This is a genomic window from Streptomyces lunaelactis (genome assembly GCF_003054555.1).
Lineage (GTDB): Bacteria > Actinomycetota > Actinomycetes > Streptomycetales > Streptomycetaceae > Streptomyces > Streptomyces lunaelactis.
Genome location: NZ_CP026304.1, coordinates 6,140,765 through 6,371,450, shown reverse-complemented (window position 1 = coordinate 6,371,450; position 230,686 = coordinate 6,140,765). Strand labels below are relative to the sequence as shown.

The following is a 230,686-nucleotide window of genomic DNA, read 5'->3' as shown; positions in this document are numbered from 1 at the left end:
AGTTGTAGTCCTCGCCCGCCTTCCGGTACGTCCTCACGATCCGGTCGATCAGCTGCCTCAGACCGGTCTCGCGCTGCGGGGTGCCGACGGCCCCGCGGAAGTACTTGCTGGTGACGATGTTGACCGCGTTCACTGACCAGAAGTCGGGGAACTCGACGCCACGCTGCTCGAAATTGACCGAGCCGTCGCGCCAATTGGTCATGACGACGTCACGGCGCTCCCAGACAACCTCGTCGTACGGATGTACGCCGGGGGTGGTGTGGATTCGCTCGATACGCAGACCCTTGCTCGCCTTGGATCCCTTGGCGCGGGAACCTCGTGCCGGGCCGCTCGTCGTCTCTGTCATGCCGCCTCCCATACATGGGCAAAAACGCCCTGAAGTGCCCAGATCTTCCCGTGGCACATGTGTGTCCGATGCCCCGGGCGCAGACAGCGCCCGTGACAGGTCTTTTGCCGCTCTGCTGCCGCTCAGTGGGCCGATTCCGCGGGCCCGAGCCGGTCAGCCGGTACTGCTCAGTCGGCGGCGGTGGCGGGCACGGGGACCTCGAGGGTCTCGCCGGTCCCGCATTCCTCAGTGGGAGGCCGTTCCACGCGGAGCTCCGCGATGGCGGCCTCGAAGTCTTCGAGTGAGTCGAAAGCCCGGTACACGGACGCGAAGCGCAGGTACGCGACAAGATCGAGTTCCTGCAGGGGGCCGAGTATGGCCAGACCCACGTCGTGGGTGGTCAGCTCGGCACTGCCGGTGGCGCGCACCGCTTCCTCGACCCGCTGGCCGAGCTTGGCGAGGGCGTCCTCGGTGACCGGCCGCCCCTGGCACGCCTTGCGCACGCCGGAGATGACCTTGGTACGACTGAAGGGCTCCGTCACACCGCTGCGCTTGATCACCATCAGTGAGGCGGTTTCCACCGTCGTAAAACGGCGGGAGCAGTCGGGGCACTGCCGGCGTCGCCGGATCGACGTTCCGTCGTCGGTGGTACGGCTGTCGACGACACGACTGTCGGGGTGCCTGCAGAAGGGACAGTGCATGGCTCCCACCCCTCCTTCACAGCACGACTGAATAGCCTCGACAGGCGGTCGAAGCCCTTCGAAGCAGCCCCAAGCATAGGCGATGGCCGCGGTCTTGGAGCACCGGGGACCACAACTTCTGGGCGGCTGACACAATCCAACCACTAGATCTGGGGTTTGGTCGCACTTTTCCACTCGCAGCGCGTGTCGCGCGGCGGAGCACGGCGAGAACGCGGCGGCAGTGCCGCGGGTACGCCGCGACGGCGGCGCACGAGCCCCTTCTCGGGCCGCCTCTCGGCGACTTCGGGGCGGCACGGGACCGGGCACGAGGGTACGGGAAACGCGCGGCTCCGCGGATTCCGGGCCGCCGGGTGCCAGACTGGAATCACCCCGCCTCACCGCCCCGGCGGTGAGGTTACCGTAACGGCCGGAATTGCCTCGCGGACCGCTCGTTCGCACATACACCCAGCCAGACGCCCACGTCAGGCAATCTGCGATTTTTCACTCGAACGTGTGTTTGGCGCAACCTTTCGAAACCCACTACCGTTGTCCAGCTAGGGAGACCATTCGAGAGGGGCCGACGTGACCACCACCGCAGACAGTGCCACCATCACTGCCCAGGACCGCTCCCAGAACCGATTCGAGCCGGTGCATGCCATGAATGACGCAGCCACGACCCCGGAGGGCCCCAAGCCCACGCGTTCGCTGCCCGGCCGACCTCCAGGGATCCGGGCCGACAGCTCTGGTCTCACGGATCGGCAGCGGCGTGTCATCGAGGTGATCCGGGATTCCGTGCAGCGGCGGGGGTACCCGCCGTCGATGCGCGAGATCGGCCAGGCCGTAGGGCTGTCCAGCACCTCCTCCGTGGCCCATCAGCTGATGGCGCTGGAGCGCAAGGGCTTCCTGCGCAGGGACCCGCACCGGCCCAGGGCGTACGAGGTTCGCGGCTCCGACCAGCCCAGCAGTCAGCCGACGGACACGACAGGCAAGCCCGCCGCGTCGTACGTTCCGCTGGTCGGCCGGATCGCGGCCGGCGGCCCGATCCTCGCCGAGGAATCCGTCGAGGACGTCTTCCCGCTCCCCCGCCAGCTCGTGGGGGACGGCGAGTTGTTCGTGCTGAAGGTCGTCGGTGACTCGATGATCGAGGCCGCGATCTGCGACGGGGACTGGGTGACGGTACGCCGCCAGCCGGTCGCGGAGAACGGGGACATCGTGGCCGCGATGCTGGACGGCGAAGCCACGGTCAAGCGGTTCAAGCGCGAGAACGGCCATGTGTGGCTGCTCCCGCACAACGCCGCATACCAGCCCATCCCCGGTGACGAGGCGACGATCCTCGGCAAGGTGGTGGCGGTGCTTCGGCGGGTGTGACAGACCTGCCGGCTCTGACCGGGCCCCGGGACCCACTGCGCCGGTCCCGGGGCCCTGCTGTGCCCGCGTCCCGCCAAGCCGGCGCCGGCGTGTGCGGGACTGCAGGCGACCGCAGTCCCGTGCAGGACTGCCCTGCACCGTCGGGGGAGCTACTTGCCGTCCGCCTTGGCTGCGGCGTCGATCGCTGCCAGCGAGCGACGCGCCTGACCGCGGTCCGTGGTGTACCAGAAGTCCGGCAACGAGGCGCGCAGATAGCTGCCGTACCGGGCATTGGCCAGCCGCGGGTCGAGTACCGCGACGACACCCCGGTCGCCCGTGGCACGTACGAGACGGCCCGCGCCCTGAGCCATCAGCAGCGCCGCATGCGTCGCGGCGACAGCCATGAAGCCGTTGCCGCCACCCTGCTCCACCGCCTTCTGCCGGGCGCTCATCAGCGGATCATCGGGGCGCGGGAACGGGATACGGTCCATCACCACCAGCTGACAGCCCGCACCCGGCACATCGACGCCCTGCCAGAGCGAAAGCGTTCCGAACAGGCAGGTCTCGGGGTCCGCTGAGAACGCCTTGATCAGTTCGCCGAGGGTCTCCTCGCCCTGGAGCAGGATCGGCTTGTCGAGTCTGCCGCGCAGCTCCTCCGCCGCCGCCTGGGCGCCCCGCATGGAGGAGAAGAGACCGAGGGTACGGCCGCCGGCCGCCTCCACCAGCTCGGCGAGCTCGTCCATCATGTCGTCCCGCGAGCCTTCGCGGCCGGGCGTCGCCAGATGGCGTGCGACGTACAGGATGCCCTGCTTCGGATAGTCGAAGGGCGAGCCGACATCGAGCCCCTTCCACTGCGGAACGTCCTCGCCCTCGGTTCCTTCGGGGGCGAGTCCCAGCGAGGCTCCGACACCGTTGAAATCACCGCCCAGCTTGAGGGTGGCCGAGGTCAGCACCACCGATCGGTCGGCGAAGAGCTTCTCTCGCAGCAGCCCGGAGACGGAGAGCGGAGCCACCCGCAGGGAGGCGCCAAAACGGTCGTGCCGCTCGTACCAGACGACGTCGTACTCGGAGCCCTGGGTGATGCGTTCGGCGACGCCATGGATGTTCTCGACGGCGGCGAGCGCCTGCTTGCGCACGGCGTCCTCATCCTGGACCGACTTGTCGCGGGTGGAGCCGAGGGCCGAGATGACCGTTCGCGCCGCGTCGCGCAGCGCCATCAGGGCGTACCCGAGATCCTCGGGGATCTCCTCGAGACGGCCGGGGAGCGCGAGCTCCATCACCCGCTCGAAGGTCTCGGACGCGGTCTGGAGGGAGTCCGCGGCCTTCTCGTTGACCAGCTTGGCGGAGCGGCGCACAGCGCGATTGACCTGCCCGGGAGTGAGCTCGCCGGTGGCGACTCCGGTCACCCGGGAGACCAGCTCATGGGCCTCGTCCACGATCAGCACTTCGTGCTGAGGGAGCACAGGAGCACCCTCGATCGCGTCGATCGCGAGGAGCGCGTGGTTGGTGACGACGACATCGGCGAGCTTGGCGCGCTCGCGGGCGGCCTCGGCGAAGCACTCGGCGCCGTACGCGCACTTTGTGGCGCCCAGGCACTCCCGAGAGGAGACGGAGAGCTGTCCCCAGGCCCGGTCGGAGACCCCGGGTGTGAGGTCGTCGCGGTCTCCGGTCTCGGTCTCGTCGGCCCAGTCGCGCATCCGCAGCAGGTCCTTGCCCAGCTTGCTGGTGGGCGTGGCGGCCTCGAACTGGTCGAAGAGCCCGTCCTCCTCTTCCTGCGGTACGCCCTCGTGCAAGCGGTGCAGACAGAGGTAGTTGGAACGCCCCTTGAGCATGGCGAACTCGGGCCGGCGCCGAAGCAACGGGTGCAGCGCGTCGACCGTGCGCGGAAGGTCACGCTCCACGAGCTGGCGCTGCAGGGCCAGGGTGGCCGTGGCCACGACGACTCGCTCCCCGTGTGCCAGAGCGGGCACCAGATAGCCGAGGGACTTTCCGGTACCGGTGCCGGCCTGCACAAGGAGATGGGAATTGTCGTCGACGGCTTCGGCGACGGCCTCGGCCATGGTGACCTGGCCTGGCCGTTCCACGCCGCCGACGGCGGTGACAGCGGCGTGGAGGAGCTCGGGGAGGGATGGCTTCGTCATAGCCCGACCACCCTACGGGGCGCCACTGACAACGCGATCACGCGTCCGGTCATCAGGAGGCGCTCAGCGGGTTCGGGACGGTGCCATGGACCGCGGCGTGGGGGCGGTGGGGACGGTCGCGGTAGCCGTCCAGGTGGAGCCGGTTCCGGTTGAGGCAGAGGCGCTCGATACGCGGCGTGAGCAGGTCGAACATCTCGTAGCGCTCCTTGAGCTCCGGGAAGCGCGCCTGGTGCCGCAGGATCTCCGCCCGTACGAGCGAGTAGAACCGCACTTCCGATACGCCCAGCTGCTCCTCGCAGAGCGGTGCGAGAAAGCGGAACACACCCACGAAGAGCCCGGAGTGGATGAACTGAGTGAGGAAAGCGGGCTCCTCGGTAAGGAGGGTCCGCCGTACGTCCTCGGGCATCGAGTCGTGTTCGGGCAGCGGCCGGGCGCTGACGTTCACATCGTCGACGAAATCCTTGATCGCGAGACGTACCGGAACATCCTGCTCGTCGTAGACGACGATGGCGTTCTCGCCGTGCGGGGAGAAGACGGTGCCGTAGCGGTAGAGGAAACGCAGCAGCGGAGGCAGCAACGCGGAGAAGAGTCGCTGGAGCCAGACGGTGGGGGCGAGCCCGGAGCGCTCGACCAGCTCCGCGGTGAAGGAGCGGCCCCGCGGATCGGTGTGGAGGAGCGAGGCGAGGGTACGGGCCCGCTCGCCGGGGGCGAGCCGGGCGTGGAGCGGCTCGCGCCAGATCGCGCCGAGGAGTTCCTTGTACTGGTACGGCACCTCAGGGAGGTGGTCGTAGAGGGGGTGCTCGACGGTGACCGAGGCGACCTCGCCGAGCAAGATCACACCGCACTCGTCGCGCAGGAAGGGGTCCGCGTCGCACAGTCCGTGCACCCAGGAGGTGACGGCGGGAGCGGCAAGGGTGCGTTCGGTGGGCAGTCCGCGCCAGACCAGGGTGTTGAGGATCGACAGCGGAAGCTTGACGGTGTGCCGGTCGGTGCGGTCCAGGTTCGCGAACGTACGGATGGACTGCTGCGGCAGCCGCCGATCGCCGTCGGTGGGGAGCAGGACGATGTTGCCCTGGGCGATGGCGGGAGCGAAGAGGGGCAGGAGCACCTCGTCCCACTGCCAGGGGTGTACGGGCAGGAAGAGGTACGTGGCGGGGTCGAGGCCTCTGGCGCACAGCGCGGCTGTGAAGGACTCCCGTACGGGGGCGTCCAGTTCGCGGGCGTAAAGGTCCTCGGGGGCGGCGAGCGCAGGCACTCCGCGGTAGGCGGCGAGGGTGGAGCTGACCGCGATCCACGGCAGCCGGGCGGGTCGGCGGGCCTCGGGCGCCCACAGGGCGGTGTCGGTGGCGGAGAAACCGATGCGGCCCTTGTTGAGAACGATCCAGGGGTGGCCGGTCTGGTGGCCTTCGAGTTCGGCATAGCCGAGCTCCGCGAGCTCGGCCGCGGTCAGCGCGGTGTGATCGAGCCTGGTGTCGGAGGCGAGGGTGGTGGTCAGCTCTCGCAGCAGATGGCCGAGGGTGGCTCCGTCGAGGGCGAGGAGACGGCGCGCCCGGGCGAGGAAGGCGAGCGGGTCGCTGAAGCGCCTGCCTTCGTACTCGATGGAGTCGGGGTCGACGCGCCAGCTTCCGTACGCACCGCGCCGGGCCCGGAAGGACAGTGTGCCGGCGTCGTCGAGCGCGAGGCTGTACCGGCCGTCCTCGCCCGGGACCGGCTCGATGATCTCTTCGTAAGAGAACTCGCCGAGCGTCTTGGCGAGGAGGCGGCCGGCCGCCCGGTTCCAGGCCTGCGAGTTCAGTCCGGGCGGGGTGAACGGGACCGCCGTCGGCTGTGCGGAGTCAGGGGTGGCAGGGGACTTCGGCACGGGGACTCCTCGAGTGGAACCGATGCGGGTCGAGCGGTGTATGTAAGGCAGCGGATCGGTCACAACAGTCTGCGAAGGGCGCGGTCGCGGACCATGAGGGCGGCTCGCTTGTCAGGGAGGTCGACTTCGGCGGAGAAGCGGAAGCCGGCGCTCAGGAAGGCTGAGACGGAGGGGGTGTTGCGCAGGTGGGGTTCTGCGATGACACGTGCACAGCGGGGGCGATTGTCGAGAACGAGGTCGGCGACGGCTCTGAGGAGGGTGGAGCCGACACCGCGGCCGCGGTCGGCGACGTTGCCGATGAGGAGATGGATACCGGTGTCATGAGGACGGGCTGGATAGTGCCGTGCCAGCGGGTCGAGGTCGGCGCGGTAGATCTCGAAATAGCTCATCGGGGTGCCGCTGAGTACTCCGAGACAGGGGATGCTGCGCCCGTCCCCGTCGAGCTGGGTGCGCAGATGGGCGGCGGTGATGGATTCGGGTCCCGCGAGTTCCCAGAACGCCGCCACGGCAGGGTCGTTCATCCAGCGGCTGATCAGGGGCAGATCGCGTTCGATGCGTACGGGGACGAGGTGGACGGAGCCGACCGAGGTGGTGACGGGCCCCCAGTCGGCGGGGGCGTCCAGCAGATCACCAACACGACTGACGTCCGGCTGAGGGGAGCCGAAGGTCAGCTCGTCCTCCCGGAACAGCGCGAGGAGCTCCTCGGGAAGCCGCAGATCCAAGGTGTCCTCGACGCCCCTGCCCAGCTGGGGGGTGGGACCGGCTCCGGTGTCGGTGCGCGCATCGGTGGGAGGCACGGTGGCGCTCTCCTCTCGCAGTTCGGTCGGGTTGTGTTCCCTCAGGGACGAAGGGGGTTGGTGATGGTGACGTAGACGGACTGGGTGTCGACAGGACCGACGAGTTCGTCGAGGCCGTGCAGCCGGGTGAGCAGGTTGGCCTTGGACCGCAGCGTGGCTGCTTCGAGAAGTTGCCCGGGCAGCGGCGAGCCGAGGCCGGTGTTCGCGGCGAGGAACTGTCGGAAGGCGGCGATGAGTACGCGCTCGTCGGCGAGGTGCTGAGATCCGAAGGCGCCGATCAGCCCGAGGACGTTGTTGATGCCGAGGTAGTAGGCGAAGCGCTCGTCGGTGACGTCGTCGGATACAAACGTGTCGCTGACTGTGCTGATGCCGGGGAGGCGGTGCTCGAGTTCGGCGCGGTGGGACTCGCGGAAGTAGTAGCCCTGGTTGTCGCGGTAGCGGCCGCCGACGGGCCACCCGTCGGGGTCGAGGATCACCAGCGTGTTCTGTTGGTGGGCTTCGAGAGCGATACCGGCGGTGGCGTCCAGCCAGAGCACCGGACGCACGACATGGTCGAGGTAGCGCAGGAACCACTCGGCGGCGACCGCGCCGGTGGGACGGCCGGTGTGCGCGGAGAGCCGTTCCACGGTGTCGGCGAGGCGCGAGTGCATTACGGCGCGGCCCGGCCAGGGCCGGAGCGCGGTCAGTCCGGCGATGCAGACGGCGTCGTCCCCGAGGCCGAACGGGTTGTGGCGCAGCATGACGTCGAGTCCGGGCACGGGTTCGCCGTCGGCGGTGTCGACGGCCAGCCAGGCCGGGTCCCGCACGATGTCGAAGCCGGGGTGGGCGGCCCGCCACTGATCGGCGAGGCCGGTGCGGAGCAGCCGGTGCACCTCGACGCCGCGGTGGAGTTCTTTGCGGAGGTTCTCACGACGGGAGTTGGTGATGCGTACGCCGAGGGAGAGCTTGAGCATGGCCGGGGCGCCGGGACGGTGGACGGTGCGGACCGACGACGTGGGGTGCCACCGCTCTCCGTAGGGACCGAGGTCGTGCAGGAGACCGGCGTCGAGGAGGGCGGCGACGGCGGGGCGGTGCTTCAGTTCGCGGGCCTGCCAGGGGTGCAGCGGCAAGGGAACCGTGTGGTCGGGGAGTTGGAGGTCTCCGCAGAGTCGGGCGGTGAGTTGCTCGGCCGGCAGGGTGCGGCCCTGTTCGGTCCAGGCCGAGTCGGTGGCCAGGACAGATCGGTCGACGGCCATCCAGTGCAGCGGGAAGGAGCCGTACAACTCCGGTGAGTAGAGCCCCACTTCGGCCTCGGAGAGCCCCTCGCGACTCTTGGGCGTCGGGTGCAGGGGGTGGCCGAACAGGAGCGACTGTTCTGCGGTGAGGAAGAGATCCGCCTCGGGCGCGGGTGTGGGGCGTGCGCGGCGGTCGGTGATGAATTCGGCAGTGCGCCGTACCGAGTCGGCGACCCGGCCGACCAGTTCGGCTCCTTCGCTCTGGCCCGCTTCCCGGCCGAGGAGCGCGGCGACGGTGACGGCGTCCGCGCCGGGGGCGTCCTGCTGTCCTCCCTCCAGGGCGGGCAGGCCGAAGCGGTGCCATCCGGTGGCCGACCAGTACCGGACGGGCACGAGCAGCGCGGTGCCGCTGGCACTCAGCGGGATGCGCAGGGTGGCTCCGTCCGGCTCGGGGAGGCTGTTCTCCCGTACCCAGCAGCGGAGCAGATTCTCGACGGCCGCCGCGTCGGCTGCGCGGTACGGGTCCGGGTGGTCCAGGAGTTGCGCCGATCGGGCGCCGGGGGGCGAGCCTGCGGAGGAGGTGAGCTGTTCACCGAGACCCCCCGTCTGTTGGCGCGGCACCGTCGCCGCCTCGGCCGTGAGGGGGCCGCACATTTCGCCCTGTCCTCGGTGGTAAGTGGTGGGACGGCCGTCGGCCTCGGGCACATCGGGTACGGGGGTGGGGTTCACGGCAGGGCTTCCTTGTGTTTTGTCCGGGTCAGCAGGACTGCCCGCTGTCGGTGCTGTCGTGCATGGAGCGCTCGGCGGCTGCCAGGGCGTCGGCAAAGCGGTCGAGTACGGCCCCGGCCTGTTCGTCGGTGAGGGTGAGGGGAGGGAGCAGCCGTACGACACCGGAGTGGCGTCCGCCGAGTTCGACGATGAGCCCGCGGTTCAGGCACTCCTGCTGGACGGCGGCGGCGAGGGCGGGTGCGGTCGGCGGGACCAGGGCGTCGGGGGCAGCGGCGTCCGGGTCGACGAGCTCGACGCCGATCATCAGGCCCCGGCCTCGTACGTCTCCGATGCAGGAGTGGGCTGCGGCCAGCCCTTGCAGGCGGCCCAGCATTCGGGCGCCGAGGGTGGCCGCGCGGTCGGCGAGCCTGTTCTCGCGTACGAACGCGAGGGTGGCGGCGCCTGCTGCCATGGCGAGTTGGTTGCCGCGGAAGGTGCCCGCGTGGGCGCCGGGCTGCCAGGCGTCGAGTTCGGACCGGTAGACGATCACAGCGAGCGGAAGGGACCCGCCGATTGCCTTGGAGAGCACCATCACATCGGGCACGACTCCGCTGTGTTCGACCGCCCAGAAGGTGCCGGTCCGCCCGACTCCCGTCTGCACTTCGTCGGCAATCAGGGGGATGGAACGGGCGGCGGTGATCTCACGCATCCTGCGCATCCAGTCGTCGGGGGCGGGGATCACTCCCCCCTCCCCCTGCACCGGTTCCAGGATCATCCCGGCCGGCGTGGGCACGCCGCCCTTGGGGTCGTCGAGCAGGCTCTCCGTCCAGCGGGCGGCGAGTTCGGCGCCACGTTCGCCGCCGATCCCGAAGGGGCAGCGGTAGTTCTGCGGGAAGGGCAGCCGGGTCACGCGTACGTCGGTGGCGCCGCCCGAGACGTCGAGCGCCCCGGCCGTCATCCCGTGGTACGCGCCGGTGAAGGCGAGGAGGCCACTGCGGCCGGTCGAGGTGCGGACGAGCTTGTTTGGGCCGCCTCGACCGCGTCGGTGCCGGCCGGTCCGCAGAACTGGATCCGCGCGTTGTCGGCGAACTGCCGCGGCAGCGTGGCGAACAGCTCGGTGGTGAAAGCGTCCTTGACCGGGGTGGCGAGGTCGAGGACGTGCAGCGGCGCCCCCGAGTCGATGACCTTCCTGATCGCCTCGAGCACCACGGGGTGGTTGTGGCCGAGCGCCAAGGTGCCCGCGCCGGAAAGGCAGTCGAGATAGCGCCGCCCGTCCGCTCCCTCGATCGTCAGCCCCCGGGCCCGTACGGGAACGATGGGCAGCGAGCGCGCGTACGTACGGGCTGCCGATTCGCGGAGCGACTGTCGGCGCAGAATCCCCTCGTGCGCGGCGGGCAGCGCCACCGGGGCAGGTTCGGTCACGGCCACGGCTGTTGGTCCTCCAGCTGTAACAGTTGCGTTGCACATCGGTACCGCGCTCTTGGGCCGCCCACCTGGGCTGAACGCTGACCTTGTGTCCCCCGTACGTACCAACGACGCCGACAGCCGGGGATCACGGGCAATCGGAAGATCCTTGCGGGCCGGAACCGCGGACCTGCCGCAACTCGTCCCCATCGGCACCGGCATAGTGGGGGGCCGCACTCCGGCTCCGGTTGCCACCGCCGGGGTGAGCAATGTTTCGCACATTTCCGACAGTTCAGAGTTCTGAAGTCCCAGGGGGATCACGACATGCGACCCATTCGCCCGACGCTGGCCGCGGCTTCCATCGCCGCCGTGCTCGCGCTGGCTGCCACCGCCTGCGGTCCGAGCGAGGACAACGCGGGCGACAAGCCGAGCGCAACCGCGACCTCGTCCGCCGACGACAAGATCACTATCCCGGACGATCTCAAGGACCGCCTCAAGGAGCGCGGGATCGACCTGGACAAGTGGAAGAACGGCGAGTGGAAGAACTGGGACAAGGACAAGTGGCTGCGTGAGGCCCAGGACTTCGTCAACCCGATGATCGAGGACCTCTGGGACTCGGACCGGATGCGCGATGCGGAAAAGCCGCCGGAGAAGCCCGTCGACAACGACATCGCGGGCGACGAGGGTGTCACCGACCCGACGCCCGCGCCGGTCAACGCGCAGGCTGTGAAGGCGCCTTACCACTCCAGCGCCGCCGAGGCCGGCAAGGTCTTCTTCGACGGCCCCGAGGGTTCGATGGTCTGCTCCGCGACCGTCGTCAAGGACCCGGCCAACCCTGGCAAGTCCAACATGGTGTGGACCGCGGGCCACTGTGTACACGCCGGCAAGAGCGGCGGCTGGTACCGCAATATCGCCTTCGTGCCGTCGTACAACGACAGCGCCAAGTCCACCGCCGACCTGGAGAAGGCACCCAAGGAGCAGATCGCTCCCCACGGTGTGTGGTGGGGCGACTGGGCCCAGACGTCCGACCAGTGGATCTCCCAGGGCGCCGCGACCGGCGGCCAGGGCGCCCCGTTCGACTTCGCCGTCATCCACGTCACCCCCGAGAAGGGTGGCACCGGCAAGTCGCTTGAGGAGACCGTCGGTTCCGCGCTTCCGGTGGACTTCAGCGCCCCGGCCGTGCCGGAGATCGACAACATGACGGCGACCGGCTACCCGGCGGCGCCGCCGTTCGACGGCCAGAAGCTCTTCCAGTGCGCCGACAAGCCGGGCCGGCTGTCCATCAAGGCCAACGACCCGACGATGTACCGCATCGGCTGCACCATGACCGGCGGTTCCTCCGGCGGCGGCTGGGTGGCCAAGGGCCAGGACGGCAAGGACGCGCTGGTGTCCAACACCTCCATCGGCCCGGTCACGGCCGGCTGGCTGGCCGGTCCGCGCCTGGGTGACGAGGCCAAGGGCGTATACAACGCGGTCAGCAAGAAGTTCGCGGGTCAGTAAGCCTGCTGGACACGCAGGACACCGAACGACGGAAGGCCCGCCCCTCAACGAGGGGCGGGCCTTCCGCTTGGTTCAGTACCTGATCAGCCGGCCACCGGCACATACGGCGCCAGCGCCGCCGCCAGCTCCTCGTGCACCCGCGCCTTGAGCAGGGTGCCCTCCGTGGTGTGCTCCTCGGAAAGAACCTCGCCCTCGGCGTGCACCCGCGAGACCAGCCCGCCCTGGGTGTACGGCACGAGCACCTCGATCTCGACCTTGGGCCGCGGCAGCTCCACGTCGATCAGCGCGAGCAGCTCGTCGATGCCCATGCCGGTCCGCGCCGACACCGCGATCGCGTGCCGCTCGATGCGCAGCAGCCGCTGCAGTACGAGCGGGTCGGCCGCGTCCGCCTTGTTGATCACCACAATCTCGGGCACGTTGGTCGCGCCCACCTCGCGGATCACCTCGCGCACAGCTGCCAGCTGCTCCTCCGGCGCCGGGTGCGATCCGTCCACCACATGCAGGATCAGGTCGGAGTCGCCGACCTCCTCCATGGTGGAGCGGAAGGCCTCGACGAGGTGGTGCGGCAGGTGCCGTACGAACCCGACGGTGTCGGCCAGCGTGTACAGCCGCCCGCTGGGCGTCTCGGCCCGGCGCACGGTCGGGTCGAGGGTGGCGAACAGGGAATTCTCCACCAGCACGCCCGCGCCCGTGAGGCGATTGAGCAGCGAGGACTTTCCGGCGTTGGTGTAACCGGCGATCGCGACGGAGGGCACCTTGTTGCGCCGGCGCTCCTGTCGCTTGATCTCGCGGCCGGTCTTCATCTCCGCGATCTCCCGGCGCATCTTCGCCATCTTCTCGCGGATCCGACGCCGGTCCGTCTCGATCTTGGTCTCACCGGGACCACGGGTGGCCATACCGCCGCCGGAGGAACCGGAACCGCCACCGCCCATCTGTCGGGACAGCGACTGACCCCAGCCGCGCAGCCTCGGCAGCATGTACTGCATCTGCGCCAGCGCGACCTGTGCCTTGCCCTCTCGGGACTTGGCGTGCTGGGCGAAGATGTCGAGGATCAGGGCGGTCCGGTCGACCACCTTGACCTTGACGACATCCTCGAGGTGAATCAGCTGGCCCGGGCTGAGCTCACCGTCACAGACGACGGTGTCGGCGCCGGTTTCGAGCACGATGTCACGCAGCTCCTGCGCCTTGCCCGAGCCGATGTAGGTGGCCGGGTCCGGCTTGTCACGGCGCTGGATGACGCCGTCGAGCACCAGCGCGCCCGCCGTCTCGGCGAGCGCCGCCAGCTCCGCGAGGGAATTCTCCGAGTCCTGCACGGTCCCCGTGGTCCATACACCGACCAGCACCACACGCTCCAGGCGCAGCTGCCGGTACTCGACCTCGGTGACGTCCTCGAGCTCGGTGGAGAGGCCCGCCACGCGCCGCAGCGCCGCACGCTCGGAGCGGTCGAACTGATCGCCGTCCCGGTCTCCGTCGATCTCGTGGCTCCAGGCGACGTCCTCTTCCATCAGGGCATCGGCCCGAAGGCTCTCGGTGCGCGTCTCCGCGAAACTCTGCTCGTCCTGGGAAGGGGATGAAGAGGAGGTCATTGGATCCTTACGTCGATGGGAGTCGATGGAAAAGGGACCGGAGAAAAGTCCGGTACGCCAGTCACAACGCGTAACGGACCCGGATGATTCCCGATCAGGATTCCGTCCCCGGCCGCGTCGCCGACCTGTTGATGGTCGCACGGGCCTGCCAGGGCCGTCATCCCGGTTTCCGTGGGGCCTGGAAGCTCCTCCGTGCGGCTTGGAGGCCTTTCCGAGCGGCTTGGAGGCCTTTCCGTGGCCGCCGCCAGGCACCTTGGGAGTCGCGATGGTCAGTGGGCCTTGGGCGCCGCGACGGCCTTGCTCCGCCAGTCCGCGTGCCCCGGCATCGGCGGCGTCCGCTCCCCGTACAGCCACGCCTTGAAGAACACCGACAGGTCGCGCCCGGCGATCCGCGAAGCCAGTGCCGCGAAGTCGGCGGTGGTCGCCGTCCCGTCCCGGTATCCGCTCACCCAGGCCCGCTCCAGCCGGCCGAAGGCCTCCTTGCCGATCGTCTGGCGCAGCGCGTACAGGACGAGCGAGCTGCCGTCGTACACCACAGGCCGGAAGAGACTGATCTTCTGCCCGGCGGTCGGCGGCTTGGGGGCAGCCGGCGGTCCACCCGCAGCCCGCCAGTTGTCGGACTGCTTGTACGCGTCGCGCATCCGCAGCTCCAGCGACTGATGCGCCTTCTCCTCGGCGTACATCGCCTCGTACCAGCTGGCATGCCCCTCGTTCAGCCACAGATCGGACCAGGTGCGGGGCGAGACGCTGTTGCCGAACCACTGGTGTGCGAGCTCGTGCACCATGATCGACTCGACGTACCACTCCGGGTAGGCGCCGGAGGTGAAGATCGAGCGCTCGAAGAGCGAGAGCGTCTGCGTCTCCAGCTCGTATCCGGTGTCGGCGTCGGCGATCAGCACTCCGTACGTCTCGAAGGGATAGGGGCCGACCTGCTGCTCCATCCACTCCAGATGTCCCGGGGTCTTACTCAGCCAGGGCTCGAGCTTCGTCCGGTCAGCGGCCGGGACGACATCGCGTACGGGCAGTCCGTGCGGCCCCACGCGCCGGACGACGGCCGAGCGGCCGATCGACACCTGGGCCAGCTCGGTGGCCATGGGGTGACTGGTCCGGTACGCCCATGTGGTGGTGGACCCGGCCTGGGCCTTCGCCGTCCGCACCCCGTTGGCCACGGCGGTGAGCTCGCTGGGCGCGGTGATCCGGAAGGTGAAGTACGCCTTGTCGGCGGGGTGGTCGTTGGACGGGAAGACCCGGTGCGCGGCATCGGCCTGGTTCGCCATCACCAGCCCGTCGGAGGTGCGCACCCAGCCCTCGCCGCCCTTGGTTCCTCGCGGGTCGCTGGTGTGGGTGACGGTGATCCGCAGCCGCGATCCTTCCTCGACGGCGTCCGGCGGTGTGACGACCAGGTCCTCCCCGGCGGTCGCGAACTCGGCGGGGAGGCCGTTCACTTCGACCGTGCGGACCGTGCCGTGCGTAAAGTCGAGGTTGACGCTGTCCAGTCGCCGAGTCACGCGCGCGTCGATCTTGGTAACGGCGTCCAGCGGCTTGCTGTTACTTCCCCCGTAGGTGAAGGCGATGTCGTACGCGAGAACGTCGTAACCGGGATTGCCCAGGTGAGGGAAGAGCGGATCGCCGATGCCGAGTGGTGCGGGCGAGGGCAGGGCCGCGGCGACGAGGGTGGCCGAGGCGGCGGCCAGGAGGGCGGCACGCAGGCGGCGCCGAGAGGTGTGCAGCATCCCCTACCGCTATCAGCGCGCCCGGCGAGGAGCGTGACGCCGCGCGTCGTGCCCACCCGAACGGGGTCAGGCGGTGGCCGCCGGATGCTGGGTGCGGCTCACGTCGTACACCCCCGGCACATCGCGCATGGCGCGCATCAGGGCGGGAAGACCTGCGGCATCGGGGAGTTGAAGGGTGTACGTGTGGCGTACGCGCTGTTCGCTGGGCGGCTCGACAGTGGCCGAGACGATCGCGGCGCCCTCGGTGGCGATGGCTTCCGTGAGGTCGGCCAGCAGACGCGGGCGGCCGAAGGACTCGGCGATCAGGGTCACCCGGCACTCTGCGGCATCGCCCCAGCTCACCCCGATGGGCTCGCGGTCCAGGGCTCTCATACGGGCCACGGCCGGGCACTCCTCGCGGTGGACCGTCACAGCGCCGCCGCGTACCGCGAAGCCGGTGACGGCGTCGGGCGGCACCGGCGTACAGCAGCCGGCGAGACGTACGGTCGCGTCCGGCAGATCGACGACGGCGTTCGCGGCGGCGCGCCGGTCGGCCGTGACGGGTGCTGCCCGGCGGGGAGCGGCCGCGGGGATCTTCGCCCCCTCCGGATGCGACTGGAGCCAGCTGCTGATGGCGATCCGCGCGGCCGGCGTACGCGCTTGGTCGAGCCAGTCGGGCGAGGGGCCTGACGCGGCGTCCTGGGCGAGCAGCAGATGCACTGTGTCGCCGTCGCTCAGCACCGTGCTCAGCGTCGCCAGCCGGCCGTTGACGCGCGCGCCGATACAGGCGTGCGCCTCCTCGCCGTACTGCGCGTAGGCGGCGTCCACGCAGCTCGCTCCGGCCGGCAGCCCGAGCATGCCGCCGTCGGCGCGGTAGACGGTGATCTCCCGGTCCTGCGCCAGATCAGCGCGCAGGGAGGTCCAGAAGGTGTCGGGGTCGGGGGTGGACTGCTGCCACTCGAGGAGGCGGGAGAGCCAGCCGGGCCGGGTGGGGTCGGCACGTTCGCCGTCGGCCGGCTCCATCCCCTCGGCCGGCTCCAGGGGTACGTACGGATTACCGAGGGCGATCACCCCGGCTTCGGCGACCTTGTGCATCTGGTGTGTACGGATGAGGACTTCGGCGACCGCGCCGTCCGGACCCGCGACGGCGGTGTGCAGCGACTGGTACAGGTTGAACTTGGGGGCGGCGATGAAGTCCTTGAACTCGGAGATCACCGGGGTGAAGCACGTGTGCAGCTCGCCCAGGACGCCATAGCAGTCGGCGTCCTCGCCGACCAGCACCAGCAGCCGTCCGAAGTCCGTGCCGCGCATCTCGCCCCGCTTGAGCCGCGAGCGGTGCACCGACACGAAGTGCCGTGGCCTGATGAGGACTTCGGCCGCGATGCCGGCGTCCCGCAGCACCACTCTGAAGTCCTCCGCGGTGGCGGCGAGCGCGTCGCCCGCGGTGGCGTTGTCGGCGATGAGGGCGCGGGTGCGTTCGTACTCCTCCGGGTGCAGGATCGCGAAGACCAGGTCCTCCAGCTCGGTCTTGAGCGCCTGTACGCCGAGCCGTTCGGCGAGGGGGATGAGGACGTCACGGGTGACCCTGGCGATCCTGGCCTGTTTCTCGGGGCGCATGACGCCGAGCGTGCGCATGTTGTGGAGCCGGTCGGCGAGTTTGATCGACATCACACGGACGTCGTTGCCCGTGGCGACGAGCATCTTGCGGAAGGTCTCCGGCTCGGCGGCGGCGCCGTAGTCGACCTTCTCCAGTTTGGTGACGCCGTCGACCAGATAGCAGACCTCGGCGCCGAACTCCGTACGCACCTGATCGAGCGTCACCTCGGTGTCCTCGACGGTGTCGTGGAGGAGGGACGCGGTCAGCGTCGTGGTCTCCGCACCCAGTTCGGCGAGGATCAGGGTGACGGCGAGAGGGTGCGTGATGTACGGCTCGCCGCTCTTGCGGAACTGCCCGCGGTGCGAGGACTCGGCCAGGACGTACGCCTTGCGCAGATTGGCGAGGTCGGCGTCCGGGTGATGCGCGCGATGCGCCTCGGCGACATGGCCGATCGCGTCGGGGAGCCGGTCCCGGGCGGTGGGCCCCATGAGGGCGGCACGGCCGATCCTGCGGAGGTCGATCCTGGGACGGCCGCGCCTGCGGCTGTGGGCACCAGGGTTGGTGGCCTCTGCGCTCATGGGGACCTCCGGCAGTTTCGACCGGCGGTGGAAAGGGCAGGCGTGCACTCCGTGCCGGTGCTTGATGCTACCGACCCCACCACGTGGAGCAGTCCGTCTCTCGCTCAGCGTGAACCGGATCACCCATTCGAGCGAAGCTCTATGCGATCACGGTTTCGGTCACAGCGAGGAAGGCCGGGTCGATGTGCCCCTCGGCGACGATCACGGCGGGGCCCGTCATCTCGATCTCGCCGTCCGTCCGCTCGGTGATCACCAGGCGCCCGCCGGGGAGATCCACGGTGTACGTGACGGGGGCGCCGGTGACGGCGGGGTCCGCGCCGTCCCTGCGGGCCGCGGCGACAGCGACGGCGCACGCGCCCGTACCACAGGAGCGGGTCTCGCCGGAGCCGCGCTCGTGCACACGCATGGCGACATGGCGCTCGCCGCGGCCGACGACGAATTCGACGTTCACGCCGTCGGGGTAGACCGAGGCCGGCGTGCAGGGCGGTACGGCGTACAGGTCGCCTGCGTGGTCCAGGTCCTCGACGAAGGCGACCGCGTGCGGATTGCCCATGTTCACGTTCCTGGCGGGCCAGTTGCGGCCGTCGACGGTGACGGTGACCCCGTCCTCGGGGAGCAGCGCGCGGCCCATGGAGACGGTGATGTCTCCCCCCTTGGCGAGGTGCACCTTCTTGACGCCGCCGCGGGTCGCCACCGCGAGGTCGCCCGCCTCCACATGGCCCGCGCGCTCGAGGTAGCGGGCGAAGACACGTACGCCGTTGCCGCACATCTCGGCGATCGAACCGTCTGCGTTGCGGTAGTCCATGAACCACTCGGCCTCGTCCGCCATGGCGCGGGACTCGGGGTGCGCCGCGGACCGTACGACATGCAGCAGGCCGTCGCCGCCGATGCCGGCCCGGCGGTCGCAGAGCTTGGCGACGGCGGACGCGGGCAGGTCGACAGCATTGTCCGGGTCGGGGACGATCACAAAGTCGTTCTCGGTGCCGTGGCCCTTGAGGAAGGGCATCGGGGAGGTCTGCGGAGTGCTCACGCGGCCCATCGTACGAGGCCGCTGTGACATCCGGACAGGTAAGTCCTGTCCGGACGATCTTGCCGGGCAGGACTCAGACACGGCCTAGCGGAGTCGGGCCACGCGCCAGACGGCCAGCGCGACGAGCGCGGCGCCCACGCCGACGTACAGGGCGATGACCCGCCAGTCGGGACGCTCGCCGGAGCCGCGGGCCGGCAGTCCCGGCCAGGTGTGACCCACGCGACGGGCGGCCATCACGCCCCAGCCCGCGGCGCAGCAGCTGATCAGCAGCCCCAGCATGGCGACGACAGCGCCGCCGTCACCGGTGCCGAAGGCGAGCGGGAAGGCGAACATCAAGGAGCCGACCGCGGCCAGCATCACGATGGGGGCGAGCTGCCAGATCCGCAGCCTGCGCTGCGGGCGCAGTTCGACCTCGACCTCGTCCGCGATCACGTCCTGCTCGTCAGGTCCGTCCGGACTCAGACGGGACGCGCTGTCCGCTACGTCCCGTCTTCCCTGTTCTCTGTCGCGAGGGCCGGCCTCCATCGCCACGCGCCCTCCCAACTCGGACTCCACGTCGATCGATGCTCGATGATGGCACGCTCCAGGGTGCCGAAATGACGGGCAGAGCGTCCCGATGCCATCACGTGATCAGGCTGTAACCGCTCGTTCGACCAACGCCAGCGCCTGCTGCGGAAGTTCCCCCCTGTGCTCGGCCGCGCCGCTCAGCCAGTGCACCCGCGGGTCCCGCCGGAACCACGAGTCCTGGCGGCGCGCGAAGCGCTTTGTGGCGCGCACGGTCTCCTCGCGCGCCTGCTGGTCGGTGCACTCCCCCGCGAGCGCCGTGAGCACCTGCTGGTAGCCGAGCGCACGCGAGGCCGTGCGCCCCTCACGCAACCCCTGCGCCTCTAGCGCGCGCACCTCGTCGACGAGGCCCGCCTCCCACATCCGGTCGACGCGCAGCGTGATGCGCTCGTCCAGCTCGGGCCGGGCGACGTCGACGCCGATCTGGACGGTGTCGTACACGGAGTCGTGGCCGGGGAGGTTCGCGGTGAAGGGCTTGCCGGTGATCTCGATGACCTCGAGCGCCCGGACGATTCGGCGGCCGTTGCTGGGCAGGATCGCGCTGCCGGCCTCGGGATCGGCGGCGGCGAGCCGGGCGTGCAGGGCACCGGAGCCGCGCTGCGTCAGCTCCTCCTCGAGCCGGGCGCGGATCCGCGGGTCGGTGCCGGGGAACTCGAGGGCGTCGATGGCACCGCGTACGTACAGCCCGGAGCCGCCGACGAGAACGGGCGTGCGGCCTTCGGCCAGCAGTCGGTCGATCTCCGCCCTGGCCAGTTTCTGGTACTCGGCGACGCTCGCGATCGCGGTGACCTCCCAGATGTCGAGGAGCTGGTGCGCAATGCCGCCGCGCTCTTCGGTCGTCAGCTTGGCGGTCCCGATATCCATCCCCCGGTAGAGCTGCATGGAGTCGGCGTTGACGATTTCGCCGCCCAATCGCTGGGCCAGGAAGACGCCCAGATCGGACTTTCCGGCCGCGGTGGGACCGACGACTGCGATGACCCGCGGTGCGGGAGCTGCACTTCTCACCGCCCCAGTCTCGCAAACCCCCGGGCCTGTCCCCGAACGAGCGAGGTGACGGCACAGGGGTGGGTTCGTTGCCTGTTGCGAGGTTCCGAACGCCGGTTTCTTGGACCGGTGCCCGCGAGCGGCGCAATGGAACGCTCCGGGCGGCGCGGAACTTCGCCCACACGAGTAGGCTATGGAGTAGATATGGGCGTTTTTTCATGGTTTCGTCGTAAGTCCAACACGACTGCCGAGGCGTCAACCGAGGAGGCGGCTGTCAGCACTCTGACGGCCGAGTCCGCGGTTGAGTCCGATTCCGGGTCCGAAGCGTCGAAGGACGCGGCGGCCGAGGTCACCGAGGCCGAAGAGGCTGAGGTCACCGAAGCCGCGGCGGCCGACAGCGTGGAGATTCCGAAGCAGCAGTCGGCCGAGGAGGCGGCGGACAACGAAGCCGGAGAGGGCGCCCGCAAGTAATCCCCGGCGAGGGAACACAGGGAAGGTGGCCCATGGGCTTCATGGACACGCTGAAGGCCAAGCTCGCCCCGGCCAAGGACAAGGTCTCCGGCCTCGCGCACCAGCACGGGGGCAAGATCGAGCACGGTCTGGAGAGAGCCGCTAAGTCGGTCGACAAAAAGACCAAGGGCAAGTACAGCAGCAAGATCGAGACTGGCACCGGCAAGGCCAAGGACGCCCTGGGGCGCATCGCCCACAAGGACGGCGGCGGCACTCCGCCGGCGGCCTGATATTCACCGGCGGACGGCCGCGGAGGACTTCCTCCGCGGCCGTCCGCCGTTGTGCGTTTGTCCTGGTACCGTCCGCCGGGTACTCCCCAGGGTCCGGCCCCTCGCGTCGTCCGCTACGACCAGGCGGCGACGAAGTAGCCGACGCCGTACGGGGCGTCCTCGTACAGCAGCTGTCCGGCCAGTCCCGCGCCATCGGCTGCTCCCCCGAGCACCTGCCAGGGCGCGCGCCCCGCCGCCTTGAGTTCGTACGCGAGTGACACGTCCAGCGCCTTGAGTGCCTCGACGTCGGCCGCGCCCAGGGCGCGCGCGGCCTCCCGGTCGAAGTCCGCGGCCCGCTCGTCGAGATAGCCGGGGGCCTTCAGGGTGCGGCAGGCGCTGCCGTCACCCATCACCAGCAGCGCGACGCGTTCCGCGCGGGCTGCGAGCTCCCGCCCGACGGCCACGCAGCGCTCACCGGCGAGCCGTTCCCCGACGCCGAGGCCCTCCACCGGCGCATCCGCCCACTGCGCACGGGCGAGCAGCCAGGCTCCGACGGCCAGGGAGGGAGGCAGCGGCCGTTCCTGGGCCTCTCCCTCTCCCAGCCGTACCTCGAAGTCCACACCGAACCCGTGGAAGTTCCCGGTCGCGCCCGCGGGATGCGGCCCGCGGCCGTCCTGTCCGGCCGGTCCGACCACGACCATGAGGTCGGGCCGGGCGGCGGCGAGCACCCCGAGAGCGTCCGCGCACGCGTTCCGCGCGGCGTCGAGTTCGGACGCGGCGCCGGCGGCGACGTCGGGCACGAGCAGCGGCGGGCAGGGGCACACGGCGGCGGCGACAAGCATGATCGGCAGCCTAGTCCGTGCTCGGACCGGCACCCGGAGCAGGCGTATGCCCAACTCCCCGAGAGGTGAGTCAGTCGCAGCCGCAGCCCGGGGCGGCCGCCACCGGCAGCGGCTCCGGTACGCCGATCTTCGGCAGCCCCAGCATCACTCCGGCCGGCTTCTCGGCCGCCGCGGCGTTGCGCTTCTCCCAGGCGTCGCCCGCGCGGGTGCGGCGTACCGACTGGACAGCACCCTCGGCGAGCAGGTGGTGCGGAGCGGCGTAGCTGATCTCGACTGTGACCACATCGCCGGGGCGCACCTCCTCGTCCGGCTTGGTGAAGTGGACCAGCCGGTTGTCGGGCGCCCGGCCCGAAAGGCGGTGCGTCGCACCGTCCTTGCGGCCCTCCCCCTCGGCGACCATGATCTCCAGCGTCCGGCCGACCTGCTTCTTGTTCTCCTCCCAGGAGATCTCCTCCTGGAGGGCGACCAGGCGCATATAGCGCTCCTGGACGACCGCCTTGGGGATCTGCCCGTCCATCTCCGCCGCCGGGGTGCCGGGGCGCTTGGAGTACTGGAAGGTGAAGGCGTTCGCGAAGCGGGCCTCGCGCACGGCGTGCATGGTCTGCTCGAAGTCCTCCTCGGTCTCGCCGGGGAAGCCCACGATGATGTCGGTGGAGATGGCCGCGTGCGGGATCTCGGCACGCACCTTCTCGATGATGCCGAGGAAGCGCTCCTGCCGGTACGAGCGGCGCATCGCCTTCAGCACCGTGTCGGAGCCGGACTGCAGCGGCATGTGGAGCTGCGGCATGACGTTCGGGGTCTGGGCCATCGCCGCGATCACGTCGTCCGTGAAGTCGCGGGGGTGCGGCGAGGTGAAGCGCACGCGCTCGAGCCCCTCGACCTTCCCGCAGGCGCGCAGCAGCTTGGAGAACGCCTCGCGGTCGCCGATGTCGGAGCCGTACGCGTTGACGTTCTGACCGAGCAGGGTGATCTCGGAAACGCCCTCCGCGACGAGCGCCTCGACCTCGGCCAGGATGTCGCCGGGCCGCCGGTCCTTCTCCTTGCCGCGCAGCGCCGGGACGATGCAGAAGGTGCAGGTGTTGTTGCAGCCGACCGAGATGGAGACCCACGCGGCGTACGCGGACTCACGGCGGGTCGGCAGTGTCGAGGGGAAGGCCTCGAGCGACTCCGCGATCTCGACCTGCGCCTCTTCCTGGATACGGGCGCGCTCCAGGAGCACCGGCAGCTTGCCGATGTTGTGCGTACCGAAGACGACGTCGACCCACGGCGCCCTGGTGACGATGGTGTCGCGGTCCTTCTGGGCCAGGCAGCCGCCGACGGCGATCTGCATACCGGGCCGCTTGGTCTTCATCGGCGCGAGCCGGCCGAGATTGCCGTACAGCTTGTTGTCTGCGTTCTCCCGCACCGCGCAGGTGTTGAAGACGACGACATCGGCATCACCGTCGGCGCCCGCGGGCGCACGGACATAGCCGGCGTCCTCCAGCAGGCCGGACAGGCGCTCGGAGTCGTGGACGTTCATCTGACACCCGTAGGTGCGCACCTCGTATGTTTTCGCACTCATCGCGCCCACCAGGGTACGGGGTCGCACCGACGCTCGGCCTCAGCCTTCCACGAGGCAGGGCCTGGCCATCACACGGAGTGAGCTGGCAGGATCGCGCCATGCTCCCGGCCCTCTCCCGTCTCAGCCGCCGCCGTGCCCTGCAGGGGTCGGCCGCCGCCCTGGTGGTGTTCGGGCTGCTGCTGTGGTGGCTGCTGCCCTTCGGGAAGTCGTCGCCGAGCGGGACGCTCACCTTCAGTACGGGCGTCCAGAGCGGGGTCTATCAGCGGTACGGCGTGCTGCTGAAGCAGGCCCTCGCCCAAGATCTGCCGGACGTGGAGATCGATCTGCGGACCAGTGAGGGCTCGCAGCAGAACATCGCGCGGGTGGCGGCCGGCGAGGCCGACTTCACGATCGCGACCGCCGACGCGGTCGCCAAGTACAAGCGCGACCGCAAGCCGGGTGCCGACCGGCTGCGCGGCTGCGCCCGGCTGTACGACGACTACGTACAGCTCGTCGTCCCTCGCGACTCCCCCGTGAGGTCCGCCCGCGATCTTCGCGGCAAGCGGGTGGGGATCGGGCCTGAGGGGTCGGGTGTGCGGCTGATCGCCGAGCGGCTACTGAAGGCCTCGGGGATCGATCCGACGCGGGACATCACTCGGGTCCCGGCCGGGATCGACACCGTGCCGGGGCTGCTGGAGGCCGACGAGCTCGATGCCTTCTTCTGGTCGGGCGGGCTGCCCACCAGCACCATTCAGGACCTGTCCGAGCGCTTCCAGATCCGGCTGATCCCGCTCGAGGCCGATCTCGTCGACAAGCTGCACGCCACGGGCGACGCGACCAGCTACTACCGCTCGGCGGTGATGCCTGCCGACGCCTATCTGCAGGCGCAGAGCGGGGTGCCCGTACCGACGGTTGCGGTGGCGAATCTGCTGGTCACCACCGACCGGATGGATCCGGCGATGACCGAGGGCTTCACCCGTACGGTGATCAAGAGCCGGGACCGTATCGGCAACACGGTGCACCCGGCGCAGCTGGTCGATCTGCGGACCGCGGTCTACACCGATCCGCTGCCGCTGCACGAGGGAGCCCGGCGCTACTACCGCTCGGTCAAGCCGTAGCAGTCATACCGGAGCAGTCAGGCCGTCGGAGAGGTACGCGGGACGGTGACCGTCACCCGCAGCCCGCGCGGCTCGTGGTGCTCGTACGCGATCGAGCCGCCGCCGGCGGCCAGCAGCGCGCGCGAGATCGACAGGCCGAGACCCGAGCCCTTCACGTTCTGATGACGCCCGCTGCGCCAGAAGCGGTCACCGATACGGACCAGCTCCTCGTCGGTCAGGCCAGGACCACCGTCGGTGATCACGACCTTCGAGGTCGTGCCGTTGGAGGCGACCGAGACGATGACCTCCTCGCCCGGCGGTGTGAACTTCAGGGCGTTGTCGATCACCGCGTCCAGAGCGCTGGAGAGCGCCACCGGGTCGGCCCAGGCGGTGACCGCCGCACCCTGTTCGGTCAGCCGGACGCCCTTCTCCTCGGCGAGGGGACGCCAGGCCGCGACCCGCTCGGCGGCCAGTTCGCCGATGTCGGTGAGCTGGAGGTCCGCGGGGGCGTGCTCGGCCAGCGCGAGGTCCAGCAGGTCGTCGAGGACCTGGGCGAGGCGCTTGCCCTCGGTGCGGACCGAAGCGATCTCCTCGTTGCCCTCGGGAAGTTCGAGGGCGAGGAGCTCGATACGGAGCAGCAGTGCGGCGAGCGGGTTGCGCAGCTGGTGGGAGGCGTCGGCGACGAACGCCCGCTGCTGTTCCAGTACTTCTTCGACGTTGTCCGCCATCTCGTTGAACGAGCGGGCCAGGCGTCTGAGTTCCGGAGGTCCGCTCGCCGCCGCGACGCGCGAATTCATCTGCCCGGTCGCGATGCCGTGGGTGGCCGCGTCAAGGACCCGTACGGGCCGCAGTACCCAGCCCGTGAGGCGGAAGGCCGCACCGACGGCGACCAGCATCGCCACGCCCTCGCCGGCCGCGATCAGCAGCCAGCCCGTCAGGACGCGTGAACGCAGCTGACTGGTGGGCGAGTCGGTGAACACGACGGCGACGACGTCCCCGTCCCGCACGACGGGTGAGGCGACGACGAGCCGGCCGCCCTGCTGCCACGGCCAGACCTGCGGCGGGTCCTGGCTGCGCCGGCCCGAGAGTGCCTCCTGGAATGCCTCACGGCCCTCGCCGCTGCGCGGCACGGACCAGTTCTCCGGGGCGCGGGCGATGTCGTCGCCGTCGCGGGTGAAGACACCCGCCTTGATGCCGTACGTGTCGTGGTAGCGATCGAGCTGCTCCTGGAGCGTGGAGCGCCGCTCGTCCATTCCGGAGCTCTCGGTGACGAACTGGGCCAGCGCCGCGAAGCGCACCGTGTCGTCAATCCGGTCGACGACGACCCGCTGCTGCTGCGCGGCGGCGACGCTCACGGCGAGCGGGAAGCCGAGCGCGAGCAGCACGCCCGCCATGAGGACGATGAGCAGGGGGAGGAGTCGGGTACGCACCTGGGGTTACGGGCCTTACGCGCCGGCGGGGGCGACGAGCCGGTAGCCGACTCCGCGCACGGTCTCGATCAGGGCGGGCATCCGCAGCTTGGAGCGCAGGGACGCCACATGTACCTCGAGCGTGCGGCCGGTCCCTTCCCAGCTGGTCCGCCACACCTCGCTGATGATCTGCTCCCGGCGGAAGACGACCCCGGGCCGCTGGGCGAGCAGCGCGAGCAGATCGAACTCCTTGCGGGTCAGCTGCACCGCCTCGCCGTCGACGCTGACCCGGCGGGTGGAGAGCTCGATGATGACCGGGCCGAGCCGCAGGGCGTGCTCGGGGCCGGCCGCACCGGCCTCGTCACCGGGCGCGTTGCGCCGGCTGACGGCGTGGATACGGGCGAGCAGCTCACCCGTGTCGTACGGCTTGACGACATAGTCGTCGGCCCCGAGATTGAGCCCGTGAATCCGGGAGCGGACGTCGGCCCGCGCGGTCACCATGATCACAGGGGTCGAGGTGAGCTTCCTGATCTTGCCGCACACCTGGTAGCCGTCCTGGTCGGGCAGCCCCAGATCGAGAAGTACGACCCCGAAGGGCGGCTTGTCGGGGTGCTTGGCGGGCAGGACGGCCTGCAGCGCCTCCTCGCCGTTGCGAGCGTGCACGACATCGAAGCCGTGCTTGGCGAGCACGGCTGACAGGGCGGCGGCAACGTGGTCGTCGTCCTCGACCAGCAGCAGTCTCATGGCCCCCCTCCGGTCGTGCGGTCGTCTGTCCTGCGGTCGTCTGTCCTGCGGTCGTCTGGCGTACGTCTTGTGGTCGTCCGACGTACCCAGGGCATCAAGGCGGATGTCTGCCTGTCAGTCAAGGGGCTTCCCGTTACATGATGGTTTCCGTTACCCACCCGGTACGCCGACGAAGGCCCTGTTCACACATAGTGTCCGCTTGAGGCCGGATCGTTATGCTCAATTCTCCCTCAGATGTAATGACGCTGGTCGCACCACGTGAATAGGGTCCTCCCAACCGAGGAGGACGGAGCAAGAAGCCGATGAGCGGAGTGTCAGTGACCAAGGGCGCCGACGACGCCGTACCCGCAGCGGGCGACCTGGTCGTGCTGAGCAACGTGAACAAGCACTTCGGCGCGTTGCATGTACTCCAGGACATCGACCTGACGATCACCCGCGGCGAGGTCGTGGTGGTGATCGGACCGTCCGGGTCCGGAAAGTCCACGCTGTGCCGCGCCGTCAACCGTCTGGAGACGATCGACTCCGGCGACATCACGATCGACGGCAAGCCGTTGCCCCAGGAGGGCAAGGAGCTCGCCAGGCTCCGCGCCGATGTCGGCATGGTGTTCCAGTCGTTCAACCTCTTCGCGCACAAGACCGTGCTGGAGAACGTGACGCTGGGCCAGGTCAAGGTCCGCAAGATGGACAAGAAGGCTGCCACGGAGAAGGCGCGCGCCCTGCTCGACCGGGTGGGTGTCGCCGAGCAGGCCGATAAGTACCCGGCCCAGCTCTCTGGCGGCCAGCAGCAGCGCGTCGCGATCGCGCGGGCGCTGGCGATGGACCCCAAGGTCATGCTGTTCGACGAGCCGACGTCGGCCCTCGACCCCGAGATGATCAACGAGGTTCTCGAGGTCATGCAGCAGCTGGCGCGGGAGGGGATGACAATGGTGGTCGTCACACACGAGATGGGCTTCGCCCGCTCGGCCGCGAACCGGGTCGTGTTCATGGCGGACGGCAAGATCGTCGAAGAGGCCACACCCGAGGAGTTCTTCAGCAACCCGCGCAGCGACCGGGCCAAGGACTTCCTGTCGAAGATCCTTCACCACTGAGTCCTGGATCCCCCGATCCACATCACTTCGCGTCAACTCTAGGGAAGTCATCATGAAGCTTCACAAGGTCACAGCCGCCACGGCCACCGTGTTCGCGCTTGCCCTGACCGCCACCGCCTGCGGCTCGGACAGCGACAGCGGCTCGGGCGACGGGGGCGGCAAGAAGATCACGGTCGGCATCAAGTACGACCAGCCGGGCCTCGGCCTGAAGACGCCTGACGGCAAGTTCACCGGCTTCGACGTCGACGTGGCGAACTACGTCGCCAAGGAGCTCGGCTACGACAACGTCGAGTTCAAGGAGACGAAGAGCGCCGACCGCGAGACCGCGCTGGCCCGCGGCGACGTGGACTTCATCGCCGCCACGTACTCGATCAACGACGAGCGCAAGCAGAAGGTCGACTTCGCCGGCCCCTACCTGCTCGCCCACCAGGACCTGCTGATCCGGTCCGACGACAACGTCGCGAAGGGCGAGGACCTCAACGGCAAGAAGCTCTGCTCCGTCACCGGCTCCACGTCCGCCCAGAACGTGAAGAAGGACTTCGCGCCGAACGCCCAGCTGCAGCAGGTCGGCACGTACTCGGAGTGCATGGCTGCCCTCCAGAGCGGCGCTGTCGACGCGGTGACCACGGACGACTCGATCCTCGCCGGCTTCGCGGCGCAGGAGCAGTACAAGGGCAAGTTCAAGCTCGCCGGTCTGAAGCTCAGCAACGAGAACTACGGCATCGGCGTCAAGAAGGGCGACCAGGCGATGGTCGACAAGATCAACGCCGCCCTCGAGAAGATGGTCAAGGACAAGGCCTGGAACAAGGCCGTGACGGACAACTTCGGTCCGGCCAACTACAAGAACGAGCCCGCCCCGAAGATCGGCAACATCGTCAAGTGAAGCAGGGCTGAGACGGCACGCCGCCACTGATGGCGGCGTGCCGCGCCCTCCTACACGCGGAAGCGCGGGAGACAGTGTTCGACTTTCTTGAAGGTTACGACTTGCTCGGGGCGTTCTGGGTGACGGTGCAACTCACCGTCCTCTCCGGAATCGGCTCCCTGGTACTGGGAACCGTCCTTGCCGCGATGCGCGTGAGCCCGGTGCCCCTGATGCGTGCGTTCGGCACGGTCTATGTGAACGTAGTCCGGAACATCCCGCTCACCGTGATCATCGTCTTCTCCTCGCTCGGTCTCGCCGATGTCTTCGGCATGACGCTGGGCGCGGCCGACGACTTCGACGCCAAGTACTTCCGGCTGGCTGTCTTCGGGCTCGCGGCCTACACCGCGGCGTTCGTCTGCGAGGCCGTGCGGTCAGGCATCAACACGGTGCCGGTCGGTCAGGCGGAGGCGGCGCGGGCCATCGGCCTGAGCTTCACCCAGGTGCTAACGACTGTCGTTCTTCCGCAGGCGTTCCGCTCGGTCGTCGGTCCGCTCACCAATGTGCTGATCGCCCTGACCAAGAACACCACGGTCGCTGCGGCCATCGGTGTGGCGGAGGCGGCTCTGCTCATGAAGGAGATGATCGAGAACGAAGCGCAGCTGGTGCTCATCTCGGCGGTCTTCGCCTTCGGTTTCGTGGTTCTGACTCTCCCCACCGGTCTCCTCCTCGGCTGGGTCGGCAAGCGTGTGGCGGTGAAGCGATGACCTCGGTCCTCTACGACGCTCCTGGCCCCCGCGCCAAGCGCCGCAATATCGTCTACACCGTCGGATTCCTCGCGCTGCTTGCGCTGGGGATCTGGTGGGTCATCAGCGTGATGTCGGACGAGGGACAGCTCGATTGGTCCCTGTGGAAGCCGTTCACCGAGGCACCGGCCTGGACGACCTATCTGCTGCCCGGTCTCGCCAATACGTTGAAGGCTGCGGCCCTCGCGATGGTCATCGCACTGCCCCTGGGCGCGATCTTCGGCATCGCCCGGTTGTCCGACCACCGCTGGGTCAGAGGCCCGGCCTCGGTCGTCGTGGAGTTCTTCCGCGCGATTCCGGTCCTCCTTCTGATGCTGTTCGCGAACCAGCTCTACGCCAACTCCGGCAGCATCAGCAGTGACGTCCGTCCGCTGTACGCCGTGGTCACCGGCCTCGTCCTGTACAACGCCTCTGTGCTGGCGGAGATCGTTCGGGCGGGCATCCTGTCGCTGCCCAAGGGCCAGACGGAGGCGGCCAAGGCGATCGGTCTGCGCAAGGGTCAGACGATGACCAGCATCCTGCTGCCGCAGTCTGTGACCGCGATGCTGCCGGCGCTGGTCAGCCAGCTCGTCGTCATCGTCAAGGACACCGCGCTCGGCGGGGCGGTGCTGGCCTTCACCGAGCTGCTGAACGCTCGGGGCACGCTCGCCGCGAACTACGCGAACGTCATCCCCAGCTTCATCGTCGTCGCGGTGATCTACATCATCCTCAACCTGATGCTCACGACCTTCGCCTCGTGGCTGGAGCGCAGGCTGCGCCGCGCGAAGAAGAGCACAGGCGCGGTGCTCAGCGCCGACCTGGCCGGTGCCGAGGAGCCCGTCGCCGAGCCCGGAGTCAAGAAGGATGACGGCCGAGCCGTCTGACGGTTCATCGGATGTTGGACCAGTGAGGGGCGGTGGCCGTGAGGCCACCGCCCCTCGCCGCGTCCCGGTGACAGCTTGACGCGGACACTCGCAGTGAGTTGCATACGTTCTGTGATCGCGCACCGGGCTTCCTCCGCACTTCTCCGCACCACTCTTCGCGCCCGAGGAGTCACCTCGTGGACCCGGTGATCGTGGTCGGCGCAGGCCCGGTCGGCCTCGCCCTCTCTCTCGCCCTGGCCGCCCAGGGAGTCCCCTCCGTCGTACTCGACGAAGGTCGGGGCAAGGACGAGCCGCGCCCCGCCCGTACTGTCGTACTGCGGCCCGACACGGCCGCCATGGTGGAACGGCTCGGCTGCGCCACTGTCCGTGACGAAGGAGCCCGCTGGGCCGGCTGGCGCTCGATGCGTCGGAAGCAGGACGTACGACAGCTCATCCTGGGCGACGCCGGCGCCCCCGCTCCCCTGCACATCCCCCAGGACGCCCTCACGCGCGGACTCCGTAACGCCGTCGCCGGGCAGCCGCTGGTCCGGATCGTCACCGACAGTCGCCTCGACTCGCTGGAGCAGGACGCCGGCGGGATCAGCGTGCACACCCGCGGAACCGGGGCGACCTGGTGGCGCGGCAGCTACCTGGTCGGCTGCGACGGCGCACGGTCCACCGTCCGCAAGCTCCTCGGCATCCGCTTCCCCGGGCGTACGGCGGTGGAGCGGCACGCCGTCGCCGCGCTGCGAACCGAACTCCCCTGGCCCGACGAGGCGTTACTGCACCGGCAGCCGCCGTGGCGCACCGGCGGCGACGAAGTGACGGCCCGTCCCCTGCCGGAGGGCGTCTGGCGGCTGGACTGGCTGCTGCCGCCGCGCGGTGAACTGGTCACCCCCGACGCTCTGGTCGCCCGGGTGCGGGACACGCTGGCCGGCTGGTGCGGTGGGACACCTCCGTACGAGCTCATCGACACCGGCGTCTACACACTGCACCACCGGCTCGCGCGGCGCTGGCGTGTGGACCGTGCGTTCCTCGCGGGCGACGCCGCCCATCTGCTCGGCGCGCTCGGCACCCAGGGGCTCGACGAAGGGCTGCGGGACGCCGACAACCTGGCGTGGAAGCTCGCGCACACCTGGCACCACGGAGTTTCCGAGCCGCTGCTCGACAGCTATCAGGCGGAGCGGCGGGCCGCCGTCGCCGCGCGGCTGCGCGCCGCCGACCAGTCGCTGCCGATACTGCGCGGTGCCGGCGCGCTGCGTACGTATCTGCCGGGCGCAGCGCGGGGGCACGACATCCTGCTCACCGACGGCCATCTGGGGCACGGCCCGCTGGGCGCGCCCCCCGTCTACACGCACTCCCCCCTCGCACCCGAATACGCCCCTTCCCAGACACTCGTCGGCACGGAGGCAGGCGCTCCGGTCGCGGATGTGCGGGTGACCGTGCCCGACGGAACCAGCGCACGGCTGCGCGACAGGCTGGGGCAGGGACGGCTGCTGGTGATGCTGGTCGCGCCCGGCACCGGGGTGTGGGACCGGCGGCACTGGGTGAGCGCGGGCGTGATGCCGCGGCTGGCGGCGGCCGTCACCGCACTGCCGGTACGGGCCGAGCTTCTGGTGACGGAGAGCTACCCGGGTGCCACGGCTCACACGGTGCTGCTGGTGCGGCCGGACGGGCATCTGGTCGCGTCGTTCACGGGTGTACGGCCCGCCGAGCTGTACTCGGCGGCGGACGCGGCGCGCGGCGGGTCTCCCTCAGCGGTCCGCAGTGACCGCACTGCGGACATCAATTGACCCTCGAGGGCCCACATGGTGTACTCCGGAGCGTGACCGACACCAATGTGCGCCTGTGGCGGAGGGTCCATATGGACCTCGTCCGCTATGCGGGCTGCGTGTGTCGACCGTCCTGCTGAATTCGCCTTCTCTCGCGCTGTGGCCCGGTGTGCCCGCGCACCCTCCCGCGAACTTCCAGGACGGTATCCGTGTCCCAGCCCCTCCCCACCCCTGTCGCCACGCATGGCTCGAGTGCTCCGACGGTCGCCGAGCTGCTCGACTTCGTGCGGCGCTCCGCCGCCGACGAGGACCTCATCGCCTCACTCCCACTCGATCCCGAGGGCCGTACGTGGGTACACCTCGAGGGTCCGGGCGGCAGTGAGGCCTGGCTGATCGCCTGGCCACCCGGCACAGGCACCGGCTGGCACGACCACGCCGAGTCGATCGGCGCGTTTGCCACGGCCTCGGGTGAGTTGAAGGAGAACTCACTCGCCGTGCGACTCCCAGCGAGCGGGTGGCGGACCCTGGAGCTGAACGAAGGCGTCGACCGCGAGCGGCGGCTCGGGGCGGGCCAGGGCCGGGCCTTCGGCACGCACCATGTGCACGAGGTGCTGAACGAGTCGCCCGCCGAGCACGCCGTATCGGTGCACGCCTACTATCCGCCGCTGCCGCTGATCCGGCGCTTCAGCCGGTCCGGCGCGGTGCTCCGCCTTGAGCAGGTCGAGCGTCCGGCGGACTGGCAGTGAGCGAGCGCGTAGGGATCGACGAGCTACTGGAGCGCGTACGGCAGGACCTGGACCGCGTCGAGCCGAAGGACGCCTTCGAGGCGGCCGCGGACGGGGCGCTGCTGGTGGACATCCGGTACGCGGCGCTGCGCGAGCGTGACGGGGTGATCCCCGGTGCGCTGGTCGTGGAGCGCAATGAACTGGAGTGGCGGCTGGATCCGCAGGGCAGCCACCGTGCGCCGGAGGCCGTCAGTCACGATCTGCGGGTCGTGGTGGTCTGCAACGAGGGGTACGCGTCGTCTCTGGCGGCCGTGTCCCTGCGGCAGTTGGGACTGCACCGCGCGACCGACCTCGTCGGGGGCTTCCAGGCGTGGAAGTCCGCGGGGCTGCCGGTCACGCGGTAGGGCCTGCCTTCAAAGGCGTCGGCCCATGCGTCGTCGGCACCACCGCTCTCCCGCTGGAGCCACTCGAAGAGCTCGAGATCTGCGGCGTAGGCGTGGTGGTTCAACTCGTCGCGTCAGAAGGCCCCACGAGAAGGCGCCCCCCGTCGTCAGAAGACCCCGCCCTCGTCGAGGTCCTCCGTGTCCTCGCCCTCTTCCTCCAGGGCGCGCTTGACCACCCTCAGGGCCATGCCCTCGGGGTACCCCTTGCGGGCCAGCATGCCCGCCAAGCGGCGCAGGCGGCGGTCGCGGTCGAGACCCCGGGTGGAGGGGAGTCTGCGGGCGACCAGCTCGCGGGCGGTCTCCTCCTCCTGCTCGGAGTCGAGCTGCCCGACCGCCTCGTCGATCAGCGCGGAGTCCACGCCCTTGGTGCGCAGTTCCCGCGCGAGGGCCCGCCGGGCGAGGCCCCGGCCGTGGTGCCGGGACTCCACCCATGCGTCCGCGAAGGCCGCGTCGTTGATCAGCCCCACGTCCTCGAAGCGGCAGAGGACCTCCTCGGCCACCTCCAAGGGGATCTCACGCTTGTGCAGCGCGTCCGCGAGCTGCTTGCGGGTGCGCGGGGTCCCGGTGAGCAGGCGCAGACAGATCGCCCGCGCCCGCTCCGCCGGGTCCTGGGGCGACAGCTCCTTCTCGGCCCTCGACGAGTCGGCGCTGTCGCCCGGCCATTCGGTTCGCCGGGCCACGCGCTACCCCTTGGCCGCCGCCGTCTTGGCCGACTTGGCTTTGGAGGCGGGCGCGGGCACCGACTTCGTGCCGTCCTCGGCCGGAGCCGCCGCCGCACCGGCTGCGTCCGCACCCGGCTCTGCCGCCAGGGCCTCCGGCTTCACGCCGACGCCGAGCTTCTCCAGGATCTTCTTCTCGATCTCATTGGCGAGATCGGGGTTGTCCTTCAGGAAGTTACGGGCGTTCTCCTTGCCCTGGCCGAGCTGGTCGCCCTCGTACGTGTACCAGGCGCCGGCCTTGCGTACGAAGCCGTTCTCCACGCCCATGTCGATCAGACCGCCCTCGCGGCTGATGCCCTGGCCATAGAGGATGTCGAACTCGGCCTGCTTGAAGGGCGGCGCGCACTTGTTCTTGACGACCTTGACGCGGGTGCGGTTGCCGACCGCGTCCGTGCCGTCCTTGAGGGTCTCGATACGGCGGATGTCGAGCCGCACCGAGGCGTAGAACTTCAGCGCCCGGCCACCGGTCGTGGTCTCCGGCGAGCCGAACATCACGCCGATCTTCTCGCGGAGCTGGTTGATGAAGATCGCGGTGGTCTTGGACTGGTTCAGCGCGCTGGTGATCTTCCGGAGCGCCTGGCTCATCAGTCGCGCCTGCAGACCGACGTGCGAGTCGCCCATCTCGCCCTCGATCTCCGCGCGCGGCACCAGGGCCGCCACGGAGTCGATGACGATCAGATCGAGGGCGCCTGAGCGGATGAGCATGTCGACGATCTCGAGCGCCTGCTCACCGTTGTCCGGCTGGGACAGGATGAGGTTGTCGATGTCGACGCCGAGCTTCTTCGCATACTCGGGGTCGAGGGCGTGCTCGGCGTCGATGAAGGCCACCTGGCCGCCGAGCCGCTGCGCATTGGCCACCGCGTGCAGCGTGAGGGTCGTCTTGCCGGAGGACTCCGGTCCGTACACCTCCACCACACGGCCGCGCGGCAGGCCGCCGACGCCGAGCGCGACGTCGAGCGCGGTCGACCCGGTGGGGATGACCTCGATGGGCTCGTTCGGCCGTTCGCCCAGGCGCATCACAGCGCCCTTGCCGAACTGCCGTTCAATCTGTGCGAGCGCGGCGTCGAGCGCCTTCTCGCGGTCGGTTCCTGCCATGGGTTCCACCCGATTTGCTTGAGTCGATCGCTTCACGTCAAAGACGCTATCCCCTGCCACTGACAACGGGCGCCGACGCCCCTTCCAGCCTGTGGATAACTCTCGGAAACCGAGGGCCGGAATTCCATAAGAATGGATGTTCGATTTTAGTGTCAAGCGCACCACGCGGCACTCCGGTCAGAGGCCGCCGCGGCCCCGCCGGCCAGGCTGCCGCCCGTCAGGTCGAGGCCGTCCCCACGAGCGGCGCGGCCTCGACCGCGGCCGGGATCCTGCGGCGATGTTCCGGTCCTGCGGCCGAGAGGGGCACGCCACCGGCGAGAGGGGCAACACCACCGACGTCAACGCCTTCCTCGACGCCGGCAAGGGCGCCTTGGGGCGCGTAAGGGCGAGCCCGCCAACTGAGGCGCCAGGCACGCCCGTCCCCCGCCTATCCTTCGTGGCATGGTCATCCCCTACCGCGCCCCGGGCGGCCGCCTGTCCGCGCGTACGACCGACGCCATCGTGACCCTGCTGGTCACCGCCGTCGTGGTCGTCTGGACGCTGGTCGTGATGCAGTACGAGAGCGAGCCGCCGGCCCGCACAGTCATCGGCTGGGCCCTGATCGCGGTGGGCTGCGGCACGCTCTACTACCGTCGCCGGTGGCCCGTCGCCGTCGCCGTCGTCACCCTGCTGGCCTGCGCGGCCTACTACCCGCTGAGCACCTTCGACGGCCCGCTGATGATCACCTTCGCGCTCGCGCTCTACAGCGTCGCCGCCGAAGGCCGTTTCACCGCCGCCATCGCCCTGGCGGCCATCACCCTCCTCGCCGTCGGCTTCGCCGAGAGCCGGCAGAGCCCTGGCCACCGTCAGATCGACGACACCTCCCTGGTGATGCTCGCCGGCTGGCTGATCAGCCTTGTCGCCGTGGGCCGCGCCCAGCGCACCCGTATCGCCTATCTCCACGAGGTCGAGCTGCGCGCCATCGCCGCCGAGCGTGAGCAGGAGGCGCGGGCCCGGCAGAGCGCCACCGAGGAGCGGCTGCGGATCGCGCGGGAGTTGCACGACGTACTCGGCCACAGCATTTCGCTGATCAACGTCCAGTCCAGCGCCGTACTGCACAAGTTGAGCAAGCAGCCGGAGCCCGCGGACGCGCTGACGGCCGCCGAGGCTGCCCTGGAGGCGGTCAAGGCCACCAGCAAGGACGCTCTGCGCGAGCTGCGTTCCACCCTCGGCGTACTTCGCCAGGCCGACGAGGCCGCACCGACCGCCCCCGTCTCGGGACTCGACCGCCTCGGCGAGCTGGTCGAGCGGGCCCGCGCGACGGGTATCGAGGTCCGTACGGACACCGAGGGCACACCGCGTCCGCTGCCGCCGCCGGTCGACCTCGCCGCCTACCGCATCGTCCAGGAGTCGCTGACCAATGTCGCCCGGCACTCGCGCGCGAGCAGCGCCCTGGTCACCATCGCCTACACCGACGAGGACGTCCGGGTGCGGATCGACGACGACGGACAGGGCACGGACGACGAGCAGTCGCAGGGCAGCGGCATCATCGGGATGGCCGAACGCGCCAAAGCCTTCGGCGGCGAACTGACCGCACGCAACACGGCGGACGGCTTCCGGGTCAGCGCCCGGCTGCCGCTGAGGCCGCTTAAGGGGACCGAATGATTCGCGTGGTGCTCGCCGACGACCAGACACTCGTACGCGCCGGCTTCCGCTCCATCCTCACCGACGAGTCCGATATCGAGGTGGTGGGCGAGGCCGCCGACGGCGAGCAGGCCATCGCCCTCGCACGCGAACTGCGCCCGGACGTCGTGCTGATGGACATCCGGATGCCCGGCCTCGACGGTCTGGAGGCCACCCGCCGTATCCTCGCAGACCCTCGGCTCGAAGCCGTACGGGTGATCATCCTCACCACCTTCGACGTCGACGACTATGTGTACGGCGCGCTGCGCGCGGGCGCCTCCGGGTTCCTCGTCAAGGACACCGAGCCGATGGAACTGCTGCACGGCGTACGGGTGGTGGCGCGCGGCGACGCCCTGATCGCGCCCGCCGTCACCCGCCGTCTGATCGCCGAGTTCGCGGGCCGCAGCAAGCAGCCCGACCCCAGCCCCCGGCTGAACGCCCTCACCGAGCGGGAGCGCGAGGTGATGGGCCTGGTCGGCGCGGGTCTGTCCAATGACGAGATCGCGCAGCGCCTCGTACTGGCTCCCGCCACCGCGAAGACCCATGTCAGCCGGATCATGACGAAGCTGAATGTCAGAGACCGGGCGCAGCTGGTGATCCTGGCGTACGAATCCGGGATGATCACCCCGGGCTGGATGGCCTAGGGTCTTTCGTCCGGAACAGGCCGGACAGGACTCAGCAACTTCCGTAGTACGCCGACAGGAGCGCCCGCAACTCCTGGGGTACGCCGATTGTCCTCCCCGGGCCGACGACCCGCCCAGAGCCGTACGCCGACTCTGACAGCGTGACCCAGGAGACGCTCGACCTCGCACGGCTGCAGTTCGCCCTCACGGCGGACGGCCACTTCCTCTGCGTCGCCCTCACCCTGGGGCTCGCGACCGTCGTCGCCACCGGTACGCCGGGTTCCGCCGCTTCGGGACCGGTCGCCGTCCTCACCACGTTCGCGCTCATGGCGCTGTTCGCCATGCACGGGCTCGCGTTCGCGGTCGTACGGCTGACGGGCGCTCCCTTCGAGCGGGCCCGGCTGCCGGTGGGGCGCACCGGCCCCTGGCAGGCCGCCAGGCGTGGATGTGGGACGCCTTCCGGCACCGCGTGACCCGCCCTTCCTGCCTCTGACGCACTGCCAGAACACCGCCGACGCACCTCGGACGCACCCCGGATCTCTCAAGCCTCCGACACCCCTCAGAGCGACCTCCCTCAAGGAGAACCACGATGAACACCGCGACGCGCAATGCGACGCCCACCACGACGCGCACCAGCGTCTTCGAACGGCTCGCCGCCTTCTCGTACACCCACCGATGGCGGGCGCTGATCCTTTGGGTCGTAGTCCTGGTCGGGATCACGGGCGCCTCCGTGGCCGCGGGCAACGCGTACCACAACGACTTCTCGCTGCCCGGTACGGATTCCCAGCAGGCCCAGTCCGTACTGGAGGAGCACGGCTCGGCGCAGGCCGACGCCGCCGTGCAGATCGTGGTCAGGGCCACGGACGGCATCCGGGACGGCGCGGTGGAGGGGCGCGTCGGCACGATGCTGGAGAAGGTGGCCGGGCTGCCGAGCGTCACCGACGTACGCAGTCCGTACGAGGACGCGGCCGCCGTATCCAAGGACGGCACGGTCGGCTACGCCACCGTCACCCTCGACGGCGAGGCCCAGAACGTGCCCAAGGAGGACGTACGGAAGATCATCGACACCGCCGCGTCCATCGAGGGCGAAGGAGTCGAGGCAGCGGTTGGCGGTGACGCGGCACGCGGCGCCGAGGAGGCGGAGGGCGGCGCGGCCGAGGGCGCGGGCATTCTCGGCGCGCTGGTGATTCTGGTCTTCCTCTTCGGGTCGCTGGTCGCCGCAAGCCTGCCGGTGGTCACCGCGCTGTTCGCGGTGGGCAGTTCGATCGGTCTGATCGCGCTCGCCTCGCAGTTCGCGGACGTCGCCGACTTCACCCCGCCGATCATGATGCTGGTCGGTCTCGGCGTCGGCATCGACTACGCCCTGCTGATCTTCTCGCGGTACCGGGGCGAGCTGCTCAAGGGTGCCGAGCCCGAGCGTGCCACGCGCACCGCGCTGGACGCGGCGGGCCGTACGGTCTTCTTCGCCGGCTGCACCGTGATCATCGCGCTGATGGGTCTGGTCGCCCTGGGTCTCGGCTCGCTCCAGGGCGTGGCACTGGCGGTCGCACTGACCGTGCTGGTCACGATGGCCGCCTCGCTGACCCTGCTCCCGGCCCTGCTCGGCATCTTCGGTGGGCGCATCCAGCGGCAGGTCGCCAAGCGCGCCGCGAAGGCCCAGAGAGTCGAGGGGGCCGGCTGGCGACGCTGGGCGACGGGTGTGCAGCGGCGGCCCTGGGCGGCGCTCGTCGTGTCGCTGGTGGCCCTGGGCGCGCTGGCCGCGCCCGCGCTCGACATGCGGCTCGGCTTCGCGGACGCGGGCAACGACGCGGAGTCCAAGTCCAGCCGCCAGGCGTACGACATGCTGGCGGAAGGCTTCGGTCCGGGCTTCAACGGTCCGCTGATCGTGGTCGCCGACGGCGGCGGCACGAACGCCGCGGACCAGGTGCGGCTGGCCCTTGAGGAGACGACCGGCATCGCGGCGGCCACCGGGCCCATCCCGACGAAGGACGCGTCGGTGGCTACGGTCATCGCCTTCCCGGACTCCGCGCCTCAGGCGGAGGAAACTTCTCGACTTGTCGACCGGCTGCGCGACGACGTACTCCCGCCGCTGGAGAAGTCCACGGGCGTGGAGCTGCTGGTCGGCGGGCCCACGGCGGCCACCGAGGACTACGCGTCCACGGTCTCCGACCGGATGCCGCTCTTCGTCGCGATCGTCGTCGGGCTGTCAGCGCTGCTGCTGCTCGCGGTGTTCCGGTCGGTTCTGATCCCGCTGAAGGCCGCGCTCCTCAACCTGGTGTCGATCGGAGCGGCGCTCGGCGCGATCACGCTGGTCTTCCAGGAGGGCTGGTTCGGGGTCGAGCCCGGTCCGATCGAGGCCTTCATCCCGGTGATGATCTTCGCGATCGTCTTCGGGCTCTCGATGGACTACGAGGTCTTCCTGCTCTCGCGCATCCATGAGGAGTGGGAGCACACGAAGGACCCGCAGGGTGCGGTCCGTGAGGGGCTTGCGGCGACGGGCAAGGTCATCACGGCGGCTGCGGCGATCATGATCGTGGTGTTCTCGGCATTCCTGCTCAGCCCGGACCGGATGCTGCAGCAGTTCGGTCTGGGGCTGGCCGTGGCGATCCTGCTGGACGCGGTGGTCATCCGCTGTCTGATCGTGCCGGCGGTGATGCAGCTGCTGGGGCGGAGTGCGTGGTGGCTGCCGGCGTGGCTGCGCAGGGCGCTGCCGAAGGTGGAGCTGGAGCGCCACTGAGGCCGAAAGGCCTGTCGTAGGCCTCCGGGCAGGAAGCCCCAGGGCCGGATGTCTCAAGGCCACATGCCTCAAGGCCGGTCGTCGGTCTCCGCACCGGCGTCCGGCCCGCCCTCGCCGGAGTCACGCCCGCCCTTCCCGGCGTCCGGTGCGCTCTCGTCGACGGCCGAGCCGTTGCGGCCCTTGTGCAGGGCGCGCCGCATCCGCCTGACCGCTCTGCCGTCGCGCAGCCGGTGGCCGTGGACACGCGGGTCGTCGGTCACCGCGTACCGCTTCACATACGCGCCGAGGAACGCCTGGAGCGTCGCGACCGCCGGGATCGCGATCAGCGCGCCGACCGCCCCCAGCAGCGCGGTGCCCGCGACGACCGAACCGAAGGCCACCGCGGGGTGGATGTCGACGGTCTTTGCGGTGAGCTTGGGCTGCAGCACATAGTTCTCGAACTGCTGGTAGATCACGACGAACCCGAGCACCCAGAGCGCGTACCAGGGATTGACGGTGAATGCGATCAGCATCGGCAGCGCGCCCGCAAGATACGTGCCGATGGTCGGGATGAACTGCGAGACCAGACCGACCCAGACCGCGAGCGCCGGAGCATACGGCACACCCAGGATCTCCAGCAGGACGTAGTGCGCGACACCGGAGATCAGTGCCATCAGGCCGCGCGAGTAGAGATAGCCGCCGGTCTTGTCGACCGCGATCTCCCAGGCGCGCAGCGCCTCGGCCTGCTTGGCCGGCGGGAGTACGGAGCAGATCGCACGCCGCAGCCGGGGCCCGTCGGCCGCGAAGTAGAACGAGAAAAGGAAGATCGTCAGCAGCTTGAACAGTCCGCCGAGGACGGTGGCCGAGATGTCGAGCACCCCGCTCGCACTGTTCTGGACATACCTCCGCAGCCAGTCGGAGCGCAGCAGACTGTCCTGAACCTCAACCCGGGAGAGCTCGGTGTTGAAGGTGCTGTTGATCCAGCGGATCACCGAGTCGAGGTACTGGGGGAAGTCCTCGACCATGTCGATGATCTGGCCCGCCAGCATCGAGCCCAGCATGACGACGAAGCCGGCGCCCGCGGCCAGTACGGCGAAGACGACCAGGAAGGTGGCGAGGCCGCGGCGCATGCCGCGCGCCGCCATCCGGCCGACCGCGGGCTCGATCGCCAGCGCCAGGAAGAAGGCGATGAGGATATTGATCAGCAGGCCGATGAGCTGGTGGAAGGCCCAACTGCCGAGCTGGAAGCAGGCGATGAGCGCCAGCGCGAGCACCATGGCGCGCGGCAGCCAGCGGGGCATCCGGCCGGGACCGCCTGGGCCGCCCTCCGGCGCGGAGGGCGGAATGGCGGGCGGAGTGGTGTCCTGAGCGCTCATGTCCTCGGCGGCCGCGCCCGCGGCAGGTCTGCCGTGAGGGGGCACGCCCTCAGTGGTCGCATCCTGGGCGGTCACGTCCGGAGGAGTCAGGTCCGGGTCGGTCTTGTCGGTCGGGGCCACGGAGCCAGTGTCGCCTACCGCCGCCGCGGGTGATCGTCCGCCCCTGTTCCCCGGTTACACCGCCCGCGACGCCGACGGCGTCCCCACCGACTCGCGGCTCGACCCCGGGTCCGAATCACGCCTGGCCCACCGCACGCATCAGTGACGGCTCGCTGCCGGCTCACCGCTTCTCGGCGGGGACGCCGGCCGCGGCACAGACCCCGCGCCACACGTCCTTCGCCTCCCAGCCCGCAGCCAGCGCCTCATGGACCGTACGCCCGCCAAGCTCGGCCATCACATGGTCGCGCGCGAAGGAATCGGCGTACGCCTGACCGAAGTGGTCTGCCATCCGCTCCCAGAAAATCGTCAACCGCATAACGCCATTATCCCGCCCCCGGGGGTGCGGCCCATCCGTCGCGCATGCCGAAAGCCCTTTCCGCTCTACGGTCTGAACATGGCTGGAACTGGAGCAACCCCCGCGCCTCCGCTCGCGTCCCCTCTCGCCCGCGCCGAGCACTTCATCTGGCTGACGGCCCGGGTGCTGGAACAGCGGCGGTTCGCGTACCACTTCATGGGCGGCGGCTCGGACACCGTCGAGACGGCGCTGGCCGCTTACCTCAACGAGGACGGCGGCTACGGCCACGCCCTCGAACCCGACCTGCGCGGCCCGGTCAGCCAGCCGCTGCACACCGCACACGCCCTGCGCGTCCTCGACTCCATCGGTCGGTGCGGCGGACTGCGCGTGGAGCGGATGTGCCGCTATCTCACGGAGGTGTCCACGCGCGACGGGGCGCTGCCCGCGATCCACCCCTCCCAGCGGGGATACCCGGCCGCGCCCTTCATCCCGATCGTCGACGACCCTCCGAGCGAGCTGCTCGCGACCGGGCCGGTCGTCGGTCTGCTGCATCGCAATCAGGTGTGGCACGCCTGGCTGTTCCGGGCGACGGACTTCTGCTGGGCCGCCGTCGACGCTCTGGAGAAGTCCCATCCGTACGAGATCGAGGCCACGGTGGCCTTCCTGGACGGTGCCCCTGACCGCTCGCGCGCCGAGGCCGCGGCGGACCGGCTCGGCCGGCTGGTGCGCGAGCAGCACCTGGCAGTGCTGGACCCGGAGCGGCTCGACAAGTACCCGGTCGCGCCCGGCTATGCGCCGGGCGAGCATCATTTCCCGCACGACTACGCCCGCGAGCCGGAGTCCCTCGCCCGCCGCTGGTTCACGGACGAGGAGATGGCGCGCTCGCTCGACCATCTCGCGGACGAGCAGCGCGAGGACGGCGGCTGGCCTGTCAACTGGCGCCAGTGGGCACCGGGGACGGCCCTGGAGGCGCGGCCGATCGTGACGATCGAGGCACTGCGGACGCTACGGGCGCACGGCCGCGCCATCGACTGACGCGACCCGGCGCCGTCAATGCGCGCCGCCGACTGCGGCTTCAGAGCCGGTCGATCGCGGTCGGTCAGTCGAGCCACAACTCGTACACATAGATTCCACCCACCGAGTCATCGTCCAGCGGACCGATCTTCTTCGCCCGGAACTGGAATCCCTGCTCCTTCAGGATCTGCTCGTACAGAGAACGTGACAGCTTGAAGTCACCCTGCTTGGCCAGGCCGGATTCAAGTGCGGCAGATTCCAGTCTGATCAATTCTCGATGCGCATGAGCCTGCTCGTCCTCGCCACGACTATCATGCTCGGCAGCGCGAGCAGCAGCGAATTCAATGATGTGCCCGTGATAAACGCGCAATGCCGCCTGCCAGGCTTCCATGTCGCCCGGATCGTATTCCGGCAAGAACTCATCACCGACGATGATCCGGCCGCCCGGCGCCAGATTGTTCTTGACGTTCTCGAAATAGCGACTCTTGTCTTCCAGCTTGATGTGATGGTCCGCGAAGGAGGAGAAAATGAACTGGAAGCGACCACCTTGCCCACCCTCTCGATAGGTGCGACTGTCGGCATTCACCGCGACAGCGTTCGACCGGTTGCGCAGATTGCGCTCAAGTTTATTGCTGCACGCAAAGTCGATCTCGACCGCCACGCAGTCGACCTCGGGCTCATTCGCGAGACGGCGAGTGAAGATCCCCGTCCCGGCACCGAGTTCCAGCGCCTGACTGCGCTCGGGATCGCGCGAATACCTGCGGCCGCGCCGAGCACGGAAGACAGCCAGCATCTCGGCCATCATCTCGACATAGTAGGCATGTCGCTCTTCGAATTCATCATAGTCGTCGATCGCGATGTACAGCGACATCTCTGCCGTTTTGAGCATGAGCGGTGAAAGCTTCCAGTCTTCGAAGATCTGCTTGCTTGCGGTCAGTACTTTCCCCCGATCGTCCGGGACGATCGGGCGCGACACGGCAACAATCCTGTCCAATACGCGTTCGTGATCGACAACTTCGTCGACGTCGGCAGAGAAGCGTATAACCTTCTCGCCGAGGGGGCCAGCGTAGCTGCCCAGAACTCGGTCACCGTCCGCCTCGATGATCGAAAAATCCTTGCCGAAGGCACTGAATTTCGCCACCAAGTGCTCATAGCTGATGGCATACACTCGATAAATTCCGGCGTAATACGTCAGCGTCTCGAACATACGATGAAAATCGCCGGACGACGTGAATGCGAAAACTCGAACGCTTTCCGGTTGAGCCGATTCGTTGATTACCCTCCCGACCCCTTGCTGCCAGAATAATTCCTCCTGGTCCACAAGGGCCAGCGCCTTGACTCGGGCACGCAACACGTTCTGGGCAGATATCAGATAGAAAGGATACTGGGTGGCCGGCACCATGTACTGCGAACCGCCGCCGATCGACTGGAGCTGGTTTCCCATTTCGCGTAACGACTGACTGACAATGTGCTGAAAACACCTGTTTCCCTGAAAGTCGAGGTTCGCGCGAATCTGCTGAGCCGTGCTCTGCACCTCCTCAAGACCCTCGGTGAACTCCCGAGGGGCAGGCGGCAGAAAGTTCAGCGTCTTGATCAGATCACCCCACGGCGCCGAGTGCCGACGGAAATCAAACCCATGCAACGGATCGAGCCGTGACGGCCGGGACGTCACTTCGAAGCGAAGCGGGAACACCGGGACACCGACGCCCAGGGCATAAGCCCACTCCGACGCCACCTCTTCGGAGGTGCGCGCCGCCTCGGTAAGAATCACGAGAGTCGCCTGCGACGACCTGATCAGCCGGAACAGTTCGGTACGCCATTCCTGACCGGCCTGCAGAGCATCCTGGTCGACAACGACGTCGAAGCGGGCCGACCTCAGCTGCCGAATGACTCGCTCCGCATACAACTTATCGACGTGACTGTACGAGATGAAGACTCGACCCATCGCCCCTCCATACCTACAAGGCCAGCACGAGAACTTTAGCAAGATCCAATCTTGTTCCGGGAGTATCCAGAATTAAACTCAGCTCCGTGTGTGCAAATTTCTTGGCCACGGCACTCCGATGGTTGGACCGTCGCATTCCATCCCATAAAGGACCGTGGGCCGCCTGCCCTCACGGAGAAGGAGCTGGTTTTCCACAGCGCGGGGGCTCGCCAGGGCCGCGGAATCCGCGTTGTCAGTGGCGCGGTGCACGATGGGGTGCATGACGGCTTCAGCGCTCGGCTCCTTCTCCCCCGCGACCCGGAGCTGGTTCACGGGGGCCTTCAGCGCGCCCACCGCCGCGCAGGAAGGGGCCTGGCAGGCCATCGGGGAGGGCTCGGACGTGCTGGTCGTGGCCCCGACGGGCTCGGGCAAGACCCTGGCCGCGTTCCTCGCCGCGCTGGACCGCCTCGCCTCCGTGCCCCCGCCCGCGGATGCCAGGATGCGCTGCCGAGTGCTGTACGTATCCCCGCTCAAGGCCCTCGCGGTCGATGTCGAGCGCAATCTCCGCAGCCCGCTCACCGGGATCCGGCAGGAGTCGGTGCGGCTCGGGCTGCCCGAGCCGGAGGTGCGGGTCGGTATCCGCTCGGGCGACACCCCGGCCGCCGAGCGGCGGTCGCTGGCCACCAAGCCGCCGGACATCCTGATCACCACCCCCGAGTCACTGTTCCTGATGCTGACGTCGGCCGCCCGGGACGCGCTGGCGGGCATCGAGACGGTGATCCTGGACGAGGTGCACGCCGTCGCGGGGACGAAGCGGGGCGCCCATCTCGCCGTATCGCTGGAGCGTCTCGACGAGCTGTTGCCGCGCCCTGCCCGGCGGATCGGCCTGTCGGCGACGGTGCGGCCGGTGGACGAGGTGGCCCGCTATCTGTCGCCGCAGCGCAGAGTGGAGATCGTCCAGCCGCGCTCGGACAAGGAGTTCGACCTGTCGGTGGTCGTACCGGTCGAGGATCTGGGCGAGCTCGGCGGCTCACCCGCGTCCGAGACCTCGGCGGACAGTGCCGAGAAACCCTCGATCTGGCCGCATGTCGAGGAGCGCATCGCCGATCTCGTCCAGGCGCACCGCTCCACGATCGTCTTCGCCAACTCCCGCCGCCTGGCCGAGCGGTTGTGCAACCGCCTCAACGAGATCGCGTACGAACGTGCCACGGGTCAGCCGATGCCCGACGGCGCGCCACCGGCCGAGATCATGGCGCAGTCCGGGGCGGCGCAGGGCGCCCCGCCCCTCCTTGCCCGCGCGCACCACGGCTCGGTCTCCAAGGAGCAGCGGGCCCTGGTCGAGGAGGACCTGAAGGCGGGCAGACTGCCCGCCGTCGTGGCCACCTCCAGCCTGGAGCTGGGCATCGACATGGGCGCGGTCGACCTGGTGGTCCAGGTCGAGTCGCCGCCGTCCGTCGCCTCCGGTCTGCAGCGGGTCGGCCGCGCCGGACACCAGGTGGGCGCGGTCTCGACCGGTGTCGTCTTCCCCAAGTACCGGGGCGATCTGGTGCAGGCGGCCGTGGTCACCGAGCGGATGCGCACCGGCTCCATCGAAGCGCTGCGCATCCCGTCCAACCCGCTGGACGTGCTGGCCCAGCAGCTGGTCGCCATGGTCGCCCTCGACACCTGGCAGGTCGACGATCTGCTGGCCCTGGCGCGCCGGGCGGCGCCCTTCGCCTCACTCCCCGAGTCGGCCTTCACCGCTGTCCTCGACATGCTCGCCGGACGCTATCCCTCCGACGCCTTCGCCGAACTGCGCCCGCGCGTGGTCTGGGACCGCGTCGCGGGCACGGTCACGGGCCGCCCGGGTGCGCAGCGCCTCGCCGTCACCTCCGGCGGCACGATCCCCGACCGCGGCCTCTTCGGCGTATTCCTCGCGGGAGCCGACCCCAAGAAGGGCGGCGGCCGGGTCGGCGAGCTCGACGAGGAGATGGTGTACGAGTCCCGGGTGGGCGATGTCTTCACCCTGGGCACCACCACCTGGCGGATCGAGGACATCACCCGCGACCGCGTGCTGGTCTCCCCCGCCCCCGGGGTGCCCGGCCGGCTGCCCTTCTGGAAGGGCGACCAGCTGGGCCGGCCACTGGAGTTGGGGCGAGCGGTGGGCGCGTTCCTCCGCGAGGTCGGCGGCCTCACCACCGAGGACGCCCGTCTCCGCCTGCTGGCCGCCGGTCTTGACGCCTGGGCCGCCGACAATGTCCTGGCCTATCTCGACGAGCAGCGCCGGGCCTGCGGTCATGTCCCCGACGACCGGACGATCCTGGTCGAGCGCTTCCGGGACGAGCTGGGCGACTGGCGGGTGGTGATCCACTCCCCCTTCGGGGCCCAGGTGCACGCGCCGTGGGCGCTGGCGCTCGGTGCGCGGCTCGCCGAGCGGTACGGCATGGACGCGCAGGTCATGCATGCCGACGACGGGATCGTACTGCGGCTGCCCGACGCGGATCTGATGGGTCTTGACCTCCTCGACCAGGATCCGGTTCATCTCGACACGACGTACGACAGCGAGCAGGCCCCGGTCGGCGCGGCGGACGCCGTCTTCGACAAGGGCGAGATCAATCAGATCGTCACCGACCAGGTGGGCGGCTCGGCGCTCTTCGCCTCCCGGTTCCGCGAGTGCGCGGCACGTGCGCTGCTGCTTCCCCGCCGCAACCCCGGCAAGCGCACTCCGCTCTGGCAGCAGCGTCAGCGCGCGGCCCAACTGCTGCAGGTGGCGAGCGAGTTCGGGTCGTTCCCGATCGTCCTCGAAGCGGTCCGCGAATGCCTCCAGGACGTCTTCGACGTCCCCGGGCTCACGGAGCTGATGGGTGACATCGAGTCCCGCCGGGTCCGGCTGGTCGAGGTCACCACCCCCGAGCCCTCGCCCTTCGCGCGGTCACTGCTCTTCGGCTACGTCGCCCAGTTCCTGTACGAGGGGGACTCGCCCCTCGCCGAGCGCCGCGCCGCCGCCCTCTCCCTGGACTCCCGTCTCCTCGCCGAGCTCCTCGGCCAGGCCGAGCTGCGGGAGCTGCTCGACGCCGACGTCCTCACGGAGCTGGAGAGGGAGCTGCAGTGGCTCACCGAGGACCGCCGGATCAAGGACGCGGAGGGTGTCGCCGATCTGCTGCGGATGCTCGGCCCGCTCACCGACGCGGAGTTGATCGAGCGCGGCGGCGATCCGCAGTGGCCGCAGGACCTGGCCGCATCGCGGCGGGCCATCCGGGTCCGGCTCGCGGGCGCCGAGCACTGGGCGGCGATCGAGGACGCGGGCCGGCTCCGGGACGCGCTGGGGACAGCGCTCCCGGTCGGCGTACCCGAGGCGTTCACCGAGCCGGTCAAGGACCCGCTCGGCGATCTCCTCGCCCGGTTCGCGCGTACGCACGGGCCCTTCACCTCGACCGAGGCGGCGTCCCGCTTCGGCCTGGGCACGGCCGTCACGGACGGCGCCCTGCACCGCCTCGCAGCGAACGGGCGCGTCGTGCAGGGCGAGTTCCACCCCTCCGGCATCGGCCAGGAGTGGTGCGACGCGACCGTACTGCGCCGGCTGCGCCGCCGCTCGCTGGCCGCCCTGCGCCATGAGCTGGAGCCGGTCCCGCCCGCCGCGCTCGCGACCTTCCTCCCGCAGTGGCAGCACATGGGCAGCAACAGCCTGCGCGGCATCGACGGCCTGGCCCGCGCCGTCGAACAGCTCCAGGGAGCCGCGGTCCCCGCCTCCGCCCTGGAGAAGCTGATCCTCCCGTCCCGCGTCTCCGGCTACACCCCCGCCCTCCTCGACGAACTGACCACGACGGGCGAGGTCGTGTGGGCCGGAGCGGGCTCGCTGCCCGGCAAGGACGGCTGGATCTCCCTCTACCTCACCGACGCCGCCCCGCTGCTCCTGCCGCAGCCCCACCCTCTGGAGCTCACCGCGCTCCACGAGTCCGTCCTCAGCGCGCTCTCCCCCGGCTACGGACTGTTCTTCCGCCAGATCACCGACCAGGTCCGGGCCACCACCCACCCCGACGCCACCGATCCCCAACTGGCCGACGCCGTCTGGGACCTGGCCTGGTCCGGCCGGCTCACCAACGACACTCTGGCCCCGCTCCGTTCGCTGCTCGGCTCGGGCCGCACCGCCGGTTCCACCGCCCACCGCGCCAAGCGCACGATCCCCCGCGGGCGGTACGGCAGCCTCACCGCGGCCGCCCGCCCCGCCTCCCGCACCGGACCGCCGACGGTGAGCGGCCGCTGGTCCCTGCTCCCCGCCCCCGAGCCCGACCCGACCCACCGGGCACACGCCCTGGCCCGCACGCTCCTGGACCGCCACGGGGTGGTGACCCGGGGCGCTGTGGCGGCCGAAGGCGTGGAAGGCGGTTTCTCCGCGACCTACCGCATCCTCTCCGCCTTCGAGGACAGCGGGCAGGCGCGCCGCGGCTATGTGGTGGAGGGGCTCGGCGCTGCCCAGTTCGCGATGGACGGCGCGGTCGACCGCCTCCGCGCGTCGGCAACGGCGAGGGACCGGGCCGATGAGCACACGGCGCCCCGTGCCGTGGTGCTGGCCGCCGCCGACCCCGCCAATGCGTACGGAGCAGCCCTGCCCTGGCCCGAGCCGCCGACGGACGCCGGCCACAAACCCGGCCGCAAGGCGGGCTCGCTGGTCGTCCTCGTCGACGGCGAGCTCACCCTGTACATGGAGCGCGGCGGCAAGACCTTGCTGGCCTGGGCGACCGACCCGGACTCCCCCGCCCTCCACGCTGCGGCCGAAGCCCTGGCCCAGGCCGCCCGAGCGGGCGCGCTCGGCACGGTCACGGTGGAGCGCGCCAACGGCATATCGGCGCTGACCTCCCCACTGGCCCGTGCCCTGGAGATCGCGGGCTTCCACGCCACCCCCAGGGGGCTGCGCCTGCGCCCCTGACGACGAGCCGCTGACACCTGCCCGGCCGGCAGGCCCTGACCGCGAGCATGGCCCCCCGTCCACCGGTCCCTGACCCGCCGCGTCCCGCATCATGGATGCCATGCCCGAAGGAGACACCGTCTGGCAGACCGCCCAGCGCCTGCACACCGCCCTCGCGGGGCACGCCCTGACGCGGTTCGACCTGCGCGTCCCGCGTTTCGCCACCGCGGACCTCACCGACCGGACCGTCCTGGACGTCACCCCGCGAGGCAAGCACGTCCTGACCCGTATCGAAGGCGGGCTCACCCTCCACTCCCACCTCCGTATGGACGGCTCCTGGCAGGTGTACGGCCCCGGTGAGCGCTGGCGCGGCGGCCCCACGCACCAGATCCGCGCCATCCTCGGCAACGCCGCACACACCGCCGTCGGCTACCGCCTGCCCGTCCTGGAACTGCTGCGTACCGCCGACGAGGAACAGGCCGTGGGGCACCTCGGCCCCGACCTGCTCGGCCCCGACTGGGATCCGGGCACCGCCCTGGCCAATCTGCTCGCCGACCCCGCCCGCCCCCTCGGCGAGGCCCTCATCGACCAGCGCAACCTCGCGGGCATCGGAAATGTCTACAAGTCGGAGCTCGCCTTCCTGGCCCGCGCGACCCCCTGGCTGCCCATCGGCGAGCTGCCCGCCGGCATCCCCGAACGGCTCGTCAGCACCGCCCACCGGCTCCTCGAAGCGAACAAGAACCGCCCCGACCGCCGCACCACGGCCACCGCCCGCGGCACCACCACCGGCCGTCAGCCCGGCCCCCGCCTCCATGTCTACGGTCGCGAGGGCCTGCCCTGCCTGCGCTGCGGCACCCCGGTCAGCAAGGCCGACCAGGGCGACGGCAGCCGCGAACGCCCCACCTACTGGTGCCCTCAATGCCAGTCAGGGCCCACCGCCCGCTCCCACTAGTTGACGATCCGTCAGATCTGGTCGTACCGTCCCGGCATGGCCCTCAAGGCGTACGACCTCACCGGCCGCACCGCGTTCGTCACCGGCGCGGCCAGCGGCATCGGCCGCGCCTCCGCCGTTCTCCTCGCCGAGGCGGGAGCCACCGTCCACTGCGCCGACCTCGACGAGAAGGGCCTCCACGACACCCGGACCCTCATCACCGACGCGGGCGGGTCCGCGTACACCCACACCCTCGACGTCAGCGACCGCGCCCAGCTCGCGTCCGCGATCGACCACACCGCGAGCACCGGCCGGCTGGACATCCTGGCCGCCATCGCCGGGATCATGCACAGCAGCCCGGTCCTGGAGACGCGGGACGAGGACCTCGACCGCGTACTCGCGGTCAACTTCAAGGGGATCCTGTACGCCTGCCAGGAGTCGGCCCGCGCGATGATCGCCGCCGGCACCCGCGGCTCCCTCATCACCATGGCCTCGGGCGCCGTCGACGCCGCCAATGCCGGTCTGCTCTGCTACAGCGTGGCCAAAGCGGCAGTCGTCCAGCTCACCAAGACCCTCGCGACCGAGCTCGGGCCGCACTCCATCCGTGTCAACGCCGTCGCCCCCGGCTGGATCCGCACCCCCATGACCGAACGCCACGACGCCGCGCTCCAGCACCAGGCCGAGGCGGCGATGGTCCGGATGTCCCCGCTCCGCCGCGTCGGCGAGCCTGAGGACATCGCCCATACGGTCCTTCACCTGGCGTCCGACGCGTCCTCGTTCACGACGGGCCAGATTCTGCGCCCGAACGGCGGCGTGGCGATGCCCTGGTGATCGCGCTGGAAGCCGTCACATGCACCGGCAGCAGGCTCAGCCCCCAGCCGCCCGCTGCCACCGCCCCCTCGACGAGTCCCGCCTGCTCCGGCACGAGGACCAGCCGCAGCACGGCCCACCACCACAGCCCGCCGGCGACGAGCCCAAGAGCGACCACCGGAACGAGGACCACCCCGCGTACTGCCATGGCTGCCTCCTCCGGCTCACGCTAGACCGGCGCGAACACCCGCCGGGAGGGCGCACGGGTTGCACATCCGGCGCACGGAACGGCTTGTCCCATCCCCACAGTGCGACGAGAAGCCGAAGTCCGCAGACCGGGGCAGGGTCCCCGGCAGCCTGCCAAGGCCGGCACAGCGATGGCCCCCGACCACGAAGACCGGGGGCGAACGAGTACTCCTAAGCGCTCTCCGCCTGGAACATCCACGCGTGCTTCTCCAGGTCGGCCGTGAGCCCGATCAGCACATCCTGGCTCACCGGATCCGGACCTCCGGTCACCTCGATCCGCTCCCGCATCCGTCCGATCACCGCGCCGAGCGCTTCCACCAGGATCTGTACGGCGTCCGTGTCCTTGACCCAGCCGTCCGGTACCGCCCCGATCGCGCTCTGCGCCGCCACCGTCGCGGCCCGCCCGTCCGGCGTCACCCCGATCGCCGACGCGCGCTCCGCCACCGTGTCGGAGTGCAGCCGCGCCGTGTCCACGACCTCGTCGAGCTGCAGATGTACGGACCTGAAGCGAGGGCCGACCACATTCCAGTGGACCTGCTTCGCCACCAGCGAGAGATCCACCAGATCCACGAGCGCGCCTCGCAGCGCATCGCCGACCGACTTGAGGTCCGCCTCGGACAGGGGGCTCTTCACGACAGACATCCATGGCCTCCACTCGGTTCGGTTCCGGTGTACCGCCCGTCCACCATGGCACAAACGCACCATCTCAGATATCCAGGCATAACTGAGCCCCGGTCGGCCACAGGGGCTCCGACCGGGGCTCAGTTGCAAACAAGCCGTATCCAGCCGTACGGATCAGGCGGCGACGACGTCGACCGCCTCCGCAGGCGCCTTGATGGTCACCCGCTCCGTCGGCACACCCGCCACCGACGTCACGGAGACGGAATTGAGCATCGGACGTACTGGCGCAGGCACCGCATCACTCGCCGCTGCCGACTCGGCCAGCTCGGCCAGCGACAGCTCGTCGCTCACTTCGCGCATGAGCTCGGACATCCGTACGTCAAGCGCGTCGCAGATCGCGGAAAGCAGCTCAGAGGAAGCCTCCTTCTGCCCCCGCTCCACCTCGGAGAGATAGCCGAGCGAAACTCGGGCGGACGAGGAGACTTCGCGCAGAGTACGGCCCTGGCGCTGGCGCTGCCGACGCAGCACGTCACCCAACAGGCGACGGAGCAGAATCATCGGTGGCTCCCTCCTCGGACCGCGTAGCCGCATCCTTCACGCCCCACCGTACCGCCTCGTGCCGCGGCCGTGCGGGGAGCGATGTCGTGTTCACTCAGGGCTGCAAACATCAAGTCCCCCCGTTCTGTTCCGTATCCTGTGTCCGCGCATTCTCGTGCAGTTCGCCGGAGAGCAGCTCAAGCACGCTCCGTACACTCTCTCTACGAATGTCCGCCCGGTCACCGTTCAACCGCAGAGCGGCAACTTTCCCCGCACCGTCCGGCCCCGCGACAGCCACATAGACCGTCCCCACGGGCTGCCCGTCCTGCGGTTCAGGGCCCGCCACTCCGGTGGTCGCGATCCCCCAGCCGGCTCCCAGCAGCTGCCGTACACCCGCCGCCATCTGCCGTGCGACCTCGGGATCCACCGCGCCGCGCTCCGCCAGGAGGGTCCCGTCGACCCCCAGAACATCCCTCTTCAGGGTGGTCGCGTACGCCGTGACGGAGCCACGGAAGGATTCCGAGGCGCCAGGTACGGAGGTGAGCTCGGCGGCCACCAGGCCGCCGGTCAGCGATTCGGCGACCGCCAGTGTCTCGCCACGCTCCGCAAGCAGCGCCAGCACCCGGGCCGCCGTCTTCACCGCGCGTCCCGTGCGTCCCCCGCGGCCGCGCGCTCCGCCGCGAGCCCTTGGCGCCTGAGCACGATCGCCTGCCGCACATAGTCGAGGCCGGTGAGCACCGTCAGTACGACGGCGACCGCCATCATCCAAAAGCGCAGGGTGGCCAGCGGGCCGGTCAGCGCGAGAACGTACATCCCGACCGCCGTGCCCTGCGCGAGCGTCTTCACCTTGCCACCGCGACTGGCCGGAATCACCCCGTGCCGGATCACCCAGAACCGCATCAGCGTGATCCCGAGCTCACGGAAGAGAATGACGCCGGTCACCCACCACGGCAGATCCCCGAGCGCCGACAGGCAGATCAGCCCGGCGGCCATGATCGCCTTGTCGGCGATCGGATCGGCGATCTTCCCGAAGTCGGTGACCAGGTTGTACGTCCGTGCCAGATGGCCGTCGAAGATGTCGGTGATCATGGCGACGGCGAACGCCGCCCACGCCCAGGCCCGCCAGGCCGGGTCGTAGCCGCCGTCCTGCAGCATCAGCATGACGAAGCCGGGCACCAGAACCAGCCGCACCATGGTCAGGATGTTGGCGATGTTCCAGAGGCTGGCCTGATTGACGGCCGCGGCGCCCAGCTTTCCGCCGGGCGCCGGCCTGCCGGTGCCGCCCGCCGCGGATGCCGGCACTCCGGTCATCTGGCTGCCTCCTCAAGACACTCGGCCACCAGGTCGACGCCTTCCGTCCCCACAACCTTTGCCACGACCATACGACCGGGCACCAGCCCGTCGCCGGTGGTGAACACCACCTGGCCGTCCGTCTCCGGCGCCTGGTGCGCCGCCCGGCCCACCGCTCCGTCCTCGCCGTCCACGGACTCGACCAGCACCTCGAGGCTCTCGCCGAGCCGCTCCTCGGCGCGCTGCGCGGTCAGCTCCTCCGCGAGCCGCGAGAGGTGCTCGAGCCGCTCCGCGATGACGTCGGCATCCAGCTTGTTGTCGTACGAGACGGCTTCGGTGCCGTCCTCGTCCGAGTAGCCGAAGACGCCGACGGCGTCCAGGCGCGCGCCGGTGAGGAAGCGTTCCAGCTCGGCGAAGTCCGCCTCGGTCTCGCCGGGGAAGCCGACGATGAAGTTGGACCGCACACCCGCCTGCGGGGCCTTGCCGCGGACGGTCTCCAGCAGCTCCAGGAACCGCTCGGTGTCGCCGAAGCGCCGCATCGCGCGCAGCACGCCCGGCGCCGAGTGCTGGAACGAGAGGTCGAAGTAGGGCGCGATCTTCGGCGTCGAGGTGAGGACGTCGATCAGCCCCGGACGCATCTCGGCGGGCTGCAGATAGCTGACCCGCACCCGCTCGATGCCGTCCACCTCGGCCAGCTCCGGCAGCAGGGTCTCCAGCAGCCGGATGTCGCCGAGGTCCTTGCCGTACGAGGTGTTGTTCTCGGAGACCAGCATGACCTCCTTCACGCCCTGCTCGGCCAGCCAGCGCGTCTCGCCGAGGACATCGCTCGGCCGGCGCGAGATGAAGGAGCCGCGGAAGGAAGGGATGGCGCAGAAGGAGCAGCGCCGGTCGCAGCCGGATGCGAGCTTCACCGAGGCGACCGGGCTGGTGCCGAGGCGGCGCCGCAGCGGCGCACGGGGCCCGGAAACCGGAGCGACACCTTCGGGAAGGTCCTCCGGTGCCGTGTCCTGTGCGTGCCCCGGTAGCGCCACATCGGTGGCGTCCTGTCGCTCGGCAGGGCTCAGCGGCAGCAGCTTGCGCCGGTCGCGCGGGGTGTGGGAGGCGTGGATTCCGCCGTTGAGGATGGTCTGCAGGCGGTCGGAGATGTCGGCGTAGTCGTCGAAGCCGAGCACACCGTCCGCCTCGGGCAGCGCCTCGGCGAGCTCCTTGCCGTACCGCTCGGCCATGCAGCCGACAGCGACCACGGCCTGGGTTCTGCCGTGATCCTTCAGATCATTGGCTTCGAGCAGGGCGTCGACGGAGTCCTTCTTGGCGGCTTCGACGAAGCCACAGGTGTTGACGACTGCGACATCCGCGTCGGAGGCTTCCTCGACGAGCTCCCAGCCGTCCGCTGCCAAGCGGCCTGCGAGCTCCTCCGAGTCCACCTCGTTACGGGCGCAGCCAAGAGTGACAAGGGCGACGGTACGGCGTTCGGGCATGGGCTCAAGACTACTTTGTCCTGACCCACGCCCCCGCCCCGAGGGTTCTCGGCCCTCCGCATGCCTGCCGGGGTGGGTTCTGCCCGGTCGATCAGGCCGGATCAGGGAGCGGCCCGCCGCGGAGCGGCTGTGTCGCGCGTGCCAGGGCACGCGGGCCCGGCACGATCCAAACGAGCCCTAGCCGACCGCGGGGTCGCCCTTGGTGTACGAGAGCCGCTCGACCTGGCCCGTCTCGAACTCGTCCTCGACCCTCTTGCCGTTCACGAACAGCTCGATCGCGCCGGCGTTCCCGATGATGAGGTCGACCCGCTCGTCGTCCTGGAAGGTCTTGGACTCGCCCTTGAGCAGCGTCCCGTCGAAGAGCAGCTTGCCGTTGTGCGACTTGGCCGAGATCCAGCTCTTGTCGTCCAGGACGGAGAGCTTCACCGTCACCTTGTCCTTCGGAACCGCCGCGATGGCACTGTCCGACGGGTCGGGCTTCGGATCGGCAGGCTTGGTCGTCGCCTTCGGCGGACTGGGCTTCTGCTCGGGCGTCGACCCCTCCGCCACCTGACTGTCGCTGCCGCCGCCGTCTCCACCGTTGAAGAGCGTGAAGCCGACGAAGCCGACCACCGCGACGATCGCGGCGACCATGGCGGCGGTCCAGTTGGGACGGCGCCGTTCCGGACGGATGCGCTCGGCCTCGAAGAGCGGCGCGGCAGGCGTCGGCGAAGGGCGTCCGCCGTGATCCGCGTCGTACTGCGCGACGAAGGGATCGGGATCGAGACCGACGGCACGCGCGAGCGTGCGGATATGCCCGCGGGCGTACACGTCGCCGCCGCAGCGGGAGAAGTCGTCCTGTTCGATCGCCTGCACGATGGGGATGCGCACCCGAGTGGAGGTGCTGACCTCGTCAACGGTCAGACCTGCGTCGATACGGGCTTGCTGAAGCGCACGGCCGATCGAGGGCCGGTCGTCCTCAGCCGAGGGTTCAACTGAAGGCCGGTCGTCTTCGGGGGAGTTGCCGATGGACACGGGGGTGCCTTTCGAGCGTGTAACCACCTGCTGGAGGTTCAGTCTATGGGTGGTACGAAAGGGTGGGGCAACCGGGCGGAGGGACTTTGTACGCCATCAGAATGGCCGGACAACCTGATGGTGGGACATCTGTCTGTCCCTCCCTCCAACTTGACGTGCGACTAAGGGAAACGGTTGCCCTGAGAACCCTTACTAGTGAGACTCCCCGCGGATCACGGCGAGCACTCCATCCAGTTCGTCCGGTTTCACCAGAACATCGCGTGCCTTCGAGCCCTCGCTCGGACCAACAATGTTCCGTGACTCCATCAGGTCCATCAGCCTGCCCGCCTTCGCGAAGCCGACACGCAGCTTGCGCTGGAGCATCGAGGTCGACCCGAACTGCGTCGACACCACCAGCTCGGCGGCCTGACAGAGCAGATCAAGATCGTCGCCGATGTCCTCGTCGATCTCCTTCTTCTGCTTCGTCCCGACCACCACGTCCTCGCGGAAGACCGGCGCCATCTGATCCTTGCAGTGCTGGACCACCGCCGCGACTTCATCCTCGGTGACAAAGGCGCCCTGCATACGGGTCGGCTTGTTGGCGCCCATCGGCAGGTACAGGCCGTCGCCCTTGCCGATCAGCTTCTCGGCGCCCGGCTGATCGAGGATGACCCGGCTGTCGGCCAGCGAGGAGGTCGCGAAGGCGAGCCGCGAGGGCACATTCGCCTTGATCAGACCGGTGACGACATCGACCGAAGGCCGCTGGGTGGCCAGGACCAGATGAATGCCGGCGGCGCGCGCCAACTGGGTGATGCGGACGATGGCGTCCTCCACATCCCGCGGCGCGACCATCATCAGGTCCGCGAGCTCGTCCACGATGACGAGCAGATACGGATAGGGGGTGAGCTCGCGATCACTTCCCTCTGGCGGCTTGGCCTTGCCGTTCCTGATGGCCTGGTTGAAGTCGTCGATGTGCCGGTAGCCGTACGCCGCGAGGTCGTCGTAGCGCAGATCCATCTCCCGCACGACCCACTGCAGCGCCTCGGCGGCCCGCTTGGGGTTGGTGATGATCGGCGTGATCAGGTGCGGAATGCCCTCGTACGCGGTGAGCTCGACGCGCTTGGGGTCGACGAGGACCATCCGTACGTCCTCGGGGGTCGCCCGGACCATCACCGAGGTGATGAGGCAGTTGATGCAGGAGGACTTTCCCGAGCCGGTCGCCCCCGCGACCAGCATGTGCGGCATCTTCGCGAGGTTGGACATCACATAGCCGCCCTCGACGTCCTTGCCGAGCGCGACCAGCATCGGGTGGTCGTCCTCGGCCGCGTCGGCGAGGCGCAGGACGTCGCCGAGGTTGACCATCTCGCGGTCGGTGTTGGGGATCTCGATGCCGACCGCGGACTTGCCCGGGATCGGGGAGATGATCCGGACGTCCGGGCTGGCGACGGCGTACGCGATGTTCTTGGTGAGCGCGGTGATCCGCTCGACCTTGACCGCCGGGCCGAGCTCCACCTCGTACCGGGTGACCGTCGGGCCCCGGGTGAAGCCGGTGACGGCCGCGTCGACCTTGAACTCCATGAAGACATTGCTGAGCGAGGCGACGACCACGTCATTGGCGGCACTGCGCGTCTTGCCGGGGCCGCCCCGTTCCAGGAGGTCGAGGGAGGGCAGGGAGTAGGTGATGTCGCCGGAGAGCTGGAGCTGCTCGGCTCGCGGCGGGAGGGGCTGGGACTCGTCGGGCGCCGGCTTGGTCAGATCCGGTACGGCCGACTTCCCCTCGCGGCCCTTCCCCTCGCGCTCCTTCGGCGCGGGCTGCTCGGGCTCGCGCGCGCTCGGTACGGGTGTGGCCGCCCGCTTCCGGTCCGCGGTGACGTCCCGGGTCAGGTCGGCGACGAGCGGCGAGGGCGGCATGCCGTTCAGTACGGCCCCGTCGAGCGCGGCGGCGGCGGCCGCGGCCACATCCACGGCGTCCATCGGCCGGTCCATGGCGGGCTGTACGGACGCCCTGCGCGGGCGCCGGCGCTCGGAGAGCGCCTCAACCTCCGCGTGGTCCGGGTCGAACTCCTCCGGGGCCGCGCTCCGGCGCGCGGACCGGCGGCGGACGGGGACCGACTCGCGCCACTGCTCGTCGTACCGCTCGTCTTCCTCCGTGGCCTCGGCCCCGGGCTGGTACGGCGGGTCGGCGATGCCCAGCTTCGAGCCGAGCAGCCGCAGCCGCTGCGGGATCGCGTTGACGGGCGTCGCGGTGACCACGAGCAGCCCGAAGAGGGTGAGAAGGACCAGCAGCGGTACGGCGAGGACTTCGCCCATCGTGAAGATCAGCGGCTTGGAGGCGGCCCAGCCGATCAGACCGCCGGCGTCCTGCATCGCCTCCGTGCCCTCCCCGCGGCCCGGCGAGCCGCAGGCGATGTGCACCTGTCCGAGCACGCCGACGACGAGCGCGGACAGACCGATCACGATCCGTCCGTTGGCCTCGGGCTTCTCGGGATAGAGGATCAGGCGTACGGCGATCACGCCCAGCAGTATCGGCGCGAGCAGATCGAGCCGGCCGAAGGCGCCGGTCACCAGCATCTCGACGAGATCGCCGACCGGGCCGCGCAGATTGGACCAGGTACCGGCGGCGACGATCAGCGCGAGGCCGAGGAGCAGCAGCGCCAGACCGTCCTTGCGGTGCGCGGGGTCGAGCCCCTTGGCGCCTCGCCCTATGCCGCGGAACATCGCGCCCACGGCGTGCGCGAGCCCGAGCCAGAGGGCGCGTGCGAGCCGGTACACGCCCCCCGTGGGGGACGGCGCCGGCTTCGGCGCAGCAACCTTGGCCACCGCCTTCTTGGCGGGTGCCTTCTTCGCGGGTGCGCGCTTCTTGGCGGGCGCCGCCTTCTTCGCCGCGCCGGTCGTACGGCCGGCGCGCTTCGCGGTGCCCGCCGTGCCCTGGGAACCCTTGCCGGACGTACGTGAGGACATGGTGGTGAGGTTACCGGTGTCGACGGCAGCGGACACGTGTGCCCACTGCTTCACCCGTTCGTGTCGTCCATGCGGAGACGGGAAGCTGACGCTTCCTCAAGCGTGCGGCAGCGGTTCAGTTCTGCGAGGGAAGGCTCGGCGTAGCGCCGCCGGTGCCCGGTTCCAGCGCGTCCAGGGCCCGGCGAAGACCGGTCAGTTTGCGTTCGAGATGGGCTGCGGTGGCGACGGCCGCGGCGTCCGCCGAGTCGTCGTCGAGCTGTTTGGAGAGGGCTTCCGCCTGCTCCTCAACTGCCGCGAGCCGCGCGGAAAGTTCGGCAAGGAGGCCCGCGGGCTCCTTGGTGGCGCCGTGGTTCGCCTGGCCGCCACCCTCCAGCTGGAGCCGGAGGAGCGCGGCCTGCTCACGCAGTTGGCAGTTCTTCATGTACAGCTCGACGAAGACCGAGACCTTCGCACGCAGCACCCATGGATCGAACGGCTTGGAGATGTAGTCGACCGCGCCCGCGGCGTAACCCCGGAAGGTGTGGTGCGGGCCGTGGTTGATCGCGGTGAGAAAGATGATCGGGATGTCCCGGGTCCGCTCACGGCGCTTGATGTGCGCGGCCGTTTCGAATCCGTCCATTCCTGGCATCTGGACATCCAGCAGAATGACCGCGAAATCGTCCGTCAGCAGCGCTTTGAGCGCTTCCTCCCCTGACGATGCCCGCACCAGCGTCTGATCGAGCGCAGAGAGGATGGCCTCCAGCGCCAGCAGATTCTCCGGCCGGTCATCGACCAGGAGGATCTTGGCCTTCTGCACCATGGCCCGTCCTCCTCGCCCCGGAAGTGCACCGGGCGCCGCCCCAGGGGACGACTCCCTTGCGTCGCCCGTCCTTGTGCCGGTCATGGTAGCCGCACCCCGCCCGTCGCCACACCCTGTCACCGCGATGTCACAGTGCACGAAGCAGAAACGTAGCGGGAGACCAGAAGGTTCCCCGAATACCGCCGCCTCACACGCCTTCGGCCACAGTCAGTCAGCAACTCGCGAGGATTCATGCAGGCGTCGATCACTCCCCGCGCATCCACTGCTCCATCACAGAGAGCAAATGGTCAGGATCCACCGGCTTGGTGACGTAGTCGGAAGCTCCGGACTCGATGGCCTTCTCCCGGTCGCCCTTCATCGCCTTCGCGGTGAGCGCGATGATCGGCAACCCGGCGAACTGCGGCATCCTGCGGATCGCGGTCGTCGTCGCATACCCGTCCATCTCCGGCATCATGATGTCCATCAGTACGACCGTCACATCGTCGTGCTGCTCCAGGACTTCGATGCCCTCGCGCCCGTTCTCCGCGTACAGCACCGACAGACCGTGCTGCTCCAGCACGCTGGTGAGCGCGAAGACATTGCGGATGTCGTCATCGACGATCAGCACCTTCTCGCCCTCGAAGCTGAAGGTGCGCCTCGGCTCCGGCGCCTCCTGGGCGCCGTTCGCCCCGGCCCACTGCTCCTGGCCCGCGGCGGACCCGCCCTGGCCCGGCAGCGCGGACCGCTGGTCCATGGCGCCGAGCGCCTTGCGGCGCCGCCTGAACAGCGCTGCCGGACCCGAGTGCGTGTCGGCGTGCGCGGACGGCTGCGCATGCGTCTGCTGGACCCCGTCCTCAAAACCGTCGTCGACGGCGCCCTGCGGGTCGGCGGCGCCGGGGCCGAGCTGCGGGTAGCCCTGCGGCGGCAGTTCGCTCGGGTGAAGGGGCAGATAAAGAGTGAACGTCGAGCCACGGCCCGGTTCGCTCGCCGCGTGGATCTCGCCGCCCAGAAGCCGGGCGATCTCCCGGCTGATCGACAGACCGAGGCCCGTACCGCCGTACTTGCGGCTGGTCGTGCCGTCCGCCTGCTTGAACGCCTCGAAGATCACGCGCATCTTCCCCGCCGCGATCCCGATACCGGTATCGGTCACCGAGAAGGCGATCAGATCGCCGTCCATTTCACGCAGCGAACCGGCCTCCAGCAACTGCTCGCGGATCGACTGCGGCACATCGGCGCTCGCCGGCCGGATCACCAGCTCCACCGCACCGCTGTCGGTGAACTTCACCGCGTTGGACAGGAGGTTGCGCAGCACCTGCAGCAGCCGCTGCTCGTCGGTGTGCAGGGTCGCGGGCAGCTCCGGCGAGACCCGTACGGAGAAATCGAGACCCTTCTCCGCGGTCAGTGGCCGGAAGGTCGCCTCCACATAGTCCACGAGCTGGACCAGCGCGATACGGGTCGGGCTGACATCCATCTTGCCCGCCTCGACCTTCGACAGATCGAGGATGTCGTTGATCAGTTGCAGCAGGTCGGACCCGGCACCGTGGATCGTCTCGGCGAACTCCACCTGCTTCGGCGAGAGATTGCCCTCGGCGTTGTCGGCGAGCAACTTGGCCAGGATCAACAGGGAGTTGAGCGGCGTCCGCAGCTCGTGCGACATGTTCGCCAGGAACTCCGACTTGTAGCGCATCGACACCGCGAGCTGCTCGGCACGCTCCTCGAGGACCTGCCTGGCCTCTTCGATCTCGGTGTTCTTCACCTCGATGTCGCGGTTCTGCTGGGCCAGCAGCTCGGCCTTCTCCTCCAGTTCGGCGTTGGACGCCTGCAGCGCCTTCTGCCGGTTCTCCAGCTCCGCGGAGCGCTCACGCAGCTGCTCGGTCAGCTCCTGCGACTGCTTGAGCAGCACCTCGGTCTTCGTATTGACGCTGATGGTGTTGACGCTCGTCGCGATCATCTCGGCGATCTGGTTGAGGAAGTCCCGCTGGATCTGGGTGAAGGGCTGGAACGACGCCAGCTCGATCACACCGAGGACCTTCCCCTCGAAGAGCACCGGCAGCACGATCACATACGCCGGCGAGGCCTCCCCGAGCCCCGAGGAGATCCTCAGATAGCCCGGCGGCACATTGACCTGGATGGTCCGCTTCTCCTCCGCGGCGGTGCCGATCAGCGTCTCGCCCGGCCGGAACGACGTCGGCATCAGACCGGCGGAGTAGCCGTAACTGCCGCGCATGCACAGTTCGTACGAGCTCTCCCCGCTCGCCGCCGACACATCGGCGCCGGAACCCGTCTGCATGGCCAGGAAGAACGCTCCGTGCTGAGCCGAGACCACCGGGGTGAGCTCGCTCATGATCAGCGACGCCACGTCCTCGAGGTCGCGCCGGCCCTGCATCAGACCGGAGATGCGGGCCAGGTTGCCCTTGAGCCAGTCCTGTTCCTCGTTGGCGAGGGTGGTGTCGCGGAGGTTCGCGATCATCGTGTTGATGTTGTCCTGGAGGACCTGGATCTCGCCCGCCGCGTCCACATCGATCTTGAGGTTCAGATCGCCGCGGGTCACCGCGGTCGCCACCGCGGCGATCGCGCGCACCTGGCGAGTGAGGTTTCCGGCCATCTCGTTCACCGATTCGGTGAGGTCGCGCCAGGTGCCGTCGACGTCCCGCACCCGGGCCTGACCGCCCAGCTGTCCGTCCGTACCCACCTCGCGGGCCACCCGGGTGACCTCCTCGGCGAACGAGGACAGCTGGTCGACCATGGTGTTGATGGTGGTCTTCAGCTCGAGGATCTCGCCCCGCGCATCGATGTCGATCTTCCTGGTGAGATCGCCCTTGGCGATGGCGGTGGTGACCGTGGCGATCTGCCGCACCTGGCCGGTCAGATTGGACGCCATCGAGTTCACGGACTCGGTGAGGTCCTTCCACGTACCGGAGACGCCCGGCACATGGGCCTGACCGCCCAGCTCGCCCTCCGTGCCCACCTCTCGGGCCACGCGGGTCACCTCGTCGGCGAACGACGACAGGGTCGTCACCATCGTGTTGACGGTCTCGGCGAGCTCCGCGACCTCGCCGCGCGCCTCGACCGTCACCTTCTTCGTCAGATCGCCGTTGGCGACCGCCGCCGAGACCCGGGCGATGTTCCGCACCTGATTGGTGAGGTTGTTGGCCATCAGGTTGACGTTGTCGCTGAGGTCCTTCCAGATGCCGGTGACACCGCGCACCCGGGCCTGGCCGCCCAGCACACCTTCCGTACCCACCTCACGGGCGACCCTGGTCACCTCGTCGGCGAAGTCCAGAAGCTGGTCGACCATCGTGTTGACCGTCGTCACCAACTCGAGGATCTCGCCCTTGGCATCGACGGTGATCTTCTTCGACAGATCGCCCTTGGCGACCGCAGTGGTGACCTCGGCGATGTTGCGCACCTGTGAAGTCAGGTTGTTCGCCATGAAGTTGACGGACTGGGTGAGGTCCTTCCAGGTGCCGGATACGCCCTGCACCTCGGCCTGGCCGCCGAGGATGCCCTCGGTGCCCACCTCCCGGGCCACCCGGGTCACCTGCTCGGCGAAGTTGGAGAGCTGGTCCACCATCGTGTTGAGGGTGTTCTTCAGCTCCAGGATCTCGCCGCGCGCATCCACGTCGATCTTCTGCGACAGATCGCCGCGGGCCACGGCGGTGGCGACCTGCGCGATGTTACGGACCTGACCCGTGAGGTTCTCGGCCATGCCGTTCACCGAGTCGGTCAGATCGCGCCAAACTCCGGCGACGCCCGGCACCTGCGCCTGACCACCGAGCCGGCCGTCCGTACCCACCTCACGGGCCACCCGGGTCACTTGCTCCGCGAAGGCGGAGAGCTGGTCGACCATCGTGTTGATGGTGTTCTTCAGCTCCAGGATCTCGCCGCGCGCATCCACGTCGATCTTCTGCGACAGATCACCGCGGGCAACGGCAGTCGTCACCTGCGCGATCTGCCGCACCTGCGAGGTCAGATTCCCCGCCATGAAGTTGACGGAGTCGGTGAGTTCCTTCCACGTACCGCTGACGCCGTCGACACGCGCCTGGCCACCGAGACGGCCCTCCGTACCCACGTCCCGCGCCATCCGCGTGACCTGATCGGCGAACGAGGAGAGCTGCGCCACCATCGTGTTGACGGTGTTCTTCAGCTCCAGCATCTCGCCCGCGACATCGACCGTGACCTTCTGCGACAGATCACCATTGGCGACCGCCGTCGTCACCTGCGCGATGTCCCGCACCTGACCGGTGAGGTTACGGAACGCGGTGTTCACCGAGTCCGTGAGGTCCTTCCACGTCCCGGCCGCGCCGGGCACCTCCGCCTGACCGCCGAGGCGGCCCTCGACGCCGACCTCCCGGGCCACCCGGGTCACCTCGGAACCGAAGGACTGCAGCTGGTCCACCATCGTGTTGACGGTGTTCTTCAGCTCCAGCATCTCGCCCGCGACATCGACCGTGACCTTCTGCGACAGATCACCGTTCGCGACGGCCGTCGTCACCTGCGCGATGTCCCGCACCTGGGTGGTCAGGTTCCGGAAGACGGTGTTCACCGAGTCCGTGAGGTCCTTCCAGGTCCCCGCGGCGCCCGGCACCTGCGCCTGACCGCCGAGCAGACCCTCGGCCCCGACCTCGCTCGCCACACGCGTGACCTCGTCCGCGAACGTACGCAGCGTCTCGGTCATCTGGTTGATCGTCTCGGCGAGCTGCGCCACCTCTCCACGCGCGCTCACCGTGACCTTCTGCGACAGATCACCATTCGCGACGGCCGTCGTCACCTCGGCGATCCCGCGCACCTGCGAGGTCAGGTTTCCGGCCATGGTGTTCACCGAATCGGTGAGGTCCTTCCACACCCCGGCCACACCCGGCACCGCGGCCTGCCCACCGAGCTCGCCCTCGGTGCCCACCTCCCGGGCCACCCGGGTCACCTCGGAGGAAAACGAGGACAGCTGGTCGACCATCGTGTTGACGGTGTTCTTCAGCTGCAGCATCTCGCCGGCCACATGGACGGTGACCTTGCGCGACAGATCGCCCTTGGCGACCGCCGTGGTGACGAGAGCAATGTCACGTACCTGCGCGGTCAGTCGGTACGCCATGGTGTTGACCGAATCCGTGAGGTCCTTCCACGAACCGGACATTCCGCGCACCTGTGCCTGGCCACCGAGTTTGCCCTCGGTACCGACCTCCAGTGCCACCCGCGTCACCTCGTCGGTGAACGCCGACAGCTGGTCGACCAGGTTGTTGACCGTACGTGCGACCTTCAGGAATTCGCCCCGCAGCGGCCGTACGGACCCGTCGGCCCCGTCCACGGAGTGCGAGCGCAGCTCCATACGCTGCTCCAGGTCGCCCTCGGCGACCGCCGAGAGCACCCGCCCCACCTCGGACACCGGCCGCGCCAGATCGTCCACCAGCGCGTTCGAGGCATCGATCGCGGACGCCCAGGAGCCCTCGCAGGCCCCCGTCTCCAGCCGCTCGGTCAGCTTCCCCTCGCGCCCGACCATCCTGCGTACGCGCGCCAACTCGCCCGTGAGGTGCAGATTACGGTCCGCGACCTCGTTGTAGACGGCCGCGATCTCGGCCATCACATCGTCGCCCGACACGGTCAGACGCCGGCGGAAATTCCCGTCCCGCATCGACACGAGAGCCGCCAGCAGCCTGTTCAGGGCCGCTGTGTCCACTTCGGTCGTCCCATTGTTCCGGGACCGTCCGCCCTTCGCGCGCGTGTTCTTGCCACGCGCCGCCACGTCAGACTCCACCGTGTCCCTCCCGCAGGGGTTGACCGTACTGCCCGGGCTCTCTCAAGAAGCCTGCCCAGTGTTTCACCATGGCCGAACCAGGCCATAACAGTTCGGCAGCTTCGCATAGCGTCCCCGCCCCCGGTAGGCGGAAACAGCGGCGACCGGCATCCGCTCGGACAGCGAAGGTAAGTAACCTGGCATCCGGCTGTCCAGCCGCCCCGGTCCGCCCGGCGGGGGCGGTGTGGGGCAAGTACTACCACCGGGCACGGGGAGGGGCAGGCCGATCATGGCAGAGCCGGGCGTCGAGACGCGTACGAGGAGTTCTGTGATCACCGCGCGGGCGGCTGCCAGCTTCGACCCCGTCGGGCGGTCCGTCGCGACCGCCCGCGCCTTTGTCCGCGACACCCTGCAGGGGTGGGGGTACTCCGATGTCGTCGACGACGCCGTGGTCCTCACCAGCGAGCTGGTCACCAATGCCGTCGTGCACGCCGGCACCTCCGCCGATGTGCTCTGTCTGCGCACGGAGGACTCCGTACGGGTCGAAGTCGCCGACCGCTACCCGGAGCGCGAAATCCCCATACAGGGCACCGGCCTGTCGCTCGGCAGCCCCGACCGCGAGAACGGCCGGGGACTGCTGCTGTGCGCCGCCCTCGCCTCCCGCTGGGGCGTCGAGTACACCCCCACCTACAAACAGGTGTGGTTCCAACTCGACCTCCCCCAGCGCCCGGTGGGCGCCCGCTCGGCCGGCCCTGTGCTGCCCGTCGCCCTCCTCCCGGTCGCCGACGAGCGCGTACGCGTCGCCGTCACCCAGATCGACCGGACCGGCGCGATCGTCGTCTGGAACGAGGACGCCGAGCGCCTCTTCGGGTACGCCGCCGACCAGGTCATGGGCAAACCACTGACCGACTTCGCCGCCTGGCCGCACACTCCCGGCATCGGCACCGGCATCGCCGAGGCGCTCCAGCTCTCCCGCTGGGAAGGCAGCTACGGCATCCGCGGCACCGACGGCCGCGTCGTCCCCGTCTACGCATCGCACCTTCGGGTACGGGACACCAACGGTGAGCCCTCCACGGTCTGTCTGCTCGTACGCGACGACGAACGCGCCGTGCTGCAGACCCCGCAGCGCGCCCCCGTCACCGACTCGGGCGCCGACAGCCACGCCGCCGACCCGTTCGAGGTCTTCATCGGCTCCCCCGCCCCCGACGACCTCGACGGCCTTCTCCAGCGCACCGTCGAGCGCGCCCGCGACATGCTCGACGGCGACGCCGCTTTCCTGCTGCTGGCCACCGACGACGAGACCGAGCTGGAAGTACGGGCCTCCACCGGCCTCCCGTCGGCCCGCCAGCGCTTCGCCCGCGTCCCGGTGGAAGCCGGCACCGGCCGCTACGGCTCCGCCCGCATGCCTGCCGTCCACGAGGACCTCACAGCCGTCCCCGGCGCCGTCCCACTGCTCAACGCCACCGGCATGCGCTCGGTCGTCACGGTCCCGCTCAAGGTCGAGGGCCGCCTCACTGGCTCTCTCGGAGTCGCCGCCGAATCCGCCGGCCGGTACTCCAACGAGGAAGCCCTGCGCCTCCAGTTCGCCGCCGACCGGATCGCCCTGGCCGTCGAATCGGCCCGCCTGGGCGAACTGGAACGCCTGCGCCGCGGTTCCCTCTCCTTCCTCGTCGAAGCCTCCGACCTGCTCGCCGGAACGCTCGACCGGGACCAGACACTGGCGCTGATGGCCCAGATGACGGTCCCCACCCTCGCCACCTGGTGCGCCGTCTACACAATCGCCGACCAGGCCTCGGATCCCTACCTCAGCTACGTGCTGCACGAGGACGAGGAAAGAATCGACGGCCTCAAGGCCCTCCTCTCCAAGATCGACCCGCCCGACCCGGTCCCGACGCCGGGCGCCCGCGTGTGGACGGCGCCCGCCAACGCCGCCCAGCGGGCCGCCCTGCGCACCTCCAAGCGCGAACTCGGCCTGGGCTCCAGCCCGCCGGTCTCCTCCGGCATCGGCACCACCCTCGCCACAGCGGCAGCGGTCGGCGGCGAGACGGTCGTACTCCCCCTTGTGGCCCGCAACCGCGTCATCGGCATGCTGACCCTCGGCAAGCCCACCGACGACCACTTCCGCCAGGAAATCCTGGAACTCGCCGAGGACCTCTCCCGCCGGGCCGCCCTCGCCCTGGACAACGCCCGTCTGTACTCCGAGCGCATGGCCATCAGCCAGTCCCTCCAGCGCAGCCTGCTGCCGCCGGGACTCCCCCAGATCCCCGGCGTCGAGGTCGAGGTCATCTACCGCGCGGCCGGCGAAGGCAACGAAGTCGGCGGCGACTTCTACGACCTCTTCCCGATCCGCGACGGCGCGTACGGCTTCGCCATCGGCGACGTCTGCGGTACGGGCCCGGAAGCCGCGGCCGTCACCGGCCTGGCCCGGCACGCACTGCGCCTCCTCGCCCGCGAGGGCTTCGGCGGCCCCGCGGTCCTGGAGCGCCTGAACGCGGCGATCCTCGACGAGGGCGCCCGCAGCCGCTTCCTGACGCTCCTTTACGGCGAGTTGTGGCCACAGGAGGACGGCAGCGCGGTCCTCAAGATTGTCTGCGCCGGCCACCCGCTCCCCCTGCGCCTGCGCCAGGACGGCAGCGTAGAAACTGCCGCGGAACCGCAGCCGCTCCTCGGCGTCATGGAGGACCTGGAGCTGTACGAACAGGTGGTGACCCTCAACCCGGGCGACGTCCTGCTCTGCGTCACCGACGGCGTCACCGAACGCCGCGAGGGGACCCGCATGCTGGGCGACGACGGCCTGATCGACGTCCTCACCACCTGCACCGGCCTCACGGCGGGCGCGGTCGCCACCCGCGTCCTGCGCGCGGTCGAACGCTTCGCCGCCGAGCCGGCCTCCGACGACATGGCCATCCTCGCCATGCGCCTGCCGGAGCCCCACAAGGTCTGAGCGCGCCTCAAAACGCAGAAGGCCCCCGCCACTTGGCGGGGGCCTTCTGCATTGCTGAGCCCCAATACGGAATCGAACCGTAGACCTTCTCCTTACCATGGAGACGCTCTACCGACTGAGCTATTGGGGCGTGCTGCGCTGCGGCAACGGGATAGATCATACCCCGAACGCAGCGCTGCTCAGAACCATCCATCCCCACCAACACTCTCCGGGGCCGCCCGTCCGTGGCGCAGTGCCCGGGGAACGCAAAAATGCCTCAATCCCCGGACGAGGTCCAGGGATTGAGGCTAATAATTGTTCGGCGGTGTCCTACTCTCCCACAGGGTCCCCCCTGCAGTACCATCGGCGCTGAAAGGCTTAGCTTCCGGGTTCGGAATGTAACCGGGCGTTTCCCTAACGCTATGACCACCGAAACTCTATGAAAATATCGATCCGGAACCCGGCCTCATGTGACCTATGAGGCGGTTCGACAGTTCGTTACTTCAGAACTGACACAGTGGACGCGAGCAACTGAGGACAAGCCCTCGGCCTATTAGTACCGGTCAACTCCACACCTTGCGGTGCTTCCATATCCGGCCTATCAACCCAGTCGTCTACTGGGAGCCTTACCCTCTCTAGGAGGTGGGAGTCCTCATCTCGAAGCAGGCTTCCCGCTTAGATGCTTTCAGCGGTTATCCTTTCCGAACGTAGCCAACCAGCCATGCCCTTGGCAGGACAACTGGCACACCAGAGGTTCGTCCGTCCCGGTCCTCTCGTACTAGGGACAGCCCTTCTCAAGACTCCTGCGCGCGCAGCGGATAGGGACCGAACTGTCTCACGACGTTCTAAACCCAGCTCGCGTACCGCTTTAATGGGCGAACAGCCCAACCCTTGGGACCGACTCCAGCCCCAGGATGCGACGAGCCGACATCGAGGTGCCAAACCATCCCGTCGATATGGACTCTTGGGGAAGATCAGCCTGTTATCCCGGGTACCTTTATCCGTTGAGCGACGGCGCTTCCACAAGCCACCGCCGGATCACTAGTCCCGACTTTCGTCCCTGCTCGACCCGTCGGTCTCACAGTCAAGCTCCCTTGTGCACTTACACTCAACACCTGATTGCCAACCAGGCTGAGGGAACCTTTGGGCGCCTCCGTTACTCTTTAGGAGGCAACCGCCCCAGTTAAACTACCCATCAGACACTGTCCCTGATCCGGATCACGGACCCAGGTTAGACATCCAGCACGACCAGAGTGGTATTTCAACGGCGACTCCACAACCACTGGCGTGGCCGCTTCAAAGTCTCCCACCTATCCTACACAAGCCGAACCGAACACCAATATCAAACTGTAGTAAAGGTCCCGGGGTCTTTCCGTCCTGCTGCGCGAAACGAGCATCTTTACTCGTAGTGCAATTTCACCGGGCCTATGGTTGAGACAGTCGAGAAGTCGTTACGCCATTCGTGCAGGTCGGAACTTACCCGACAAGGAATTTCGCTACCTTAGGATGGTTATAGTTACCACCGCCGTTTACTGGCGCTTAAGTTCTCAGCTTCGCACGCCCGAAAGCGCACTAACCGGTCCCCTTAACGTTCCAGCACCGGGCAGGCGTCAGTCCGTATACATCGCCTTACGGCTTCGCACGGACCTGTGTTTTTAGTAAACAGTCGCTTCTCGCTGGTCTCTGCGGCCACCCCCAGCTCAAGGAGCAAGTCCTCTCACCAGTGATGGCCCCCCTTCTCCCGAAGTTACGGGGGCATTTTGCCGAGTTCCTTAACCATAGTTCACCCGAACGCCTCGGTATTCTCTACCTGACCACCTGAGTCGGTTTAGGGTACGGGCCGCCATGAAACTCGCTAGAGGCTTTTCTCGACAGCATAGGATCATCCACTTCACCACAATCGGCTCGGCATCAGGTCTCAGCCTTAATGTGTGACGGATTTACCTGCCACACGGCCTACACCCACCCGGACAACCACCGCCCGGGCTGGACTACCTTCCTGCGTCACCCCATCGCTTACCTACTACCACCTTGGGCCGGCGGCTCCACCACTCCCCTCAACTCCGAAGAGATCAGGGCGGCTTCACGGCCTTAGCATTAGAGGATTCAGTATTGGGCGTTTCAAAGCGGGTACCGGAATATCAACCGGTTGTCCATCGACTACGCCTGTCGGCCTCGCCTTAGGTCCCGACTTACCCTGGGCAGATCAGCTTGACCCAGGAACCCTTAGTCAATCGGCGCACGTTTCTCACGTGTATCGCTACTCATGCCTGCATTCTCACTCGTGTACCGTCCACCACTGCCTTCCGGCGCGGCTTCACCCGGCACACGACGCTCCCCTACCCATCCCAGCGGGCGTTGGCCCTATATGCTGAAATGACACGACTTCGGCGGTACGCTTGAGCCCCGCTACATTGTCGGCGCGGAATCACTTGACCAGTGAGCTATTACGCACTCTTTCAAGGGTGGCTGCTTCTAAGCCAACCTCCTGGTTGTCTCTGCGACTCCACATCCTTTCCCACTTAGCGTACGCTTAGGGGCCTTAGTCGATGCTCTGGGCTGTTTCCCTCTCGACCATGGAGCTTATCCCCCACAGTCTCACTGCCGTGCTCTCACTTACCGGCATTCGGAGTTTGGCTAAGGTCAGTAACCCGGTAGGGCCCATCGCCTATCCAGTGCTCTACCTCCGGCAAGAAACACACGACGCTGCACCTAAATGCATTTCGGGGAGAACCAGCTATCACGGAGTTTGATTGGCCTTTCACCCCTAACCACAGGTCATCCCCCAGGTTTTCAACCCTGGTGGGTTCGGTCCTCCACGAAGTCTTACCTCCGCTTCAACCTGCCCATGGCTAGATCACTCCGCTTCGGGTCTAGAGCGTGCAACTCAATCGCCCTGTTCGGACTCGCTTTCGCTACGGCTTCCCCACACGGGTTAACCTCGCTACACACCGCTAACTCGCAGGCTCATTCTTCAAAAGGCACGCAGTCACGACCCATTGAGTAAACTCAATGAGCGACGCTCCCACGGCTTGTAGGCACACGGTTTCAGGTACTATTTCACTCCGCTCCCGCGGTACTTTCACCATTCCCTCACGGTACTATCCGCTATCGGTCACCAGGAATATTTAGGCTTAACGGTGGTCCCGCCAGATTCACACGGGATTTCTCGGGCCCCGTGCTACTTGGGTGTCGCACAAGCAAGCCGTTGATGTTTCAGCTACGGGGGTCTTACCCTCTACGCCGGACCTTTCGCATGTCCTTCGCCTACATCAACGGTTTCTGACTTGCCCAACAGCCGGCAGACTGTTGAAGTGCAATCCCACAACCCCGTATGCGCAACCCCTGCCGGGTATCACACGCATACGGTTTGGCCTCATCCGGTTTCGCTCGCCACTACTCCCGGAATCACGGTTGTTTTCTCTTCCTGAGGGTACTGAGATGTTTCACTTCCCCTCGTTCCCTCCACACTGCCTATGTGTTCAGCAGCGGGTGACAGCCCATGACGACTGCCGGGTTTCCCCATTCGGAAACCCCCGGATCAAAGCCTGGTTGACGGCTCCCCGGGGACTATCGTGGCCTCCCACGTCCTTCATCGGTTCCTGGTGCCAAGGCATCCACCGTGCGCCCTTAAAAACTTGGCCACAGATGCTCGCGTCCACTGTGCAGTTCTCAAGCAACGACCAGCCACCCATCACCCCGCCCTCACAGGCGAGTTCACTGGGGCCGGCATCGCGAAGGTTCAGACTTTTCAGTCCGCACCCTCAGATACCCAACAGCGCGCCCGGCACGTCCAATCCAGATCCTGTGTTCCACGCCGAAGCAGTACTGACAGTCCCAAACCAAACGTGCCGAATAGTCAACGTTCCACCCATGAGCAACCAGCACCGGACATTCGCCGGTGTTCTGGCCTCTGACCGAGCAGGCTCGGTAAGAAGTGCTCCTTAGAAAGGAGGTGATCCAGCCGCACCTTCCGGTACGGCTACCTTACGACTTCGTCCCAATCGCCAGTCCCACCTTCGACAGCTCCTCCCACAAGGGGTTGGGCCACCGGCTTCGGGTGTTACCGACTTTCGTGACGTGACGGGCGGTGTGTACAAGGCCCGGGAACGTATTCACCGCAGCAATGCTGATCTGCGATTACTAGCAACTCCGACTTCATGGGGTCGAGTTGCAGACCCCAATCCGAACTGAGACCGGCTTTTTGAGATTCGCTCCGCCTCACGGCATCGCAGCTCATTGTACCGGCCATTGTAGCACGTGTGCAGCCCAAGACATAAGGGGCATGATGACTTGACGTCGTCCCCACCTTCCTCCGAGTTGACCCCGGCAGTCTCCTGTGAGTCCCCATCACCCCGAAGGGCATGCTGGCAACACAGAACAAGGGTTGCGCTCGTTGCGGGACTTAACCCAACATCTCACGACACGAGCTGACGACAGCCATGCACCACCTGTATACCGACCACAAGGGGGGCACCATCTCTGATGCTTTCCGGTATATGTCAAGCCTTGGTAAGGTTCTTCGCGTTGCGTCGAATTAAGCCACATGCTCCGCTGCTTGTGCGGGCCCCCGTCAATTCCTTTGAGTTTTAGCCTTGCGGCCGTACTCCCCAGGCGGGGAACTTAATGCGTTAGCTGCGGCACCGACGACGTGGAATGTCGCCAACACCTAGTTCCCAACGTTTACGGCGTGGACTACCAGGGTATCTAATCCTGTTCGCTCCCCACGCTTTCGCTCCTCAGCGTCAGTAATGGCCCAGAGATCCGCCTTCGCCACCGGTGTTCCTCCTGATATCTGCGCATTTCACCGCTACACCAGGAATTCCGATCTCCCCTACCACACTCTAGCTAGCCCGTATCGAATGCAGACCCGGGGTTAAGCCCCGGGCTTTCACATCCGACGTGACAAGCCGCCTACGAGCTCTTTACGCCCAATAATTCCGGACAACGCTTGCGCCCTACGTATTACCGCGGCTGCTGGCACGTAGTTAGCCGGCGCTTCTTCTGCAGGTACCGTCACTTTCGCTTCTTCCCTGCTGAAAGAGGTTTACAACCCGAAGGCCGTCATCCCTCACGCGGCGTCGCTGCATCAGGCTTTCGCCCATTGTGCAATATTCCCCACTGCTGCCTCCCGTAGGAGTCTGGGCCGTGTCTCAGTCCCAGTGTGGCCGGTCGCCCTCTCAGGCCGGCTACCCGTCGTCGCCTTGGTGGGCCATCACCCCACCAACAAGCTGATAGGCCGCGGGCTCATCCTTCACCGCCGGAGCTTTCAACCTCTTCCCATGCGGGAAGAAGTATTATCCGGTATTAGACCCCGTTTCCAGGGCTTGTCCCAGAGTGAAGGGCAGATTGCCCACGTGTTACTCACCCGTTCGCCACTAATCCACCCCGAAGGGCTTCATCGTTCGACTTGCATGTGTTAAGCACGCCGCCAGCGTTCGTCCTGAGCCAGGATCAAACTCTCCATGAATGTTTTCCCGTAATCGGGATGAACACCACTTAGAGCGGAACAGTCGACTCGGAATAAGAGCGACCGTTCACAGCGTCCTCGCTGTGTCATTGCCTACCCGCCACAAGGGCCAGTAGGACTTTCAAAGGAACCTCAACCCACCGAAGTGGGCCGGGGTTGTCAATCTGGCGTTGACTTTTGGCACGCTGTTGAGTTCTCAAGGAACGGACGCTTCCTTCGTACTCACCCTCTCGGGCTTTCCTCCGGGCGCTTCCCTTCGTGTTTCCAACCTTACCAGATTCTTTTTCCGTTCCGTTTCCGGTGAGGAATTCGAATCCAGTGGCCGTTGGGAGCCTTTTGCCTTTCGGCTGACCCGACTTTATCAGAGATTCTGAGTCGGAATTCCCGCCCCGTTCGGGAACTGTTCCGAGCGCACGAGTGCGCCGGGGTCCCGTTCAGGCGGAGATGTAAAGGTACTGGAGCGGGGCGCCCCGATGCAAATCGGGGGCCCCGCTCCAAGGTCGTGCGTCAGACCTCGACGACGACGGGGAGGATCATCGGGCGCCGACGGTAGGTGTCGGAGACCCACTTGCCCACCGAACGGCGGACGAGTTGCTGCAGCTGGTGGGGTTCCATGACGCCGTCCTGGGCGGACTTGTTGATGGCCTCTTCGATCTTGGGAACGACGGCGCTGAACACCGAGTCGTCGATACCGGAGCCCCTGGCCTGGATGTGCGGGCCGCCGACGATCTTGCCGCTGGAGCTGTCGACCACGATGAAGACCGAGATGATGCCCTCGTCGCCGAGGATGCGGCGGTCCTTGAGGGAGGTCTCGGTGACATCGCCGACCGAGAGGCCGTCGACGTACACATAGCCGGCCTGGACCTTGCCGACGATCCTGGCCTTGCCGTCGACCAGGTCGACGACGACGCCGTCCTCGGCGATGACGATGCGGTCCTTCGGGACGCCCGTCAGGGCACCGAGTTCGGCGTTGGCGCGGAGGTGGCGCCATTCGCCGTGGACCGGCATCAGGTTCTTCGGCTTGCAGATGTTGTAGAAGTACAGGAGCTCGCCGGCCGAGGCGTGGCCCGAGACATGGACCTTGGCGTTGCCCTTGTGGACGACGTTCGCGCCCCACCTGGTCAGGCCGTTGATCACGCGGTAGACCGCGTTCTCGTTACCCGGGATGAGGGACGAGGCCAGGATGACCGTGTCGCCCTGGACGATCCGGATCTGGTGGTCCCGGTTGGCCATCCGGGAGAGCGCCGCCATCGGCTCGCCCTGCGAGCCGGTGCAGACGAGCACGATCTCGTGGTCAGGGAGGTCATCGAGCGTCTTGACGTCGACGACCAGGCCGGCCGGAACCTTCAGATAGCCGAGGTCGCGGGCGATGCCCATGTTGCGGACCATCGAGCGGCCGACGAAGGCGACCCTGCGGCCGTACTCGTGGGCGGCGTCCAGGATCTGCTGGATGCGGTGCACGTGACTTGCGAAGCTCGCCACGATGATGCGCTTCTGGGCGTTCGCGAAGACCGTGCGCAGGACATTGGAGATGTCCTTCTCCGGCGGAACGAAGCCCGGGACCTCGGCGTTCGTCGAGTCGGAGAGGAGAATGTCGATGCCCTCCTCGCTGAGCCGCGCGAAGGCATGCAGGTCGGTGAGCCGGCCGTCCAGCGGGAGCTGGTCCATCTTGAAGTCGCCAGTGTGGACGGCCATGCCCGCAGGGGTGCGGATGGCGACGGCCAGGGCGTCCGGGATGGAGTGGTTGACCGCGATGAACTCGCAGTCGAACGGGCCGATGCGCTCGCGATGTCCCTCCGTCACCTCGAGGGTGTACGGGCGGATGCGGTGCTCCTGAAGCTTTGCCTCGATCAGGGCGAGGGTCAGCTTGGAGCCGATGAGCGGGATGTCCGGCTTGAGCCGGAGCAGATAGGGGACGCCGCCGATGTGGTCCTCGTGGCCGTGCGTGAGCACAATGCCCTCGACGTCGTCGAGGCGGTCCCGAATGGTCGTGAAGTCCGGCAGGATCAGGTCGATTCCGGGCTGCTCCTCCTCAGGGAAGAGCACACCGCAGTCGACGATCAGCAGCCGGCCCTCGTACTCGAAGACCGTCATATTGCGGCCGATCTCGCCGAGACCGCCGAGCGGGGTGATGCGCAGGCCGCCCTTGGGCAGCTTCGGCGGGGCGCCAAGTTCAGGATGCGGATGACTCAAAAGACTCTCCTCACCACGCACGCCACATACCGCTGGGGCACGTGGCGTACATGACATTTGTGCACTTGCAGTTGTCTTGGTCCGACCGTCTCGGTCGGTGTTCTTCTCGTATTCAGTTGTGAAGTCTGTGTTTAGAGCTGTACCCCACCGGCCGCGAGGTCGATCTTGAGCTGGGCGGTTTCTTCCGGAGAGAGCTCCACCAGGGGGAGCCTGAGCGGTCCGGCCGGGAGGCCCTGGAGGCTCAGCGCCGCCTTGGTGGTGATGACGCCCTGCGTACGGAACATCCCGGTGAAGACCGGGAGCAGCCGCTGGTGAATCTCGGTGGCCTTCTGGACGTCACCGTTGAGGTGGGCGTCGAGGAGGGCGCGGAGCTCCGGGGTGACGACATGGCCGACGACGGAGACGAAGCCGATTGCGCCGACCGAGAGCAGCGGCAGGTTGAGCATGTCATCGCCGGAGTACCAGGCGAGTCCGCTGCGGGCGATGGCCCAGCTGGCGCGGCCGAGGTCGCCCTTGGCGTCCTTGTTGGCCACGATGCGCGGGTGGTCGGCGAGGCGGACCAGCGTCTCGGTGTCGATCGGGACGCCGCTGCGGCCTGGGATGTCGTACAGCATCACGGGCAGTTCCGTCGCGTCGGCGATGGCCGAGAAGTGACGGAACAGGCCCTCCTGTGGGGGCTTGTTGTAGTACGGCGTCACGGCGAGCAGGCCGTGCGCGCCGGAGCGTTCGGCGGTGCGGGCGAGTTCGATGCTGTGACGGGTGTCGTTGGTGCCGATGCCGGCAACGACGTGGGCCCGGTCTCCGACCACTTCCAGTACGGCCCGTACGAGCTGGTCTTTCTCCGCGTCGCTGGTGGTCGGCGACTCACCGGTGGTGCCGTTGATGATCAGGCCGTCGTTGCCTGCGTCCACCAGATGGGTGGCCAGCCGCTGGGCGCCGGCGAGGTCGAGTGCGCCGTCCGCCGTGAAGGGCGTGACCATGGCGGTGAGGACCCGCCCGAAGGGGGTCTGCGGAGTGGAGATCGGAGCCATGGGTAACACGCTACTCGCTGCTCAGCACGCAGTGTCCCCTCGGGGGACGTGACGTACAACGTGGCATGAGGACCCGGCACTGCCTGCTCGGGGGTTCAAGCAGTGCCGGGTCCGTTTGATCAGCCTAGATGAACTTCTCGAAACGCCGCAATACGGACACTTCTCCGACCGGTCCGTACATCTGTGCCCTACGGGGCGACGCGACCGTTGGCATTGAAGGCGGCATACGTGAGCGGCATCAGCTGCGCCCAGTGCTTTTCCATCTTTTCGCCGACCATCTCGATCTCCCGCTGCGGGAAGGACGGGACGCTCGCCTCCTCGTGCTGGGTGCGCAGACCGAGGAAGTGCATCAGCGAGCGGGCGTTGCAGGTCGCGTACATGGACGAGAACAGGCCAACGGGGAGGACGGCGCGAGCCACCTCGCGGGCGACGCCCGCGGCCAGCATCTCCTGGTAGGTCTCGTACGACCGGCGGTACGAGACCTCCATGGCTTCCGTCACGAGCTTCTGCTGCTCAGCTGTGCCGTCGACGAAGACGTACTTGCCCGGGCGGCCCTGCTGGACCAGCTTGCGGTCCGCACCCGGGACGTAGAAGACCGGCTGAAGCTCGCGGTAGCGGCCGGACTCCTCGTTGTACGACCAGCCCACGCGGTGCCTCATGAACTCGCGGAAGACGAAGATCGGGGCGCTGATGAAGAAGGTCATCGAGTTGTGCTCGAAGGGGCTGCCGTGGCGGTCCCGCATCAGGTAGTTGATGAGCCCCTTGGAGCGCTCCGGATCCTTCGAGAGCTCCTCGAGAGACTGCTCGCCCGCGGTGGAGACGCGGGCGGCCCACAGCACATCGGAGTCGCCGGCGGTGTGCTTCACCAGTTCAACGGTGACATCGCTGCGGAAACTGGGCTGGGCGGTCTCGGCGGGGGTGTCGGTCACCGACAGGGTCCTTCCAATGGCTACGCTCGGGCGGCGACCACTCTAGACCACTCCTCGTGCTGACAATCGTCAGCCAATTCGGCGAAATCGGGCACCGATTCGGCCTGGCGCTCGTCTGTACCAGTAGCACCGTCCCGCACACGATTCCAGGAGAGTCCCTGATGTTCCGCCGGCGAGAGGCCGTCCCGTTTTCATTCGTCGCCGAGGCCGACCGCTTCCGCAGTAACGTCACTCCCCCGCCCCGCGAACGCCCCAGCAAGTCGCAGCTCATGGGCCATACGCTGATCGGGCTGACCGTCGTATCCGGACTGGTCGGCTCGCTGCTCCTGGGGCTTCCCGCGCTGGAAACCGGCCGGGCGCCGGGCCATTCGCAGCAGCCCGAGGCGTCCGACGGGCGCTGACTCGTACAGCCCCCTGGGGTGGTCGGTCAGTGACCGCCTCGGTAGCCTCACCAGCCACAGCCCAATCGAGTGTGCTGGTGAGTGAGGATCAGTCGTGCCCCTGCCCTTCCTGACAGCCGACCGTGCATTTGGCACGACCGCGCACGATGTCGCGCTGCCCTTCGACGATCACGACCACTGGCGGCGTCCGTACCGTCCCGGCCCCTGGCGGGTCGCTTCGGCGGCGGTGTTGCTGCTGCTCGCCTCGTTCGTGCTCCTCGCGGCGATGATCATCGCGTTCGCGGGTGCGCTGCCGGGCGCGGGGGTGTGCCTGGGCCTGGGGCTCGCGCTCATCGTCTCTGCCCTGCGGCTGCTGCGCGCGGGCGTCTGGGTCAGCCGGCACGGAGTGCGGCGCGTGGCCTTCTTCTCCACCACCACTGTGCCGTGGAACCGCGCCTCCGCGGTACGCACGGTGCAGCAGCCGGTGCGCTGGCTCGGTCTGCCGCGCACGGTGCAGGGGCAGGCGCTCGTCGTCGTACGACAGGGTGACGAGCCGCTCCCTCTGCTCACCGACCACAACGCGGACTTCCTGTCGCGCGCGGAGGCGTTCGACCGGGCGGCGGACACGGTGGAGGCGTGGGGGTCGGAGTACCGCGGGGCGTGACACGGGGTACTCCGCCCCCAGGGCCGCCCCCACGCCCCGGGCATCAATCGCCGGCGGGGCTGATTCTTGCGCCGGAGGGGCTTGTTCCGCCGTCGTGCAGGGTGATCGCGCGCTGCATAGCCTTGCGGGCGCGCGGGGTGTCCCGGGCGTCGTGGTAGGCGATGGCGAGACGGAACCAGCAGCGCCAGTCGTTCGGTGAACCCTCGGTCTCGGCGCGGCGTTCGGCGAAGAGTGCGTCGGCCGTGTCGCGGTCGATGCGCCCGCCGGCCGTACGCTTCGACTCGTCGGCCGGCAGGCCGCCTTCGGCCTCCAGCTCGCGCGCGAGCCGATGCGCATTGCGCGCGAAGCGTGTGGTGTGCCAGAGGAACCAGGCGCCGACGAACGGCAGCAGGAAGGCCACCGCGCCCATCCCCATGGCGGCCGGCTCCCCGGTCAGCATGAGAAGCACGCCCTCCAGCGCCACCACGCCGAAGACGATGACCAGCACGGTGGCGAGGAAGAAGTACGTGATCTTTCCACCCATGGCCGTCAGCCGAGGTCGAGGAAGTGTTCCAGGCCGAACGTGAGACCTGGAGTGGACACCACACGGCGGGCGCCGAGCAGGATGCCCGGCATGAAGCTGCTGTGGTGCAGGGAGTCGTGCCTGATCGTCAGCGTCTCGCCCTCGCCGCCGAGCAGGACTTCCTGGTGGGCGAGGAGGCCGCGCAGCCGGATGGCGTGCACGGGAACGCCGTCGACGTCGGCGCCCCGGGCGCCGTCCAGCGCGGTCACGGTCGCGTCGGGCTGCGGGGGGCAGCCCGCCTCGGCGCGGGCCGCCGCGATGAGCTGGGCGGTGCGGGTGGCGGTGCCGCTGGGGGCGTCGGCCTTGTTCGGGTGGTGCAGCTCAACGACCTCGACAGACTCGAAGTAACGCGCCGCCTGCTGCGCGAACTTCATGGTCAGGACTGCTCCGATGGAGAAGTTCGGCGCGATGAGCACGCCGGTCTGCGGGGACGCGGCGAGCGAGGTGTTCAGCTGCGCGAGGCGTTCGTCGGTCCAGCCGGTGGTGCCGACCACCGCGTGAATGCCGTGGCGTACGCAGAAGTCGAGATTGCCCATCACCGAGGCCGGGGTAGTCAGCTCGACCACGACCTGGGCGCCGGAGTCCACCAGGACCTCCAGCTTGTCGCCCCGGCCGAGTGCCGCGACCAGTTCCATGTCGTCGGCGGCCTCGACGGCTCGTACCGCTTCCGAGCCGATGCGGCCCTTTGCGCCGAGAACGGCCACGCGCAGCTTGCTCATTGCTCTTCCTTACGGTTAGGAGACCGCTTCGTGGAGGCGGTCCGCCTGCTTGTCCTTGAGCGGGCCGATCACCGACAGCGAGGGACGCTGTCCCAGGACCTCGCCGGCCACCGCGCGTACGTCGTCCGGGGTGACCGCGGCTATCCGCGCGAGCATGTCGTCGACCGACATCTGCTCGCCCCAGCACAGCTCGCTCTTGCCGATGCGGTTCATCAGGGCGCCCGTGTCCTCGAGGCCCAGCACGGTCGAGCCGGAGAGCTGGCCGATGGCGCGGCCGATCTCCTCGTCCGACAGACCGTCCGACGCGACCCGGTCGAGCTCGTCGCGGCAGATCTTGAGGACGTCGTGGACCTGGCTCGGGCGGCAGCCGGCGTAGACGCCGAAGAGGCCGGTGTCGGCGAAGCCCGAGGTGTACGAGTACACGCTGTAGGCGAGGCCGCGCTTCTCCCGTACCTCCTGGAAGAGGCGCGACGACATGCCGCCGCCGAGTGCGGTGTTGAGTACGCCGAGCGCCCAGCGGCGCTCGTCGGTGCGGGCCAGGCCCGGCATGCCGAGGACCACATGGGCCTGTTCGGTCTTGCGGTTCAGCAGCTCGACGCGTCCCGCGGTGCGCAGGGAGCGGTGTCCGTCGCGGGGAGCGGTCGGGACCGCGTCCGTACGGGAGAGGGCGCCGGCCTTCTCGAAGGCCTTGCGGACCTGGCGTACGACCGTGGCGTGGTCGACGTTGCCCGCGGCGGCGACGACCAGGTGCGTCGGGTCGTAGTGCTTCTTGTAGAAGCGGCGGATCCGGTCGGCGTCGAGCGCGTTGACGGTGTCGACGGTGCCGAGGACCGGGCGGCCGAGGGGGGTGTCGCCGAGCATGGTGTGCGCGAACAGATCGTGCACGCAGTCACCCGGGTCGTCCTCGGTCATCGCGATCTCTTCGAGGATGACACCGCGCTCGGAGTCGACGTCGTCCTGCAGGATCAGCGAGCCGGTGAGCATGTCGCAGACCACGTCGATGGCCAGCGGCAGATCGGTGTCGAGCACCCGTGCGTAGTAGCAGGTGTACTCCTTCGCCGTGAAGGCGTTCATCTCGCCGCCGACCGCGTCGATCGCCGAGGAGATGTCGAGGGCGGACCGCTTGTGCGTGCCCTTGAAGAGGAGGTGCTCGAGGTAGTGCGTGGCGCCGTTGAGGGACGGCGTCTCGTCTCGGGAGCCGACGTTCGCCCAGATCCCGAAGGTGGCGGAGCGTACGGAGGGCAGGGTCTCGGTGACGACCCGCAGGCCGCCGGGGAGAACGGTGCGGCGGACCGTGCCGATGCCGTTCTCGCCCTTGAGAAGCGTTTGGGTACGGGCGACGGCCCGCGCCTCCGAAGAGGTGCGGGCCGTCGTCGCGGAACTACGGGACGTCACTTGTCGGTGTCGTCCTTCTTCTCGGAGCCGCTGTCGGACTCGGTTTCGCCCTCGATCACAGGGATGAGGGAGAGCTTGCCGCGGGAGTCGATCTCGGCGATCTCGACCTGGACCTTGGAGCCGACCGCGAGCACGTCCTCGACGTTCTCCACGCGCTTGCCACCGGCGAGCTTGCGGATCTGCGAGATGTGCAGCAGACCGTCCTTGCCGGGCATCAGGGAGACGAAGGCACCGAAGGTGGTGGTCTTGACGACCGTACCCAGGTAGCGCTCGCCGACCTCCGGCATCGTCGGGTTGGCGATCGAGTTGATCGTGGCGCGGGCGGCCTCGGCCTGCGAGCCCTGCTGGGCACCGATGTAGATGGTGCCGTCGTCCTCGATCGTGATGTCGGCGCCGGTGTCCTCCTGGATCTGGTTGATCATCTTGCCCTTGGGGCCGATGACCTCACCGATCTTGTCCACCGGGATCTTGACGGTGATGATCCGCGGGGCGTTCGGGGACATCTCGTCCGGGACGTCGATGGCCTCGTTCATCACATCGAGGATGTGGAGGCGGGCGTCGCGGGCCTGCTTCAGCGCGGCGGCCAGGACCGAGGCGGGGATGCCGTCGAGCTTGGTGTCGAGCTGGAGCGCGGTGACGAAGGTCTTGGTACCGGCGACCTTGAAGTCCATGTCACCGAAGGCGTCCTCCGCACCGAGGATGTCGGTGAGGGCGACGTAGTGCGTCTGGCCGTCGATCTCCTCGGAGATCAGACCCATGGCGATACCGGCGACGGGGGCCTTGAGCGGCACACCGGCGTTCAGCAGCGACATGGTGGAGGCGCAGACCGAGCCCATGGACGTCGAGCCGTTGGAGCCCAGCGCCTCGGAGACCTGACGGATCGCGTACGGGAACTCCTCGCGCGTCGGCAGCACCGGCACGATGGCGCGCTCGGCGAGCGCACCGTGGCCGATCTCGCGGCGCTTCGGCGAACCGACGCGGCCGGTCTCACCGACGGAGTACGGCGGGAAGTTGTAGTTGTGCATGTAGCGCTTGCGGGTCACCGGGGAAAGGGTGTCCAGCTGCTGCTCCATCCGGAGCATGTTCAGGGTGGTGACGCCCAGGATCTGGGTCTCGCCACGCTCGAACAGCGCCGAGCCGTGCACGCGCGGGATGGCCTCGACCTCGGCGGCGAGCGTACGGATGTCCGTGACGCCACGGCCGTCGATGCGGACCTTGTCCTTGATGACGCGCTCGCGGACCAGCTTCTTGGTCAGCGCGCGGTAGGCACCGGAGATCTCCTTCTCGCGACCCTCGAACTGCGGGAGCAGCTTCTCGGCGGCGATCTCCTTGATGCGGTCGAGCTCGGTCTCGCGCTCCTGCTTGCCGGCGATGGTGAGCGCCTGCGTGAGCTCGCCCTTGACGGCGGCGGTCAGCGCCTCCAGGACGTCGTCCTGGTACTCGAGGAAGACCGGGAACTCGCCGGTGGGCTTGGCAGCCTTGGCGGCGAGGTCCGACTGGGCCTTGCACAGCGCCTTGATGAAGGGCTTCGCGGCCTCGAGGCCGGCGGCGACGATCTCCTCGGTGGGAGCCTCGGCGCCGTCCTTGACGAGCTGGATGGTCTTCTCGGTGGCCTCGGCCTCGACCATCATGATCGCGACGTCGCCGTCCTCGAGGACGCGACCGGCGACCACCATGTCGAAGACGGCGTCCTCGAGCTCGGTGTGCGTCGGGAAGGCGACCCACTGGCCCTTGATCAGGGCGACACGGGTGCCGCCGATCGGGCCGGAGAAGGGCAGGCCGGCCAGCTGCGTGGAGCAGGAGGCGGCGTTGATCGCGACCACGTCGTACAGGTGGTCGGGGTTGAGCGCCATGATCGTCTCGACGATCTGGATCTCGTTGCGCAGGCCCTTCCGGAAGGAGGGGCGCAGCGGGCGGTCGATCAGGCGGCAGGTGAGGATCGCGTCCTCGGAGGGCCGGCCCTCACGACGGAAGAAGGAGCCGGGGATCTTGCCGGCTGCGTACATCCGCTCCTCGACGTCCACCGTCAGGGGGAAGAAGTCGAGCTGGTCCTTGGGCTTCTTGGAAGCGGTGGTGGCCGACAGCACCATGGTGTCGTCGTCCAGGTACGCCACGGCGGAACCGGCGGCCTGCTTGGCCAGGCGGCCCGTCTCGAAGCGGATGGTGCGGGTGCCGAAGGTTCCGTTGTCGATAACGGCCTCGGCGTAGTGGGTCTCGTTCTCCACTAGCGTTTTCTCCTCGTCTTCGTCCCCTCGCCCGTGTGGCGGAGGACGGTGGCGGAGAAGCTCTCGTTCTGCGGGCCGGTCTTCGATCGAAGCACCCGGGGGTTGTTGTCCGGGGGCCACTACCGAGGACCGGCGGCGGGGAGGCGGCTTCTCGCTCGTTCAGTGTTGCTCTGTGCGACCAGACTAAATGCCGTCCGGTATGTAGCGCACGTACAGCAAAGGGAGCGGCCCCCCATGAGTGGGAACCGCTCCCTTCACGACGTCTTTACTTGGCACCGCCGGCCGCACCACGGCGGATGCCGAGGCGGTCGACCAGGGCACGGAAGCGCTGGATGTCCTTCTTGGCCAGGTACTGCAGCAGACGGCGGCGCTGGCCCACCAGGATCAGCAGACCACGGCGGGAGTGGTGGTCGTGCTTGTGCGTCTTGAGGTGCTCGGTCAGGTCCGAGATGCGGCGGGAGAGCATCGCGACCTGAACCTCGGGGGAGCCGGTGTCGCCCTCCTTGGTGCCGAACTCGGTCATGATCTGCTTCTTCGTAGCGGCGTCGAGAGACACTCGGTACTCCTCTTTGATGTTCGATGCGCCCACGAGTGCCCCTGGTCTTGATCTCAGGGGAGCTTCCGTGACTCGGAGGCGAAGGTCCGATGAGCGCAGACCGCAGAGTTCGTGAAGAAGCTCCGGAGGTCGCGTACACAAACGGCCGTAACACAGCGTACCAGTGTGTCAGGAGGTCATCGCACGGATGGAATGGTAGACGTCGAAGACCGCGAGGCACAGCGGTACGAGCGTCAGCAGCACAAAGGCCTCCGCGATCTCCAGAGAGCGGCCCCAGAAGGGCGTGACGCCCTTGCGCGGCACGATCAGCCCGATGGCAGTGATCACCGCGGCGAGCCCGGCGACCGCGGCGGTGAGCCAGACCGTACGGATGTCGAGCGCCGTGGCGTCGCCCTTCAGGGCATCGGCCATCAACCCCCTCGGGGGGTTGAGGCACAGCCCGAGACCGAGCAGCGTCAGTGCGCCGAGGCCCGCCGCCAGGGCGCAGCCGACCTGGGCGCTGTAGCGGAAGAGGTGCGCGCGCATCAGCATGGCGATGCCGGTGGCGAGAGCGAGCAGCTGTCCCCACACGTTGCCGGAGAAGCCGAGAACCGCCGCGGCACCCAGAGCCACCAGCGCGCAGCCACCGACCAGGCCGACCAGCAGTTCGTGGCCGCGCCGGGCCATCGCCGCGATGCGCTCGGCATCGACCGGGCCCTGGGGCACAGGGTCGGTTCCGTATTCGCCGACGGCCGTACGGGGAGGCTCGAAGCCGATGGGGAGGCGGGCGAAACGCGTGGAGAGGCCGGGCAGGAAGGCAAGGGCTCCCACGGCGAGCGAGGCGCACACCGCGGCGGTCTCGGCCGGCTCCATCCTGGTCGTGATCGCGGCGAAGGTCACCAGCAGGCCGACGGAGGCGGCGAAGACGAACGCGACGAAGGGACCGTCTCCGCCAGGGGCGACGATCATCAGGATCACCGAAGCGATCAGCACGGCAGCGCAGGCGAGCAGGAACTGCAGCTTGCCGATGCCCTGCCCCTGTGCCAGCGGCAGCAGTCCGGCACCGGCGACAGCGGCGTTCGCCATCGAGCCGATGCCCAGGGCGACGGACGAGGCCCGGTCGTCGTACACCCGTGCCCGTACGCCGGCGAGCGCGAGCAGCAGTACGCCGGTGACGGTGGCCAGGATGCCGGGCAGACCGTGCATATCGTGCCGGGGGTCGGCGGTCCACAGCACGAAGGCGAGCAGTACCAGCAGGACGGACCCGCCGAAGAGCCCGGCACCGCGCATCAGGCTGTCGTTCCAGAGGGTGCGGTCCCGTGCGACGGCGGAAGCAACGGCGTCGGAGACGTCGTCGAAGACCGCCGGGGGCAGAGATTCGGCGAAGGGCCGCAGCGACAGGAGCTCACCGTCGAGGATGCGCTGGGACGCCAGGGAGCGCGCGCTGTCGAGCACGGTTCCGTCGCGACGCACCAGGTGGTACCCGACCGGGGCACCCTGGGCCGGGCTCTGTCCGGACAGACGGAGGATCTCCGGGTAGAGATCGGCGACGGGGATGTCCTCGGGCAGTGCCACGTCGACGCGACCGTCCGGCGCGACGACCGTGACTCGGCAGAAACCGGTTCCGCCGCTGGACGGAGCCGCGGGAGCCGGGTGACCGGTTCCGGTGGCCGCCGCTGGGGCCGTCATACTCACCTGCTGCATCCCCTCGTGGTTCTCATGGATCGTGAGCCTCGCTTTGCTCCCCGAATGACCCTTTTTTTGCGGTAGTTCACGGGCGAGCAAACGCGTCGCGCCACCCTACCGCCAACCGTTCACCGGCCACGCAAGTAGGATCCCTCCCCGCGGATGGAGCCCGTCGCCACGGGGGCGCCGATAGGAACATTTCCATCCGGCAAGGGAATTGGTGAGCTGTGAGCCAGATCGTCGTCAAGCGCCCACCGCGGGCCCTGCCCACCGAAGTGCCCGGTGAGCAGGTGCAGTTGCAACCCCCGCCCGAGCTGCCGAGAGGACAGCAGGAGGGGGCGCTGATGCAGCTGCTGCCGATGCTGGGTATGGGCGGTTCTGTCGTCTTCTTCTTCATGACCCCGAATCCGATCATGCGGATCATGGGCATGGTGATGATCGCGTCGACGGTCGGCATGGCCATCGCGATGCTGGTCCGCTACCGGCGCGGCACCCAGGGGCAGCTCGCCGACATGCGGCGCGACTACCTGAAGTACCTGACGCAGACGAGGCGGACGGTCCTGAGGACCGCGCACCTGCAGCGCGACGCACAGTTCTATCTCCACCCGTCCCCTGAGCAGTTGTGGGCGCTGGTCGCCGAGGGCAGCCGGGTCTGGGAGCGCCGCGTCGGCGACGACGACTTCGGACAGGTGCGCATCGGCCTGGGCAGCCAGCAGCTCGCGACCCCCCTCATCGCCCCCGAGACGGCGCCCGTGGACGAGCTGGAGCCGCTCACCGCAGGGGCGATGCAGCAGTTCCTGACGGCGCACGGCACGCTGGACGGCCTGCCCATGGCCATCTCGCTGCGCGCCTTCTACCACCTGACGGTCAGCGGCGACGCCGAGTCCGTCCGCGCCACAGCCCGCGCGATGGTCGGCTCGCTCACCTCCCTGCACTCCCCCGAGGACCTGGTCGTCGCCATCGCCACCGGACGCGAGACGGCCCCGCAGTGGGAGTGGGCGAAGTGGCTTCCGCACGTCCAGGCCCCGGGCAGCGGCGACGGCGCGGGCAGCCGCCGTTTCATCACCACCGACGCACGCGACCTGGACGACATGCTCGCCGGGCGTCTCGAGGGCCGGCCCCGCTTCGGCGGCAGCCAGCCGCTCCTGGATCAACCGCACATCATCGTCGTACTGGATGGCCAGTCGGTACCCCCCATGTCGGCGCTCGCGGCAGCCGAAGGGCTGCAGGGCGTGACGGTCATCGAGGTCGTACCCGGCGAGGTGACCGGGGCGCGCGGCGGCCTGTCGGTGGTCGTGCACCCCGACTCCCTTCAACTGGAGTCGGGACACGGCCTGGTGTACGACGGGACGCCCGACCGGCTGAGTCGCGAAGCCGCTGAGGCCCTCGCCCGCCAGCTCGCTCCGCTCCGCGTGGCATCGGGTGGCGACGACGACGAACCACTGCTCGCCAACCTCGACTTCACCGACCTGCTGAACCTTGGCGACGCGGCCTCCGTCGATGTCAGCCGCACCTGGCGCCCCCGTTCCCAGGCGGAGCGGCTGCGTGTCCCGATCGGCGTCGGCGAAGACGGCACCCCGGTAATGCTGGATCTCAAGGAGGCGGCGCAGGAGGGCATGGGCCCACACGGCCTGTGCGTGGGCGCAACCGGTTCCGGTAAGTCCGAGCTGCTGCGCACGCTCGTACTGGGCCTCGCCGTCACGCATTCGTCGGAGACGCTCAACTTCGTCCTCGCGGACTTCAAGGGCGGCGCCACCTTCGCCGGCATGTCCCAAATGCCGCATGTCGCCGCAGTGATCACCAACCTTGCGGACGACCTGACGCTGGTGGACCGGATGGGCGACTCCATCCGTGGCGAACTCAACCGCCGGCAGGAGATGCTCCGCGACGCGGGCAACTACGCCAACATTCACGACTACGAGAAGGCACGTGCGGCGGGTGCGCTGCTGCAGCCCATCCCGTCACTCGTTCTTGTCATCGACGAGTTCAGTGAACTCCTCACCGCCATGCCGGACTTCATCGAGATGTTCGTGCAGATCGGACGTATCGGGCGTTCGCTGGGCGTCCATCTCCTGCTGGCCTCGCAGCGCCTGGAGGAGGGACGGCTGCGCGGACTTGAGACGTATCTGTCGTACCGGATCGGCCTGCGGACGTTCTCCGCGGCCGAGTCGCGTGCTGCGCTCGGCGTGCCCGATGCCTACCAGCTGCCCAACGTTCCCGGCTCCGGGTATCTGAAATACGGTACGGACGAGATGGTGCGGTTCAAGGCGGCGTACGTCTCCGGGGTGTACCGCACGAACCCCCAGCAGACGGCTTCCCCCGGTGGACCGCTTCCGGTGGACCGCAGGCCCGTACCGTTCACGGCGGCTCCGGTGCCGATCCGGTACGTCGAACCCAGTGCTCAGCGCCAGGTGCCGGAGGCGCGTACGGCGGAGGACGACGCGCTGGCCGACACCGTGCTCGATGTGATCGTGCGGCGGCTCGAGGGGCGGGGCGCCGAGGCCCACCAGGTGTGGCTGCCCCCGCTGGACAACCCGCCGTCGCTGGACGAGCTGCTGCCCGGACTCTCGAATGTGCAGGGCCGTGGGCTGACTCAGCCCGGGTACGAGGGCGCGGGCCGTCTCGTCGTCCCGCTGGGTGTGGTCGACAAGCCGTACGAGCAGCGCCGCGACACTCTCTACCGGGACTTCTCCGGAGCAGCGGGCCACATGCAGATCGTCGGCGGCCCGCAGTCCGGCAAGTCGACCCTGCTGCGGACGCTCATCTCAGCGTTCGCGCTGACTCACACACCGCAGGAAGTGCAGTTCTACGGCCTCGACTTCGGTGGCGGCGGTATGTCCTCGATCGCCGGCCTGCCGCATGTCGGCGGGGTCGCTTCGCGCCTCGACCCGGAGCGGGTACGGCGGACGGTCGCCGAGGTGTACGGCATCATGGCGCGCCGCGAGGAGTACTTCCGCAGCGCGGGCATCGACTCCATCGCCACCTTCCGCAGGCTGCGGGCGCGCGGCGACATCTCGATGACGGAGCAGCCGTGGGGTGATGTGTTCCTGGTCATCGACGGCTGGGGCAACTTCCGTACGGACTACGAGGGCCTGGAACAGCCCGTCCTGGATATCGCATCGCGCGGTCTCGGCTATGGCATCCATGTGATCCTCACCGCCTCGCGCTCGATGGAGGTCCGCGCCAACATCAAGGACCACCTGATGAACCGGCTGGAGCTGCGTCTCGGCGACACGATGGACTCCGAGGTGGACCGCAAGGCAGCCGTCAACGTCCCGGCGGGCGTACCAGGACGCGGTCTGAGCCCGGAGAAGCTGCACATCATGGCGGCGGTACCGCGGATCGACGGCATCAACTCCGACAGCGACCTGTCCGAGGCCACGGCCGCCATGACACAGGAAGTCACCCGGCACTGGACCGCGCCGGGAGCCCCGGCAGTGCGGCTGCTGCCGCGCGAACTGCCGGTGGGTAACCTTCCGGCCGGCTCTGCGCACCCGGAGCGCGGGGTCTCGTTCGCCATCGACGAGAACAACCTGGAACCGGTCTACGTCAACTTCGAGCGCGACCCGTTCTTCCTGGTTTTCGGGGAGAGCGAATCCGGCAAGTCCAACCTGCTGCGGCTGCTCATCAAGCAGTTGAGCGAGCGGTACGACGGCAATGCCTGCAAGCTCTTCGTGATCGACAACCGGCGCGGGCTGCTGGACGTCACCCCGTCCACACACCTGGCGGAGTACGTCCCCATGTCCAACAACATGGACCACCACGTCGACGCACTCATGGATCTGATGCAGCGCCGCACTCCGTCGGCCGATGTCACTGCGCAGCAGCTGCGGGACCGCAGCTGGTGGCAGGGACCGTCGGTGTATGTGGTCGTCGACGACTACGACCTGGTGTCCACCTCGAGCGGCAACCCGCTGGCCAAGCTCACGGAACATCTGCCGTTCGCGCGTGACGTGGGCGTCCGCTTCATCATCGCCCGCAGCGGGGCCGGCGCGAGCCGGGCCGCGTACGAACCGTTCATGCAGCGGATGATGGAGCTGGGCGCGCAGGGTGTGCTGCTCTCCGGCGACCCGCAAGAGGGCGACGTACTCGGCGGCACGAGGATGCGGCCGATGCCGGCGGGACGGGGCATTTTCATCTCGCGGCAGCGGGGGAATCCGCTGGTGCAGACGGGGCTGATGCCGACGGAGCTGCACTGACGGTCGGCGCAGCGGTCGTGGACGCGGTCTGCCTGATAGTGACGGCCAAGCCGCTGCCCAGCCAGTCCAAACAGGCGTATGCCGTGGACAACTTGATGTACAGCCTCAAGACCGACGTCACGGACCGCGCTTGCGAGTAGCCGAAGCGAATCAATAAGTTGATGCGGAATGTGCCGTTCATCGGCACACACGGGGGAAGGAACCCGCAGATGGCGTGGGATGAGTGGGAGCAGCTGAAGGCGTCGGCGGCGGAGCGCCAGTCGACGGGGATGCAGCTGAACGGATTGCCGCCGGAGGACAGGCCCAACGCCGGCAGCCCGGTGGGAGATCTGACGGTCAACCAAAAGGATCTGGCCGCGATCGGTGATGAGGCGTTCAAGCTGTACAACCGGCTGTGGAAGGAAGGGCGGGTGACCAGCACCGACTCAGCCGGAACCAGTCTCACAACGCAGGGCTTCGCTCTGGGCGGGGCGCTGTCGCATGTCTCACTGCGTTGGGACAAGCAGCTCGGCTCGGTCATGGATGCCTGCGCGCTCATCTCGAACCACATGGACTTCACCAAGAATGCGCACCAGGGCGACGAAATCTTCATCCAGCGGCATGTAAGCAGCATCCACACGCTCGACAGCGGCTTCGACGAGTCGTACGCACCGCCGGGCAAGGACAACCCGGTCTATGGCGAGAAGGATAAGAAGGACAAGAAGGACTAGGGGTACGGCGGCATGGATTTCGAAGCCCTTCACTCGGCCAACTTCAAAATGCTCGATGACACGGTCACCGACTGGACGAGCATGCTCACCAAGCTCAAAGAGCTGGAGAAAGACGCGCGGGAAGGACTCCGGGGCAAGGCTCTCAAGGCCAACTGGTCCGGCTACAACGCCACGGTCTCCCGCGAGTTCATCGGCAAGACCTCCGGAGAGTTCGCCGACGCCCACACACAGGCGACGTCGATCCGGGACATCATGACCGACACCCGCGACGAGCTGAAGACCCAGCAACGCCTGCTCAAGGAAGCCGTCGAGCGGGGCCGGGGGAAGCACCTCACCGTCACGGCGAAGGGTGACGCGTTCACCGTCGAGGAGAACCCGGACTCCAAGAGCTCCACCGGCCAGAAGGATGTCAATGAGCTCCGCAACGAGCTCCAGGGGATCCTCGACAAGGCCACCGAGATAGACAGCACCGCTGCCACGTCCCTCAAGGCACTCGTCGACCTCACCGACCTCGGTTTCTCGGACGCGGTGTACAAGGACCGCGACTCGGCGGCTGCCGCCGTCAAGGAAGCGGAAGAGCTGGCCGCGCTGGCGAAGAAGGACCCTGAGGACCTGACGGTCAAGGAGTTCGACCGGCTCAACGCGGGGCTGCAGAAGTACTCCGGTGATCAGATCTTCGCCGAGCACTTCGCCGAGAAACTGACCGCGAAAGGCACGCTGGAATTCTGGGCCGGCATCAACGACCCCGCGAAGAACCGGGATCTCTTCCCTGAACGGCGTGAGCAGTTCGACGATCTCCAGAAGAACCTCAGCCTCACGCTGGCCACCGCGACCCAGGCCGACACGCCTGACATGTCGAAGTGGAAGTACGAGATGACAGATCTCGGCAGCCAGCCGGTGCACAAGAACAGCACGACCCAAGGCTTCCAGGTGATGAGCAATCTCATGCGCTGGGGAAACTTCGAGGACCGGTTCCTCAACGACTACGGCACCGAGCTGATGAAGACCGAGAAAGCAGCCAGCAGCAACGGCCGCCACACGCCCACGCTGTGGATGCACATGGGAATGGACCCGAATCTGAACCGGACCGGCACAGACTCCGGCTCGGATCCCATGATCGGCTTCTTGAAGGCGCTTTCGAACAGCCCCGATGCAGCGACCGACTTCTTCAACTCCGACTTTGTCACGAAGGATGAGGATCACGACTTCAAGACGAAGGACAAGGACGGGAAGGAGGTCAAGGACGAGCTCTCCAACTTCGACTACCTCTTCGAGGAGCGCGACTGGCCCCCGGAGATGGACAGCGAACTCGAGGACAGCATCGAGGGCCGCAACAACCTGGCACTTGCCCTGGAAGCGGCGACGACGGGTCACCCGGCCGGCGAGCTGCCCACCGTTGACACGCCGCCGCACAACGCGGAGCAGGCCAACCTCATGAAAAGCATCGTCGAGTCCATCTCGGAGGACAACACGCGCCTCACCAAGCATGGCTTCATGTCGGACAGCATGGGGCAGATCGCGTCGGAATATCTGCCGGATATCAACCGCGCGATGACCGATGACGGTGACGAGGACACGAACAGGCTCTTCCCGCTCGCCGGCTCTCAGGCCGACATGAATCACCGGGACGTCACGCGATTCCTGTTCACCGTTGGCCAGGACGACGAAGGCTATGCTGCAATTGAGGTGAGTCAGAAAGCCTACATGGCGAACCTCATGGACTATCACCTCAACCCCGAGCTTCCAGCGGACCTGCGCTACTCCAACGATCCACAGTTTGTCGTTGAGCAAATTGCACACGGATCGGGTGAAGTCTCGGGAACCCTTGCACAAGCCCGCGCGGAAGCCGTCGCCGGCGAGGCCGAGGAGAAGGACAAGGCTTACGAACACTCCGTGGCCCAGATGAAGAACGGGATTTCGGGCGTGGTCGGCACCGCTGTTGGTGTCGGCACGACCTTCATCGCCAGCCCTGTCGGAGGGGCCGCCGCTGGAGGAGCCGCCGGCACCGTGACCAGCATGATCCTCGAAGAGGTGTTCAAGGACGCCGAGGGCAAGGCCAAGGCTGAGGCCGGCCCCGTCATGGGTGAGCATTGGGAAAATGGCCTGGAGAGCAACACCAAGTACACCGAGAGGGCAGCTGAACTTGCGGCAGAGGCACATAAAAGAACTGGCCTTGAGGATGTAGGGGAATGGGCGCGCACCGGCACCCAGAGCGGATTCAGGGCGTCCGAGGCGAGTGTGAATTCCATGGCAGCGGACCTCAAGACGGACATCTGATGCCACACACCTTCGGCAATCGATCTCGCGCCTTGAGTAGCTGTCACCCCGTTCAGAGAGGCCTTCAGTCTTGATGTACTCCCGTGTCAGACTCTCACTGACACCTAGGAAGGTTGCGTTCCTGGCGACAGCCATCGCCCTCGGAGCGGCGCTGTCAGCATGCTCAAACTCAAAGAGCGAAGAGCGGAAGTACGCTGTCCCGGACTCGCTGTGCGGCGTAAGCGTAAAATCCGACCTACTGTCACCGTTCTTGCCACCCGGCGAGAAAATCTCCACGCAAAAAGAGTCACCCTCCGGCGGAACTACTCGATGCAACATCCTCGTGGATGGAAAAGTTGCTGTCATCGCGAGCCGGATATGGTGGGGGAAGGGGGCAGGTGACGGGGTCATCGATGTAGCCGCCGTACACGCAAAGGTGGCCCCCGGACAGGTATCGGATGACGAGAAGTACCTTTATTCAGGTACCGGATCCGTCGGCAAAACAGAGGGGTGCGCCGACTCAACCCACCCCAAGCAGGATTTGTTCACCGTCATCCAGGTATTTGCATCCGGCCGGGATGACGAAGCCGCGATGAAACGTCTGATCCCCGCTTACACCAAAGCGGTCGAGCAATCCGATGAGTGCCCTCACGATGACGGCGCACCCTAAAGGTGTGTTTGGGATCTTCTGGCCAGTGCCGAGTCCAACCTGCGAGTTACCGGTCGGCCACCCCATAGGCTCCAGCTGTAGATCGTGATCTTCATGTCTGGGATACGGCCTGTCGTAGGTAATGGCTGGTCCGTGACCTTGCCTGGTGGCGGCGTCGCCACTCGGACCAGTCGAGCCGGTGGGCCGGATCGTGAAGAAGCCGGACGGCAACGGTGATGAACAGTCGCTGGATCTCATTACAGGTCAGCGGGATCAGACCGTCGGTTCCTCCACTCGCCACCTGGAACCGGCGATCTTTACCAGGGTGTTCAGCGGCACCGGCTGGGCGGAATGGCAGCGGAAGTAGGCCAGTTCACCGGTGGTTCGGCTACGGCGGACCAGCTGCTGGCGGCCTCCTGATCCCATGGCGGCGAGATCGATCACAGCCCAGTCGTAGCAACGCTGTCCCTTCGCTCCCTGTCCGGCGGACAGCTTCTGCCAGGCCCGCCGGGGCAGTTTGGCGGCCAGGGCATCCGCACGGAACCTTCCTGCCCCGGTGGCCACTTCGGCCGAGCAGGCCACTGCGAGCACGTAGCCCATCCCGCGTTCCTCCAGAGCGGACCGCAGTTTCGGGTTACCGCCATAGACCTCGTCGCCGGTCACCCAGCAGACACGGTGTCCAGCGTCCAGGAACCGTTCGACGTGCTGATCCGGTCCGTTCCTGCTCCTCATCACCGGACTGCCGTTGTTCTGGGCGGCCGCCGACAAAGCCAGCACCGCCTGCAGTAAAGCCTCCAGCGCCCGGCCCTGAGCCGGGAGCGCCGTTCCGCGGTGTGCCAACGACTCCGTTCGAGCTTGGGGTACCTCGCCCAGTGGATCGGGGCGCGCTGTTCGCAGGGTTTGCCCCGACGACTCCGGACTGGCTGGGCCTCGCAGCGGCACGCCCCGGTGCCGCTCCCTCACCGCCGATGACCGTTCCCCGTGGGATGCGAGATCCGGCGGAGCCCGTCGTGGCTCGCGGCATCGTTCCCGCGATCGCCCGCCGCAGCACCCGCCCACCGGTGGGTGGTTGAGCGCACGTCGCCTGTGTCAGCCGTTCTAAGCGAACACCGGCAGCGCAAGCAGCGAATCGCCGTTCCTGACAAAAATGCGGTTGCCGTCTCCCACGATCCAGTAGTGGCCGGCGTCCTTGTTCAGAGGGTATGTCCATGCCTTCTTGCGGCTGTCTTGGTCGATGGCCCACACATCGACATCGGACACGGTAGACCTGATGGCGTACACGCCGTTGCCCTGAACGGCTACCGGGCTGTACATGAAGTAGGACTTGACCGACTCCCACTCCTCGCTCCCGTCAGCGGAGTTGTAAGCCCTGATGAAGGGCCCTTCCGTGACATAGACAGTCTTCCCACGGATGAGCGGTGGGCCGGAGGGGTAGATCTTGCCATCGGCGATCTTGCTCGTCGCCCACCGCTCGTTGCCGTCGGCGAGGCTACGCACAGTCATGGAGGCGCCGTTGAGGTACACAGTCTCCCCAGAGATGACCGGACTGGGAGGTACCCCGTCAACAGAGGCCAGGTTTCCGGCCTTCCACAGCTCGTGACCGTCGCCCGCATCGACGGCGACGACATCGCCGGTCTCTGACTCTGAGGCAACGACTAGATGGCCTTGTGCCGCAGCGCCCACCGGCCTCTTTGTCTTGAGATCCACCGACACCCGGACTGTCCAGAGGATCTCGCCGTTGGAGCGGCTGATGCTGCGCAGTTTGCCGTTCTTGGTGGCCACGTACACCGCGGTGTCGTCGGTTGCGACGATGTTCTTGGCTTCCGCCGCGACCCTCCACCGCGGCTCGCCGGTGGAGGCGACGAAAGTGACCAACATTCCCTTTGTGTCGACGGCCGCGATCAGAACGTCCGACAGTGAGCTGTATCCGCCTGCCACGTCGACCTCGGGTGCCGTCCAGCGACGCTTTCCGTCGATGACACTGTGAGCCGCGATTCCACCGTTCTTGGCGCCGACGACGATGACATCACGGACTGGCAGAGGGCCGGGCGAATCCTTGGTGATGACCGGCAACGGCCCCCACAGAGGAGTGGGCTTCCGGCCGGAGACCGTGGTTGCGGACAGCGTGCGCGCCTCAGGTGTCTTGGCGGCGGGCGGAAGGGCGAAGGGGTCGGGCTCCTCACGCCCTCGTATCCACCAGGCCGCCGAGCCGCCGCCGGCCGCGAGTACGGTGCCGCCGACAGCCAGCGTCGTGATCAGGCGGCGCCGCGAGATGCGCTGGGAAGCGCCACTCCCCGACACGACCGTGGTCAGTTCGTGAAGGGTACGTTCACGTTGCTTGATGTCGCTCGCCAGAGGGCCGTGACGCCACACCCGGTCCGCTCCCCGCGGCGGTGCGAAAGCTCCGGTGATCTGGCCGGGAGTGGGCCTGAAAGCGGGGTCCTTGGACAGACACGGGGCAATGAGCGGCCGCAGTTGTTCCGGTAGGTGGCCCAGTTGGGGTTCGCCATGGACGACTTCGTACTGCACCGCTGCGACATGGCCGCCGTCGAATGCCCGGGCCCCACTCGCCGCGTACACCAGCACCGCGCCCAGCGAGAACACATCGGCGGGGGCACCGACGCGCTGGCCCAGCACCTGCTCCGGGGCGCCGTAGCCAGGGGTGATCGGGACTTCGCCGGTGGTGGTGAGGGTGAGCCCGTGTTCGGGGCGTGCGATGCCGAAATCGATGACGCGGGGGCCGGAGGACGTCAGAACGATGTTGGAGGGCTTGAGGTCGCGGTGGACCAGGCCCGCGGTGTGGATGTCCCTCAGCGTGCGGGCGATTGCGGCGGCCAGGGCTCGTACGGCCGAGTCGTCGAACGGCCCGTGGACGCCCACCGCCTGGTCGAGGGTCGGCCCCGTCAGGAACTCGGTGGCGATCCAGGGCCGCCCGCCTTCGGTGTGGGCACCGAGGACGCGTGCCACGCCCGTGCTCGTGACGGCCTGTGCCATCTGAGCCTCGCGGACGAAGCGTTGGGCGAGGTTCTGGTCGTGGGCAAGTTCCGGCCTGAGAACCTTCACCGCGGCCGTGTGTCCGGTGTTGTCCTGTCCGATGTACACCTTTCCCATGCCGCCTTCGCCCAGCACGCCGAGAAGGCGGTACGGGCCGAGCCGGAGCGGGTCACCAGTGCCGAGGGGCATCATCGGGAGGCTGCTTTCTCTGAAGTGCGCTTGATCTGTGAGTTCACTGGACGGGGTAGGCCGCCATGAAGTCCGCGCCCACGGCGACCACCTTCTCGGGGATGCCCATGTACGCGAAGAAGCGGTCGCCTGTGGCCTTGTACGCCTTGCGGAACTCGCCCGTCTCGGCGTTGATGATGCGGAGCTGTCCGGGGCTGTTGCTGTAGACAAAGCGATAGAAAGCGATAGGTGGGGTGATGAGGTCGGCATCAGCCCCATGGCCACCTTTCTCCTCCCACTTCAGTTCTCCGGAGAGGGGATCGAGAGCCACAAGGCCGAGCCCTTCCTCAACGGCGAACACGAAGTCGTTGACCGCCGGCGGCCCGGTCCGACGGGAGCGCCCGAAGTTCCACGCCTCCTTGCCGTCGCTCAGGTTCAAGGCACGCAGTGCTCCCGCTGCCGGATACACCGTGTCGTATGCCACGGCGAGCACGCCCCGGACGTCATCCGGTTCGGATACGGCCATCGGTTGCTCCCAGCGGAGGTTTCCCGTTCGGGAGTCGCGCACCGAGAGTTTTACCTTGCCGCCCGAGGTCTCCCGCTGGAGCACGAGATACCGGTCGGTGGCATGGGCAGCAAGGAAGTGCAGCCGTCGCGAAGATTCGGGCCGGCGCGGTAGTGGCTGACGCCAGATTATCTTGTTCGTTTTGGTGTTGATCGCGAGGAGGAACCAGGACTGGTCGCCGCTGAAGCCGATCCCTTCTCCCGACTGCTTGCCCTGTCCGGCAGCGAGATAGAGGGCGTCTTCCGAAGCGCACAGGAGCTGTGTTCCCTGGAGCTCTCCATTGAAGTCCTGGTACTCGACAGCAGCAGGGTCCAGCTTTCCCCTGGAGATGTCGACCGACCTGATGCTGAGAGGCCCCGCACTGGCCGAAGGCGGTTCGCAGGTGTGCAGGTGGTATCCGTCGGTGACGCACTGGTGCGCCGGGGCCTTGCTGAGGGCAGCGATCCTGATCCCACCGTCCGCGGGATCGAGGACACGCACACCCTTGTCATCCGCTATGGCGATTCCACCGATGTCCAGAGGAGCAGGCGGCACGATCGTGGCTTTCGAGGTGCTGATAGGGACTTGCCAATCCATGTCCGGATTCGCTGTCGTCCTCGATGTCGCGGGCTTCGGCTTGCTGCCCCCCGCGCCCTTGCCGTTGTCACGTCCGTTCTGTGGTCCCAGCCACGCCCACGCCCCCGTCCCGGCGGCAGCGACTCCGAGCACTGATCCTCCGCCCACCGTCAACAGCTTGCGGCGGGACAACGCGGGTGACATGGGGGTGGTCGGGGCTTGTGGTGACGTGTCCACCGGAGGCAGGAGGCGATGTGGCTGGGCGCGCCAGACGCTCGCCGCTCGCCGGCCTGTCTCGGTGAGCAGGGATTCGGGTAGATGGCGCGCGAAGGTGGTTGTGTCCGTGGACAGTTGGGCCGCGAGTTCCGCTGTCGTAGGACGATCCGCCGGGTCCTTGTGCAGACAGTGGGCCAGCACCGCGGCCAGGGATTCCGGGACGCCGGTGAGGTCGGGGTCGGCGTAGCGGACGCGGTAGAGGAGGTCGGCGGGCTGGCCGGTGCCGAACGGGCCGTGGCCCGTGGCGGCATACGTGAGGACCCCGGCCAGGGCGAAGACATCGCCGGCGGAAGTGTGATCCTGGCCAGTCGCCTGCTCCGGGGACATGAAGGCTGGGGTGCCGGCCGCGGCGCCTGTACGCGTGAGACGGTCGTCGCCCATCGCTCTCGCGATGCCGAAGTCGATGACCTTGGGGCCGTCCACGGTGAGCATGATGTTGGACGGCTTGAGGTCACGGTGGACGACGTCCGAGTCGTGTAGCTGGGCCAGAGCTGCGCACAGCAGGACGCCCAGGACGCGTACCGCTGGCTCCGGGAGTGGGCCGGAGAGGGCGATCGCGTCGTCAAGGGGTGGTCCCAGGACATACTCCGTCGCCATCCAGGGTGTCTCGGCGAGCGGGTCGGCGTCGAAGACCCGGGCGCCGTGGATGGGACCGATGACGCGGGCTGCATCCACCTCGAGCCGGAAGCGGGTACGGAAGGCGGAGTCGGCGGCGATCCGGGCGTGCATGGTCTTGAGCGCGACGGTACGGCCGGAGGCCGCGCGGGCGAGGTAGACGGTACCCATGCCGCCGCTGCCCAGGCGGGCCATGACCCGGTACGCCCCGAGCTCATGCGGGTCGTCGTGGGTGAGCGGGGAGAACATCAGGCGTCAGTCCAGGTTCAGGGCAGTAGGGGTGGGAAGTGCCGCGGCGAGGATCTCCGCCGACTGGCGGACCAGTGCCGCAACCACGAGAGCCGGCAGAAGGGCCGGGGCTGCGGCGTCCAGGACAGTGGCCTGCGGGGCCGCGGTGAGCGCCGGCGGCACCAGTTCGGCAAGAATCTGGTGCGCCTGCGGGCGCTCCGCCGGATCGCGGGCGAGGCACGCCGTGATCAATCTGCGCAGGGACAGCGGGAGTTCGTCACGCTCCGGAACGGTGTGACCGGTGCTCGCGTACGAGAGCACTGCCCCCAGGCCGTATACGTCGCCGAGCGGCCGCGGGCGGCCGCCCTGAGCCTGCTCCGGGGCGAGGCTGCCGGAGTCCAGCCCTGGGTGTCCGGAGCGTTGTTCCCCGTCGGGCCCCGCGGAACGCACCGCTCCGAAACAGGCCAGACGAGGGCCCTCGGCCGTGAGCATTACGGCGGCGGGGGACAGGCCCGCGTGTGCTACGCCCTGGGCGTGGGCGGTGGCCAGCGTTTGAGCGAGGGCGGCACCCAGGGAACGTACGACCGGCTCGGGCAGCGGACCACCGTGCGCCGCCAGTGCGGCGGGGAGCGGAAGGGCGGGCACGAATGCCGATGTACGCCAGGGGAAGCCCGACGTGCCGCCGACCTCGGTGACCGGGAGCAGCCCGGGTATCGATAGGCGGCGGGCGCCCTCCGCCTCGATTGCCCAGCGGCTCGGGTCGGCGCCGATGCGGGGGACGCAGACAATGACCGTGCTGTCGCCGTCGGTGCTCCGCGCGATGAAGCGACGGTCGGGGACGGTCCGTTCAGCGCTCTCCGCATCGAGCCGGGCCAGGGTGATGTACGGCCCGATCTGCGGTGGGTCGTCCTGACGTAGGCGTTCCATGCGCAAATTCCCTCGAGTGTGTGATGAAGCGGGACGGGTCTACTCAAGCGCCAATTCAGAGATCGAGGGAGGTGGCGGTGACCGCACGGCTCGCTGACAACGCACTCGGCAGTACGAGCAACCGAAGGAAAGGAACGGTCTGGAAGATCCATGGCATGGCAGCACAGGCAGGAGAGTGGGCACGTCCCGCGCCTGCCACCACACTACTTTCGACCTGAGCCGACGCTGCACCGTGGCGGGGTGGCAGTTGACGCCGATAGGCCGCGGGACAAATCCCGTTGAGGCCAGGACGACGTGTGCCCGGGCACGACAAGGGGTGGGCACCCCTCGCGCGTGCCCACCCCGGAAGTGCTTCGAACAGCCCCAGCCCTATGCGAAGTAGCTGGCGGCCTTCTTGTCGCCACCCATGTAGTCGCCGCCCGCGTTCGCGACAACCTTGCCGATCTGCATGAGGGCGCGGTGGATGTCCGCAGCCTCCCTGTCCCACTTCACCTGCTCCTGGACATAGGCGTTGTGCGCCTCGCCCTCCCAGCCGGCAGCAACGGTGGCCATAGCGGTCTTGATCTCCCGCAGGTCCTCTTCGAGCTTCTTGGCCTGGTTGCCGAGCGTGGTCGCCGCCAGGTCGAGGCCGTCGTACTTGACGACGAGCCCGTCTCCCGAGTTCATACCCATGATTCCCTCATCTCACGTGTCGTGGTCACTCGGCTTTCGCGCGCCGAGATCGAGTGCGCCCAGCGGTTTAGAGGCCGCTGATGCCGGACTTCGGAGCGGCGTTGGTGCCGACACCGAGGTCGACGTTGATGGCCTGCACGGCAGCGCGGACGTCGTCCTCCGTGCCGTCCTTGATCTTCCTCGAGCTGCTCATCGCCTCGAGGAACTTCGCAAGGATGTGGCCGAGACCCACCATCGAGGTGTTGATCTCCTGCTGCTTCGAGTTGAAGGCCCCGGCGCCGATACCCTGCCACTGGCCCTCAAGACTGTCGATCGTGCCCTGAATCTGCTGGAGCTGGCCCTTGATCGAGTTGAACTTCTCGAAGAGGTGCTTCTCGAGCTGGATGACTTGCTGGTCTGAAAGCCGCTGGCCCTGTGACACGGTTACGTTTCCCTTCTGAACTACTTCTGTGACTGGCTGCGTTGTGCCTCACCAGGTAGTAGCGAGGTGAAGCACAACGTGAGGTGAAGGTCTGAACGGGCCTTTGTGGCCCGGCCGTTCGGTCAGGCGCTGCGACGCTTGCGGATCACAGCGAAGGCGCCGACTGCGATCACCACGGCTGCGCCGATCCCGATGATGAGCCCCAACTGACCGCCGTCATCAGTGCTCTTGCTGGAGCCTGTCACAACGGCGTCCGACTCCGACCCACCCTTGGGCGCTTGTGACGAAGCCGGTGCAGAAGGGGCGGGTGAGGCGGTCGTCTTCTTGTTGGTCAGAGGGCTGAGGTTCGGGTCGCCGGGCTTGCCGAGGCCGCGGTTGATGTGGGCGCCGGGGCGGACAACACCGTGGCCGAGGTAGTTGCTGAGCGTGCCCTTCTTCGAGCCCTCCGGCCGGGCTGCGCTGTCGAACATCACCCGAAGGACCTGGTTCGCGGTCCAGTCCGGGTGGGCGGACCAGATAAGGGCGGCGGAGGCAGAAGCGATGGCGGTAGCTGCGCTGGTTCCGTGTTTGTTGCAGTAGCTCTTGAAGTTCTCGTCGCACCAGCCCGGAATATCGTTGCCGGGGGCGGCGATGTCGACGGACTCTCCATGCTGGGAGTAGTCACCTACGCGGCCGTTACGATCGATCGCGGCGACGCCGACAACTTGTGGGTAGGAGGCCGGATACTCCAGCTTGTTGCCCTTCTCAGCGTTGTTGCCGGCAGAAGCGAAGAACAGCTTGCCCTTGCTTTCCGCGTACTTCACCGCCTCCAATTCCTGCACGCTCGCGAACTCGCTGCCGAATGACATGCTGATGATCTGCGCGTCGCTGTCTGCCGCAGCCCGGATGGCATCCTCTGAGTCATGGGCATTCACCGCCTGCTCGTTCTGACGCTCTGTGTCCGAGATCCGCATCGGGATGATCTTCGCACCAGGTGCGAGGCCCTGGAGGCCACCACCCTTGCCAGTGCCGGCGATCAACTCGGCCATGGTCGTCCCATGGCCGGTGTAGTCGTCTGTCGCTTCGCCCTTGCTCTCCGAGGCATCAAAGCCCTTCAGGACCTGTCCCCTCAGTGAAGGCGTGGACGGGTTGACGCCGGTGTCGATGACGGCGACCTTGATGCCTTCCCCGGTGACGGACTTCCAGATGTCCTCGGCACCCATCGCCTTCAGGTACCACTGCTTCGACTGCACATCCGCGGCAACGGCGGCCGGAGCCATGCCTGCGATGCCCACGGTCCACATGCCAACCGCAGCCAGCGTGCAGAGCACGCCTCGCCGCAAGGTACGAGGCTCACTGCGCTTCCGGGCCTGGCCCATTCCTGCCGTCATCCTGACTTCCGAACCTTCCCTGTGCTTAGTCGATCACCGGCGGCACGGCGCCACGCCGGCGTGCCGCCCATGTCTCTTCGTCTTCCGTCAGGTAGTCCGGACGTGCTGATCCGGTGCGCTCCTGCTCCTCATCACCGGACTGCCGTTGGCCTGGGCGGCCGCCGACAAAACCTGCACCGCCTGCGGTAAAGCCTCCTGCACCTGGCCGTGAGCCGGGAGCGCCGTTACGCGGTGTGCCAACGACTCCGTTCGAGCTTGGGGTGCCCCGCCCAGTTGATCGGGGCGCGCCGCTCGCAGGGTTTGTCCCGACGACTCCGGACTGGCTGGGCCTCGCAGCGGCACGTCCGGGTGCCGTTCCCTCACCGCCGATGACCGTTCCCCGTGGGATGCGAGATCCGGCGGAGCCCGTCGCGGCACGCTGTGGCGTACCGCCCACGATGCCGTCCGCACGACCCGCACGACCCGCACGAGGACCAGCAGCCCCGCCTGTGCCTGCACGAGGACCAGCAGCGCCGCCCGTGCCTGCACGTCCGGCCATGGGCTGACCTGCCGCACCCGGTCGACCGGCCACGGGAGTCCGGCCCGCGGCTCCGCCAGCATTGGCACGTCCCGCCGCGGGACCGGTACCCATCGGGCCCGGCCGACCAGCTGCTCCAGCACGCCCCGATGCCGCGGGACCGTTTCCAGTGGCGCCAGGCCGTCCTACTGCGCTCTGGCCCGTGCCACCGGCCCTGGGTGCGCTCGACGTACCTGATGCCCGCGGCACGCCACCTCGAACGGGGTTCTGGAACCCGCTCGCCATCGGAGGAACCTGACCATTCGCAGGGCCTACCGGACCGGTGGCAGAAGGGGGCGGCGTAGCGCCAGGGCTTGTGGTGGGAGCCGGCGGCGTCGCGACGCTGTCGATCTCCATCGACGTGTTCCGGTCCGGAACGGACGGGACTGTTCCAACGGAATCCACCTTGGAGGCGCGATCCGTGCCGCTGGAGTCCGCATGGGCCAAGAGTGACCGCTCTGTGGGGACGCTCGATGACTCGGCACCTGCCGCAGTTGCGCCCAAGTCCGGCTCCTCGCGACGCCCCCTCGGCCGGGGCACATCCGCACTCAGCATCCCCGGAAACTTCGGCGCTTCCTGCCCCGCCAGAGACGACTCGGAAACCGCGTAGAACGAGGCCAGGCGGTTCATCTGGTTGATGGCCTCCTGGCGGTTCTCCTCCACCTTCACGGCCTCGATGTACTCCGGGTTGGTCTCCTTGGCCGGCGCCAGCGCGAACGCTTCGGGTTTCTTCGCGACCAGCCGAGTGTCACGCTCCCGCGGCATGGAGTTTCTCACCGAGGTGAGGCCCGTGCTCGCGACCGTCATCTGCGTGCCGGCGGCGTTGGCGAAGGTGGCCAGCTCCCAGGCGTGCGCGGCGAGCGCCTTTCCGAACCTGCTGAACTCGGTGGCGGCTTCGCCCTTCCAGTCCCTCTCCGAACTGGTGACGTAGTCGGCAAGGTCCTTCGCAGCCTTGTTGAGGGCGACCTTCGCCTTCGTGAGAGCCTCGCCCGCCGCCTCCAGGTCCGCCGGGTTGGAGTCCTCGATGAGGTCGAGCATCTCGTTGAGCTGCTTCTTTTCGAAGTCCGTCGTGCCGAAGTATCCGCCTGGACCGGAGCCGCTGCCGAAACCGATGTGGCCCATCACGATCGCGAAGCTCTCGAGCGCATCCGTGGCGACAAACCCACTCTGGATCTGCGCTGCGTCCTCCGCCTGCTGCTGCTGCGCGGGAGTGAGGTCCTTCTCCTTCTCACCCATCAGCGATCACCTCAGACCCTTCGGATTGATGGACTTCTCATTGCCACGTGCCGGCTCGGGCTCGCCGCTCTTCTCCCCGGGCTCCTTGTCCTGCTTCTGCTGCGCTTCCCACCGAGCCTGCTGCTTCTCCTGCTCCTGCTGCTCCTGGTAGACACGAGTCTGGATCGAATGGAACCGCCGTCGCTGCTCCTCCTCCAGGTTGTTGAAGCCAACGTCCGCGCCATGCACGGCGATGCTCAACAGCTCGATCTGATCGCCCAGCGACTTGGAGAGCGAGACAAGCGCCTTGTGGACCCGGTTGTACTGCAGGTAGAAGCCTTCAGCCTCGCCGAATTCGGTGTTGGCACCGCTGAACGAGGTGCGTGAAACCGCCTGGGCTGCCACCTTCGTCTTGCCGGCTTCCCCGCCTTCGAGGTCCGCCAGCAGGTCGTTGATCTGACCCTGGAACTTCTTCAGGGCACCAACGCCGAGCTCGAGGTCACCGCCACCGGTCGAGCCGCCGCCGCCCCCGCCACCACCATCGAGCACGATGCTCGTTCCTCCCCCGTTTGCTCCTGCTGTCACGCGTTGCGATCGTGGTGACTCACACATCATCGTGGTCACTCGCACATCACTGATCGCGCAAGTACCCAGTCTAACCACTGGCTCTGACAGGCCCAAGTGTCTTATCCGTCACGCGACTTCCCTGGTGAGACGACCGTCAGGGCCTATGCGGTTGCAACCCTTCCGGCATGTCTGGTTTGCGGCGATCGGCCGCTCAGCCACGCGATTCCCCCGCGACCCGCCTCGTGCGCCGCCGAGCATCGCGCAGAGCCACCGCACCACCGGCGATCGCCGCCACCAGGACGCCGCCGCCCACGACGACGTAGGTCGCGAGGCGTGCGTTGCGCTCCTCCGGGGTCTCGCCCATATGGAGTTCGGCCGGAGTCGGTGCCTCGGCTCTGGTTACACCCTCATGGGCGACCGGCTGCTCGATGGGCTTGTCGTCCTCGGTCAAAGCACGCACCGGGTCGACGACTCCCCACCCCACCAGACGGTCGTGGCCCCCGATCGAGCGTTCCGCCGTCTGCTGGATCTGGGCCACGATCTGCTTCTGTGTCCACTTGTCCTTGGCGTGCTTGCTCTTGATGAGCGCGGCGATGCCGGCGACGTACGGCGCCGAGAAGCTGGTGCCGTTGTCGGCGCAGTGGCCGCCCCCGGGGACTGTGGAGACCATGTCCACACCAGGGGCCGCGATGCCGACGAAGTCGCCCGACTGGGAGAAGTAGGCGCGTTCGTTGTTGCGGTCGGACGAGGCCACGGCCAGAACACCGTCGTACGAAGCCGGGTAGGTCTTCTTGACGTTGCCGCCCAGGCCGTCGTTGCCCGCTGAGGCGACGATCACGATCTCCTTGGCCAGCGCGTTGTCCACCGCCCGCTTCAGTATGCGTGTGGGTTCCACGGCGTTGGCCGTGTCCTGGGAGATGTTGATGACGTCGGCGCGGGCCCGGACCGCTTCGTCAATGGCGTCGGCGAGGGTCTTGGCGGTGCCGTGGCCCTCGGCGTCGTTCTGCTGGAGGGGAATGATCGTGGCGTCCGGAGCGAGACCGACGAATCCGGTGCCCTTCGCGGGGCGGGCGGCGATGATGCCGGCGACCTTGGTGCCGTGGCCCACCACGTCCGTGGTGCCGTTCTCCTTGCCGCGCGCGATCTTGTCGCCGTTGTCGTCCTTGAGGTTCTTGTCCATCAGGTTCCGGCCGCTCTTGACGTCCACCGCTCGTGTCAGCTGCGGGTTCTTGATGTCGACACCGGTGTCGATGACCGCGACCCGCACCCCCTTGCCGGTGGACTGCTTCCACAACTCGTCCAGCAGGACTCGCTGCAGCGCCCACGGTCGCCCCTCGTACGTCTTCCCGGGGAACGTGCACTGAGTGCCCGAGTCCGCGGCCGCGGGGGCCGTCGGCAGGCCGATGAAAGTGAGCGCGGTGGCGGCCGCAGCGGTGATGAGTCGTCGGTACGTGTGAGTCATCTCTGCTTCGCCCTCACGAACCCTGCGGCAGACGGGCGGCCCCGGTCGACAGGCGCGGTCCCGTCGGCAGGAACGAGGACCACGCGGCGGGAACCGGCACGGGATCAACTCCCTTGTAACCGAGGCGGTTCTGGGCCTGCTTCGCCTCTTGTTGCCGCTCCTGCTCCTCCTTCGCCGAACCGGAGGAGCCGATGCCGGAGTCGCCGGTCGCGGTGTCTCCGTTGGACTGCATGGCATAGCGCAGACCCGTGTCGGTGACCAGGAAGAGGAAGCCGGATGTGGTCGTGGAGCCCTTGAACTGCCGGAACAGCAAGCCGGATCCGGGGGTGACGTAGGCGCTGCTCGAACCGGTCGGCAGCGTCGCCGGGAAGTCGGTGCCCGCCCAGGTGCTGAGGGTGGTGGCGCCGCTCTGCTCATCCACCGTGCGAAGTACGTTGCATACGGTGTTACGGCTGCCTTCACCGATGCTCGCCGTATTGATGGGCTTCGGAGCCTGCTCCGGCCAGTCGTTGTCCTGCCCGAACGCCGCACCGGGCCGGAAGGTGGCGGCGCTGACGGACTTCGCCCGGCCGGCCTGTCCGAGCTTGATCAGGTCCTTGCTGTTCAGCAGCAGCTTCGCGGTGAAGTCCGAGACGGGGGCGACACGGCCCCGCAGGACGATGTACTGCTGGTTCCTGGTGCCGTCGGTCGCCATCAGGACCATGCCCACCTTGTTCAGCTCGGGCGCCAGGTCACCGGGGACGTTGGCGTCGAGGCCAGGGGTGTCGGCTATCTCCGGGAAGTCGATGCGGTCGCCCTTGTGCAGCGTGTCCAGCCAGGCGGCCGACACCCTCTGCGGTACGCGGCCCTGCCCCACCAGCTGACGCAGGAGCAGTTCGTCCTTCTTGACTCGATACGCCTTGCCCTCGGCGTCGACGAGATAGCGGACCTGGTCCGGCCCCTCCACGTACAACAGCTCACCGCCGGTCAGGCGGTTGGCGCCCTCGGTCTTCTTCTGCTCGCGTTCGGAGAGGACGAAGGCCGCTTTCTGGATGGCCCTGCCGCCCTCGCCGGGGCGCTCACAGACCGCCCAGCGTTTGGCCGCCCCGGCCTCCTTGGAGTCGGGCAGCCGGTCGGGGGCGTAGGGAATGCCGAGGGTGGCGCCGTGCGGAATCTTCCCGTTGTCGAGTACCGACTCGGAGACGTTGATGACCTTGCCCTTGTCCGCGTCAAGGAGGAGCTTGGCGGAGGCCATGTTCAGGACGGGGTGGAGCTGGGCCTTGCCCTTGGTCTTCAACACCACATAGCGAGTAGTGGACTTGCTGGCGATGATGACGTTCTCGCCCGCCGCGTCCCATTTCTGGGGTGCCACCGGTTTGAACATCCCCCATGCCCCGAAGGCCGCGAGGATCACCACTGCGACGATCGCGCCGGGCAGCACCGCACGTAGCGGGCGCGGTGCACCTTCCTCCGAACCGGTCGAGTTCGGCTGCACGAACTGCGCAATCAGCCTTCGCTTCGCGAAGGTGTAGGCGTTGAGTTCGTCCCGTCGTGATGCCATCTGTCCGCTGTCCCTCTCCCCGCCGGGCGACCAGGCTCCCATACTCACCGAGCAGGCCTGATGTCGTGCCAGCCCCCTACTATGCCTGCTGGCGCTTCCGTCTCACTGCTCAGGTAGGGTGATCGCCCGGTCAACGCCCATAGGAATTTGGTAATTACGGACACGAGGGGGCAACGCGGCGATGGGTACGGCGACGCGCGCGCGCAATGGGCGGACTACCGATCGAGCCCCTGACACTTCCCAACGGCAACGCAGCAACGGGCGGGCGGCCACGACGCCACAGAGCGCTCCCGCGACGACGACTCTGCGTCCCCGCTCGCGGACCAGCCGCGTCGGCCCCTTCCAGCTGCGGCAGCTGGTGCTCGTCGAGGTGGCACTGGCACTGACCGCGGTCGGGGTCGCGCTCGGCGGGATGTGGATGGTACCCACCGCTGCCATCGCCTGCGCCCTGGTCCTGCTCGCCGTGATACGGCGTCGCGGCCACGCCATACAGGACTGGCTGTCGACGGCCCTCGCCCTGCGCGCACGCAGGCGCGGCGCCGGGCCGACCGAGGGGGAAGTGGATCCGTCGTTGGCCCCCGTCGTGGAGAACGTGCCGGGATTCCGTCCGTTCACCTACGTCGACCGCGATCGGCGCACGGTCGGCATGCTCGGCGACGGAACCTTCCTGACCGCGGTCGTAAGGGTCGAAGCGAGCGGTGATGCGCTGCGCCCCGCGTTCGGTGCACGGGCGCTCCCGTTGTCCCTCCTGGGTGGCGCCCTTGAGGTGGACGACATCGTGCTGGAGTCGGTGCAGCTGGTGCAGCAGGTCCGTTCCGCGCCCGCACCACACCTGCCCCAGCAGTCGGTCGCGCGACTCTCGTACGCCCCGCTGCAGGAGCGCACCGGGGCGCCCGCGTTGAGGATGACCTGGGTGGCGGTGAAGTTGGACCCGGAACTGTGCCGGGAAGCCGTGGAGGCACGTGGAGGCGGAGTCGAAGGTGCCCAGCGCTGCCTGGTGCGCGTGGCGGACCATGTGGCGAGCCGTATCACCGGGGCCGGATTCCGGGCCGTGGTACTGGACCAGGAGGATCTGAACACCACAGTGGCGACTTCTGCCTGTGCCAGTCCGAGGCTGTCGGCCCGCGCGAGCCGGCCGGATGCCGCGCCGCAGCGGCGAACCGCCGAGACGGCGCGAGTCTGGCGGTGCGACGACCGCTGGCACACCACGTACGCGGTGGGACGCTGGCCAGAACTGGGACGTGGGGCGTCTCCCCTCCCCAAGCTGGTGTCGCTGCTCACCTCTGCGCCGGCGTACGCGACCACCTTCAGTCTCACCCTGCGGCGCGGCTCGCACCAAGGGTCGATGACCGTGGGCGGCCATGTACGAATCACCGGCGGCTCCGATACCGAACTGGTCGGGGTGCGACGGGCGTTGGAGCATGCCGCGCGTTCGGCGAAGGTCGGGCTTGTGCGACTGGACCGCGAACAGCTGCCCGGTGTGCTGGCGACTCTGCCCCTGGGAGGTGCGCGATGACTGCCGGAACCGGAACGGCGCGTGGGCTGCGGGGGCTGCTCGGCCCCCGCCACGCGGGACACACCATGACCGCGGACCATCTGGGCGCGCTTTCGCTGCCAGTCGGGGACGACGGTGTGGTGATCGGTGACGACGCGGAGGGGCGCCCCCAGATGGTGGGGTTCCACCGTTCGGGGCCGTACGACGTACTCCTGATCGGCGGGCTGTGGACGGCTCAGGTGCTGGCGCTGCGCGCGGCGGGCACGGGCGCGCGGGTCGCGGTCGAGACCGGGCGCGCCCAGGCGTGGACTCTGCTGGCGCAGGCCGCGGGCGCGGGACTGGAATGCATCACGCTCCACGAGGTGGGACGGGTTCCGCCGATGGGCGCGACGGTGGGCAGTCCGGTAGTGGTGGTACGGGACTGCGGCATGCGGCCGCCGCGCGGGCGCGTGGTGTCCTCGCCGTGGCAGTCGGTGCTGACGCTGCTTCCGTATCTGAGCCCGGTGGCGCCCCGGTTGATGCGGGACTCCACGCTGGTGGGCATCCAGCGGGTCTCACCTCAGGAGGCGGAGCAGACAGGCCGGATCCTGGCGCTGTCGCAGGCCGAGATCGAAGCTCTGCCGACTCTCGCGGACGGTGTCACGCTCTGGTGCGCAGGACGTGAGCGCCACTGGGTGATGACGAGCGCCACGGACGCGGAGTCCGGCTTGCTGGGCGTGGCTCGGCGGATGGACTGAGTTTCCGCCGTTGGTCGGGAAAGAGCTGCCCTAGGATGCTCGTAGTGACGCTGAGTTGCGTCCAACTACGCGACGTTTCTTGGCGCATGGAGCATGTTTCATCTCGGCCGTACCGAAGGGAAGCTTGACTGATGGGGAGCGCACAGGAGAAGGAAGAGCTGTACGCCCTCGACATCTCTGGCGTCGAGTGGCTCAGCGCCCCCGGCACGAGTGAGGACGAGGAGCGGGTGGAGATCGCACACCTGCCGGGCGGGGCCGTCGCCATGCGGTCGTCCCTGGATCCGGAGACCGTGCTGCGGTACACCGAAGCCGAGTGGCGGGCGTTTGTACTCGGTGCGCGCGACGGGGAGTTCGATCTGCGCTGAGAGGCCGAACGGCTACGAAGGCCCCGGCGGCGGACGGCAGCGCATGTCACTGCACGAGGTGGGGCGGTTCCGCCGCAGGGCGCCTCGGCCGGCAGCCGATGGCTGGAGCCTGGCCGCGAGATTCTGCCGCGTCCGGTCCGGTCGGGATCCAGCGCGCCTCCCCCGCCGAGGCCGCGCGGATCGGCCGCATCATGCATCTCCCCCGGCTGGAGACTGAGGCTCTTTCCACACTCGCGGACGGCGTCACACTCGGGTGCAACGAGCGGAACCGTCAATTCGTCATGACGCAGGCCACGGGCGCCGAGACCGGATTGTTGGGCAGCGCTCGCCGGATGGACCGACAGGACCACAAGCCCCTCCGTACGTACGCAGTTGTACGGTTTTGACCCGCCGGCTTTCTTGCACTGCACCCCACCTGGATCACTTGGGATCGGGGCGTGACGTACGGGACAGTGGCCGACGGGCTGTCGGGCCTGCCGTACCGAGGTTGTTGACGATTAGGGTGGGAGTGGGCGCGGCAGGAGAACCTGCGGGCATGTTGGCCGCGTCCCACAGGTGGAGAGCCGGGCCGATCGGACAAAGAGGTCGCCCCCACCCACCACGGCACAAGGGTGCGCGACCACACCAGGAGGCAAAGTGAACGGCGATCGGGACGAGATCCACGGGGGCTGGAACATTCCCGTCGATGATCAGTCCGACGCGGAGCCCGCCGAGCTGACGGGTGAGTTCACCATCGACTACACCCCACCGGCCTGGTACACGCAGAACGCGTCGGGCGACACGTCGGGCGGGGGTGCGGGCCAGCAGGGGCCCACGCCTACTCCCCCGCCGCCCAACGGGGCGCCGGTGGCCGTGCCGGGGCTGCCCGCAGGCAGCGGATACGAACCGAACTGGGCGCCGGCGTCAGCGCCGACGCCTCCTCCCGCCCAGGTGGCGGCTCCCGCGCCGCAGGCTCCTGTGGCCGCCGCTCCGGCTCCGGAGCCCGTTCCTGCCCCCGTTCCTGCTCCTGCCCCCGTTCCTGCTCCTGCTCCTGCTCCTGCTCCTGCTCCGGTGCAGACACCTCCTCCGGCGGCCGCTCAGGCGCCTGTTGCCGAGGCGGGCGCCGAGCCCGCGTCGCAGCCCTTCGGGGGCGGCGATCTGGAGAGCGGGGCGACCATGCGGTTCTCCCCCGCCGCGCTGAAGCGCGAGATGGAGGAGCGGGCCGCGGCGAAGGGGGCGGAGAGGGCGGATGATTCCGGTTCGGGCTCCGTATCCGAGCCGGAGAGTGCGGCGGACGATTCCGCCGAGCCCGACGCGGGGGTCGATGCCGGGGCCGGGGCGACGAGCCAGACGGACGAGAGTGACACGGCCGAGGCCGCCGAGGCCGCCGAGGCCGCATCCGCCGCCGACCGGACCGGGGACGCCGCCGACAGCGACGAGACCGCCCCTGCGGAGGCGGAAGAGGGCGCGCCCGAGGAGCCGGCCGACTCCGTGCCCCAGGACGCCATCCCCGCCGACGAGCCGCAGGACGCTCCGCCCGCGCCGGCTCAGCCCTGGTCGCCGGCGCCCGCCGCCGCGCACGGCGCCGGACTGCCGCCGCTGCCGCCCGCCTTCCAGCCGGCCGCGCCACCGTCCGCCCCGCAGTGGCCCGTGTCGCCGCAGACGGCCGACCAGTCCGCCCTGCCGCAGGCCCAGCAGCCCGCACAGAACGGCCCTGCGGCCCCGCCCGCCTGGCCCGCGCCCACCGCGGCAGCTCCCGCCGTTCTCTCTGCTCCCGCTATTCCTGAACAGCAGGGCGGCGGCTACGGCTTCCCGCAGCCGGGACAGCAGCCCGCGCCACAGCCGGGTTACGGGTTCCCGCAGCCCGGACACCCCGGACAGCCCGCGCCCGCCGCACCGCTGCCGCCCGCCGTTCCGGGCCCCAACCCCCAGGACGCGCAAGGCGGTTACGGCTTCCCGCGGCCAGGACAGCAGCCCGCGCCACAGCCCGGTTACGGGTTCCCGCACCCCGGACAGCCCGGACCGCAGCCCGGACCGCAGCCCGGCGCGCACGCCCCCGTACCCCCGCAGACGCCCAACCTGCCCGCGCCCGTCACGCCCTATCTGCCCACGCAGCAGGGTCAGCAGCAGGCTGCGCCGGCCCAGCAGCAGCCCGCGGTCACGCCCACCGATCCGCGCACTGGTGGCGCCTGGCCCACGCCGGTCACGCACGACCAGCGCGAGCGTTCCGTACCGGGCGCCCCGCTCGGGTACACCGCCGCCGTCGAGCTCTCCTCCGACCGTCTGGTCCGGGGCAAGCAGAAGGCCAAGAGCAGCCGCAATCCCTCCGGTGCCGCCCGCTTCAAGCTCGGCGGCAAGAAGGAGGAGGCCGAGCGGCAGCGCAAGCTCGACCTGATCCGTACGCCGGTGCTGTCCTGCTACCGGATCGCGGTCATCAGCCTCAAGGGCGGCGTCGGCAAGACCACCACGACCACCGCACTGGGCTCGACCCTGGCCACCGAGCGGCAGGACAAGATCCTCGCCATCGACGCCAACCCGGACGCCGGCACGCTCGGCCGCCGGGTGCGCCGCGAGACCGGGGCCACCATCCGCGACCTGGTTCAGGCGATCCCGTACCTCAACTCCTACATGGACATCCGCCGGTTCACCTCGCAGGCGCCCTCCGGTCTGGAGATCATCGCCAACGACGTGGACCCGGCGGTCTCCACGGCCTTCAACGACGAGGACTACCGGCGCGCGATCGACGTACTGGGCAGGCAGTACCCGATCATCCTCACCGACTCCGGCACCGGTCTGCTCTACAGCGCGATGCGCGGAGTGCTGGACCTGGCCGACCAGTTGATCATCGTCTCGACCCCGTCCGTGGACGGTGCGAGCAGTGCGTCGACGACCCTCGACTGGCTGTCCGCCCATGGGTACGCCGAGCTGGTGCAGCGTTCCCTCACGGTCATCTCCGGGGTCCGCGAGACCGGCAAGATGATCAAGGTCGATGACATCGTGCAGCACTTCCAGACGCGCTGCAGAGGTGTGATCGTGGTGCCCTTCGACGAGCACCTGTCGGCCGGCGCCGAGGTGGACCTCGACATGATGCGGCCGAAGACCCGTGAGGCGTACTTCAACCTCTCCGCGCTGATCGCCGAGGACTTCGTACGGGCTCAGCAGCAGCAGGGACTGTGGACGGCCACTGGGAACCCGCCGCCGCACCTGGCCCCGCCGATGCCGGGTCACGGCCAGGGCCCGGCACAGGGCCAGCAGTGGCAGGGCCAGCAGACGCCCGGACAGCCGATGCCCGGACAACCGATGCCGGGTCAGCCGATGCCCGGACAGCCCTACGCGCCGCACCAGCCCCAACCGCCGCACCCGCAGGGCCAGCCGCAGCCGCCCTACGGTGGCCAGCAGGCGCCCCACGGTGGCCAGCAGCCGCCCCAGCAGCCCTATCCGCCGCAGGCCTGGCAGCAGCCCCCGCCCTCCCAGCCGCAGCCCCACGCGCATCCCGGCGGACCGCCGGCCGGTCACCCGGGGCACCCCGGTCAGCCCCCTCAGCAGGGCCAGCCGGGTGGTCCTGGGCAATCCGATCTGCAGGGGCCCGTACCGCCCGCCGGATGGCCGCAGCAGCACCCTCCGCAGGCACCGCCAGCCCCTCAGCAGTAGCGCGACAGAGGTCTGAACCAATGAGGGCCCGCACCGTATCCACGGTGCGGGCCCTCAGGGCATTCCCGCAGCCCACACGGGGTTTGACGGCCCGTTGACGCAATCGACCGCCGCTGATAAACCTCGCTTCACCCATTGGCGAACCAGAGCTCAACCTGCCTACTCCGAGCGAGTGATGACGCGAGGTCCCCTTCCCATGGTCACAAAGGTTCCAGCCCGCATCCGACTGCTTCTGGCCTCCGGCGCCGCCGCCGTACTGCTGGCGGGATCGGCAACCCCCTCCGCCCAGGCCGCCGACGACGGCAAGGACAACGGCGGCAAGAAGGTCCTCACCGTCGCCGTCTCGCAGAGCGTGGACTCCCTGAGTCCGTTCCTGGCGCAGAAGCTGGTCAGTACCACCATCCACCGGTTGGCCTACGAGTACCTGACGAATTATGACGTCAAGGACGCCCACCCGGTCCCCGGCCTCGCCACCGAGTGGAAGACGTCCCCGGACAAGCTGACGTGGACGTACACCATCCGGAAGAACTCCAAGTGGTCCGACGGGAAGCAGGCCACCGCCGAGGACGCCGCCTGGACCTTCAACAAGATGATGACGGACGAGAACGCCGCCACCGCCAACGGCAGCTTCACGGCCAACTTCAAGAAGGTCACAGCGCCGAACCCCGAGACGCTGGTCATCGAGCTGAAGAAGCCGCAGGCCACCATGACGGCACTCGACGTCCCGATCGTGCCCAAGCACGTCTGGGAGAAGGTCGGCGACTTCTCGAAGTTCAACAACGACAAGCAGTTCCCGATCGTCGGCAACGGCCCGTTCGTCGTCACCGACTTCAAGGTCGACCAGTTCGTCAAGCTCAAGCCCAACAAGGACTTCTGGCGGGGCGCGCCCAAGTTCGACGAGCTGGTGCTCAAGTACTACAAGGACGGTGACGCGGCGGTCGCGGCCCTGCAGAAGGGCGAGGTCTCCTTCGTCCAGGGCCTCACCCCCGCCCAGGCCACCGCGCTCAGGAGCGCCGACAACATCAAGGTCAACGACGCGCCCGGCCGCCGCTTCTTCGCCCTCGCCACCAACCCGGGCGCCAGGTCGAAGGACGGCAAGACCTTCGGCAGCGGCCACAAGGCCCTGCTCGACCCGGCCGTACGCAAGGCCCTCTTCGCGGCCACCGACCGCAAGACCATCGTCGACAAGGTCTTCCAGGGGCACGCGGTGGAGGGCGAGGGCTATATCCCGCCGCGCTTCGACTCGTACTTCTGGAAGCCGGACGCGAGCCAGAGGGTCGCGTACGACCCGGCCAGGGCGGCCCAGCTCCTCGACCAGGCCGGCTACAAGAGGAACGGCGGCGGCAAGCGCGTCGGCAAGGACGGCAAGGCGCTCGACTTCCGCATCCTCTGCCACGCCACCGACCCCAACGACAAGGCGATCGGCAAGTATCTCCAGGAGTGGTGGGGCGAGCTGGGCGTCGGGCTCAAGGTCGACTGCCTCGACAATGTCTCCGACCCCTGGCTCAAGGGCGATTACGACCTGGCCTTCGACGGCTGGTCCGTCAACCCCGACCCGGACTTCGTCCTCTCGATCCACACCTGCGGGGCGCTGCCGGCCACGCCCAAGGACACCGGCGCGACCGACAACTTCATCTGCGACAAGCGGTTCGACGAGCTGTACGGGAAGCAGAGCGCAGAGTACGACGCGGCCAAGCGGGTCGGGCTGGTCAAGGAGATGCAGTCCCGGCTGTACGACACCGCCTACATGAATGTCCTCGCGTATCCGAACGCCGTCGAGGCGTACCGTACCGACCAGATCAAGTCCATCACGACGATGCCGGAGGCCGCGGGCAATCTGTGGGGCCAGGACGGCTACTGGAGCTGGTGGTCGGCCGAACCGGCCGCCGGTGACGGCAGCTCCGACAGCGGCTCCTCCATGGGCGTCGTGATCGGCATCGTCGCGGCCGTCGTCCTCGCCGCCGGACTCGGGCTCTTCGTCGTGATGCGCCGGCGTTCCACCGCGGAAGACCGTGAATAGCCGATGAGCACCACGAGCACGACCAGCACCACCGCTGTGGCGCGGGCCCAGGAGGCCCGCGCCGCGAGCGGCAACGTACGGGCCTATCTCCTCTATGTGGCGGGCAAGCTGGGCGGTGCGGCGATCTCGCTGCTCGCCGTGCTGGTCACCAGCTTCTTCCTCTTCCGGATCATCCCCGGCGACCCGGTGAAGGCCATGACACATGGCATGCCGACGTCCGCAGCGCAACTGGCCACACTGCGCCGTCAGTTCGGGCTGGACCAGCCCATGTGGCAGCAGTTCACCGACTACTGCGCCAAGGCGCTGACGGGCGATCTCGGTACCTCGTACCAGTTCCACGCCCCTGTCGGTGATCTGATCACCCAGAAGCTGCCCGCGACACTCCTGCTCACCGGTGTCGCCGTGCTGATCTACTCGGCGATCGGGCTCTGGCTCGGCACCCGCTCCGCCTGGCGCAACGGCAGCCTCGGCGACAAGCTCAACACGGGCGTGGCGCTGACCCTGTGGTCCGTGCCCTCCTTCTGGCTCGGACTGCTGCTGATCATCACCTTCTCGGTGGGCATCGGCCCGATCCCGGGCATGTTCCCGACCGGTGGCATGGAGTCGGGCGACGAGACCGGCTTCGCGTACGTCGCCGATGTCGCGCACCACATGGTGCTGCCGGTCCTCACGCTGGTCGCGGTCGGTTACGCCCAGACGCTGCTGGTGATGCGCTCCTCGCTGCTGGACGAGATGGGCAGCGACTATCTGACGACGGCGCGGGCGAAGGGCCTGCGGGACGATGTCGTACGCCGCCACCATGCCGTGCCCAACGCGCTGCTGCCCACGGTCACCATGGTCTTCATCAACCTGGGCCATGTGGCGGCCGGTTCGATCCTCGTCGAGACGGTCTTCTCCTGGCCCGGCCTGGGCGGGCTCTTCTACCAGGCACTGAGCGTGCCCGATCTGCCGCTCGTCCAGGGGCTCTTCGTGGTCTTCGCCGGCGCGATGATCCTGATGAACCTCCTCGCCGACCTGCTCTATCCGCTGCTCGATCCCCGGGTGGGCCGATGACGACGACGACCGCCACAGCAACGTCGCTCGCCTGGGCGCGCCGCCGAGACTCGGTGGCCCGCTTCTGGCGCTCGTACCGCACGCACCGGGCGGGGCTCTACGGTCTCGGCGCGCTCGCACTGATCGCCCTGGTGGCGCTCGCCGCGCCGCTGCTCGTCGGCTCCGACGTGCAGAGCGTGACGAACGCGCCGGGCACCGCACTGGAGAAGCCGAGCGGTGAATTCCCCCTCGGCACCGACCAGTTCGGGCGCTCGCTGCTCGGACTGCTGGTGTGGGGCGCGCGGATCTCGCTCACCGTCGGCCTGCTCGCCGCCGCGCTGTCGGTGGCCATCGGAACCCTCACCGGAATCATCGCCGGTCACTACGGCGGCTGGTTCTCCTCCGTGCTGATGCGGATCACGGACTGGTTCCTGGTGATGCCGACGCTGGTACTGGCGATCGTGCTCGCGACCGTGATGTCCCGGAGCGTATGGACGGTCATCATCGCGATCGGCGTCACCAGCTGGCCGACGACCGCACGGCTGGTGCGCGCGCAGACCATCGCGGTCGAGTCCCGCCCGTACATCGAACGGGCGAAGGCCCTCGGCGGCGGGCACGGCCACATCATGAGCCGCCATGTGCTGCCCAATGTGATGCCGCTGGTCCTCGCCCAGACGACGCTCGGCATCTCCAGCGCGATCCTGACCGAGGCGACGCTGGCCTTCCTCGGCCTCGGCGATCCGACGATCGTCTCCTGGGGCGGCATGCTCCAGGACGCCCGGGAGGCGGGCGCGGTCTCCTCGGGCCACTGGTGGTATCTGGCGCCGCCCGGTATCGCCATCGCGCTGGTGGCACTCGCCTTCACCCTGTGCGGGCGCGCGATCGAGGCCGTGCTCAACCCGAAGCTGGGGGTGGCTCGTTGAGCCTGCTCGAAGTCAAGGACCTGCATGTCACGTACGGCTCCGGGGCCCGTGCGGTCCCCGCCGTACGCGGGGTCGACCTCAGCCTCGACGCCGGCCAGAAGCTGGGCATCGCCGGTGAGTCGGGCTGCGGCAAGTCGACGCTCGCCCTCGCCCTGCTCCGGCTGCTTCCTGCCTCCGCCCGCCTCAGCGGCGAGATCCTGCTCGACGGCGAGGACGTCCTCGCCATGAAGTGGGGGCGGCTGCGAGCCGTACGGTGGGCGGGCGCGTCGATCGTCTTCCAGGGCGCGATGCACTCCCTCAACGCGGTGCACCGGATCGGCGACCAGATCGCCGAGCCGATCCTGCTGCACCAGAAGTCCACGCCCGCGGCCGCGAGGAAGCGCGTCGCCGAGCTCCTCCATGAGGTGGGGCTGCCCCCCGCGCGCGCGGAGGCGTATCCGCACGAGCTCTCCGGCGGCCAGCGGCAGCGCGTGATGATCGCGATGGCGCTCGCCTGCGACCCCCGGCTCATCGTCGCGGACGAGCCCACCACCGCGCTGGACGTCATGATCCAGGCGCAGATCCTGCGGCTGATCGAGCAGTTGGTCGCCGAGCAGTCCATCTCCCTGCTCATGATCAGCCACGATCTGGCGGTGCTGGCCGACACGTGCGACCGGCTGGCGGTGATGTACGCGGGCCGGATCGTCGAGGAGGGGCCGGCGCGGACGGTGTACGACGCGGCGGAGCATCCGTACGGGCGGGCCCTGTCCGCGGCCTTCCCGCGCGTCGGCGACGTCGCTTCGCGCCGGGCCCCGCGCGGCCTGCCGGGCGACCCGCCGGATCCGTCGGCGCTGCCGGGCGGCTGTACGTTCCACCCGCGCTGCCCGGTCGCGCTGGAGGCGTGCGCGGAGGAGGACCCGGTGCTGTCGATGCTGGGCGACGGGCGGCGGGCGGCGTGCGTGCATGTGGCCGGGCCGGCGTCGTGACCGTGGCAGTCCGGCCCGTCCTCCATCGCCGGACGGGCCTCAATACAGGCGCCCTTTCCCACAGGAGTCCGCTGACATGACCACTGCCCCCCTTCTCTCCGCCTCAGGGCTTCATGTCACCTTCCCCGGGCGGCGCGGCGGGCCTTCCGCCCGTGCCGTCGACGGGGTCGATCTGGACATCGGAGCCGGTGAGATCGTCGCCCTGGTCGGTGAGTCCGGCTGCGGCAAGACGACGCTGGCGCGCTCGCTGCTCGGCCTCGTCGCGCCGACGGCGGGCCGGGTCACGTTCTCCGGTGAGCCGCTCTCGTACAGCTCGCGCGCCCTGAAGTCCTACCGCAAGCGGGTACAGCTGGTGCTCCAGGATCCGAGCGGCTCGCTCAATCCGCGGCACACGGTGTACGACGCGGTGGCCGAGGGCCTGCGGATCCACGGGTACACCGGGGACGAGCGCGAGGCAGTCGCCGAGGCACTCTCGCGGGCCGGGCTGCGCCCGCCGGAGCGCTTCTTCCTGCGCTACCCGCACGAGCTCTCGGGCGGCCAGCGCCAGCGGGTCGTCATCGCCGGCGCGCTGGTCCTGGAGCCCGAACTGATCGTCGCCGACGAGCCGGTGGCCTCGCTGGACGCCTCCGTACGCGGCGAGATCCTCGCGCTGCTGCTGCGCCTGCGCGACGAACTGGGCCTGTCCGCACTGGTGGTGACGCACGACCTGGGCCTCGCGTGGAACATCGCGGACCGGGTCGCGGTGATGTACCTGGGCCGGATCGTGGAGTCGGGTCCGGTGGAGGAGGTACTGACCTCGCCCCAGCACCCGTACACCCAGGCACTGTTGTCGGTCCTGCCGGAGTCGGGCGGCGCGCCGGTGATCCTGACGGGCGAACCGCCGGACCCGTCCCGGATCCCGGGCGGCTGCCGCTTCCACGCGCGCTGCCAGGTACTGGCGTCGGGCGAGGCGGACCGGGCGGGGGTGGCGGACCGCTGCCGGACGGAGGGGCTGCCGGTGCTGGGGCGGCGGGGTGGGGTGGCGTGCCACTGGGCGTGACGGGGCCTCTCGGCGTGGGGCCCAGGCGGGGTCGGGGTGCGGGGCGGACCGGCCCCTACGCCATGCCCGTCAGCTCGCGGCACCTCTTCACGTCCGCCGCGATCGCCTCCAGCAGCGCATCGATCGAGTCGAACTTCTCCTGGCCCCGCACATACGCCAGGAAGTCCACCGCCACATGCAGCCCGTACAGATCAAGACCGACGCGGTCGATCGCGTACGCCTCAACCGTCCGCTCCGTCCCGTCGAACTGCGGGTTCGTACCCACCGAGATCGCCGCCGGCATCCGTTCCCCGTCCGCCGTCAGCCACCCCGCGTACACCCCGTCCGCCGGGATCGCCGTATGCGGCAGCGTCTCCACGTTCGCCGTCGGGTACCCCAGCTCACGGCCCCGCTGCGCCCCCCGGACCACCACGCCCTCGACCCGGTGCGGGCGGCCCAGGATCTCGGCCGCGCCCTCGACGTCGCCGTCCGAGACCAGGCGGCGCGTCAGGGTCGAGGAGAACGGCTCGCCACCGCCCGCCTCGCCGCTCACGAAGAGGTCGATGACCTCGACCTCGTAGTCGTACGTCGCGCCCAGCTCGGCCAGGAAGGCGACATTGCCCGCCGCCTTGTGGCCGAAGCGGAAGTTCGGGCCCTCGATCACCGCGCGCGCGTGCAACTTGTCGACCAGCACCTTCACGATGAAGTCGGCCGGCGACAGCGTCGAGAACTCCTTCGTGAACGGAAGGATCAGCACCGCGTCGACGCCCAGCTCCGCCATCAGCTCGGCGCGCCGGTGATGCGGGGCGAGCAGCGGCGGGTGGCTGCCGGGCCGTACGACCTCGCTGGGATGCGGGTCGAAGGTCACGACGACCGACTGCACCCCCAGCTCGCGCGCCCGCTCCACGGCCCGCCCGATGATCAGCTGGTGCCCGCGGTGCACTCCGTCGTAGGAGCCGATGGTGACGACGCTGCGTCCCCAGTCCTGGGGGATGTCCTCCAAGCCACGCCAGCGCTGCACTGTGACCGCTCCTCGCCCGAACCTGTGTACGTGATTGCCGATTACGCAGGTCTAAGACTGCCATGCCCGCGGCTGCCGGTTCGCATCGGCACCGGGCTGCCGAGGTTCGCGACCGTCCGGTGTGCGCTCGGGCCGACCACCAGGGCCCACTCGTGCGGCGCGCGGGCCAGCCACCCCGAGACCAGCGCCGCGAAGCCCGGCACCTCGCGGGCCAGCTCGACCAGCCGCCGGTCGAAGCAGGTCGCGCCCTCGGGGGTACGGACGAGGAGCAGGCCGGTGCGGTGCACCAGCTCCCGGGTGCCGGACTCGGCGCGGCTCCCGCAGCCGAGCGCGGCGGCCCGCAGCAGGGCGTCGAGGACGGTCAGGTCTTCCCCTTCGTGCTGCTCGTACTCCAGCAGTACGTCGAGGAGCTCGGCGCGCAGCGGCCGGGATGCGGGGCCGCCGCCGGGCGCGGCGAGTACGGGCGCCAGCGCTCTGCGCACCTGGACCGGGCGGCCCCGGAGCAGACCGGTGATCAGCGGGAACAGGACGGCGCGGGCGGCCGGTCCCTGCTCGAGGAGGCAGTCGACGTACGCGGCGGCGTGGGCCGCGCCTTCAGGCCGGCGGTCGACGTACTCGCCGACGAGCGCGGCCGCACGGCGGGCGAGCGCGGGCGTGGTGACCTCGGCGAGGGCGCGCAGCACTTCGCCCGCGCCGTCGCCGGCCTGGTGCAGCCGGGCCTGGAGGGCGGCGAGTACGGGCTCGGGATGGGTGGTGAGCGCGGCGGCGAGGGCGCTCGCGGGCAGCCGGGGGTCGCCGTCACGGAAGGCGGCCAGTGCCGGGCCGAGATACCGGGAGCGCGTGTGCGGATCCCGCACGAGGAGCGCGAGCGCGGGACCGTGCAGTGTGGTGTCGGCGGGGCGCGCGAGCAGCGCGAGCGCGGCGTAGCGCAGCAGCTCGCGGTCGGCGTCGGTGGTGACGCGGGGGACGGTGGCCAGGCCGTACGTCGCGGCCGCGCCGCGCCGCTCGGAGCGCGGGTCGTGGGCCCAGCGGTCGACGGCCCGGCAGAGGACGGACGGCTCTTCCTCGGCGAGCACGGCGAGGAGCTCGTCGGCGCGGGGGTGGGCGGTGGCGACGAGGGCTTCGGTGAGGTCGTCGAGGGCGAGGCCGCGGCGGGCGTACAGCAGGGCCTGCGCGGCGGCGGCGACGGTGGGCCGCACCTCGGCGCCGGGGTCGGCGGGCAGGGGCGTGGCGTCGGTGAACCAGCGGCACAGCAGCGGTTGTACGGCGCGAGGGTCGGCGACCAGCCGCGCGGCGACGGCATCGAGGTAGCGGTGCCGAGCCCCGGGCGCGCCCTCGGACGCCACGCGCCCGGTCCGAGCCCCACGCGCCCGCCGCTCCCGCCCGAACCCCGGCGCCCCATCCGCAGGCACCAGCCGTCGCAGCAGATCGAGTCGCTCGGCCTCGGTCACCCGCAGCCGGTCCCAGAACCAGGGTCCGAACTCGCCCAGTGCGCCGAGGTGTTGGGGTCCGCCCTCGCGGACCGACCTCCGGGTGATCCGCTCCGCGAGCAGCCGCAGTACGGGAAGGTACGCCCCGGGGTCGGGCACCCGCAGCAGCGCCTCCCGAGAAGATGAACCCCACCACTGCGCGTCATCGACCCCTCGCCCCGCCGCCTCCCCGGACGGGAGCCGGACCCTCCTCCGCCGTTCCAGCGCGTCCACCAACTCCTCCAGCCTGCGGGTCAGTTCCGCCGGTCCGCCCACCCTGCCCAGCAGCAACAGCGCCTGGACCACCGGGCCGATGCGATGGCGCGGGACAGGCAGCGGGCGGGGTTTCCCGTCCCCCGAGCCCGGGGGCGGCGGGACGTGCCCGGACCCGCGGCCGCTCGCACCAGGACGCGACGGCAGCCCCACAGGCGCCCGCGCGTGCCGGCGGTGGACCAGGGAGTGCAGCGCCGCGTCGAGGTCGAGGTGCGCGCCCTGGAGCCAGTCCCCGAGTTCCTCGTGCGCGAAGCGGTAGCCCCCGCCCGCCAGAACCAGCAGGCCTTCGGTGAGGACCGCGGACGCCCAGCCCGTCCCCCAGGGAAAGAGCTCCTCGAAGGACTCACGGTCCAGTTCTCCCTGCCCGGGACCGAGACAGAGCCGCGCCGCCTCGTGCACCTGGCCCGCCACCCTCGCCGCCAGGCGGCGGACCGCGGAACCCCGCAGCGGTGGCCTGGACTCCGCGGCGACACGGACCGCGATCCGCAGGCACAGCAGATCCAGATGGGCGGTGAAGACGTCCTCCCGGCCGGGCCGCCCCGGCACGTCGCCGGGCAGCGCCTCCCGTACCTCTGCCAGCAGCCGCAGCGCCAGCGGATGCCGTTCGTCGGCCGCGGCGATCGCGCCGGCCGGGAGCCCGTACCGCTCACGCGCCTGCTCCGCCTCCCCGGCGGACAGGTCGTCGACGCGGAGTGCCGGCGGCAACCGCTGCGCGGGCGTGGCCGGCCGGTGCAGTACGTCCGGCGGGTAGAGCGCACCGGCCTGTTCCCAGTGCTCGGGCCGGCAGCCGACGACCATCCGCACATCGCAGGAGCTCAGCCAACTCGCTGTCCCAGCCGTCCAGTCGGGCAGCCGATGGGCGAGTACGGGCGGCATCTCCTCGGGCCCGTCGAGCAGGATGAGCAGGGGCCGCCCGGCCTCGCGCGCCAGCCGTGCCACCCGCTCGGGGGTGACCGGCTCCATCTCCCCGCGCGCCCCCGACGCGGCGAGGATGCGTCCGGCCTGCCGGAGGGTACGCGCCACCGCGTCCGCGACCGAGGCGTCGTCGGCGTGCAGGTCGGCACCGCGCAACCACACGGTGGGGGCGGGTTCCGCACCGCACGCGCGACGCTCGGCGAACGCGGCGAGTTCGGTCGTGCGGCCCGTCCCGGGATCGCCGACGAGTCCCATGACCAGGCCGGTGAAGGAGGCGAACTCCCGTACGCTGTACGGCCGTTCAACCGGATCGGGCCAGGCGCTCGGCCCGCCGGCCGAGCCGGCGGAGGTGGCGGTGAGCTCCAGCACGGCCGCGAGGTTGAGGTCGTGCCCGTACGCGGGCACGGTCGCCGCATTGCGCCGCAGCAGCTCGGCGAGCGGCCCGTCCGCCGGCAGTCCCGCCGCACGCAGCGGCAGCGCGAGCCCGGCCGCCCGGTGCCCGGCCTGCAGCGCGGTGCCGAGGACGGCGAGCACCGTACCGGTCACGGCGTCCAGCACCGGTCCCCCGGCGGCCTCGCCGCCCGGTCGCAGCGCGTCGCTGCCGTCCGTCCCGATCGCCAGCTCCATGGCGTCGCCGAGAAGATGGAAGCGGTCGGTCGCGGTGTACGTCACCTGGGCGGCACCGAGCACGCGGGCCTCGCGCCAGCCATGGGCCGCGAGCCGTACGTACGCCCCCGTCTCTACCCGCTCCCGCCTGCTGATCGGCAGCGGCCGCACCCCGAGCCCTTCGGTGCGCAGCAGGGCCAGACCGGCCTCCGGAAGGGGGACGATGGCGTCGGCCTCGGCGAGGCAGGTGCGCTCGCCGGGGGCGTGCAGCACGACCCGTACGAGCCCGTCGACCGCCTCATGACTCGTTACGACCGTGCCCAGATCGTCGGCGACGAAGCCGGTCCCACGCGGCCGTCCCGCCAGATCGCAGATACGTACCAGCGTTGCCAGGTCCCCGCGTCCCATGCTGTCGACGGTAGGTCGGCAGTGATCAGCGGGAGAAGGACGCATCCTGAAAGCGCCCCCGAGTGCACCCTCGGTTCACTCCGAGCGCCTGCCCGAAGGGGTGAATACGGGGGCCGCGACGGATAGACCCCTTCCGAGGGGGATCGTGGAACGGGCAGCGGCCCTGCCCGTTCCACGATGGGACCGATTCCCGGCCCGATTCCCGGCCCGGTCCTGGTCCCGGTCCTGGTCCCGGTCCCGGCCGCTCAGCCGAAGACGGCGAGGCTCTTGGCCTTGCCCTTCTGCTCCTCCACCAGTGCCACGAAGCGCCCGTCGGGTCCGAAGACCGCCACCGGCGCGGACTCGTAGGCCGGCATGTCCAGCCGTACGCCATTGGTGAGCAGCTTCGCCTGCCTCTCGTCCACGTCCCAGCGCGGGAACGCGGCCGCCGCGGCATCGGCGATCGGCATCACGGTCAGCTCCTCCTGGAGCTGGTCGAGCGTCTTCGCCGCGTCGAGTCCGTAGGGACCGACCCGGGTCCGCCGCAGCGCCGTCAGATGCCCGCCGACGCCCAGATCGGCGCCGAGGTCACGGGCGAGAGCGCGGATGTACGTACCGGACGAGCAGACCACCGAGACGACCAGGTCCACGACCGGCGTCCCGTCCTCGGCCACCGCCTCCCGCACGTCGTACACCTGGAACGACGACACGGTCACCGGCCGGGCCGGGATCTCGAATTCCTCGCCGCCACGCACGCGCGCGTACGACCGCTTGCCGTCGATCTTGATGGCGCTGACCTTCGACGGCACCTGCATGATGGCGCCGGTCAGCTTGGCGACGCCCGCGTCGATGCCCTCCCGGGTGACCCCGGAGGCATCGGCCGAGGACGTGATCTCGCCCTCCGCGTCGTCGGTGACGGTGTTCTGCCCCAGCCTGATGGTGCCGAGGTACTCCTTCTCGGTCAGCGCGAGGTGCCCGAGAAGTTTGGTGGCCTTCTCGACGCCCAGGACCAGCACACCGGTGGCCATGGGGTCCAGCGTCCCCGCGTGTCCGACGCGGCGGGTCCTGGCGATCCCGCGCATCTTGGCGACGACGTCGTGCGAAGTGAAGCCGGACGGCTTGTCGACGATGACAAGGCCGTCCGGCGTCCTGTTCTGCTCCGTCATTCCGCGGCTTCGTCCCCGTCCGCGTCCTCGTCCTCAGGCTTGCGGTACGGGTCGGCCTCGCCGGCGTACGCGGCACCCGAGGACACCTCACGCACCTTGGCGTCCGAGGCGCGCGCCTTGTCGAGCAGGTCCTCGATCGTCTTGGCGTTCTCCGGGAGTGCGTCCGCCACGAACGTCAGGGTCGGCGTGAACTTCGTCCCCGCCGCCGCTCCGACCGCCGAGCGCAGCACGCCCTTGGCGCTCGCCAGCCCGGCTGCCGCACTGGCCCGGTCCTCGTCGTCGCCGTACACCGTGTAGAAGACCGTGGCCTCCCGCAGGTCGCCGGTGACACGGGTGTCCGTGATGGTCACGTGCGTACCCAGGCGCGGGTCCTTGATGCCGCGCTGCAGCTTCTCGGCGACCACCTCCCGGATGAGGTCCGCCAGCTTCTTCGCCCGCGCGTTGTCGGCCACTGGTCCTTCTCCTTATTTCCTTGCTCAGTCTTCATCACTGTGCAGCCGCCGTCTTACCGACAGCAGCTCCACTTCGGGCCGGGCGGCGACCATGCGCTCGCACCGGTCCAGTACGTCTGTGAGGTGCCCCGTGTCCCCGGACACCACCGCCAGGCCGATCTCGGCCCTGCGATGAAGATCCTGGTCGCCGACTTCGGCCGCGCTCACCGCGTATTTGCGCTGGAGCTCGGCGACTATCGGCCGGACGACGGAGCGTTTCTCCTTCAGCGACCGTACGTCGCCGAGGAGCAGATCGAAGGACAGTGTCCCCACATACATGTATGTCCGGATGTCCCGCCGGTACGGGTTAGGGAGCCCCGCCCGCTCTTGGCAGGGACACAAGAACCGTACACGGAACAGCCGGGGCCGATCGACGGAAATACTCTCCGCCGACCGGCCCCGACTGTTGAGGGGAGGTCCGGGGGTGACCCCCGGACCTCCCTGCGGATCAGCCGCGAGGCTTCTCGCGCATCTCGTACGTCGCGATGACGTCGTCGATCTTGATGTCGTTGAAGTTTCCGAGGTTGATACCGCCCTCGAAGCCTTCGCGGATCTCGGTGACGTCGTCCTTGAAGCGGCGCAGACCCTGGATGTTGAGGTCCTCCGCGATGACCTTGCCGTCGCGGATGAGCCGGGCCTTGGTGTTGCGCTTGACCTCGCCGGAACGGATGAGAACACCCGCGATGTTGCCCAGCTTGGACGAGCGGAAGATCTCGCGGATCTCCGCCGTACCGAGCTCGACCTCTTCGTACTCCGGCTTGAGCATGCCCTTGAGGGCCGCCTCGATCTCCTCGATGGCCTGGTAGATCACCGAGTAGTACCGGACGTCGACGCCTTCGCGCTCCGCCATCTGCTGGGCACGCCCGGCAGCGCGGACGTTGAAGCCGATGACGATGGCGTCGGAGCCCATCGCCAGGTCGACGTCCGACTCCGTGACAGCACCCACACCGCGGTGCAGGACCCGGATGTCGACCTCTTCGCCGACGTCGAGCTGGAGCAGCGAGGACTCGAGAGCCTCCACCGAACCGGACGCGTCGCCCTTGATGATGAGGTTGAGTTCCTGCACCAGGCCGGCCTTGAGCGCCTCGTCCAGGTTCTCCAGGGAGAACCGGACACCCTTGCGGGCGAAGTTGGCGTTCCGCTCACGAGCGGCACGCTTCTCGGCGATCTGGCGGGCGGTGCGGTCCTCGTCGACGACCAGGAAGTTGTCGCCGGCACCCGGGACATTGGTGAGACCGAGGACGAGGACCGGAGTCGACGGACCCGCCTCTTCCACGTTCTCGCCCTTGTCGTCGAGCATCGCGCGGACACGGCCGTACGCGTCACCGGCGACCATCGTGTCGCCGACGCGCAGCGTGCCTCGCTGGACCAGGACGGTCGCAACGGCACCGCGGCCGCGGTCGAGGTGAGCCTCGATCGCAATACCCTGCGCGTCCTGCTCCGGGTTGGCCCGCAGGTCGAGCGAGGCGTCCGCGGTGAGGATCACGGCCTCCAGCAGGGAGTCGATGTGCAGACCCTGCTTGGCGGAGATGTCGACGAACATCGTGTCGCCGCCGTACTCCTCGGCGACCAGACCGAACTCGGTGAGCTGACCGCGCACCTTGACCGGGTCGGCACCTTCGACGTCGATCTTGTTGACCGCGACCACGATCGGCACACCGGCCGCCTTGGCGTGGTTCAGCGCCTCGATCGTCTGCGGCATCACACCGTCGTTCGCCGCGACCACGAGGATCGCGATGTCGGTGGACTTCGCACCACGGGCACGCATGGCGGTGAACGCCTCGTGACCGGGGGTGTCGATGAAGGTGATCTTGCGCTCTTCACCGTTGACCTCGGTACCGGCCTGGTACGCACCGATGTGCTGCGTAATACCGCCGGCCTCGCCCGCAACGACGTTCGTCTTGCGGATCGCGTCCAGAAGTCGGGTCTTACCGTGGTCGACGTGACCCATGACGGTCACGACCGGCGGACGGGACACGAGGAACTCCTCGCCGCCCTCGTCCTCGCCGAACTCGATGTCGAAGGACTCGAGCAGCTCGCGGTCCTCCTCCTCGGGGCTGACGATCTCGAGGACGAAGTTCATCTCGTCCGCGAGCATCTTCAGCGTCTCGTCGGAGACGGACTGCGTGGCAGTGACCATCTCGCCGAGGTTCATCATCACGCCGACGAGCGACGCCGGGTTGGCGTTGATCTTCTCCGCGAAGTCGGTGAGGGACGCACCGCGCGACAGACGGACGGACTGTCCGTTGCCACGAGGCAGCATCACACCGCCGACCGACGGGGCCTGCATGGCCTCGTACTCCTGGCGCCTCTGCCGCTTCGACTTACGGCCACGACGGGCCGGGCCGCCGGGACGGCCGAAGGCGCCCTGCGTGCCACCACGGCCGCCGGGACCACCCGGACGTCCGCCGAAGCCGGGACGGCCACCGCCGCCACCGAATCCGCCGCCACCACCGGGGCCACCGCCGCCGGGACGACCGGCGAAACCGCCACCGCCACCGGGACGACCGCCGCCGCCACCGCCACCGCCGGGACGACCGGCGAAACCGCCGCCACCGCCACCGCCGCCGGGACGACCGGCACCGGCGCCGCCGGGACGACCGCCGCCGCCTGCGCCGGGACCACGGCCACCGCCACCGCCGGGACCGCCACCAGGACGGGGGCTGGCCGCGGGACGCTGCGGCATCATGCCCGGGTTCGGGCGGTTACCCGCGGGGCCGCCACCGGGGCGGGGAGCCTGCGGACGCGGCATGCCGCCGGGGCTCGGACGAGCGCCACCCTGACCCTGCGGTCGGGGAGCGCCGCCGGGACCACCCTGCGGACGCGGGGCGCCGGGAGCGGCACCACCGGGACGCGGAGCGCCACCCGGACGGGGCGTCTGGGGACGCGCCATACCGGTGGAACCACCGGACGTGAAGGGGTTGTTGCCCGGACGGGGACCGGCCGGACGGTTGCCGCTGGGGCGCGGGGCGCCCTGACCGGCGGGACGTGCGGGACGCTCGCCACCACGGCCACCATCACGGGCACCGTCGCGGCCGCCGTCACGCTGACCGCCGTCACGGCCGCCGTCACGCTGACCGCCGGCCGGAGCCGGACGGGCGGGACGCGGGCCGGGAGTGGCACCCGACGCGGGACGCGCGGGGGCCTGCGGCGCTGCGGGCTGGGCCGGAGCCGGGGCCGAGAACTCGGCCGCGGGCACCGGAGCCGCCGGAGCGGGCTTGGCCACTGCGGGCTTGGGACCCGGACGCGGGCCCGAAGAGGCCGGCGCCACGGAGGGGATGCTGGGGGTGCTGCTCGCCGGAACCTCGGCTGCGGCCGGCTTGGGAGCCGGTGCGCCGGGCTTGGGGGCAGCGGGACGTGCCGACGACGCCGGGGACGGCGCGCCGGGCTTGGCGGGCGCGGCCTTACGAGGCGCGCCGGGCTTGGCAGCGGACTTGCCGGCGTTGCCGCCGGGCCCCTGCAGTGCGTCAGTCAACTTGCGTACAACCGGCGCCTCGATCGTCGAGGACGCCGAACGGACGAATTCACCGAGTTCTTGGAGCTTGGCCATGACGACCTTGCTCTCAACCCCGAACTCCTTGGCGAGTTCGTATACCCGGACCTTAGCCACTTCGCTCCTTTTAGGTCCGGGTTACCGCCGGACCGTCGCTACTTCATGGGCGTACTCATCGCGTACTCATCGAGTGCTCATCGCAATCTCGACCTACTTCCAACTCGCGAGGTACCTGACCGCACGGGGTTCCGTGCCGTACTTCTTCTTACGGTGCTGCCTGCTCCTCGACATACCGGCGTACTTCCGCGGTATCGAGCGGTCCCTGGACCCTGAAGGCCCGGGGGAACGCCCGGCGGCGGACCGCCAGGTCGATACAGACCGAGGCGGGGTGTACATACGCACCCCGGCCGGGCAGCGTACCGCGATCATCGGGGACGCAAGCGTCCCCGGTCACCACGATGCGCAGCAGATCGCTCTTGGCCGTTCGCTCCCGGCATCCCACACAGGTTCGCTCAGGGCACACGGGGGCTTGCGTCCGGCCAGACACGTTTAAGTCTACCTCCCCGAAGCGACCTCACCCGATGGGGGCAAAAATCGAACGGTTGTTGTCTTGATCCCTCAGCGCTGGTCGGAGCCCTCGTCGGCGCTCTGCTCGGTGTCCGGGCGGATGTCGATGCGCCAGCCGGTTAGGCGGGCGGCCAGGCGGGCATTCTGCCCCTCCTTGCCGATCGCCAGCGACAGCTGGTAGTCCGGGACGGTCACGCGCGCGGAACGGGCGCCCAGGTCGACGATCTCGACCTTGCTGACACGGGCCGGCGAGAGGGCGTTGGCCACCATCTCGGCCGGGTCGTCCGACCAGTCGACGATGTCGATCTTCTCGCCGTGCAGCTCGGCCATGACATTGCGCACCCGGCTGCCCATCGGGCCGATGCAGGCACCCTTCGGGTTCAGACCGGAGCGCGTGGACCGTACGGCGATCTTGCTGCGGTGACCGGCCTCGCGGGCGATCGCCGCGATCTCGACCGAGCCGTCCGCGATCTCCGGGACCTCCAGCGCGAAGAGCTTCTTCACGAGGTTCGGGTGGGTGCGGGACAGGGTCACGGACGGGCCGCGGACACCCTTGGCGACGCGGACCACGTATGTACGCAGCCGCAGCCCGTGGGTGTACTCCTCGCCCGGCACCTGCTCCTGCACCGGCAGAATCGCCTCGAGCTTGTCGTCCAGCCTGACCAGGACGTTCTTGGGGTCCTTGCCCTGCTGCACCATGCCGGCGACGACATCGCCCTCACGGCGGGCGTACTCGCCGAAGGTGACGTCGTTCTCCGCGTCACGCAGCCGCTGCTGGATGACCTGGCGAGCGGTGGTGGCGGCGATCCGGCCGAAGTCGGAGGGTGTGTCGTCGAACTCCTTGGGCTCCTGGCCCTCTTCGAGGTCGGCCGCGTCCTCCTTCGCCCACACGGTCACATGGCCGGTGTCGCTGAGCACCACGCGCGCGTGGCGGCGGCTGCCCTCGGTGCGGTGGTATGCGATGAGGAGAGCCGACTCGATCGCCTCGACCAGCAGGTCGAAGGGGATCTCCTTCTCTTGTGCCAAGCCCTTCAGGAGCTTCACGTCGATGTCCACGGCTACGCCTCCTCTTCCTTCTTGTCCTTGCGGTTGAACTCGATCTCCACCCGCGCCTTGGCGATATCGGCGAAGGCGACACGGCGGGCGGTGGGCTTGCGCCCCTTCACGCCCGGCACTTCGAGGTCGAGTCCCTCGTCGTCCACGGTGAGAATGCGGGCCACCAGCTCTCCGGCGGTTCCTTCATCGTTCAGCTGCAGCTTCACCAGCCGCCCGACGGCGCGCTCGTAGTGGCGGTGCTGGGTCAGGGGGCGGTCGGCGCCCGGCGAGCTCACTTCGAGGACGTACTCGCCCTCGCCCATCGCGTCCGTCTCGTCCAGCTTCCCGGAGATGGCGCGGCTCAGCTCTGCGCAGGCGTCCAGGGTGGCGCCCTCTTCCGAGTCCACGATGATCCTCAGCATGCGGCGCTTGCCCGCCCGGGACACCTCGATCTCTTCCAGATCCAGGCCCGCGGCGCTGACGAGCGGTTCCAGCAGCCCGCGCAGCCTCTCGCTCTGGGTGGTGCTCATCCGGGTGACTCCTCGGCCGCGTGTGCTGTTGTGGGATCGTCGCGTGTCAGACCAAAGGGTATCCGGTCCCGGGGGGTGTTGCCGTCCACCTGCGCCGGACCCGCAGGTACGCTCGCCTGCGGCGATGATCACTGCAAGGCCCGAGGAGACACGCGTGGGGCGCACGGGGACAACACGAAGACGTGCGCTCATGGTGACGGGGGCGGCGGCGGCCTCCCTGTTGACGGGCTGTTCGACGGAGGAGCCGGAGGGACGGCGTACGTCCGGTTCGGCGCCGGATTCCGGCCGGACGGAGGCGGCGCTGCGCCGCCGGCTCGCCGCCGTGAGCGGTGCGCTGCGTGATCAGTACGACGCCGTCATCGCACAACATCCCACCCTGGCCGGGCAGTTGGCTCCACTGCGGGCGGCGGTCGGCGAGCATGTCACGGCACTCGGCGGGGCGGCGCGGGTGGCACCACCGGTGCCGGTCCCGTCCGATGCCCCGGGTGCGGTCAAGGCACTGGCCGCCGCCGAGCGGCGCACCTCGGACACGCACGTCGCCGCGCTCCTCGACGCGGAGCCGGAGCTGGCACGGCTGCTGGCCTCGGTCGCGGCGGCCGGAGCCGCGCATGCGTACCTGCTGACGAAGGGGGGCGGGCGATGAGCGCGCCGGACGTCGTACAGACCATGCAGGCCGCGCAGGCCGCGCTCGCCGCGGAGCACGCGGCGGTGTACGGGTACGGGATCGTCGGCGGCCGGATCGGCGACGACCGCGAGGCCGAGGCCACCGCGGCCTACGCCGCGCACCGGGCCCGGCGGGACGCGCTGGCGCGCACGGTGCGCGACCTGGGGGGCAAGCCGGCCGCGGCCGCCGCGGCGTACGCGCTGCCCTTCCCCGTGCCGGACGCGGCCGCGGTGGTGCGCCTGGCCGCGGTGCTCGAGGACCGGGTCGCGGGCGTCTACTCCGATCTCGTACGGGCCGCGGAAGGACCACTGCGGCGGGAGGCGGCGGGCGCGCTGCGGGAGGCGGCCGTACGTGCGGTGCGCTGGCGCGGCAGCGGCGTAGCCTTTCCTGGGCTTGCCGAGCGGACCGCCGGCCGAGCACGCTGAAGCGGAAAGGGAACAACGGACGTATGGCTTTCGAACCGCCGCAGCGGCTGGTCCGGGCACTCGGTGAGACCTACGGGGACGAGGCCGTGGGCGACTGGCTCGAACAGTTGCCCAAGACCGTCCAGGAGGCGGTGGACCGGCGGGAGCTGGACGTCGAGCGGGTGATGGCGCCGGGGGGCAGGAGCAGTCTGGTCGTCCTCGTACGCCGGCCGGACGGCACGGCGGCGGCGCTGAAGGTCGCCCCGCCCTCCGCCTCGCCCGCGCTGGAGCGGGCGGCGCTGGAGCACTGGGACGGGTGGGGTGCGGTGCGTCTGCTCGGCTCCACGGACGGTGCGCTGCTGCTGGAGCGGCTGCACCCGGAGGTGTCCCTGCGGTCACTGCCGGAGGCGAAGGCGCTGCTGGAGGCGGCGGGGACGGTGCGGCGGCTGTGGACGGAGCCGCCTGCGGACCACGGCTTCGAGACAGTGGCGGAGCGGACGGAGCGGCAGGCGGAGGCGATGCGGGCGTTCGCCGACCCGGGGGCGGCTTCGCTGGTCGCCACGGCGCTGGCCGCGCGCGACGAGCTGACCGCGGTGTCGCCCGAACTGGTGCTGCTGCACGGCAACTTCCGCCAGGGCAAGGTACTGGCGGCCGACCGCACGCCGTGGCTCGCGGTCGGCCCGGAGCCGCTGGTGGGTGAACGCGCCTACGACCTGGCGCGGCTGGTCCGCGACCGGGTCGAGGACCTGATCGCGGCAGCCTCTGGCGCCGCGGCGGCCCGCCGCCGGGTGAACAAGCTGGCGGACTCGCTGGAGGTGGACCGCGAACGCCTGCGGGGCTGGACGCTGTTCCGCGCGGTGGAGTCGGGGACGCGGGCGATTGCGGCGGGGCGCCGCGGGGAGGGCGAGCTGGCGCTGGAGTTCGCGGGCTGGCTGTAGAACCAGGGGCAAGCCCCCGGACCCCGTACGGCCTTCGGCCGTGTCCTCAAACGCCGGACGGGCTGGATACTCCAGCCCCGCCGGCGATTGAGGCGCGGACCCCTACGCGCTCAGGCGCGCGATCGCCTCGGACACCGTCAGCTCTTCCCGCTCCCCCGTGCGGCGGTCCTTCAGTTCCACGACGCCCTCCGCCGCGCGGCGGCCCGCCACCAGGATCTGCGGGACGCCGATCAGTTCCGCGTCGGTGAACTTCACGCCCGGGGAGACCCCGGGGCGCTCGTCGACCAGCACGCGCAGGCCCGCCGCCGACAGCTTCTCCGCCACCTCGATCGCCAGCTCCGTCTGGAGCGCCTTGCCCGCGGCCACCACATGGACGTCTGCCGGGGCGATCTCGCGCGGCCAGCACAGGCCCTTGTCGTCCGCCGTCTGTTCGGCCAGGGCCGCCACCGCGCGGGAGACGCCGATGCCGTACGAGCCCATGGTCACCCGGACCGGCTTGCCGTTCTGGCCCAGGACGTCGAGCTGGAAGGCATCCGCGAACTTGCGGCCCAGCTGGAAGATGTGACCGATCTCGATCGCGCGGTCGAGCTTGAGGCCCGTGCCGCACTTCGGGCAGGGGTCGCCATCCCGGACCACGACCACGTCGAGGTAGTCGTCCACCTCGAAGTCACGGCCGCAGACGACGTTCTTCGCGTGCGTGTCCGGCTTGTTGGCACCCGTCACCCACGCCGTGCCCGGCGCGATGCGCGGGTCCGCGATGTAGCGGACCTTCTCCAGGCCCTGCGGGCCGACATAGCCGCGTACGAGATCCGGGCGGTCCACGAAGTCCTCCGCGGTGACCAGCTCGACCACCGCCGGCGCCAGGTGCTCGCCGAGCTTGCCGAGGTCCACCTCGCGGTCGCCGGGGACGCCCACCGCGACGATCTCGCCGTCCACCTTGACCAGCAGGTTCTTCAGGGTCGCGGAGGCAGGCACGCCCAGGTGCGCGGCGAGGGTCTCGATCGTGGGGGTGTCGGGGGTGTCCAGTTCCTCGACCGCGGGATGCGACGCGTCGGCCGGCGTGGCCCTGAAGGTCACGGCCTCGGTGTTGGCCGCGTACTCACAGGCCGGGCAGTCGACGAAGGTGTCCTCGCCGGCGGGCGCCGGGGCCAGGAACTCCTCGGACGCCGAGCCGCCCATGGCGCCCGAGACCGCCGAGACGATGCGGTGGTCCAGGCCGAGCCGCTCGAAGATCCGGATGTACGCGTCGCGGTGCAGCGCGTACGACTCCGTCAGGCCCTCGTCGGTCGTGTCGAAGGAGTACGAGTCCTTCATCTGGAACTCACGGCCGCGCAGCACACCCGCACGCGGACGCGCCTCGTCGCGGTACTTCGTCTGGATCTGGTAGAGGATCACCGGCAGGTCCTTGTAGGACGTGCACTGGTCCTTGACGATCTGGGTGAAGATCTCCTCGTGCGTGGGGCCGAGCAGATAGTCCGCGCCCTTGCGGTCCTTGAGGCGGAAGAGCAGGTCGCCGTACTCCTCGTACCGCCCGCTCGCGTCGTACGCCTCCTTGGGCAGCAGCGCGGGAAGCAGCACCTCCTGGCCGCCGATGGCGTCCATCTCCTCACGCACGACCCGGGTGATGTTCTCCAGGACCTTCTTGCCCAGCGGCAGCCAGCTCCAGATGCCGGCGGAGCTACGGCGCACATAGCCGGCGCGCACCAGCAGCTTGTGGTTGAGCGTCTCGGCGTCCGCCGGGTCGTCGCGCAGTGTCTTGACCATCAGACGGGACATGCGCTGGACCTGGGCCATGGGGAAATCTCCTGCGTCAAGAAAGGGTGATGGTCAGGAGATTAGCCGGGCGGCACGGGCAGGCGGAAATCACTTCTCGCGCAGCAGTGGCAGCGGGGCGCCCATCACGGCGTACGGACTGGGCGCGCTGGGGAACAGAACCTGGCGCGCGAGGTCCTGGTAGCCGAGCGCGCGGTACAGGCCGCGGGCCGGGCTCTCGACGTCGATGGCCGAGAGGATGGAGCGCGGCTGGTCGACGCCGTCGGTGATCGTGGTGATCAGTGAGCGGCCGATGCCCTGGCCCTGGAAGCCGGGGTGGACATGGAGCTCGGTGATGACGAAGGAGTCGTCGAGCCATCCGTCCAGGCCGGCCCTGCGCAGATAGGGCTCGACGACGGTGGACCACCAGTGGCTGCGGTCGTTCGGCATCCCGTAGACGAATCCGACCAGGCGGCCCGACTCCGTCAGCGCGCCGAGCGCACGGGCTCCCGGGTGCAGGAGGTGCCGGTGGACGATATGGCGGCGCACTTCGATCTCGTCGTCGCTGAGCCCGAAGGCGAGGGCCTGGACCGCGAGGGCCTCGTCGATCCGCGCGGCGAGATTGAGCGGCCCGACCACGACGCTGGGAGTCCGGGGTCCGCCTCCTGAGAGTGCTGCCATGCGCGAAACCCTACTTGTCGCCGCTCATCGTCAGAACAGCACGCTCATAAAGGCCCCGACCTCGTGGAAGCCCACCCTTCGATACGCCGCCCTGGCTGCAGTGTTGTAGTCGTTGACGTACAGGCTGACGACCGGCGCGACGTCCTGCAGGGCGTAGCGCAGCACGGCCGCCATGCCGCTCTCGGAGAGTCCGCGGCCGCGGAACTCCGGGGCGACCCAGACGCCCTGGATCTGGCAGGCCTGGGTGGTGGCCGCGCCGATCTCGGCCTTGAAGACGACCTTGCCGTCGTCGATACGGGCGAACGACCGCCCCGCGGCGACGAGTTCGGCCACGCGAGCCTGGTAGAGCAGTCCGCCGTCACCGGCCATCGGCGAGATGCCGACCTCCTCGGTGAACATGGCCACGCACGCCGGCATGATCACGTTCATCTCGTCCTTGCGGATGCGACGGAGGTACGGGTCGGGCTCGATGCCGTCGGCGAGCTGCTCGGTGACCATCAGCGGCTGATGGGCGCGTACGTCCCTGGCCGGGCCCCAGCTCGGCTCCAGGAGCCGCCACAGCTGAGCGGTGGACTCGGCCGGGCCGACGATGGAGGAGCAGCGGCGGCCGGTCCTGCGGGCCCGGTCAGCGAAGGCACGCACGGCCTCGGGGGTGGCACAAATGGGCACGAGATTGGCGCCGGAGTAGCAGAGCGAGCGCAGCCGCCCGTCCGCGTACCAGCCCCACATCTCGCCGCCGAGGCGCCAGGGGTCGAGCCCGGCGACCTGGACGCGGGACGTGACAAAGGCATTCGCGACGGGCTCGCTCTCCAGGATGGCGAGCGCTGCGCCGAGGTCGCTGGGTTCGAGGACCCGGGTGGTGGTCTGCGTCAACACGAGGGGCCCTCCATCACTCCTTGCGGGCAACGACAGGTGCCGCTCGATCGGTCAGCGTCGGCACGTGCCCTTGGGCACCGGTCAGGGCTTGACCGTCGCCTCACCGCGAGAAGCCCCTTGGGGCGGAGTCACACGGTCTGCTGGTCTCCGCACTGTACCCGGAGATGCGGCGCGGCACCGCTCACGCAAGGGACCAGGCCCCGACTCCGGAGGGGACCCGGTCCATGGCCACGCGCAGGTCAGCTGACGGAGACCGCGGGCTCGCCCGAGGTGATGCCGTCCCGCTCCATCTGCTCGGCGATCTTCATCGCCTCTTCGATGAGGGTCTCGACGATCTTCGACTCGGGGACGGTCTTGATGACCTCGCCCTTCACGAAGATCTGGCCCTTCCCATTGCCCGACGCCACGCCGAGGTCGGCCTCGCGGGCCTCGCCGGGACCGTTGACGACGCAGCCCATGACGGCGACGCGCAGCGGCACCTCCATGCCCTCGAGTCCGGCGCTGACCTGGTCGGCGAGCTTGTAGACGTCGACCTGGGCCCGGCCGCAGGACGGGCAGGAGACGATCTCGAGGCGGCGCTGCTTGAGGTTGAGGGATTCCAGGATCTGGATGCCGACCTTGACCTCTTCGGCGGGCGGAGCGGAGAGCGAGACCCGGATCGTGTCGCCGATGCCCTCACTGAGCAGCGCACCGAAGGCCACGGCGGACTTGATGGTGCCCTGGAAAGCGGGTCCGGCCTCGGTGACGCCGAGGTGGAGGGGGTAGTCGGACTGGGCGGCCAGCTGCCGGTAGGCATTGACCATCACGACCGGGTCGTTGTGCTTGACCGAGATCTTGATGTCGCGGAAGCCGTGCTCCTCGAAGAGGGACGCCTCCCACAGCGCGGACTCCACCAGCGCCTCCGGCGTCGCCTTGCCGTACTTCTTCAGCAGCCGCGCGTCCAGCGAACCGGCGTTCACCCCGATACGGATCGGGGTGCCGGTGGCCGAGGCCGCCTTCGCGATCTCCTTGACCTTGTCGTCGAACTGCTTGATGTTGCCCGGGTTCACCCGCACCGCCGCGCAGCCCGCGTCGATCGCCGCGAACACGTACTTCGGCTGGAAGTGAATGTCCGCGATCACCGGAATCTGCGACTTGCGCGCAATGGTGGCGAGCGCGTCGGCGTCGTCCTGCGTGGGACAGGCCACCCGCACGATCTGGCAGCCCGACGCCGTCAGCTCGGCGATCTGCTGCAGCGTCGCCCCGATGTCCGAGGTACGCGTCGTCGTCATCGACTGCACCGACACCGGCGCGTCCCCGCCGACGGCCACGGTGCCGACCTGGATCTTGCGGCTGACCCTCCGGTCGGCGAGCTTCGTCGGAACGGACGGCATTCCGAGAGAAATTGCAGTCATCGGCTGTGCAACCCCAAGGTGTGGATCGTGGTCCCGAGATCGGCGGGCTCCAGCCTCCGAGATTACGGCACTGAGGTTCGGCCGAGCACATCGCGCCACGAAGTCCACTCAATGATCAACGGCCGGACATGCTGTGCTTGTCCGGGGAAACCCCCTGGACAAGCACAGCATGTCCGGCCGTCACGAAAGGGACTCGCTCAGCTGATCTTGACCGGATTGACGACGTCGGCGACCAGCACGAGCAGGGTGAAGCAGATGAAGATCCCCGCCACGACATACGCGACCGGCATCAGCTTGGCCACGTCGAAGGGGCCGGGGTCGGGGCGCCGGAACACCCGCGCGACATTGCGGCGCACGGACTCCCACAGCGCTCCCGCGATGTGCCCGCCGTCGAGCGGCAGCAGGGGCAGCATGTTGAACAGGAACAGCGAGAGGTTGAAGCCCGCCAGCAGCATCATGAACATCGCCACGATGTTCTGCGTCGGAGCGTCCACGTTCAGCAGCTCGCCGCTGATCCGGGCCGCACCGACCACGCCGACCGGGGAGTCGTCCTTGCGTTCCCCGTCGCTGAAGGCCGCGTTCCACAGGTCGGGGACCTTGGACGGCAGCGCGATCATCGACTCGGCGCCTTGCTGGATCATGTCGCCCATGCGGTCGACGGAGTCGGGGAAGGAGAGCGGCAGGATCTCGGTCCGCGCGGCGAAGCCGAGATAGCCGGCCGGGACGTACTCGCCGGGGACGACTTCCCCGTCCGCGTTCTTCTTGGCCACCGTGTTCTCCGCGAGCGTGGCCTTGAGGACCTGCTGCTGCCCGTCGCGCTCGACGGTGATGGTGGCGGGACCGATCGTCTCGCGGATGTGGTTGGAGAGATCGGACCAGTCGGCGACGGGCTCCCCGTTGAAGGCGACGATCTTGTCGCCCTCCTTCAGGCCCGCGGCCTGGGCGGGCGAGACCTTGTCGGCCGCGTTGCAGGTGTCGCGCTTCTCGCTCTGCGAGATGACGCACTTCTGGACGCCTGCCACCTCGGTGGTCTGGGCCGCGAAGCCGAAGGTCATCGCAACGCCGAGGAAGATCGCGACGGCGAGGACGAGGTTCATGAACGGTCCGGCGAACATCACGATGACGCGCTTCCACGGCTTGCGCGTGTAGAAGAGCCGCTTCTCGTCGCCGGGCTTCAGCTCCTCGAAGGCGGCCGAGCGGGCGTCCTCGATCATCCCGCGCCAGGGCGAGGTGGACCGGGCCTCGATCCGGCCGTCCTCACCCGGCGGGAACATCCCGATCATGCGGATGTAGCCGCCCATGGGGATGGCCTTGATGCCGTACTCCGTCTCGCCCTTGTGCCGGGACCAGATGGTCGGGCCGAAGCCCACCATGTACTGGGGCACGCGGATGCCGAAGAGCTTGGCCGTCGACAGATGGCCCAGCTCGTGCCAGGCGATGGAGATCAGCAGCCCCACACCGAAGAGAGCTATGCCGAGGACCGTCAACAGAATCGTCATGCGCGAGCCTCCGCTGTCGCCTTCAATGCCAGTTCCCGAGCCCTCGCCCGGGCCCAGGTCTCCGCTTCCAGGACGTCCGCCACCGTGAGTGAGGTTCCCGAAGCGGGAACACCGTGCTCGGCGACGACTTCGGTGACCGTATCCATGATTCCGTTGAACGGCAGCCGCCCGGCGAGAAACGCCTCCACGCACTCCTCGTTCGCGGCATTGAACACCGCCGGGGCCGTTCCGCCCAGCTCCCCCACCCGCCGGGCGAGTCCGACCGAGGGGAACGCGTCGTTGTCGAGCGGGAAGAACTCCCAGCTCGAGGCCTTCGACCAGTCGAAAGCCGGGGCCGCGTCGGGCACCCGCTCGGGCCAGCCGATACCCAGGGCGATGGGGCCGCGCATATCGGGCGGCGTGGCCTGGGCCAGCGTCGAGCCGTCGGTGTACTCGACCATGGAGTGGACGTACGACTGAGGGTGTACGACGACCTCGATGCGGTCGAAGGGGATGTCGTAGAGGAGGTGTGCCTCGATGACCTCGAGCCCCTTGTTGACCAGCGTCGCGGAGTTGATCGTGATCACCGGGCCCATCGCCCAGGTGGGGTGCGCGAGGGCGTCCTCGGGGGTGACGTTCGCCAGCTCGGCTCTCGTACGGCCGCGGAAGGGGCCGCCGGACGCGGTGACGACGAGCTTGCGTACGTCGGCCCTCGTCCCGGCCGCCAGCGCCTGGAAGAGGGCCGCGTGCTCGGAGTCGACCGGGATGATCTGCCCGGGCTTGGCGAGGGCCTTGACCAGCGGCCCGCCGACGATGAGCGACTCCTTGTTGGCGAGGGCGAGGGTCCGGCCCGCTTCGAGGGCGGCGAGCGTGGGCGCGAGGCCGATGGAGCCGGTGATGCCGTTGAGCACCGTGTGGCAGGCGGATGCGGCGAGCTGGGTGGCCGCTTCGGGGCCGGCCAGGATCTCGGGCACGGGCTCGGTCCCGTACTGCTCCGCCAGCGCGTCGCGCAGCGCGGGCACGACATCCTCGCGGGCGACGGCGACCGCGGCGACCCGCAACTGCCGTGCCTGCTCGGCAAGGAGTCCGACCCGGCCGCCGGCGGCCGAGAGCGCGGTGACGCGGAAGCGGTCGGGGTTGCGCAGCACCAGGTCGATGGCCTGCGTGCCGATGGACCCGGTGGAGCCGAGGACGACGATGTCCCGGCGGCCTTCGGTCGCGTCGAAGGCGATATGCGGGTCGGCGAGTGGGGATGGGCTGTCGCTCATCCCCCCATTGTGGCCGTACTTCCTGTCCGGCCGGACAGCGCGTCCCTATGGGGCTGCGTTGCGGCCCGTCCGGAACTTCTCCCACTGGGCATTCATCACCTCTTCGGGCACTCCCCCGATGTCCTTCGTGTCGATGATCTCGGCGCGGAAGGACAGCGTCGCGGAGCCGGAGCGGACGACGGTCAGATACTCGTAGAGCTTCAGCTTCCCCTTCACATCGAGGATGGTGAAGCGGTACGCCTTCGCCTCGTCCCCGAAGGCCGGCGTCCTGGCGGGCTCCACCTTGAGGTACTTCGCCTTCGCGATGGCCCGCTCCTCGGTGAAGCCGCCGGCGCACTGGGTACCGGCGGCGCCGAGGGCCTTCATGACGGCGGCGGCTCCCCCGTCCGCGTACGAGCGCAGCTGTACGGCGACGCTGAGCCCGGTCATCTCGCCGTCCACGTCGACCTGGCGGTTGACCTCGGCGGCGGGGTCGTGGACGGTGGCGCCCTCGGCGAGGCTGACGAGGGGCTGGCAGACGGCGGGGTCGGCGGTGTAGTCCTCGCCGAGGGGCGCACCGAGGGTGAATTCGGAGGCGGTGTAGATGCCGACCTTCTCGCCGTCGGTGAAGGAGGCGGCCCTGAGCCGGGGCTCGGTGAGGGGCGCGGGTGCGGACGGCTTGTTGTCGGCTGTGGGCTTCCCGCCCTTGTCGCTCGTGTCGTCGCCGCCGCCGCACGCGGCCACGCCGGTGAGAACGACCCCGGCAAGCACGGCGGCCGCCCCGCGCCGCCGTTTCCGCTGGTTCCCCGCTGCCGACATCCCCGCCCCCAACATCCCGGCCCCGCTTCCGTGTTGATCGCGGTCAGACGATACCGAAGCGCTCACGCGGCCGGGCCAGGGCACGCGAGCCCGGCAGGATCCGGAAGTTGGGAGGCCGGCTCCGGGGCGTCCGTGGACGCCCCGGAGTCTCTCAGCGGATCGGACGGTGGACGTTGTCCCGTTCGGCCGGGCCGGGTGTTGCGTCGGCGATCCAGGGGCCGTCGCCGCTCGGGTCGACGATGCCCTCCTCCAGCCAGGTGTACGTACCGGACAGGACGCCCTCCACCACCTTGCGGTCCAGGTCGTCGGTGTTGGACCAGAGGCGGGTGAAGAGCTCCTCGACCCGGATGCGGGACTGGCGGCAGAAGACGTCGGCCAGTTGGTACGCCTCGCGGCCGTACCCGTCGGAGGTCCGCAGCAGCTCGGCGCGTACGCAGGCCGCGCTCATCGCGAAGAGCTCCGCGCCGATGTCGACGATCCGGCCCAGGAAGCCCTGCTTGGTCTCCATCCGCCCTTGCCAGCGGGACATCGCGTAGAAGGTGGAGCGGGCCAGCTTGCGGGACGAGCGCTCGACGTAGCGCAGATGCCCGGAGAGATCCGGATAGCCCGACGGGTGGAACTCGCTGTAGGTACGCGGGAGTTGACCCGGTCCCGTGACGAGCTTGGGGAGCCAGCGGGCATAGAACGCCGCGGCGTTCGCGCCCGCCTTCGCCTTGGCGGCGAGGGGCTTGTCGGGGTCGATGATGTCCCCGGCGACGGCCAGGTGGGCGTCGACCGCCTCGCGGGCGATCAGCAGATGCATGATCTCGGTCGAGCCCTCGAAGATGCGGTTGATGCGCAGATCGCGCAGGATCTGCTCGGCGGGGACGGCCCGCTCGCCGCGCGCCGCCAGCGAGTCGGCCGTCTCGAAGCCGCGGCCGCCGCGGATCTGGACCAGCTCGTCGGCCATCAGCCAGGCCATTTCGGAGCCGTACAGCTTGGCCAGCGCCGCCTCGATGCGGATGTCGTTGCGGTCCTCGTCGGCCATCTGCGAGGAGAGGTCGAGCACCGCTTCCAGTGCGAACGTGGTCGCGGCGATGAAGGAGATCTTGGTGCCCACGGCCTCGTGACGGGCGACCGGCTTGCCCCACTGCTCGCGCGCCGCCGACCATTCGCGGGCGATTTTCAGACACCATTTGCCGGCGCCGACGCACATCGCGGGCAGTGAGAGGCGTCCGGTGTTGAGGGTGGTGAGGGCGATCTTGAGGCCCGCCCCCTCGGGGCCGATGCGGTTCTCGGCGGGGACGCGCACCTGATGGAAGCGGGTGACGCCGTTCTCGAGGCCGCGCAGGCCCATGAACACGTTGCGGTTCTCGACGGTGATGCCCTCGCTCGCCGCCTCGACGACAAAGGCGGTGATGCCGCCCTTGCGGCCTTCCGACCTGGGGACACGGGCCATGACGACCAGGAGGTCGGCGACGACTCCGTTCGTCGTCCAGAGCTTGACGCCGTCGAGGATGTACGAGTCGCCGTCGGGTACCGCCGTGGTGGCGAGGCGCGCGGGGTCGGAGCCGACGTCCGGTTCGGTGAGAAGGAAGGCGGAGATGTCGGTACGGGCGAGGCGCGGCAGGAAGGTGTCCTTCTGCTCCTGCGTACCGAAAAGCTTCAGCGGCTGCGGTACTCCGATCGACTGATGGGCGGAGAGCAGCGCGCCGATCGCCGGGTTCGCGGAGCCGACCAGGGCCAGGGCCTTGTTGTAGTACACCTGGGTGAGTCCGAGGCCGCCGTACTTCGTGTCGATCTTCATGCCGAGCGCGCCGAGCTCCTTGAGCCCGTTGATCACCTCGTCGGGGATCTTCGCCTCGCGCTCGATGAGAGCGCCGTCGATCTTCGTCTCGCAGAAGTCGCGCAGCTTGGCGAGGAACGCCTCGCCGCGCGCGCTGTCCTCGCGGGCGGGCAGCGGATGCGGATGGATCAGGTCCAGGCGGAACCGGCCCAGGAACAGCTCCTTGGCGAAGCTGGGTTTGCGCCAGCCCTGTTCGCGCGCGGCCTCGGCGACCTGCCGTGCTTCGCGCTCACTGACCTTCGGAGTCTGGAGCTTGTCGGGTGGTGCGGACATGAGGCTCACCTCGCCGCGAGTCGGGACTTCCGGGGGCGTCGGCCGGGGCGCAGGTCGCCATACCGACCGGTGCTACCCGTCCGTAGTACCTGATTCCTGCCCTCTCCACCAGTGCTCGCACAGCGGTGTCCCGGCGGCACGGCAACGGCCGGAGCCCCCGCACAGCGGGCTCCGGCCGTCGTCTCGGCGTACGGGCGCTACAGGGCCAGACCGGTGAGGACCAGCACCCGCTCGTACGTGTAGTCGTCCATCGCGAACCGCACGCCCTCGCGGCCGACGCCGGACTGCTTGGCACCGCCGTACGGCATCTGGTCAGCGCGGTAGGAGGGCACATCGCCGATGATCACGCCGCCGACCTCGAGGGCGCGGTGGGCGCGGAAGGCGGTCTGCACATCGTGCGTGAACACACCTGCCTGCAGGCCGTACTTGGAGTCGTTGACGGCCGCGAACGCCTCGGCCTCGCCGTCGACCCTCTTGACCGTGAGGACCGGTCCGAAGACCTCCTCACGGGAGAGGGTGACGTCCGCCGGGACGTCGGTGAGGACGGTGGGCGCGTAGGAGGCGCCGTCGCGCTTGCCGCCCGCCAGGAGCTGCGCGCCCGCCTGTACGGCCTCGTCGACCCAGGACTCGACACGCTTGGCGGCGTCCTCGCTGACCAGCGGGCCGACGTCGGTGGCGGAGTCGGAAGGGTCGCCGGTGACCTGGGCCCCGACGGCCTCGACGATCTTCGGCAGCAGGCGCTCGTACACCGAGGCGTCGGCGATCACGCGCTGCACGGAGATGCAGGACTGGCCGCCCTGGTAGTTGGAGAAGGTGGCGATACGGGTCGCCGCCCAGTCCAGGTCCTGCTCGGAGGCCCAGTCGCCGAGGACGACTGCCGCGCCGTTGCCGCCCAGCTCCAGGGTGCAGTGCTTGCGCGGCACCGAGTCCATGATCGCGTAGCCGACCGTGTCGGAGCCGGTGAAGGAGATGACCGGCAGGCGCTCGTCCTGAACGAGGGCGGGCATCCGGTCGTTCGGGACCGGGAGCACCGACCACGAACCGGCGGGCAGCTCGGTCTCGGCCAGCAGCTCGCCGATGATCAGGCCGGACAGCGGCGTCGCCGGGGCGGGCTTGAGGATGATCGGCGCGCCGACCGCGATCGCCGGGGCGATCTTGTGGGCGCAGAGGTTCAGCGGGAAGTTGAACGGCGCGATGCCGAGGACGGCGCCCTTGGGGAAGCGGCGGGTCAGCGCGAGCCGGCCCTGGCCGCCTGCGTCGGTGTCCAGGCGCTGGGCGTCGCCGCCGTTGAAGCGGCGGGCCTCCTCGGCCGCGAAGCGGAAGACGGAGACCGCGCGGCCGACCTCGCCGCGAGCCCACTTGACCGGCTTGCCGTTCTCGGCGGAGATCAGCTGGGCGATCTCCTCGGTGCGCTCGACGAGCCGGCGCGAGACATGGTCCAGGGCGGCGGCCCGCACGTGTGCCGGGGTCGCCGCGAACTCGTCGCGTACGGCGTGCGCGGCGGCGACGGCCTCCTCGATCTGGGCATCGGTCGGGACGGCGACCTGTCCGACGAGGTGTCCGTCCCAGGGGGAGGTGACGTCGAAGGTGGCCTCGCCGGTGGCCTGGCGGCCGGCGAGCCAGAAGGCGTGGGTGGAGGTCATGTCCCGGCCCTTCCGAGGTAGTGGGGGTGTCTGTGCCCCACGGTAGGGGTGGGAGGGCGGTCTGGCGTTTGTCCGAGGTGGAGTGGTGGACGGGCCGGATCCGCCGCTTTGGCGTGCCGGTTCAGCCCGTCCCGCGATGGAGGACACGGCCGAAGGCCGTACGGGTCCGGGGGCTTGCCCCCAGGGTCAGCGTCGACGTTCCGTCGACACGATCAGGAAGACACCCGCCACCACCACCGCGCCGCCGACCGCGATCGGCCAGCTCAGCTGCTCGTTCAGGATCAGCGCGCCGAGGAGTACGGCGACGACCGGGTTGACGTACGCGTAGGTCGCGACCAGCGACAGCGGCGCGGAGTGCAGCAGCCAGGCGTACGCCGTGAACGCGACGATCGAGCCGAAGACGACGAGGTAGCCGAGTGCCGTCCAGGAGCGGCCGGAGACCTCACCGAGCACGAAGCCGTACTGCTCGCCCCGCCCGAGGCCCACCAGCAGACAGCCGATGCCGCCCGCGACCATCTCGTAGGCGCTGGCCGCGAAGGGATTTTTCGGCATCGGGATCTTCGAGGACGAGAAGGAGCCCACCGACCACATGACGGTCGCCACGATCACGGTGAGGACGCCCCACAGGCGAACGTCGCCGCTGAGGCCCGGGAGGGTCAGCACGGCGAGGCCCGCCAGACCGAGCAGGACGCCCAGATACGCGCCGAGGCCGGGCCGCTCGCCGAAGGCCCTGCGCAGCACGACCACCCAGGCGGGCACGACGGCGATCAGCAGGGCGGCGAGCCCGGAGGGCACGGAGGTCTCGGCGAGCACCACGAGGCCGTTGCCGCCGAGCAGGAGCAGCAGGCCGACCAGGGCCGCCGAGGCGAGCTGGGCGCGGGTGACCTTGAGCGCCGAGGTCCCCTGCCGCCAGGCCACGAGACCGGCGAGGATCAGGCCCGCCACGATGAAGCGGGCGCCTGCGGACAGGAAGGGCGGCATGGTCTCGACGACGATGCGGATGCCGAGGTAGGTGGAGCCCCAGACGACGTACACGATGGCGAGCGCCAGCCAGACGGCTCCGGATATCCGGCGGCCGGGCGGGGGTGCTTCGACGGTAGCGACGACGGGGGTGCCGGCCTCAGGAGTGCTTGAGTTGGTGGCCACGAGGCAGGACCTTAGGCACTTCGGCGATCAACCACCAATAATTTTGCCCGACTTCGGGCACGAAAACGGAAAAACCTTGCGCCCGCTTGTCACTGCGTCGCCCGTCACCGCTTCGCCGGTCACTGCGTCGCCGGGCCGCCCGCCGTCGTCTTCAGCGCGAGCCAGAGCTCCATCCGGACGTCCGGGTCGTCCAGCGAGCGGCCGAGGATCTCCTCGACCCGCCGCATCCGGTAGCGCAGCGTATGGCGGTGTACGCCGAGGTCCGCGGCGGCCGCGTCCCACTGGCCGTGGCGCGAGAGCCAGGCGCGCAGCGAGGCGACGAGGTCGCCGCGGCCGGTCGCGTCGTGTTCGTACAGCGCGCGCAGCATGCCGTCCGCGAAGGCGCGTACCGCGTCGTCCGCGAGCAGCGGGAGGATCGATCCCGCTGCCAGCTCCTCGTGCTCGACCAGCGCGCGGCCGCGCCGCCGGGCGACCGAGAGCGCCTGCTCGGCCTGTTTGTACGCGCCCGCAGCCGCTATCGGTCCGGTCGGCGCGGAGAGCCCGACGACCGCTTCGGCGTCCTCGGCCTCCTTGGCGGCGTACTCGGCGGTGCAGGCCGCGACGACAGCGCCGCCGTCCGCGGCCAGCACCACAAGACGGTCGTCGGTGTCCGGTACGACGAGCAGGGCCTCGCCCGCCCGGGCCGCGGTCGACTCAAGCGACTCGGCGAACGCCTGGAGCGGATGCTCCGCCGCGGGGTCCGGCTCTCCGGCGGGCTCGGCGATCAGCAGCCGGAAGGGGGCGTCGAGGAGACCGCCGTACAGATCGCCGGCAACCGCCCGGGCATGGTCCTGCTGGCCGGAGAGCAGCATCCGCAGCACGGCGGCGCCGAGCCGCTGTTCGGCCGCCTGGAGCGAGCGCGAGCGCTCCGTGGACAGGGTCAGCAGGGCGACGGCGGAGTGCACGGCGTACCGCTCGGCGGTGCCCAGCGGCGCTCCCGTGCCGACGGCCAGCGCACCGCGCACACGCCGTCCCGTGCCCAGCGACTGCAGCTCGACCCGGTCCTCGGTGTCGCCGACGACGGCGCTCGCGGGCGCGGACCGCTCGCGCAGCCGCTCCACGTCGCCGGTGAGCCGGGCGGCCCGGCGCGCGGCCCATTCCGGCGCGGCCGCGACGACCGCACCGGAGGCGTCGTACAGCGCGGCCCAGCCATCGATGTGCGCGGCGAGGCGGGCGACGACCGCGTCGGGGCCCTCGGCCAGCGCGGCGCGCGTCAGCTCCCGCTGCACCTCGAAACCGGCCGTCACCGCCCGGTACTGGTCGGCCGCGATCGCCGCCGAGACCGCCTTGCTGATGGCGAGGAAGGGAGTGCGGCGGGGTACGGCGAGGAGCGGAAGCCCCTCCTCCTTCGCCGCGTCGACGAGCGCTTCGGGTATGTCGTCGTAGTACACGCCGACAGCGAATCCGAGCCCGACGACGCCCGCGCCCACCAGCCTGCGCACATAGCGGCGCATCGCCTCATGGTCCTCGGCGTCCAGCGTCATCGCCGTGACGAGCAGCAGCTCGCCGCCCTCCATGTACGGCACGGGGTCGGCGAGCTCGCTGACATGCGCCCAGCGCACGGGCGTCTCGAGCCGGTCCTCCCCGGCGCGCACGGTGAGTTTGAGCGCCGAGTGCTGGACGAGCGAGGCGAGCGTTGGGGGCATGGGACCGTAGGCCCTTCGAGCAGAGGTGCAGAGGCAGAGACCGGGGAGATTTTCGCCGTCCCGTATGAACGGCGTACATCGATTCTGCCAGGGCGTAGCGGTTCCGGGTCCCGGTCAGGTCCGCAGATCCACCAGCAGGGGTGGCGCGTGCTCGCCCCGTACGGTCGTCAGCGAGAGCACCGCGTGCCCGGCGGGCACGGCGTGCGCGAGGTCCGACGCCGACCAGCGGGCGCGCTCGACCTCCCGCACGGTGATCGCTTCCGCGGTCGCCGCCTTGCCGGTGACCAGACGTCGCATCAGGTGCAGCGCCTTGGTGAGGGGCTCGTCGGAGATGATCTGCCGGTTGGTGACGTCCCGGGTCTGCACCCACTCGGTGCCCCAGGTCTCGGCGAACCGTCCGCCGTCCCAGGGCGCGAGTCCCGCGAAGGCCATCCGGCAGCCGACCGCGCCGAGCAGCGGGTCGCGCAGCGGCTCCGCCACGTCCTCCAGCGTTCGCAGCGCCAGGATCACTCCGGCGTTGGCGGACCGCAGCCGCTGTACCGCGCGGACCGAGTCGGCGGTCACGGTGTACGTCGCGTCGTCCAGCACCAGACAGGCGAAGAGCGACCGGTCCGAGCGGCTGAGCGCGGCCTCGGTGAACTGGGCGAGGAGCAGGCGCGCGATGATCCGCGAGGCCTCGGCGTGGCCGCGCTCGGGCAGGTCGATACGGACGCGCAGCGGGTGCTCGATGGCGCGCAGCGAGAACTGTCTGCCGCCGCCGTCCGTACGGAAGAAGTGCGCGAACGCGGGCCGGTCCAGGAAGGCGATCCGCTCGGCGAGCAGTACGCCGACGTCGTCGGCGCGGGCCGACTGCCGTTCGCGGGCGGCGAGTTCACGCAGCTGGGCGGCGGCGCCGGGGTCGCCGGCGGCCTCCAGGGCGATGCGCAGCGCGCCGAGGGCGGCGGGTGCGCCGCCGAGCAGCTCGCGCAGCTCCGGTACGGCGGGGAAATGGCCGTGGACGCACTGGTACGGGCCGATCAGCTGGGCCAGCGCGGTGGCGGCGCGGCGGCTGTCCCCGCCGTGGAGGGTGGCGGCGAGATCGCCGACGAGTGCTTCGGCGAGCGTGCGGGCGGCCTCGTCGGGGTCTTCGGCGCCGCCGTAGAGGTCGAGGTCGTGGGTGGAGTCGGGGCGGCCGACGGCGATGACGAGATCGAAGGCGTCGTCGGGGGCGAGGCCGGTGCCGTGCGCGGTGACGGCGACGACGGCGGCGCGGTTGGCGAGCGCGAGCAGGCACATGGACTCGACGACGGGCCGCACGAGCCGCACGCTCTTGCCGGACCCGGAGGGCCCGACGGCGAGCAGCGAGGTGCCGAGGAGGGCGGGTTCGAGGGCGACGCCGGTGGTGCGGCGTGCGTAGGGGTTGCGGTCGTCGTCGACAGCCGTGCCGATCCTGACCTGCGCGGTGGCGAGGTCGTGGGTGGCGGTGCGCACCGGCAGATCCCGCACACCGGAGGGGTGGGCGCAGGCGGCGGCGCCGTGCCTGCGGACGGTGTCGGTGAAGGCGGCGAGCCGCTCGGGCCTGGCGTGCACGCCCTGCCACGCGCGCCGGATCCTGGCGTAGTCGACATCGCCGAGCGTCCCGGCGCGGGTGGCTTCGGCGAGGCTCGTTGCCGCGTCGGCGAGGCCCGCGGCGCGCAGGTCGGGCCAGTCCGCGAGGTCGGCCTCGGCCGGGGGCGGCGGGGTCGTTGGGGCCTGGGTCCCAACGCGCCGGCGGACGGCCGGCCAGGTGCCGATGCGGCCGACGGCGGCGACGATCGCCGCCACGAGCAGCACGTAGTAGATGTTGGACACCCAGGTGAGCCAGGTGACCGTCCGCGGCATCTCGCGCCACACACCCGGCAGCAGCACGAACAGCGGCCACAGCGGCACCCCGTACCGCAGCCACACCTCGCGCCAGTTGCCGACCCGGCCGAAGCCGACGGCGAGCAGGCTCAGCACGAGGGCATTCCAGAGATAGGTCGCGGCGACGTACAGCTCGACGTTGGGGCTGGCGGCGGACCTCCAGTCGTCGGGCACCAGCCAGAGCATCGGCAGCAGCCACCACTCGTCGACGAAGATCCACCACCCCTCGAGGTAGCCGTTCCACAGCAGTGACCAGAGCAGCCAGCCGCAGAGGTAGGCGATGAAGGCGCCGCTGAACAGCTGGCGTGCGGGGACGAGGTCCGGCTCCTCCTGCGGCCGCTCGCGGTGGCCCAGACGCCAGATGCCGGGGGCGGCCGCGGGCCGCGGGGTGCGCAGCCATTCCACGACCGCCGGGCGGGTGACCGGCGCGTGCGCCGGCCTGGCGGGGGTTCCGCGTGGGACGGACGGCACCTCGGGCGGCGGCGCGGCGGGACGCGGCACCGGATTGGACCGTGTGCCCCGTGCGTCGAAAGTGCCTTCGGAATCCATGAACTGCTGCCCCCTGACCAGCCAGGCTCGCTCTGTGCCCCGTCAATCTAGTGCCCTTGTGCGGGGAGTTCACCTGAGGCGCCCGCGGTCCGCGGCCGCCTGTGTGGGCGCGGGTGGCCGAGCCTGGGGCTGCCCTTGTCCGCCGGGGACAACGACATCTCCCCAACACTCCCGAACGGCGCATGCCCGCCCTCCGTTCCCGCGCCTAGCCTGCGGAGAGTGAGAAGTAGCGGTCCCCGGGGCCGCTCAACGTCCAACAGCACCCCCCAGGAGCCCCTCATGACCGCCATCCCGCAGGAGCGCCGCGTCGTCACCGCCATCCCCGGCCCGAAGTCGATCGAGCTGCAGGCCCGCCGTACCGCCGCGGTCGCCGGCGGTGTGGGGTCCGTGCTGCCCGTCTTCACCGCCCGCGCCGGCGGCGGTGTCATCGAGGACGTGGACGGCAACCGCCTCATCGACTTCGGTTCCGGCATCGCCGTGACCTCCGTCGGCGCCTCCGCCGAGGCCGTCGTACGCCGCGCCTCCGCGCAGCTCGCCGACTTCACCCACACCTGTTTCATGGTCACGCCGTACGAGGGGTACGTCGAGGTCGCCGAGGCGCTCGCCGAGCTGACGCCGGGCGACCACGCCAAGAAGTCCGCGCTGTTCAACTCCGGCGCCGAGGCCGTCGAGAACGCCGTCAAGATCGCCCGCGCCTACACCAAGCGCCAGGCGATCGTCGTGTTCGACCACGGCTACCACGGGCGTACCAACCTGACGATGGCGCTGACCGCCAAGAACATGCCGTACAAGCAGGGCTTCGGGCCGTTCGCGCCCGAGGTGTACCGGGTTCCCGTCGCGTACGGCTACCGCTGGCCGACCGGTGCCGAGAACGCCGGCGCCGAGGCGTCCGCGCAGGCCATCGACATGATCAACAAGCAGATCGGCGCCGAGAACGTCGCGGCGATCATCATCGAGCCGGTTCTCGGCGAGGGCGGCTTCATCGAGCCGGCCAAGGGCTTCCTGCCCGCCATCTCGCAGTTCGCCAAGGACAACGGCATCGTGTTCGTGGCGGACGAGATCCAGTCCGGGTTCTGCCGCACCGGGCAGTGGTTCGCCTGTGAGGACGAGGGCATCGTCCCGGACCTGATCACCACCGCCAAGGGCATCGCGGGCGGTCTGCCGCTCGCCGCGGTGACGGGTCGCGCCGAGATCATGGACGCCCCGCACGCGGGCGGCCTCGGCGGTACGTACGGCGGCAACCCGGTGGCCTGTGCCGGTGCGCTCGGCGCCATCGAGACGATGAAGGAGCTCGACCTCAACGGCAGGGCCAAGCGCATCGAGGAGGTCATGAAGGGCCGCCTCACCGCGATGGCCGAGAAGTTCGCCGACAAGGAGGGATGCAGCATCGGCGACATCCGCGGCCGCGGTGCGATGATCGCGATCGAGCTGGTCAAGGACCGCGACTCCAAGGAGCCGAACCCGGCCGCGACCGCCGCGCTCGCCAAGGCCTGCCACGCCGAGGGTCTGCTGGTGCTGACCTGCGGTACGTACGGCAATGTGCTGCGCTTCCTGCCGCCGCTGGTAATCGGCGAAGACCTGCTCAACGAGGGTCTGGACATCATCGAGCAGGCCTTCGCGGGCTTGTGAGGGACCCGAACGGTCGGGGCCTGTGAAGAAGCTGTGCGGGGCCGATGGCGGGATGGAGATCCGGCTGTCGGTCCCCCGGCCCCTGCCGTACGGTTCCAGCAGATGAGAGAAACACCCCGCTCGCAGGGGACTGCGGGCGACTCCAGGGCGGAGCCTCCCCAGCCTCGCTCTGGTCGTGCCCTCGCGCACACCACTGGAGCCTTCGGCTCCGGAACTCCTCACCGATCGGATGGCCGCCCGCCCCAAACCCCCCGGGGCGCGCGGCAAACCGGTCCGGCCGGCCACTGCGGAACCACCCCCCCTGTTCCGAGGTGGCCGGCTTCTTTTCTTGTGGCGCTGCCTGCGCTGTGCGCCCTTCTCTTCGCGGTGGTCACCTGGCAGGTGGCCGCCGACGGCCCGCTCCGGTCCCTGGACGAGCGCATCGAGCTCAAGATCGTGGGAAGCGGACCCAGCACTCTGACCGGCCTCCTGGCCGACCTCGGCAGTATGGCGGTCGCGCTTCCTGTCCTGGCCGCTGCGATCGCGTACGCACTGTGGAGCGGCCGCCGTCGCAAAGCCCTGTACGCCGCCCTCGCCATGGCCGCGGTTCCGGCGCTCGTCGTACCCCTCAAGGCCCTGATCGGCCGTCAGGGCCCGCTCACCGAGGCGACCGGCTACTACCCCTCGGGCCATACGGCGACCGCGATGGTGGCCTACTGCGGTGCGGCCCTGCTGGTGCGTGCGAAGTGGACGATGCCCGTCGCCGTCCTGCTCACGGTGGCGACGGGCATCGGCCTCGTACTACGCGGCTACCACTGGCCCCTCGATGTGCTGGGCAGCTGGTGCCTGTGCGGGATGCTCCTGTGGGTCACCAGCCGTAGGCGTCGAAGTTCTTCGAGAACTCCCACTGGTTGAAGCGGTCCCAGTTGATCGACCAGGTCATCAGGCCGCGCAGCGCCGGCCAGGTGCCATGGGTCTGGTACGAACCGCAGTTGGTCTTCTTGGTCAGGCAGTCCAGTGCCTTGTTCACCTCGGCGGGCGAGGTGTGGCCGTTGCCCGCCTGGGTGGAGGCGGGGAGGCCGATGGCCACCTGGTCCGGGCGCAGGGCCGGGAAGACCTTGGTGGTGTCGCCCGCGACCGGGAAGCCCGTCAGCAGCATGTCGGTCATGGCGATGTGGAAGTCCGCGCCGCCCATCGAGTGGTACTGGTTGTCCAGGCCCATGATCGAGCCCGAGTTGTAGTCCTGGACGTGCAGCAGGGTGAGGTCGTCGCGCAGGGCGTGGATGACCGGGATGTAGGCGCCCGCCCGCGGGTCCTGGCCGCCCCAGGGGCCCGAGCCGTAGTACTGGTAGCCGAGCTGCACGAAGAACGTCTCCGGCGCCATGGTGAGCACGAAGTCCGAGCCGTACTTGGCCTTGAGGGTCTTGATCGCCGAGATCAGATTGACGATCACCGGCGAGGTCGGGCTGCGGAAGTCCGTGTCACCGGTGTTGAGGGAGAGCGAGTGGCCCTCGAAGTCGATGTCCAGGCCGTCGAGTCCGTAGTCGTCGATGATCTTCGAGACCGAGGAGACGAAGGTGTCACGGGCGGCCGTGGTGCCCAGCTGGACCTGGCCGTTGGCGCCGCCGATGGAGATCAGGACCTTCTTGCCGGCCGCCTGCTTGGCCTTGATGGCGGCCTTGAAGTCGGCGAGCGATTCGACGTTGGGACATTCGGCCGCCGGGCAGAGGCTGAAGCGGATGTCGCCGGAGGTGACCGAAGTGGGTTCGCCGAAGGCCAGGTTGATGACGTCCCAGGAGTCGGGTACATCGGCCATGCGCGTATAGCCGGAGCCATTGGCGAAGCTGGCGTGCAGATATCCGACGAGGGCGTGGGCGGGGAGCTCACCGCCGCTGCCGCCGCCGCCCGCCGTGGTGGTCGCGGTGACGGCCGCCGACTTCAGGGACTCGCCGGCCTCGTTGGCGGCGGTGACCTGGAAGCTGTACGCGGTGGAGGGGGCGAGACCGGTGACGGTGGCCGAAGTCCCGCTGACGGTCAGGACCTTGCTGCCGTTCCGGTAGACATTGTAGGAGGTGGCGCCGGAGGAGGCGGACCAGCTCAGCGGTACGGAGGTGGAGCCGGGGGCGCCGGCGGCGAGGCCCGTGGGGGCGGCCGGTGTCTGGACCGGGTCGCCGCCGGGACCGAGCAGGGAGAGGTCGTCGGCGTAGTAGGCCGGGGTGCCGTACCAGCCGTGGGTGTAGATCGTCACCGAAGTGGTCGAGGCACCCGTACGGAAGGTCATCGAGAGCTTCTGCCAGCTCGGCGCGGATGCCGTCCAGGTGGAGACATCGGTGGTGCCGGTGCCGGATGCACCGAGGTAGACGTAACTGCCCTGGACCCAGCCGCTCAGCGTGTAGTCGGAGTTCGGCTTAACGGTGATCTGCTGGCTGCACTTGGCGTTGTCGTTGCCCGCGGGGGTGGCCTTGAGTGCGGAACTGCCGCTGTGGACCGGTGAATTGACGACGGTGCCGCTGCTTGCCGTACAGCTCCAGCTGCTGAGGCCGGTCTCGAAGCCGCCGTTGCGCGCGAGTTCGGCGTCGGCCGCTCCCGCGGACGACGCCGTGGCGACGAGTCCGCTGACGGCGAGGGCGGCCGCCGAAAGGGCGGCCAGAAGTCTGATGCGGTCCACAACTGCCTCCGGGCACGGGGGGATTGAGGGGGGAGCGCAGCGGGTGGCCGCGCTGCACAACATGGTCCAGACCAATGTGGTTGTCAAGACCTCTGGCAGCGCACGGACCCCTCAGGTCCTGTCCGGCCCGATCCGTAGGACACCCCCTAGCTGTCCCCTAGCTGTCCCCTAGCTGTCGAAGCCGAGGCCCAGCCTGTCCATCGTCTTCAGCCACACATTGCGGCGGCCGCCATTCGCATCCGCCCTGGCCAGCGCCCATTTGGTGAGTCCGATACCGGCCCAGGCGACGGGCTCGGGCGGGAACGGCAGCGGCTTGGTGCGCACCATCCGCAGTTCCGTGCGCTCGGTCCGCTCGCCGGCGAGCAGGTCGAGCATCACGTCCCCGCCGAAGCGGGTGGCGCCGACGCCGAGTCCCGTATAGCCGGCCGCGTAGGCGACCTTGCCGCCGTGCGCCGTGCCGAAGAAGGCCGAGAAGCGCGAGCAGGTATCGATCGCCCCGCCCCAGGCATGACTGAACCTCAGCCCCTCCAACTGCGGGAAGCAGCGGAAGAAGTGCTCGGCGAGCTTCAGATAGGTCTCGGGCCGGTGGTCCATCTCGGCGCTGAGCCTGCCGCCGTACGGATAGATCGCGTCGTAACCGCCCCACAGAATGCGGTGGTCGGCGGTGATCCGGAAGTAGTGGAACTGGTTCGCGCTGTCACCGAGGCCCTGGCGTCGCTTCCAGCCGACGGCGGCGAGCTGCTCGGCGCTGAGCGGTTCGGTCATCAGGGCGTAGTCGTAGACCGGGACGGTGTACGGACGCACCCGCTTGACCAGCGAGGGGAAGATGTTCGTGCCGAGCGCGACCCGGCGGGCGAAGACCCGGCCGTACGGGGTACGGACCGCCATGCCCGCGCCGGAGGACCCGAGGTCCAGGCCGCGGGTGTTCTCGTAGAGCCGCACGCCGAGGTCGAGACAGGCCTGCTTGAGACCCCAGGCGAGCTTCGCCGGATGCAGCATGGCGACCCCGCGCCGGTCCCAGAGCCCGCCGAGGAAGGTCGGGGACTTCACCTCGGCCCGCACCGCGTCCTGGTCGAGGAGTTCGAGGCCGGTGAAGCCGAGCCCGGCCGCCTCCTCGTGCATCTCGTGGAGCTCTTCGAGCTGGTGGGGCTCGGTGGCGACGTCGATCTCGCCGGTGCGCTCGAAGTCGCAGTCGATGCCGTACGTCGCGACCGCCGCCTCGATGGCGTCGAGATTGCGGTCGCCGAGCTCCTCCAGTTTCGCGAGTTCACCGGGCCAGCGGGCGATTCCGTTGCCGAGGCCGTGGGTGAGAGAGGCGGCGCAGAAGCCGCCGTTGCGGCCCGAGGCGGCCCAGCCCACCTCGTGCCCTTCGATCAGTACGACATCCCGCCCGGGGTCGCGCTCCTTGGCGAGCAGCGCGGTCCACAGTCCGCTGTAGCCGCCGCCGACGACGAGCAGATCACAGTGCTCGTCGCCGGTGAGGGCCGGCAGCGCTCCGGGCTTCGCGGGATCGTCCAGCCAGTAGGAGACGGGCTGGGCGTCGGAAAGTGATGAGGCAAAGGTCATGGCAGCTGGGGCCATGGTTTCCACTCCTTCGGGGCTTACAGCGCCTAGCTGGTCTGTGCGCTGTTCTTCCGCCGGTTGCTGATGAGCTGGGCGGCCACGACGATCAGTACGGCGATGACGAACATGGCCGTTCCGATGACGTTGATCTGGACGGGCGTACCGCGCTGGGCCGAGCCCCACACGAACATGGGGAAGGTGACGGTGTTGCCCGAGTTGAAGTTGGTGATGATGAAGTCGTCGAACGAGAGCGCGAAGGCGAGCAGCGCACCGGCGGCGATGCCGGGAGCGGCGATCGGCAGCGTGACCCGTACGAACGTCTGGACGGGACCGGCGTACAGGTCGCGCGCGGCCTCTTCGAGCCGGGGGTCCATCGACAGCACGCGCGCCTTGACCGCCACCACGACGAAGCTGAGGCAGAACATGGTGTGCGCGATGAGGATGGTCCAGAAGCCCAGCTGAGCGCCCAGGTTGAGGAAGAGCGTCAGCAGCGAGGCGGCCATGACCACCTCGGGCATCGCCATCGGCAGGAAGATCAGCGAGTTGATCGCGCCACGCGCCCGGAAGCGGTAGCGGACCAGCGCGAAGGCGATCATCGAGCCGAGTACGGTGGCGCCGATCGTCGCCCATAGGGCGATCTGGAGGGACAGCGAGAGCGAGCCGCACATGTCGGCGACTCCGCACGGGTCCTTCCAGGCGTCCGTGGAGAACTCCTGCCAGGAGTAGTTGAAGCGCCCGGCAGGCTTGTTGAACGAGAACACCATCACGACGATGTTCGGCAGGATCAGATACCCGAGGGTGAGCAGTCCCGCGATGACCACAAGATTGCGGCGTATCCAGCGCATCAGACGAGGTCCTCCGTCCCGGCCCGGCGGATGTAGACGGTCACCATGATCAGCACGACCGCCATGAGAATGAAGGACAGCGCGGCCGCGGTCGGGTAGTCGAGCACCCTCAGGAACTGCGACTGGATGACGTTGCCGACCATCTTGGTGTCCGTGGAGCCGAGCAGTTCGGCGTTGACGTAGTCGCCGCTGGCGGGGATGAAGGTCAGCAGCGTTCCGGAGACGACACCCGGCATGGAGAGCGGGAAGGTCACCTTGCGGAAGACCGTGGACGGCTTCGCGTACAGGTCCCCGGCCGCCTCGTGGAGCCGGGAGTCGATCCGCTCCAGCGAGGTGTACAGCGGAAGGATCATGAACGGCAGGAAGTTGTACGTGAGACCGCAGACCACCGCGAGCGGGGTGGCGAGCAGCCGGTTCCCCTCGGTCATCCCGAGCCAGCTGGTGACGTCCAGGAACCCGACGCTTCCCAGCACGTCCACCACCGGGCCGCCGTCCGCGAGGATCGTCTTCCAGGCGAGCGTACGGATCAGGAAGCTGGTGAAGAACGGCGCGATGACCAGGACCAGCAGCAGATTGCGCCAGCGGCCCGCCTTGAACGCGATCAGATACGCGAGCGGATAGCCGAGCAGCAGACACAGGATCGTGGCCGTGCCGGCGTACAGCACCGAGCGCAGGTACTGCGGGTAGTACTCCGTCAGCGCGTCCCAGTACGTCTGGAAGTGCCAGGTGACCTTGAAGCCCTCTTCCAGGGAGCCCGTCTGCACGGAGGTCGACGCCTGGTAGACCATCGGCAGCGCGAAGAAGACGACCAGCCACAGGATGCCGGGCAGCAGCAGCCAGTACGGGACCAGCTTCCTGCGGACGGACTGCTTGTGGACGACCGGCTCGGCCGGCGCGGGGGCCGGCGAGGCGGGCGGCGCCTCGGTGACCGTCATGGAGTCACCTCCACCGTCTCCACACCGGCGTCGATGTCCTGAGCGGCGTCGAGACCGAAGGTGTGCTCCGGGTTCCAGTGCAGGACGACCTCGGCTCCGGGGACGAGGCGGGCATCGCGCTCGATGTTCTGCACGTACACCTCGAGCTCCGGACAGACCGGGCTGTCGATGACGAACTGCGTGGAGACACCGATGAAGCTGGAGTCGGCGATCTTGCCGGTGAACCGGTTGCGGCCCTCGGCGATGGTGCCCGCGTCGTCCGCGTGCGCCAGCGAGATCTTCTCGGGGCGCACGCCGACCAGCAGCTTTCCGCCGGTGCGCGGCTGCGTCGCACAGCGCTCCGCGGGCAGCCGCAGCTTGGCGTCGGCGGCCGTCACGACGACCTCGCCGCCGCTGTTCGACGCGACCTCGGCCTCGATGAGGTTGGAGGTGCCCAGGAAGTTGGCGACAAAGGTGGTCTGCGGGTTCTCGTAGAGATCGGCGGGCGCGCCCAGCTGCTCGACCCGTCCGCCGTTCATCACCGCGACGGTGTCGGCCATGGTCATGGCCTCCTCCTGGTCGTGGGTGACATGGACGAAGGTGATGCCGACCTCGGTCTGGATCCGCTTGAGCTCCAGCTGCATCTGGCGGCGCAGTTTGAGGTCGAGGGCGCCGAGCGGCTCGTCGAGGAGCAGCACCTGCGGGTGGTTGATGAGCGCGCGGGCGACGGCGACGCGCTGCTGCTGGCCGCCGGAGAGCTGGTGCGGCTTGCGCTTGGCGAAGTCGCCCAGCTCGACGAGGTCGAGCATGTCGCCGACCTGCTTCTTCACCGACTTGATGCCGCGGCGGCGGAGCCCGAACGCGACGTTCTCGTATATGTCGAGATGCGGGAAGAGCGCGTACGACTGGAAGACGGTGTTGACCGGGCGCTTGTACGGCGGCAGGTCGGTGACGTCCTTGCCGCCGAGGAAGACGGTCCCGGTGGTCGGGTCCTCCAGTCCGGCGATCATCCGCAGGGTGGTGGTCTTGCCGCAGCCGGACGCCCCGAGGAGGGCGAAGAACGAGCCCTGCGGGACGGTCAGGTCGAGGGGGTGTACGGCGGTGAAGGATCCATAGGTCTTGCTGATCCCGGAGAGGCGGACATCGCCGCCCTCTGTCTTTTCAGTCATGGGTCGCGGTCCCAGGGTGTCGAAGGGAGCAGGGGGAGGTCAGGCGCCGATGAGCTTGGCGAACTTCTCTTCGTACGCCGTCTCTTCCTTGCTGGTGAGCGAGCGGAAGGCATGGGACTTGGCGGCCATGGCCCTGTCCGGGATGATCAGCGTGTTGTCGGCGAGCGACTTGTCGATCTTCGTGAGTTCGGCGCTGACGCCCTCGACCGGGCACACGTAGTTGATGTACGCGGCGAGCTCCGCGGCGACGGGAAGCTCGTAGTAGTAGTCGATCAGCCGGGTGGCGTTCGTCTGGTGCCTGGCTCCGGCCGGGACCAGCAGATTGTCGCTGGACGTGATGTAACCGGCCGCCGGGATCGCGTACTTGATGTCCGGGTTGTCGACCTGCAGCTGGATGACGTCACCGGCCCAGGCCAGACAGGCGGCGATATCGCCCTTGTCGAGGTCCGAGGTGTAGTCGTTGCCGGTGAAGCGCCGGATCTGCTTCTTGTCGACGCCCTTCTGGAGCCGGCCGAGCGCGGCGTCGTAGTCGGCGTCGGTGAACTTCGCCGGGTCCTTGCCGAGTTCGAGCAGCGTCATCCCGACGGTGTCGCGCATCTCGGTGAGGAAGCCGACCCGGCCCTTGAGCGTGGGGTCGTCGAGCAGCTGGGTGACGGAGTCGACCTTCTTGCCGCCGGTCGCCTTGGAGTTGTAGGCGATGACGGTCGAGATGCCGGTCCAGGGGTAGGAGTAGGCCCTGCCCGGGTCCCAGTCGGGGGTACGGAACTGGGCGGAGAGGTTGGCGAAGGCGTGCGGGAGCAGCGAGGCGTCGAGCTTCTGCGCCCAGCCGAGCCGGATCATCCGGGCGGCCAGCCAGTCGGTGACGCAGATCAGGTCGCGGCCGGTGGGCTGGCCCGCGGCGAGCTGCGGCTGGATCTTGCCGAAGAACTCGACGTTGTCGTTGATGTCCTCGGTGTATTTGACCTTGATACCGGTACGCCTGGCGAAGGCCTCCAGCGTGGGCCGGCTCTTGCCGTCCTCACTGGTGTCCATGTACTCGGTCCAGTTGGAGAAGTTGATCTGCTTCTCCTTGGCCGAGTGGTCGTTGGAGACCGCTCCCGTCTCCTCGCGCTTGGCGGGCGGGATGCCGCAGGCGCTCAGGGTGGCGGCGCCGCCGATGGCGAGCGCGCCCACGCCGGAGGCGCGCAGCATCGAACGGCGGGTGAGAGCTCCCCTGCCGCTCGTCATACTCCGTCGCATCGCCGCCACTTGGGCCGCGGACAGGGCGTCGGGCTCGTACTGATCCATGCGCTGTGCCCTTTCGGAATGGTGCCGCTGGTCCGGCGGCTGTGCCACGCTGCGGTGGCCGCATATCGATTACGGACGGTCCCCGAAGATGGTGCGGTGCCAGTCCTTGCGGACTGTCGCCGTGTTGTCGTACATCACGTGCTTGACCTGCGTGTACTCCTCGAAGGAATACACCGACATGTCCTTTCCGAAGCCGGAGGCCTTGTAGCCGCCGTGGGGCATCTCGCTGATGATCGGGATGTGGTCGTTGATCCAGACGCAGCCGGCCTTGATCTCGCGCGTCGCACGGTTCGCGCGGAACACGTCACGGCTCCAGGCGGAGGCGGCGAGTCCGTAGGGGGTGTCGTTGGCGAGTGCGATGCCTTCGTCGTCGGAGTCGAAGGGGAGGACGACAAGGACCGGGCCGAAGATCTCGGACTGGACGATCTCGCTGTCCTGGGCGGCGCCCGCGACGAGGGTGGGGCGGTAGTACGCGCCCTTCACCAGCTCTCCCTGGGGCGCTTCGCCGCCGGTGACGACGGTGGCGTACGAGCGCGCACGGTCGACGAAGCCGGCGACGCGGTCCCGCTGGAGGTGCGAGATGAGCGGGCCGAGGTCGGTCGACGGGTCGAAGGGGTCGCCGAGGCGGACGGTCGCCATCAGATCGGCGACGCCGCTGACGAAGGCGTCGTACAGGGGCCGCTGGACGTAGGCGCGGGTGGCGGCCGTGCAGTCCTGGCCGGAGTTGATGAGCGAGCCGGCGACCGCTCCGTTGACCGCGGCCTCCAGATCGGCGTCGTCGAAGACCACGAAGGGTGCCTTGCCGCCCAGTTCGAGGTGGAGGCGCTTGACGGTGGCGGTGGCGATCTCGGCGACGCGCTTGCCGACGGGGGTCGAGCCGGTGAAGGAGGTCATCGCGACATCGGGGTGCCCGACCAGCCGCTCGCCCGCGTCCCGGCCGGCGCCGTTGACGATATTGATGACGCCGTCGGGGAGCCCGGCCTCCTTGGCCGCCTCGGCGAACATCAGCGAGGTCAGCGGGGTGATCTCGGCGGGCTTCAGCACGATGGTGTTGCCTGCGGCGATGGCCGGCAGGACCTTCCAGGCGGCCATCTGGAGCGGATAGTTCCAGGGCGCGATGGAGCCGACGACGCCGATCGCCTCACGGCGTACGTACGAGGTGTGGTCGCCGCTGTACTCACCGGCCGACTGCCCCTGGAGATGACGGGCGGCACCGGCGAAGAAGGCGGTGTTGTCGACCGTGCCCGGCACATCGAACTCGGTGGTGAGCTTGATCGGCTTGCCGCACTGCAGGGACTCGGCGTGCGCGAAGTCGGCCGCCTGTCCCGCGAGCACGGACGCGAAGCTGTGCAGCGCGTCCGAGCGCTCGCCCGGGGTGGCGCCCGCCCAGCCGGGGAAGGCCTCGCGGGCCGCGTCGACGGCCGCGTCGACGTCGGCGGTCCCCGCAAGTTCATAGCTGTGGACCGTCTCACCGGTCGCCGGGTTCACGATGTCCTGCGTACGTCCTGAGGTGCCGGGCCGCAGTCGTCCGCCGATGTACTGTGCGCCGTCCGCGTAGCGGTCCTGCACCTGGAAGCGGTTGCCCATGACGCTCTCCGTTGTTCCAGCCTGAATTGACTGCCGATCCTGGCAGAGGGTGACGTGCCCAACAAGGGATTCCGTTGTTGCCTTTTGGTTACGCGACGGAATCGGTCGACCATGTGTCGCGTCGGCCCGCTATTCCCCGTACGGAGTGTCAGTGGCGACTGCCAGACTCGCGTGCATGGGAATGGATGAGCTGATCAAGCAGGTCAGCAGCGGGAGGGCTGTCAAGTATCTGCACTTCTGGGGGCATGCGCCGCGCCGGGACGGCAGCATCGGGGCGGGCTGCCTCAGCCAGTGGTGGCCGTCACCCTTCGTGGTCGACGGCGTTCGCTACGCCACCGCGGAGCACTGGATGATGGCGGGAAAGGCCCGGCTGTTCGGCGACATCGAGGCACAGGAGCGGGCGCTGGAGGCGCGCAGCCCGGCGGAGGCCAAGCGGGCGGGGCGGCTGGTGCGCGGCTTCGACAACGCGATATGGGAGCGCGAGCGGTTCGGCATCGTGCGCTCGGGCAGTGTGCACAAGTTCGGACAGGATGCCGCGCTGCGTGGCTTTCTGCTGACCACGGGGGGCCGGGTGCTCGTCGAGGCCAGCCCGCTGGACCGGATTTGGGGCATCGGGCTGGCCGCGGACGACGAGCGGGCGCAGGATCCCGCGCGCTGGCGCGGGCTCAATCTGCTGGGGTTCGCGCTGATGGAGGCGCGCGAGGAACTGCGAACTGCGGACAGGGCCTAGGGCCTAGCGGCTGACGTCGACCACGAGCGTGTTGGACCAGGGGTCGTCGTTGGTCGAGTCGAAGTCGTCGTTGGCGATCGCCCAGATGATGAAGCCGATGAAAGCCGAGCTGATCACGGTGCCGATGGCGCCGAGGATGATGCCGGCCAGCGCCATTCCGCCGTTGGTCGCCTCGCCCCGCTGTGCGCGGCCGCGGCCGATGAAGCCGAAGATCAGCGCGAGGATGCCGAGGATGATGCCCAGGCCGTAGAAACAGAACAGCACGGTGGCGATGATGCCGAGCACCATCGCGGTGATACCCATGCCGTTCGCCGGGGCGGGCTGCCAGCCCTGGTTGTAGCCGCCCTGGTATGCGGGGTAGCCCGGGTAGCCGCCGCCGTACGGATCGGCGGCGGGCGCGTGGCCGAAGGGCGCGGGCTGCGGGGTGCTCGGGGGAGCGGGGTAGCCGTAGGGGCCCGCGGCGGGCTGGGCCGGTCCGCCGGGGGCTATCGGAGGCGGCGGCACGGCGCCCGTGTCGGAGACGGGACCGGCGCTGGGCATCGAGGTGACCGTCATCTGGTCGTGCACGGTCGCGGACGGCGGCACCGGGGCGACGGGCTTGTCCAGCGGCACCTTGTCCTGTGCAGCGCCGCTCTGGGCCGCACTGCTCTCCGGCGGAGCCCACGGGTCTCGGTCGCGCGGCTCGGGCCCGCCGGGCGGCTGGGCCTGGTTGTCTGACATGGTTCTCCCCCATCGTGGTTCGCCGTCATGCTACGGCCTTCGCCCTGTCCGGCACCGGGCGGCCTACGATGATCCCTGACTCGTTCGGCCCATTGCACACGGAGGACCCCGATGACCGATCTGCACGCCTTCATCGCGGGACTGCCCAAGGCCGAACTGCATGTGCACCACGTCGGCTCGGCCTCCCCGCGCATCGTCGCCGAACTGGCCGCCCGCCACCCGGATTCCAAGGTCCCCACCGACCCCGAGGCGCTCGCCGACTACTTCACCTTCACCGACTTCGCGCACTTCATCGAGGTCTATCTCTCGGTCGTGGACCTGATCCGCACTCCGGAGGACGTACGGCTGCTCACGTTCGAGGTTGCCCGGGACATGGCCCGGCAGAACATCCGCTATGCCGAGCTGACCGTCACGCCCTTCAGCTCCACCCGCCGCGGCATCGACGAGAAGGCCTTCATGGCGGCGATCGAGGACGCCCGCGAGGCGGCCGAGACCGAGCTCGGGGTCGTACTGCGCTGGTGCTTCGACATCCCCGGCGAGGCCGGGCTCGAGGCCGCCGAGGAGACCGCACGGCTCGCGGTGGATCTGCACCCCGAGGGCCTGGTCTCCTTCGGGCTCGGCGGCCCCGAAGTCGGTGTGCCGCGCCCGCAGTTCAAGCCGTACTTCGACCGGGCGATCGCCGCGGGACTGCACTCCGTACCGCACGCCGGCGAGACGACGGGTCCGCAGACCATCTGGGACGCGCTGAACGAGCTGGGTGCCGAGCGCATCGGCCACGGCACGAGCGCGACGCAGGACCCGGCGCTGCTCGCACACCTCGCGGAGCACCGCATTCCGCTGGAGGTCTGCCCCACCTCGAACATCGCGACGCGAGCCGTCGCCGATCTCGACGAGCACCCGATCAAGGAGATGGTCGCCGCCGGTGTGCTGGTGACGATCAACAGCGACGATCCGCCGATGTTCGGCAGCGACCTCAACAACGAGTACGCGGTCGCCGCCCGGCTGCTGGAGCTGGACGAGCGCGGTGTCGCCGGCCTCGCCAAGAACGCCGTGGAGGCGTCCTTCCTCGACGAGGCGGGCAAGGCACGGATCGCGGCCGAGATCGACGCCTACACCGCCGCATGGCTGGCCCCCTGACCCGCACCGACAATGGGCCCATGCGCGCTCTCAGTGTCGTGGGACATCGCGGCGATCCCTACCGCATCCGTGAGAACACCCTGCCCTCGCTCCGCTCGGCGATCGAGCGGGGCGCGGACGCGGTCGAGATCGATGTACGTCTCACCCGGGACGGCGTGCCCGTGCTGCTGCACGACGCCTCGCTGAAGCGGCTGTGGGGTCACGACATGCCGCTCGCGGAGCTCAACGCGAGGGAGCTGCACGAGGCGACCGCGGGCGGGGTGCCGACCCTGCGCGACGCACTGCTCGCGGTCGGCGCGCACCGCGTGATGATCGATCTGCCCGGGGCCACCGAGAAGTCGGTACGGACGGTGATCGGCACCGTGCGCGAGTGCGGCGCCGACGAGCGCGTGTACTACTGCGCGGGCCCCACCACGATGCTCGCGGTCCGGGCCGCCGATCCGTCGGCCGAGATCGCGATGACCTGGACGACGCAGGCTCCGCCGCGCCCGGCGCTGCTCGACGCGGTGGGGCCACGCTGGCTCAACTACCGCTTCGGGCTGATCGACGCCGAACTGACGGACCGGATCCATCAGGACGGGCTGCTGGTCTCCGCCTGGACGGCCGACACCCGGCGCTCGATGCGACGGCTGATCGGGTACCGCGTCGACTCGATCACCACGAATCGCGTGGACGCGCTGCACGGCGTACTGCCGGGCCACCTCGTGCGCACGTCGGACCAGCTCAACTCTCGCGTCGGTCACGGTCCTTGATCCGTCCGGCATGATGGAACTCACGCAGCCGGCCGAGGAGCGACACGTGACCGAAAGAATCCGTACCGACGTAGCGCACAACGCCAGGGTCTGGAACCACTGGCTGGGCGGCAAGGACAACTATGCGGTCGACCGCGCGGTGGGCGACCAGGTCACCGGGATGTACCCGAGCATCGGCGAGGTGGCACGCGCCGACCGGGCGTTCCTCGGCCGCGTGGTCCGCCACCTCGGCGGTGAGCTGGGCGTACGGCAGTTCCTGGACATCGGCACCGGCCTGCCCACGGTCGAGAACACTCATGAGGTCGCCCAGCGGATCGCCCCCGAGACCCGGATCGTCTACGTCGACAACGACCCGATCGTGCTGGCGCACGCGCGCGCTCTGCTCACCAGCTCCCCGGAGGGCGCGACCGAGTACATCGACGCGGACGCGCACGACCCGGAGCGGATCATCCGCTCCGTCGAACCGACGCTGGATCTCAAGCGGCCGGTGGCGGTGATGATGCTCGGGATCCTCAACTTCATCATGGACACCAATGAGGCCCGGTCGATCGTGCGGCAGCTGATGGACGCCGTACCGTCCGGCAGCTATCTGGTGCTCACGCATCCGACGCTGGAGCTCGGCGGCGAGGGCAATGCCGCGGCCATGCGCTTCTGGAACGAGAACGCCACACCGCCGATCACTGCGCGCAGCGGGGAGGAGTTCACGTCCTTCCTGGAGGGCCTGGAGATCCTGGAGCCGGGCATTGTGTCCTGCTCCCGCTGGCGGGTCGACCCGGCGACCGGGGGCGAGGCGGCTCAGGTGGCGCAGTTCGGCGCGGTCGGCCGCAAGCCGTAGGGCTGTTGGCCGGCGGCCGCCGGTCGCCGGTCGCCGGTCGCCGGTCGCCGGTCGCCGGTCGCCGGTCGCGAGGGGCCTACACCGTTGCGGCGGCCGGTACCGGACCTTCCGCCTGGGCGGTCAGCGTCTCCAGCCGCTTGATCTTGCGGCGTACGACATAGAGGGGGATCACTCCGAAGACCCCGAACGACATGTCGATCACCGACCACCAGAAGGGGATTCCGCGGATCGGACCGCAGATCAGCGCGAGCGGGATGATCCCGGCGCAGGCGATCATCCCGAACTCGATGACCCAGATGTTCCGTACGGGATCGCGGTACGGGCCGTAGAAGGCGACCGCGATCACCAGGTGCGCGAAGGCCAGCCAGTCCGTTCCGTACAGCACGAAGGGGTACTTCTCGTCGGTGGCGTCGAGGCCCGCCCGTACCCGCTCGATCCACTCCATCAGAGCCGGGAAGTGCTCGGGCACCGGTGAGGCCGAGGCCTTCATCAGGTCCTCCAGCCAGTGCAGTTCATGCACCAGCGGGAAGGCGGTGAGGCCGCTCAGCACCAGACACACAATGAAGACGGCCAACCACACACGTATGCGCCGCAAGAGGGCTCTTCGCTCGCTCATATCCGCAGCGTACGCGGGGGTTTACGCGCCCTTTACCGGCCCCCCGGCGAATCCGGGCCCGACAAGATCCAAAAGACTCGCCCTACAGCCCGACGATCGAGTTCCACCGCTTCGCGAAGGGCGTGCGCTCCTCGGAAGTGATGTCGCGGGCGATCGCGAGGCGCTTGCGCATCGCCCCGTCGGGGAAGATCAGCGGGTCCTCGGCGAGCTCGGCCAGCTCCTCGTCCCCGGAGTCCGCGAGCACATCACGCGCGGCCGGCACCGGGCAGACGTAGTTGACCCAGGCGGCGAGCTCGGCGGCCACCTCCGGCTGGTAGTAGTGGTCGACGAGCGCCTCGGCGTTGTGCTTGTGGCGGGCGAGGTTGGGGATCATCAGGCTCTCCGCCCACAGCTCCGCGCCCTCCTCCGGCACGACGAACTCGATGTCCGGGTTGTCGGCCTGGAGCTGGATGACGTCGCCGGAGTAGGCCTGACAGGCCAGTACGTCTCCGGTGGAAAGGTCCTTGATGTAGTCGTTGCCGGTGAAGCGGCGGATGTGTTTCCGCTGCACCAGGCGCTCGACCTGGTCGCAGACGGTGTGGAAGTCGTCGGCGGTCCACCGGGTGACATCGACGCCGTTGCCCTGCATGAGCAGCGCGAAGGACTCGTCGAGCCCGGAGAGGAGGGAGACCCTGCCGCGCAGATCGTCCGCCCACAGATCGCTGATGTGCCCGATCTCCCGGCCGACCTTCTTGCGGTTGTACGCGATGCCGGTGATCCCGGACTGCCAGGGGACGCTGTGCAGCCGCCCCTCGTCGAAGGCGGGCGAACGCAGCTGCGGATCAAGGTACTTGGCGACGTTGGGCTGCTTCGTCCGGTCCATCTCCTGGACCCAGCCGAGCCGTACGAAGCGGGCGGCCATCCAGTCGCTGACGACGATCAGGTCCCGGCCGGTCTCCTGGTGGTTCATCAGCGCGGGGCTGACCTTGCCGAAGAACTCGTCGTTGTCGTTGATCTCCTCGGTGTAGCGGACGGAGATCCCGGTGCTCTCGGTGAAGGAGTCGAGGGTGGGCCGCTTGGCGGTGTCCTCGTCGTCGGTGTCGATGTAGAGCGGCCAGTTGGCGAAGTCGAGACTCTTGTCGCGCGCCGAGACGTCGCGCCGGGCGCGGTCCCCGGGCTGCACGTACGCCGCGGGCACCCCGCAGCCGGTGAGCGTGGCGCCGGCGGCGAGGCCGAGCAGCAGGGAACGCCGGGACATGGGGTTCATCCGGATCGCGGGCACGTCCGAAGGATGCCGCTCGGTATGTGCGCGCAGCAATGGACGCTGCGTCGATCAGTACGGGTCCCGGGCGACACCCTGTCGATCATGGACATGTGTCTATACTTACTGAACACCTGTCCATTAACCTGAGGTCGACGATGAACGCAACGGCATACGTCCTGGTCGCCCTGGTGGCCGCGCTGCACGTCTACATCCTGGTTCTGGAGATGTTCCTGTGGCAGCGCAAGCCGGGCCGCGAACTCTCCGGCTTCGACGCGGAGTTGGCCCGCGTGACGGCCCCGCTCGCCGCGAACCAGGGCCTGTACAACGGCTTCCTGGCCGCGGGCCTGGTCTGGGGCCTGATCGCCGCGGACCCGACGGGCTACCGGGTGCAGGTCTTCTTCCTGAGCTGCGTGGTCGTCGCCGGTCTGTACGGCGGCGCCACGGCGAACCGCCGCATCCTGGTGGCGCAGGCGCTGCCGGGGGCGCTCGCGCTTGCGGCCGTACTGGTGGCCGGATGACCGACCCGAGGGCGGAACGCACCCGGGCCAGGCTGCGCGAGGCCCTGCTGGCGGAGTGCGCCGAGCGCCCGCTCGAGGAGGTGAGCGTCGCGGCGGTGGTGCGCAGGGCCGGTCTGGGGCGGGCGACGTTCTATCTGCACTACACGGACCTGCACGCGCTGGCGGTCGACGCGTGTGCGGAGGTCGTACGTGACGCGGTGGAGGCGCTGCACGCCTGGCGCGGCGTCCCGGACCCGGCGGCTCCACCGCCGGCCCTGACGGAGTTCTTCACCGGCATCGCCCCGCATACCCCGCTCTACCGCACCCTGCTGCGCGAGGGCGGCAGCGGCCCCCTGGGCGACCTGCTCCACCACGAACTGCGCGCCCGCAGCCAGAGGGAGCGCGAACTGGCCGGAGCCCCGGCCGCGGCCCTGATCGCGTCGGCGGTGGCATCGACGTTCGCGGGCGTCCTGGCGGACTGGCTCCACGGCCTGATCGACGCGACGCCGGCCGCGATGGCATCCCATGCCTGGCGCCTGCTGCTGTCGCTGCACCGCACACCGCTGGAATGAGCACGGGCACCCCAGTTACGGACGGGGGCGGGGCGGGGGAACCAGCCCCCCCCCCCCCCCCGTCCGCCAGGACTACGCGTCGAGCGACGTCATCACGTGCTTGATCCGCGTGTAGTCGTCGAACCCGTACGCCGACAGGTCCTTTCCGTACCCCGACTTCTTGAACCCGCCGTGCGGCATCTCCGCCACCAGCGGGATGTGCGTGTTGATCCACACACAGCCGAAGTCCAGCGCCTTGGACATCCGCATCGCACGCCCGTGGTCCTTCGTCCACACCGAAGACGCGAGCGCGAACTCCACACCGTTCGCCCACGCCAGCGCCTGCGCCTCGTCCGCGAAGGACTGGACCGTGATGACCGGACCGAAGACCTCGTTCTGGATGATCTCGTCGTCCTGCTTCAGGCCGGAGACGACCGTCGCCGCGTAGAAGTAGCCCTTCTCGCCGACCCGGTGGCCGCCCGCCTCGACCTTGGCGTGCGCCGGCAGCCGGTCGATGAAGCCGCTGACCTGCGCCAGCTGGTTCGCGTTGTTCAGCGGGCCGTACAGCACGTCCGCGTCGTCCGGCGCACCGGTCTTCGTGTCGGCCGCCGCCTTCGCCAGCGCCGTCACGAACTCGTCGTGGATCGACTCGTGCACGAGCACACGCGTCGCCGCCGTACAGTCCTGGCCCGCGTTGAAGTACCCCGCCACCGCGATGTCCTCGACGGCCTTCGGGATGTCGGTGTCCTCGAAGACGACGACCGGCGCCTTGCCGCCCAGCTCCAGGTGCACGCGCTTGACGTCCTTGGCCGCGGACGCGGCGACCTGCATGCCCGCCCGTACGGAACCGGTGATCGACGCCATCGCCGGAGTCGGGTGCTCGACCATCGTGCGCCCGGTCTCCCGGTCGCCGCAGATCACGTTGAAGACGCCCTTGGGCACGATCGCGCCGATGATCTCGGCGATCAGCACGGTCGACGCGGGCGTCGTGTCCGACGGCTTGATGACGACGGTGTTGCCCGCCGCCAGCGCCGGCGCGAACTTCCAGACGGCCATCATCATCGGGTAGTTCCACGGCGCGACCTGTGCGCAGACGCCGACCGGCTCGCGCCGGACCATGGAGGTGAAGCCCTCCATGTACTCGCCGGCCGAACGGCCCTCGAGCATGCGCGCCGCACCCGCGAAGAAGCGGATCTGGTCCACCATCGGCGGGATTTCTTCGGTACGGGTCAGCTCCAGCGGCTTGCCCGTGTTCTCCGACTCGGCCGCGATCAGATCCTCGGCCCGCTCCTCGAACGCGTCCGCGATCTTCAGCAGCAGCTTCTGGCGCTCGGACGGGGTGGTGTCCCGCCAAGCGGGGAAGGCGGCCGCGGCAGCGTCCATGGCGGCATCGACGTCGGCCTGTCCGGAGAGCGGCGACGTGGCGTACACGTCACCGGTGACCGGGTTGATGACCTCGATCGTCCGCCCGTCGGCGGCGTCCCGGAACTCCCCGTTGATGTAGTTGCGCAGACGACGCAGCTCGGTGGTCACTGTTGCCACCCCTCCTGTCAGATGTCCGATGGGTGAGACTCTCTCACCCTAATCGCTCAGGTGACGCTTTCGACAGGCCCGACCCTCCACAACTTCGGATTCAGTGATATTCGGACCCCAGAACAACGAATTTCATTGCTCAGGGGTTGCAAGACCGACGAGTCGCGGTGCAGAGTGAGCCCGTGGCCAGTCGTAACGCAGACCCCAGGAACGGAATCGGATCGTCCCCGACGATCGACGCCGTCTCCCTCGCGATCATCGAACAGCTCCAGGAGGACGGGCGCCGCCCGTACGCCGCGATAGGCAAGGCCGTGGGCCTCTCCGAAGCGGCCGTGCGCCAGCGCGTCCAGAAGCTGCTCGACCAGGGCGTCATGCAGATCGTCGCCGTCACCGACCCGCTCACCGTGGGTCTGCGACGCCAGGCGATGGTCGGCATCACGGCCGAGGGCGACCTCGACCCGATCGCGGACGCGCTCACCGCCATGGCCGAATGCGAGTACGTGGTCATGACCGCGGGCTCGTTCGACCTGATGGTGGAGATCGTCTGCGAGGACGACGACCACCTCCTCGAAGTGATCAACAAGCGGATCCGCGCGCTCCCCGGCGTGCGCTCCACCGAGAGCTTCGTCTACCTCAAGCTCAAGAAGCAGACCTACATGTGGGGAACCCGATAGCCGTGAGCAAGGACCTCTCCAAAACCGCGTACGACCACTTGTGGATGCACTTCACCCGCATGTCCTCGTACGAGAATGCACCCGTGCCCACCATCGTGCGCGGTGAGGGCACCTACATCTACGACGACAAGGGCAAGCGCTACCTCGACGGCCTGTCCGGTCTGTTCGTCGTCAACGCCGGCCACGGCCGTCACGAGCTCGCCGAGGCCGCGTACAAGCAGGCTCAGGAGCTCGCCTTCTTCCCGGTGTGGTCCTACGCCCACCCGAAGGCCGTCGAGCTCGCCGAGCGGCTCGCGCAGCACGCCCCGGGCGACCTCAACAAGGTCTTCTTCACCACCGGTGGCGGCGAGGCCGTGGAGACCGCCTGGAAGCTGGCGAAGCAGTACTTCAAGCTGCAGGGCAAGCACACCAAGTACAAGGTCATCTCGCGCGCGGTCGCCTACCACGGCACCCCGCAGGGCGCCCTGTCCATCACCGGTCTGCCCGCCCTCAAGGCGCCCTTCGAGCCGCTGGTCCCCGGCGCGCACAAGGTGCCGAACACCAACATCTACCGCGCCCCGATCCACGGCGACGACCCCGAGGCCTTCGGCCGCTGGGCCGCCGACCAGATCGAGCAGGAGATCCTCTTCGAGGGCGCGGAGACGGTCGCGGCCGTGTTCCTGGAGCCGGTGCAGAACGCCGGCGGCTGCTTCCCGCCGCCGCCCGGGTACTTCCAGCGGGTCCGTGAGATCTGCGACCAGTACGACGTGCTGCTCGTCTCGGACGAGGTCATCTGTGCCTTCGGCCGTCTCGGCACGATGTTCGCCTGCGACAAGTTCGACTACGTACCGGACATGATCACCTGCGCCAAGGGCATGACATCGGGCTACTCCCCGATCGGCGCGTGCATCATCTCCGACCGCCTCGCCGAGCCGTTCTACCGGGGCGACAACACGTTCCTGCACGGCTACACCTTCGGCGGCCACCCGGTCTCCGCGGCGGTGGGCCTCGCCAACCTCGACATCTTCGAGAAGGAAGGCCTCAACCAGCACGTCCTCGACAACGAGGGCGCGTTCTTCAACACCCTGAAGAAGCTGCACGACCTGCCGATCGTCGGCGACGTCCGCGGCAACGGCTTCTTCTACGGGATCGAGCTGGTGAAGGACAAGGCCACCAAGGAGACCTTCACCGACGAGGAGACCGAGCGCGTGCTCTACGGCTTCCTCTCCAAGGCGCTCTACGACAACGGCCTGTACTGCCGCGCCGACGACCGTGGCGACCCGGTCGTCCAGCTGGCGCCGCCGCTGATCTCCAACCAGGAGACCTTCGACGAGATCGAGGGCATTCTGCGCAGCGTCCTCACGGAGGCCTGGACGAAGCTCTAGCCTTCACCAGCTCTCGTACGGCCCGGGGCACCCGGCCACTCTCATTCGGCCGTCCGAGTGAGATGGGGTGCACCCGGGCCGCGTGCTTCCCGACACGCCGGTTCTGAATCCTTACCGTGCCGAGTGACCGATCGGCCCTGTCTTCGTTCCCCCGTACGGGGGAGGAGAAATCTGATCAGAACCGAGGTGTACGCCATGGTGGCCCCGCCGGACAACGATGTGCTCTGGGCACGCTCCCTGCACCACTCCCACAGCGGCTCGCCCGCACTCGTCGGCGTATCGCTGGGTGTACGGGAGGGCGAGATCCTCGCCGTGTGCGGCCCGCGCGGCAGCGGGAAGACCACGCTGCTGCGCTGTCTTTCCGGTCAGCTCGTCGCGCAGCAGGGCGAGGTGTGGTTCAACAGCTCCCCCGTGCACACGATGAGCCCGCTGCTGCGCGAGCGGCTGAGGCGCGACCGCTTCGGCTGGATCGACCCCGAGGCGGCGCTCGTACCGGAACTGACCGCGTGGGAGAACGCGGCCCTACCGCTGCTGCTGCGCGGCTCCCACCGGGGCGCGAAGACCGCGGCGATGGAGTGGCTTGAGCGGCTCGACATCGGTGAGTGCGCACGTAAGCGGCCGCATGCGCTACTGCAGGCGGAGCGGCAGCGGGTCGCGATCGCGCGGGCGCTGGTCACCACGCCGTCGGTGCTGTTCGCAGACGAGCCGACGGCGACGCTGCACCGCGCGGACCGGGCGCAGGTGCTGCGTACGGTGACGGCCGCGGCCCGCTCGCACCGGATCACCGTCGTACTCGCCACGCACGACGAGGACGTGGCGGCGCTGGCGGACCGTTCGCTCACGCTTGTCGACGGCCGGCGCGTCAACTCCCTGGCGAACGCTGACGCGGAAGGCCGGGCCGAGTGCTCGCTCTCCGCCTAGCCCGCGGCACGCATCCGCTGGTCCTGCTGCGGCGGCTGATGGTGGCGGCGGCATCGGCGGGTGTGGGCTTCCTGCTGCTGTGCACGCTGACGTACGCGCTGGCCCATCCCGCCGACTCCGGCTCGGCGCTGCGCCTGCTCTGGTGCCTGATCCCGGCGGCGGCGACGGTGCAGTTCGCGGTGGCGGTGGCCCGTACGGACCCGAGTACGCGCCCGCGGCAGGGCCTCTCGGCGGTAGGTCTCGGGCCCGCGCGTCTGACGGCGCTCGCGGCGGTCTCCACCGCCGTGGCCGGGACGCTCGGGAGCATGGTCGCGCTGCTGTTCTTCCTGCATCTGCGGGGCGATCTGACGGGCCTTCCGTTCGACGGTGCGGCGGCCGAACCGCTCGCCGCGGACCAGCCGCTGCCGCTGGCGGCCACACTGACGCTGCTCGCTCTGGTGCCACTGGCCGCCACGGCAGCCGCGGCGCTGGCGCTGCGCCCGCGCCGGGTGAAGCCGGGCACCGAGCCCGACGCGCAGGACGCCCCGGCCCCCGCTCCGACGGGTCTGCCGTGGGGCGTCGCGCTGACCGCCGCCGGCCTGGCGGTCGAGACCTACGCGAGCCGCGGCGGCCCGGGCTCGGCGCTCCCGCTGCCGGGCCAGTTCGACGGCAGCCCGGCGGGCGTCCTGGCCGGCTGGGCACTGACGGCCCTGGGTCTCGCCTTCGCGGGGCCGCGCATCACCCACTTCTGCGGCCTCGTCCTCCAGTCCGCCCGCCCGCGCGCGACCCGCCTGCTGGCCGGCCGCATCCTGATGGAGGAGTCCCGCCGTATCGGCCGCCCGCTGGGCGTGGTGTGCTCGGTGGCCTCGGCGGCGATCGCGGCCCCGACCGTGTACGGCGACACGGGCCCGAACCTCTTCGGCCCCCTGACCGGCCTGGGCGCGGCCCTGGTGATCACGTGTACGACGGCGACGCTGCTCACCTCGGCCCTGGAGGCCAAACAGGCGCGCGCCCACACGACGAAAGCCCTGCGCCGCCTCGGCGCCCCCACCTCGGCCCTCCGCCGCGCCACGGCCTTGCGGGTGGCGACGCTGCTGGCGGTTTTCGCCCCTCTGACGTGGGGGGTGGCGGCGCTGGCGGCGCTCCCTCTCTCGGCCTGAGGGAGGCCGGGGGTGTCGCCCCGGATTCAGGAAGGGGCGGGTGTTGGGACCTCCCCCGCACCCCCTATCGTGGCCGCATGGCGCCCGCGAACCCGCACCACCGCGACCAAGAGGTCGAATCCCTCGACGAGTTCGACCACGTCGTCGCCGGCGGCTCGCTCGCCGGACACCGCGTCCAGTCCGTCGACCTCACCGAGCGCACCCACTCTCTCCTCCGCGCCGACACCACCGGTGCCGTCTTCCTCGGCTGCCTCATGCAGCCCGATGCCGCCGCCAAGGTCCGCGCCGACGGCGCGCTGGTCTTCCCGCCCGTCCCCGACCTGCCCTTCGACCCGTACCGCGGGGTGCTCTACTCCCCCGGCGAGCTCTTCGAAGGCCTCGCCACCGGCGGTTACGACGAAACCCCCGACGCCCGCGCCTACACCTGGTTCCAGGAGACCAAGGCCGACGGCGACATTTTCGCCTCGATGCTCCGGTCGATCCACGACGACGCGATCTCCGACGCCCTGGACGAACTCCTCGTCGGTGCACGCGTCGTGGGCGTCATGGGCGGCCACGCGATGGCCCGTGGCACGGACGCGTACGCCGGTGCCGCCCGCCTCGGTCAGGCCCTCGCCCGCGCCGGGTTCTCCGTCGCGACCGGCGGCGGCCCCGGCGCCATGGAGGCCGCGAACCTCGGTGCGTACGCCGCCCCGCACCCCGACGAGATGCTGTGCGAAGCTCTCGAACTCCTCGCCAAGGTCCCGTCGTTCGTCCCCTCCGTCTCCGACTGGGCGGACGCCGCCTTCGAGATACGGTCCCGCTGGCCCGGCGGCGGTGACTCCGTCGGCATTCCCACCTGGTTCTACGGCCACGAACCGCCGAACGCCTTCGCCGGTCACATCGCCAAGTACTTCGCCAACGCCACCCGCGAGGACGGCCTCCTGGCCCGCTCCAACGCGGGCGTGATCTTCCTGCCCGGCGCCGCCGGCACCGTCCAGGAGATCTTCGACAACGCGACTCCGAACTACTACGAGTCCCGCGGCGAGCCGACGCCGATGGTCCTCGTCGACCGCGCGCACTGGACGGAGAAGCTGCCCACGTGGCCGCTGCTCCAGTCGCTGGCGCGCGAGCGCGCCATGGAGTCCCGTATCGCTCTGGTCGATACGGTGGACGAGGCCGCGGAGACGCTGCGCCGGCTGTCCGGCACGGCCTAGACAGGATCTGGTCACCGCAGCCAGGCAACTTCCGGCCCCGAACTCACGTCTGGCAGTCAGTCGGAACAAACTGACCCCATGTGAACGGAGCCCTTGGTGCTGATCGGCCTACTGACCGCTGTAGCGGCCTCGATCTGTTACGGCACGGGGTCGGTGCTGCAAGCCGTGGGCTCCCGCAAGTCCGCCCGCCGCGAGGCGGTCGCTGCCGGAGTCACCCAGCACGGCGGCCCGAACCTGTCGTCCACCGCCAAGGCCGCGATGACCTGGGAGTTCATCGTCGGCACGATCCTGGACTTCGTCGGGTTCGGTCTCGGCGCGCTGGCCGCTCGGCTGCTCCCGCTCTTCCTCTCCCAGACCGTCATCAGCGCCAACCTGGTGATCACGGCGGTGCTGAGCGTCAGGTTGCTGGGCATCCGGCTGACGCGCGCCGAGTGGACCTCCATCGGCGTCGTCTGCTCGGCCCTGGTGCTGCTGGCCTCCGCGGCGGGCCCCGAGGGCGGCGGTCACACCCCCATCGCCACGCACTGGTGGCTGCTGGTGATCTCGGTGCTGCTGATGGTCGGCGGCACCGTCGTCGTACGTCTTCTCGGCGCGCGCGCCGCGATCCTGGCGGGTCTGCTGTCCGGCCTCGGCTTCGGCGCGCTGGGCGTCGGCGTACGCGTACTGAACGGCATCGACCCCTTCGACCTGGGCGCCCTGCTCTCGGACCCTGCCCTGTACGCGATCCTGGTGGCCGGCATCGGCGGCATGTATCTGCACACCGTCGCGCTGCAGATCGGCTCGGTGAACGGCGCCACCGCGGCGCTGGTGGTCGGCGAGACCGTGCTGCCGGGCATGATCGGTGTGCTGTGGCTGGGCGACTCCTCGCGGGCCGGCTTCGCCTGGATGGCGATCCTCGGCTTCGTACTGGCGGTGGCGGGCGCGGTCGCGGTGGCCTGGTTCGGCGCGCCTGAGGCGCACGGCGCGGAGCCGGAGCCGGAGTCGGAGTCGGAGTCCGAGTCGGGGTCGGAGTCGGGGTCGAGGTCGGAGTCGGGGTCGCAGGAGCCACGTCCTGAGGAGCTCACCCCCGTCCCCTGGCCTCCGGCCCACTAACCGGGTCGAGCACCACCACGTCCTCGGCGGCGAAGACGACACCCACCTGGGCTCCCTCCTCCGGCGCCTCCCGCAGGGAGGACTCCGCCTCCAGCGGCGGCCCGTCGTCCGGCAGGAGCTGTACGGCGACGTGGCTGCCCCGGAAGGTGCGTGCCTCCACCCTGCAGCGCAGGCCGTCCGCCGGCGGGACCAGCCGTACCGCCGCCGGTCGCACCAGCACCTTCCGGGCGCCCTGCGGCGAGCCCTCCGGCACCGGCACCTTGCCCCAGGGCGTGTCCGCGGCCGTGCCGCTCACCATCGCCGCCACGACGTTGTCGAAGCCGAGGAAGCGGGCGACGAACTCGGACTCGGGCCGCTGCCAGACCTCCAGCGGCGTGCCCACCTGCGCGATCCGGCCGTCCTGCATGACGACGACGCGGTCGGCGAGCGCGAAGGCCTCACCCTGGTCGTGGGTGACGGCGAGCACCGTCGTACCCAACCGCCCGAACAGTCCGCGCAGTTCGACGACGAGCCGCTCCCGCAGCCCCCGGTCCAGCTGGCCGAGCGGCTCGTCCAGCATCAGCAGCCGGGGCTCCGGCGCGAGCGCCCTGGCCAGTGCCACCCGCTGCTGCTCGCCGCCGGACAGCGAGGCGACGGCCCGCCGCTGTGCGGCCGGCAGCCCGACCAGCTCCAGCAACTCGTCCACGCGGCGTGCCTGTTCGTCCCTGCCGATGCCGTGCATCCGCAGCCCGAAGGCGACATTGCCGCCCACGTCGCGCTGCGGGAACAGCTGATGGTCCTGGAACATCAGGCCCACACCGCGCCGGTGAACCGGCACCCCGGCCTGGTCCGCACCGGACAGCAGCACCCGCCCGCCGTCGGCGTCCTGGAGCCCGGCGACTGCCCGCAGCAGCGTGGACTTGCCGCTGCCGCTCGGCCCCAGCACGCAGACGATCTCGTGCTCGGCGACCTCGAGATCGACCGCGTCGAGGGCGGCCCGCGCACCGAACCGTACGGTCACGTCCTCCAGTCGCAGCAAGACCATCAGAACTCCCCGGAGGATCGGTCGATGCGGATGCGTTCGAGTACCAGCAGCGCCACCGCGCACACCAGCATCAGGATCGTGCTCAGCGCCATCGCCTGCCCGTAGTTCAGCTCGCCGGGCCGGCCGAGCAGCCGCGCCACGGCGACCGGCAGCGTCGGATTGTCGGGCCTGGCGATGAAGACCGTCGCCCCGAACTCGCCGAGCGACACGGCGAAGGCGAACCCCGCGGCGACGAGCAGCGCCCGCCGCACCAGCGGCAGATCGACCTCCCGCCACACCCGCAGCGGCGACGCACCCAGCACCGCCGCGGCCTCGCGCAGCCGTGCGTCCACCGCGCGCAGGACGGGCAGCATCGTCCGTACGACGAAGGGGACACCGACCAGTGCCTGTGCGAGCGGCACCAGGATCCAGGACGCCCGCAGATCCAGCGGCGGCTCGTCGAGGGTGATCAGAAAGCCGAAGCCGACGGTCACGGCGGAGACGCCGAGCGGCAGCATCAGCAGCGCGTCGAAGCCGCGCACCAGCCGCCCGGCCCTGCGCGTGAGCGCGGCCGCGGCCAGCCCGCCCACGGCCAACGCGATGGCGGTCGCGACCACGGCGTACCGCAGGGAGTTCCAGACGGCTTCGATCGGCGGTACGAGGAAGGCGCCGCCGCCCTCGTCCAGCACCGTCAACGCCCGGTAGTAGTCGAAGCCGTAACCCCCTGGCCCGTCGAGGGAACGTTCGACGAGCACCCCGAGCGGCGCCAGGATCAGCAGCGCGATCGTGGCCAGCACCCCGCCGAACAGCGTCCACTGCCCTGCCCCGCGCGGCCGCCGCGCCGTCTGCGCCGGGTCCACCAGCCTCAGCTCGCTCTCCCGCCGCCGTACCGTCCACGCGTGTACGGCGAGGACGGCGCCCACCGCGGCGAACTGCACCAGCGTCAGCACGGCCGCCGTCGACAGATCGAGCAGTTGCGCGGTCTGTCGGTAGATCTCCACCTCGAGTGTGGCGAAGGTCGGTCCGCCGAGGATCTGTACGACGCCGAAGGAGGTGAAGGTGAAGAGGAAGACCATGAGCGCGGCGGCGGCCACAGCGGGCCCGAGCGCAGGCAGCGTCACCCGCCGCCAGGCCGCGAACCGCCCGGCGCCCAGCACCCGGGCGGCCTCCTCCTGGCGCGGGTCGAGCTGCGACCACAGACCGCCCACGGTCCGTACGACCACCGCGTAGTTGAAGAAGACATGCGCGAGCAGAATCGCCCACACCGTCGTGTCCAGCCGCAGACCCCACAGCTCGTCGAGCAGTCCGCCGCGCCCCAGCAGCGCCAGGAACGCCGTCCCGACGACCACGGTCGGCAGTACGAACGGAACGGTGACCACCGCCCGCAGCAGCCGCTTTCCGGGGAACTCGAAGCGAGCGAAGACGTACGCGCCGGGCAGGGCGATCAGCAGGGTGAGCGCGGTCGAGGCGAACGCCTGCCAGGTGGTGAACCACAGCACCCGCAGAATGGCGGAGCGGCCCAGTACCTCGCCGATCCGCCCGAACTGCCACACCCCGTCGATCTGGAGGCCGCGGCCCACGATCGCGACGACGGGGTAGGCGAAGAAGACCGCGAAGAACGCGACGGGCCCGGCCATCAGTCCGAGCCGCGCCGCATTCCCGCGGACGGACTTCCCGCGGACCGACCGCCCGCGGACGGACTTCCCTACTTCAGTACGAGCGAGGACCATGACTGGACCCACTGCTCACGGTTCTTGGCGATCTTGTCGGCAGCGACGGTCTCCGGCTTGTCGATCACCACGCCGAACGTGGTGAAGAGCTCGGGCAGCTTGGCGTCCTTGACCACCGGGTTCACGAACATGTTCAGCGGCATGTCCTCCTGGAACGTCTTGGAGACCAGGAAGTCCAGCAGAGCCTTGCCGCCCGCCTCGTTCTTCGCGCCCTTGAGCAGACCCGCGAACTCGGTCTGGCGGAAACAGGTACCGGTCGCGACACCGGTGGGGGCCTCGGTCGGCTGCGGCTTGGCGTAGAGCACCTCGGCGGGCGGGCTCGTGGCGTACGAGACGACGAGCGGCCTGTCCCCCTTGGCCTTCTTGCCGGCCGCGGAGCCGGAGAACTCCCCGTTGTACGCCTGCTCCCAGCCGTCGACGACCTTGACGCCGTTGTCCTTCAGCTTCTTCCAGTAGTCCTGCCAGCCCTCTTCGCCGTACTTGCCGACCGATCCGAGCAGGAAGCCGAGGCCGGGCGATGAGGTCGCGACGTTCTCCGTGACAAGGAGGTTCTTGTACTCGGGCTTGATCAGATCGTCGAAGGACTGCGGCGGCGCCAGCTTCCTGTCGGCGAAGTACTTCTTGTCGTAGTTGACGCAGATGTCGCCGGTGTCGACCGGCGTGACCCGGTGCTTGTCCTTGTCGAGCTGCGCCTCGTCGCTCACCTGCGCCAGGCCCTTGGCGACGTACGGCGTGAACAGCTCGTTGTCGAGAGCGCGCGAGAGCAGGGTGTTGTCGACGCCGAAGAAGACGTCGCCCTGCGGGGAGCCCTTGGTGAGGATCTCCTTGTTGAGGGCCGCGCCCGCGTCCCCGCTCTTGAGCACCTTGACCGTGTAGCCGGTCTCCTTGGTGAACTCCTTCAGCACGGAGGGGGAGGCGAGGAACGACTCATGGCTGACGAGCGTCACCGTCTTCGATGTGGAGCCGGCGGAGGAATCCTTGGACTCTCCGCCGCAAGCCGCGAGCGTCACGACGCCCAGCGCCGCGGCGAGCGCGGTGACCGTGATCTTCTCTGTGGTGCTCACTGAAATTCCTCCTGGGGGTGACCAGGAAGAGACGCGGCCCTGCCCGGCTCCCGCAATCGGGATCCGGGCAGGGCGCAACAGCTTGAGTAACGACCGAACTTCCTACCCGGAATGACCCGGGCAAGGTTCAGAGGGTCTGCGGCTTGTGCCGCACTCTCAGCGCTGTGGCGCTCCCCTGTCGGAATATGCAAATGTTCGAGCCCAGATTACATGGGCCCTATCTCTCCAAAGCGGCCAGCTGTCCGCACGCTCCATCGATCTCCTGGCCGCGAGTGTCCCGTACGGTGACGGGCACGCCATGGGCCGCGATGGCCTCCACGAAGGCCTTCTCGTCCTCGGGGCGAGAGGCGGTCCACTTCGATCCCGGGGTCGGGTTGAGCGGGATCAGATTCACATGGACCCGCTTGTTCTTGAGCAAGCGGCCCAATAGATCGCCACGCCACGCCTGGTCGTTGATGTCGCGGATGAGCGCGTACTCGATGGAGATCCGGCGGCCGGACTTCTCGGCATACTCCCAGGCGGCGTCCAGCACCTCCCGGACATTCCAGCGGGTGTTGACCGGGACCAGGGTGTCGCGCAGCTCGTCGTCCGGAGCGTGCAGCGAGACGGCGAGACGGCACTTGAAGCCCTCGTCGGCGAAGCGGTGCATCGCGGGGACCAGACCGACGGTGGAGACGGTGATCCCGCGCTGCGAGAGGCCGAGACCGTCGGGCTCGGGATCGGTGAGGCGGCGGATGGAGCCGACGACCCGCTTGTAGTTGGCGAGCGGCTCGCCCATGCCCATGAAGACGATGTTGGAAAGCCGCGCCGGACCGCCGGGCACCTCGCCGTCACGCAGGGCGCGCATGCCGTCGACGATCTGGTGCACGATCTCGGCGGTCGAGAGATTGCGGTCGAGACCGGCCTGCCCGGTCGCGCAGAACGGGCAGTTCATCCCGCAGCCGGCCTGCGACGAGATGCACATGGTCACCCGGTCCGGGTAGCGCATCAGCACGGACTCGACGAGGGTGCCGTCGTGCAGCCGCCACAGGGTCTTGCGGGTGGTGTCCTCGTCGCACGAGATGTGCCGTACGACAGACATCAGGTCGGGCAGCAGCTCCGAGGCGAGCTTCTCGCGCGCGGCCGCGGGGATGTCGGTCCACTGGGCCGGGTCGTGGGCGTACCGCGCGAAGTAGTGCTGCGAGAGCTGCTTGGCGCGGAACGGCTTCTCGCCGATCGCGGCGACGGCGTCCTTGCGCTCGGCGGGCGTGAGGTCGGCGAGATGCCGCGGGGGCTTCTTGGCTCCGCGGGGCGCGACGAAAGTGAGTTCTCCGGGCTTGGGCATGGTCCTACCAGTGTCGCAGAGATGCGAAGAGGGGTTCGCCGCCCTGTGGACAACGAACCCCTCGACTCAAACGCGCAGGTCAGCCGCTTCCTACGAAGATCACGAGCAGCAGCCAGACAACCGGGGCCGTCGGCAGCAGCGAATCCAGCCGGTCCATGATGCCGCCATGCCCCGGCAGCAGCGTGCCCATATCCTTGATGCCCAGGTCCCGTTTGATCATTGACTCGCCCAGGTCACCGAGCGTCGCACTCGCCGCGACCGCGAAGCCGAGCAGCAGACCCTGCCACCACGTGCCGTCGTCGATCACGAACTGCATGAGCAGTGCACCGGCCACCATCGCGAACGTCACCGCTCCGACCAGGCCCTCGCGGGTCTTCCCCGGGCTGATGCGCGGTGCGAGCTTGTGCTTGCCGAAGCGCCAGCCGACGGCGTACGCACCCGTGTCGCTGACCACCGTCAGCACCAGGAAGGTGAGCACCCGCTGCGCCCCGTCGTCCGCGGTGAGCATCATCGCGACGAAGGTCGCCAGGAAGGGCACGTAGAACGCGGCGAAGACGCCCGCCGTGACGTCCTTCAGATAGCCCTCGGGCGGCTCGGTCATCCGCCAGGCCAGCACCGCGAGCGCCGTGAGCGCCATCGCGACCCACGCGCCCTCCGCGCCGCGCACATACCCGGCCACGACCATCGCCGCGCCGCCGACCGCGAGAGGCACCAGCGGCGCCTTGATCTGCTTGCGCTCCTCGAGCCGCGACGTCAGTTCCCACAGCCCGACCACCACGGCGACCGCGATCACGCCGACGAACACGGCCTTGACGATGAAGAGCGATGCGACGATCACCGCGCCCAGCGCGACGCCTACCCCTATGGCCGCCCGCAGATCACGGCCGGCCCGCTTCTTCTGCGGCGGCTCGGGTGCCGCCGACGGCGGGGTGGGCATGGGCTCCTGCGGCATCTCGTCGCGGAACAGGGGGCCGCTCGGCCGAGCGGCCCCCCGGTCGCGGTCATCTCGGTCGTCGCCGTCGTCACGGTCTTCGGCGTCTCTACCTGCGTCGGGAAAGTCCGGCACGATGGGCATGGGCCGAGTCTGCTGTGCGTCATGCTCATCGTATGCGGGACCCGCCGGGGCAGGCCCCTGGTCGGGCGGCCCCCAGTAACCGGCTCTCGGCGGGGCCCCCCAGGAAGAGTCGTTCATCAGACCTCGAGCAGCTCGGCTTCCTTGTGCTTCAGCAGCTCGTCCACCTGCGCGACGTACTTCGCGGTGGTGTCGTCGAGCTCCTTCTCCGCGCGGCGGCCCTCGTCCTCGCCGACCTCGCCGTCCTTGATCAGCTTGTCGATGGTCTCCTTGGCCTTGCGGCGCACGGAGCGGATCGAGATCTTGGAGTCCTCGGCCTTGGTCTTGGCGACCTTGATGAACTCCTTGCGGCGGTCCTGCGTGAGCTCGGGGAAGACCACCCGGATGATGTTGCCGTCGTTGCTCGGGTTGACGCCGAGGTCGGAGTCCCGGATCGCCTGCTCGATGTTGCGCAGCGCGGTCTTGTCGAACGGGGTCACCACGGCCATGCGCGCCTCGGGAACCGAGAACGAGGCCAGCTGGTTGATCGGAGTCAGCGCACCGTAGTAGTCCGCCACGATCTTGTTGAACATCGCCGGGTGCGCACGTCCGGTGCGGATCGCGGCGAAGTCATCCTTGGCGACCAGGACGGCCTTCTCCATCTTCTCCTCGGCCTCGAGGAGGGTCTCTTCGATCACCACTTGCTCCTGCGTGTCTTGAAGTAGGCCCGGCGTGCAACAGGGCCGGCGGAACCTGCGTCGCGTCTTTCCTGCACGGTGTCCGACCGGCAGGACTTTGTCCATCCCTCGAGGGACGTGCCCGGAGTCAGGCCCGGGTGCCCTGGTCGCTCACGAGAGTGCCGATCTTCTCACCCTTGACGGCCCGCGCGATATTGCCTTCGGTGAGCAGTTCGAAGACGAGGATCGGGAGATCGTTGTCACGGCAGAGAGTGATGGCGGTGGCGTCGGCGACCTTGAGGTTGCGGGAGAGCACCTCGCCGTACTCCAGCGCGTCGAACTTCACCGCGTCGGGGTTGGTCTTGGGGTCGGAGTCGTAGACCCCGTCGACGCCGTTCTTGCCCATCAGCAGAGCCTCGGCGTCGATCTCCAGGGCGCGCTGCGCGGCGGTGGTGTCGGTGGAGAAGTAGGGCATGCCCATACCGGCGCCGAAGATGACGACGCGGCCCTTCTCCAGGTGCCGCACGGCACGCAGTGGAATGTACGGCTCCGCGACCTGCCCCATGGTGATGGCGGTCTGGACACGGGAGTCGATGCCCTCCTTCTCCAGGAAGTCCTGGAGCGCGAGGCAGTTCATCACCGTACCGAGCATGCCCATGTAGTCGGAGCGGGCCCGGTCCATGCCGCGCTGCTGGAGCTCGGCTCCGCGGAAGAAGTTGCCGCCGCCGATGACGACCGCGATCTCCGCGCCGTCACGTACGACCGCGGCGATCTCTCGCGCTATGGCGTGTACGACGTCGGGGTCGACGCCGAGCGCCCCGCCGCCGGCGAACGCCTCACCGGACAGCTTCAGCATGAAGCGTCCGGCCCTTTTGCCGGCCTGGTCGTCGCTCTTGTCGTCGGCAGCCTGGTTGGCGTCCGCGCCCTTGTTCATGGAGATCTCCTCGTGCACATACGAAGAAGGCCATTGCCGGTGGGTGCTGGTGTCCCTGTCGGCAATGGCCTCCTCGTCAGATCTGCGGTCATCCGGCGCGAGTGCGACCGGCGACTGCGTAAGAAACCCTAGCGGGCTCCCGTGTCGATCGCTTAACGGGTCAGATGCCGACCTTGATGCGCGCGAAGCGCTTCAGGGTGACACCGGCCTCGTCCAGGACCTTCTGGACAGACTTCTTGTTGTCGAGCGCGTACGGCTGGCCAAGGAGAGTGGCCTCCTTGAAGAAGCCGTTGACACGACCCTCGACGATCTTCGGGAGGGCGGCCTCGGGCTTGCCCTCGGCGCGCGTGGTCTCCTCGGCGACCCGGCGCTCGGTCTCGACGATCTCGGCCGGGACGTCCTCGCGGGAGAGGTACTTGGGCGCGAAGGCGGCGATGTGCTGCGCGATGCCCCTGGCGATCTCGGCGTTCTCCTTGTCGAGCTCGACAAGGACACCGATCTGCGGCGGGAGGTCGGGCATGGTGCGGTGCATGTACGCCGAGACATAGGCACCGGAGAACTGCGCGAAGCGGTCCAGGACGATCTTCTCGCCGAGGTTGGCGTTGGCCTCGTCGACGTACGCCTGAACGGTCTTGCCGGGCTCGATCTCGGACGCGAGCAGCGCGTCGATGTCGGCCGGTGAAGTGGCGGCGACGTGCGCGGCGAGCGCGTTGGCGGCGGCCTGGAACTTCTCACCCTTGGCGACGAAGTCCGTCTCGCACTTCAGCTCGACGATGACACCGGAGGTGTTGTCGTCGGAGATGACGGAGACGACGGCGCCGTTCTCGGCGGAGCGGCCCTCGCGCTTGGCGACGCCCTTCTGACCCTTGATGCGCAGCGCCTCGACGGCCTTGTCGACGTTGCCCTCGGCCTCGTCCAGCGCCTTCTTGCAGTCCATCATGCCTGCGCCGGTGAGCTCGCGGAGCTTCTTGACGTCAGCGGCGGTGTAGTTCGCCATGTCCTTGAATCTCTCTCGAAAGTCGAAAGTCGAAGATCTACGGGTGAGCGGCGGGGGCCGGTGCCTGTGGCACCGTCCCCCGCCGTCAACTACCGAACCTGTGAGGTCAGGCCTGCTCGGCGTCCGCGGCCGGAGCCTCGGCAGCCGGGGCCTCAGCGGCCGGAACCTCAGCCGGAGCCTCGGCAACCGGAGCCTCGGCAACCGGAGCCTCGGCAGCAGCCTCGGCGGGCTTCTCGGCGTCGGCGGCAGCCTCGGCCGGCTTCTCGGCGTCGGCCGGAGCCTCGGCGTCGTCGGCCTTCTTCTCGCCCTCGAGGAGGTCGCGCTCCCACTCGGCGAGCGGCTCACCGGCGGCCTTCTCGCCCGGCTTGGAGTCACCGGTGGCGACGCCGGAACGGGCGATGAGGCCCTCGGCGACGGCGTCGGCGATCACGCGGGTGAGCAGGGTGACGGAGCGGATCGCGTCGTCGTTGCCCGGGATCTTGTAGTCGACCTCGTCGGGGTCGCAGTTGGTGTCGAGGATCGCGACAACCGGAATCTTGAGCTTGCGCGCCTCACCGACGGCGATGTGCTCCTTCTTGGTGTCCACGATCCAGACGGCGCTGGGCACCTTGGACATCTCGCGGATACCACCGAGGGTCTTCTCCAGCTTGGCCTTCTCGCGAGAGAGGACCAGGAGCTCCTTCTTGGTGAGGCCGGACGCGGCCACATCCTCGAAGTCGATCTGCTCAAGCTCCTTCAGACGCTGAAGGCGCTTGTAGACGGTGGAGAAGTTGGTGAGCATGCCGCCCAGCCAGCGCTGGTTGACGTACGGCATACCAACGCGCGTCGCCTGCTCGGCGATGGCCTCCTGGGCCTGCTTCTTGGTACCGACGAACATGATGGAGCCGCCGTGGGCGACGGTCTCCTTGACGAACTCGTAGGCGCGGTCGATGTACGACAGCGACTGGAGCAGGTCGATGATGTAGATGCCGTTGCGCTCCGTGAAGATGAAACGCTTCATCTTCGGGTTCCAACGACGGGTCTGGTGACCGAAGTGGACGCCGCTTTCCAGCAGCTCCCGCATCGTGACGACGGCCATGGCCGTATCTCCTTGAGTTCTCGGTTTTATCCTGACGCCCCGACGCGCCGTGCCACAAGGGACCGAGGAGCGCGGCCACCGACCGCGGAGGGTGTGGTGGCGGGGCGTGCGAAGTCGACCCGGTGACCGGATCGCCAGAAGAAGTGTACGGGACCGGCACGGTGCCGGGTGACGGCGCTGTCCACAACCGGTCGGTACTCCACAGATCCGGACCATGATCAGCGCGGTTGCGGTGTTCCGCGGGACGGTCTGTGCCATGTACCGCGTCATGCACCGCAGACCTCTCGTCCCCCTACTGTCCTTGCTCATCCCTGTCCTTGCCCTTGCCCTCGCCCTGCTCATCGCGGGCGCGGGTCCGGCCCTGGCCGCCGACGGCGACAGGAGCTGGCCGCTGGGGCCGCCACGCCCTCAGGTCGTACGGGGCTGGGAGCCGCCTGCTTCGACGTACGGGGCGGGGCACCGCGGAGTGGACCTGGCCGCGCCGCCGGGCACCCCGGTGCGGGCCGCGGCACCCGGCCGGGTTTCGTTCGCGGGCCCGGTCGCGGGCCGTGGCGTGCTCGTCATCGCTCTCACCGGTACGGGTGAGCCGCCGTTGCGCACAACGTACGAGCCGGTCCGCCCGCTGCTTGCCCAGGGCGCGGAGGTGAGCGCCGGCCAGGTGGTGGCCACCATCGCGCCGGGGCCCTCGCACTGTGCCGCGGGCTGCCTGCACTGGGGGCTGCTGCGGGGCACGGAGTATCTGGATCCGCTGTCCCTGCTGCCGCCCTGGCTGCTGCGCCGCGGCCCGTCGCGACTGCTCCCGGTCTTCGGCGTCCCGGCCCTTGAACCGCCGCTTTCTCCGGCTGCCGCACCGGTTGACGAGCCGGTTGACGCTCCGGCTCTCGCTGGGGCTGCCGACGCCGTGCACGCGGCGTTGCTCCTGGCCACGGCCGCTGTGGCGCGGCGGCTGCTGCGGGGCGGGATCAGCCCCGTACGCCTCGCAGGGCCATCGCCACCGCCGCGTCGGCGATCACCGCCGGATCCTCGGCCGCGCCGAGCTCGATACGGCGTACCGCCGCGTCCACGACGCCCTGCAGCAGCATCGCGGCCAGCCGGGGCTCGTCCTGGCCCAGCTCTCCGAGCGCCTCGACGATCATCGCGATCAGCCCGCCGTGCGCGGCACGGATCTTCTCCCGCGCGCCGGCATCCAGCTCGCTTGCCGAGATGGCTACAACCGCGCGGTGGCGTCGGTCCCCGACCAGCTGCAGTTGCTGGCGTACATAGGCCTCGACCTTGCCCTCGGCCGTGTCCGCCTGCTGCATCGCGACCTCGACCTCCGCCGCCCAGACGGGAAAGTCGACCGCGCAGAGCTCTTCGACGACGGCGGCGCGCGAGCGGAAGTACTCGTAGACGGAGGACCTGGCCAGTCCCGTGCGCTCGGCGAGAGCGGGGAAGGTCAGCGCCTCCGTACCGCCTTCGGACAGAAGGGACCGTGCGGCGTCCAGCAGGGAGGCGCGCTGCATCGTCCGGTGCTCGGCCACGGAGGCCGCTCGAATCCTGGGCACGTCACCACTCTACGGATGTCTCCTTGGGGGAGGGACGATTCGGCGTCACCGCCCGACGTCGGCCAGCTTCGCCCGCAGCTGCAGCACCGACTTTGTGTGGATCTGGCTGACTCTGCTCTCCGTCACGCCGAGAACATTGCCGATCTCGGCGAGCGTGAGGCCCTCGTAGTAGTAGAGGGTGACGACGGTCTTCTCGCGCTCGGGAAGGGTGTTGATGGCGCGGGCGAGCAACCGCCTCAGCTCGCGGTCCTCGGCCACCTCGACCGGGTTGTCGGCGGCGGTGTCCTCAAGGGTGTCCATCAGGCTGAGCCGGTCGCCGCCCTCGCCGCCGACGTGCAGCAGCTCCTCCAGCGCGACGACGTTCGCCAGCGACAACTGGCTGAAAACCGCGTGCAGTTCCTCAACGCCGATCCCCATCTCGGAGGCGACCTCGCACTCGGAGGGCGTACGTCTCAGCTGCGCCTCGAGCGTGGCGTAGGCGCGCTCCACGGCCCGGGCCTTCTGCCGCACGGAGCGTGGGATCCAGTCCAGGGCGCGCAGCTCGTCGATCATCGCACCGCGGATGCGGGTGATCGCGTACGTCTCGAACTTGATGGACCGCTCGATGTCGAACTTCTCGATGGCGTCGATGAGTCCGAAGACTCCGGAGGAGACGAAGTCCGCCTGCTCGACATTGGAGGGCAGCCCCACACTCACCCGGCCCGCGACGTACTTCACCAGTGGCGAGTAGTGCAGGATCAACTGCTCCCGCAGCCGCTCGTCACCCGTGGCCTTGTACGACCGCCACAACTCGTCGAGCGACGAGGGAGCGGGGGGCCGCACGGTGCCACGGGCAGCGGGTGGCACTGCCGCGCGGTCAGACCCGGAGGTGTGCTGCTGGGGCATGCGTTGCCTTGAGCCGTTCTGCTGTGATGTGGGAGGGGACGAGCGCCTGGGCCGGAATCCTGGTGAGCGTAGCGTGACTGAACCGTCGCGGTGGGCGAAGATCGGGGGAACGAACCTGTGCGGGTACCGGCCGTCGGCCACATCTTCGAACCAGGGCCGACACCGCGCGCGCCGGCCCCTCGGGCGCCAACCGCAGGACTCCAAAGGTCATCGGCATCACCTTTTCACCCGAATGCCCCAGGTCAAGTACCGCCTCGCCGCGCGTTCGAGCTGCGGATCGCGCTGTGTGTCAACTGCCAGCGGTCGCCGTGCCGTTCGACGAACCCCAGGGAATGCAGTTCGTACAGCCTGCCGAGCGCCTCGTCGGCCGTCGTCCCCGCTCCGCGCGCCACCTGGTCACCGGCGACGGCGCCGCGGGCCGGTATGGCCTCAAGGACCCGTGCGCTGGCGGGATCCAGCAGATCCCTGGGGAGCACGGGGCCTCGACGGTCCGGGGCGAGGTCACCGATGTCGCCGACCAGCTCGGCCACTTCGGAGGCATCGGTGACCAGCACGCTCTCACCGCGTAGGAGTTCATGCACGCCGGCCGAGAGCCCGCTGGTGGCGGGGCCTGGGACGCCCATCGTGAAACGGCCGAGCTTCTGCGCGCTGCGCGCCGTGACCAGCGAACCGCTGCGGTATTGGGCCTCCACGACCACGGTTCCCCTGGTCAGTGCGGCGATCACCCGGTTCCGGAGGATGAATCTGCTGGGCGTGGGGTGGGCGCCTGGCGGCAACTCCCCAATGACCAGGCCCTGTTCTGCGATGCGCCCGATCAACTCGGCATGGCCGCGGGGATAGGCGACATCGACCCCGCAGGCGAGCACCGCGACGGTGGCCCCGCCCGCGGCCAGCGCGCCGCGGTGCGCGGAGCCGTCGACTCCGAACGTTCTTCCGCCATTGATTCTGAAGGTGCAGCTAGCCCCCGCGCAGCGACCGCCCAGGTGAAGCTACCGGGATCCGACGCAAGCCTTGCAACAGCACTGTTGCTGCCCTGAATGCCGTTCTCCCTATATACGGCGAGAGCGTCAGCGGACCTCATCGGAGGCCATGAGCTGCCGCCAGCCGCGATGCAGCAACAGTCTGACCGTGCTCTGCGTGACTCCCAGGCGCTCGGCGATCTCCCCATGGCCCAGGCCAGCGAGGCTCATGAGAAGCACCCGTCCCATCTGCCCGCGCATCGCCTTCACCGCGGAAAGCACGTCCTCCAGAACATCGGAGTCACCAACCGCCGTTCCATGATCTTGCTGTTCAACGAGCGGGATGAGGAGTTCACTGTCGGTGGGAATCTCCCGTTGCCGTCGCAGCACGTCGACCGCCCGGTTCCGCGCGGCAGCCACTGCATAGCCCAGCGGGTTGGACATTCTCGCCACCCGCTCCCACTGTCCGAAGAGCGACTCCAGAACGCGAGCGACGTCGTCCAGGTCGGTGCGGCGCGTATACGCCGCGACGTAGACAACATCACGGAATGACGGGTTCGTCCTCAACGAGAGAAAGTTGGCAACGGGTCATACGGTTGAGATCGGAGGACTCACGGAAGGGTGGCGCTGGCCTCCACGGCCGAGCGCCCGCCCGCCATTCATTCGTGAAGGCATGGAGTTGGCATGGCCGAATCCATCATGATCCCGCCCGACGGGCTCCAGAAACTCAGGTCTGATTGGTTCAAAGATTTCCGTCAACGGAATCCTGCCCCGTCGAGACTCAAACGGGCTTACCACTACACAGACCAGGCCGGACTGCAGGGAATCATGTCATCGGGCAACATCCGGGCCGCTGACGTTGAATTTCTAAACGACGCCCAAGAGCTAATATACGCTCGCGACAATCTATTGAGCATCCTTCGGGTGGAAGAGCAAAACATTACCCTTCGCGATCAGCAAGCAAATGGGAAGCTGAGACTCGACCGGCACGCAAACATCATCAAGGAACTCCGCCTGCGAGAACAGCGGCGAGCGCGTCGCAAAGTTCACATGAAGGCACCGGACGAGACGGGTCTCCTGCCGGTGCTCAGCGACATCATTGCGGACCTTCAGAGAGTTGGCGGACCGTCCGAGTCTTCGCCCTGCCATATATACGTCTGCTGTTTTTGCGGCAATGGAGATCTACTCAGCCAGTGGCGTGGTTACGGTGGAGTAGGGGGCTATGCAATCGGATTCAGGCCCGACATGTTGGAATCCTTGTCAAATCGCGAGGATGGGGAGTTCGACTGGATCCGTTACGGATTTGATCTAGCTTGTTACGGGGATCATCGATTGCTTCCGAGATCACTACATCCAGGCATTACCTTGATGCAGGATTACCTGAAAGCACTGACCATGGTCAAGGATCCTTCGTTCGAGGAGGAGCAAGAATGGCGTCTCATGATCCCAAGGGAAGTAATTGGCGATGACGTAGAGTTTCGACCGGGCCCCGTCGGAGTCACGCCGTATATCCCATTGAAATTCACACCTGATGCAGTGGATGAAGTCATCGTGGGCCCTGGGCGCCACCCCATGGAACGCATGAATGGTACTCGCCAACTTCTCGACCGCTTTGGAGCGAAGAAAGCGAAGGTCACACCGTCGGCTTCGTCACTCAGACTCTAGAGATGTTGAAGGTGAACTCGCCCTCTCGCCGCTAGTAACCCCACCCGTGGGCACTGAGTTCAAGGGGTGCAGCAGGCGTTTTGCGCTGTAAACGGTATCCAACGTCTTCAGCGTTCCAGAGTCAGACCCCACCAGGCGAGGGGCTTGGTGGGAGTTCCCGCTGTGTTGTGCTGGAATCCCGCTCTCGCCAGCATCTTCTGGCTCGGGATGTTGTGCATGTGAACCTTGGCCAGGACGTTAACCCTCGCGCTGTCCGGTTCAGAGTCCAAGATGTCGTAGAGAGCATCCAGGAGGACTTCGTCGGCGAACTTGCCGCCTTGGTGCCGGTGACGGACCGCGATGCCGAGCATGACGAGGAGCCTGGTCTGCTCTCCGGCCGGCGGGGTGAACTCGGGCTGGTCTGCGAGCCGTGCGTGGGTATAGGCGGCGGCTATGCCTTCACCGTCGTCGGCGATCCGGAAGCGCTGGCCAAGGTGGCTGGACTCATTCGTGTCGGCCCAGACTGCCTTGTGGAAGTACTTCTGGACTTCCAGCTCCCAGGAGAACGCCCGGTTCCTTGGAGGGTGTTTCACGGCGCATGTGAAGGCCTCCATAGCCCGGGCGTCCTGCTGCTTGTTCGCGATCTTCCAGACGACAAAAAGGGTCACGGGCGAGGCGGCAGCTTCCTGGTCGGACGGTCGGAAGCATGAAGTGCCTCAGTTAGCCTGCGGGCCTCTGCCGCTGTCATCGGTGCTTTGATCTGCTCGATCAGCGTCGGCCTGGGCTTCCTGGCCGGTGGCTTCTTCAGCGCGTTCTTGACCTTCACCCGGGTGCCGATCCCACCCTTGGTGATGCTGCTGTTGGCCAGCTTTGAGCCCTTGACCACGGTTTTCTGGTTCCGCCGACCGGCTGAGGTCAGCAGCGCCATGCTGGTCTTGCCAGCCTTACTGGTGTTCCAGACGATCGACTTGGAGGCGCGACGAACCGACCCGGCGAGGGTCTTCGCCTGGTTCGCTTCATCGTTCGATTTCGCCTTCACCGTTCCAGAGTATCGGGCTCCCCGGGGCGGGGACAGTGTTCACGGACCACTTCGGGGTGTCGCCGAGGTGAGGCCAGAAGCCGCCAATAGTTGATCTTGGGTTGCGCGTTGGCGGAGCCGTCACCCGTTCAGCTCAGTGTCGTTGGTGTGACGTTGGGCTGTCGTCCGGGCCGGGTGGGGATCTTGACCTCGATCGAGCGGACCGCGTATCCGCGGTTCAAGCGGCTGATCACCGCGCATGAGCTGCATCTGTTCTTCTCGCCGACGCGGGAGGAGGCGGCGTGGGCCGCTGAGCGGATGGACGCTGATGGCCATCAGCTCGCGCTGCTGCTGGCGCTGAAGTCGTATCAGCGGATGGGGCGGTTCCCGAAGCCGGACGAGTACCCGGAAATGGTGGTCGACTTCGTCCGCCGTGCGGTGGAGCTGCCGGAGGGCACCATGTCGTTGTGGGCGACGGGCCGGACCGCCGAGCGGCAGCGTACGGAGGTGCGCCGCCGGGTGGGCGCGACGTACGACCAGGCTCGGGCCCGCCGGATCGCCGAGGAGTCGATCCGCAAGGAGGCCGCAGCGAAGAACCGCCCGGCCGACCTGATCAACATCGCGCTGGAGAAAGTGGTGGAGGCCGGGCGGAGCTGCCGGCGTTCTCCACCTTCGACGCGATGGCCTCGAAGATCCGCGGCGAGGTGAACGCCTCGATCTGCGCGGGCATCCACGACCGGATGAGCGCGCCCGAGCGGGCGGGGCTGCTGCGGCTGCTGGAAGAGCGCCAGAGCGACGGCACGACGCTGTTCAACCGGCTCAAGAAGCCCGACCAGGGCCCGACCTGGTCACACTTCAAGAACCTGGCCAAGCGGCTGGAATGGGTGGACGAGCTCGGCGACACGGGCGTGTGGATGGACGACATCGCGGCGGGGAAGATCACCGATTTCGCCGGGGAGGCGGACGCGGCCGACGTGGCGGAGCTGCGGGACTACAAGCCCGTCAAGCGCCTCGCGCTGGTGGCATGCCTGACGCACAAGGCGCGGATGCGGGTCCGCGACGACCTGGCCACGATGTTCTGCAAGCGCGTGGCGATGAAGATCAAGAAGGCCAAGGTGGAGCTGGAGGAGATCCGGCTGGCCGAGCGGGAGATCGTCGAGGCCCTGATCGGGAACTACCGCACCGTGCTCAAGAACATCGACGAGGGCGGTCCCGCCCAGGCGGCGCTGGAGAAGGCCGCGTCCATGACCGCCGAGGTCCGAGCGGCCCTGGACGGCCTGGACGAACAGGCACCCGCCGACGAGGTCGCGCGGCGGCTGGAGGGCAGGGTCTCCCCGGCGGTCCTCGCCCTGGCCAGGGCCCAGGCGGTGCAGGCGGGTGGGCTCGGCGCGGTCACGAAGGCGGTGGAGGGCTTCGGCGGGTTCGCCAAGCAGTACGAGCAGATCGAGAAGGTCTCCGCTCACCACGGCAACTTCTGGGAGGTGCTGCTGTACGGGCAGATCGGCCGGGACCGGGCGGTGATGTTCGACCTGGCCGAGAAGCTGGAGTTCACCGCGACGTCCGAGGACGGCCGGGTCCTGGACGCGCTCGCGCACGCCCAGCGGCACCAGGCGGCGCGCGGCGAGTACATCAGCGCCCTGGGCGAGGACGGCCGCGCGGTGGACATCTCCTTCGCCACGCAGAACTGGCAGAAGGCCGTGGTCGACAAGACGCGGCCGGGGCAGTTCGTCCGCAAGCACTTCGAGGCGATGGTCTTCACCGCGCTCGCCGAGGAACTGCGCACCGGAGACGTAGCCGTGGTGGGCTCGGAGGAGTACGCGGACTGGTCCCAGCAGCTGCTGGCCTGGGAGGCCGTGCAGGAGAAGCTGGCGTCCTACCTGGTGGAGGTCGGCCTGTGCGAGGAAGGCGAGGCGGCCGAGTTCGACGCCGCCTTCTTCCGCCGACAGCTGGAGGACAAGCTGCGAGGTGCCGCCGCGGCGGCGGACGCCGGCTACCCGGACAACGAGGGCCTGGTCATCGACCCGGAGACGGGCATCCCGTCGCTCAAGGCGCACCGGGCGGAGGGGCAGCGGCCGTCTGCGAAGCGGCTGGAGGAGGAGATCAAGGCCAGGATGCCGGAGCGCTCCCTGATGGGGATTCTGGCCCGCACGGCGTACTGGGTGGAGTGGTGGCGCCGGTTCGGCCCGGCCTCCGGCAACGAGCCCAAGCTCCAAGACCCCTTCGGCAGGTATGTGATCACCACGTTCGTGAAGGGCACCAACATGGGCCCGTACGAGGCCGCCCGTCACATCCCCGGGGTGAGCGGGCACGAGCTGGCGTACACGGCGAACCGGCACTTCTCCCTGGTGCTGCTGAACGAAGCGATCGCCGACCTCGTCGGCCCTGTTCTCGTATAGCTACCGCGAGGTGTCGTGTAGCGCTGAGTAACTACTTGGGGCTGTGGTCGCGCTGGTGGAGGGCGGCGAAGTCGGCGTGTGCCGCCTGCACGGCCTCCGGGTACGCCTGGGTCTTCTCGTGCTCGGCCAGCGCCCGGTAGATGCTGGAGAGGCTGGGGCTCTGCCCCTTGCGGCGGCCGGTGGGGATGAGCAGGTCGGGCTGGATGTCCTAGACCGTCTCGCCGTTCGCGCGGCGGCGGAGCACGGTGTGCAGCATGTCGTCGGTGATGACCGGAGGCCTGCCGCCGTGGTTGCCCTTGCGGGCTGCGGCGTCGAGCCCTTCGAGGGTGGACTCCCGGATGTTCTCCCGCTCCGTCTCCGCCATCGCCGCGAAGAACCCGAACAGCAGGCGTCCCGGACCGCTGGGGTCGTACATCCCCTGAAGGGGACCGGCGAGCATCTCCAGCACCAGGCCGTGGGCGGTGAGGTGATCGGCGAGCGCGGTCAGTTCAGCGGCGTCGCGCCCCAGCCTCTTCATCTCGTTCACCGTGAAGATCACCCGGCAGTGCGGGGCGTGCGCCTTGATCTCCCTGGCGGCGGCGAGCGCGGCCTCGAACTGCGGGCGGACCCGCACCCGGGTGCTGATCTTCTCGGCGAAGATCTTGTCTCGCGGGATGCCGTGTCCGGCGAGCGCGTCGAGCTGCGACTGGAGTTCCTGGGTGAGGCTGGAGCACCTCGCGTACCCGATGCGGATGTCCGCGCTCGGGGTGTTCGGGTCGACGGGCGCGGGCGCCGGGGTGCCGGGCCGCCACGGCTGGCCGGGGCCGCGGTCGGCGGGTGTCGGTACGCGCAGAAGTTTCGCGAGCCGGGGCACCTTCGTGAAGCGGCCGGTGTGGTAGGTGCCGGCGACCGCGCCGGAGCGCGAGCGGCAGGGTGAACCTGCCGAGGCGTGACAGCGTGGGCAGGGGTGGCGCTCGACGTCGTCCGCTTCGGACGCGAGTGCGGGCTGATGGTCCGTCATGACCTCGGATACTGTCACAAACAATTCCCAGAACATGCCTGGTTTCACTTTGAGTGAGGACGAGTTGTGACAGTGAATTCGTGCTTCGGACCGCCTCCACCGCCCTTTCTTGACCTTACTCCGGGAAAGGGTCGTTTATGGGAAGCACCGGTGCACATGTGGTCCCCGGCGCGCGATCGAACGTCCGCCGCCACTTCAAACCCTCGCCGGAGGCCAACGCAGGGTCACCGGCCTGCACGCGCCCGGTGGCGCCACTTGTTGTCCAGCAATCAGGACGCAGCGCCTTCCTCGGCCTCGGCTTCCTCAACAAGAGCAATGAGGACTGCCAGCTGCTCCGCTGGCATTGCCTCCACCCTTGCGATGAGCTCCCGTCGCACCGCGTCGATATCTAGCGGAAGGTCAGCTTCTGGGGAGCCGTGGTCCGTTGCCTTCTGCATGCGCCGTGCCGCCACCACTGCCGCGGTCGCGGCAGCGGCAAGTACGCCTGCGGGACTGAGGGGAAGTGCGGCTCCGATCAGAGGCCGGATAAGGGCAGCTGTACTCCCACCGATCGCTGCGGCCCGCATGAGGCCACGACGCATCGCTTCCTCGGTAGGAGCTGCGCTCGCCTCAAGCACTGCAATCTTCGTCGCCAGTTCCTTGACTGTCAGACCGAGTGCCTGGGCGATCTTTGCGAGAGTCTTGGGCGACAGACCGCGGTCACCATGCTCCACCTTGATCAAAAAGACCAGGCTGATACCAGCCGCGTTCGCAAGCTCTTTCCTGCTCAGCCCCGCAGATTCGCGGAGCTGTCTAATCGCCTCACCCGTAGCTGTGGTCACATCACCACCATATCCTGGGCCTGTATAAATCGAGTACCCGTTGGGGGCTTGTATTGATAACCCCATCGAGAGCAAAATGCCAGTACGGGCGAACCCTCGCCGGGTTCAAGTCCCAAGCCCTGACGACATGTTGGGGTATCGGACTACCGTTCGAGAAGGGTCAACCATGAGCTACGTTCCCCCGACGCCCCCGCCTGCGGTCACGGGCGTGCTGGTCAACAACATCGTTCCCTACGTCTCCACGATCATGACGAACGTCGCCCACACTGCGCAGGAGCAGTACAAGACGTACGCCCCCCAGGCAGGGCGGGCCGTCTACAGTGTTGTGCGAAGCATGATTCGCTGATGTAACGCGTGGGCTCCGCCAGGCGGACGCCCCCTGATCCGGGGTAGCTCTGCCGCTGGCCGCTCACGCACGTTGCCCGGGACGCTGAAGCGTCCCGGGCAACGTCGTCTTCACCACGGCTCCGACCAGGAACGGAACCGTGGTGTCACGCCGGGGCTGCGGCTGCCTCCCCCTGCGGGGTGCGCGGGCCGGGCACCATCGCCCGGATGGACAGGTCCAGATCGAGACGGCTGTTCATGTCCAGCTCGAACCGGCCGTACGGATTCACATGGGTCCAGAACAGCGGCGACAGCGCCCGCCGGTCCGCGTCGGTGAGCTTGTCCGCCCACTTCGGATCAGCCAGGACCTCCTGCATCAGCAGCGTGTTGACGTGCACCAGCGCGGATTGGAGCAGGTGCAGCGCGAGCATGCTGACCTCCTGGGACTCCTTGTCCGCACCGGCCAGGTCACCGTCCTTGCCGTAGAAGAGGTCCTTGTTCGCGGAGTTCCAGTTCTCCACCACCTGCAACCCCTCGTGGATCTCCTGGCGCATCTCGACGTCCGCGAGGTAGTCGCAGACGAACGAGGTCCGCACCGCCCGGCCCAGCTCCTCGATCGCCCGGTACGTCGGGTGCTTCGGCCCTCCCCGGGTAAACCGGCGCAGGACCTGCTCGGCCTCGGCGGTGCCCAGGCGCAGGGCGGTGGTGTACTTCACGATCTGGTCGTACTGCTGGGTGATCAGGTCCCAGTCGATCGTCTTGGTGGAGAGCACCGGGCCCAGGTTCGGCCAGTTGTCGTCCTCCCCGGCCGCCGGCCGGTACAGCTTCGCCGATCCGATGTTCTTCAGCCGGGGCATCAGCTTGAAGTCGAGCATGTGCGCGAAGGCGAACCCGACGATGGAGGCGCCGTGCGTGTCGGTGTACTGCCGGTCGACGACCATGTCGGTGCAGTGCCGCAGCACGCCCTCGATCATCGAGGCGACCTCGGAGGCCGAACAGGACTTCAGCTGGGAGTAGATGCAGACGGATTTCCGCTCCACATGCCAATAAATCATCACGCCGGGGCCCCGGTAGCGCTGGTGCCACTCGGTCATCAGGTTGCTGGACCAGGCGCCGAACTTGCGGCTGTCGGAGGCGCACGCGGTGCCGGTGCCCCACCACATCTCGTCCCGGACGGCGAAGGTGGCGTTCACCAGCTTCCGCAAGGCCGCGCGCATGTTGGCGCGGTTGACGAACAGGTGCCGCACCCGGCGCAGTGTCGCCTCCGACTCGCCGTGCTTGCCGGTCACCGCGACCCGCTTGATCCCCATGTTCGTGCCCAGGCCGAACAGGACCAGCAGCAGGCGGCGCCGCAGCACATCCTTCGACAGCATCTCACGGGTGGCCACCGAGGTGAACTCGGCGATGAAGTCCGTGTCGAACTCGGCGTACTTCAGGATGTCCAGCAGGTCGATGGTGCCCCAGCGCCGTTCGATCTCGCCCTTGATGGCGACCAGGCTCTCCGGCTCCTCCTGCTTGCCGCGAGGGGAGACTCTGATCCACGGTTCGCCGTGCTTCTTGACGATCGCCACCCCGCCCGTCGTGCCCTCCGCGAGCGCCTGCTCGAAGCGGTCCAGCGAGGTGCGGAGCTTGCCTTGCAGGGTGGCGATGAACTCCCCGGCGTCTTGCGGCTGGCCCAGCGCGGCGTAGTGCACGTCCCGGTTGTCCTCGAAGTCCGCCGGCAGGTCGTCCTCCGGGTTACGCCACCGGTTCGCCCCCACTACCCAGATCTCGCGGCGCCGCACCGCGTCCCGAAGCGCCACCAGCACGCACAGCTCGTACGGGATGCGCTCGATGCGGCCCTTGTCGTCCACCACCGCCGCCCGCCAGTGCTCGGGCACCACCCCCGCGAGCGGCACGCTCTCCGCCGGATCGAAGAACGCGCCCTCCTTCAAAGGCTGGTCCAGGTAGCGCTGGAGCAGGTCGATCGCGTCCATCACCGGCCGGTAGGCGGTGTTGTTGCACTTCAGCTCCAGCGCGCCCAGCAGCGGCGAGAGCATCCGGCGCCAGTGCGCCGAGTACGACGACCGCAGCACCGTACGGACCCTGGCCTTGTAGCGGGCCTCGTTCGCCGCGGCCTCCGCCGCCAGCGCCTTGAGCGTCTTCTCCCCGCCGACCACCGGGTAGATCACCCGCCGCACCGTGCCGGACGGCTCGGACAGTGCCGCCTCCGCGACCCGCAGCAGCATGCCCTCCTTGCCCCGGATCTTCTTCAGCTCGGCGTTGAGCTCCTTGTCGACCTTCCGCTCCGCCCGGGTGTTGATCTTCAGCACGAGCTGGATGAACAGGTCCACCAGCGAGTCGGTGATCTCCGTCTGCCGCACATAGCACAGCGCGGCCAGCAGCGTCAGGCGCCGCGGCGGCTTCATCCGCTCCAGGTTCGCCGGGTACTCCTTCGACGCCCGCGCCCGCCACGCGTCCACCAGCTTCTCCGACACGTCCGCGAACAAGTCCGCAGGAAGCTCCAGCCGCCGCACCCGCTGGAGCTTGTTCACCTCCGCCAGCAGACTCTCCAGCCCCGGCGCCCCCGGGTCCGTCTTCAGCTCGGCGAAGTGCGAACGCCCGCCGCCCGCCACCGCGCCCTCACCGTCCGCTCCCTCGCCCGCCTCGTCCTCGCTGCCGGCGACCAGGTCCTCCAGCCGCGAGCGCGTCGCGTGCGAGATCCTCTCCACCCTGCTGCGGCAGAACTGGGCCTCGAAGTCCGTGACCGCCTTGCCCACCAGCCGCCCGACCCGCCCTGGGGCCGGCGGCTCGATGTGGTCGTTACGGCACCGGGCCACCACCGCCGCCGCCAGACGATCCCGCGACAGCTCCACCGGGCACAGCTCAGCGGCCAGCCACTCGGCCAGCCGCCCCTGGTCCTCCTCGGTGTTCGCCCGGAACCCATACGCCTCACGGATCTCCTTGCGATGCCGCTTGATCCGGTCGCCCTGCCAGTCGTAGTCCGCCCACGCCCCGGCGGGAACCTTCACCTGCTGGGCCACGTACTCCACCGCCGCTGCGGGCATCTCCTTGGCGGACTCCGGGAACCGGGCCTCCACCTCGAAGAACTTGAGCAACAAAGCGAAGCCCAACCGGGTCGCTCCGGACTTGTTCCGCACCTTCTTCATGTCGTCTTCGAGCAGCGTCCAGACCTCGATCAGGTCTTCCGGCTCCCAGTCCTGCCGCATCCACCCCACCCCTCGCCGTCACTCGTTCAGCTCAACGAGGCGGTCAGGGCGGGGAAACCAAAGCTATGGAAGTTACTCAGCGCTACACGCCACCTGGCGGTAGCTATACGAGAACAAGGCCTCGTCAACGCGCACGCCCGCCTCGACATCTCCCAGGCGTGGGGCGACGGCACCGCCGTCGCGGCGGACGGCACTCACATGGACACCTACCTGGACAACCTGCTGGCCGAGACGAGCGTCAGATACGGCAAGCCGGGCGGCATCGCCTACCACCACGTCTCGGACACCTACATCGCGCTGTTCACGCACTTCATCCCGTGCGGGGTGTGGGAGGCCGTTTACATCATCGAGGGCCTGCTGAAGAACACGTCCGAGGTGAAGCCCACCACCGTGCACGCCGATACGCAAGGCCAGTCCCAGCCGGTGTTTGCGCTCGCGCACTTGCTGGGCTTCGACTTGATGCCCAGGATCAGGAACTGGAAGGGCATGACCTTCTACCGGCCCAGCAAGACCACGGAGTACGTGCACATCGACGCCCTGTTCGGCGAGGCGGGCAAGAACGTCATCGACTTCGACCTGATCGAGTCCCAGTTCCGCCACCTGATGCGGGTGGCCGTCTCCGTACGCGAGGGCGCCATCTCTTCTTCCACACTGCTCAAGCGGCTGCGCTCGGGCTCCAAGAAGAACGCCACCTACGCCGCCTTCCGCGAGGTCGGCCGCGTGATCCGCACCGTGCAGCTGCTGCGCTACCTCTCGGACGCGCCGCTGCGCCGGCGGGTGACGGCGGCGACGAACAAGGTCGAGTCGTTCAACCGGTTCTCCCAGTGGATCGGCTTCGGCAACCGGGGTGTCATCGCCGACAACGACCCGATCGAGCAGGAGAAGGCGATGAAATTCAACGCCCTGCTCACGAACGCGGTTATCTTCCACAACGCCCTGGACATCGCCGAGATCGTGCGGCAACTGCTGGAAGAGGGCTGGGAGATCGATCCGGAGGACCTGGCCCACATCTCGCCCTACCTGACGGAGCACATCAACCGGTTCGGCGAGTACAGCACCCACGAGCTCGGCATCCAGCCCGACGCGTACGACCCGAAGCTCGACGTGGACTTCACCCCGCTGCGCGAGGACTTCACCGAAGCGGCCTGACCAGGAGGTCCGTGTCCCCGTTCGGCGTACCAGCGCGGCGCGCCGACCAGGGTCCTCACATAACGTCGCTTACTGGTGACTCTGTGCAAAATTCCCCCAGGAGGTGGAATATGCGACGGAAGCCGCCGCATAAAGCGACGACTCCCCGAATACGCCCGGGCAACCGAATAGCCCTGATGGCCATCACCGGCCTGGCTGCGGGCTCCCTGGTCCTCACGTCCAGCTACACAGCCCTGGCGCAGACCCCCGAACCTACGCCCGCGGACACACACACCACAGCACCGGCGACACCGACGCCGACCCCGACGCACACGACGACGTCGCCCAGTCCCTCGACGCCCACGCCCAGCCCGTCGACGTCTGCCCCTAGCGTCGCGCCCCCGGCTGTACCCCCTTCGGTGAGTCAACCATCCGAACAGCCCTCGGTGCTGGGTGAGTCGACCGAGGGGTCGGCCACGTGTGAACATGGCGTCAAGATCGTCTACGTGGGTGGGTACAACGACCCGACCCACGGAACGTGGGCAGTCGACCCTCTGGCCCGGAAGCTGAAAGAAGCTGGCATCAAGGTCCTCAACCCCGAATTGCCGGGCGGCGGCGTGACTCCCGATGAGGTGGACTACCCCGCTCTGACGGGCGGCGTGAACGTGCCGGGGCTGGAATCTGTGACGGACAAAGGTGCCGAGAACCTGATCGAGCACCTGGACAAGGAACCGAAAGACGCCTGCCTCGTACTCGTTGGCTACTCCACAGGAGTCATTGCCATCGAGAAAACCCTCGACGATCTCCCGGACGCCGTGGCCAACCGCATTCGGGCTGTCGTCCTGTTCGCAGATCCCGAGAACGTCACACCTGTCCTGCACGGAAGCTCGGAAGCTTTCGCGGGACGCACGATCGAACGGTGCAACCCGGGAGACCTGCTCTGCAGCGACGTCCAAGAGCGTCTGCCACGCCAGCAGCTTCTGGAGCAGCTTGACGCCTGCGGACGCAATGAACGGGGTGGTCTCGTTGGCGCAGTCAAGTGCCTCGTCAGGCCGCATCTACCCCAAGGCTACGAGGAGAGTGGAGCGGCAGAATCAGCAGCAGCAGAGGCAACGTGCCTCGTGACGGGTTGTCGCAGCACGCACACGGTGGTGAGTGGAGACACGCTGTGGGGCCTTGCTGAGAGGACTTACGGTGACGGCACCCAGTGGCGGAGGATCTACGACGCCAACCGATCCGTGATCGAGCAAGCTGCGCGGGACCATGGGTACCCGTCGAGCGACAATGGCAACTTGATCTTCCCAGAAACGGCTCTGGTCATCCCACCCAGCGGCTGACTGACGCCCAAGATCGCTCCCCAATATGAGAGGACCCCGGCCAAGCCGGGGTCCTCTCTGCCGATCATGGCTCTGTTCTCGTATACGGCCTTGTACTGGCAGGCTCGCGTATTTAACTGTCGCCAGTTCTCCGTGGGGTCCAGCCTCTGGTGACCGTGTGTGGTCGCTGGGGGCGTATCGGCTTCAGGTCTCTCCGGGACTCGCCGGCGATCTTGGTCGTGGTGACGTGGTGATACCGAGGGCGTCGGCATCACCAGGACGCGCTGGCGACCGGCCGCAGCCCGCCCGGCCGGTCGTGGGGAGTACGCCCGCCGCACCGGAGCGTTGGACGAGATGGTTCTGTCGCAGTCGCCGGAGGAGAACCGCTGCACCCGGCGGCGCAGGTCGTCCAGGACGCCGAGACGCCATTTGAAGTGGTGCACGCAGGCGAGTGCGTCCGTATCGGGCTTGTGCCCGGGGGCTGGAGCTACGACAGGTCCTACGGGAAGTCGCAGCAGCTTGTGACACTCCCCGCGGGAGATGGCACTCGCGGACAACCACCCGAGCCCGGCCCGGCGCCCTCCGGGCCGGGCCGGGCAGTGCCGCTACGAGCCTATGGTGCCTACCCGTGCGGGTTGAGCGAGTCGAGTACGGGGAGCCCGTTGATGCTCACGTGGATGATGAACATGATGGCGGCCAGGGCGAGCACGATGAGAAGGATCTTCTTCACAGCGGTCCTTTCAGACTGCGGACAGGGCTTCACGGACGGTCAGCCGGCCGGCGCGCCACGCCGCAGCCATGGTGGCCGCGGCTGCCCCGACCAGGACGAGGGTCAGCCACAGCAACACGGCCGGGCCTGACAGGTTGAAGGGCAGGGGCAGATGGAAGGCCTGATCGCCGACGAAGTCGCCGAGCACCCGCGTCAGTGGTAGCGCGACGACGACGGCGATGGCCACGCTCATCGCCGCGACCAGCACGCCCTCACTGACGACGATCCGGCGTACCGCGCCCGGCGTGGCCCCGACGGCGCTGAGCACGGCGAACTCCCGGGTCCGCTCGATAACGCTGGTGCTCATGCTGGAGCCGAGGCCGAGCAAACCCACCACGCCCATGGCGGCGGCCAGGGCGAGCAGGATGGCGATGAGCACGGCCACATGCCCGTCCAGCGCTGTCTCCAGCTGGTCAACAGGCACGGCCGAGGCGACATTCACCCCTTCCGTCGCGAGCGTGCGTTCGATCTGGTTCAGCGCGGCCCGGCGGGCGTCGTCGTCGTGACCCTCGGTGGTGACCCGGATCAGCGAGGCCTGTCCGGGCACCGGGACGGCCCGTTCCATGCCGTCCGGCGTGACGTACGCCGTGCCGTGGGTGCCGAAGTTGGAGACCAGCCCCACCACGCGCCAGGTGGAGGGCCGGTCGGCGACGGTGAGTGAGACCTCGTCACCGACCTCGATGTCCTGGTATATCGGGACGAGCTGGTTGAGCACGACCGCGTCGGTGTCATCCGGCCGCAGCGACCGTCCCTCGATGACGGGCAGGGTGAGCATGGAGCTGTCCGGCGGGGCGGCCGTGATGCTGAAGCTGCCATGCCCGCCGTCGGGGTAGGTGTGGCTGACGTCGAGGCCGTCCGTGCCGGTCATCGCGGTCTTCCACGAGGCGACCGCCTCCACATCGGCGACGCCGGGCAGTGGGCGCAGCAGTCCGTCGAGCGTGGCGGCGGATACCGGCTCGTTGAGCTTGACCTCCAGGTCGTAGTGGCGGTTGGCCTGCCCCTCGTTGACCAGTGCGGTCCATGCGCCGGCCGTATTCAGGCCGGTGATGAAGAGACCGCCGCCGACGGCGAGCAGGGTGAGGTTGAGCGCGAACCGCCCCTTGCGCCGCATTGTGTTGCGCGATGCCATCACCAGCGACCGGTCGACGCCGCGCTGCGACCCCAGCCATGCCGTGAACCGGGTGCCCCGTACGGAGCCGTCCCCCGTCCCGGTGCCGTGGTCGTCGATGGCCTGCCGCACGGTGACGCGGCTGCCCCGTACCAGCGGCACGAGTGCGACGAGCAGCGGGACGCCGAGGCCTGCGAGTAGCTGGACGGTGAAGACCCAGGCGGGGACCGCGACGCTGACCAGGTCGATGTTGAGGAGTTCCGAAATGACCCCGGCGAGGTAGCGCCCGGTCAGCAGGCTCGGCACGATCGACAGGGCGGTGGCGGCCGCTGCGATGAGCAGGGCCATGAGCAGATACAGCTGCAGGATCTGGCGGGTACGCGCACCGACCGCCTTCATCATCCCGATCTGGCGTATCTGCTGGGCGAGGAGCCCTCCAAGCATCGTCGCCACCAGGATGGCGCTGAGCACGACCGAAAGCCCGGCGAAGACGAGCAGCAGAGTGGTGACGGACTCCATCTGCGACATGTGCGGATGGCGGTAGGGCGGCGGCACCTCGATCGCGGTGACGCGCAGGCCGCGTTCGGCGAGTACGGCACCGGCCCGCCCGGCGGCCTGTTCGATCTCCTCGGCGCTGCGCGTCGGGTGAGCGGCGTCCGGGCCGACCACGAGCTTCAGCTCGTCGAGCGCGACGTTCTCCCCCAGGCGCTGCAGCGCCGCCTCGGTGAGGTATCCATAACCGACGGTCTCCTGCTCCGAGGGAGCCAGGCTCGGGTCGTGCACCGACCCGGTCACGGTGACGCGCTGGGGCTTGCCGTTCGGGGTCTGCACCTCCAGGCTGCCTCCGTTGGCCACGCCGAAGTAACTCAGGGAGCTGCGTTCGAGCAGCATCTCGGCGGCCGGCGTGGGCCAGTCCCCCTGTTCGACGGTGAAGCTGCTGATGCGCATCGGGTCGTCGGGCGCGACGACCCAGAGCATGAACTGCTCCCAGCGGCCGTCGACGCGGACCCTGGCCTTCACCGAGCCGCGCACGGTCGCGTCGGCGATGTCGGGCTGGTCCAGGACGTCGGCGACGGCTGCCGCGTCGGGCTTGCCCGACAGGTGCAGGGTCGCCGACGCCGGGTGGGTGCCCAGGTAGTTGCGGTCGATCTCCCGCAACACGATGGTGCGGGCGCCCAGGACGGCGCCGACCGCGGTGAGGCTGACCGCGATGGCGAGGATCATCATGGCGGTACGGGTACGGGCGTTCCACAGGTCCCGCGCGACCTTGCGCCAGCGTAGCCGGGTCATGCCGTCACCCCGGCGGCACTCGCACCGGCGCCCGCGACCCGGCCGTCGGCCAGCGTGATCTCGCGGCTGATGTACCGGCTGACGTCGCGTTCGTGGGTGACCATCACGATGGTCCGGCCCTCGGCGGTGAGGTCGGTGAACAACTGCAGCATCGCGTCGCCGGTTTGCGAGTCGAGATTGCCGGTCGGTTCGTCGGCCAGCAGGATCGGCGGGTCGTTGGCGAGCGCCCGGGCGATGGCGGCCCGCTGCTGCTGGCCGCCGGAGAGAGCAGAGGGCAGTTTGTCGGCCTGCTCGGCGATGCCCATGCGCTCCAGCAGGGCGAGTGCGCGCCCGCGCCGCTCCCCGGCGGGGAACGTGCGGCAGAAGTCCATGGGGATCATCACGTTCTCGGCGACCGTGAGAGTCGGCAGCAACTGGAAGAACTGGAAGACCAGGCCTACCGTCCGCCCGCGCCAGGCCGCGAGCTCGGCCTCGCGCAGCGCGTGGACGGCCGTGCCGGCGACGCTGATCTCCCCGGAGGTCGGCCGATCGATGCCGGCGAGGAGGTTGAGCAGCGTGGTCTTCCCGCTGCCCGACCGCCCGACAATGGCGACGAACTCGCCGGCCTCGATTTCCAAGTCGACGCCCGCGAGTGCGGTGAAGGCACCCGAGGAGAGGTTGTATTCCTTGACGATGCCGCGCACCCGGATTGCCTGGGTGCCGGGATCGACACCCCCGGTGCCGGACGCGGGCAACGTTGTGTCGCGCATGTGGTGGTACCTCCAGAAGAAGCGGCGGCGAGGGCCGAGAAGCTGTGCCCGTGCCCCGAACCGGCCGGCTGCGAACGGCATTTCTATGTGAGGCGAGCCGAAGCCTGGCCCCGTACCGTTTCCGAACGATAGGTTTGAAACCGAACAAGGTGTTCGGCTCCTACGTAATCGCGAGTTGCCAGGGCAGGGCAACCGTCAAAGCGAGCCGAGCTGTTCGAAACGAAACAGCCGGCAGCGAAATGTTCGGTCAGAGACGGGAAACGCACATGGCAACGGGTCCGGACAGGCGGGTACGCAAGACCAGGCAGGCGCTGCACTTCGCGCTGGTGCAGCTCATGATGGAGAAGGGGTATGAGTCCGTCACGGTGCGGGACATCATCGAGCGGGCCGATGTCGGCCGCACCACGTTCTACGCCCACTTCACCGACAAGGAGGACCTGCTCCGCCACGGCGTCGAGAACCTGCAGGACGAGCTGCGCGAGGCGGGTACCGCCCGGCCCGCCGGCACCGGCCGGTTCTTCGCCTTCAGCCTGCCCCTGCTGGAGCACGCCTACGACAACCGCCACCTCAGCCCGCTCCTGGTGGGGCGGCGGGGTGGCCCGCTGTTGCGGCGGTGGTTCGACGAGATGGTCGCCGACCTCGCCCGCGAGGAGCTGTCCCGGCGGCTGCCGGCGCGGCATCCGACCCGGGTACCGCTCGCCACGGTCGTGCCGTTCGTCGCCGGCGGGTTCGCGTCGCTGCTGACCTGGTGGATTGATGACGGCCTGCAGTACCGGCCGACAGAGCTCGACGAGATGTTCCACGCGGTGGCCGTGCCCGGGGTGAGGGACGCCCTCAACCTATGACGGCGAGCGTCGAAATGAAGTCCAGGCCCGTTGTCGCCCCAGGACGGCCGCACCGCCCGGTGGGACAGCAGGTTCGCTGGGCGCCTGCTTCCCGGCAGACCAGAATCATGTAACCCGGGCTTGGTACTTACTGGCGGGGCTCTCCTAATGTCCTGCGCCAGTAGTTGATCGTTAGTTGTGGTGTGACTTCTGCTGCTGGTGCGTCAGTTCCTCGTCGAGGCCCGAAGCTGGAACCGATGCTGCTGTCCGCTGATGAGCGGGCGATGTTGGAGCGGTGGACGCGTCGGGCCACATCGGCCCAGTCCCTGGCTCTGCGCGCACGCATTGTGCTGGCGTGCGCGGGGCCGGAGGTGCCACCGATCGTCGCTGTCGCCCGGGACCTGCGGGTGAGTGCCGACACGGTCCGCAAATGGCGGCGGCGGTTCCTCGCCGACCGCCTGGACGGCCTCGTGGATGAGCCCCGGCCGGGCCGGCCGCCCACCATCGGCGTCGATGAGGTGGAAGCGGTCGTGGTCACGACGCTGGAGCAGCTTCCCAAGAACGCTACCCACTGGTCGCGCAAATCGATGGCCGAGCACAGTGGTCTGTCGAAGTCGACCGTGGGCCGGATCTGGCGGAAGTTCCAGCTCAAGCCGCATCTGACTCTCCGTGACTCGCATCAGATGCGAGAAAACCGCATCCTATGCGAACCCTCAGAGAACCCGCAGGTCAGCCCCTCGGGTGAGTGGCGTCAAGGTCCTGCCGGCCGCTATCGTCACCGGTAACGCAGGCGCACAACTCCACGGGATCGCGGCGCGGTTGACACCCCCACGCAGGCCGGTTCGCATACCGTCGCGAATTCGCGTCTGATGCAATTGGCGGCGGTTGGACCAACGGGACAGCCATTAACGCTAAGCAGTTGATCTTGGTTGCGTAGCAGGTCGGAGCACGATCGTGGGGCCTTGTACGGAAGACCGGCGCCGGGCTGTCGCCTGGGGCTAGGGTCGCCGGGAACCGGCGCGGGCTGACCGCGCTCTTCTGGTCGAACATCAGCCCTTACGGCACCTTCCGCTTGGAGATGGACAAGCGGCTCGATCTCAAGCTGTCGCCCGGCGTAACCCAACGCAGTAGCGCGTCGCACGCTGGCGCGCGCCCCTGACGGAGCCGGTCGGAAGCGATGCGCCCCTGGTCTTCGTCGGATGCGCTGGGCTGACGTATTCCTTCGGATCGATCAGATTTAATCGATTTATGTCAGTTGCAACGTTTCGATGTGGTGAGTCGGTTTGCGGGCGGACGCTGAGAGTGAACGGTGTGTTGCGGGCTTGGAGGATCCGTGAAGTTAGCTCGACTCGCAGTGGTACCTGCGACTGTGCTCTGTGTCCTGCTTACCCTTGGCGGCTGCGGCGGGGGCGACGGCGGGGCAGGTGACACATCAGGCGGGTCCGCTGCTTCGTGCGGCGGCTCGGACGACCAGGGTCAGGGCATACCGGCCGCGCTGATCGGAGACTGGAGCGGCGGCAGTTCCGATGGCTTCAAGTCTTCCGTCTACAGCTTCCGTGAGGACGGTTCATTCAGCCAGGACATCCGCGGCGTGCGCATTACGGGCCGCTTCGCGGTCAGCGGGAACCAGTTGACGATGTATCCAGACGGGGGAGCGCCGCTCACGTTCCAGTGGGGCATCGGACAGGGCGGCTACCTGTATCTCGACGGTGAGAGTTACGTTCCCTTCAGGTGATCCCGTGTCCTGCTGGGGACGTGGCCGCGAGCCACTGCTGGAACTCGCGGTGGCGGAACTGGTAGGCGCCGCCGGACGTGCGGAGCAGGCCGACCTGGTGTGACCACTTGAGAAACCGCCCGAGCCTTCGGGGAAGTTGACCCTGGAGACACAGCAGGAATACCAAGTGCCTTCGACCGCCGCCGAACACCATCACCCAGCGCGCAGATACGGCCAGCAGGCCGACGGCTGCGATATCGAGGCCGGGCACTGAGGTGATCGTAAGCGTGTTTGAGAACGACATCACCCACCATGCGGTCATCGTGGAAATCCCGGCGGCGATAAACATCAAGCACCCGATGAGGAGATCACCCCGGAATACGTAGCGCCACCTCACCGCCGTATTGACGTCGGTCGGATACATGCTGGTAAATGCCTGGCTGATACCGGAGCCTTCGAGGATTATGGTCCCCATCCAAACCGACCAGAAAATAATTAAGGTCGGAATGAAAGTGACGAACCAATCCCATCCGATTCCGGAGAACAGCAAGGCCGCCGGAAGGGAGACGAGGCCACCCAGCGCGGCAAGGACGAAAGCAGGGGGCAGTCCCGTGATCAGAAGCAACAGGGTCGCCTCGGAGAACACCCGCCCCCAGGGCACACAGGGAGGGAAGTCGCCTGCCTGCCCAGCCGCTTTCCATGCCATCAGCACAGCGCCAAGGCTGATCAAACCGATCAGTTCAGGACTCCAAATTCCAGTGAGGAGGGGAACGGGTAGCAGGAGAAGCAGGAAGAGGAGACCAGCCGCCGCGGCATCCAGGTAGCGCACGTGGTGCTCGCCGGCGATCGGCCATAGCTGATGTTGGTGGATACGCTCAACAGCAACGGGCCGGTTCTGCAGGTGGCAGGCGATCGTGCTGAGCCAGCGCCTCACTCTCTCGGCGTCATACCGCGTCGCTCCCGAGTCCACGACAGCCGGGATGAACAGAGACAGAAGGCGGTCCCTCAGCGCCTGTGTCGTGGTGCAGGTGAAGAGCTCCGAAGGGTCGCCGCTCCTGTCGTAGACCGTTTTGACCAGGAAGAGCCACCAGGGTGTGGTCAGCGTCTCACGCAGCACAGCACCGTACTGCGGATCGGACCACCTCGCCGGCAGGGCGTCGAGGAAAGCCCGCCAACGCGGGTCGTGCTCGAATAGCACAGTCAGGTGGGCTTGGATCTGGACATAGCTGATGGGGTCGATGTCGATGCCGACCGCGTGACACAGACGCTCGGTCACGGGCAGGCCGTTGTAGTGGTCGGTGCGGCACATCAGAATCAGGGGTTGCTCAGCCACCACGGCCCCGTATTCATTGAGGACTTTCAACGCGGCCAAAGCGCGAGGTGCCTGAGGGTCCGGCAGCTGCCTCCCATCCGGGCCACGCACAGGATTGCCGTCCCCGTCGGTGAGGCCCGGGTCCATTTCGTCCAGTCCGTCCAAGACCGGAAGCACAAGCTGATGCTCCAAGATCCAGGTCGCACGTTCCTCGGAAATACCAGCCTTGATCACATGGTCGATCAGGAGCTTCTCCAACGGGACCTTGGTGTCCCATTCGGCCAGTGAGACCCGCACGGGCACGGGTCCATCCGGCTTGCGCCGCTTGATGAGTTCCCGCACCAACTCCACTGACAGCACCGTCTTACCAGCGCCAGGAGCGCCTGTGATGACGAGGCGGGGCTTCGTGCATGACTGGTAGTAGGTGGCGATGTCGGGGTAGTCGGGGCCCGCCGAAGGGCCGTTCCCCTTCAACTGTCCCTGTTCCGGGCCTTCGCCACGGGCCCTGTCGTAGGGACGACGGGTGAAAGTAAGCGTGAGCCGTTCTTGGTCACCCCCAACCAGAGCACGCAGCTGCCGCCCTTCGGTCTTCCTGACCTTTCCCGCCAGCGTGCCAGCCGCCTTCTCGGCGAGTTCGAGCGCGTCGTCCGGCTGCGGCCAGGCCGCCTTCAAGCCAGCCAGCGCGATCGGGAGGCCAACCGCCGCATACACCAGCGCCATGATCGAGGACGTGTCGCCCGGGTTCTGGTTCCCCCTCCACAGTTGTACGACCGCCCAGCCGCTCGCGCCCAGCATGCCCAGCCCAGCGACGAGCTCAGCCAGCCCCATCCAACGCCTCCGAGTCATGGCTGAAGTGTGTTCAGAGCGCCCGACAACGGATAGGCCGGACGGCCAGACCGTGACAGAAACGGCACAGACGGGCGGTCCTAGCGCGGTACGCACATTCTGTTAGCCACCAGGAGAGCCACTTGCCGCAGTAAATACCGGATTTACTGCGGCGGACCCTCTACCGTGATCACCGCGACCTGCGGCGGGCGATTCCGGCCGCCGGGGTGAGGTGTACGCATTTACTGCGGCAGCGCCGAGAGGGCGGGACGGGCGTGACGATCGAACCAGTGACCGAACCCGGGGGCGGGGGCGCGCTTCGGCTGCCGCGCGCCCGCGTGGTGCCCTTGTCCGCCCCGCCGTCGTCGTACACCGCGGCGGTCGAGCGGTACCTCACCGGCGCGGGCATCGCCAAGTCCTCCGCGCGGATCTACCGGATCTCACTGACGACGTGGGGATGGATGTTCGCCGGCGAACCCGCGCCGACCGGACCGGCCCGCCGGGGCGCGAAGCCGCCCGTCTTCCCCGCCGCCGCGATCGACGACCCGGCGCTGCCCGAAGTGCTGGCCGAACTCGCGGCGGCCCGGGCGGATGAGATGGACGCCGACACCGTCAACCGGGAGCTGTCCATCGCGCGCAAGGCGATCGGCTGGTGGCAGCGCCAGGGCTGGATCGAATGCGATCCGACGATCGGCATCGAGCGGCGCCCGGCGCCACCGGACCGCACCAAGGCCCTCTCCGAGAACCAGATCGCCGCTCTGTGGCGCCTGGACATCGGACTCAGGGAGAAGACGTTCTGGAAGATGCTATATGAGTCCGCCGCGCGGGCCGATGAGGTGCTGTGCCTGAACGTGGAGGACCTGTACCCGGCGGACAAGCGCGGCAGGATCACCGCCAAGGGCGGGGCGACCGAGTGGATTCACTGGCAGTCCGGCACCGCCCAGCTGCTGCCCCGCCTGATCGCCCGCCGCACTCGCGGACCGCTGTTCCTGACCGGCCGCAAGGCCCCTGCCGCGACAGCGACGCTCGACATGTGCCCGGAGACCAGCCGAGCGCGGCTCTCCTACCGCCGGGCTGAGGAGATCTTCGAGGAGAACACCCGGCTGCTGGCCAACCCGCTCGCCTCACCCTGGGACATCGAGGACCTGGACGGCTGGACCCTGCACCGGCTCCGCCACAGTGCGCTCACGCACGACGCGGAAGGCGGCACCTCCACCCCGATGCTGCTGGCCCGCTCCCGCCACGCCTCCGTCCGCTCCCTGGAGCGGTACGCCCGCCCCGGCGTCGACGCGGTCGCCCGGCACGTCGCGGAGCGCGACCTCGCCGCCCGACGGAAGCACTGACGCCTCAAGATCAACTATTGGCGGCTTCTGGGCTCACCTCGGCGACACCCCACTTCGAGCCTGATCTCGATCTTCGACTGGCCAGTCCCCATACCGTGAATGTGTCCCTCTGTGTCCCTGTTCAGGGCAAGGGCTGGCGACGTCGTGGCAGTGTCCTGACCTTGGCAGCGTCGGCATCGCGCCCCGACAGGGCTGCGTATTCCAGCGCGAGCTGGTTGAGGGCCGTCGCATAAATCTCCAGGCGGCTCTCGAGCTGACGGCAGTACTGGCGGAGCTCAGCGTGCTCGCGCTTCAGGTTTTCAAAGGCGTCAGCGGACTGGGCTGCCGCTTTCCGCTTGCCCTCTGCCGCTGCGGCCTCGGCCTGAAACCGATCCTTGAGGTCGGTGTGCTGGTGGGTGAGGTGCCAGCGTTTGACGTCGGCCTCAATCGCCAGCTGGGTGACGTTCAGGCGTCCGTTGGATCGGTGCGGGGTGCCGGCGAGGAGGCGGTTGATGGCGGCGATGATCTCGCGGCGGACTGGGTCGCCCTCGCCGTCGAGAGGGAGGACGGTCATTCCTGGGCTCCGCGCTGATGATCTTCGATGATTGCGCGGAGCCGGTCGAGTTCGTGCTGCTCGCGCGCGTGACGGATGGGTGGGGCGAGGGGGTCCGTGACGATCCCGGCGAGCTCTTCCACGCGTTCTTGGATGACCTCGATGTCTCGGTCGGTGCGGGCGAGGCACTGGCAGCGGGGGCGGCAGTCGTCGGTGTCGGGGGTGACCATGGAGTCGTCCGCCGAGCCTCTGAGCTGGCAGGCCGCGACGGCGGGGTTGAGGACGCAGGTCATGCCCTCGCCGTGGTGGATCTGCAGGAGTGGGTTGCCGAGCATGTCGCGGGCATGCCGTTCGCTGTTCAGGACGCGGCCGGCGAACTCGCGGCTGGCCGCCTGGACGCGGTAGCGGTAGGCGTCGGCGGCAGGTCCGCTGACGTGCTCGCCTGCGAGGAGTCGTTGTTCGTCTTCGGCGATGCCTTCCATGCGGAAAAGCCAGTCCTCGAATGCGTAGTCGTCCAGGAATCCGGCCTCGTAGGAGCCGGCGTAGCCCTGGAGCATTTGGGTGTAGGCATGTCCGTATTGAATGGATGCGGCGATCAGGCCGCGGGGCTTGCGCCGGATGAACCAGGCCAGCGTCCGCCGGAAACGGCTGGCTGCGATCGGTCCGGCGGCGTCGGCGGGAATGTGATCCTTGCGGCCAAGCTGCTGGCAGCGCTCGTTGACCCAGGCGGCGAACTTGGCCAGATCCTCGGCGATGATCCGGTCTGAGCGGGCTTCACCGCGGCGTTTCGGTTCCTTGCCGGGCGTTTGCTTGATCGGCTTGAGCCGGTTCGGGAAGAGCAGGTGACTCTCGTGCAGTCGCTCAAGGACCGCAACGGCCCGGGAGACGAGCTCGATGACCACCCAGGGGTCTTCGCGGAGGGTGCCTTCCGGGATCTTGTTGCCGTCCTCGCCCTCGGCGCCCTTGAAGTAGAGCCCCTCGATGAACCACAGGCTCGTGTCCTTGTCGAAGTTGACGCAGCCCCGCCGCAGGTTGAGGACCTCTCCGACGCGGGCGCCCGAGAGGTAGGCGACGATGATGAAGCAGGCTGTGCTCAGCAGCCGGGCCAGCCGCGGGGCCTGGTCGAACGTGATCCGTGGATGCCAGGGGTGCCCGTCCAGCTGGGCGGTGGCAGGGGTGTCGAGGTAGATGTCCTCACCGACGGGCAGTCCGGATTCCATGATCATGCGTCCGGACGCCGTGACCTGGAACGAGCCCGCACAGTTCAGCAGCGCCGCGATGTGGCGCCAGGCCAGATCCAGGGTGCCGTCGTCACGTCGGGTGCCGGGCAGGCTCTCGCCCCGGCTGCGGAGCCTGGCGAGGTAGGCGGTGACGTCGGCCTGAAGCTCGCCGGACTGGCGTCGGCGCCGTTTGCCCCGCATGCGCTCTGGGCGCCGCGCCAGCAGGGTCTGGTATTCGTCCCAGGAGGCCAGGATGTCCTCGCTGAAGTCCTCCAGGAAGCGAATGGCCCACCGCAGCAGGGCCTGCATGGTGTGCTCGCTGATCCGCTTCGTGCGGTTCTCCCGGTCGCCGCGGGTTCGTTCGAGCAGGTCCTGGGTGTCTTCGCCGTCCCAGGGGGGCGCCTCGGGAAGCCGCAGGTAGAACGGCAGAATGCTGCGGTGGATCCACAGCCGCCGGACTTCGGTGATGCGGCGGTAGCGCTTGTGGATGGCGACGTCGTCCCCGTCAAGCGCGTCCAGGTAGTTCCAAAGGATGTCGTGGGTGACCTGGCAGAACTCGGTGATCCCCTGGCCCGCGAACCACTTCAGGACGTGCTGCAGGGAACCGTAGAAGAAGATCTCGATCGTGTGCAGTGCCGTGCGGCCCGTCACCGAGCGCCGCATGGTGCGGGCCTCCGGGTGGTTGATCAACTGCCAGACATAGAACTTCGTGGCCAGCCGCAACGAATCGGGGACGACCTCGAAGTTCAGGGACTGGGACCGTGCATGGTCCTCGAAGATCCCGGGGTTGAGGTCCCAGCGGTTGTCGGCGAAGCGCGACAGCCGAGCCGTATCGACGTCACTCCTGATCTGGCGGTTCATCAGCACGAGCGTGTCCGGGCCCGGCCAGATGGTGCCTTCTGGGAGTCCTTCGGGAAGCCCGTCCGGCTCGCCGAGCATGATCGGGGCGGGAGATGTCATCGGATGTCGAGCTCCCTGTTCAGCAGGCGGTCCGCGAGCTTGTGCTCGGCGGGCCCGGCAGATCTGCGGGCATCCTCGACGGCCGTGTCGTCCGCCTGGTCCAGCAAGTCAGCCAGCTGTGCGTGCGGGCCGGCGAAACGCTCGGCCCATTGCAGCGGGCCCATCTGCTCGCGCCGCTCGGCGAGCCGGTCGTGGACGACAATCTGCAGCGGAAGGTGCCAGGGCAGGGCCCTGGCGCATTCGCAGTCCAGGCAGAGCAGGAACGAGGCCCGGCAGGGCTCCCCCGGGTTGTAGGAGCCGTTGTTGTTGTCGGCGCAGGCCCCCAGCACCGTGTCCAGCTCCCCCGCGAGCATCCGCTTGAGCACCACCGGCTCCAAGCCCATCTCAGCGGCAGCCTCTTCGACGTTCTCCTGAGCCTGGGCCACCTGCTCAGCGGTCATCGTGGTGATCTTGGACCGGGCTCGTGCCTTGGCGACCTCGGCGGTCAGCGCCTGGGCGACGACCGTGCGGTATTCGTTGATGTTGCCGCGGTTGCGGACCAGGTAGCGGGTCGCTGTCCGCTGCGTGTGGGCTACGGGCTTCTGGTGGAGCTCGATGTAGGTCATCCGCAGCGTCTCCAGCCGCAACGGCCGCAGCGGCAGCGGCCGGCCCTCCTTGTCCACCTCGTCCGAGGGCAGGTTCCAGACTCTGCCGAGGCTGCTGATCAGCGCTCCGTCCGTCCGAATCGGGCGCCAACCCCGGCCCTTGGCAGCGCCCGGGCCGCCGCCGGAGGACATGTAGGTGACCAGGAGGCGGTTGCCGCCGGCGAAGTGCCGGGCCCGTGCGGTCAGGTCGTGGATCAGGACGTAGAGACCAAAGGGTGTGTGCAGGATGTCCCGCGTGGGCAGCTGATCAGGTTGTTCCGGGATGCTGATCCAGTCCGGGACCTCGGTCAGCGCCAGGTCCATGTAGGCCCGGCTCTGGCGACGCGGCTTGCGCAGGCCAACAATCGCGGTGCCGGGTCCGACCCCGCCGTCCGCCCGGTGGTGGGCGGCTGTCATCTTCAAGATCGGCTCCGGGTTCTGGCCCGTCATGACGCCGAACAGCACGGCGACGGCGGCGATTTCCTCCGGGGTCAGATAGAGCCACCCAACGACGTCCTTGAGCTTGCCCTTCGACATCACCCAGGTTTCGGGGGCGTAGGAGATCACTCCGCCGGCTTTGCGCATCCGGCGGGGAACGTCACCGACACGGTCCAGATGGTCAAGGATCTGGAGGCGGCGCCGCAGGTGGACATCGGCGCTGACGTCGAGGTCCCCCGCGCGGAACGTCTCCAGCACCTCGCGGTTGCCGCGGATGCGCGTCTCCGCCGAGCGCAAGGACGTCCGCGCGGCCTGCGCGATCCTCTTCAACTCGGTCCGGCTGTAGCTGTGGGCGGGCTCGCCCTCGTGGCGGGCCGGCAGGGCCCCGGCGAGTCGGCCCGCCAGAGCGTCGCTGGTACCCGCTGTTTGAAGCAGCAGCAGGCGCAGATCTGCCAGTTCGTTCGAGGCGGTCTTGATGCCCTCGGCCTTGCGGTGGTCGTAGAACCCGTCGAAGTGCCCGGGGGCGACCTCAGCCGCACTCTGCGGGACGACTTCCAGGGCCATGAGGTAGCGGTCGAACGCCACCAAGGCCTGGTGGGACTTCTTGAAGGAGTGCTGGGAAGTCAGCCCCGCTCCAGGCGCGGTGCGGGCGACCAAAGCCGCGATCAGCGGCTCGCGCAGGGCCTCGGGAATGGTCAGAGCCGACACGTCGAAGTCGACGCGGTCCTCGCCGTCCTGGCTGTAGCACCGGACGATCCGGCGGCCGTCCTCGGCCGTCATCAGTCCATGCCGGGTCCTGGTCCCGGTCGGCAGGGCAGCCCGCCGTCCCCGGCTCACCGGGCCACCGCCAGCGGATCGGTGCGGACCCACGGATGCTCGGCGAACACGTCGGCCATGAACGACGTGACCGGGAAGCCGTCGGCGTGGGCCAGCAGCGCTTCCACCTCCAGCGTCTGGAAGGGCTCGAGGTAGACGGTTTTTGTCGTCTCGACGCTGCGGTGCCCGAGCATCGTCTGGACCAGGTGCCAGGTGTTGCCGACCTCCTCGCGGAAGTCGCGCTGTTCGTCGTCCGTCAGGTGCCCCAGGCGTGCGTACTTGATCAGCTTGCCGACCGCGTACCACCTCAGCGCGAAGCTGTGCCGCAGCATGTGGGCGGTGCAGCTGAAGTTCTCCAGTCCGAGCGATTCGATCCGCTCGTTCGCGACGTCGAAGGTGTGCTCCCAACCGCCGATGTCGCGCGGCAGGCCGTCCTCGTTCAACCAGAGGGCCACCGGCTCCAGGCCCTGGGAGGTCCGGCGGAACAGAAGCATCCGGGTCTGCGGCCCGACGTCGTTCCACTTCTCCTTCTGGGAACCGCCGTCGGCCGAGGACATGGTCACCGAATGCGTGCCGTGGGTGGCCAGCACGATGCGCCGGTTGGCGATCCGCTCGTAGCGGCCTGCAGCCTGAGCCCGCCGGACCGCGGCCGCCCTGGCGACTTCGACATAACCCAGCACCCCGCGCAGGGCTGATCTCGGCATCCAGTACTTGTGTCCGTAGCCGCCCTTCGCGCAGGCATCGGCGAGCTCGCAGGTGAAGAAGCCCCGCCGACGGTCGTAGGCGGGTAGCTCGGGCAGCACCACGCTGGCCCACTCCGAGACCCGCAGGCCGTTACCGTAGAGACCGTCGCAGAACGCCCGGTCCCGCTGGTCGTTGCGGCCCTTCCACCACGGATCCGGCCGGCCGTGGAGATCGAAGCCCCGGATTCCCAGGTCAACCCATCGGGCGTATCCGCCGGGGTCGAGCCACTTGACGTCCGCGTGACGGACGATGCGCGGCGCATCCATGTCCGCGAACGGGTCAACGATTCCGAAGCGCGCGGCCAATTTGTAGAACTTCTTCAGCCCTGCGAGATCCCGGGCGAAGGTCCCTGTCTCCACCGCGTCTTCGTTCGCAGGATCCGTGACACGCCAGAACAGGAACTCGGACGCCACCTCGTCGTCGGCGTCCCACCAGTTCACACCGATCGTGAGCAGGTAGTTCAGCCACACCATCAGCGAGTACGAGTAATCGCGCTGCGTGCGCCAGGCCAGTCGCCGCCACTTCGACGAGCCCAGGCACGAGTTCACCCGCAGATCGGACCGTCCGTAGGGACCGATCACGAAGCGCTGCCCGTCGCGTACGTCCGGGTTCCCCGTCCGAGCAGCACAACCCGGCAGGACCTCCTCGAGTAGCTCGGCCACGGCATCCGCCGAACGGCGCGGAACGTACCTATGGAGCTGCCAGCACCGGGCGCTCGACTCGATCTCGATCACAGGGGTGACAACGAGCCTCAGCAACAACGGTCACTGGATACAGAACGCCGGCGGCGCCCGACACCACGACCCAGCCGCGCTCCGCGAGCCCGGAGCCGAGACTGGCCGCCATATGCGCCCCGTACGGCGTGCAGGCCCTCGCTCCGACCACCGCGACGGATCGCAGCGCCCATTTCCGCAGGTCGGCCTGCCCCCGCACCCAGAGCCCAATGGGTCTGCCGTCACCGAGATCGTCGAGCTGGGTGGGCCACTCCTGCTCGCCGGGACAGATGAAGCGGCCTCCGACCGCGGCGACCGCCGCCAGATCCCGGTCCGGGTCGGCCGCAGCCGCCCGCATCCGGTAACCCGCGAGTCGGCGCGCCGTGGCGCCGGGCAGCGCCGGCTCCTCGTACTCCGGCGAGGCGAGTCGCGCCAAGAGCTCCCTGGCCCCGAACTCGCGCAGCCACCGCCCGCCGCACTCGTCCCCCGGCTCGATCACCCGCGTCAACGCGGCCCGCGCAACCCGCTCCTCGTCCCCCGCACCTGACTCCACTCCGGGCCCTGGTCCCGCCCCTGATCCCGCTCCCGGCATCACCGCCCTCCTCCGCCGAGCGTCACGGGCACACCCCGCGAGATCCCCGTACGCAGCTGAAGGGCCAGGTCGACGTCGTGCGCCTGCGGCCTGTCCCGCCCGGCGAGGTCCGCGACCGTCCACGCCACCCGCAGCACCCGGTCCAGGCCACGGGCGGTGAGCAGACCACGCTCCATGTCCCGCTCGGCGGCGGACAGCGCCCCGGGCGCCACGAGCCAGCGCGTACGCAGCTCATGGCCGGGCACTTCGCTGTTGACCCTCCAGGGGGTGCCCTCCAGCCGGGCCGCGGCACGCTCCCTGGCTTCCCGGACCCGTGCCGCCACGGCTGCCGTCGACTCGCCGCGTCCGCCCCGCCCCAGCAGGTCGCTGCGGTCCACCGGCTCCACCCCGACCCGCAGATCGACCCGGTCGAGCAGCGGTCCCGACAGCCGCGCCTGATAGCGGCGGACCGCCGACGGCGGGCACTCGCACCCCGCCCCGTGAAGGGTGTGCCGTCCGCAGGGACAGGGGTTGGCCGCGAGGACCATCAGAAAGCGGGCGGGCAGCCTCACCACACCCGCGCTCCGGGCCACCACCACATGCCCGGATTCGAGCGGCTGCCGCAGAGCGTCCAGCGCCTTGCCCGAGAATTCGGGGGTCTCGTCCAGGAACAGCACGCCTCGGTGCGCCAGGGACACCGCCCCCGGCCTCGGCAGCCCGGTTCCGCCGCCGACGAGCGACTGCATAGTCGCCGAGTGGTGCGGCGCGCAGTACGGCGGCGTACGCACCAGGGGTTCGCCCGGCGGCAGGATGCCCGCCACCGAGTGGACGGCTGTGACCTCAAGGGACTCCCGCCTGGTCAGTGGTGGCAGCACCCCTGACAGCCGCTCCGCCAGCATCGTCTTGCCCGCGCCGGGCGGACCGTGCAGCAGCAGATGGTGGCCGCCCGCCGCCGCGACCTCCAGCGCCTTGCGCGCCGCGCGCTGCCCGGCGACGTCGGCCAGGTCGGGCCCTTCCACCGGCGTCATCGCCAGCCCGGTACCCACCCCCGCGCCGGGCACCATCAGCCCGGCCAGCATGGGGTCCGGGCTGCCCTCCGGGACGGCCTCCTCCTCGGGCACCGGTTCATCTGTCAGTACGGCGATGAGCTGCCGCAGGCTGCGGACGCCGAGCACCGAAACACCCGGCACCAACGAGGCCTCCCCCGCGGTCTGTTCGGGGACGACCACCTGCCGGTAGCCCGCCTCGGCGGCCGCGAGGACGGCCGGCAGCACCCCGCGCACCGGCCGCACCCGGCCGTCCAGGCCGAGCTCCCCGATCAGCACCAGATCGGCGATGGCCTTGGGGTCGATGCGCTCGGCCGCGCCGAGCACCGCCATGGCCACAGCGAGATCGAAACCGCTGCCGCCCTTGGGCACGGACGCCGGGCTGAGCCCCACCGTGAGCTTCTTCTGCGGCCACTCCGCCCCGGAGTTCACCACCGCCGCCCTGACCCGGTCCCGGCTCTCCACCAGGCTCTTGTCCGGCAGCCCCACCAGCGTGAACGCGGCCACACCCGGCTCCAGGTCGGCCTGGACCTCGACCACCACGCCCTCGACGCCCACCAGCGCCACCGAACACGCACGGGCGAACCCCATCAGGCCACCCCCCGCGCATGCTCGACGAGCGGTGCGCCCCGCCTGGGCAGCACCACCCCCACGAGGTCGATGCGCACCCCGCCCGGCGGCGAACCGCCGTGCCGGTCGAGCCAGCACTCGGCGAGCCGTCTCAGCCGGTCCGCCTTCGTGGGCGTGACCGCGGCCATCGGATGCTCGAACAGGCCCGCCCTGCGGGTCTTGACCTCGCAGACGACCACCACGTCGCCGTCCCGGGCCACGATGTCGATCTCACCGGCCCGCCCGCAGCGCCAGTTCCGCGCCAGCAGCGTCATACCGGCCTCGGCCAGCAGCCGTGCCGCCAGATCCTCGCCGTACCGCCCCAGTGCCCCCGTTGCGTTCATATCGGCACCACCTCCGGCACCGACTGTGACGCCTCCGCCCCCCACTAGTGGATCTTGGTGGACAGCTCACCGATTGTGGATAACTCAGCCACCCGGAAGCTCGAGATCGCTCTTGTTGAGCTCCTCGATATTCACGTCCTTGAACGTGAGCACCCGCACCTGCTTGACGAATCTGGCCGGTCGGTACATGTCCCAGACCCAGGCGTCCGCCATCGAGACTTCGAAGAAGACCTCGCCCTGTACCGAGTGCACCTGCATCTCGTAGTCATTGGTGAGGTAGAAACGGCGCTCGGTCTCGATCACATATTTGAACAGCCCGACGACATCTCGGTACTCCCGGTAGAGCTTCAGCTCCATCTCGGTCTCGTACTTCTCGAGGTCCTCGGCGCTCATGGCATGTTCCCCTTCAGCCTTACGTCCCCCTATTGTGCGCCGGTCCGCTGCGCCCCTAGACGATTTCGGGGGCCAGGACCACCGGCGCGCCCGGAGGACCCTCGTCGAGCAGCGTACGCAGCAGCGCGGCGAGCCTGGTCGGATACACCGTCTCACGCGCCGCCGACAGTTCGGCGGACGTCCACCACCTCAGCCCCGCGACGCTGCGCTGCTCAAGCTCCGTCAGCCCGCACGGGGCGGTCGCCGTCTGCGAGGTACGTGCCAGGAAGTACCACTCGTCCTGGTCCCAGCGGCGGCCGTCGAACGGGAACGAACACGTCCGCCGCCACAGCACCGGCCCCAGCTCCACCTCTGTGATCCCGGTCTCCTCGGCCAGCTCGCGCAGCGCGGCCTCTTCCCGGGTCTCGTCGCCCTCCAGGCCGCCGCCCGGCGTGAACCACCAGCGGTCGGCCGGGTCCTCGGGCTCGTACCCGTGCATCAGCAGAATGCGGTCCTGCGGGTCGAGCAGGACGACCCGGGCGACCTTCCGCAGCTCGCCGAGCGCCCGCTCCCCAGCCGCCACCGACTCGGCCGCCACCGAGTCACCCGGCACCGACTCACCGGGCGCCGACTCACCCGGCACCGGCTCAGCCGACACCCGCGGTCGCCTTCCCGCGGCTGCCGCCTCCGCTGCCCGAGGCCCCGCGACGCGGCCTGGAAAGTCGCCGCGCGATCGGACCGTACGCGGCTCCGCCCAGGATCAGCACAGCCCCGATCACGATCGAACCGACCACCAGCTTCACCGGCCCCAGCTGTGACACCCCGCCCGGCAGCGCCTCGAATCCCTGCGGCCGGTCCAGCAGACCGCCGTCCAGCGGCCAGGCCACGGCGTCCAGCCGGGCCGTCACCGCCGATCGCGGCACCGACCCGTGCCCCGGGTCCTGGAGGTGGCTGCGGGAGTCCAGCGAGCCCATGCGCTCGTCACCCAGGAGGAACAGCTGCCCCGTGGGCACCGTCGCCGTGAAGGTGTTCGACGCGGGCCCCTCGGTACGCAGATACGGTTCCTCGATGGCCTTGCCGTTGACGGTGAGCTTGCCGCCGTCGCCGCAGCAGGCGATCGCGTCGCCGCCCACGCCGACGACGCGCTTCACCATCGGCATATCGCCCCACTGCTTGTCACGGAAGACCACGATGTCCCCGCGCCGTACCTTTTCGCCGTCGATCCGCTGCGCCAGCACCCGGTCCCCCGCCGCGATGGACGGTGACATCGAGTCGGTCGGCACGGTGTACGGCTGGTACACCACGGCTCCCCAGATGAAGCCTCCGAGGAAGAGCACACAGCCGACGGCCACGGCCAGACCCGACAGTGCATTGCCGAGCCGGCCGTGGCCGTCTTCCGTACGTCCTGTTCCGCTCATCCCAGCGCTCCCCACTTCGGAGATTCGGTCCCCGAGAGTCGTCACGTTCGATCCTCTGGGATCGGCGATCTGGGACGGCACCCTACCCGGCGGTACGCCCGCCGGTCAGCCTCCTCCTGCGCCAGAGCACGATCGGCAGGGCACCCGCGAGGCCCATCGCCGCGGGCGCGGCCGGGAGGGCGGCGGCAGCGGCGTTGATCCCGGCCTGGTCGAAGGTGTCGGGCACCGGCAGGGTGGCCCAGCGGTTGATCGGCCAGGCGACCACGACAGCGCGTCCGACAACCTTGTCGACCGGGACGAAGCCGCCGTTCACATCTTCCATGTGGTAGCGGGAGTCCTGGGAGTTCTGACGGTGGTCGCCCATCACCCAGATCCGGTCCTTGGGCACCTTGAACGGACCGAAGGGCTGGTCGTCGCAGGGGGTGTCACCGGGGTAGATGTACGGCTCGACGAGCGCCTTGCCGTTGACCTTGACCGGGCCGCCCTTCTTGCACTCCACCGTGTCGCCGGCGATCGCGATCGTGCGCTTGATCAGGTCCTTCTCCTCGGCGGACGGCATCAGGCCGATGAAGCTGAGGAACTTCTGCACGGCGTTCGGGTCGGGGGTGGGCTCACCGTCCAGCCAGCCGCCCGGGTCGTGGAAGACCACGACCTCGCCCCGCTCGGGCTCCGAGCCGAACCACGGGGTGAGCTTGTCGACCAGCACCCGGTCGCCCCGCTGCAGGGTGTTCTGCATCGAGTCCGAGGGGATCGAGAACGCCTGCACCAGGAAGGTCTTGATCAGGAGCGCGAGAAGCAGCGCGATACCGATCAGGAGCGGCAGTTCCTTCCAGAAGGATCGCTGCTTCTTCTGTCCCGTACCACTGCCCTCGGAGGACCCGCCCTCAGCTCCCCAGGAACCATCGGAGCCATCACTGCCCGGCGTCCCCGCCGGCCCGGGCACACCGGCCGATTCGTCCGTCAAGGCCGCGGGTGACTCGACGGGCTTCCCGGGCCTCTCCTCGGGCTCGTCGTGTCCGGATCGTGCGCCGAGCGCAACATCCCCCACATCCACTCCTCACTCCGTGCGAACCGCCTGCCCCGGAATCGGAGCAGGCCCACCACTCCCATAACGAGCGGGAGTTCCGCAGGGCTCGGGAGCAGGATCATTCCGTTCTGATCCTGAGAGGACACACTATTCGACCGGCCGAGCGCCGCGGTCTCCCCGGCACGCGCGTTCGGGACGGATGCGTACGTCTCCGGCTCTTCCAGCTTCCGCCAGTGGCCGATCGGCCAGGCGATGACGACCGCACGCCCCACGACCTCGTCCTCGGAAACCGTGCCGCGGTCCTTCTCGTCGAGATGGAAGCGCGAGTCGGCCGAGTTGGCCCGGTGGTCACCCATCACGAAGATCCGCCCGGCCGGCACCTTCACCTCGAACTTCAGCGTCGAGGGAACGTTCCCGGGGTTCAGATAGGGCTCGATGAGCGGTACGCCGTTGACGGTCACCCGCCCGTCCTTGTCGCAGCACTTCACGGTGTCCCCGCCGACCGCGACCACGCGCTTGATCAGGTCCTGCTCGTCGTCCGACGGCAGCAGCCCGATGAAGGTCAGACCCTGTTTCACCTGCTTGACAACGACCGGATCGTCCTTCGCGGGAGCCTTCTCCTGCTTGAGCCAGCCGCCGGGGTCCTTGAAGACGACGACATCACCGCGCTGCGGCTTCGAGCCGAACCACGGGGTGAGTTTGTCCACGAGCACGCGGTCCTGGATCCGGATCGTCTGCTCCATCGAGCCCGACGGGATCACAAACGCCTGCACCAGAAACGTCTTGAGAACCAGGGCGATCATCAGCGCCACGGTTATCAGGAGGGGTATCTCCTTCACCGCCGAACGGCGGCGCTTGCGCTTCACCTTCTGCGCCAGCCTGCGCCGCTCCGCACGGCCCGGCAGCGTCCTGGTGCCGTTCGTCGGCCGTGTCCCGGTCGGCAGCCGGGTGTCGGCCCGGTGGCTCGCGCGACGCCCACGGTTACCCATGGGCGCCGCCCGGCATTCGTCCCGGGTCCGGTACGCCGGAGAAGGTGCCGGGCCGCTCCAGCGAGGTCCAGCGGCCGATGGGCCAGCCGATCCAGTCCGCCCGCCCGATCACCTTGTCGACGGGCACCATGCCGCCGCCGGGCTCCCCGAGATGGTCACGGGAGTCACGGGAGTTGCTCCGGTGGTCCCCCATGACCCACAGGGTGCCCTGCGGGACGACGATGTCGAAGGGAACCTCGGAGGGGACGTCGTCGGGGTGCAGATATCTCTCGTCGACCGGTACGCCGTTCACCTCGACCCTGCCCCCTCTGTCGCAGCAGACCACATGGTCTCCGCCAACCCCCACCACGCGCTTGACAAAGTCGGTCTCGGCGGGCTCGGCCAGCCCCAGGGCGGCGAGCGCCCCGCGCGTCAGCGCGCTGACCGGGTTCTCCCGCACGCCCTCCTGCACGAAGGATCCCGTGCCGTCGAAGACGACCACGTCCCCGCGCTCGGGCACCGAGCTGAAACGGTACGCCAGCTTGTTCACCAGCACCCGGTCACCGACCTGCAGGGTGGGCTCCATGGAGCTGCTGGGGATCTGGAAGGGCTGCAGAACGAAGTGGCTGAACAGGAGCACGACGACCGTGCAGATGACGCCGAGCAGCCCCGCCGTACGCCAGGACAGCCCTCGTGAGGGGCGTGACGAACGCGCGAAGCGCGACCCCTCTCCCTCTTCCCCGGTCTCGGGGGCGGAAGAGCGGTCGCGCTCCGTGTGCTTCGCTTCGGTGTCCATCGGGCCCAGAGCCTATCCGGCGGGCCTGTGACTGTCCTTAATCCAAAGCCGCGTACGACTGTGAGCCGAAGCTCAGTTGTCGCGCTTCTCCTTGATCTTCGCGCGCTTGCCGCGCAGCTCGCGAAGGAAGTACAGCTTGGCGCGACGGACGTCACCGCGGGTGATGAGCTCGATCTTCTCGAAGATCGGGCTGTGCACCGGGAAGGTGCGCTCGACGCCGACGGAGAAGGAGACCTTGCGGACCGTGAAGGTCTCGCTGACGCCCGCGCCCTGGCGGCGGATGACAACGCCCTTGAACTGCTGGATACGCGAGCGGTTGCCCTCGATGACGCGAACGTGGACGTTCACGGTGTCGCCGGGGCGGAAGGCGGGGACGTCGCTGCGCAGCGAAGCCGCGTTGACGTTGTCGAGCAGGTGAGCCATGGTGGTCTGCTTCCTCGCCGATGCCACAGGTCATCAGCGGAATGATCGAGATGAGAGTCAGGGTGCTGTCCGCGTCGAGTGGGCGTCGTTCCCCCTGTGGCAGGGGCGCCGACCGGACGCACAGCAGCGGCCTATTCTTCCACGGCCTCGGGCCTGCGCCAAAATCGGCCGCCGGGCTCCGGTGACCAGCCCAGGATCGAGAGGATCTCCCGGTCCTTCTTGTCGAAGGCGGACGCCTCGCAACGCTCGATCAAATCGGGCCTGTTGAGGGCCGTACGACGCAGCGCCTCGTCCCGCCGCCAGCGCGCGATCTTGCCGTGGTGCCCGCTGATGAGCACATCCGGAATGCCGCGCCCGCGCCACTCGGGGGGCTTGGTGTAGACGGGTCCCTCCAGCAGATCGGCCATCGCGCCGGGTGCGAAGGAGTCGTCCCGGTGCGATTCGGCGTTGCCGAGGACGCCGGGCAACAGCCGGGCCACGGCCTCGGTGATCACCAGTACGGCAGCCTCGCCGCCGGCCAGCACGTAGTCCCCGATGGAGACCTCGTGGACCGGCATCCGTGTCGCGTACTCGTCGATGACCCGGCGGTCGATGCCTTCGTAGCGGGCGGGCGTGAAAATCAGCCACGGCCGCTCGGAGAGCTCGACGGCGAGCTCCTGGTTGAACGGGCGGCCGCTGGGGGTGGGGACGACCAGTACCGGGCCGTGCGCGCCCTCCTCGTAGCCGCTCGCCAGCGCGTCGTCCAGGGCGTCGCCCCAGGGCTCGGTCTTCATGACCATGCCGGGGCCACCGCCGTACGGGGTGTCATCGACGGTGTTGTGCCGGTCGTACGTCCACCGGCGCAGATCGTGCACCCGGACATCCAGCTGCCCACGCGCGCGTGCCTTGCCGACGAGCGAGACATTCAGCGGTTCCAGGTACTCGGGGAAGATCGTGACGACGTCGAGCCGCATCAGTTCTCGTCCCGGCCGGAGGCACTGTGTCCATCAGCGACTTCGTCGCGGGCAGCCTCGCTCTCGTCGATCAGCCCGGGCGGCGGGGCGATGACGGCGCGCTGCTTCTCCAGATCGATCTCGGTCACGATCTCCTCGACGAAGGGGATCATCACCTCGCGGCCGTCGGGCCGCTCCACGATGAACAGGTCCTGCGAGGGCAGATGGCTGATATCGGTGATCCGGCCGATCTCCGTACCGTCGGCGAGGACCACATCGAGGTCCATCAGCTGGTGGTCGTAGAACTCGTCCGGATCCTCCGGGTGCTCCGCCGGGTCCACCTCTGCGATCAGCAGGGTGTTGCGCAGGGCTTCGGCGGCCGTACGGTCCCGTACGCCCTCGAAACGCAGCAGCAGCCGGCCGCTGTGCACCCGGCCGATCTCGATGGTCAGTGGTCCGGCGGAAGCCGGGTCGGTCGCCAGTACGGCGCCGGGCCCGAGCCGCAGCTCCGGCTCGTCCGTACGCACCTCGACGGTGACCTCGCCCTTGATCCCGTGGGCGCGGCCGATCCGCGCGACTACCAACTGCACTTGGCACTCTCTCCTGTCAGACGACGACGGGCCGGGGACGGCCAGAAGGCCCTCCCCGGCCCGTGCCGGTGCTGCGTATGTCAGTGAACCTGGTCCACGTCGACGAGGTCGACGCGGATACCACGGCCACCGATGGCGCCCACGACGGTGCGCAGGGCGCGTGCGGTGCGGCCATTGCGGCCGATCACCTTACCGAGATCGTCGGGGTGTACCCGGACCTCGAGCACGCGACCGCGGCGCAGAGTGCGCGAGGCCACTTGCACATCGTCCGGGTTGTCGACGATGCCCTTCACGAGGTGCTCGAGAGCCTCCTCGAGCATGCTCAGGCCTCGGTCGACTCGGTGGACGGGGCCTCAGCAGCCTCGTCCGCCTTCTTGTCGGCCTTCTTCGCCTTCGGGGTGATGGCCTCACCCTTCGGCTCGCCCTCCTCGATCGCCTTCGCGAAGGCGTCGAACGCGGCGCGCTTGTCGGCCTTCGGCTCGGCGACGAGCAGCGGCGCCGGGGCCGGCAGGCCCTTGTGCTTCTGCCAGTCACCGGTGAGCTTCAGAATCGCCATGACGGGCTCGGTCGGCTGGGCGCCGACGGACAGCCAGTACAGCGCACGCTCGGAGTTGACCTCGATGCGCGAGGGGTTCTGCACCGGGTGGTACAGGCCGATCTCCTCGATGGCCCGGCCATCACGGCGGGTACGGGAGTCGGCGACGACGATGCGGTAGTGAGGCGAACGGATCTTGCCCAGACGCTTCAGCTTGATCTTGACTGCCACGGAAGTGGTGTCTCCTGGTCTTGACGTGGTTGGGCACAACGAGATGCCACGTGGGGTTGCGGTACTCGGAGTGCCCGATGGACGCGTCAGCCGGAGGCGAGAGGGTTCCTGTGCGGCTGTCGAGTACAGCTAGCCATTGTGCCACACACCTGCGGCGCACTCTCACCTGGCCGGTATCGCACCGCCCCCGTCGGCGGCGCGATCCGGCGGGTGGACGCGGTCAGCCGGCCGCGCCGACTACCTCCGGGATACGGAAGGGCTTCCCGCAGCCGCCGCAGACGATCGGCGCCTGAGCG

The 230,686-nt window shown here is 68.9% G+C and carries 183 protein-coding genes, 1 tRNA gene, 3 rRNA genes and 6 pseudogenes (2 of these 193 cut by a window edge); 66 read left to right on the top strand and 127 right to left on the bottom strand.

Going from position 1 to position 230,686, the window contains the following annotated elements:
* On the bottom strand, nt 1-346 hold the 5' portion of the coding sequence (locus SLUN_RS29415; protein ID WP_108152997.1) for a vitamin B12-dependent ribonucleotide reductase. 2,540 nt of this gene lie to the left of the window's left edge; 346 of the gene's 2,886 nt are visible here — the first part of the coding sequence; its start codon is at nt 344-346; its stop codon lies off the left edge, out of view.
* Between the two features lie 167 nt (nt 347-513).
* The gene (nrdR, locus tag SLUN_RS29410) at nt 514-1,026 is read right to left on the bottom strand and encodes a transcriptional regulator NrdR (protein ID WP_108152996.1); all 513 of its coding nucleotides are present in this window, start codon (nt 1,024-1,026) and stop codon (nt 514-516) included.
* Nucleotides 1,027-1,587: 561 nt separating this feature from the next.
* Here nrdR and lexA point away from each other — a divergent pair.
* Nucleotides 1,588-2,373, top strand: coding sequence for a transcriptional repressor LexA (gene lexA / locus SLUN_RS29405; protein WP_108152995.1), 786 nt, complete (start codon nt 1,588-1,590; stop codon nt 2,371-2,373).
* Between the two features lie 149 nt (nt 2,374-2,522).
* On the opposite strand, the gene SLUN_RS29400 is transcribed toward lexA, so the two are convergent.
* From SLUN_RS29400 to SLUN_RS29380, 5 genes and pseudogenes are all read right to left on the bottom strand, one after another.
* Nucleotides 2,523-4,493 (bottom strand): ATP-dependent DNA helicase, encoded by a 1,971-nt coding sequence (locus SLUN_RS29400; RefSeq protein WP_108152994.1) that lies wholly within the window; start codon nt 4,491-4,493, stop codon nt 2,523-2,525.
* Between the two features lie 52 nt (nt 4,494-4,545).
* Nucleotides 4,546-6,354, bottom strand: coding sequence for an IucA/IucC family protein (locus tag SLUN_RS29395; protein ID WP_108152993.1), 1,809 nt, complete (start codon nt 6,352-6,354; stop codon nt 4,546-4,548).
* A gap of 59 nt (nt 6,355-6,413) precedes the next feature.
* Nucleotides 6,414-7,151 carry a GNAT family N-acetyltransferase gene (locus SLUN_RS29390; protein WP_108152992.1) on the bottom strand — a complete coding sequence of 246 codons (738 nt, stop codon included), beginning with the start codon at nt 7,149-7,151 and terminating at the stop codon, nt 6,414-6,416.
* A gap of 41 nt (nt 7,152-7,192) precedes the next feature.
* Nucleotides 7,193-9,094 (bottom strand): IucA/IucC family protein, encoded by a 1,902-nt coding sequence (locus tag SLUN_RS29385; protein WP_108152991.1) that lies wholly within the window; start codon nt 9,092-9,094, stop codon nt 7,193-7,195.
* 28 nt (nt 9,095-9,122) lie between these two features.
* Nucleotides 9,123-10,501 (bottom strand): annotated as a pseudogene (locus tag SLUN_RS29380) (diaminobutyrate--2-oxoglutarate transaminase family protein).
* A gap of 300 nt (nt 10,502-10,801) precedes the next feature.
* Between SLUN_RS29380 and SLUN_RS29375 the strand changes: the two are divergent.
* Nucleotides 10,802-11,977, top strand: a complete 1,176-nt coding sequence (locus tag SLUN_RS29375) for a trypsin-like serine peptidase (RefSeq protein WP_108152990.1) — start codon at nt 10,802-10,804, stop codon at nt 11,975-11,977.
* 83 nt (nt 11,978-12,060) lie between these two features.
* Here SLUN_RS29375 and hflX read toward each other — a convergent pair whose 3' ends face one another.
* The 6 genes from hflX to miaA all read right to left on the bottom strand — a co-directional run bounded on the left by hflX (nt 12,061) and on the right by miaA (nt 20,049).
* Nucleotides 12,061-13,563, bottom strand: coding sequence for a GTPase HflX (gene hflX / locus SLUN_RS29370; protein ID WP_108152989.1), 1,503 nt, complete (start codon nt 13,561-13,563; stop codon nt 12,061-12,063).
* A 269-nt stretch (nt 13,564-13,832) separates the two neighbouring features.
* A complete protein-coding gene (locus SLUN_RS29365; protein ID WP_108152988.1) occupies nt 13,833-15,296 on the bottom strand; it encodes a M1 family metallopeptidase in 1,464 nt (487 codons plus the stop codon).
* A gap of 66 nt (nt 15,297-15,362) precedes the next feature.
* The gene (locus SLUN_RS29360) at nt 15,363-17,450 is read right to left on the bottom strand and encodes a RelA/SpoT family protein (RefSeq protein ID WP_108152987.1); all 2,088 of its coding nucleotides are present in this window, start codon (nt 17,448-17,450) and stop codon (nt 15,363-15,365) included.
* Nucleotides 17,451-17,589: 139 nt separating this feature from the next.
* On the bottom strand, nt 17,590-18,489 hold the full coding sequence (gene dapF / locus SLUN_RS29355) for a diaminopimelate epimerase (RefSeq protein ID WP_108152986.1): 900 nt from the start codon (nt 18,487-18,489) through the stop codon (nt 17,590-17,592).
* Nucleotides 18,490-18,564: 75 nt separating this feature from the next.
* Nucleotides 18,565-18,912, bottom strand: coding sequence for a hypothetical protein (locus SLUN_RS29350; protein ID WP_246340681.1), 348 nt, complete (start codon nt 18,910-18,912; stop codon nt 18,565-18,567).
* 198 nt (nt 18,913-19,110) lie between these two features.
* The gene (gene miaA / locus SLUN_RS29345; RefSeq protein WP_108152984.1) at nt 19,111-20,049 is read right to left on the bottom strand and encodes a tRNA (adenosine(37)-N6)-dimethylallyltransferase MiaA; all 939 of its coding nucleotides are present in this window, start codon (nt 20,047-20,049) and stop codon (nt 19,111-19,113) included.
* Between the two features lie 183 nt (nt 20,050-20,232).
* On the opposite strand from miaA, the gene SLUN_RS29340 reads away from it, so the two are divergent.
* Nucleotides 20,233-20,499 (top strand): hypothetical protein, encoded by a 267-nt coding sequence (locus SLUN_RS29340; RefSeq protein ID WP_108152983.1) that lies wholly within the window; start codon nt 20,233-20,235, stop codon nt 20,497-20,499.
* 32 nt (nt 20,500-20,531) lie between these two features.
* On the top strand, nt 20,532-20,768 hold the full coding sequence (locus SLUN_RS29335; RefSeq protein ID WP_108152982.1) for an antitoxin: 237 nt from the start codon (nt 20,532-20,534) through the stop codon (nt 20,766-20,768).
* Nucleotides 20,769-20,881: 113 nt separating this feature from the next.
* Here the strand turns inward: SLUN_RS29335 and SLUN_RS29330 are convergent, their stop codons facing one another.
* Together SLUN_RS29330 and miaB are read right to left on the bottom strand one after the other, a co-directional pair.
* Nucleotides 20,882-21,589, bottom strand: a complete 708-nt coding sequence (locus SLUN_RS29330; RefSeq protein WP_108152981.1) for a class III extradiol dioxygenase subunit B-like domain-containing protein — start codon at nt 21,587-21,589, stop codon at nt 20,882-20,884.
* A 70-nt stretch (nt 21,590-21,659) separates the two neighbouring features.
* Nucleotides 21,660-23,150, bottom strand: a complete 1,491-nt coding sequence (gene miaB, locus SLUN_RS29325) for a tRNA (N6-isopentenyl adenosine(37)-C2)-methylthiotransferase MiaB (protein WP_108152980.1) — start codon at nt 23,148-23,150, stop codon at nt 21,660-21,662.
* 98 nt (nt 23,151-23,248) lie between these two features.
* On the opposite strand from miaB, the gene SLUN_RS29320 reads away from it, so the two are divergent.
* Complete coding sequence (locus tag SLUN_RS29320; RefSeq protein WP_108152979.1) at nt 23,249-24,247, top strand: TAXI family TRAP transporter solute-binding subunit; 999 nt, start codon at nt 23,249-23,251, stop codon at nt 24,245-24,247.
* 17 nt (nt 24,248-24,264) lie between these two features.
* Here the strand turns inward: SLUN_RS29320 and SLUN_RS29315 are convergent, their stop codons facing one another.
* A complete protein-coding gene (locus tag SLUN_RS29315) occupies nt 24,265-25,656 on the bottom strand; it encodes a sensor histidine kinase (RefSeq protein ID WP_108152978.1) in 1,392 nt (463 codons plus the stop codon).
* A gap of 15 nt (nt 25,657-25,671) precedes the next feature.
* On the bottom strand, nt 25,672-26,379 hold the full coding sequence (locus SLUN_RS29310) for a response regulator transcription factor (protein WP_108152977.1): 708 nt from the start codon (nt 26,377-26,379) through the stop codon (nt 25,672-25,674).
* A gap of 302 nt (nt 26,380-26,681) precedes the next feature.
* Between SLUN_RS29310 and SLUN_RS29305 the strand changes: the two genes are divergently transcribed.
* From SLUN_RS29305 to SLUN_RS29275, 8 genes are all read left to right on the top strand, one after another.
* Nucleotides 26,682-27,467, top strand: a complete 786-nt coding sequence (locus SLUN_RS29305; RefSeq protein ID WP_108152976.1) for an amino acid ABC transporter ATP-binding protein — start codon at nt 26,682-26,684, stop codon at nt 27,465-27,467.
* A 52-nt stretch (nt 27,468-27,519) separates the two neighbouring features.
* On the top strand, nt 27,520-28,350 hold the full coding sequence (locus tag SLUN_RS29300) for a glutamate ABC transporter substrate-binding protein (protein WP_108152975.1): 831 nt from the start codon (nt 27,520-27,522) through the stop codon (nt 28,348-28,350).
* Between the two features lie 74 nt (nt 28,351-28,424).
* Nucleotides 28,425-29,093 (top strand): amino acid ABC transporter permease, encoded by a 669-nt coding sequence (locus tag SLUN_RS29295; protein WP_108152974.1) that lies wholly within the window; start codon nt 28,425-28,427, stop codon nt 29,091-29,093.
* Nucleotides 29,090-29,995, top strand: coding sequence for an amino acid ABC transporter permease (locus tag SLUN_RS29290; protein ID WP_108152973.1), 906 nt, complete (start codon nt 29,090-29,092; stop codon nt 29,993-29,995). The genes SLUN_RS29295 and SLUN_RS29290 overlap by 4 nt, the downstream gene beginning before the upstream one ends.
* Before the next feature lie 176 nt (nt 29,996-30,171).
* Entirely contained in the window at nt 30,172-31,767 is a 1,596-nt protein-coding gene (locus tag SLUN_RS29285; protein WP_108152972.1) for an FAD-dependent monooxygenase, read from the top strand.
* Nucleotides 31,768-31,799: 32 nt separating this feature from the next.
* On the top strand, nt 31,800-31,886 hold the full coding sequence (locus SLUN_RS42435; protein ID WP_319285218.1) for a putative leader peptide: 87 nt from the start codon (nt 31,800-31,802) through the stop codon (nt 31,884-31,886).
* A gap of 69 nt (nt 31,887-31,955) precedes the next feature.
* Nucleotides 31,956-32,492: a cupin domain-containing protein gene (locus SLUN_RS29280; RefSeq protein WP_108152971.1), complete on the top strand. Its 537-nt coding sequence runs from the start codon at nt 31,956-31,958 to the stop codon at nt 32,490-32,492.
* A complete protein-coding gene (locus SLUN_RS29275; protein ID WP_371413870.1) occupies nt 32,489-32,875 on the top strand; it encodes a rhodanese-like domain-containing protein in 387 nt (128 codons plus the stop codon). Before SLUN_RS29280 ends, SLUN_RS29275 begins: the two co-directional genes overlap by 4 nt.
* Nucleotides 32,876-33,021: 146 nt before the next feature.
* On the opposite strand, the gene recX is transcribed toward SLUN_RS29275, so the two are convergent.
* Both recX and recA read right to left on the bottom strand, forming a co-directional pair.
* On the bottom strand, nt 33,022-33,594 hold the full coding sequence (recX, locus tag SLUN_RS29265) for a recombination regulator RecX (protein ID WP_108152969.1): 573 nt from the start codon (nt 33,592-33,594) through the stop codon (nt 33,022-33,024).
* Nucleotides 33,595-33,597: 3 nt separating this feature from the next.
* Nucleotides 33,598-34,728 (bottom strand): recombinase RecA, encoded by a 1,131-nt coding sequence (gene recA, locus SLUN_RS29260; RefSeq protein ID WP_108152968.1) that lies wholly within the window; start codon nt 34,726-34,728, stop codon nt 33,598-33,600.
* 441 nt (nt 34,729-35,169) lie between these two features.
* Between recA and SLUN_RS29255 the strand changes: the two genes are divergently transcribed.
* The 4 genes from SLUN_RS29255 (at nt 35,170) to SLUN_RS29240 (ending at nt 39,750) form a co-directional block, all read left to right on the top strand.
* A complete protein-coding gene (locus SLUN_RS29255) occupies nt 35,170-36,372 on the top strand; it encodes a sensor histidine kinase (protein ID WP_108152967.1) in 1,203 nt (400 codons plus the stop codon).
* Nucleotides 36,369-37,034: a response regulator gene (locus SLUN_RS29250; protein ID WP_108152966.1), complete on the top strand. Its 666-nt coding sequence runs from the start codon at nt 36,369-36,371 to the stop codon at nt 37,032-37,034. The genes SLUN_RS29255 and SLUN_RS29250 overlap by 4 nt, the downstream gene beginning before the upstream one ends.
* A 140-nt stretch (nt 37,035-37,174) precedes the next feature.
* Complete coding sequence (locus SLUN_RS41575; RefSeq protein ID WP_108152965.1) at nt 37,175-37,486, top strand: hypothetical protein; 312 nt, start codon at nt 37,175-37,177, stop codon at nt 37,484-37,486.
* 116 nt (nt 37,487-37,602) lie between these two features.
* Nucleotides 37,603-39,750, top strand: a complete 2,148-nt coding sequence (locus SLUN_RS29240) for an MMPL family transporter (RefSeq protein ID WP_108152964.1) — start codon at nt 37,603-37,605, stop codon at nt 39,748-39,750.
* A gap of 68 nt (nt 39,751-39,818) precedes the next feature.
* Here the strand turns inward: SLUN_RS29240 and SLUN_RS29235 are convergent, their stop codons facing one another.
* Both SLUN_RS29235 and SLUN_RS29230 read right to left on the bottom strand, forming a co-directional pair.
* The gene (locus SLUN_RS29235; RefSeq protein ID WP_108154998.1) at nt 39,819-41,030 is read right to left on the bottom strand and encodes an AI-2E family transporter; all 1,212 of its coding nucleotides are present in this window, start codon (nt 41,028-41,030) and stop codon (nt 39,819-39,821) included.
* Between the two features lie 355 nt (nt 41,031-41,385).
* Nucleotides 41,386-41,580: a DUF3046 domain-containing protein gene (locus SLUN_RS29230; protein ID WP_108152963.1), complete on the bottom strand. Its 195-nt coding sequence runs from the start codon at nt 41,578-41,580 to the stop codon at nt 41,386-41,388.
* Between the two features lie 78 nt (nt 41,581-41,658).
* Between SLUN_RS29230 and SLUN_RS29225 the strand changes: the two genes are divergently transcribed.
* Entirely contained in the window at nt 41,659-42,594 is a 936-nt protein-coding gene (locus SLUN_RS29225) for a hypothetical protein (protein WP_108152962.1), read from the top strand.
* A 64-nt stretch (nt 42,595-42,658) separates the two neighbouring features.
* Here the strand turns inward: SLUN_RS29225 and SLUN_RS29220 are convergent, their stop codons facing one another.
* Nucleotides 42,659-44,518 (bottom strand): TIR domain-containing protein, encoded by a 1,860-nt coding sequence (locus tag SLUN_RS29220; protein WP_108152961.1) that lies wholly within the window; start codon nt 44,516-44,518, stop codon nt 42,659-42,661.
* A 259-nt stretch (nt 44,519-44,777) separates the two neighbouring features.
* On the opposite strand from SLUN_RS29220, the gene SLUN_RS29215 reads away from it, so the two are divergent.
* The 3 genes from SLUN_RS29215 to SLUN_RS29205 all read left to right on the top strand — a co-directional run bounded on the left by SLUN_RS29215 (nt 44,778) and on the right by SLUN_RS29205 (nt 51,144).
* On the top strand, nt 44,778-49,403 hold the full coding sequence (locus SLUN_RS29215; protein WP_108152960.1) for an ATP-dependent helicase: 4,626 nt from the start codon (nt 44,778-44,780) through the stop codon (nt 49,401-49,403).
* A gap of 100 nt (nt 49,404-49,503) precedes the next feature.
* Entirely contained in the window at nt 49,504-50,334 is an 831-nt protein-coding gene (locus tag SLUN_RS29210; protein WP_108152959.1) for a DNA-formamidopyrimidine glycosylase family protein, read from the top strand.
* 36 nt (nt 50,335-50,370) lie between these two features.
* Nucleotides 50,371-51,144, top strand: a complete 774-nt coding sequence (locus tag SLUN_RS29205; RefSeq protein WP_108154997.1) for an SDR family NAD(P)-dependent oxidoreductase — start codon at nt 50,371-50,373, stop codon at nt 51,142-51,144.
* Here the strand turns inward: SLUN_RS29205 and SLUN_RS29200 are convergent.
* The 10 genes from SLUN_RS29200 to SLUN_RS29155 all read right to left on the bottom strand — a co-directional run bounded on the left by SLUN_RS29200 (nt 51,092) and on the right by SLUN_RS29155 (nt 65,776).
* Entirely contained in the window at nt 51,092-51,331 is a 240-nt protein-coding gene (locus SLUN_RS29200; protein WP_108152958.1) for a hypothetical protein, read from the bottom strand. The genes SLUN_RS29205 and SLUN_RS29200 overlap by 53 nt on opposite strands.
* 209 nt (nt 51,332-51,540) lie before the next feature.
* The gene (locus SLUN_RS29195) at nt 51,541-52,011 is read right to left on the bottom strand and encodes a Dps family protein (protein WP_108152957.1); all 471 of its coding nucleotides are present in this window, start codon (nt 52,009-52,011) and stop codon (nt 51,541-51,543) included.
* A 153-nt stretch (nt 52,012-52,164) separates the two neighbouring features.
* The gene (locus SLUN_RS29190) at nt 52,165-52,548 is read right to left on the bottom strand and encodes a helix-turn-helix domain-containing protein (protein ID WP_108152956.1); all 384 of its coding nucleotides are present in this window, start codon (nt 52,546-52,548) and stop codon (nt 52,165-52,167) included.
* Between the two features lie 109 nt (nt 52,549-52,657).
* Nucleotides 52,658-53,167: a CinA family protein gene (locus tag SLUN_RS29185; RefSeq protein ID WP_108152955.1), complete on the bottom strand. Its 510-nt coding sequence runs from the start codon at nt 53,165-53,167 to the stop codon at nt 52,658-52,660.
* A complete protein-coding gene (gene pgsA / locus SLUN_RS29180) occupies nt 53,164-53,838 on the bottom strand; it encodes a CDP-diacylglycerol--glycerol-3-phosphate 3-phosphatidyltransferase (RefSeq protein ID WP_108152954.1) in 675 nt (224 codons plus the stop codon). Before pgsA ends, SLUN_RS29185 begins: the two co-directional genes overlap by 4 nt.
* Entirely contained in the window at nt 53,835-55,295 is a 1,461-nt protein-coding gene (gene rimO, locus SLUN_RS29175; protein ID WP_108152953.1) for a 30S ribosomal protein S12 methylthiotransferase RimO, read from the bottom strand. Before rimO ends, pgsA begins: the two co-directional genes overlap by 4 nt.
* Before the next feature lie 177 nt (nt 55,296-55,472).
* Entirely contained in the window at nt 55,473-56,309 is an 837-nt protein-coding gene (locus SLUN_RS29170; RefSeq protein ID WP_108152952.1) for a helix-turn-helix domain-containing protein, read from the bottom strand.
* A 192-nt stretch (nt 56,310-56,501) separates the two neighbouring features.
* Nucleotides 56,502-59,249: a DNA translocase FtsK gene (locus tag SLUN_RS29165; RefSeq protein WP_175313879.1), complete on the bottom strand. Its 2,748-nt coding sequence runs from the start codon at nt 59,247-59,249 to the stop codon at nt 56,502-56,504.
* Nucleotides 59,250-59,364: 115 nt separating this feature from the next.
* Nucleotides 59,365-60,048 carry a response regulator gene (locus SLUN_RS29160; protein WP_108152950.1) on the bottom strand — a complete coding sequence of 228 codons (684 nt, stop codon included), beginning with the start codon at nt 60,046-60,048 and terminating at the stop codon, nt 59,365-59,367.
* Between the two features lie 244 nt (nt 60,049-60,292).
* The gene (locus SLUN_RS29155; protein WP_257153810.1) at nt 60,293-65,776 is read right to left on the bottom strand and encodes a HAMP domain-containing protein; all 5,484 of its coding nucleotides are present in this window, start codon (nt 65,774-65,776) and stop codon (nt 60,293-60,295) included.
* Between the two features lie 268 nt (nt 65,777-66,044).
* On the opposite strand from SLUN_RS29155, the gene SLUN_RS29140 reads away from it, so the two are divergent.
* Nucleotides 66,045-68,699, top strand: a complete 2,655-nt coding sequence (locus SLUN_RS29140) for a SpoIIE family protein phosphatase (RefSeq protein WP_108152948.1) — start codon at nt 66,045-66,047, stop codon at nt 68,697-68,699.
* A 57-nt stretch (nt 68,700-68,756) separates the two neighbouring features.
* On the opposite strand, the gene SLUN_RS29135 is transcribed toward SLUN_RS29140, so the two are convergent.
* The 7 genes from SLUN_RS29135 to thyX all read right to left on the bottom strand — a co-directional run bounded on the left by SLUN_RS29135 (nt 68,757) and on the right by thyX (nt 78,301).
* Nucleotides 68,757-68,829, bottom strand: a tRNA-Thr gene (locus SLUN_RS29135).
* A gap of 166 nt (nt 68,830-68,995) precedes the next feature.
* A 5S ribosomal RNA gene (gene rrf, locus SLUN_RS29130) occupies nt 68,996-69,112 on the bottom strand.
* A gap of 99 nt (nt 69,113-69,211) precedes the next feature.
* Nucleotides 69,212-72,322, bottom strand: a 23S ribosomal RNA gene (locus tag SLUN_RS29125).
* A gap of 304 nt (nt 72,323-72,626) precedes the next feature.
* A 16S ribosomal RNA gene (locus SLUN_RS29120) occupies nt 72,627-74,148 on the bottom strand.
* The 16S, 23S and 5S rRNA genes sit together here with 1 tRNA gene alongside, the layout of an rRNA operon.
* Nucleotides 74,149-74,655: 507 nt before the next feature.
* Complete coding sequence (locus SLUN_RS29110; RefSeq protein WP_108152946.1) at nt 74,656-76,341, bottom strand: ribonuclease J; 1,686 nt, start codon at nt 76,339-76,341, stop codon at nt 74,656-74,658.
* Nucleotides 76,342-76,472: 131 nt separating this feature from the next.
* On the bottom strand, nt 76,473-77,372 hold the full coding sequence (gene dapA, locus SLUN_RS29105; protein ID WP_108152945.1) for a 4-hydroxy-tetrahydrodipicolinate synthase: 900 nt from the start codon (nt 77,370-77,372) through the stop codon (nt 76,473-76,475).
* A 188-nt stretch (nt 77,373-77,560) separates the two neighbouring features.
* Entirely contained in the window at nt 77,561-78,301 is a 741-nt protein-coding gene (thyX, locus tag SLUN_RS29100) for an FAD-dependent thymidylate synthase (protein WP_108152944.1), read from the bottom strand.
* Between the two features lie 161 nt (nt 78,302-78,462).
* Here thyX and SLUN_RS29095 point away from each other — a divergent pair, with 161 nt between their 5' ends.
* Nucleotides 78,463-78,702, top strand: coding sequence for a hypothetical protein (locus SLUN_RS29095; RefSeq protein WP_108152943.1), 240 nt, complete (start codon nt 78,463-78,465; stop codon nt 78,700-78,702).
* Nucleotides 78,703-78,796: 94 nt separating this feature from the next.
* Complete coding sequence (locus SLUN_RS29090) at nt 78,797-79,345, top strand: SCO5741 family PH domain-containing membrane protein (protein ID WP_108152942.1); 549 nt, start codon at nt 78,797-78,799, stop codon at nt 79,343-79,345.
* A 43-nt stretch (nt 79,346-79,388) separates the two neighbouring features.
* On the opposite strand, the gene SLUN_RS29085 is transcribed toward SLUN_RS29090, so the two are convergent.
* The 6 genes from SLUN_RS29085 to eccD all read right to left on the bottom strand — a co-directional run bounded on the left by SLUN_RS29085 (nt 79,389) and on the right by eccD (nt 86,470).
* Nucleotides 79,389-79,868 carry a hypothetical protein gene (locus SLUN_RS29085; RefSeq protein ID WP_108152941.1) on the bottom strand — a complete coding sequence of 160 codons (480 nt, stop codon included), beginning with the start codon at nt 79,866-79,868 and terminating at the stop codon, nt 79,389-79,391.
* Nucleotides 79,869-79,873: 5 nt separating this feature from the next.
* A complete protein-coding gene (gene dapB, locus SLUN_RS29080; protein WP_108152940.1) occupies nt 79,874-80,626 on the bottom strand; it encodes a 4-hydroxy-tetrahydrodipicolinate reductase in 753 nt (250 codons plus the stop codon).
* Nucleotides 80,627-80,641: 15 nt separating this feature from the next.
* Nucleotides 80,642-82,021, bottom strand: coding sequence for a M16 family metallopeptidase (locus tag SLUN_RS29075; RefSeq protein ID WP_108152939.1), 1,380 nt, complete (start codon nt 82,019-82,021; stop codon nt 80,642-80,644).
* Nucleotides 82,018-84,246, bottom strand: coding sequence for a polyribonucleotide nucleotidyltransferase (locus SLUN_RS29070; RefSeq protein ID WP_108152938.1), 2,229 nt, complete (start codon nt 84,244-84,246; stop codon nt 82,018-82,020). Before SLUN_RS29070 ends, SLUN_RS29075 begins: the two co-directional genes overlap by 4 nt.
* Nucleotides 84,247-84,511: 265 nt before the next feature.
* Nucleotides 84,512-84,802 (bottom strand): 30S ribosomal protein S15, encoded by a 291-nt coding sequence (gene rpsO, locus SLUN_RS29065; RefSeq protein ID WP_093600212.1) that lies wholly within the window; start codon nt 84,800-84,802, stop codon nt 84,512-84,514.
* A 168-nt stretch (nt 84,803-84,970) separates the two neighbouring features.
* Nucleotides 84,971-86,470 carry a type VII secretion integral membrane protein EccD gene (gene eccD / locus SLUN_RS29060; protein WP_108154994.1) on the bottom strand — a complete coding sequence of 500 codons (1,500 nt, stop codon included), beginning with the start codon at nt 86,468-86,470 and terminating at the stop codon, nt 84,971-84,973.
* Nucleotides 86,471-86,694: 224 nt separating this feature from the next.
* Here eccD and eccCa point away from each other — a divergent pair, with 224 nt between their 5' ends.
* The 4 genes from eccCa (at nt 86,695) to SLUN_RS39625 (ending at nt 94,302) form a co-directional block, all read left to right on the top strand.
* Complete coding sequence (gene eccCa, locus SLUN_RS29055; RefSeq protein WP_108152937.1) at nt 86,695-90,666, top strand: type VII secretion protein EccCa; 3,972 nt, start codon at nt 86,695-86,697, stop codon at nt 90,664-90,666.
* Nucleotides 90,667-90,875: 209 nt separating this feature from the next.
* Entirely contained in the window at nt 90,876-91,376 is a 501-nt protein-coding gene (locus SLUN_RS29050) for a hypothetical protein (RefSeq protein ID WP_108152936.1), read from the top strand.
* A gap of 12 nt (nt 91,377-91,388) precedes the next feature.
* Entirely contained in the window at nt 91,389-93,653 is a 2,265-nt protein-coding gene (locus tag SLUN_RS29045; protein WP_108152935.1) for a hypothetical protein, read from the top strand.
* A gap of 73 nt (nt 93,654-93,726) precedes the next feature.
* On the top strand, nt 93,727-94,302 hold the full coding sequence (locus tag SLUN_RS39625; RefSeq protein ID WP_159100343.1) for a hypothetical protein: 576 nt from the start codon (nt 93,727-93,729) through the stop codon (nt 94,300-94,302).
* A gap of 91 nt (nt 94,303-94,393) precedes the next feature.
* Here the strand turns inward: SLUN_RS39625 and SLUN_RS29040 are convergent.
* The 7 genes and pseudogenes from SLUN_RS29040 to SLUN_RS29010 all read right to left on the bottom strand — a co-directional run.
* Nucleotides 94,394-94,983, bottom strand: a pseudogene (locus SLUN_RS29040) (transposase family protein); the annotation flags it as partial.
* 396 nt (nt 94,984-95,379) lie between these two features.
* Entirely contained in the window at nt 95,380-97,467 is a 2,088-nt protein-coding gene (locus SLUN_RS29035; RefSeq protein ID WP_108152934.1) for a serine/threonine-protein kinase, read from the bottom strand.
* Nucleotides 97,468-97,507: 40 nt separating this feature from the next.
* Nucleotides 97,508-99,703 carry a serine/threonine-protein kinase gene (locus tag SLUN_RS29030; RefSeq protein WP_108152933.1) on the bottom strand — a complete coding sequence of 732 codons (2,196 nt, stop codon included), beginning with the start codon at nt 99,701-99,703 and terminating at the stop codon, nt 97,508-97,510.
* A 6-nt stretch (nt 99,704-99,709) separates the two neighbouring features.
* A complete protein-coding gene (locus tag SLUN_RS29025) occupies nt 99,710-100,609 on the bottom strand; it encodes a protein kinase family protein (protein WP_108152932.1) in 900 nt (299 codons plus the stop codon).
* A 369-nt stretch (nt 100,610-100,978) separates the two neighbouring features.
* Nucleotides 100,979-101,281: a WXG100 family type VII secretion target gene (locus SLUN_RS29020; RefSeq protein ID WP_108152931.1), complete on the bottom strand. Its 303-nt coding sequence runs from the start codon at nt 101,279-101,281 to the stop codon at nt 100,979-100,981.
* Between the two features lie 67 nt (nt 101,282-101,348).
* Nucleotides 101,349-101,702, bottom strand: a complete 354-nt coding sequence (locus tag SLUN_RS29015) for a WXG100 family type VII secretion target (RefSeq protein WP_108152930.1) — start codon at nt 101,700-101,702, stop codon at nt 101,349-101,351.
* A 122-nt stretch (nt 101,703-101,824) separates the two neighbouring features.
* The gene (locus SLUN_RS29010; RefSeq protein ID WP_108152929.1) at nt 101,825-103,072 is read right to left on the bottom strand and encodes a S8 family serine peptidase; all 1,248 of its coding nucleotides are present in this window, start codon (nt 103,070-103,072) and stop codon (nt 101,825-101,827) included.
* A gap of 1,319 nt (nt 103,073-104,391) precedes the next feature.
* Here SLUN_RS29010 and SLUN_RS39620 point away from each other — a divergent pair.
* A complete protein-coding gene (locus SLUN_RS39620) occupies nt 104,392-104,559 on the top strand; it encodes a hypothetical protein (protein WP_159100342.1) in 168 nt (55 codons plus the stop codon).
* Nucleotides 104,560-104,870: 311 nt separating this feature from the next.
* Here the strand turns inward: SLUN_RS39620 and SLUN_RS29000 are convergent, their stop codons facing one another.
* The 3 genes from SLUN_RS29000 to eccB form a co-directional block, all read right to left on the bottom strand.
* A complete protein-coding gene (locus tag SLUN_RS29000; RefSeq protein ID WP_108152927.1) occupies nt 104,871-105,392 on the bottom strand; it encodes a DUF2563 family protein in 522 nt (173 codons plus the stop codon).
* A gap of 229 nt (nt 105,393-105,621) precedes the next feature.
* Nucleotides 105,622-106,872 carry a type VII secretion-associated serine protease mycosin gene (gene mycP / locus SLUN_RS28995; RefSeq protein WP_108152926.1) on the bottom strand — a complete coding sequence of 417 codons (1,251 nt, stop codon included), beginning with the start codon at nt 106,870-106,872 and terminating at the stop codon, nt 105,622-105,624.
* Between the two features lie 13 nt (nt 106,873-106,885).
* A complete protein-coding gene (gene eccB / locus SLUN_RS28990) occupies nt 106,886-108,412 on the bottom strand; it encodes a type VII secretion protein EccB (RefSeq protein WP_108152925.1) in 1,527 nt (508 codons plus the stop codon).
* Nucleotides 108,413-108,593: 181 nt separating this feature from the next.
* Here eccB and eccE point away from each other — a divergent pair, with 181 nt between their 5' ends.
* From eccE to SLUN_RS28940, 9 genes are all read left to right on the top strand, one after another.
* The gene (gene eccE / locus SLUN_RS28985) at nt 108,594-109,928 is read left to right on the top strand and encodes a type VII secretion protein EccE (RefSeq protein WP_175257350.1); all 1,335 of its coding nucleotides are present in this window, start codon (nt 108,594-108,596) and stop codon (nt 109,926-109,928) included.
* Nucleotides 109,925-110,644, top strand: coding sequence for a hypothetical protein (locus SLUN_RS28980; RefSeq protein ID WP_108152924.1), 720 nt, complete (start codon nt 109,925-109,927; stop codon nt 110,642-110,644). The genes eccE and SLUN_RS28980 overlap by 4 nt, the downstream gene beginning before the upstream one ends.
* Nucleotides 110,645-110,775: 131 nt before the next feature.
* Nucleotides 110,776-111,009 (top strand): DUF397 domain-containing protein, encoded by a 234-nt coding sequence (locus SLUN_RS28975; RefSeq protein ID WP_108152923.1) that lies wholly within the window; start codon nt 110,776-110,778, stop codon nt 111,007-111,009.
* A 636-nt stretch (nt 111,010-111,645) separates the two neighbouring features.
* Nucleotides 111,646-114,639 carry an SCO5717 family growth-regulating ATPase gene (locus tag SLUN_RS28965; protein WP_108152922.1) on the top strand — a complete coding sequence of 998 codons (2,994 nt, stop codon included), beginning with the start codon at nt 111,646-111,648 and terminating at the stop codon, nt 114,637-114,639.
* Nucleotides 114,640-114,835: 196 nt separating this feature from the next.
* Complete coding sequence (locus SLUN_RS28960) at nt 114,836-116,659, top strand: ABC transporter substrate-binding protein (RefSeq protein ID WP_108152921.1); 1,824 nt, start codon at nt 114,836-114,838, stop codon at nt 116,657-116,659.
* 3 nt (nt 116,660-116,662) lie between these two features.
* The gene (locus tag SLUN_RS28955; protein ID WP_108152920.1) at nt 116,663-117,712 is read left to right on the top strand and encodes an ABC transporter permease; all 1,050 of its coding nucleotides are present in this window, start codon (nt 116,663-116,665) and stop codon (nt 117,710-117,712) included.
* Nucleotides 117,709-118,614: an ABC transporter permease gene (locus SLUN_RS28950; protein ID WP_108152919.1), complete on the top strand. Its 906-nt coding sequence runs from the start codon at nt 117,709-117,711 to the stop codon at nt 118,612-118,614. Before SLUN_RS28955 ends, SLUN_RS28950 begins: the two co-directional genes overlap by 4 nt.
* A complete protein-coding gene (locus SLUN_RS28945; RefSeq protein WP_108152918.1) occupies nt 118,611-119,579 on the top strand; it encodes an ABC transporter ATP-binding protein in 969 nt (322 codons plus the stop codon). The genes SLUN_RS28950 and SLUN_RS28945 overlap by 4 nt, the downstream gene beginning before the upstream one ends.
* 76 nt (nt 119,580-119,655) lie before the next feature.
* Nucleotides 119,656-120,618 carry an ABC transporter ATP-binding protein gene (locus tag SLUN_RS28940; RefSeq protein WP_108152917.1) on the top strand — a complete coding sequence of 321 codons (963 nt, stop codon included), beginning with the start codon at nt 119,656-119,658 and terminating at the stop codon, nt 120,616-120,618.
* A 55-nt stretch (nt 120,619-120,673) separates the two neighbouring features.
* On the opposite strand, the gene SLUN_RS28935 is transcribed toward SLUN_RS28940, so the two are convergent.
* The 9 genes from SLUN_RS28935 to rimP all read right to left on the bottom strand — a co-directional run bounded on the left by SLUN_RS28935 (nt 120,674) and on the right by rimP (nt 132,550).
* Nucleotides 120,674-121,618: a bifunctional riboflavin kinase/FAD synthetase gene (locus tag SLUN_RS28935; RefSeq protein WP_108152916.1), complete on the bottom strand. Its 945-nt coding sequence runs from the start codon at nt 121,616-121,618 to the stop codon at nt 120,674-120,676.
* A 41-nt stretch (nt 121,619-121,659) separates the two neighbouring features.
* Nucleotides 121,660-125,289: a S1 family peptidase gene (locus tag SLUN_RS28930; RefSeq protein ID WP_108152915.1), complete on the bottom strand. Its 3,630-nt coding sequence runs from the start codon at nt 125,287-125,289 to the stop codon at nt 121,660-121,662.
* Nucleotides 125,290-125,534: 245 nt separating this feature from the next.
* Complete coding sequence (truB, locus tag SLUN_RS28925) at nt 125,535-126,434, bottom strand: tRNA pseudouridine(55) synthase TruB (RefSeq protein ID WP_108152914.1); 900 nt, start codon at nt 126,432-126,434, stop codon at nt 125,535-125,537.
* A complete protein-coding gene (gene rbfA, locus SLUN_RS28920) occupies nt 126,431-126,886 on the bottom strand; it encodes a 30S ribosome-binding factor RbfA (protein WP_108152913.1) in 456 nt (151 codons plus the stop codon). The genes truB and rbfA overlap by 4 nt, the downstream gene beginning before the upstream one ends.
* 24 nt (nt 126,887-126,910) lie before the next feature.
* Nucleotides 126,911-127,204 (bottom strand): DUF503 domain-containing protein, encoded by a 294-nt coding sequence (locus tag SLUN_RS28915; RefSeq protein WP_067164897.1) that lies wholly within the window; start codon nt 127,202-127,204, stop codon nt 126,911-126,913.
* A 169-nt stretch (nt 127,205-127,373) separates the two neighbouring features.
* The gene (gene infB / locus SLUN_RS28910; protein WP_108152912.1) at nt 127,374-130,535 is read right to left on the bottom strand and encodes a translation initiation factor IF-2; all 3,162 of its coding nucleotides are present in this window, start codon (nt 130,533-130,535) and stop codon (nt 127,374-127,376) included.
* A 148-nt stretch (nt 130,536-130,683) separates the two neighbouring features.
* On the bottom strand, nt 130,684-130,965 hold the full coding sequence (locus SLUN_RS28905) for a YlxR family protein (RefSeq protein ID WP_108152911.1): 282 nt from the start codon (nt 130,963-130,965) through the stop codon (nt 130,684-130,686).
* A gap of 71 nt (nt 130,966-131,036) precedes the next feature.
* Nucleotides 131,037-132,041 (bottom strand): transcription termination factor NusA, encoded by a 1,005-nt coding sequence (gene nusA / locus SLUN_RS28900; protein ID WP_108152910.1) that lies wholly within the window; start codon nt 132,039-132,041, stop codon nt 131,037-131,039.
* A 2-nt stretch (nt 132,042-132,043) separates the two neighbouring features.
* On the bottom strand, nt 132,044-132,550 hold the full coding sequence (gene rimP / locus SLUN_RS28895; protein ID WP_108152909.1) for a ribosome maturation factor RimP: 507 nt from the start codon (nt 132,548-132,550) through the stop codon (nt 132,044-132,046).
* A 154-nt stretch (nt 132,551-132,704) separates the two neighbouring features.
* Between rimP and SLUN_RS28890 the strand changes: the two genes are divergently transcribed.
* Genes SLUN_RS28890 through SLUN_RS28880 form a run of 3 tightly spaced genes read left to right on the top strand, consistent with a single transcriptional unit; the run spans nt 132,705 to nt 134,556 of the window.
* Complete coding sequence (locus tag SLUN_RS28890; protein ID WP_108152908.1) at nt 132,705-133,193, top strand: hypothetical protein; 489 nt, start codon at nt 132,705-132,707, stop codon at nt 133,191-133,193.
* Entirely contained in the window at nt 133,190-133,639 is a 450-nt protein-coding gene (locus SLUN_RS28885; RefSeq protein ID WP_170146617.1) for a ferritin-like domain-containing protein, read from the top strand. The genes SLUN_RS28890 and SLUN_RS28885 overlap by 4 nt, the downstream gene beginning before the upstream one ends.
* Before the next feature lie 23 nt (nt 133,640-133,662).
* On the top strand, nt 133,663-134,556 hold the full coding sequence (locus tag SLUN_RS28880) for an aminoglycoside phosphotransferase family protein (RefSeq protein ID WP_108152907.1): 894 nt from the start codon (nt 133,663-133,665) through the stop codon (nt 134,554-134,556).
* 102 nt (nt 134,557-134,658) lie between these two features.
* Here SLUN_RS28880 and SLUN_RS28875 read toward each other — a convergent pair whose 3' ends face one another.
* From SLUN_RS28875 to SLUN_RS28820, 12 genes are all read right to left on the bottom strand, one after another.
* The gene (locus tag SLUN_RS28875) at nt 134,659-136,350 is read right to left on the bottom strand and encodes a proline--tRNA ligase (protein WP_108152906.1); all 1,692 of its coding nucleotides are present in this window, start codon (nt 136,348-136,350) and stop codon (nt 134,659-134,661) included.
* A 69-nt stretch (nt 136,351-136,419) separates the two neighbouring features.
* Nucleotides 136,420-136,989 (bottom strand): GNAT family N-acetyltransferase, encoded by a 570-nt coding sequence (locus tag SLUN_RS28870; RefSeq protein ID WP_108152905.1) that lies wholly within the window; start codon nt 136,987-136,989, stop codon nt 136,420-136,422.
* 30 nt (nt 136,990-137,019) lie between these two features.
* Complete coding sequence (locus tag SLUN_RS28865; protein WP_108154991.1) at nt 137,020-137,862, bottom strand: GNAT family N-acetyltransferase; 843 nt, start codon at nt 137,860-137,862, stop codon at nt 137,020-137,022.
* Nucleotides 137,863-138,104: 242 nt separating this feature from the next.
* On the bottom strand, nt 138,105-139,259 hold the full coding sequence (gene ispG / locus SLUN_RS28860) for a flavodoxin-dependent (E)-4-hydroxy-3-methylbut-2-enyl-diphosphate synthase (RefSeq protein WP_108152904.1): 1,155 nt from the start codon (nt 139,257-139,259) through the stop codon (nt 138,105-138,107).
* A 197-nt stretch (nt 139,260-139,456) separates the two neighbouring features.
* Nucleotides 139,457-140,758, bottom strand: a complete 1,302-nt coding sequence (locus SLUN_RS28855) for a M50 family metallopeptidase (RefSeq protein ID WP_108152903.1) — start codon at nt 140,756-140,758, stop codon at nt 139,457-139,459.
* Nucleotides 140,755-142,005 carry a 1-deoxy-D-xylulose-5-phosphate reductoisomerase gene (gene dxr, locus SLUN_RS28850; RefSeq protein ID WP_108152902.1) on the bottom strand — a complete coding sequence of 417 codons (1,251 nt, stop codon included), beginning with the start codon at nt 142,003-142,005 and terminating at the stop codon, nt 140,755-140,757. Before dxr ends, SLUN_RS28855 begins: the two co-directional genes overlap by 4 nt.
* A 45-nt stretch (nt 142,006-142,050) precedes the next feature.
* Nucleotides 142,051-142,803, bottom strand: coding sequence for a hypothetical protein (locus SLUN_RS28845; protein ID WP_108152901.1), 753 nt, complete (start codon nt 142,801-142,803; stop codon nt 142,051-142,053).
* Between the two features lie 151 nt (nt 142,804-142,954).
* Nucleotides 142,955-144,901: an acyl-CoA dehydrogenase family protein gene (locus tag SLUN_RS28840; protein ID WP_108152900.1), complete on the bottom strand. Its 1,947-nt coding sequence runs from the start codon at nt 144,899-144,901 to the stop codon at nt 142,955-142,957.
* Between the two features lie 197 nt (nt 144,902-145,098).
* Nucleotides 145,099-146,544, bottom strand: a complete 1,446-nt coding sequence (locus SLUN_RS28835; RefSeq protein ID WP_108152899.1) for an aldehyde dehydrogenase family protein — start codon at nt 146,542-146,544, stop codon at nt 145,099-145,101.
* A gap of 186 nt (nt 146,545-146,730) precedes the next feature.
* Entirely contained in the window at nt 146,731-147,690 is a 960-nt protein-coding gene (locus tag SLUN_RS28830) for an EamA family transporter (RefSeq protein ID WP_108152898.1), read from the bottom strand.
* 119 nt (nt 147,691-147,809) lie between these two features.
* The gene (locus tag SLUN_RS28825) at nt 147,810-149,375 is read right to left on the bottom strand and encodes a PucR family transcriptional regulator (RefSeq protein ID WP_108152897.1); all 1,566 of its coding nucleotides are present in this window, start codon (nt 149,373-149,375) and stop codon (nt 147,810-147,812) included.
* Between the two features lie 114 nt (nt 149,376-149,489).
* The gene (locus tag SLUN_RS28820) at nt 149,490-151,805 is read right to left on the bottom strand and encodes a type IV secretory system conjugative DNA transfer family protein (protein ID WP_170146616.1); all 2,316 of its coding nucleotides are present in this window, start codon (nt 151,803-151,805) and stop codon (nt 149,490-149,492) included.
* Nucleotides 151,806-152,084: 279 nt separating this feature from the next.
* Here SLUN_RS28820 and gabT point away from each other — a divergent pair, with 279 nt between their 5' ends.
* Together gabT and SLUN_RS28810 are read left to right on the top strand one after the other, a co-directional pair.
* Nucleotides 152,085-153,434, top strand: a complete 1,350-nt coding sequence (gene gabT, locus SLUN_RS28815; protein ID WP_108152896.1) for a 4-aminobutyrate--2-oxoglutarate transaminase — start codon at nt 152,085-152,087, stop codon at nt 153,432-153,434.
* A gap of 102 nt (nt 153,435-153,536) precedes the next feature.
* Nucleotides 153,537-154,328: a phosphatase PAP2 family protein gene (locus tag SLUN_RS28810; protein ID WP_108152895.1), complete on the top strand. Its 792-nt coding sequence runs from the start codon at nt 153,537-153,539 to the stop codon at nt 154,326-154,328.
* Here the strand turns inward: SLUN_RS28810 and SLUN_RS28805 are convergent.
* The 7 genes from SLUN_RS28805 to SLUN_RS28775 all read right to left on the bottom strand — a co-directional run bounded on the left by SLUN_RS28805 (nt 154,282) and on the right by SLUN_RS28775 (nt 163,446).
* Entirely contained in the window at nt 154,282-156,081 is a 1,800-nt protein-coding gene (locus SLUN_RS28805) for a chitinase (RefSeq protein WP_257153809.1), read from the bottom strand. The two genes, SLUN_RS28810 and SLUN_RS28805, sit on opposite strands and share 47 nt — an antisense overlap.
* A gap of 168 nt (nt 156,082-156,249) precedes the next feature.
* Nucleotides 156,250-157,662, bottom strand: a complete 1,413-nt coding sequence (locus SLUN_RS28800) for an NAD(P)/FAD-dependent oxidoreductase (RefSeq protein WP_170146615.1) — start codon at nt 157,660-157,662, stop codon at nt 156,250-156,252.
* Between the two features lie 29 nt (nt 157,663-157,691).
* The gene (locus SLUN_RS28795; RefSeq protein WP_108152893.1) at nt 157,692-158,489 is read right to left on the bottom strand and encodes an ABC transporter permease; all 798 of its coding nucleotides are present in this window, start codon (nt 158,487-158,489) and stop codon (nt 157,692-157,694) included.
* The gene (locus tag SLUN_RS28790) at nt 158,489-159,424 is read right to left on the bottom strand and encodes an ABC transporter permease (RefSeq protein WP_108152892.1); all 936 of its coding nucleotides are present in this window, start codon (nt 159,422-159,424) and stop codon (nt 158,489-158,491) included. Before SLUN_RS28790 ends, SLUN_RS28795 begins: the two co-directional genes overlap by 1 nt.
* The gene (locus SLUN_RS28785; RefSeq protein ID WP_108152891.1) at nt 159,421-160,572 is read right to left on the bottom strand and encodes an ABC transporter ATP-binding protein; all 1,152 of its coding nucleotides are present in this window, start codon (nt 160,570-160,572) and stop codon (nt 159,421-159,423) included. Before SLUN_RS28785 ends, SLUN_RS28790 begins: the two co-directional genes overlap by 4 nt.
* Nucleotides 160,573-160,611: 39 nt before the next feature.
* Nucleotides 160,612-161,859, bottom strand: a complete 1,248-nt coding sequence (locus tag SLUN_RS28780; RefSeq protein ID WP_108152890.1) for an ABC transporter substrate-binding protein — start codon at nt 161,857-161,859, stop codon at nt 160,612-160,614.
* A 69-nt stretch (nt 161,860-161,928) separates the two neighbouring features.
* Nucleotides 161,929-163,446: a gamma-aminobutyraldehyde dehydrogenase gene (locus SLUN_RS28775; protein WP_108152889.1), complete on the bottom strand. Its 1,518-nt coding sequence runs from the start codon at nt 163,444-163,446 to the stop codon at nt 161,929-161,931.
* Nucleotides 163,447-163,627: 181 nt separating this feature from the next.
* Between SLUN_RS28775 and ybiA the strand changes: the two genes are divergently transcribed.
* Nucleotides 163,628-164,176 carry a riboflavin biosynthesis intermediates N-glycosidase gene (ybiA, locus tag SLUN_RS28770; protein WP_503461810.1) on the top strand — a complete coding sequence of 183 codons (549 nt, stop codon included), beginning with the start codon at nt 163,628-163,630 and terminating at the stop codon, nt 164,174-164,176.
* Nucleotides 164,177-164,179: 3 nt separating this feature from the next.
* Here the strand turns inward: ybiA and SLUN_RS28765 are convergent, their stop codons facing one another.
* Nucleotides 164,180-164,896, bottom strand: a complete 717-nt coding sequence (locus tag SLUN_RS28765; protein WP_108152887.1) for a DUF4190 domain-containing protein — start codon at nt 164,894-164,896, stop codon at nt 164,180-164,182.
* Between the two features lie 111 nt (nt 164,897-165,007).
* Between SLUN_RS28765 and SLUN_RS28760 the strand changes: the two genes are divergently transcribed.
* The 3 genes from SLUN_RS28760 to SLUN_RS28750 are packed head-to-tail and all read left to right on the top strand — an operon-like array spanning nt 165,008 to nt 167,620.
* On the top strand, nt 165,008-166,033 hold the full coding sequence (locus SLUN_RS28760) for an adenosine deaminase (RefSeq protein WP_108152886.1): 1,026 nt from the start codon (nt 165,008-165,010) through the stop codon (nt 166,031-166,033).
* Nucleotides 166,034-166,053: 20 nt separating this feature from the next.
* Entirely contained in the window at nt 166,054-166,785 is a 732-nt protein-coding gene (locus SLUN_RS28755; protein ID WP_108154988.1) for a glycerophosphodiester phosphodiesterase, read from the top strand.
* Nucleotides 166,786-166,831: 46 nt separating this feature from the next.
* Nucleotides 166,832-167,620, top strand: coding sequence for an SAM-dependent methyltransferase (locus SLUN_RS28750; RefSeq protein ID WP_257153808.1), 789 nt, complete (start codon nt 166,832-166,834; stop codon nt 167,618-167,620).
* Nucleotides 167,621-167,696: 76 nt separating this feature from the next.
* On the opposite strand, the gene SLUN_RS28740 is transcribed toward SLUN_RS28750, so the two are convergent.
* On the bottom strand, nt 167,697-168,236 hold the full coding sequence (locus SLUN_RS28740; RefSeq protein ID WP_108152885.1) for a hypothetical protein: 540 nt from the start codon (nt 168,234-168,236) through the stop codon (nt 167,697-167,699).
* A gap of 82 nt (nt 168,237-168,318) precedes the next feature.
* A complete protein-coding gene (locus SLUN_RS28735) occupies nt 168,319-169,473 on the bottom strand; it encodes an ABC transporter substrate-binding protein (protein ID WP_108152884.1) in 1,155 nt (384 codons plus the stop codon).
* A 161-nt stretch (nt 169,474-169,634) separates the two neighbouring features.
* Between SLUN_RS28735 and SLUN_RS28730 the strand changes: the two genes are divergently transcribed.
* On the top strand, nt 169,635-169,997 hold the full coding sequence (locus SLUN_RS28730) for a DUF1304 domain-containing protein (RefSeq protein ID WP_108152883.1): 363 nt from the start codon (nt 169,635-169,637) through the stop codon (nt 169,995-169,997).
* On the top strand, nt 169,994-170,548 hold the full coding sequence (locus SLUN_RS28725) for a TetR/AcrR family transcriptional regulator (protein WP_108152882.1): 555 nt from the start codon (nt 169,994-169,996) through the stop codon (nt 170,546-170,548). Before SLUN_RS28730 ends, SLUN_RS28725 begins: the two co-directional genes overlap by 4 nt.
* A 72-nt stretch (nt 170,549-170,620) precedes the next feature.
* Here SLUN_RS28725 and SLUN_RS28720 read toward each other — a convergent pair whose 3' ends face one another.
* Nucleotides 170,621-172,060 (bottom strand): gamma-aminobutyraldehyde dehydrogenase, encoded by a 1,440-nt coding sequence (locus tag SLUN_RS28720; RefSeq protein WP_108152881.1) that lies wholly within the window; start codon nt 172,058-172,060, stop codon nt 170,621-170,623.
* A gap of 167 nt (nt 172,061-172,227) precedes the next feature.
* On the opposite strand from SLUN_RS28720, the gene SLUN_RS28715 reads away from it, so the two are divergent.
* The 6 genes from SLUN_RS28715 to SLUN_RS28690 all read left to right on the top strand — a co-directional run bounded on the left by SLUN_RS28715 (nt 172,228) and on the right by SLUN_RS28690 (nt 178,446).
* The gene (locus SLUN_RS28715; protein WP_108152880.1) at nt 172,228-172,734 is read left to right on the top strand and encodes an Lrp/AsnC family transcriptional regulator; all 507 of its coding nucleotides are present in this window, start codon (nt 172,228-172,230) and stop codon (nt 172,732-172,734) included.
* Nucleotides 172,719-174,098, top strand: a complete 1,380-nt coding sequence (locus tag SLUN_RS28710) for an aspartate aminotransferase family protein (RefSeq protein WP_108152879.1) — start codon at nt 172,719-172,721, stop codon at nt 174,096-174,098. Before SLUN_RS28715 ends, SLUN_RS28710 begins: the two co-directional genes overlap by 16 nt.
* A 195-nt stretch (nt 174,099-174,293) precedes the next feature.
* Nucleotides 174,294-175,019 carry an ABC transporter ATP-binding protein gene (locus SLUN_RS28705; protein ID WP_108154986.1) on the top strand — a complete coding sequence of 242 codons (726 nt, stop codon included), beginning with the start codon at nt 174,294-174,296 and terminating at the stop codon, nt 175,017-175,019.
* Nucleotides 175,001-176,158, top strand: coding sequence for a hypothetical protein (locus SLUN_RS28700; RefSeq protein ID WP_108152878.1), 1,158 nt, complete (start codon nt 175,001-175,003; stop codon nt 176,156-176,158). The genes SLUN_RS28705 and SLUN_RS28700 overlap by 19 nt, the downstream gene beginning before the upstream one ends.
* 77 nt (nt 176,159-176,235) lie before the next feature.
* Entirely contained in the window at nt 176,236-177,354 is a 1,119-nt protein-coding gene (locus SLUN_RS28695; protein WP_108152877.1) for an LOG family protein, read from the top strand.
* Between the two features lie 96 nt (nt 177,355-177,450).
* On the top strand, nt 177,451-178,446 hold the full coding sequence (locus tag SLUN_RS28690; RefSeq protein ID WP_108152876.1) for a DMT family protein: 996 nt from the start codon (nt 177,451-177,453) through the stop codon (nt 178,444-178,446).
* On the opposite strand, the gene SLUN_RS28685 is transcribed toward SLUN_RS28690, so the two are convergent.
* From SLUN_RS28685 to rpsB, 9 genes are all read right to left on the bottom strand, one after another.
* Entirely contained in the window at nt 178,415-179,470 is a 1,056-nt protein-coding gene (locus SLUN_RS28685; RefSeq protein WP_175314242.1) for an ABC transporter ATP-binding protein, read from the bottom strand. The genes SLUN_RS28690 and SLUN_RS28685 overlap by 32 nt on opposite strands.
* Nucleotides 179,470-181,086, bottom strand: coding sequence for an ABC transporter permease (locus tag SLUN_RS28680; protein ID WP_254710299.1), 1,617 nt, complete (start codon nt 181,084-181,086; stop codon nt 179,470-179,472). The genes SLUN_RS28685 and SLUN_RS28680 overlap by 1 nt, the downstream gene beginning before the upstream one ends.
* A gap of 68 nt (nt 181,087-181,154) precedes the next feature.
* Entirely contained in the window at nt 181,155-182,243 is a 1,089-nt protein-coding gene (locus SLUN_RS28675; protein ID WP_108152874.1) for a thiamine ABC transporter substrate-binding protein, read from the bottom strand.
* Nucleotides 182,244-182,460: 217 nt separating this feature from the next.
* A complete protein-coding gene (rlmN, locus tag SLUN_RS28670) occupies nt 182,461-183,567 on the bottom strand; it encodes a dual-specificity RNA methyltransferase RlmN (protein ID WP_108152873.1) in 1,107 nt (368 codons plus the stop codon).
* Nucleotides 183,568-183,646: 79 nt separating this feature from the next.
* Entirely contained in the window at nt 183,647-184,759 is a 1,113-nt protein-coding gene (locus SLUN_RS28665; protein WP_108152872.1) for a phosphatidate cytidylyltransferase, read from the bottom strand.
* Nucleotides 184,759-185,316, bottom strand: coding sequence for a ribosome recycling factor (gene frr / locus SLUN_RS28660; protein WP_108152871.1), 558 nt, complete (start codon nt 185,314-185,316; stop codon nt 184,759-184,761). The genes SLUN_RS28665 and frr overlap by 1 nt, the downstream gene beginning before the upstream one ends.
* Before the next feature lie 127 nt (nt 185,317-185,443).
* Nucleotides 185,444-186,229: a UMP kinase gene (gene pyrH, locus SLUN_RS28655; protein ID WP_108152870.1), complete on the bottom strand. Its 786-nt coding sequence runs from the start codon at nt 186,227-186,229 to the stop codon at nt 185,444-185,446.
* Nucleotides 186,230-186,389: 160 nt separating this feature from the next.
* A complete protein-coding gene (tsf, locus tag SLUN_RS28650; protein ID WP_108152869.1) occupies nt 186,390-187,226 on the bottom strand; it encodes a translation elongation factor Ts in 837 nt (278 codons plus the stop codon).
* A 106-nt stretch (nt 187,227-187,332) separates the two neighbouring features.
* The gene (rpsB, locus tag SLUN_RS28645) at nt 187,333-188,304 is read right to left on the bottom strand and encodes a 30S ribosomal protein S2 (protein WP_108152868.1); all 972 of its coding nucleotides are present in this window, start codon (nt 188,302-188,304) and stop codon (nt 187,333-187,335) included.
* A 268-nt stretch (nt 188,305-188,572) separates the two neighbouring features.
* Here rpsB and SLUN_RS28640 point away from each other — a divergent pair.
* Nucleotides 188,573-189,121: pseudogene (locus SLUN_RS28640) on the top strand (murein hydrolase activator EnvC family protein); the annotation flags it as partial.
* Nucleotides 189,122-189,266: 145 nt separating this feature from the next.
* On the opposite strand, the gene SLUN_RS28635 reads toward SLUN_RS28640, so the two are convergent.
* The 4 genes and pseudogenes from SLUN_RS28635 to SLUN_RS28620 all read right to left on the bottom strand — a co-directional run bounded on the left by SLUN_RS28635 (nt 189,267) and on the right by SLUN_RS28620 (nt 192,259).
* On the bottom strand, nt 189,267-189,824 hold the full coding sequence (locus tag SLUN_RS28635) for a TetR/AcrR family transcriptional regulator (protein ID WP_108152867.1): 558 nt from the start codon (nt 189,822-189,824) through the stop codon (nt 189,267-189,269).
* A 69-nt stretch (nt 189,825-189,893) separates the two neighbouring features.
* Nucleotides 189,894-190,733 carry an RNA polymerase sigma factor WhiG gene (gene whiG, locus SLUN_RS28630; protein ID WP_108152866.1) on the bottom strand — a complete coding sequence of 280 codons (840 nt, stop codon included), beginning with the start codon at nt 190,731-190,733 and terminating at the stop codon, nt 189,894-189,896.
* Nucleotides 190,734-190,975: 242 nt separating this feature from the next.
* Nucleotides 190,976-191,668 (bottom strand): annotated as a pseudogene (locus SLUN_RS28625) (DNA-processing protein DprA); the annotation flags it as partial.
* Between the two features lie 132 nt (nt 191,669-191,800).
* A complete protein-coding gene (locus SLUN_RS28620) occupies nt 191,801-192,259 on the bottom strand; it encodes a sigma factor-like helix-turn-helix DNA-binding protein (protein ID WP_108152865.1) in 459 nt (152 codons plus the stop codon).
* Between the two features lie 117 nt (nt 192,260-192,376).
* Between SLUN_RS28620 and SLUN_RS28615 the strand changes: the two genes are divergently transcribed.
* Nucleotides 192,377-193,357 carry a DUF2971 domain-containing protein gene (locus tag SLUN_RS28615; protein WP_108152864.1) on the top strand — a complete coding sequence of 327 codons (981 nt, stop codon included), beginning with the start codon at nt 192,377-192,379 and terminating at the stop codon, nt 193,355-193,357.
* A 107-nt stretch (nt 193,358-193,464) separates the two neighbouring features.
* Here the strand turns inward: SLUN_RS28615 and SLUN_RS28610 are convergent, their stop codons facing one another.
* Nucleotides 193,465-194,004: a GNAT family N-acetyltransferase gene (locus tag SLUN_RS28610; protein WP_108152863.1), complete on the bottom strand. Its 540-nt coding sequence runs from the start codon at nt 194,002-194,004 to the stop codon at nt 193,465-193,467.
* Nucleotides 194,001-194,375, bottom strand: a complete 375-nt coding sequence (locus tag SLUN_RS28605; protein ID WP_108152862.1) for a hypothetical protein — start codon at nt 194,373-194,375, stop codon at nt 194,001-194,003. Before SLUN_RS28605 ends, SLUN_RS28610 begins: the two co-directional genes overlap by 4 nt.
* Before the next feature lie 183 nt (nt 194,376-194,558).
* On the opposite strand from SLUN_RS28605, the gene SLUN_RS28600 reads away from it, so the two are divergent.
* Nucleotides 194,559-195,062: a DUF4158 domain-containing protein gene (locus SLUN_RS28600; protein ID WP_159100341.1), complete on the top strand. Its 504-nt coding sequence runs from the start codon at nt 194,559-194,561 to the stop codon at nt 195,060-195,062.
* Nucleotides 195,035-196,750: a Tn3 family transposase gene (locus SLUN_RS28595; RefSeq protein ID WP_108152860.1), complete on the top strand. Its 1,716-nt coding sequence runs from the start codon at nt 195,035-195,037 to the stop codon at nt 196,748-196,750. The genes SLUN_RS28600 and SLUN_RS28595 overlap by 28 nt, the downstream gene beginning before the upstream one ends.
* 208 nt (nt 196,751-196,958) lie before the next feature.
* Here the strand turns inward: SLUN_RS28595 and SLUN_RS28590 are convergent, their stop codons facing one another.
* Both SLUN_RS28590 and SLUN_RS28585 read right to left on the bottom strand, forming a co-directional pair.
* Nucleotides 196,959-197,750 (bottom strand): recombinase family protein, encoded by a 792-nt coding sequence (locus SLUN_RS28590; protein ID WP_254710211.1) that lies wholly within the window; start codon nt 197,748-197,750, stop codon nt 196,959-196,961.
* A gap of 269 nt (nt 197,751-198,019) precedes the next feature.
* On the bottom strand, nt 198,020-198,571 hold the full coding sequence (locus SLUN_RS28585; protein ID WP_159100340.1) for a helix-turn-helix domain-containing protein: 552 nt from the start codon (nt 198,569-198,571) through the stop codon (nt 198,020-198,022).
* 166 nt (nt 198,572-198,737) lie between these two features.
* On the opposite strand from SLUN_RS28585, the gene SLUN_RS28580 reads away from it, so the two are divergent.
* Entirely contained in the window at nt 198,738-198,917 is a 180-nt protein-coding gene (locus SLUN_RS28580; protein WP_108152858.1) for a hypothetical protein, read from the top strand.
* A 145-nt stretch (nt 198,918-199,062) separates the two neighbouring features.
* Here SLUN_RS28580 and SLUN_RS28575 read toward each other — a convergent pair whose 3' ends face one another.
* Nucleotides 199,063-202,104 (bottom strand): Tn3 family transposase, encoded by a 3,042-nt coding sequence (locus SLUN_RS28575; protein WP_108152857.1) that lies wholly within the window; start codon nt 202,102-202,104, stop codon nt 199,063-199,065.
* On the opposite strand from SLUN_RS28575, the gene SLUN_RS28570 reads away from it, so the two are divergent.
* Nucleotides 202,096-203,253 carry a Tn3 family transposase gene (locus SLUN_RS28570; RefSeq protein WP_108154984.1) on the top strand — a complete coding sequence of 386 codons (1,158 nt, stop codon included), beginning with the start codon at nt 202,096-202,098 and terminating at the stop codon, nt 203,251-203,253. The genes SLUN_RS28575 and SLUN_RS28570 overlap by 9 nt on opposite strands.
* Before the next feature lie 485 nt (nt 203,254-203,738).
* Nucleotides 203,739-204,569 (top strand): cutinase family protein, encoded by an 831-nt coding sequence (locus SLUN_RS40525; RefSeq protein WP_217505822.1) that lies wholly within the window; start codon nt 203,739-203,741, stop codon nt 204,567-204,569.
* Nucleotides 204,570-205,288: 719 nt separating this feature from the next.
* Here the strand turns inward: SLUN_RS40525 and SLUN_RS28560 are convergent.
* Together SLUN_RS28560 and SLUN_RS28555 are read right to left on the bottom strand one after the other, a co-directional pair.
* Nucleotides 205,289-207,715 (bottom strand): ABC transporter permease, encoded by a 2,427-nt coding sequence (locus SLUN_RS28560; RefSeq protein WP_108152856.1) that lies wholly within the window; start codon nt 207,713-207,715, stop codon nt 205,289-205,291.
* A complete protein-coding gene (locus SLUN_RS28555) occupies nt 207,712-208,464 on the bottom strand; it encodes an ABC transporter ATP-binding protein (protein WP_108152855.1) in 753 nt (250 codons plus the stop codon). The genes SLUN_RS28560 and SLUN_RS28555 overlap by 4 nt, the downstream gene beginning before the upstream one ends.
* A gap of 266 nt (nt 208,465-208,730) precedes the next feature.
* Between SLUN_RS28555 and SLUN_RS28550 the strand changes: the two genes are divergently transcribed.
* From SLUN_RS28550 to SLUN_RS28540, 3 genes are all read left to right on the top strand, one after another.
* Nucleotides 208,731-209,309: a TetR/AcrR family transcriptional regulator gene (locus SLUN_RS28550; protein WP_108152854.1), complete on the top strand. Its 579-nt coding sequence runs from the start codon at nt 208,731-208,733 to the stop codon at nt 209,307-209,309.
* Nucleotides 209,310-209,545: 236 nt separating this feature from the next.
* A complete protein-coding gene (locus SLUN_RS28545; RefSeq protein ID WP_217503704.1) occupies nt 209,546-210,073 on the top strand; it encodes a helix-turn-helix domain-containing protein in 528 nt (175 codons plus the stop codon).
* A 584-nt stretch (nt 210,074-210,657) separates the two neighbouring features.
* Entirely contained in the window at nt 210,658-211,023 is a 366-nt protein-coding gene (locus SLUN_RS28540; RefSeq protein ID WP_108152853.1) for a lipocalin-like domain-containing protein, read from the top strand.
* On the opposite strand, the gene SLUN_RS28535 is transcribed toward SLUN_RS28540, so the two are convergent.
* Nucleotides 211,016-213,142, bottom strand: a complete 2,127-nt coding sequence (locus SLUN_RS28535) for an NACHT domain-containing protein (RefSeq protein WP_108152852.1) — start codon at nt 213,140-213,142, stop codon at nt 211,016-211,018. The two genes, SLUN_RS28540 and SLUN_RS28535, sit on opposite strands and share 8 nt — an antisense overlap.
* Before the next feature lie 287 nt (nt 213,143-213,429).
* Here SLUN_RS28535 and SLUN_RS41565 point away from each other — a divergent pair, with 287 nt between their 5' ends.
* Nucleotides 213,430-214,482 carry a tyrosine-type recombinase/integrase gene (locus SLUN_RS41565; protein ID WP_257153807.1) on the top strand — a complete coding sequence of 351 codons (1,053 nt, stop codon included), beginning with the start codon at nt 213,430-213,432 and terminating at the stop codon, nt 214,480-214,482.
* A gap of 121 nt (nt 214,483-214,603) precedes the next feature.
* Here the strand turns inward: SLUN_RS41565 and SLUN_RS28520 are convergent, their stop codons facing one another.
* The 19 genes and pseudogenes from SLUN_RS28520 to SLUN_RS28430 all read right to left on the bottom strand — a co-directional run.
* The gene (locus tag SLUN_RS28520; protein WP_108152851.1) at nt 214,604-215,035 is read right to left on the bottom strand and encodes a hypothetical protein; all 432 of its coding nucleotides are present in this window, start codon (nt 215,033-215,035) and stop codon (nt 214,604-214,606) included.
* On the bottom strand, nt 215,032-217,194 hold the full coding sequence (locus tag SLUN_RS41560; RefSeq protein ID WP_254710136.1) for a site-specific integrase: 2,163 nt from the start codon (nt 217,192-217,194) through the stop codon (nt 215,032-215,034). Before SLUN_RS41560 ends, SLUN_RS28520 begins: the two co-directional genes overlap by 4 nt.
* Nucleotides 217,191-219,035 carry a hypothetical protein gene (locus tag SLUN_RS28510; protein WP_108152850.1) on the bottom strand — a complete coding sequence of 615 codons (1,845 nt, stop codon included), beginning with the start codon at nt 219,033-219,035 and terminating at the stop codon, nt 217,191-217,193. The genes SLUN_RS41560 and SLUN_RS28510 overlap by 4 nt, the downstream gene beginning before the upstream one ends.
* 53 nt (nt 219,036-219,088) lie before the next feature.
* Nucleotides 219,089-220,477: a site-specific integrase gene (locus tag SLUN_RS40510; RefSeq protein ID WP_217505637.1), complete on the bottom strand. Its 1,389-nt coding sequence runs from the start codon at nt 220,475-220,477 to the stop codon at nt 219,089-219,091.
* Between the two features lie 121 nt (nt 220,478-220,598).
* Nucleotides 220,599-221,120 (bottom strand): annotated as a pseudogene (locus SLUN_RS28500) (DNA-processing protein DprA); the annotation flags it as partial.
* Nucleotides 221,120-222,736: a YifB family Mg chelatase-like AAA ATPase gene (locus SLUN_RS28495; RefSeq protein WP_108152848.1), complete on the bottom strand. Its 1,617-nt coding sequence runs from the start codon at nt 222,734-222,736 to the stop codon at nt 221,120-221,122. The gene SLUN_RS28495 and the pseudogene SLUN_RS28500, both read right to left, overlap by 1 nt.
* A complete protein-coding gene (locus SLUN_RS28490; protein WP_108152847.1) occupies nt 222,736-223,098 on the bottom strand; it encodes a YraN family protein in 363 nt (120 codons plus the stop codon). The genes SLUN_RS28495 and SLUN_RS28490 overlap by 1 nt, the downstream gene beginning before the upstream one ends.
* An 84-nt stretch (nt 223,099-223,182) precedes the next feature.
* The gene (locus tag SLUN_RS28485; RefSeq protein WP_003965949.1) at nt 223,183-223,491 is read right to left on the bottom strand and encodes a DUF2469 domain-containing protein; all 309 of its coding nucleotides are present in this window, start codon (nt 223,489-223,491) and stop codon (nt 223,183-223,185) included.
* Nucleotides 223,492-223,546: 55 nt separating this feature from the next.
* Nucleotides 223,547-224,068, bottom strand: a complete 522-nt coding sequence (locus SLUN_RS28480; RefSeq protein WP_108154979.1) for an NUDIX hydrolase — start codon at nt 224,066-224,068, stop codon at nt 223,547-223,549.
* Nucleotides 224,069-224,117: 49 nt separating this feature from the next.
* Nucleotides 224,118-224,888, bottom strand: coding sequence for a signal peptidase I (gene lepB / locus SLUN_RS28475; RefSeq protein WP_108152846.1), 771 nt, complete (start codon nt 224,886-224,888; stop codon nt 224,118-224,120).
* Nucleotides 224,889-224,970: 82 nt separating this feature from the next.
* Nucleotides 224,971-225,852: a signal peptidase I gene (lepB, locus tag SLUN_RS28470; protein ID WP_159100338.1), complete on the bottom strand. Its 882-nt coding sequence runs from the start codon at nt 225,850-225,852 to the stop codon at nt 224,971-224,973.
* Nucleotides 225,800-226,904 (bottom strand): annotated as a pseudogene (gene lepB, locus SLUN_RS28465) (signal peptidase I). The gene lepB (SLUN_RS28470) and the pseudogene lepB (SLUN_RS28465) overlap by 53 nt, the downstream one beginning before the upstream one ends.
* Nucleotides 226,897-227,679: a signal peptidase I gene (gene lepB / locus SLUN_RS28460; RefSeq protein ID WP_108152843.1), complete on the bottom strand. Its 783-nt coding sequence runs from the start codon at nt 227,677-227,679 to the stop codon at nt 226,897-226,899. Before lepB (SLUN_RS28460) ends, lepB (SLUN_RS28465) begins: the two are co-directional and overlap by 8 nt.
* A 72-nt stretch (nt 227,680-227,751) precedes the next feature.
* Nucleotides 227,752-228,102 carry a 50S ribosomal protein L19 gene (gene rplS / locus SLUN_RS28455; protein ID WP_108152842.1) on the bottom strand — a complete coding sequence of 117 codons (351 nt, stop codon included), beginning with the start codon at nt 228,100-228,102 and terminating at the stop codon, nt 227,752-227,754.
* A 131-nt stretch (nt 228,103-228,233) separates the two neighbouring features.
* Nucleotides 228,234-229,055 carry a tRNA (guanosine(37)-N1)-methyltransferase TrmD gene (gene trmD, locus SLUN_RS28450; RefSeq protein ID WP_108152841.1) on the bottom strand — a complete coding sequence of 274 codons (822 nt, stop codon included), beginning with the start codon at nt 229,053-229,055 and terminating at the stop codon, nt 228,234-228,236.
* The gene (rimM, locus tag SLUN_RS28445) at nt 229,055-229,624 is read right to left on the bottom strand and encodes a ribosome maturation factor RimM (protein ID WP_108152840.1); all 570 of its coding nucleotides are present in this window, start codon (nt 229,622-229,624) and stop codon (nt 229,055-229,057) included. Before rimM ends, trmD begins: the two co-directional genes overlap by 1 nt.
* 80 nt (nt 229,625-229,704) lie before the next feature.
* Nucleotides 229,705-229,944, bottom strand: coding sequence for an RNA-binding protein (locus tag SLUN_RS28440; protein WP_033266910.1), 240 nt, complete (start codon nt 229,942-229,944; stop codon nt 229,705-229,707).
* A 2-nt stretch (nt 229,945-229,946) separates the two neighbouring features.
* On the bottom strand, nt 229,947-230,390 hold the full coding sequence (gene rpsP / locus SLUN_RS28435; protein ID WP_108152839.1) for a 30S ribosomal protein S16: 444 nt from the start codon (nt 230,388-230,390) through the stop codon (nt 229,947-229,949).
* 220 nt (nt 230,391-230,610) lie between these two features.
* A protein-coding gene (locus SLUN_RS28430; RefSeq protein ID WP_108152838.1) for a hypothetical protein crosses the window boundary here: on the bottom strand, nt 230,611-230,686 show its final stretch. Its footprint extends 554 nt past the window's final position; 76 of the gene's 630 nt are visible here — the last part of the coding sequence; its start codon lies beyond the right edge, outside the window; it ends in the stop codon at nt 230,611-230,613.

Coding starts and splice junctions, on each gene's coding strand:
- nrdR (WP_108152996.1), bottom strand. CDS start 1,026: ATGCACTGTCCCTTCTGCAGGCACCCCGACAGTCGTGTCGTCGACAGC.
- SLUN_RS29400 (WP_108152994.1), bottom strand. CDS start 4,493: ATGACGAAGCCATCCCTCCCCGAGCTCCTCCACGCCGCTGTCACCGCC.
- SLUN_RS29375 (WP_108152990.1), top strand. CDS start 10,802: ATGCGACCCATTCGCCCGACGCTGGCCGCGGCTTCCATCGCCGCCGTG.
- hflX (WP_108152989.1), bottom strand. CDS start 13,563: ATGACCTCCTCTTCATCCCCTTCCCAGGACGAGCAGAGTTTCGCGGAG.
- SLUN_RS29365 (WP_108152988.1), bottom strand. CDS start 15,296: ATGCTGCACACCTCTCGGCGCCGCCTGCGTGCCGCCCTCCTGGCCGCC.
- SLUN_RS29360 (WP_108152987.1), bottom strand. CDS start 17,450: ATGAGCGCAGAGGCCACCAACCCTGGTGCCCACAGCCGCAGGCGCGGC.
- dapF (WP_108152986.1), bottom strand. CDS start 18,489: ATGGGCCGCGTGAGCACTCCGCAGACCTCCCCGATGCCCTTCCTCAAG.
- SLUN_RS29340 (WP_108152983.1), top strand. CDS start 20,233: ATGGGCGTTTTTTCATGGTTTCGTCGTAAGTCCAACACGACTGCCGAG.
- SLUN_RS29335 (WP_108152982.1), top strand. CDS start 20,532: ATGGGCTTCATGGACACGCTGAAGGCCAAGCTCGCCCCGGCCAAGGAC.
- SLUN_RS29330 (WP_108152981.1), bottom strand. CDS start 21,589: ATGCTTGTCGCCGCCGCCGTGTGCCCCTGCCCGCCGCTGCTCGTGCCC.
- miaB (WP_108152980.1), bottom strand. CDS start 23,150: ATGAGTGCGAAAACATACGAGGTGCGCACCTACGGGTGTCAGATGAAC.
- SLUN_RS29320 (WP_108152979.1), top strand. CDS start 23,249: ATGCTCCCGGCCCTCTCCCGTCTCAGCCGCCGCCGTGCCCTGCAGGGG.
- SLUN_RS29310 (WP_108152977.1), bottom strand. CDS start 26,379: ATGAGACTGCTGCTGGTCGAGGACGACGACCACGTTGCCGCCGCCCTG.
- SLUN_RS29305 (WP_108152976.1), top strand. CDS start 26,682: ATGAGCGGAGTGTCAGTGACCAAGGGCGCCGACGACGCCGTACCCGCA.
- SLUN_RS29300 (WP_108152975.1), top strand. CDS start 27,520: ATGAAGCTTCACAAGGTCACAGCCGCCACGGCCACCGTGTTCGCGCTT.
- SLUN_RS29290 (WP_108152973.1), top strand. CDS start 29,090: ATGACCTCGGTCCTCTACGACGCTCCTGGCCCCCGCGCCAAGCGCCGC.
- recA (WP_108152968.1), bottom strand. CDS start 34,728: ATGGCAGGAACCGACCGCGAGAAGGCGCTCGACGCCGCGCTCGCACAG.
- SLUN_RS29255 (WP_108152967.1), top strand. CDS start 35,170: ATGGTCATCCCCTACCGCGCCCCGGGCGGCCGCCTGTCCGCGCGTACG.
- SLUN_RS29250 (WP_108152966.1), top strand. CDS start 36,369: ATGATTCGCGTGGTGCTCGCCGACGACCAGACACTCGTACGCGCCGGC.
- SLUN_RS29240 (WP_108152964.1), top strand. CDS start 37,603: ATGAACACCGCGACGCGCAATGCGACGCCCACCACGACGCGCACCAGC.
- SLUN_RS29235 (WP_108154998.1), bottom strand. CDS start 41,030: ATGCCCCGCTGGCTGCCGCGCGCCATGGTGCTCGCGCTGGCGCTCATC.
- SLUN_RS29230 (WP_108152963.1), bottom strand. CDS start 41,580: ATGCGGTTGACGATTTTCTGGGAGCGGATGGCAGACCACTTCGGTCAG.
- SLUN_RS29225 (WP_108152962.1), top strand. CDS start 41,659: ATGGCTGGAACTGGAGCAACCCCCGCGCCTCCGCTCGCGTCCCCTCTC.
- SLUN_RS29220 (WP_108152961.1), bottom strand. CDS start 44,518: ATGGGTCGAGTCTTCATCTCGTACAGTCACGTCGATAAGTTGTATGCG.
- SLUN_RS29215 (WP_108152960.1), top strand. CDS start 44,778: ATGACGGCTTCAGCGCTCGGCTCCTTCTCCCCCGCGACCCGGAGCTGG.
- SLUN_RS29210 (WP_108152959.1), top strand. CDS start 49,504: ATGCCCGAAGGAGACACCGTCTGGCAGACCGCCCAGCGCCTGCACACC.
- SLUN_RS29205 (WP_108154997.1), top strand. CDS start 50,371: ATGGCCCTCAAGGCGTACGACCTCACCGGCCGCACCGCGTTCGTCACC.
- SLUN_RS29200 (WP_108152958.1), bottom strand. CDS start 51,331: ATGGCAGTACGCGGGGTGGTCCTCGTTCCGGTGGTCGCTCTTGGGCTC.
- SLUN_RS29195 (WP_108152957.1), bottom strand. CDS start 52,011: ATGTCTGTCGTGAAGAGCCCCCTGTCCGAGGCGGACCTCAAGTCGGTC.
- SLUN_RS29190 (WP_108152956.1), bottom strand. CDS start 52,548: ATGATTCTGCTCCGTCGCCTGTTGGGTGACGTGCTGCGTCGGCAGCGC.
- pgsA (WP_108152954.1), bottom strand. CDS start 53,838: ATGACCGGAGTGCCGGCATCCGCGGCGGGCGGCACCGGCAGGCCGGCG.
- rimO (WP_108152953.1), bottom strand. CDS start 55,295: ATGCCCGAACGCCGTACCGTCGCCCTTGTCACTCTTGGCTGCGCCCGT.
- SLUN_RS29165 (WP_175313879.1), bottom strand. CDS start 59,249: ATGTCCTCACGTACGTCCGGCAAGGGTTCCCAGGGCACGGCGGGCACC.
- SLUN_RS29160 (WP_108152950.1), bottom strand. CDS start 60,048: ATGGTGCAGAAGGCCAAGATCCTCCTGGTCGATGACCGGCCGGAGAAT.
- SLUN_RS29140 (WP_108152948.1), top strand. CDS start 66,045: ATGGCAGAGCCGGGCGTCGAGACGCGTACGAGGAGTTCTGTGATCACC.
- dapA (WP_108152945.1), bottom strand. CDS start 77,372: ATGGCTCCGATCTCCACTCCGCAGACCCCCTTCGGGCGGGTCCTCACC.
- SLUN_RS29095 (WP_108152943.1), top strand. CDS start 78,463: ATGTTCCGCCGGCGAGAGGCCGTCCCGTTTTCATTCGTCGCCGAGGCC.
- SLUN_RS29085 (WP_108152941.1), bottom strand. CDS start 79,868: ATGGGTGGAAAGATCACGTACTTCTTCCTCGCCACCGTGCTGGTCATC.
- dapB (WP_108152940.1), bottom strand. CDS start 80,626: ATGAGCAAGCTGCGCGTGGCCGTTCTCGGCGCAAAGGGCCGCATCGGC.
- eccD (WP_108154994.1), bottom strand. CDS start 86,470: ATGACGGCCCCAGCGGCGGCCACCGGAACCGGTCACCCGGCTCCCGCG.
- SLUN_RS29050 (WP_108152936.1), top strand. CDS start 90,876: ATGGCGTGGGATGAGTGGGAGCAGCTGAAGGCGTCGGCGGCGGAGCGC.
- SLUN_RS29045 (WP_108152935.1), top strand. CDS start 91,389: ATGGATTTCGAAGCCCTTCACTCGGCCAACTTCAAAATGCTCGATGAC.
- SLUN_RS39625 (WP_159100343.1), top strand. CDS start 93,727: ATGTACTCCCGTGTCAGACTCTCACTGACACCTAGGAAGGTTGCGTTC.
- SLUN_RS29035 (WP_108152934.1), bottom strand. CDS start 97,467: ATGATGCCCCTCGGCACTGGTGACCCGCTCCGGCTCGGCCCGTACCGC.
- SLUN_RS29030 (WP_108152933.1), bottom strand. CDS start 99,703: ATGTTCTCCCCGCTCACCCACGACGACCCGCATGAGCTCGGGGCGTAC.
- SLUN_RS29025 (WP_108152932.1), bottom strand. CDS start 100,609: ATGGAACGCCTACGTCAGGACGACCCACCGCAGATCGGGCCGTACATC.
- SLUN_RS29020 (WP_108152931.1), bottom strand. CDS start 101,281: ATGGGTATGAACTCGGGAGACGGGCTCGTCGTCAAGTACGACGGCCTC.
- SLUN_RS29010 (WP_108152929.1), bottom strand. CDS start 103,072: ATGACGGCAGGAATGGGCCAGGCCCGGAAGCGCAGTGAGCCTCGTACC.
- SLUN_RS39620 (WP_159100342.1), top strand. CDS start 104,392: ATGGAGTTTCTCACCGAGGTGAGGCCCGTGCTCGCGACCGTCATCTGC.
- mycP (WP_108152926.1), bottom strand. CDS start 106,872: ATGACTCACACGTACCGACGACTCATCACCGCTGCGGCCGCCACCGCG.
- eccB (WP_108152925.1), bottom strand. CDS start 108,412: ATGGCATCACGACGGGACGAACTCAACGCCTACACCTTCGCGAAGCGA.
- eccE (WP_175257350.1), top strand. CDS start 108,594: ATGGGTACGGCGACGCGCGCGCGCAATGGGCGGACTACCGATCGAGCC.
- SLUN_RS28980 (WP_108152924.1), top strand. CDS start 109,925: ATGACTGCCGGAACCGGAACGGCGCGTGGGCTGCGGGGGCTGCTCGGC.
- SLUN_RS28975 (WP_108152923.1), top strand. CDS start 110,776: ATGGGGAGCGCACAGGAGAAGGAAGAGCTGTACGCCCTCGACATCTCT.
- SLUN_RS28960 (WP_108152921.1), top strand. CDS start 114,836: ATGGTCACAAAGGTTCCAGCCCGCATCCGACTGCTTCTGGCCTCCGGC.
- SLUN_RS28955 (WP_108152920.1), top strand. CDS start 116,663: ATGAGCACCACGAGCACGACCAGCACCACCGCTGTGGCGCGGGCCCAG.
- SLUN_RS28950 (WP_108152919.1), top strand. CDS start 117,709: ATGACGACGACGACCGCCACAGCAACGTCGCTCGCCTGGGCGCGCCGC.
- SLUN_RS28940 (WP_108152917.1), top strand. CDS start 119,656: ATGACCACTGCCCCCCTTCTCTCCGCCTCAGGGCTTCATGTCACCTTC.
- SLUN_RS28930 (WP_108152915.1), bottom strand. CDS start 125,289: ATGGGACGCGGGGACCTGGCAACGCTGGTACGTATCTGCGATCTGGCG.
- truB (WP_108152914.1), bottom strand. CDS start 126,434: ATGACGGAGCAGAACAGGACGCCGGACGGCCTTGTCATCGTCGACAAG.
- SLUN_RS28915 (WP_067164897.1), bottom strand. CDS start 127,204: ATGTATGTGGGGACACTGTCCTTCGATCTGCTCCTCGGCGACGTACGG.
- rimP (WP_108152909.1), bottom strand. CDS start 132,550: ATGAGCACCACCCAGAGCGAGAGGCTGCGCGGGCTGCTGGAACCGCTC.
- SLUN_RS28885 (WP_170146617.1), top strand. CDS start 133,190: ATGAGCGCGCCGGACGTCGTACAGACCATGCAGGCCGCGCAGGCCGCG.
- SLUN_RS28880 (WP_108152907.1), top strand. CDS start 133,663: ATGGCTTTCGAACCGCCGCAGCGGCTGGTCCGGGCACTCGGTGAGACC.
- SLUN_RS28875 (WP_108152906.1), bottom strand. CDS start 136,350: ATGGCCCAGGTCCAGCGCATGTCCCGTCTGATGGTCAAGACACTGCGC.
- SLUN_RS28870 (WP_108152905.1), bottom strand. CDS start 136,989: ATGGCAGCACTCTCAGGAGGCGGACCCCGGACTCCCAGCGTCGTGGTC.
- ispG (WP_108152904.1), bottom strand. CDS start 139,259: ATGACTGCAATTTCTCTCGGAATGCCGTCCGTTCCGACGAAGCTCGCC.
- SLUN_RS28855 (WP_108152903.1), bottom strand. CDS start 140,758: ATGACGATTCTGTTGACGGTCCTCGGCATAGCTCTCTTCGGTGTGGGG.
- dxr (WP_108152902.1), bottom strand. CDS start 142,005: ATGAGCGACAGCCCATCCCCACTCGCCGACCCGCATATCGCCTTCGAC.
- SLUN_RS28845 (WP_108152901.1), bottom strand. CDS start 142,803: ATGTCGGCAGCGGGGAACCAGCGGAAACGGCGGCGCGGGGCGGCCGCC.
- SLUN_RS28840 (WP_108152900.1), bottom strand. CDS start 144,901: ATGTCCGCACCACCCGACAAGCTCCAGACTCCGAAGGTCAGTGAGCGC.
- SLUN_RS28835 (WP_108152899.1), bottom strand. CDS start 146,544: ATGACCTCCACCCACGCCTTCTGGCTCGCCGGCCGCCAGGCCACCGGC.
- SLUN_RS28825 (WP_108152897.1), bottom strand. CDS start 149,375: ATGCCCCCAACGCTCGCCTCGCTCGTCCAGCACTCGGCGCTCAAACTC.
- SLUN_RS28820 (WP_170146616.1), bottom strand. CDS start 151,805: ATGGATTCCGAAGGCACTTTCGACGCACGGGGCACACGGTCCAATCCG.
- gabT (WP_108152896.1), top strand. CDS start 152,085: ATGACCGCCATCCCGCAGGAGCGCCGCGTCGTCACCGCCATCCCCGGC.
- SLUN_RS28810 (WP_108152895.1), top strand. CDS start 153,537: ATGAGAGAAACACCCCGCTCGCAGGGGACTGCGGGCGACTCCAGGGCG.
- SLUN_RS28800 (WP_170146615.1), bottom strand. CDS start 157,662: ATGGCCCCAGCTGCCATGACCTTTGCCTCATCACTTTCCGACGCCCAG.
- SLUN_RS28795 (WP_108152893.1), bottom strand. CDS start 158,489: ATGCGCTGGATACGCCGCAATCTTGTGGTCATCGCGGGACTGCTCACC.
- SLUN_RS28790 (WP_108152892.1), bottom strand. CDS start 159,424: ATGACGGTCACCGAGGCGCCGCCCGCCTCGCCGGCCCCCGCGCCGGCC.
- SLUN_RS28785 (WP_108152891.1), bottom strand. CDS start 160,572: ATGACTGAAAAGACAGAGGGCGGCGATGTCCGCCTCTCCGGGATCAGC.
- SLUN_RS28780 (WP_108152890.1), bottom strand. CDS start 161,859: ATGGATCAGTACGAGCCCGACGCCCTGTCCGCGGCCCAAGTGGCGGCG.
- SLUN_RS28775 (WP_108152889.1), bottom strand. CDS start 163,446: ATGGGCAACCGCTTCCAGGTGCAGGACCGCTACGCGGACGGCGCACAG.
- ybiA (WP_503461810.1), top strand. CDS start 163,628: ATGGATGAGCTGATCAAGCAGGTCAGCAGCGGGAGGGCTGTCAAGTAT.
- SLUN_RS28765 (WP_108152887.1), bottom strand. CDS start 164,896: ATGTCAGACAACCAGGCCCAGCCGCCCGGCGGGCCCGAGCCGCGCGAC.
- SLUN_RS28760 (WP_108152886.1), top strand. CDS start 165,008: ATGACCGATCTGCACGCCTTCATCGCGGGACTGCCCAAGGCCGAACTG.
- SLUN_RS28755 (WP_108154988.1), top strand. CDS start 166,054: ATGCGCGCTCTCAGTGTCGTGGGACATCGCGGCGATCCCTACCGCATC.
- SLUN_RS28740 (WP_108152885.1), bottom strand. CDS start 168,236: ATGAGCGAGCGAAGAGCCCTCTTGCGGCGCATACGTGTGTGGTTGGCC.
- SLUN_RS28735 (WP_108152884.1), bottom strand. CDS start 169,473: ATGTCCCGGCGTTCCCTGCTGCTCGGCCTCGCCGCCGGCGCCACGCTC.
- SLUN_RS28730 (WP_108152883.1), top strand. CDS start 169,635: ATGAACGCAACGGCATACGTCCTGGTCGCCCTGGTGGCCGCGCTGCAC.
- SLUN_RS28725 (WP_108152882.1), top strand. CDS start 169,994: ATGACCGACCCGAGGGCGGAACGCACCCGGGCCAGGCTGCGCGAGGCC.
- SLUN_RS28705 (WP_108154986.1), top strand. CDS start 174,294: ATGGTGGCCCCGCCGGACAACGATGTGCTCTGGGCACGCTCCCTGCAC.
- SLUN_RS28695 (WP_108152877.1), top strand. CDS start 176,236: ATGGCGCCCGCGAACCCGCACCACCGCGACCAAGAGGTCGAATCCCTC.
- SLUN_RS28685 (WP_175314242.1), bottom strand. CDS start 179,470: ATGGTCTTGCTGCGACTGGAGGACGTGACCGTACGGTTCGGTGCGCGG.
- SLUN_RS28680 (WP_254710299.1), bottom strand. CDS start 181,086: ATGGCCGGGCCCGTCGCGTTCTTCGCGGTCTTCTTCGCCTACCCCGTC.
- rlmN (WP_108152873.1), bottom strand. CDS start 183,567: ATGCCCAAGCCCGGAGAACTCACTTTCGTCGCGCCCCGCGGAGCCAAG.
- SLUN_RS28665 (WP_108152872.1), bottom strand. CDS start 184,759: ATGAACGACTCTTCCTGGGGGGCCCCGCCGAGAGCCGGTTACTGGGGG.
- pyrH (WP_108152870.1), bottom strand. CDS start 186,229: ATGAACAAGGGCGCGGACGCCAACCAGGCTGCCGACGACAAGAGCGAC.
- tsf (WP_108152869.1), bottom strand. CDS start 187,226: ATGGCGAACTACACCGCCGCTGACGTCAAGAAGCTCCGCGAGCTCACC.
- rpsB (WP_108152868.1), bottom strand. CDS start 188,304: ATGGCCGTCGTCACGATGCGGGAGCTGCTGGAAAGCGGCGTCCACTTC.
- whiG (WP_108152866.1), bottom strand. CDS start 190,733: ATGCCCCAGCAGCACACCTCCGGGTCTGACCGCGCGGCAGTGCCACCC.
- SLUN_RS28615 (WP_108152864.1), top strand. CDS start 192,377: ATGGCCGAATCCATCATGATCCCGCCCGACGGGCTCCAGAAACTCAGG.
- SLUN_RS28595 (WP_108152860.1), top strand. CDS start 195,035: ATGGCCTCGAAGATCCGCGGCGAGGTGAACGCCTCGATCTGCGCGGGC.
- SLUN_RS28590 (WP_254710211.1), bottom strand. CDS start 197,750: ATGACGGACCATCAGCCCGCACTCGCGTCCGAAGCGGACGACGTCGAG.
- SLUN_RS28580 (WP_108152858.1), top strand. CDS start 198,738: ATGAGCTACGTTCCCCCGACGCCCCCGCCTGCGGTCACGGGCGTGCTG.
- SLUN_RS28575 (WP_108152857.1), bottom strand. CDS start 202,104: ATGCGGCAGGACTGGGAGCCGGAAGACCTGATCGAGGTCTGGACGCTG.
- SLUN_RS28560 (WP_108152856.1), bottom strand. CDS start 207,715: ATGACCCGGCTACGCTGGCGCAAGGTCGCGCGGGACCTGTGGAACGCC.
- SLUN_RS28555 (WP_108152855.1), bottom strand. CDS start 208,464: ATGCGCGACACAACGTTGCCCGCGTCCGGCACCGGGGGTGTCGATCCC.
- SLUN_RS28550 (WP_108152854.1), top strand. CDS start 208,731: ATGGCAACGGGTCCGGACAGGCGGGTACGCAAGACCAGGCAGGCGCTG.
- SLUN_RS28545 (WP_217503704.1), top strand. CDS start 209,546: ATGCTGCTGTCCGCTGATGAGCGGGCGATGTTGGAGCGGTGGACGCGT.
- SLUN_RS28535 (WP_108152852.1), bottom strand. CDS start 213,142: ATGGGGCTGGCTGAGCTCGTCGCTGGGCTGGGCATGCTGGGCGCGAGC.
- SLUN_RS28520 (WP_108152851.1), bottom strand. CDS start 215,035: ATGACCGTCCTCCCTCTCGACGGCGAGGGCGACCCAGTCCGCCGCGAG.
- SLUN_RS41560 (WP_254710136.1), bottom strand. CDS start 217,194: ATGACATCTCCCGCCCCGATCATGCTCGGCGAGCCGGACGGGCTTCCC.
- SLUN_RS28510 (WP_108152850.1), bottom strand. CDS start 219,035: ATGACGGCCGAGGACGGCCGCCGGATCGTCCGGTGCTACAGCCAGGAC.
- SLUN_RS28495 (WP_108152848.1), bottom strand. CDS start 222,736: ATGGGGTTCGCCCGTGCGTGTTCGGTGGCGCTGGTGGGCGTCGAGGGC.
- SLUN_RS28490 (WP_108152847.1), bottom strand. CDS start 223,098: ATGAACGCAACGGGGGCACTGGGGCGGTACGGCGAGGATCTGGCGGCA.
- SLUN_RS28485 (WP_003965949.1), bottom strand. CDS start 223,491: ATGAGCGCCGAGGACCTCGAGAAGTACGAGACCGAGATGGAGCTGAAG.
- lepB (WP_108152846.1), bottom strand. CDS start 224,888: ATGAGCGGAACAGGACGTACGGAAGACGGCCACGGCCGGCTCGGCAAT.
- lepB (WP_108152843.1), bottom strand. CDS start 227,679: ATGGACACCGAAGCGAAGCACACGGAGCGCGACCGCTCTTCCGCCCCC.
- rplS (WP_108152842.1), bottom strand. CDS start 228,102: ATGGCTCACCTGCTCGACAACGTCAACGCGGCTTCGCTGCGCAGCGAC.
- trmD (WP_108152841.1), bottom strand. CDS start 229,055: ATGCGGCTCGACGTCGTCACGATCTTCCCCGAGTACCTGGAACCGCTG.
- SLUN_RS28440 (WP_033266910.1), bottom strand. CDS start 229,944: ATGCTCGAGGAGGCTCTCGAGCACCTCGTGAAGGGCATCGTCGACAAC.